Below are 224061 nucleotides of genomic sequence, written 5' to 3'. Positions count from 1 at the left end.
TCTTGGTGCCGAAGGCCACGGCTAGTCTGCTGCTCGTCCTGGCGGGCCGCCGCCACCACGCCGGGAGGGCAGATCATGAGGGTCGTCGTCGCTGGGGGAACGGGCGTCGTCGGGCGGTACGTCGTCGCGGAGCTGTCGGCGCTCGGGCACACGCCGGTGGTCCTGGCGCGGGGTCGGGGGGTCGACCTCGTGACGGGGACGGGGCTGGACGAGGCGATGGCAGGAGCCGAGGCCGTCATCGACGTCAGCAACGTCGTCACGACGCGACGCAGCAGCGCTGTCGGCTTCTTCGAGGCCGCGACGGGGCGCCTGGTCGACTCGAGCCGCAGGGGTGGCGTCCGGCACCTGGTCGTGCTGTCGATCGTCGGCGTCGATCGCGTCGGCCTCGGCTACTACGAGGCCAAGCTGCGCCAGGAACGGATCGCGCTGTCGGGAGCCGTGCCCGCGACCATCCTGCGGGCGACCCAGTTCCACGAGTTCGCGGGTCAGCTGCTGGCGAGGGTCCCCGGACCGGTCGCCGTGCTGCCCCGCCAGCGGATCCGGCCTGTCGCGGCGGTCGAGGTGGCCGCAGAGCTCGTGAGGTCCGCCGTGGGAGAGCCTCAGGGGCTGGGGCCAGAGATCGCCGGCCCGGAGGAGCACCAGCTCGTCGAGCTCGCCCGTCGCGTCGTGCGCGCCTCGGGTCGACGTCGACCGGTGCTCGGTGTCCGACTGCCGGGAGCCGCTGGCCGGGCCATGGCCTCGGGTGGGCTGCTTCCCGGCGACACCGCCCGCCTCGGGACGGTGACCTTCGAGTCGTGGCTGGCCGACCCGCCGTCGTGAGCGGCGGTCGCGCCTCGGCCCCGGTCAGCCGCCGCGGACGATCTGCGTGCCGCCGGCCCGGTCGAACGTCGCGCGCCCCTGCTGGTCGTCGCAGCCGTAGGGGTCCTCGCGGGAGTTGATGACGTACAGGTCGCGCACGTGGGCCCGGATCACCGACCAGTCGTAGGCGTCCTGGAGGACGGGTTCGTCCTCGGAGCCGGGCTGGGTGCAGTAGCCGGCGACCAGGATCGCCTGGTCCACCCTCGCCTCGATGTGCTCCAAGACGGCGAGCAGCAGTGCTGCACCACCTGAGTGTCCGACCAGTACGGTGTCCTCGTCGAACGTGTGGTCGGCCAGCACCAGCGGCAAGAACGCCTCGAGGCCGCGCTCGCAGCAGCGGCGACGAATCCGGTCCTGCACCAGGGAGAGGCCTGGAGGTCCGAGCCGTCCACAGCGGTGGTCCGGTCGAACCCTCACGGGCCTGACCGAAGCCTACGAGCCGGCCGCCACCAGGGCATGGGACGGATCGGGCGCGGCTCAGGCCGTCTCGGGGAAGGGCACCCCGGTGTTGCTGTGGCAGCGGTAGCCGTAGGGGTTCTTGGCCAGGTACTGCTGGTGCACGTCCTCGGCGTAGTAGTACGTCGGCGCCTCACGGACCTCGGTGGTGATCTCGTCGAGGCCGCGGCGGGCGAGCTCGTCGCCGTACACGCGGGTCAGCTCGAGGGCGGTGCGCTCCTGCTCGGGCGTGGTCCAGTAGATCGCGGAGCGGTATTGGGTGCCGACGTCGTTGCCCTGACGCATGCCCTGGGTCGGGTCGTGCACCTCGAAGAACGCCTTGACCAGGTCGGCGTAGGAGACGACGGCGGGGTCGAAGACCACCCGCACGGCCTCGGTGTGGTTGGTGCGCCCCGAGCAGACCTCCTCGTAGGAGGGGTGCGGGGTGTCGCCGCCGGCGTACCCGACGGAGGTCGACCAGACCCCGGGCATCTTCCAGTACAGCTCCTCGGCGCCCCAGAAGCAGCCGAGCCCGAAGACCGCGACCTCGTGGCCGGCGGGCGCCTGGTCGGTCACGACGGGGGAGTCGAGGACGACGTGCCGGTCGGAGAGGTGCCAGGGGCTCTCGCTGCGCCCGGGCAGGGTCTGCTCGGGGGCGATCAGGTCGCTCTGCTTGCGGGTGAAGAACATGCGGTGGTCCTCCTCGGGGTGGGTGTCCGAGGGGTACAACACCGGGGGAGGTCAGATGGTTCCCGCGTGAGTACCCTCGACGGGTGAGCGAGCAGCAGCACCTGGCCAAGGCGGGCTTCGAGACCCGCGCCATCCACGCCGGCTACGAGCCGGACCCCACGACGGGGGCGGTGATCCCGCCGATCTACGCGACGTCGACCTACAAGCAGGACGGCGTCGGCGGCCTGCGGGGCGGCTACGAGTACTCCCGCTCGGCCAACCCCACCCGCACCGCGCTCGAGGGCAACATCGCGGCGCTCGAGCAGGGCGAGCGCGGCTTCGCCTTCGCCTCCGGCCTGGCCGCCGAGGACACCCTGGTGCGTGCGCTGTGCACCCCCGGCGACCACGTGGTCATCCCCGACGACGCGTACGGCGGCACCTACCGCCTCTTCGACAAGGTCGAGAAGGCCTGGGGCCTCGAGCACAGCCCGGCGGCCGTCTCCGACGTCGACGCCGTGCGCGCGGCGATCCGCCCCGGGCAGACGAAGATCGTGTGGGTCGAGACGCCCACCAACCCGCTGCTGACCATCGGCGACATCGAGGCGCTGGCCGCCGTCGCCCACGAGGCCGGGGCGCTGCTGGTCGTCGACAACACCTTCGCCTCGCCCTACCTGCAGCAGCCGCTGACCCTGGGCGCCGACGTGGTGCTGCACTCGACCACGAAGTACTGCGGCGGGCACTCCGACGTGGTCGGCGGCGCGCTGGTCGTGCGGGACCTCCAGATCGCCGACAAGGTCGCCTTCCACCAGAACGCCATCGGCGCGGTGGCCGGGCCCTTCGACGCCTGGCTGACCCTGCGCGGCCTCAAGACCCTGGGCGTGCGGATGGACCGGCACTGCGACAACGCCGAGAAGGTCGTCGACTTCCTGCTCGACCACCCCAAGGTCGAGCAGGTCGTCTACCCCGGCCTCGCCTCGCACCCCGGCCACGAGATCGCTGCTCGCCAGATGAAGCGCTTCGGCGGCATGGTCTCCTTCCGCGTCAGCGGCGGCGAGCAGGCCGCGCTCGCGGTCTGCGAGGGCACCGAGGTCTTCACCCTGGGCGAGTCGTTGGGCGGCGTCGAGTCGCTCATCGAGCACCCGGGGCGGATGACCCACGCCAGCGTCGCCGGCACCGACCTCGAGGTGCCCGCCGACCTGGTGCGGCTCTCGGTCGGCATCGAGACCGCCGAGGACCTGGTCGCCGACCTCGACCGCGCGCTCGGATGAGCCGCGTGCGGCGCCGCCGACGCGCCGTCCGCGTCGCATAGGTTGAGCGGTGTGGACGAGCAGGAGGTGACCGGCACCGATCCCGCCGGCGACGTCGCGATGGCCCGGCCCGACCCGGCGGCCCCGGCCCCCGGCGGGCGACTGCGGCGGCGCGCCCTGCGCACCCGCTCGGTCGAGGAGGAGGAGGGCCTGGCGCACCGGCTCTTCCAGCAGTGGAGCCAGCTGCGCGACGAGCGGGAGCGCCGGCTGACCCCGCCCGAGCTGGTCAGCGGGGCCGACGCCTACCCGCGCACCCACGTGCCGCCGGGCGTCGAGCTCGCGGCGGCCTGGGCATGGCGCTTCCTGGTCATCGTGGCGGCCGGCGCGGTGATCGCCTGGACCGTCGGCTACCTCTCGGTGATCGTGCTGCCGATCGTGGTCGCGCTGCTGGTCACGGCGCTGGCCGTGCCCGCGGTCGACCTGCTGACCCGGCTGCGGGTGCCGCGCGGGCTCGCCGCGCTGCTGGTCGTGGTGGGCGGGCTGGCCACGGTCAGCGCGCTGCTCACCTTCGTGGGCCAGCAGGTGGCCAACGGCGCCACCGACCTGGCAGAGCAGACCGTCGCCGGCCTGGGCCAGATCCGCGGCTGGCTCGAGGACGGGCCGCTCAACGCCAGCGACTCCCAGGTCGACCGGTGGATCAACGACGCACAGCGCCTGATCACCGACCAGACCAGCGACGGCCAGGTGGTCACCCGGCTCACCGAGGTGGGCACCACGCTGACCCACGTCTTCGCCGGCTTCTTCATCGTCCTCTTCTCCACCTACTTCTTCATGGCCGACGGCCAGCGGATCTGGTCGTGGCTGGTGCGCCTCGCGCCGCGGGTGGCCCGCCCCCGGGTCGACTCCTCGGGTCGCGTCGCCTGGATCTCGCTGACCCAGTTCGTGCGGGCCACCGTCGTGGTCGCCCTCGTCGACGCCGTCGGCATCGCCGGCTGGGCCTGGTTCCTCGGGGTGCCCTTCGTGGCCGCCATCGGCGTGCTGGTCTTCCTGGGCGCCTTCGTGCCGATGATCGGTGCCACCATCGCGGGCACGGTCGCGATCCTCGTGGCGCTGGTCGACCAGGGGCCGGTGGCCGCGCTGCTGATGCTGGTCGGGGTGATCGTGGTCCAGCAGGTCGAGGGCCACGTGCTGCAGCCCTTCCTGATGGGCCGCTGGGTCTCGGTGCACCCGCTGGCGGTGATCGTCGCGATCGCCACCGGCGTGCTGGTCGCCGGCATCGCCGGGGCCCTGGTCGCGGTGCCGCTGGCCGCGGCGCTCAACGCCGTGGTGCAGCACCTCGCCGCCAACACCGCCCCGGGCGACGACCCCGAGGAGGAGCTCGCCGAGGACTACGGCGAGAGCGCCGCCTCGGTCGACGTGCAGGAGCACGCCGACGCCCCGGTCGCGGGGGAGCCGTCGTGAGCGAGGTGCCCACCGTCGGGCTCGCCGACATCGAGGCCGCGCGCGAGGTCCTCGCCGGCGTCGCGGTGCGTACGCCGATGGAGGAGTCGCGCTGGCTCTCGGAGCTGGTCGGCGGCGAGGTGCGCCTGAAGGCCGAGAACCTGCAGCGCACCGGCTCGTTCAAGGCCCGCGGTGCCTACGTGCGCATCTCGCGGCTCAGCGAGGAGGAGCGGGCCCGTGGCGTCGTCGCGGCCTCGGCCGGCAACCACGCCCAGGGCGTGGCCCTGGCCGCGCAGCTGCTCGGCATCTCCGCCACCGTCTTCATGCCTGAGGGCGCGCCGATCCCCAAGGAGCGCGCCACCCGCGGCTACGGCGCCGACGTGGTCTTCTCCGGGCAGTACCTCGAGGACGCGCTGGTCGCGGCCCACGAGTTCGCCGAGCGCACCGGCGCGGTGCTGATTCATCCCTTCGACCACCCCGACGTGGTGGCCGGGCAGGGCACGGTGGGCCTGGAGATCATCGAGCAGCTGCCCGAGGTCGCCACCGTGGTCGTGCCCACCGGCGGGGGCGGGCTGCTCGCCGGGGTCGCCCTGGCCGTCAAGGCGCTGCGCCCCGACGTACGCGTCGTGGGCGTGCAGGCCAAGGACGCCGCGGCCTACCCGGGCTCGCTGGAGGCCGGCCGGCCGACGCCGTTGACGGTGATGCGCACGATGGCCGACGGCATCGCCGTGGGCCGGCCCGGCGACCTGACCTTCGCCGCGGTGGTCGAGCACGTCGACGACGTCGTCACCGTCAGCGAGGACTCGCTGGCGCGGGCGGTGCTGTCGCTGGCCGAGCGGGCCAAGCTGGTCTGCGAGCCGGCCGGCGCGGCGGCGGTCGCGGCCCTGCTCGACCACCCCGACGCGTTCGAGGCGCCGGTGGTGGCGGTGCTCTCGGGCGGCAACATCGACCCGCTGCTGCTGGGCAAGGTGATCCGGCACGGCATGGCCGCCGCCGGTCGCTACCTCAACCTCGACGTCACCATCCCCGACGCCCCCGGCGGCCTGGCCCGGCTGCTCACCGAGGTCAGCGCCGCGGGCGCCAACGTCCTCGAGGTCGCCCACGAGCGGATCTCACCGGCCCTGTCGATGGACGAGGTCGAGGTGCACCTGCAGCTCGAGACGCGGGGCTCGGCGCACTCCGACACCGTGCTCGCGCGGCTGCGCGAGCACGGCTACCGCGTCCTGGAGTGAGCTGGCCCTCGTCGGTCGAGCGGTGGTCGAGAACCGGTGAGATGCCTGCTCGCCGTACGCCGTGGGGTCACGGGGTCTCGGCGACGCTCGAGCCTTCGGCCCTCGCTGCTCGACCAACGGCGGCCGCGGTGCTCGAGTGGTCACGGACGACATCGTCCGGGACCCCGGCTCTGTCGTCTGTGACCACTGGGTGCTCGACCCTTGTTGGTCGAGCGGTGGTCGAGAACCGGTGAGATGCCTGCTCGCCGTACGCCGTGGGGTCACGGGGTCTCGACGACGCTCGAGCCTTCGGCCCTCGTCGCTCGACCAACGGCGGCAGGCATGCGTCGAGCCGGCCCGTTCGAACGAGCCGGCTCGCGTGCGTGGGGCGTGCCTCAGACGGTGTAGGGCACCGCGTCGAGGATGACGACCTCGAGCATCTTGCCGTTGGGGGCCTCGTAGGAGACCGTGTCGCCGCGGCTGGCGCCGTTGATGGCCTGGCCCAGCGGGGACTGCGGGGAGTAGACCTTGAGGTCCTCGACGGAGTCCTCGATCTCGCGGGCCCCGAGCAGGAAGGTCTCGGCCTCGTCGTCGTCGTCACCGACGAACTTGTAGGTGATCTTCATGCCCGGCTCGACGACACCGTCGTCGGGAGGGGTCTCGCCGATCTCGGCGCGGCGCAGCATGTCCTCGAGCTGGCGGATGCGGCCCTCGATGCGGCCCTGCTCCTCACGGGCGGCGTGGTAGCCGCCGTTCTCCTTGAGGTCGCCCTCGTCGCGGGCGTTGCTGATGCGCTCGATGACGTCCGCACGCACCGGGCCCTTGAGGTCCTCGAGCTCGGCGTTGAGCTTGTCGAAGGCGTCCTTGGTCAGCCAGATCTTGCCCGGCTCGGTCGACTGCGTCATGGGTGGCTCCTACGGGGGGTGCGTCAGGGTGTGGTCGTCCGCACCCGTTGTCGTTGGGTGTGTCTCGTGCGGATCTGACGTGGTCGGAGCACCAGAGAGGCGCTCGACTCGGTCGCGGGCCTTCGTCCTGGCGGGCCCGGCGGGAGCGTCAGAACGACCACCTTAACAATCCCGGGCCCAAAGCGCAGGCCGAGACGTCCGCCCCTAGGGATGAGAGCGGCCCCGGGAGGGGGTGGCGGCGGGCCGGACGGGCCCGTCAGCGGGGGCGGAGCTGGCCGTCGGCGGTGCAGCCGACGTTCTCCACGGCGGTCGCGAGCCGCTCGGTGCGCACGCTGATCTCGGTGCGCCCGTCACCGGTCGGGGTGAAGACCCGCTCGCCGACGACGACCTTGTCGGTGGCGTAGGCGCGCACCAGGCACTGCACGTCGGTGGCGTCGCTCTCGACGCGCACGTCGACCACCGCGGTGGTCGTGTGGACGTCGACGACCTCGAAGCCGACGATGTCGGAGCGCACCGGCGGGTTGGCGTGCACCAGCGTGGTCCAGGCCAGCCAGCCCAGCGAGGCCGCGGCCACCACCGCGACCAGCGCGAGCAGCGAGCGGCGCCGCCACGGCGACGGGGCGCCGTACCGCTCGGTGAGGAGGTCCTGCGAGGTCACCCGTCCATGGTGACACCTACGATGGAACCCATGTCGCAGCACCCCCAGCCGAGCAGCGCCCCGCCGGCCAGCCACCACGACGGCAGCCGCCCCTACGAGGGCCTGCGCCTGATGCACGTGCACGCCCACCCCGACGACGAGTCGAGCAAGGGGGCGGCGTCGACCGCGCGCTACGTCGACCAGGGCGCCCAGGTGCACGTGGTGACCTGCACGGGCGGGGAGCGGGGGTCGATCCTCAACCCCAAGATGGAACGCCCCGACATCCTGGCCAACATCACCGAGGTGCGCCGCCAGGAGATGGAGCGCGCGCGCGACATCCTCGGCATCACCCAGCACTGGCTGGGCTTCGTCGACTCCGGCTGGCCCGACGGCGACCCCAAGCCGCCGCTGCCCGAGGGCTGCTTCGCGCTGGCCCCGATGGAGGAGTCGGTCGAGGCGCTGGTGCGCATCATCCGCCAGGTCCGCCCCCACGTGCTGACGACGTACGACGAGCGCGGGGGCTACCCGCACCCCGACCACGTGCGCTGCCACGAGGTCAGCGTCGCGGCGTTCGAGGCCGCCGGCGACGCCGAGCGCTTCCCCGACGCGGGCGAGCCCTGGCAGCCGCTGAAGCTCTACTACCACCACTCGTTCAACCGCCCCCGCATGGAGGCGCTGCACGCCGCGATGCAGGCCCACGGCCTGGAGTCGCCGTGGGAGGAGCGGCTGAAGACCTGGAAGCCGGAGCCCGAGTGGGACGCCCGGATCACGACCAAGGTCGAGTGCGGCGCCTACTTCGGGGTGCGCGACCAGGCGCTGCTGGCGCACGCCACCCAGATCGACCCCGACGGCCACTGGTTCGCGATCCCGCGCGAGCTGCAGGTCGAGGTGTGGCCGACCGAGGACTACGAGCTCGTGGTGAGCCACATCGCCTCGACGACGCCCGAGGACGACCTCTTCGCGGGCATCGCGGCCCCGGGTGGCACGCTGTGAGCATGCTGCTGCCCGAGCTCGTCGTCCACCTCGCCCCGGTCCTCGACCTGGTCCGGCTGACCGACGAGGTCCCCGAGCCCGAGGACGTCAAGGCCGGGTGGGGCGCACTGGCGATCTTCGCCGGCATGGCGCTGGCCGTGGCGCTGCTGGGCTGGAGCCTCTTCCGCCAGCTGCGCAAGGTCGAGCACGGCCGCGCGACCGGGGTCTACGGCGACGTCCCCGCCGAGCCGCACGAGGGCGGGCACGACGGGGACGACAGGGACAACGGGGACGACGGGTACGACAGGAACGACGCCGGGCGCCCCTGAGCGGGGTGCTCGGCGCCGGGCTGCTCAGCCCTCGGGCGTCTGCTGCGCCTCTACCTGCTGGCGGACCTCGTCCATGTCGAGCTCGCGCACGGCCTGGATGACCTGGTCGAGCGCCGGGGCCGGCAGGGCGCCGGGCTGGGCGAAGACCAGGATGCCCTCGCGGAAGGCCATCAGGGTCGGGATCGACTGGATGCCCGCCGCGGCGGCCAGCTGCTGCTGGGCCTCGGTGTCGATGGAGCCGAAGGTGATGTCGGAGTTGGCCTCGGAGGCCGCCTCGTAGGTCGGCGCGAACTGCTTGCAGGGCCCGCACCAGTCGGCCCAGAAGTCGACCAGGAGGATGTCGTCCTCCTTCACGTGGGTCTCGAAGTTGGCCTCGGTCAGCTCGATGGTTGCCATGTCTCCACCGTACGACGCGCTCGTGAGGTCACCTCACCCCGCGCAGGCGCGCGCGAAGCGGCCCAGCAGGTCGGGCCAGTCGGTGCACCGCTGACGCAGGACCAGGTTGGTGGAGTCCCAGCCGCCGTGGCGCAGCTCGACGAGGCACACGCCCCCTTCGTCGGTGAAGGTCACGTCGAGCCAGGTGGGCCGCGTGCCCTCGGGGCCCCACCAGTGGGGCAGGTAGGTCTGGGCGTAGTGGGCGCCCGGCTCCCAGGCGGTGACCCGGCCCAGCGGCCGGGGCGTCCCGTCGAGGCGCAGCACGACCTCGCCCCCGACGCCGGGCGTTGCCTCGATCCCGCCGAAGGCCTCCGGGTCGGGGGTGGAGGCGGGGTCCCACCAGGAGCCCAGGTCGGTGAAGACCTCGAAGGCGCGGCGGGCGTCGCAGGCCACGTCGACGGCGTGGTGCAGTGGGTCGTCGGGGGCGCTCATCGGCCCCGGCCCTGCTGGTCCTGCCCCTGGCCCTGCTGGGCAGGGGGCTGCTCGCCGGAGGCGTCGTCGCCACCGGAGGCCAGCCCCGCGACGAGCACCAGCAGGAGGACGGCGGCGACCGCGCCGGCCACACCGCGCTGGTGGGCCGGGGTCTCGCGCAGCCGCGCCCACAGCCGGCCCGGGGCGTGCGCGACCGCGGCGCCGGCCCGGTCGGGCAAGGTCTCGCCCGGCACCCGTGCGGTGACCCGCACGGGGGCGGTCAGCACCGCGGTCGGGTCGGCAGCCCGGGGCGCACGCAGGTCCTCCAGCGACGCGGCGACCTCGTGGGCGGCGGGGCGCTGCGCCGGGTCGGCGGCGGTCATCGCGAGCAGCAGCCGCCGCCAGCGGTCGTCGAGGGTGCTGGGCACGTCGGGGTCGCGGTGCAGCCGGGCCATCGCGGACTCGGTGGGGCTGCCGGGGAAGGCGCGCTCACCGGTCAGCGACTCCAGCAGCACCAGGCCCAGGGAGTAGACGTCGACGGCGGTGCTGACGTCCTCGCCGCGGACCTGCTCGGGGGAGAGGTAGGCGGCGGTGCCCACCGCGGTGCCGGTGCGGGTGTGGCGCACGGTGTCGCCGATCAGCCGGGCGATGCCGAAGTCGGCCAGCTTGACCCGGCGGTCGTCGCCGAGCAGCACGTTGGCGGGCTTGAGGTCGCGGTGCACCACGCCCCGGTCGTGGGTGTGGGCCAGCGTGGAGGCCAGCTCGGCGCCCACCCGGGCGGTCTCCACCGCGCCCAGCGGGCCCTCGGCCAGCGCGGCCGACAGCGCGCGGCCCTCGACCAGCTCCATCACCAGGAACGGGTGCTCCTCGTCGATACCGGCGTCGAGGACGGTGACCAGGCCGCGGTGCGACAGGTTGGCCAGGGTGCGGGCCTCGGCGGTGAAGCGGGCCCGGTCGGCCGGGTCGCCGGCCACGTCGCGCAGCACCTTGACCGCCACCTGGCGGTCCAGCAGCCGGTCGGTGGCCCGGTGCACGTCGGCCATCCCGCCCGAGCCCAGCAGCGGGCCGAGCTCGTACCTGTCGTTGAGGAGGGGGGAGACCACGAGCGCAGTCTGGCACCACCCGGCCGCCCCGTCGGGGTGGTGGGCCCCGGCCAGGGCGTCGTTAGGCTCGCCGGATGGACGATCAGACCGGTGCCCCCCGCGTGGTGGTCCTCGACGTCAACGAGACGCTCTCGGACCTCTCGCCCCTCGACGAGGCCTTCACCGAGGTGGGGCTGGCCGCCCACGAGCGGCAGGCGTGGTTCGCCGGCGTGCTCCGCGACGGCTTCGGCCTGGGGCTCGCCGGGGCGCCCGCCCCCTTCGCCGACGTGGCGGCCGGGCTGCTGCGGGCGCGGCTGCTCGAGCAGGGCACCGGCGCCGACGAGGTCGAGGGCGCCGTCGAGCACGTGATGGGCCGGTTCGCCACCCTCACCGTGCACCGCGACGTGGGCCCGGGCATCCGGGCGCTGCGCGCCGCCGGGCTGCGGGTCGTGACGCTGAGCAACGGCTCGGCCGGCGTCGCCGAGGGGCTGCTCGACCGCGCCGGGCTGCGCGACCACGTCGACCTGGTGCTCTCGGTCGAGGACGCGCCGGCGTGGAAGCCCGCGGCGGCGGCGTACGCGCACGCGCTGGAGGAGTGCGGCGTCGAGGCGCACGAGGCGATGCTGGTGGCGGTGCACCCGTGGGACATCGACGGCGCGGCCCGCGCCGGGCTGCGCACCGGGTGGGTCGACCGCAGCGGGCGCGACGCCTATCCCACGCACCTGCGCGCACCCGAGCTGCGTGCCCCGTCGCTGGCCGAGCTCGCCGGCGACCTGCTCACCGCCGAGCTGAAGTAGCCCCGAACGTGGCACCGGCCCGCCCGGGGCGAGGAGCCCCGGCCGGGCCGGTGGGTGTGCGTGAGCGCCGGTGGCGCTCAGCGCGGGTGGGTCACGGGGTCGGCGGCACCGGGGTGCCGTCGATCGTGAAGACGCCGCCGTCGTTGTGGTTGTCGGGGTTGGTCGGCGCGGTGTTGCCGGAGATGACCACGTCGGTGACGGTCAGGATGCCGGTGCTGCTGTTCCACAGCCCGCCGCCCTCGTTGTCGGCGTTGTTGCCGGTGACCCGGCCGCCGTCGTAGGTCACCACGCCCGCGGCGGTGATGTGCAGGCCGCCGCCGTTGCCGGGCGAGGCGCCGGTGTCGTTGCCGGTCATCACGACGTCGCGCAGGGCGACGGTCGTGGCGTCGGTGGTCTCGATCGCACCGCCGGCGCGCACCGAGGTGTTGGCGTCGAAGGTGGTGCCGGTGACCTCGAGGACACCCTTGTTGAGGAGGCCGCCGCCCGAGCCGGCGGTGCCGGTCGCGGAGTTGTCGTCGACGGTGGAGTCGCGCACGGTCAGGGTGCCGCCGTCGTTGTAGAGGCCGCCACCACCCTGGTCGGCGTCGTTGCCGCCGGCGGTGTTGCCGACGATGTCGGAGCCGGTGACCGTGAAGGTGCCCGACGCGCTGTTCCACAGCCCGCCGCCCTCGGCCGAGGCGGTGTTGCCGCTGACCTCGGTGCCGGTGACGTCGACGCTGCCGGCGCCGGTCAGGTGCACCGCACCGCCGTTGCCGGGCGCCGCGCCCGCGGTGTTGTCGTTGAGCGAGGAGCGCAGCACCCGCGTGGTGCCGACGTTGGCCTCGATCGCGCCGCCGGCGCGCTGGGCGTCGTTGCCCGTGACGTCGCTCTGCACGACGCTCAGGGTGCCCTGGTTGTTGAAGACGCCGCCGCCGGAACCGGCCGCGCCGGGCGCGGAGTTGCCGGTGACGGTGCTGCCGCGCACGGTCAGGTCGCCCATCTCGTTGTAGAGGCCGCCACCGCCCTGGTCGGCGGCCGCGCCCGCGGCGACGTTGTCGGTGACCTCGGAGCCGCGCACGGTGAAGACGCCACCGGCGCTGTTCCACAGCCCGCCGCCCTCGGCGAGCGCGAGGTTGCCGCGCACCGTCGAGCCGACGACGTCGACCGTGCCGGTGCCGGTCAGGTGCAGGCCGCCACCGTTGCCGGGAGCCGCGCCCGCGGTGTTGTCCTCGAGCGAGGAGCGGCGCACGGTCGTGTCGCCGCCGACGGCCTCGATGCCGCCGCCGGCGCGCGGGGCCTCGTTGTCGGCCACCGTGGACTCGACGACCTCGAGGGTGCCGAGGTTGTTGAGGATGCCGCCGCCCGAGCCGGCCGCGCCGGAGGCGATGTTGTCGTTCACGTCCGAGCCGGTGACCTGCAGGAAGCCGCCGTCGTTGTAGATGCCGCCGCCGCCCTGGTCGGCGTCGGCGCCACCGGCGGTGTTGCCCTCGACGCGGGTGCGCTCGACGATGAAGGTGCCGTCGGCCGAGTTCCACAGCCCGCCGCCCTCGGCGCCCGCGGAGTTGCCGCCGATCCAGCTGCTGGTGATCTCGACGGCGCCGGCGCCGGTCAGGTGCAGGCCGCCGCCGTTGCCGGGCTCGTCGCCCGTGGAGTTCTTGACCAGGCGGGTGCCGATGAGCTGGGTCAGCCCCTCGTTCGCCTCGATCGCACCGCCCGCGCGGGTCGCGGTGTTGCGGGCCAGGCGCGAGTCGGAGATGAGGACCTTGCCGCCGTCGTTGAAGACCGCGCCGCCCGAGGCGCCGGTGCCGGTGACCTGGTTGGCCAGCATCGAGGTGTTGCGCACGACCAGCTCGCCGTTGACCAGGATCGCCCCGCCGCTCTCGCCGGCCGCGGGCGCCCCGCGGCGCAGCCGCGCGTTCTTGACCACCAGGCGGGCGCCGTCGGCCACGGTGAAGACGCGGTCGACGCCGGCGGCGTCGATCGTGTGGCCGCGGGCGTTGAGCACCAGGTCGTCGGTGACCTCGATGGCCTCGCCGAGGCGGCCGTTGAACCGGACATCGTCGCGCAGCTTGACGCGGTCGAGCCCGCCCTTGCGGTTGGCCTTCGCCACGGCCGCACGCAGCCCGGCCTCGGTGTTCGCCTTCGAGCTGCGCTGCTCGGACGGCCGCTCGGCCGCCTGCGAGACGCTGGGGGCGGCCGCGACCGCTGCCAGCGCGAGCGCCCCGGCTGCGGCGCCGCTGAGCAGCCGCGCGCCTCGGGTCCTGGGTGTCGTCATGTCGTGCCCTTCTCCTGGGGTGCGACCTGGCGGCCGCGCGAGCGCGCCCCGGCGGGGCGCGGTGGTCTGTCAGGGGTGGGTACGCCGCCCGAGCGCCCCGCGTTCATCCCTCCCCGCAATTGCCGACCCGGCCCGGACTTCGCGTCGACCCGGCCCGAACCTCGCGCTCGGGCCATCCCCGGCGGGCCCGGTTCCGAATGAACGGTGAGCAGGTCGGCGCCGTACTCATCGACAGGGATGGGCGCGACGGGTCCTGGAGAGGGCGGCGGCATCAGCATGGGGACGCAGGTCGAGGGGTGGGCGGGTGCTCGGAGGACGGGGCGCGCGGCGCGGACGGGCCGGCCCGGGCGGAGCGCGACCAGGCCCGGCGGCGACGGCGAGGGGCTGCACGACGAGGACGCCGTGCAGGCCGCCTACCTGCGCCACGGGCCCGAGATCTACCGCTTCGTGCTGCGCTCGCTCGGTGACCGCGGCGCCGCCGAGGACGTCACCCAGGAGACCTTCCTCAAGGCCTGGCGGCACGCCGAGCGCTACGACCCGGCGCTCGCGTCGCTGCGGGTCTGGCTCTTCGGGATCGCGCGCAACGTGGTGATCGACCACGCGCGCGCCGCCCGGGTGCGGCCCTGGCAGTCGGCGCTGGCCGGCGACGAGGCGGTGCAGGCCGCGCTCCACGAGACCGGCGGCACCGAGGGCGACCCCTCGGAGCGGCTGGTGGGACAGTGGGTCGTGGAGGAGGCGCTGAGCCGCATCAGCGAGCACCACCGGGTCGCGATCGTGCAGACCCACCTGCGCGAACGGCCCTACGACGAGGTCGCCGCCGAGCTGGGGGTGCCGGTGGGCACGCTGCGCAGCCGGGTCTTCTACGGGCTCAAGGCGCTGCGCGCCGCGATGGACGAGATGGGGGTGGCGCCGTGAGCGACGACCAGCAGCAGGACCGTCACGAGCAGCTGCGCGAGCTGCTGGGCGCCCACGTGCTGGGCCACCTCGACGACCTCGAGGCGGGCGCCGTGCGCGCCCACCTCGACGGTTGCGCCGCGTGCCGCGCCGAGGTCGCCGACCTCGAGCCCCTGGTGGCGCGCCTCGACGCCGTCGACCCCACCCACCTCGACGAGCGGCCCTCCCCGGCCGCCGGCCTGGGGGCACGCATCCGCAGCGCCATCGCCGCCGAGCAGTCCGAGCGCGACCGGCGCGAGCGCGCCGAGGAGCACGAGGCGGCGCGCTCGCGCTCCCGGCGTCGTACGACGCTGCTGACCGCGGCCGCCGCCGTGGTGGTGCTCGCCCTCGGCGCGGGCGTCGGCCTGGGGCGCGCCACGGCGCCGGAGCCCCCGGCCGTGCCGCTGGAGGCGATCAGCCTCGAGGTCGAGACGCCGGGGGAGGGCACCGGCATCGAGGTCGAGAGCGCGGGACTGGTCGCCCACACGTGGGGCACCGAGCTGCGCCTGGTGGGTGCGGGCTTCGAGGAGGGAGCGGTCTACCGGGCCGCGTTCCGCGACGGGACGGGCCGGCTGACGCCGGCGGGGCAGTTCCTGGGCACCGGCGGGGACGACATGACCTGCAACCTGCAGTCGGCGCTGCTGCGCGCCGACGTGACGGCGGTCGTGGTGCGCGACGAGGCGGGTCGCACGGTGCTCAGCAGCGCCCTGTAGGGGCGGCTGGGCGGCCGGGTGACGGCGCTGGTCCAGACCACCGGCGACGCCAGAGACGCCCGTGTGACCTGCGTTACACAGTCGTGACCTGGGGATCCTTGACGTCGGACGTGCGTAAGCGCTTGCATCGGGGGTGACGCACCACCCGCCCGGAGCACGTCAGAGAGAGGGAGCCAGATGCGCTCACGCAAGATCCGGCACGCGACGATCGCGGCCATGGCCGCCACCGGCCTCGTCCTGGCCGGCTGTGCCAGTGACACCAGCACCAGCGAGACGAACACCGCCGAGGGCACCTCGCCCGGCGAGGGCGTCGAGGGCTGCGAGGACCTGACCCAGTTCGGCGACCTCAGCGGCACCGAGGTCAACGTCTACACCTCGATCATCGAGCCCGAGTCCGACGCCCACAAGGCGTCCTACGAGAAGTTCACCGAGTGCACCGGCGCCGAGGTCAGCTACGAGGGCTCGAACCAGTTCGAGACCCAGCTCATCGTGCGCGTGCGCGGCGGCAACGCCCCCGACATCGCCTACGTCCCGCAGCCGGGCCTGCTCGCCACCCTGGTCGACACCGGTTCGGTGGTGCCGGCTCCCGAGCCGACCGCCGAGAACGTCGACGAGTTCTGGGGCGAGGACTGGAAGGGCTACGGCACCGTCGACGACACCTTCTACGCCGCCCCGCTGGGCGCCAACGTCAAGTCGTTCGTCTGGTACTCCCCGACGATGTTCGAGCAGGAGGGCTACGAGGTCCCCGAGACGTGGGACGACATGATCGCCCTGTCCGAGGAGATCGCCCAGCAGGGCGACATGAAGCCGTGGTGCGTGGGCATCGAGTCCGGCGAGGCCACCGGGTGGGTGCTCACCGACTGGCTCGAGGACGCGCTCCTGCGTGACGCCGGCGCCGACGTCTACGACCAGTGGGTCAACCACGAGATCCCCTTCGACGACCCGCAGGTCGTCGAGTCGCTCGACCGTGTCGGCGGCATCGTGAAGAACCCCGACTTCGTCAACGGCGGCCACGGCGACGTCAACTCCATCGCCACCACCACCTTCCAGGACGGCGGCCTGCCGATCACCAAGGGCGAGTGCGCGATGCACCGCCAGGCGAGCTTCTACGCCGCCCAGTGGGACGACCAGACCACCGTGGCCGAGGACGGCGACGTCTTCGCCTTCTACCTGCCCACCACCAACGACGAGCAGGGTCGCCCGGTCCTCGGCGGTGGCGAGTTCACCGTCGCCTTCGACGACCGCCCGGAGGTGCAGGCCTTCCAGACCTACCTCTCCAGCGACGTGTGGGCCAACGAGAAGGCCAAGGCCACCCCGGCCGGCGGCTGGGTCAGCGCCAACACCGGCCTCGACATCGAGCTGCTCAACAGCCCGATCGACCGGCTCTCCGCCGAGACCTTCCAGGACCCCGAGGCCGTCTTCCGCTTCGACGGCTCCGACCAGATGCCCAGCGCCGTGGGTGCCGGGTCCTTCTGGAAGGAGATGACCTCGTGGGTCACCGGTGACGACAGCGGGACCGCGCTGTCCAACATCGAGGAGTCCTGGCCGAACTGATCGAGACGGTCCCGTACGCCGGGTCGCGGCAGCCCCGCGACCCGGCGTACGGGCCACTCGGCCGGTCCACGAGAGAGAGACGGGGTAGGACGACGTGACGACACCCGAGAAGCTCATCCAGATGGTCATCGCCATCGTGCTGTTCGTCGGCGTGATGGCAGCCATCCTGCTGGTGACCGCGCGACTGAAATCGCGCAGCGGTGAACGGATCCAAGCCGCGGCCTTCGTCGGCCCGGCGCTCTTCCTGGTGGCCGTCGGACTGCTGTACCCGGCGCTCAAGACCGCCTACCAGTCCTTCTTCGGCGCCAACGGCGACAACTTCGTCGGCATCGACAACTACATCGACATCTTCACCAACTCCAGCCTGCTCACGGTGCTGCGCAACACGCTGCTGTGGGTGCTGCTGGTGCCGACCCTGTCGACCTTCATCGGCCTGGTCTACGCGGTGCTGGTCGACCGCTCCCGCTTCGAGAAGCTGGCGAAGGCACTGGTCTTCCTGCCGATGGCGATCTCGCTCGTGGGCGCCTCGATCATCTGGAAGTTCGTCTACGAGTACAAGGGCACCGAGAACACCCAGATCGGCCTGCTCAACGGCATCTTGAAGGCGCTGGGCTTCGACACCTACAACTTCTTGTTCAACGACCCGTGGAACACGTTCTTCCTGATCATCATCCTGGTCTGGATCCAGGCCGGTTTCGCGATGACGATCCTCTCGGCCTCGATCAAGGCCATCCCCGACGACATCGTCGAGGCCGCGAGCCTCGACGGGGTGAGCGGGCTGAAGATGTTCTTCTTCATCACCGTGCCCAGCATCCGACCGTCGCTGATCGTGGTGCTGACGACCATCAGCATCGGCACCTTGAAGGTCTTCGACATCGTGCAGACCTCGACCGGTGGTCGCTTCGAGACCAGCGTGCTGGCCTACGAGTACTACTTCCAGTACTTCGTCTCGCTCAACCAGGGCCTCGCCGCGGCGCTGGCCGTGGTGATCTTCGCGCTGGTCAGCCCGATCATCATCTACAACGTCCGTCAGTTGCGGAAGCTGGAGGCACGATGACCACCACGCCCACTCCCGAGCCGGCGATGGTCAAGGAGACCCCTGGCCCCACGACCGGCAAGAAGTCGGCCTCCCGGGCGGCCCGCGAGGGCCTGTCCAGCAAGACCGCCTCAGGCGTCAGCCTGGTCATCGCCCTGCTCTGGACGCTGCCGACCTTCGGCCTGCTGGTCTCCTCCTTCCGTCCCGAGAGCCAGGCGAAGGGCAACGGGTGGTGGAACGTCTTCACCAACCCCGACTTCACCCTCGACAACTACCGCGAGGTGCTCGGCGGCGAGGGCAGCGCCAGCCTGACGACCTTCCTGGTCAACTCGATCGTCATCACGATCCCGGGCGTGCTGATCCCGATCACGCTGGCCACGCTGGCGGCGTACGCCTTCGCGTGGATGAAGTTCAAGGGGCGCGACGCGCTCTTCGTGGCGATGTTCGCGCTGCAGATCGTGCCGATCCAGGTGACGCTGATCCCGCTGCTCTCGCTCTACACCTCACCGCCGTTCAACCTGCGCCCGCTGGCCGGGCGCGACGCCCCGGCGGGTGGCCTCTACGAGCTGTGGCTCTCGCACGCGATCTTCGCGATGCCGCTGGCGATCTTCCTGCTGCACAACTTCATGCGCGAGATCCCCGGCGAGCTCATCGAGTCGGCGCGCGTCGACGGGGCCGGCCACGTCGAGATCTTCACCAAGATCATGCTGCCGCTGATGGCGCCGGCGATCGCGGCGTTCGGCATCTTCCAGTTCCTGTGGGTGTGGAACGACCTGCTCGTCGCGCTGGTCTTCAGCGGACCGGACGTGGCGCCACTGACCGTCAAGCTGGTCAACCTCGTGGGTCAACGAGGAGAGGACTGGCACCTGCTCTCGGCGGGCGCCTTCGTCTCCCTGGTGATCCCGCTCGCGGTCTTCCTGGGCCTGCAGCGCTACTTCGTGCGCGGGCTGCTCGCCGGCAGTGTGAAGGGATGACCCTCCCCCCGCAGCGGGGGGAGGGTGCAGGGGGGCCCTCAGGGTTCGGCGCGCTCGCGTGCGACCCCGGCCAACCAGTCGTAGGACGCCTTGGGCGTGCGCGTCTGGTCGGCGGGGTCGATGTGCACCAGCCCGAACGTCTTGGTGTAGCCGTAGGCCCACTCGAAGTTGTCGAGCAGCGTCCAGACCAGGTAGGCGCGCACGTCGGCGCCCGCCGCGCGTGCGGCGTCGGTGGCGCCCAGGTGGTCGCGCAGGTAGCCGATGCGGTCCTGGTCCTCGACCCGGCCGTCCTCGACCCGGTCGTCGGCGCAGGCCGCGCCGTTCTCCATCACCAGCAGCGGCAGGGAGGTGCGTCGGTGGGTCTCGACCAGCAGCTCCTCGAGCCCGGAGGCGTCGATCTCCCAGCCGATGTCGGTACGCGGCTCGCGCACGGCCAGCTCGAAGGGGGCCACGCCCGGGTAGGCCCCGCCCTCGGGGTGCTCCTGGCCCTCGGCGCGGGCCGGGTCGGGCACGTCGGGGCGCACCGGGGTGTAGTAGTTGATGCCGATCCAGTCGGCCGAGCCCTGGGCCAGGGCCAGGTCGCCGTCGCGGACCAGCTCGGGGTCGGCCAGCTCGGGGGCGACCCGCAGCAGCCCGTCGTCGTACGCGCCGTCGACCAGGGGGTCGAGCCAGACCCGGTTGCGGATCGCGTCGACGCCGTCGGCGACGTCGGCCGCCTCGGGGCGCTCGGGCCAGACCGGGGCCAGGTTGAGCACGATGCCGACGTCGCGGGCGCCGGCGGCGCGCATCCGCTCGGCGGCCAGCGCGTGGCCCAGCACCAGGTGGTGGGCGGCGCGGTGGGCGGCCCCGCCCTCGCGGCGGCCGGGGGCGTGCACGCCGGCGGCGTACCCGAGGTAGGCCGAGCACCACGGCTCGTTGTGGGTGGCCCACAGCCCCACCCGGTCGCCCAGCCGCTCGTGCACGATCTCGGCGTAGTCGGCGAACGCCTCGGCGGTGCCGCGCTCGAGCCAGCCGCCGGCGTCCTCCAGGGGTTGGGGGAGGTCCCAGTGGTAGAGCGTGGCGGTCGGCTTGACGCCGCGCTCGAGCAGGCCGTCGACGAGGCGGTCGTAGTAGTCGAGGCCACGGGTCTCGACCCGGCCGCGGCCCTCGGGCAGCACCCGCGGCCAGGCGATCGAGAAGCGGTACCACTGCACACCGAGGCCCGCGACCAGGTCGGCGTCCTCGGCCCAGCGGTGGTAGGAGTCGCAGGCGGTGGTGCCGTCGCTGGCGTCGATGACGGTGCCGGGCCGCGAGGCGAAGGTGTCCCAGATCGAGGCACCCCTGCCGTCCTCGTGCGTCGCGCCCTCCACCTGGTAGGACGCGGTGGCCGTGCCCAGCTCGAGGGTGGAGCCGTCGGGCAGTCGCGAAGGTGTGCTCATGGCTCCACCGTAAGCCACGTGGTTGACCGGTACAAAGAGGAAGTGTCATGACCAGCATCCACGACCTTGCCCGGGAGACCGGGGTGTCCACGGCGACCGTCTCGAGAGCCCTGCGCGGGCTGCCCCGGGTCTCCGAGGACACCCGGCGCCGGGTGATGGAGGCGGCCGTGCGGCTGGGCTACGTGCCGTCCCCGCACGCGGTCGGCCTGGCCAGCGGCGGCCAGACCCGCACCGTGGCGATCGTGGTGCTCTTCGTGACCCGCTGGTTCTTCGCCACCGTGATCTCCGGCGCCGAGCAGGTGCTGCGCGAGCGCGGGTACGACGTGCTGCTCTACAACCTCGACGACGACGAGGAGGCGCGACGGCGGGTGCTCGGCACCCACCTGCTGACCAAGCGCGTCGACGCCATGCTCATCGTCGGGCTGGGCCCCACGCCCCAGGAGGTGCACTGGCTCAGCAACCAGGGGATGCCGGTGGTCACGGTGGGCGCCCGGGTGGCGCAGTGGCCCAGCGTGCGCGTCGACGACGAGCTGGTCGCGCGCACCGCGGTGGAGCACCTGCTCGAGCTGGGGCACCGCCGCATCGCCTACGTCGGCATGCTCAACGACGCGAGCCTGAGCCTGGCCACGCCGCGGGCCCGGGTGCGCGGCTACCGTGACACGCTGCGCGACGCCGGGATCGAACCCGACCCCGACCTCGAGCTCGAGGGCGGCTTCACGCTCGAGGGCGGGACGGCCGCGGGGCACCGGCTGCTGGCCCTCTCGCCGCGGCCCACGGCGGTCTTCTGCGCCTCCGACGAGATGGCCTTCGGCGTGCTGCGGGCCGCGCGCCGCGAGGGGCTGCGGGTGCCCGAGGACCTCTCGGTCGTCGGGGTCGACGACCACGAGATGGCCGCGCTCTTCGACCTCACGACGGTGCGCCAACCGGTCCTCGACCAGGGCCGGGTGGCGGCCCAGCACGTGCTGAGGCTGATGGACCCGCAGCAGGACGCCGACGCCGCCGACCACGTCGAGCTCGCCACCGAGCTCGTGGTCCGCTCGACCACCGGCCCGGCTCCGGGGGGAGCGGCGCAGGGGCCCCGCCGGGAGGGCGCGAAGGTGGGCGTCGCGCGGTGAGGGCACCGGTCGGCGGGCAGGGCAGGCGCTTCCACGACGGCGGCCCGCCCACCCAGCCGCCCGACCGCGGAGCCCCGGCCCGGGTGCTGCTCGAGCGGCGCTTCGCCGACGGCGAGGAGACCTGGGCGATGCTCCGGCGCATCGCCTACGACGACCGCCACCTCGGGGAGCTGCTCGTCCCGGCCGACCCGGCCACCTTCACCAGCGACCTGACGTCGGTGCCGTCCGTGCTCACGTGGCTGGTGCCGCGCACCGGCGCCCACCTGCCCGCGGCGCTGGTGCACGACGCGCTGGTGGGGCCCGCCGACGACGGCGCGGCGGCGTACGTCTCGAGCGAGGGGCACGTGGTCGACCGGGTCGAGGCCGACCGCGTCTTCCGCGACGCGATGGCCGACACCGGCACCGGCGTCGTACGCCGCTGGCTGGCGTGGTCGGCGGTCACCCTCGTCACGCTGCTCGGGCGCGACCAGCCGTGGCCGGCGTGGCAGCGCTGGCGCTACCGGCTCACGGTGGTCGCGAGCCTGCTGGTCATCGTCTGGCTGGGCTGGTGCGCCACCTGGGACCTGCTCGACCGCAGCGGACCGCTGGCCCCGGGGATGCCGTGGATCCCCGAGGGCTCCCTCGCCGCGGAGCTCGTGGCGGGTGCGGCCGGGGCGCTGGTGGTGCCGCTGGTGCTGGCGCTGGCCTGGGGCCGGTTCCGGGTGGCCGGGGCGGTGCTGGGCACCGGTCTGGCGCTCCTGCTGCACGTCACCGTCGTGGTGGGCGCGCTCAGCGTGCTGGCCTGGTCGGCGGAGGTGCTGGTGGCGCGAGCGCCGCGGGTGGCGGCGGCTCTGGCCGCCCTCGTCGTCGCGGCGGCCGCGGTGGTGGTGGTCGTCGCGGTGCTGCGCTGAGACCGCTCAGCGCAGCGAGTACGTCGCCAGCGAGACGCCGACGTAGTGGGTGACGAAGGCGAGGATCGTGAAGGTGTGGAAGACCTCGTGGAAGCCGAACCACCGCGGGCTGGGGTCGGGGAACTTGAAGCCGTAGACGGCGCCGCCGAGGGTGTAGAGCACGCCGCCCGCCGCGATCAGGACCAGCACCCCGATGGCCATGCCGGTGCCCAGCCGCGAGGTGGCGCCGTCGATGAAGCCCGGGATGAAGAAGAGCGCCGACCAGCCCATGGCGATGTAGATCGGGGTGTAGAGCCAGCGCGGGGCATCGGTCCAGAAGACCCGGAACAGCACGCCCAGCACCGCACACGTCCACACGGTGCTCAGCAGCACCACCCGCTCGGTGCCCTGCAGCAGGATCAGCGCGAGCGGGGTGTAGGAGCCGGCGATCAGCACGAAGATGTTGGAGTGGTCGAAGCGGCGCAGGAACGCCCAGGTGCGCGGTGACCAGGTGCCGGTGTGGTAGATCGCCGAGACCGTGAAGAGCAGCAGTGCCGAGCCGGTGAACACCGCCGAGCCGATGCGCGTCGTGGTGTCGGGCGACAGCGCGACCAGCACGATGCCCGCGGCCAGCGTCAACGGGGCGATGCCCAGGTGCAGCCAACCACGCAGCTTGGGCTTGATCTCGTTGAACTTGTGGTGCACCGACTCCTGCAGGTGATCCACGCCGTGACGGACCGACTCGGGGAGGTGGGCGCTCATGCCGTCACAATCTACCGGTCCGGTCCGTCTCGTGGGGTGCTCGAGCGGCCCGCTGGGGCAAACATCACGTGGCCGGCGCGGGTCGCAGCGCCCAGGCCGTAGCCTGAGCAGGTGGCGGACTGGAAGCGAGGGGTGCGGCGGGTGCTCTACCCGGCGTACGAGGCTCGGCTGCTGCGACGCCTGCCCGAGAACCTGCCGCGGCACATCGGGGTGATGCTCGACGGGAACCGACGCTGGGCGCGCGCCGTGGGGCACGACACCGCGCACGGCCACCGGGCCGGGGCGGCCAACATCGAGCCGCTGCTGGGCTGGTGCGACGAGGTCGGCATCGAGGTGGTCACCCTGTGGCTGCTCTCGACCGACAACCTCAACCGGCCAGCGAGCGAGCTCGAGCCGCTGCTGCAGATCATCGGCGACGCCGTCGACTCGCTGGCGGTGCAGCGACGTTGGCGCCTGCACCCCGTGGGGGCGCTCGACCTGCTGCCCGCCGCGACCGCCGAGCGGCTCAAGGCAGCAGAGGAGGCCACCCGCGACGTCGACGGGATGCTCGTCAACATCGCGGTGCCCTACGGCGGGAGACGCGAGATCGCCGACGCGGTGCGCTCGCTCCTGCTCGAGCACGCCGAGCGCGGCACCTCGATGGAGGAGCTCGCCGCCGTCGTCGACGTCGACATGATCGGCTCGCACCTCTACACCCGCGGCCAGCCCGACCCCGACCTGGTGATCCGCACCAGCGGCGAGCAGCGCCTCGGCGGCTTCCTGCTCTGGCAGAGCGCCCGCTCGGAGTTCTACTTCTGCGAGGCCTACTGGCCCGACTTCCGTCGCGTCGACTTCCTGCGCGCCATCCGGGCCTACGCCCTGCGCGAGCGCCGGCACGGCACCTGACCCTCCTTGGTCGACGTGCTCGCCGTACGCCGTGTGCTCACGGGGTCTCGGCGTCGCTCGAGCCTTCGGCCCTCGCTGCTCGACCAACGACCGCCGTTGGTCGAGCAGTGACGAGCGCCAGCGAGGAGCGTCGCCGACACCGGGTGAGCTGCCTACGCGCCGTACGCCGTGTGCTCGCTGGGTCTCGGCGTCGCTCGAGCCTTCGGCCCTCGCTGCTCGACCACCGGGGGTGGCCTTCGTTGGTCGAGCAGTGACGAGCGCCAGCGAGGAGCGTCGCCGAGACCGGGTGAGGGGCGTGCTCGCCGTACGCCGTGTGCTCACGGGGTCTCGGCGTCGCTCGAGCCTTCGGCCCTCGCTGCTCGACCATCGGTCGCGGCACCGGGTGTTCACCTCCCGCTCCGCGCGTCTTCTCGGCGTGTTGCTCCGATCCGGCGGTGGCCGGGCGTACGTTCGGGGGCATCGGCGAGTGGGGAAGCTCGCCGCACCTGGAGGCCCGATCGTGAGCACTCACGACTGCACCGCACGGCAGGTTCGCCCCTGGCGTGCGGACGGAGGCGGGCACTCCCGCTGTCGGGTCCCCTCCCGGTCCGAGATCAGGTACTAGGGCCGGGGCGACGAGTGCGCGCCGCGACCCGTGAGGGGTGAACCGTGCCGACCAAGGTCACGTCGCAGCAGCCGCAGTCGCTTCACGCAACACGCACCTACGTCCTCGACACCAGCGTCCTGCTGGCAGACCCGGGGGCGCTCAAGCGCTTCGCGGAGCACGAGGTCGTGCTGCCCGTCGTCGTCATCACCGAGCTCGAGGGCAAGCGTCACCACCCCGAGCTCGGCTACTTCGCCCGGGCCGCGCTGCGCGGTCTCGACGAGCTGCGGGTCAGCCACGGGCGCCTGGACACACCGGTGCCGGTGGGGGAGCTGGGCGGCAGCGTGCGCGTCGAGCTCAACCACACCGACCCGACGGCGCTGCCCTCCGGTTTCCGCCTCGGCGACAACGACACCCGCATCCTCGCGGTGGCCAAGAACCTGGCCGACGAGGGCGCCGACGTCACGCTGGTCTCCAAGGACCTGCCGCTGCGCATCAAGGCCTCCGCGGTCGGCCTCGACGCCCAGGAGTACCGCGGCGAGGCGATCTCGGAGTCCGACACCGGCTACTCGGGCATGGCCGAGATCGACGTGCCGGCCCTCGAGATCGACGCGCTCTACGACGAGGGGGTGATCGACCTCGACGAGGCGCGCGACCTGCCCTGCCACCAGGGCCTGGTGATGCTCTCGGAGCGCGGCACCGCGCTGGGCCGCGTGGGTCCCGACAAGCGGGTGCACCTGGTGCGGGGCGATCGCGAGGCCTTCGGCATCCACGGCCGCTCGGCCGAGCAGCGGGTCGCCCTCGAGCTGCTGCTGGACCCCGAGGTCGGGATCGTGTCGCTGGGAGGGCGCGCCGGCACCGGCAAGTCGGCGATGGCGCTGTGCGCCGGGCTCGAGGCGGTCCTCGAGCGCCGCCAGCACCAGAAGGTCGTCGTGTTCCGGCCGCTCTTCGCCGTCGGCGGGCAGGAGCTGGGCTACCTGCCCGGCTCGGAGTCGGAGAAGATGTCGCCCTGGGGGCAGGCGGTCTTCGACACGCTCGGGGCGATGACCTCGCGCGAGGTGGTCGACGAGATCCTCGACCGGGGGATGCTCGAGGTGCTGCCGCTGACCCACATCCGCGGCCGCTCGCTGCACGACGCCTTCGTCATCGTCGACGAGGCGCAGTCGCTGGAGCGCAACGTGCTGCTGACGGTGCTCTCGCGCATCGGCGCCAACTCCAAGGTGGTGCTGACCCACGACGTGGCGCAGCGCGACAACCTGCGGGTGGGCCGGCACGACGGCGTGGTGGCGGTGATCGACAAGCTCAAGGGCCACCCGCTCTTCGCGCATGTCACGCTGACCCGCTCCGAGCGCTCGCCGATCGCGGCCCTGGTCACCGAGATGCTGGAGAACGTCACCCTCTGACACCTGAGGCTGGGGCTGCTGTTCCTCCTGGGACCACGGAGGCATGTGGGGCGCATCCGCTCGCGATGTGCCCCACAGGCCGACCCGCTCGGTTTGCGTGCGCACCGCGCCTCCTGCACAGTGGCCCGTGATCGTTTCGTGACCTCGTCCTTCCCCCAGCAGGTCACGACGGCGCCCGTCGCTCGCGACGGGCGCCGCGTCCTGTCCCCGAGCATCGCGAGCCATCCCCTGTGTCGAAGAAGCCCAAGTACGTCGGCAAGCACGCCGCCCCCAAGACCCACCGCGCCAGCGCCGCACCCCGTGTGGCACTGCGCTCCACCGTCGTGATGTCGACGCTGGCGGTCGGGGCGACCGGGGCAGCGGTGACCGGCGGGGTCATGGGGGGCCCGGCCACCACCGCCGGCGCCGAGTCGCCGGCCTCGATCGTGCCGCTGGCCGCCGACGTCGTCTCGGCCTCCGACCGCGAGTCGGCGCTCGAGGGACGCGACGAGACCGTCGTCTCGCGCACCGACCGGCGCGAGCAGGCCGACCCGGCCAAGAAGGCCGCGCTGGAGACCACCGACGGCCAGGCGATGACGAAGTCCGAGCGGCTCGCCGACGCCGACCCGCGCGAGATCGGCCGGGCGCTGCTCGGCGACTTCGGCTTCTCCGCCGACCAGTTCGGCTGCCTCGACTCCCTGTGGGTCAGCGAGAGCGACTGGGAGGTCGACGCCGACAACCCGACCTCCTCCGCCTACGGCATCCCGCAGGCGCTCACCCAGCTGCACGACCTCCCGGCCGACTACATGACCTCCGCGGAGAGCCAGATCCGCTGGGGCCTGGGCTACATCCAGGACTCCTACGGCAGCCCGTGCAGCGCCTGGTCCTTCAAGCAGGCCAACAACTGGTACTGAGCCGCGCGGCTGCGAGGATGCCCGCGTGAGCGACGTCTTCGAGTGCGAGATCCAGGCCCGGCTGCGCGACATCAACCTCGGCGGCCACGTCGACAACGTCGAGGCGATCCGGATCCTCGACGAGGCCCGCATCCTCTTCCACCACCACGCCGACCTGCAGCCGCCGGCCGGTCGGCGCCCTGGGCTGCTGGGCGCCCTGCCCGACGGCGTCGTCGAGCTGGTCGGCTCGCAGCGCGTCGACTACCACGCCGAGATGCGCTACGTCGCCTTCCAGCCGTTCCTGCTGCGGCTGTGGGTGCAGCGGGTGGGCGGCTCCTCCTTCACCGTCGCCACCGAGATGCGCGTGCAGGCCGACCACGGCCCGGCCCTGGTGGCCGCGACCACGGTGGTGCTGTGGGACCACGCCACGCAGGCCTCGTGGGCGATGAGCGACGACGTGCGCGCGGCCCTGCAGCGCTACGAGGGCGACCCGGTCGCGTTGCGCTGAGCCCCGGGGCCGCGCCGGCGTGAGAGCGTGGCGGGGTGGACGATCAGCTCGCCGACCTGGCCGCGCAGGGGTACGACGTCGCCAACGACCCCCGCCAACGGGCCAGGCGGCGGCGCCGGCACCGGCTCGCCCTGGTCGTGGGCGGCCTGCTGGTGCTCGCGCTCGGCCTCGGTGGGGTGGTCGGTCTCGACCGGGTGGACCGCCACCGGGCCGAGGACGTGCTGCCGGACCTCGCCGCGGCCCTGCAGACCCGGGTGGAGCAGGGCGAGGCCGGCCGCGGCGGGCCGGCCCTGGCCGAGATCGCGGCCACCTTCCTCGAGGACCCGGCGGTCGACCTGCCCGACGTGGGCACCTACCTCCTCGCCGACCCGGCCTCGCGCGAGGAGCCGCTCTCGGCGTGCGTCGAGCTCGAGCCCCGGCTGGGCACGAGCAGCTACTCCTGCGTGCCCCTCGCCGAGCCCGACGCCGAGCCCACGAGCCCCGAGGGCGGGATGGCCTTCTTCGTCGTCGGCCCCGAGTAGCCGCTCAGGGGTGCGTCATGCTCTCGACGTCGAGGGCGGCGTCGAGCTGCTCCTCGGTGAGGTCGCCCCGCTCGACGTAGCCCATCGCCAGCACCTGCTCGCGGATGGTGCGGCCCTCGACCAGCGCCGCCTTGGCGACCTTGGCCGCCTCCTCGTAGCCGATGTGCTTGTTGAGCGGGGTGACCACCGAGGGCGAGGACTCGGCGTAGGTGCGCATCCGCTCGGCGTCGGCGCTGATGCCGTCGACGGTGCGCTCGGCCAGCACCCGCGAGGAGGCGGCCAGCAGCCGCACCGACTCCAGCACGTTGCGGGCGATGACCGGCATCGCGACGTTGAGCTCGAAGGAGCCGCTCGCCCCGGCCGCGGTCACCGCGGCGTCGTTGCCGACCACCTGGAAGCAGACCATCAGCGTCGCCTCGGGCAGCACCGGGTTCACCTTGCCCGGCATGATGCTCGAGCCCGGCTGCAGGTCGGGCAGGTGGATCTCGGCCAGCCCCGTGGTGGGCCCCGAGGCCATCCAGCGCAGGTCGTTGCAGATCTTGGTCAGCCCGACGGCGTACGTCTTGAGCGCGCCGCTCAGCTCGACGAGCGAGTCGCGGGTGCCCTGGGCCTCGAAGTGGTTGCGGGCCTCGGTGAACGGCTGGCCGGTGCGCTCGCCCAGCACCTCGATCACGCGGGCGGCGAAGCCCTCGGGGGTGTTGATGCCGGTGCCGACGGCGGTGCCGCCCAGCGGCAGCTCCCGCACCCGGGGGAGCACCGCCTCCAGCCGCTCGACGGCGTAGCGCACGGTGGCGGCGTACCCGCCCATCTCCTGGCCGAGCATCACCGGGGTGGCGTCCATCAGGTGGGTGCGCCCCGACTTCACCAGGCCGGCGAACTCCTCGGCCTTGGCCTCGAGCGAGCCCGCCAGGGTGTCGAGGGCGGGCAGCAGGTCGTCGACGACGGCCAGCGTCGCGGCGACGTGGATGGCGGTGGGGAAGGTGTCGTTGCTCGACTGGCTGGCGTTGACGTGGTCGTTGGGGTGCACCTCGGTGCCGGCCCGGGCCGCGAGCGAGGCGATCACCTCGTTGGCGTTCATGTTCGACGACGTGCCCGACCCGGTCTGGAAGACGTCGACGGGGAAGGCGTCGTCGTGCTCGCCGGCCGCGACCTGCTGGGCGGCCAGCGTCACGGCCTCGGCCCGGGCGGTCTCCAGGATGCCCAGCTCGCCGTTGACGGTCGCCGCGGCGGCCTTGACCTGGCCGATGGCGTGCACCAGCGCCGGCTCGATCGGGGTGCCGCTGATCGGGAAGTTCTGCACCGCCCGCTGCGTCTGCGCCCGCCACAGGGCGTCGCGGGGCACCTCGACCTCGCCCATGGAGTCGTGCTCGATGCGGACCTCGCGGTCGGCCTGGCTCTCAGCGTGCGCGCTCATGCGGCCACGCTAACGAGTGACGATGGCCGTGCGCCTCACCGCTACGGTGGGCCTGCTCCGACGCGACCACGGGTGAGGAAGGGCCGACGATGACGCAGTGGCTGGAGGACCTCAGCACGCTCCAGGTGCTGCTGCTCGTGGTGGCCGTGCTGGTGGGCGGCTCGGTGCTGGCGGCGCTCCTGGGCGCACTGCTGGTGCGGATGGGGATGCGGCGGCCGTGGGTGCTGCGGTTGGCCAGCCGGCTGGCCTTCAAGGGCCTCGAGCTGATCAAGCGGCCGCTGACGATCACGGTGCTCGACGAGGTGGCCGCGGTGATGCGCACCGGCCACTACACCAAGAACATCTCCGACGCGCTGATCGAGAACCACGACGAGCTCAAGGCGCTGGTGGCCGAGAAGGTCCGGGAGGACCCCAACGCGCGTCTGGTCTCGCGGCTGCCGGGCTACGACACCATCGTCTCCGAGGTCACCGAGACCACGCTGCGGGTGATGATCGAGATGCTCTCCGACCCGCGCACCGACGAGCTGGTCTCCGACCTGCTGCGCAACAACCTCGAGCAGATCCGGGTCGCGGTGCGCCAGCGCGACCACGAACAGCTCGAGGGGCACGACCCGGCCGACCCGGCGCCGCCCGGCGCGCCCCGGCCCACGGTCTAGGCAGCGCGGGCGAGGTAGAGCAGGTACTGCTCGTCGCGGTCCTGCAGCCGCACGTCGTGGCGGCGTACGTCGACCTCGTCGAAGACCGACCGCAGCGCCGACTCGAGGTCGGGCGACTCCGCCGCCGACCAGACCACCAGCGCACCACCGGGGCGCAGCACGGCCTGCACGGTGCGCAGGAAGGTGCGCTCGTAGAGCCCGGCGTTGCCCTCGTGCACCAGGTAGCCGGGCCCGTTGTCGACGTCGAGCAGCACCAGGTCGTAGGTCTGCGGACGGGCCTCGGCCATCGCCACCGCGATGTCGGCCGCGACGACGCTGACGCGCTCGTCGGCCAGCAGGGCGGGGCCGTGCGGCACGGTGCCGTCGCGCATCCAGCCGATCAGGGCCTCCTCGATCTCGACGACCGCGCACCGCTCGACACGGGAGTCGGCCAGCACCTCGTGCATCGTGTAGCCCAGGCCCAGCCCGCCGACGACCACCGCCCGCGGGTCGTCGACCACGGCGAGCGCGGCCGCGGCCAGGGCGCGCTCGCTGGCGACCTCGACGGTGTCCATCACGAAGACGCCGTTGGCGCGCAGCTCGAGCGAGGCCGGGGCGTTCTCGTCGCGGCGCTCGGTGAGCACCAGCTCGCCGCGCTCGGTCTCCGCCCTGGCGATCTCCACGTGGTCCACGCACGCATCCTGCCCGACGCGGCGAGGGGCCCACGCCCGCCGTGGGGGTGAGGTTGGTCCTGGGCCCGCCTGGCTAGCGTCGAGGGGACACCCCACCACGAGGAGGACCTGTGAGCCAGGGCCAGCACGAGCGCGAGCAGGAGCGCAAGCGCGACAAGCAGAGCGACGCCGACGAGACCGGTGAGGCGTCCTCGGGCGGCCAGGTCTCGTCGGTGCAGAACATGGACTCCGCCGGCGAGGAGATCTCCGACGACCAGGCGGTTGCCGGGCAGCCCGACGGTGAGAGCGGCCGCGTCGACGAGGGCCCCACGGGCCCCAACGCCCGCAGCGGTTCCGACGAGAACTGACCCGAGCCGGCACGAGTTCCTCGCGAGCCGGCGCCAGTTCCTGCCCACGGGCGGGAACTGGCGCCGGCTCGGCGTGAAGTAGCGCCGGCTCGGCGCTACTCGGCGGAGCGGACCCGGATCCCCGAGATCGGCACGGTCACCGCGCCACCGGGGTCGGTGAAGAAGTCGTTGCCCTTGTCGTCGACGACGATGAAGGCGGGGAAGTCCTCGACCTCGATCTTCCAGACCGCCTCCATGCCGAGCTCGGGGTACTCCAGCACCTCGACCGACTTGATGCAGTCCTGGGCCAGGCGGGCGGCGGGGCCACCGATCGAGCCGAGGTAGAAGCCGCCGTGCTCGCCGCACGACTCGGTGACCTGCTTGGAGCGGTTGCCCTTGGCGAGCATCACCATCGAGCCGCCCTCGGCCTGGAACGACTTCACGTAGGAGTCCATCCGACCCGCGGTGGTCGGCCCGAACGACCCGGAGGCGTAGCCCTCGGGGGTCTTGGCCGGGCCGGCGTAGTACACCGCGTGGTCCTTGAGGTACTGCGGCATGCCCTCGCCGGCGTCGAGGCGCTCCTGGATCTTGGCGTGTGCGATGTCGCGGGCCACGACCAGCGGCCCGGTCAGGGAGAGGCGGGTCTTGACCGGGTGCTTCGTGAGCTCGGCGAGGATGTCGGCCATCGGCTGGTTGAGGTCGATGCGCACCACGTCGGCCTCGGCCTGCAGGGCCTCGTCGGTGGTCTCGGGCAGGTAGTGCGCGGGATCCGTCTCGAGCTGCTCGAGGAAGACGCCCTCGGGGGTGATCTTGCCGAGCGCCTGCCGGTCGGCCGAGCAGGAGACGGCGATCGCGACGGGGCACGACGCGCCGTGGCGCGGCAGCCGCACGACGCGCACGTCGTGGCAGAAGTACTTGCCCCCGAACTGGGCGCCGATGCCGAACGACTGGGTCAGCTCGAAGACCTGCTCCTCCAGCTCGAGGTCGCGGAAGCCGTGGGCGTCCATCGAGCCCTCGGTGGGCAGGTTGTCGAGGTAGTGCGCCGAGGCGTACTTGGCGGTCTTGAGCGCGAACTCCGCGCTGGTGCCGCCGATGACCACGGCCAGGTGGTACGGCGGGCAGGCGGCCGTGCCGAGCGAGCGGATCTTCTCGTCGAGGAAGCTCAGCATCCGCTTCGGGTTGAGGATCGCCTTGGTCTCCTGGAACAGGAACGACTTGTTGGCCGACCCGCCGCCCTTGGCCATGAAGAGGAACTTGTACTCGGGCTTCCCCGAGGTCTGGGGCGTGGAGTAGATCTCGATCTGCGCCGGCAGGTTGGTGCCGGTGTTCTTCTCGTCGTACGTCGTCAGCGGCGCGAGCTGCGAGTAGCGCAGGTTGAGCTTGGTGTAGGCCTCGTGGACGCCGCGGCTGATCGCCTCGCCGTCGTCGATGCCGGTCAGCACGCCCTCGGACTTCTTGCCCATCACGATCGCGGTGCCGGTGTCCTGGCACATCGGCAGCACGCCGCCGGCGGAGATGTTGACGTTCTTGAGCAGGTCGGTGGCCACGAACCGGTCGTTGCCCGACGCATCGGGGTCGTCGATGATCTTGCGCAGCTGTGCCAGGTGGGCGGGGCGCAGGTAGTGGGCGATGTCGTGCATCGCCTCGGCGGTCAGGCGCTGGATCGCCTCCGGGCTGACCTTGAGGAAGGTCTGGCCCTCGACGTCGACGGTCGAGACGCCCTCGGTGGTGACCAACCGGTAGGGAGTGTCGTCCTTGCCGGTGGGCAGGAGGTCGGAGTAACGGAACTCGGCTTCGCTCACGAGCGCCCAGGGTACGCCGCGTGCGTCGGCACTACTCTGCGGGCATGGGAGAGATGGAGGAGCGCGCCCCGGACCCGTTGTCGATGCGGGTCTCGCACGCCGACCGGGAGCAGGTGGCCGAGGTGCTGCGTGTGGCGGCGGGCGAGGGCCGGCTCGACCTCGACGAGCTGGAGGAGCGCCTCGACCTCACCTGGGCGGCCAAGACGTACGCCGACCTGGTGCCGATCACGCACGACCTGCAGCCCGCTGTCGAGCCGCGGCCGCAGGTGCCGTCGCCCCGCCCGGCCAGCGCGCCGCACCACGTGCCCGAGCACCTGTCGTCGCGCTCGATCATGGGCGAGTGCAAGCGCCAGGGCGTGTGGCGGGTCCCCGCGCAGCACACGGCGTTCGCGCTGATGGGCAGCGTCCTGATCGACCTGCGCGAGGCCGTGCTCGAGAGCCACGAGACGCGCATCCAGGCCAGTGCCGTGATGGGCGAGGTGAAGGTCGTCGTGCCCGCCCACGTGCACGTCGTCGTCGACGGCACGCCGGTGATGGGCGACTACGGCCAGGGCAAGGACAAGGTGCCGGCCGCGCTCGGCCCCGACTCGCCCGTCGTGCGGGTGCAGGGCGTCGCGGTGATGGGCTCGGTGCAGGTGCAGCGGCTGCCCCCGCCCGGCACGCCGAAGAAGTACCTCGGCACCTACTGAGGCCGCGGCGGCGGCAGACGATCTCCTGCGGGGAGGTGCTTGTGCGGCTGGGCCGGATGCATGGGCACGCTCCCCATGGAGGGGGCATGCCCTCATGTCGAGCCTCGGGTGGCCGGCTGACGCGGGCGCGACGTAGCCGGAAGGACCGAAGGGCCCTTGACCGTCATCCGCTCCGCGGTGCCACATGTGTCATTGGACCCTTCGGTCCTTCCGGCTACGAGAGGCCCCGAAGCGCCCGCCACGCCGAGATCCGCGCAGCTCAGGAGACTCCGCTCCGGGCCCGTAGTCGAACGGGCACAACGGCATGATCCCTCGGGATGAGGTCCGTCCAAGGCGGGATCCTGATGCCGGATGGCGGGTTGTGCCCGTTTGACTACGATCCACCGACCCCGGGCAGCCGACTGGCGCGACCGCTTCGGCGCCATCTACTTCGTCGACCCCACCGGCACCCGCCGCATCGACCACGCCGCGTGAGACCGCGGCAAGGGCCTTGACGTCCCCGCCCACCCCCGCGCTAGGTTCGTCTCGTCCACCACGGGAGCTCGCGGCAGCGGGCTGAGAGGGAGCTGAGCCGCTCCGACCGTCGAACCTGATCCGGGTAAAGCCGGCGAAGGAAGCGAGGAGCGATGGTGCTGCCACGTCTGTTCTGCCTGGTCGGCCCTGCCGACGACCTGTCCGTCCTGCCCGAGCTGGCCCGGCTGGGGGTGCGCGGCTTCCAGGTGCGCGCCAAGCACGAGCTCGTGCCCCTCGCCGACCGCGACATCCTCGCCCTCGCGCGCAGCGTGGTCGTGGCGGTGCGCCCGCACGGTGCCACCGTCGTGGTCGACGACCGCGTCGACGTGGCGCTGGCGGCCGGCGCTGACGGGGTGCACCTCGGAGCGCTCGACCTGCCGGTCGCCGATGCGCGCCGTCTGGCGCCCCGCCTGCTGGTCGGGGCGACGTGCCGCGACGCCGACGACGTACGCCGCGCCGCCGACGACGGTGCCGACTACGCCGGCCTCGGCCCGGTCTTCGACACCGTGAGCAAGCCCGGCCTGCCGCCGGCACTGGGCCTCGAGGCGGTCAGCGCCGCGACCGGAAGCCTGCCGCTGCTGGCCATCGGCGGCATCGACGCCGCCCGGGCCCGACAGGCGCGAGCCGCCGGCGCCCACGGGGTCGCCGTCATCGGCGCCCTGTGGCGACAACCCGACCCGCTGCACGCCGCCCGGGAGCTGCTCGACGCCGTCGCGTGAGCCGGGGGAGCACGGCCCGGGTCGAGGTGCTCGGGGCCGGGATCGTGGGCCTCGCGGTCGCCGACGAGCTGCTGCGGCGTGGCCACGACGTACGCGTCGTCGACCCCGCGCCTGCCCGAGGCGCCTCCTGGGCCGCCGCCGGGATGCTGAGCCCCGCCGCCGAGGTCTCGCACGACGAGCCGGCGCTGCTCGACCTCGGGCGCCGCAGCCAGGCACTGTGGCCGGGCTGGGCCGCGCGGCTGGGGTTGGCGACCTCGTCGACCGGCACGCTCCTGGTCGGCCGCGACGCCGCCGACCTGCAGGAGGTCGACCGCCAGGCGGCGCTCGTGCGCCGGCTCGGTGGCCGCGTCGAGGAGCTCGACTCCCGCGGCGTGCGTGACCTCGAGCCCGGTCTGGCCGGACGGGTGCTGGGCGGCGCCCTGCTGCCCGACGACCACAGCATCGACCCCCGCCAGGTGCTGGCCGCGCTGCTCGAGCGGGTGCCCGTGCAGCCCGAGCCCGGGCCGCCCGGCTGGGCCGAGGTCACGGTGCTCGCCACCGGCTCGACCCCGCCGGCGGCGTACGTCGACAGGGCCGGCCTGCCGCCCGGGCTGGTGCGCGGCGTGCGCGGCGAGGTGCTGCGCGCGCGCACCGACGACCCGCCCGGACGCACGGTGCGCGGCTGGGCGCGAGGCCGCGCCGTCTACGTGGTGCCCCGGGCGGGCGGCGAGGTCGTCGTGGGCGCCACCAGCGAGGAGCACGACGCCCCGCCGGTGGTCACCCTCGGCGGGCTGCACGCCCTGCTCGAGGCCGCCCGCGAGCTGCTGCCCGGCCTCGACCGCGCCGAGCTGGTCGAGGCGCTCGCCCGCGACCGGCCGGGCACCGTCGACGGGCTGCCCCTCGTCGGGCCCACCCCCGACCCCGCGCTGGTCATGGCCACCGGCCACTTCCGCCACGGCGTGCTGCTGGCGCCGCTGACCGCCGAGCTGGTCGCCGACCACCTCGACACCGGCCGGGTCGACCCGGCCATCGACCCCCGACGACTCCTGGAGAACCGATGAGACCCACCGAGCAGATCCTGCTCAACGGGCGGCCGGCGCCGCTCGTCGAGACGGTGCGCGACCTCGTGCCCGACCCCGACGGCCGCGCGGTCGCCGTCAACGGCGACGTGGTGCCGCGCGCCGAGCACGCCTCGCGCCGGCTGCGCGCCGGCGACGTCGTCGACGTGGTGACGGCGGTGCAGGGCGGATGAGCGACGTGACGGCAAGCGGGCTGCCCGCCCTGCGGGTGGCGGGGGAGGAGCTCCCCTCGCGCCTCTTCCTGGGCACCGGCGGGCTGCCGCACCTGTCCCTCCTGCCCGCCGTCCTCGAGGCCGCCGACCCGGCGCTGGTGACGGTCTCGGTGCGCCGCACCTCGAGCACCGGGGCCGGCGGGCTCCTCGACCTGCTGCGGACCGCGGGCGTGCGGCTGCTGCCCAACACCGCCGGCTGCACCTCGGCGCGCGAGGCGGTGCTGACCGCCCGCCTGGCCCGCGAGGCGCTCGACACGTCGTGGGTCAAGCTCGAGGTGATCGGTGACGAGACCAGCCTGATGCCCGACGTCGTCGAGCTCCTCGACGCGGCCGCGACGCTGGTGCGCGACGGCTTCACCGTGCTGCCCTACACGACCGCCGACCCGGTGCTCGCGCGTCGGCTCGAGGACGTCGGGTGCGCCGCGGTGATGCCGCTGGGCTCGCCGATCGGCTCCGGGCTGGGCGTCCTCGACCCGTACGCCGTCGAGGCCGTCGTCGCGGCGGTCGACGTGCCCGTCGTCCTCGACGCCGGGGTCGGCACCGCCAGCGACGCCGCCCTGGCGATCGAGCTGGGTTGCGCGGCGGTGCTCGCCGCGAGCGCGGTCACCCGGGCCGAGGACCCGGTGGCGATGGCCGGCGCGCTGGCCCACGCGGTCGAGGCGGGCGCGCTGGCGCGCGCCGCGGGGCGGATCCCGCGCCGGGCCGTGGCCCGCGCCTCGAGCCCGACCGCCGGGAGGATCGCGTGAACGCCCCGCCGTCGCCGTTGCCCCGGTTGCTGCTGCTCACCGACCGGGCCCAGCTCGCCAAGGGCCGCGGCCTCAGCGCCACGGTCGCCGAGTGCGCGGCCGCCGGCCTCGGGGCCGTGCTGGTGCGTGAGCACGACCTCGCACCCGGCGCCCATGCCGCGCTGGTCGAGACGCTGCTGGCGGTGCCGGGGCTCACGGTGCTCACCTCCCGCCGCCCCCACCCCGCGGCCCACGGGCTGCACCTGGCCGCCCACCAGCCCGCGCCGACGACCGGACGCTTCGGACGCTCCTGCCACGACGCGGGCGAGCTGGCCCGGGCCGGGGCCGAGGGGGCGGCCTGGGCCACCCTCTCGCCGTACGCCGCCAGCGCGAGCAAGCCCGGCCACGGACCGCCGGTCGACCCGGGGCTCGCGCGGCTGCCCGGCGCGCCGCCCGTCTGGGCGCTCGGCGGCATCGACGCCACGAACGCCGCCGACGCGCTGCGCCACGGCGCCGCGGGGGTGGCGGTGATGGGCGCGGTGATGCGCGCCCGTGAGCCGGCCGCGCAGGTCGTCGACCTGCTGGCGACCCTCGACCAGGAGGGCCAGCGATGACAGCCACCCACGCCACCCCGCCGGTGGTGCTCAGCGTCGCCGGCACCGACTCGGGCGGCGCCGCCGGCACCGCGGCCGACCTGACCACCTTCGCCGCCCTCGGCACCCACGGGGCCTGCGTCGTCACCGCGGTGACCGCCCAGGACACCACCGGGGTGCGCGACGTGCACCCCGTGCCCCTGACCAGCGTCGCGGCCCAGCTCGACGCGGTGCTCGAGGACCTGCCCGTGGCCGCCGCCAAGACCGGCATGCTCGGCAGCGCCGACGTGGTCCGCCTCGTCGCCGAGCGGCTCGGCGGCCATCGACTGGTCGTCGACCCGGTGCTGGTCGCCACCAGCGGGGCGGTGCTCGGCGGCGCCGACGTGGTCCGCGCCTACGTCGAGCACCTGCTGCCGGTGGCCACCGTGGCCACCCCCAACGCCGACGAGGCAGCCGCCCTGCTCGGGCGCGACGGGCCACCGCGCGACCTCGCGGCCGCGCTGGCCGACCTCGGCTGCGCCGTCGTGGTGACCGGCGGACCTGACGCCGACACCGCGGGGGAGACCTGCACCGACTGGCTCGCGCTGCCGGGCCGGGGCGTCCGCGCCCTGCGGCACCCCGCGCTGGCCACGACCAACGACCACGGCACCGGGTGCACGTTCAGCGCCGCCCTGGCCGCGGGCCTGGCCCACGCCCCCGACCACCCCGGCGACCTCGAGGCCGCGGTCGCCCGGGCCGGCGCCCACACCCTCGCCGCGCTGCACCGCGGCCGGCACTGGCAGCTGGGTCGCGGTCGCGGCCCGGTCGCCCACACGTTCCCCGACCACCGCGCCACCCCCGACCACAGCGCCACCCCCGACCCCACCCGAGGAGACCTCCAATGACCCAGCAGCCCGTCCACCCCGCCCACTCCCGCGTGCTCGTCGACCACGACGGCGTGCAGGTCCCGGTCACCCGGGTCGCCCTGACCAACGGCGAGAGCTTCGACCGCTACTGCACCACCGGCCCGGGCAGCGACCCCGCGGTCGGGCTCCCCGCCCTGCGCGAGCCGTGGGTCGAGGCGCGCGGCGACTCCGCGGCGTACGACGGCAGGAGCGCCGACCCGCTCGACGACGGGCGCGGCGCGGCCCGGCGCGGCGGCACCCGCCAGGCCTGGACCGGCCCCCGCCGCGCCCCCCGGCGCGCCACCGGCGCCGCGGTCACCCAGATGGCCTACGCCCGCCGCGGCGTGGTGACCGAGGAGATGCGCTACGCCGCCGCGCGGGAGGGCTGCGACGTCGAGCTGGTGCGCAGCGAGGTGGCCGCCGGCCGCGCGATCATCCCCGCCAACCTCAACCACCCCGAGGCCGAGCCGATGGTCATCGGCAGGCGGTTCCTGGTGAAGATCAACGCCAACATCGGCAACAGCGCCGTCACCTCGAGCATCGACGAGGAGGTCGAGAAGCTGACCTGGGCCACGACCTGGGGCGCCGACACCGTCATGGACCTGTCCACCGGCGACGACATCCACACCACGCGCGAGTGGATCCTGCGCAACTCGGCGGTGCCGATCGGCACGGTGCCGATCTACCAGGCGCTCGAGAAGGTCGACGGCGAGGCCGACCGGCTCACCTGGGAGGTCTACCGCGACACGGTCGTCGAGCAGGCCGAGCAGGGCGTCGACTACATGACGGTGCACGCCGGGGTGCTGCTGCGCCACGTGCCGCTGACCGTCGACCGGGTCACCGGCATCGTCTCGCGCGGCGGGTCGATCATGGCCGGCTGGTGCCTGGCCCACCACGAGGAGAACTTCCTCTACACCCACTTCGACGAGCTCTGCGAGATCTTCGCGGCCTACGACGTCGCGTTCAGCCTGGGCGACGGCCTGCGCCCGGGCAGCGTGGCCGACGCCAACGACGAGGCCCAGCTCGCCGAGCTGCGCACCCTGGGCGAGCTGACCCTGCGGGCCTGGGAGCACGACGTGCAGGTGATGGTGGAGGGGCCCGGGCACGTGCCGCTGCACCTGGTGGAGGAGAACGTGGCCCTGCAGCAGGACTGGTGCCACGGCGCGCCGTTCTACACGCTGGGCCCGCTGGCCACCGACGTCGCGCCCGGCTACGACCACATCACCAGCGCCATCGGGGCCGCGGCGATCGCGATGCACGGCACCGCGATGCTCTGCTACGTCACGCCCAAGGAGCACCTGGGCCTGCCCGACCGCGACGACGTCAAGACCGGGGTGATCACCTACAAGCTCGCCGCGCACGCCGCCGACGTGGCCAAGGGGCACCCGGGGGCCCGGGCCTGGGACGACGCGCTGTCGCGGGCCCGCTTCGAGTTCCGCTGGCACGACCAGTTCGCGCTCTCCCTCGACCCGCCCACCGCGCAGTCGATGCACGACGAGACGCTGCCGGCCGAGGCGGCCAAGACCGCGCACTTCTGCTCGATGTGCGGCCCGAAGTTCTGCTCGATGCGGATCAGCCAGGACGTGCGCGAGCGCTTCCGGGAGAAGTCGCGCGAGTTCGTCGAGCTCGGCGCGTCGGTGTACGTCGACCCGTCGGCCGCGGCGACACCCGTGCGGTAGTGCCCGGTCGGGCAGGCGCACCCCCTGGGCCTGCCCGACCGGCCCTGTGGGCCTGCCCGGGTGGGGGAGCTGTGGGCAACCGGGGCGGCGACGGCCTAGAGTGATCCGAGTCACTTCACGACGGATCGTCCGGCACGTACCTGCCGGTGAAGGAACGAGGAGAACGAAATCATGGCAACTGTGTCATTCCAGAAGGCGCAGCGCTGGTATCCCGGCGCTGACAGCCCCGCCGTCCCGGGCATCGACCTGGACATCAAGGACGGCGAGTTCATGGTCCTGGTCGGCCCGTCCGGCTGCGGCAAGTCCACGACCCTGCGGATGCTCGCCGGGCTCGAGGAGGTCAACGAGGGCCAGATCTACATCGGCGACCGCGACATCACGCACCTGCCGCCCAAGGACCGCGACATCGCGATGGTCTTCCAGAACTACGCGCTCTACCCGCACATGAGCGTCGCCGAGAACATGGGCTTCTCCCTCAAGATGGCCAAGGTGCCCACCGACGAGCGGACCAAGCGCGTCGAGGAGGCCGCGGCGATGCTCGGGCTCACCGAGTTCCTCGAGCGCAAGCCCAAGGCGCTCTCGGGCGGTCAGCGCCAGCGCGTGGCCATGGGCCGCGCGATCGTGCGCCAGCCGCAGGTCTTCTGCATGGACGAGCCGCTGTCGAACCTCGACGCCAAGATGCGTGTGCAGACCCGCACCGACATCGCCAAGCTGCAGTCCGACCTGGGCATCACCACCGTCTACGTCACCCACGACCAGGTCGAGGCGATGACGATGGGCGACCGCGTCGCGGTGATGAAGCTCGGCGAGCTGCAGCAGGTCGCGACCCCGCTGGAGCTCTACGACAAGCCCGCCAACCTGTTCGTGGCCGGGTTCATCGGCTCCCCGCAGATGAACCTGATGGAGGCCGTGGCCGAGAACGGCCGGGCCAACATCGGCGGCTACGAGGTGCCCGTCGACCCGGCGGCCGAGCGCAAGATGGAGGGCGCGATCACCGTCGGCGTACGCCCCGAGGCGTGGCGCGTGGTGGGCCCCGGCGAGGGCCTGCCGATCAAGGTGACGGTCGTCGAGGAGCTCGGCGCCGACAACTACATCTACGGCACCTCCGACGTGGAGGGCGTGCCCAGCACGATCATCGTGCGGGTCCACGGCCGTGACCACGCACGCAAGGGCGAGGTCATGCACGTGACCACCGACCCGCACAACGTGCACGTCTTCGACACGAAGTCGGGAGCGCGCCTCAGCGACTGAGCCGCACCCCCGCCTCACGCCGAGCCGGCGCCACTTCCTTGCGGAAGTGGCGCCGGCTCGTGCGTGGGCGTGGGGATCAGCCGGCGGTGACCAGGGCGTGGTCGGGGATCTCGCCGGCGTGCTCGCGGTCGACGGTGAGGTTCTCGCCGGTGGCGGGGTCGAAGAGGTGCATCTTGGTGGCGTCGACGAAGATCTCGGCCTTGTCGCCCTCCTTGATCCGGCTCGAGCCGTCGAGGGAGACGACCAGCTGGGTGCGCAGCCCCTCGCCCTCGAGGTCGGCCTCGAGCTCGCGCATCTTGGCCTCCACCTCCGGGGGTGCCTCGAAGGGGATGTAGGCGTAGGTCTCGTTGCCCAGCCACTCCACGAAGTCGATGTCGGCGGTGAAGGTGGAGTCGGAGCCGACCTTGTCGGCGATCTGGGCGTCCTCGAAGAACTCCGGGCGGATGCCGGCCATCAGCACGCCCTTGCCCTGGGCCCGCTCGGCCTTCTCCTCGGGGATCTTCACGGTCCCGAAGGGGAGCGTCACCGTGGTGCCCTCGACCTCGGCGGGCAGGAAGTTCATCGGCGGGGAGCCGATGAAGCCGGCGACGAAGAGGTTGCCGGGGTTCTCGTAGAGCTCGCGCGGCGTGGCCAGCTGCTGCAGGTAGCCGCGCTTGAGCACCGCCACCCGGTCGCCGAGGGTCATCGCCTCGGTCTGGTCGTGGGTGACGTAGACGGTGGTGATGCCCAGGCGCTTCTGCAGCCGGGCGATCTCGGTGCGCATCTGCCCGCGGAGCTTGGCGTCGAGGTTCGACAGCGGCTCGTCGAAGAGGAACGCGTCGGCCTCGCGGACGATCGCGCGCCCCATCGCGACCCGCTGGCGCTGGCCGCCGGAGAGGTTGCCGGGCTTGCGCTCGAGGTGCTCGTCGAGCTCGAGCGTCTTCGAGGCCTGGCGGACCTTGTCGTCGACCTCCTGGTCGGAGGCGCCGGCCAGCCGCAGCGGGAAGGCGATGTTCTCGTAGACCGACAGGTGCGGGTAGAGCGCGTAGTTCTGGAAGACCATCGCCAGGTTCCGCTCGCGCGGAGCCAGGTCGTTGACCTTGCGGTCCCCGATCAGCATGTCCCCGGAGGTGATGTCCTCGAGGCCCACGATCATCCGCAGCAGCGTCGACTTCCCGCAGCCCGAGGGGCCGACCAGGATGACGAACTCGCCGTCGGCGATGTCGATGGAGACGTCGTTGACGGCGGCGAAGCCGTCCCCGTACTTCTTGACGATGTTCTTGAGCGTGATGGCGGCCATCGGACCTGCCTTTCTGTGTCTGACTCAGCCCTTGACGGCGCCGGAGGTCAGACCGGCGACGATCTTGCGTTGGAAGACGAGCACGATGAGCACGATCGGGATCGTGGCCACCACGGCCGCGGCGGCCAGCAGGCCGGCGGGTCGCTGGAACGGGTCGGGACCCACGAAGAACGACAGCGCCGCGGGGATCGGGCGCGCGTTCTCGGTGGAGGTGAGGGTGATGCCGAAGACGAAGTCGTTCCAGGCGAAGAAGAAGGTCAGGATCGCGGCGGTGAAGACGCCGGGGGCGGCCAGCGGCACGATCACCTTGCGGAACGCCTGCCAGGAGGTCGCGCCGTCGACCTGGGCGGCCTGCTCCATCTCCCAGGGGATCTCGCGGAAGAACGCCGAGAGGGTCCAGATCGCCAGCGGCAGCGTGAACGACATGTAGGGCAGGATCAGTCCCGGCCAGGTGTCGTAGAGACCGATGGTGCGCCACAGGTCGAAGAGCGGGCTGACCAGCGAGACGACCGGGAACATCGCGATCGCCAGCGCCGTGGTCAGCACCAGCTTCTTGCCCTTGAACTCCAGGCGCGCGATGGCGTACGCCGCCAGGGTCGCGATGATGACCGAGAGCAGCGTCGCGATCAGGCTGATGCCGATGGAGTTGATGATGGCGCGACGGAACTGGTCGTCGGCCAGGACCGTCGAGTAGTTGTCCCAGCCGGTGAAGGAGTCCAGCGGCAGGAACCCGGGGTCGGTGCCGCCGGAGACGGCGGCCTGGCTCTTGAACGACAGCGAGACGATCCACACCACGGGCAGCAGGCACCACACCAGCACGGCTGCGACGCCGACCACCAGTCCGATCTTCCTCATCGCGATCACTCCCCTCGGGCCTGGGCGAGGTCGACCTTGAACATCTTGACGATGAGGAAGGCCACCAGCAGCACGGACAGGAACAGCAGGACCGCCAGCGCCGAGCCCATGCCGAGCTGGAACTGCTCGATGCTCTGGCGGTAGGTCAGGAACGAGATCGACTCGGTGCCCTGGGCGCCGGCGGTCATCACGAAGATGTTGTCGAAGATCCGGTAGGCGTCGAGGGCCCGGAAGAGCACCGCGACCATGATGGCGGCCTTCATGTTGGGCAGGACCACCTTCCACAGCCGTTGCCACCAGGTGGCGCCGTCGACCTTGGCGGCCTCGACCATGTCCTCGGAGACCTGCGCCAGGCCCGCGAGCAGCAGCAGCGACATGAACGGGGTGGTCTTCCAGATCTCCGAGACCATGATCGCGATCACCGCCGGCACCGGGTCGCCGAACCAGTTGAAGTTGTCCTCGATGAACGGCAGCCAGCCGTTGACGAAGCCGTTCTGGTAGGTGAAGGCGAACTGCCAGGCGAAGCCCGAGACGACGGTGATGATGCCGTAGGGGATCAGGATCGAGGTGCGGATCAGCCCGCGGGCGAAGACCACCCGGTGCATGACCAGGGCGAAGACGAAGCCGATCACCAGCTCGATCGCGACGGTCACGACCATGTAGAGCACGGTCACGCCGATGTCGCGCCAGAACAGGGTGTCGCTCAGCGCGGTGACGTAGTTGGAGATCCCGATGAACTCGCGGTCCTCGGGGGCGGTGAGCGAGTAGTTGTAGAGCGAGAGGTAGAGCGCGCGCAGGATCGGGAACGCGGTGACGACGAGCATCACCACGATCGCCGGGGCCACCAGCCGCTGGCCCAGCCGGTTCTCGTGGCGGGCCCGGTCGCTGACCCGGGGCGGGGCGGACTTGGGGCCCTTGCCGGCGTCGGTGGCCGGCGTGGCGACGGTCGCGGAGGTCACAGCAGGGCCTTCCCTTCCAGCACGGCCTGCAGGAACTCCTGCGACCTCTCGGGGGTGGTCTCGGGGTCGACGTCGCTGGGGGCGTGCCACCGCGCCTGGATCGCGCTGGAGATGGTGGCGTAGAAGGCGCTCTTGGGGCGGGGGCCGCCCTCGTCGACGCTGGTGCGGAACAGCTCGAGCAGGTCGGGCGGGTAGGCCTCGGCCAGCTCGGGGGCGTCGTACGCCGACTGGGTCGCGGGCATCAGCCCGTCGGTGACGGCCAGCTCGACCTGGTTCTCCACCGAGGTGATGCAGGCCGCGGCCTGCCTCGCGAAGTCAGGGTGCTGGCTGAAGGCGCCGACCCCGATGTCGATGCCGCCCACCGGGGGAGCGGACTCCTGGTCCTCGACGCTGCGCGGGTAGCGCGTCCAGCCCAGGTCGTCGAACTGCTCCTGGGTGTAGTCGTTGGCGTCGCCCGGCTCGAAGTTCTTGTAGACGAAGGTCCAGTTCGTCATGAACGAGCCCGGCCCGTCGCCGTACATGTAGGCCAGCGCGGTGCCCTCGTTGGAGACCGACAGGTCGCCCTGGGCGGCGGAGGAGTCGGCGAGGGTCTCGATGATCCGTGCGGCCTGGCGAGCCGCGTCGGTGTCGAGCATAACCTCGGCGTCGACGCCGGCCTCGGGGTTCTCGATGATGGTGCCGCCGGCGCCCTCGATCATCGCGTTGATCCACACGACGTAGGCCTCGTACTTGTTGCCCTGCACGCCCACCGTGGCGCCCTCGACGGAGTCGGCGGCGTCGATGACCTGCTCCCAGGTGACCGGCTGGCTCATGTCGAGCCCCGCCTCCCGGGCCAGCGACTTGCGGTACCAGAGCACCTGGGTGTTGGCCCACAGCGGCGCGGCGAAGATCTCGTCCTCCCAGCGCACGGTCTCGGCGATGCCCTCGAGGGTGTCGTCGGTGACCGTGTCGTCGGGCAGCTCGAGCAGCCAGCCGGCGTTGGCGAACTCGGGCACGAAGACCGGGTCGAGGTTCATCAGGTCGGTCTGGCCGTCCTCGGCCGCCAGCCGCCGCGCCAGCTGGACGCGCTGGTCGGTGGCGCTCGTGGGCAGCAGCCGGGTCTGGATGTCGTACTCGTCGGTGCTGCACTGCTCTGCGAAGGCCTCGAAGGTCGCCTGGCCGTCGGGGTTGAGGTACCAGGTCAGGGTCGGCTTGCCCTCCGAGCCGCAGGCGGCCAGCAGGCCGGTCGACAGGGCCAGGGCGGCGAGCGTCGCCAGGCCGCGCCGGCGGCGTACGCCGGGCGCTCGGCGTCGCGGCGACGACGTGGGTGGGCTCTCCTGCGGCATGCGACCTCCCGTGGGCGGGTGTGGGCCCACCGGTCTAGTCGCTGGGTAAAGCGCGGCGCCACACCCCCTTGGGGCCAGGGGGTGAGGGGGGAGAAGAGCGCTCAGGCGCGGTCGGCGGTGCGCCGGATCGCCGCGGCCAGGCTCTCGTGCAGCGCCGTGGGCAGGTCGTGGCCCATGCCGTCGACCAGCAGCAGCTCGCTGCCGCGCAGCGCCCGCGCGGTGGCGCGACCGCCGGAGGGGTGCACCATCTTGTCGGCCAGGCCGTGCACCACCAGGGCGGGCAGGTCGAGCGCGGCCAGGCGCGGCCCGCGGTCGGGCTGGGTCAGGATGGCCACCATCTGGCGCAGGGTGCCGCCGGCGCTGACGCCGTGGTCGTAGGTGTCGGCGGCCCGCTGCCGGTTCTCCTCGGGGCTCAGCGGGTAGCCGGGGGAGCCGATCAGGCGCCACAGGCGGGCGCTCTGCTTGATGTAGGCCTCCTTGCCCTGGGCGCCGCTGCCGATCAGCATCGGCAGCAGGGCGGGGTGCTGCCAGCCCACGGTGCGTCGCCCGGTCGTCGACATGATCGAGGTCAGCGAGCGGACCCGGTCGGGGTGCTCGACGGCCAGGGTCTGCACGATCATCCCGCCCATCGACACCCCGGCCACGTGCGCCGACTCCAGGCCCAGGTGGTCGAGCAGGCCGACGACGTCGCCGGCCATGTCGCCCAGCGTGTACGGCGCCCGCGTGGGCAGGCCGGCGAAGGCGCGCAGCAGGGTGGCCCGGGTGACCCGGCCCGTCATCCGGCTCGAGCGCCCGGCGTCGCGGTTGTCGAAGCGCACGACGTAGAAGCCGCGCCGGGCCAGGCGGGTGCACAGGTCGTCGTCCCACCAGGTCAGCGGGGCGCCGAGGCCCATCACCAGGACCAGCGGGTCGGCGTCGGGCTCGCCGAAGGTCTGGTAGCACAGCTCCACCTGCGGCCCCACGGGGGCGCGCAGCTGCTCGGACACGGTCACCGGGGTGCGGGCAGACATGTGTCAAGTACACCGCACCGGGCAGACCGACCGGACCTCCGGTCACAATTGGGTGTCACACCTCACAGGGTGGCCTACGTCACGCTACCGTTGAACGATGAACGAGTCGCCGCTCGCCTCCTTCCTCCTCCCGGAGGGCTACCGCCGCCCGCCGGTGGTCGCCGTGCTCAACGAGGCCCGCGTGGCGGGCGAGGCCCGGCGCTGGGCCACGGCCGCCGTCGGCGGCCTGCGCGAGCGCCGCCGCACGCCGTACGTCGCGGGCCCGCAGCAGCGCGACCTCGACCCGGTGCTGCTGGTGCCGGGCTTCCTGGCCGGCGACCTGACGCTGCGGCTGATGGCCGGTGCCCTGCGGGGGCAGGGGATGCGCACCTACCGCTCGCACTTCCTGGCCAACGTCGGGTGCACGGTCGACGCCGCGGAGCTGATCGAGCAGCGGCTCGAGGTGATCGCGGCCAAGCGCGGCTCGCGGGTGCAGCTGGTCGGGCACAGCCTGGGCGGCATGCTGGCCCGCGGGATCGCGGTGCGCCGCCCCGACCTGGTCTCGGGCATCGTGACCATGGGCAGCCCGATGATGGCGCCGGCCGCCCACCACCGCGCGCTGACCGCGAGCCTGGGCGGGGTGATCGCGCTGAGCAGGCTGGGCGTGCCGCGCACCATGACCAGCGACTGCGTCGGCGGGCCCTGCGCGCGCCAGAGCTTCGAGGAGAGCCGCGCCCCGCTGCCCGAGGGCGTGGAGTTCACCGCGATCTACTCGCGCCGTGACGGCATCGTCGACTGGCGGGCCTGCATCGACCCCGAGGCCACCGCCCAGGTCGAGGTGCGCACCTCCCACGTCGGCATGGCCGTCGACCCCAGCGTCGTCGGCGCCGTCAGCGAGGCGCTGGTGCGCCACCGCGCCGCGCGCGAGGAGGCGCAGAGCTGGGTGGCGACCGCCTGACCCCCGGGTCTCAGCGGTCGAAGTCGACCGCGGAGTAGGCGCGCAGCTTGTGCAGCTGGTGCTCGGAGTGGATCTGGCGGATCGTGCCCGAGCGCGAGCGCATCACCAGCGAGTGCGTGGTGACCCCGCCGGCGCTGTAGCGCACGCCGCGCAGCAGCTCGCCGTCGGTGATGCCGGTGGCCACGAAGAAGCAGTCGTCGCCGGTGACCAGGTCGTCGGTGGTCAGCACCTGGCCCAGGTCGAGGCCCGCGTCGATGGCCTTGCGGGTCTCGTCGGCGCCCTGGGGCCAGAGCTTGCCCTGGATGGTGCCGCCCATGCACTTCATGGCGCAGGCGGTGATGATGCCCTCGGGGGTGCCGCCGATGCCCAGCAGCAGGTCGATGCCGGTCTCGGGGCGCGCGGCCATGATCGCGCCGGCCACGTCGCCGTCGCTGATGAACTTGATCATCGCGCCGGTGGCGCGGATCTGGGCCACGAGGTTCTCGTGGCGGGGCCGGTCGAGGAGCACGACGGTGACGTCCTCGGCGCGCTTGCCCTTGGCCTTGGCGACCGCGGCGATGTTGTCGGCCACGGGGGCCTCGATGTCGACGACGTCGGCGGCCTCGGGCCCGGTGACCAGCTTCTCCATGTAGAAGACCGCGGACGGGTCGTACATCGAGCCGCGCGGCGAGACCGCGAGCACCGAGACGGCGTTGGTCATGCCCTTGGCGGTCAGGGTGGTGCCGTCGATCGGGTCGACCGCGACGTCGCACTCGGGGCCGGTGCCGTCGCCGACCTGCTCGCCGTTGTAGAGCATCGGGGCGTTGTCCTTCTCGCCCTCGCCGATCACCACGGTGCCGTTCATCCCGATGGTCGAGATCAGCACCCGCATGGCGTTGACGGCCACGCCGTCGGCGCCGTTCTTGTCGCCGCGGCCCACCCAGCGCCCGGCTGCCATCGCGGCCGCCTCGGTCACCCGCACCAGCTCGAGCGCGAGGTTGCGGTCGGGGGTCGAGGAGGGGCTGTCGAGCGGTGAGATCGAGGTCATGGGCGCATGCTATCGGTCTGCACGGCCGTCGCCTTGACGCTCAACCACACCTCGGCGCCGGGCTCGAGCCCCAGCTCCACGGCGGAGGCCGGGGTGACGTCGGCGATCAGCTCGGGGCCCTCCTCGGTGCTGACCAGCAGGCGCACGGCGTCGCCGTGCGGGGCGACCGCCGCCACCCGGCCCGCCCAGCGGTGCCGGGCCGAGGTGGCCGGCGCGTCGTGCCCGCTGCGCGCGCGGGGGGAGACGGCGACGGCGCTCGGGGCGAAGGAGCGCAGCTCGTCGCCCTCGCGGACCACGTTGAGCCCGACCAGCCGGGCCACGTGCTCGCTGCGGGGGCGGGCCGCGACCTCGCGGGGCGTGCCGGTCTGCACGACCCGGCCCTCGTCGAGGACCAGCACCTCGTCGGCCAGGGTGAGCGCGTCGAGGGCGTCGTGGGTGACCAGCAGCGCGATGCCGGCGTACGCCGCGAGGTGGCGGGCCAGCTCGATGCGCAGCCCGGTGGCGACCCCGACGTCGAGACCGGCGAAGGGCTCGTCGAGCAGCAGCAGGTCGGGCTCGCCGGCCAGGGCGCGGGCGATCGCGACCCGTTGGGCCTGGCCCCCGGAGAGCTGGGCGGGGCGCCGGTCGGCCAGCTCGCCGACGCCGAGCCGCTCGAGCCAGCCCAGGGCACGCCGGTCGGCCTCGCGGCGCGGCACGCCGCGGGCCCGCAGCCCGAAGGCGACGTCGTCGCGGGCGCGCAGGTGGGGGAGCAGCGAGCGGTCCTGGAAGACCACGCCGAGGCGGCGCTCGCGCACCGGGAGGTCGCTCCAGTCTCGGCCGGCGACCTCGACGCGGCCGGTGGCGCGCACGGTGCCGGCCAGGGCTCCCAGCAGGGTCGACTTGCCGGCGCCGTTGGGACCGATGACGGCCACGACCCGGCCCGGCCCGGCGTGCAGGCTCGCGTGCAGCCGGCCCTCGACGGTGACGTCGGCGTGCAGGCCCGTGTGCGGGCCGGTCTGCTGGCCGGTCACAGGGGCCTCAGCCAGCGGTGCCGCAGGCCGGCGAGCACGCCGACCGAGACCACCAGCAGGATCATGCTCAGGGTGCGCGCGGCGGCGGGGTCGGCCTGCAGGGTCGTGTAGATCAGCGACGGCATCGTCTGGGTGGTGCCCGGGAAGTTGCCGGCGAAGGTGATCGTCGCGCCGAACTCGCCCAGGCTGCGCGCCCACGCCAGCACCGCGCCCGCGACCAGCCCGGGCAGCGCCAGCGGCAGGGTGACCCGCCGGAAGGTGGTCCAGCGGGTGGCGCCGAGGGTGGCGGCGACGACGTCGTAGCGCTCGCCGGCGGTGCGCAGCGCGCCCTCGACGCTGAGCACGTAGAACGGCATCGAGACGAAGACGTGGGCCACCACGACCGCGGTGGTGGTGAACGGCACGGTCAGGCCGGTGGTCTCGCGCAGCAGCGAGCCGACCAGGCCGTTGCGGCCCAGGGCGGTGACCAGCGCGACGCCGGCCACCACCGGCGGCAGCACCAGCGGCACCGCCACCGCGGCGCGCAGCAGGCCCCGGCCCCGGAACTCCACCCGCGCCAGCAGCCAGGCCAGCGGGGTGCCCAGCACCACGCAGACCAGCACCGTGAGCAGCGAGGTGAGCGCGGAGAGGCCGAGCGCCCGGCGTACGGGCTCGGAGCGCAGCTCGGACCAGAACGATCCCCAGGGCGTGTCGAGCACCAGCGTCACCAGCGGCAGCACCAGCAGCACCGCGGCCAGCACCGCGGGGGCGATCAGCACCAGGGGCGGGCGGCCGAGGTGGTGGGCGGTCTCGCCGGCGCGCGGCGCCGGGGCGGTGAGCGTCACGGGGGGCCGAACCCGGCATCGGTGAGCACGCGCTGCCCGGTCTCGCCGAGCACCAGGTCGGCGAAGTCCTGGGCGAGGCCCGGCTGGCTGCTCTGCGCGAGCAGTCCCAGCGCGTACGACGTCACCTGCTGCTCGGCGCCCGGCAGGTCGAGGGTCTCCACCGCGCCGCCGGCCGCGACCGCGTCGGTGGCGTAGACGACGCCGGCGTCGACCTCGTCGGCGACCACGCGGGCCAGCACCGCCTTGACGTCGACCTCGAGGCTGGCCGGCTCGGCCTCGACGTCCTGCTCGTCGGCGAGGGCGGCCCAGGAGGCGCCGCAGGGGGCGGTCTCGACGCAGGTGACGAAGGTGGCGCCGGCGAGGTCGTCGAGCGACTCGATGCCGGCCGGGTTGCCGGCCGGCACGACCAGCACCAGCGTGTTGGTCGCGAAGACCTCGGGGGCCGCGGCGAGCGCGTCGGCGGCCGACTCGATGGTGCGGGTGTCGGCGGTGGCCAGCAGGTCGGCGGGCGCCCCCTCCAGGGCCTGCTGGGCCAGGGTCGCGGACGAGTCGAAGGCCAGCGTGACCTCGACGCCGGGCTGCTCGGCCTCGAGCTCGCGGGCCAGCTCGGTGAAGGTCTCGGTGAGCGAGGCGGCGGCCAGCACGGTCAGGCGCTGCTCGGGCCCCGGTTCGCTCGTGTCGGCTGTGTCGTCCCGGTCGCTGCCGCCGGGGCTGCAGGCCGTGGCCGCGAGGGCGGCCAGCAGGGCGGTCGCGGCGGCGGCGCGGGCCCTCACGGGAGCTCCACGACGACGTTGGTGGACTTCACCGACGCCACGACCCGGGAGCCGGGGGCCAGGGCGAGGTCGTCGGCGGCCTCGGCCGACATCAGCGAGACCATCCGGTAGGGCCCGCAGACCATGTCGACCTGGGCCATCACGGTGTCCTTGCGGACCCGGGTGACGATGCCGACCAGCCGGTTGCGGGCGCTGACCGCCGAGGCGCGTGCGGCGTCGGGGGCGTCGGCCAGCGACTCGGCCAGGGCCGCGAGGTCGGGGCCGGCGATGGTGGTGCGGCCCTCGCCGTGCTCGGCGCGCACCCGGCCGGCCTCGACCCAGCGGCGCACGGTGTCGTCGCTGACCCCGAGCAGGTCGGCTGCTTCCGCGATCCGGTAGGTGCTCACGCTGCGAGTATGCCGCACCTGCGGGTGTATCGGGTTCGTCTGCCCGCATCTGCGTGCGCTGCCTGGGTCGGCGGTGCCCCGGAGCGGCGCGGGCTGGGGTGGCACGGGACAATCGGGCCATGAGCGAGACGGGCCGTCCGGGCCGCTACACCCGATCGACCAGTGGGTTGATCGGCGCGATGCTGATCCTCTTCGTGGCGGTCATCGGCTTCGTGGTCTTCCGCGGTCTCTTCCGCACCGAGACCGAGTACACCCCGCCCGACACCGACTACGTCGAGGTGGTCCGGGCCGTGCAGGGCGAGGGCGGCGAGCTCGTCTACCCCGAGCAGCTGCCCGAGGGCTGGGTCGTCAACAACCTCGACTACGAGCCCGGCCTCCCGCCCACCTTCTCGCTGGCGCTGCTCACCGACGACGAGGACTTCGCCGGCGTCATCGACACCGGTGCCGAGGTCGACGAGCTCGTCACGTCCTTCGTCGACCAGGCGGCGGTCGAGGGCGACCCGCTGGTCCTCGAGGCGGCGGAGGTGACCACCGAGTGGCGCACCTTCACCGACGACGGCGGCGACACGGCGTACGTCGCCGAGATCGACCTCGCCCCGGTCGCCGGCGACGACGCGACCGCCGCCGACGGGGTCGGCGAGGACGTGACCCGCACGGTGATGGTCTACGGCTCCGCCGACCCCGAGGTGCTCCAGGACCTCCTGGCCTCCCTCACCACCGCCCCCCTGCGCTGACCCGTCCCAAATCCCGCGCTGACCCGTCCTGAATGTCGCGCTGACCCGGCCCGGACCTGCGGCGGGGAGTGTGCGCGGGTCAGTCGTCGGCGTCGAGGACCTCGTCGAGGCGGGCGCGGGCGCCGTCGAGCCAGCGCTGGCAGGCGCCGGCGAGCTGCTCGCCGCGCTCCCAGAGCGCCAGCGACTCCTCGAGCGTGGTGCCGCCGGCCTCGAGGCGTCGTACGACGTCGACGAGCTCCTCGCGCGCCGCTTCGTACGACGGTGCCTCGGGGTCGGTCGTGCCGGCGGGGTCGGTGGTGGGCTCAGCCATCGGGCTCGTCCTCTGCGGTGGGGGAGGTGGAGGCGGGGTGCTCGAGCAGCGGCTCGAGCCGGGTGGTGGTGGCGTGCACGCGGCCGTCGGCGACCCGCACGCTGACCTCGGCGCCGGGGGCGACGCCGTCGACCGAGGTGACGACGTGGCCGTCGGGGCCCTGGAGCACGGCGTAGCCGCGGCGCAGCGTCGCCAGCGGCGACAGGGCCCGGGCCCGGGCGCGCTGGTGGTCGATCTCGTCGGCGGCCCGGTCGAGGCGGTGGGAGAGCGAGCGGCGGGCGCGCTCGCGCAGGGCCACCAGCTCCTCGGCGCGGCCGTCGACCAGCGAGCGGGGGTCGGCGAGGGCGGGGCGCGAGCGCAGCGCGTCGAGGCCGGCCTGCTCGCGGGCCACCTGCGCGGCGACCAGCGAGCGCAGCCGGTCGCGGGCCCCGGCGACGCCCTGGAGCTCCTCGGCGACGTCGGGCACGACCAGCTTGGCGGCGTCGGTGGGGGTGGAGGCGCGCACGTCGGCGACCAGGTCGAGCAGCGGGGCGTCCTGCTCGTGGCCGATGGCGGAGACCACCGGGGTGCTCATCCGGTGCACGGTGCGCACCAGCGCCTCGTCGGAGAACGGCAGCAGGTCCTCGACCGAGCCGCCGCCGCGGGCGACCACGACGACGTCGACGTCGCCGTGGCGGTCGAGGCGCTCGAGGGCGGCCATCACCTCGCCGGCGCAGCGGGTGCCCTGCATGGTGGCGTGCACCACCTCGAACTCGACGGCCGGCCAGCGCCGGCGCGCGTTCTCGAGCACGTCGCGCTCGGCGGCGCTGTTGGGGGCGGTGACCAGCCCGACCCGGCCGGGCAGGAACGGCAGCCGCCGCTTGCGGGCCGGGTCGAAGAGCCCCTCGGCGGCCAGCAGCTGGCGGCGCCGCTCGAGCTGGGCGAGCAGCTCGCCGAGCCCGACCATGCGGATCTCGCGCACCTGCAGCGACATGCTGCCGCGGTTGGCGTAGTACGACGGCTTGGCGTGCACCACGACGCTGGCGCCCTCGACCAGCGGCGGGTTGAGGGAGTCGACGAGGGTGCGCGGCGCGGTCAGCGGCACCGACACGTCGGCGACGGTGTCGCGCAGGGTCATGAAGACCGTGGCCATGCCCGGGCGGCGGTTGACCTGGGCCAGCTGACCCTCCACCCAGACCGCGCCGAGCCGGTCGACCCAGCCCGCGATCGCCGTGGCGATCTGGCGCACCGGGGCGGGTGCGGCGGCGGAGGTCTCGAGGGCCATGGCCGCGAGGTTAGGCCATCACGCCGACACGCCTACGATGGAGCACATGAGCACCGACGCAGCGACCAGCACGGGCGTGAGCATGGGCATGCCTCCCGTCCTGAGCCCCGACGAGGCCGAGAAGGCCGTGCTGCTGGCGGCCCCACGCGGCTACTGCGCCGGCGTCGACCGTGCGGTCGTCACCGTCGAGCAGGCCCTGGACCTCTACGGCGCCCCCGTCTACGTGCGCAAGCAGATCGTGCACAACAAGCACGTGGTGGCCGACCTGGAGGCGCGCGGCGCGATCTTCGTGGAGGAGATCGCCGAGGTGCCGGCGGGCGCCACCGTCGTCTTCTCCGCCCACGGCGTGAGCCCCGAGGTGCACCGCCAGGCCGCCGAGCGCGAGCTGAAGACGATCGACGCGACCTGCCCGCTGGTCACCAAGGTCCACCACGAGGCCAAGCGCTTCGCCTCCGACGACTACGACATCCTGCTGATCGGCCACGAGGGGCACGAGGAGGTCGAGGGCACCGCCGGCGAGGCCCCCGAGCACATCCAGCTCGTGCAGAGCCCCGCCGACGTGGCGGGCATCGAGGTGCGCGACCCCAGCCGGGTCGCCTGGCTCTCGCAGACCACGCTGTCGGTCGACGAGACCCTGGAGACGGTCGCCGCCATCCGCGAGCGCTTCCCCGAGCTGCTCGACCCGCCGAGCGACGACATCTGCTACGCCACCCAGAACCGCCAGCTGGCGGTCAAGGAGATCGCCCAGGGCTGCGACCTGCTGATCGTGGTCGGCTCGGGCAACTCCTCCAACTCCGTGCGCCTGGTCGAGGTGGCGCTCGAGGCCGGCGCCAAGGCGTCGTACCGCGTCGACGACGCCAGCGAGATCGACGAGGTCTGGCTCGAGGGCGTGCGCACCGTCAGCGTCACCTCGGGCGCGAGCGTGCCCGAGGCGCTGGTCGAGGGCGTGCTGGACTACCTGGCCGAGCGCGGCTACCCCGACGCCAAGGCGGTGCACAGCGCCGAGGAGTCGCTGATCTTCTCGCTGCCCAAGGAGCTGCGCCGCGACATGAAGGCCGCCCAGGCCGCGGCCCGCGGCTGAGGCGGGCGCAGCAGATGGCCAGGTACGTCGACCTGCACCCCGTCGACCCGCAGCCGCGACTCGTCTCGCAGGTCGTCGAGGCGCTGCGCGACGACGCGCTGATCGCCTACCCGACCGACTCGGGCTACGCGCTCGGCTGCCGGATCGGCAACCGCGACGGCCGCGACCGCATCCTCAAGATCCGCGGTCTCGACGACAAGCACCACTTCACGCTGGTCTGCCGCGACTTCTCGCAGCTCGGCCAGCTGGTGCACGTCGACAACTCGGCGTTCCGCGCGATCCGCTCGGCGACGCCGGGGCCCTACACCTTCATCCTGCCCGGCACCCCGGAGGTGCCGCGGCGGCTGCTGCACCCCAAGAAGAAGACCGTGGGGGTGCGGATCCCCGACCACGTGGTGGTCACGGCGCTGCTCGAGGAGCTCGGCGAGCCGCTGCTGTCGAGCTCGCTGATCCTGCCCGGCGAGAGCGAGGTCCGCACGATGGGCTGGGACATCAAGGAGGAGCTCGAGCACCAGGTCGACATCGTGATCGAGGCCGGCGAGACGACCTCGGAGCCTACGACGGTCGTGGACTGGTCGGGCCCGGAGCCCGAGGTGCTGCGCCACGGCTCGGGCGACGCGTCGCGCTTCGAGTAGGCCAGGCGATGGCCGCGCCGCGCCCGTGGGCGCGGGCGAACCGGTCGCGCACCACCAGCACCGCCAGCGCCAGCGCGTAGCCCAGCACCAGCGCCAGTGCGTGGTCGGCCAACCCGGAGAAGACCGCCTGCACCGCGCCGTCCTGCTCGCGGGCGATCGCCCCGGGGGTGACCGCGCCGAGCAGCACCAGGGCGGCCAGCATCAGCGGCGGCGGCAGCACGCCGACGGTGAAGAAGTCGCGCGGTCGCACCAGCAGCGCGCAGCCGACGCAGACCAGCACGAACGCCACGCCGAAGACCCAGCCGAGGCCGGGGGAGACCAGCAGGTCGAGGGCCACCGCGGTCAGGGTGAGCGCGAGCCCGAGCGCCACCACCTGACGACCGGGCGTGGTGCCCTCCTCCCACAGCGTGGGCGCGCGACCAGGGCTGCTCATCGCTGTCGCACCTCCGCTCGGGTGTGGGCGGCCCGGGGGCCTACAGCGCCACGCTAGGGCGCTCGTCGGGATCGTCGTGCGCGCCGCGCCGGTCGACCGCGCGCAGCTCGACGGTGCGCGGGGAGCCGAGCTCCTCGTCGGTGACCGCCAGGTCGGTGAAGCGGCGCGCCGAGACCAGCACCCGCGACTCCAGCGAGGCGACCGCTCTGTTGTAGTGCCCGACCGCGGCGTTGAGGGAGCGCCCGACGGCATCGACGTGGCTGCCGAGGGTGCCCAGGCGTCCGTGCAGGTCGCGGCCCAGCCGGTGGATCTCGCGGGTCTGCTCGGCCAGCGCCTCGTGCTGCCAGCCCTGGGCCACGGTGCGCAGCAGCGCGATCAGGGTGGTCGGCGAGGCCAGCACCACCTGGCGGGTCGCGGCGTGCTCGATCAGGCCCGGGTCGGCCTCGAGAGCGGCGGCCAGGAACGACTCGGCCGGCACGAAGAGCACCACGAACTCGGGGGTCTGCTCCAGCGAGCGCCAGTAGGACTTGGCGCCGAGCTGCTCGACGTGGGTGCGCACCTGCCGGGCGTGGCGGGCCAGGTGGGCGCGCTGGGTCTCCTCGTCGTCGGCGGCGGTGGCGTCGAGGTAGGCGTCGAGCGGCACCTTGGAGTCGACGACCACCTGGCGCTCGCCGACCAGCTGCACGACCAGGTCGGGGCGCAGCGCGCCGTCGTCGAGGCGCACCTGCTCGCGGAAGTCGCAGCGGTCGACCAGGCCGGCCAGCTCGACGGCGCGGCGCAGGTGCAGCTCGCCCCACTGCCCGCGCACCTGCGGCTTGCGCAGCGCGGTGCTCAGGGCCCGGGTCTCCCGGCCGAGCAGGTCGGTGGTGTGGCGCATGTCGGCGACCTGCTGGTGCAGCTGGCCCTGCCACGAGACGCGGCTGTGCTCGAGGTCGCGCAGCTGGTCCTGCAGCCGCTCCAGCCCCTCGCGCACCACCGCCTGGTCGGCGGCGCGCTGGTCGAGCGCGGCGCCCACGCGGTCGTCGTACGGCTTCGCGGCCGCGGCCTCGGCGTGCCGCAGCCGCGCCCAGAGCAGCCCGAGCACGGCGCCGACGGCCAGGCCGAGCAGGAGGGTGGTGGTCAGGGAGGCGACCGTCGAGACGTCCATGGGCCCAGCATGGACCCGGGCGCCGACAGTCCTCAGTCGGTCAGGTCGACGACCACCGGCGCGTGGTCGGAGGCGCCCTTGCCGGCGCGCTCGTCGCGGTCGACGAAGGCACCGGTGGTGCGCGCGGCCAGGGCGGGCGAGCCGAGCACGAAGTCGATGCGCATGCCGCGGTTGCGCTCGAAGCGCTGGCGGTAGTAGTCCCAGTAGGTGTAGCTGTCGGGCTCGGGGGTGTAGGGGCGGGCCAGGTCGGCGTACCCGTCGTCGAGGAAGCCCTGGAAGGCCGCCCGCTCGGGCGGGGTCACGTGGGTGCTGGTCCTGAACTGGGCGATGTCGAAGACGTCCTCGTCGCGCGGCGCGATGTTCCAGTCGCCGACCAGCGCGGTGGGGGTCGCGGCCCAGTCGCGGGCGGCCGCGCGCAGGCGGGCCAGCCAGTCGAGCTTGTAGGCGTAGTGCGGGTCGTCGACCTTGCGGCCGTTGGGCACGTAGAGGCTCCACACCCGCACCCCGCCGCAGGTGGCGCCGATCGCGCGCGCCTCGGCGGCGACCGGGTCGCCCCACCCGGGCATGTCGGGGAAGCCGACCTCGACGTCGGCGAGGCCGACCCGGCTGATGACGGCCACGCCGTTCCACTGGTCCACCCCGGCGGCGGCGACCTCGTAGCCGGCCGACTGCAGGCCCATCAGGGGCAGCTGGTCGAGCCGGGCCTTGGTCTCCTGCAGGGCCAGGACGTCGACGTCGTGGCGGGCCAGGAAGGCCTCGACACGGTCGATGCGGGAGCGGAGGGAGTTGACGTTCCAGGTGGCCAGGCGCACGCTGACAACGTACGCCGCAGCGGTGCCGACAGCGTCGCCGGGCCCGGTTATGGTTCCTGATGGAACCACCGGTCCATAAGGAATCATCATGACGCTCCCGCCCAGTCCCTACACCCCCGGCGCCGCCCCCAGCGTCCTCGCCGGGCGACGCGAGCAGGTCGAGTCGGCCGAGGCCGACCTGGCCGTGGTGGCCACCTACGCCCGCTTCCAGGGGCGGATCCGCGTCGACATCGGCTCCCGCGGGGTCGGCAAGACCTCGCTGCTCAAGACCGTGCGCGAGTCGGCAGCGGGGGTGGGCATGGTGACGGCCTGGGTGACGGCGCGCACCGACGAGTCGCTGGTGACCTCGCTGGTGCACGCCCTGGCCACCGAGCTCGACCGGATCGGCGTCGACGTCGCGCGGCGCACCCCGTGGCGCGAGCGGCTCGAGCGGCTCAGCGTCGAGCTGGGGGTGGGGCCCGCCAAGGCCGGTGTCGAGGTCGACGTCAGCCCCGGCGGCGCGCCCGGGCCGGGCCAGCGCGCCACCTCGGCGGCCTTCGGCGAGCTGGTCACGACCGCGGCCCTCGAGGCGCGCCGCCGGGGCTCGGCCGGGCTGTGCCTGCTCGTCGACGAGATCCAAGCGGCTCCGCGCGCCGACCTGCGCACCCTGGCCTACGCCTGGCAGGAGCTGCAGAACGCCGTGCCCGAGCCGCCGGCGGTGCTCTTCGCCGCCGGCCTGCCCAACGCCCCCGACGTGCTCACCGCCGCGGTGACCTTCAGCGAGCGCTTCGGCTTCCGCACCCTCGAGCGGCTCGACGACGCCGACGCGGCCGAGGCGCTCGTGGTGCCTGCCGCGCAGCACGACGTCGGGTGGGCCCCCGACCTCCTCGAGGCGGTCGTCACCCTCGCCCAGGGCTACCCCTACTTCCTGCAGCTCTACGGCGACGCGCTGTGGCGCCGGGCCCGGCCCCGGGCCGGCGGCCGCCTGGGCCTCGAGCACCTCGAGGGCGCCCACGCCGACGTCGAGCGCGAGCTCGAGACGATGTTCCGCGCGCGCTGGGCCAAGGCCGCGCCGGGGGAGCGTCGGCTCCTCACCGCGATGGCGGCGCTGGGCGACGACGCCGTACGCCGCGGCGACGTGGCGCAGCGGATGGGCGTGGGCACCAACGAGATCAGCGTCGCGCGCCGCAGCCTGCTCGACAAGGGGCTCGTCGAGGTGGCCGCGCGCGGGATGCTGCGCTTCACCGTGCCCGGCTTCGCGGCCTTCGTGCGGGGCGAGTCTGGCGAGGAGGCCTGAGCGGCCACCCGCCTAGACGAAGGCGCTCTCGCCGGTGATGGCGCGGCCCACGATCAGGGTGTTGATCTCGCGGGTGCCCTCGTAGGAGTAGATGGCCTCGGCGTCGGCGACGAAGCGGCCGACGTGGTGCTCGAGCAGGATGCCGTTGCCGCCCAGCACCTCGCGCGCCCAGCCGACGGTCTCGCGCATCCGCACGGTGCTGTGCACCTTGCACAGCGACGCGTGCTCGTCGCGCAGCAGCCCGGCGTCCTGCAGCTGCGAGGCGCGCACGTTCATGGCGGTGCCGGCGGTGACGTTGGAGAGCATCTTGACCAGCAGGTCCTGCACCAGCTGGAAGGAGGCGATCGAGCGGCCGAACTGCTCGCGGGCCTTGGTGTAGCGCACCGCGTGCTCGTAGGCGCCGCGCGCGCAGCCAACGGCCTGCCAGGCCACCCCCATCCGGGTCACCCGCAGCACCTCGGAGGTGCTGGCGAAGCTGTCGGCGCCCTGCAGCCGGTTGGTCTCGGGCACGTGCACGTCGCGCAGGTGGATCTCGGCGTTCTGCACCACGCGCAGGGCGATCTTGTCCTGCTGGACGTCGAACTCCATGCCCTCGGTGCCCTTCTCGACCACGAAGCCCTTCACCTCGCCGTCGTCCTCGTCACGGGCCCAGACCACGACCAGGTCGGCGAAGGAGGCGTTGCCGATCCACTTCTTCTCGCCGTTGAGCACCCAGCCGTCGCCGTCGCGGCGGGCCGTGGTGGCCAGCCCCATCGAGATCGCCGATCCGACGTCGGGCTCGGTGAGCGCGAAGGCGCCGATCAGCTCCATCCGCGCCATCGCCGGCAGCCACCGCTCGCGCTGCTCCTCCGAGCCGCACAGCTGGATCGAGCCCATCGCCAGCCCGCCGTGCACGCCCATGAAGGTGCCGATCGAGGGATCGGTGCGGCTGAGCTCCATCGCGACCATGCCGTCGACCAGCGCGCCGCGGCCCGGGCAGCCGGGGCCGTCGTAGGCCAGCCCGGCGATGCCGAGCTCGGCGATCTGGGGCACCAGCTGGTGCGGGAACTCGCCGCGGGTCCAGTGCTCGTTGATGACCGGCTCGACCTCGCGGGTCATGAAGGCTCGGACCCGGCTGAGCAGCTCGCGGTCCTGCTCCTCGAGCAGCAGCTCGAAGCCGAGGAAGTCGGAGAAGGGGGAGTCGTCGAGGTCGGCGACCTCGGGCTCGTGGCTCATCGACAGGGCCTTTCGACAGGGTGCGGATCAGGGGTCACGGGGGTCACAGGTCGTGGTCGGGCGCGAGCAGGAACTCCTCGACGACCGGCACCAGGGTCTCGGCCTCGGTGACGATGTCGAGGTGGCCGCCCTCGTAGAGGTGCAGCCGGGCGCGGGGGATCAGCCGGGCCTGCAGCCGCGGGTTGGCGGCCGGGATGATCGGGTCGTCGTCGCCGCCCATCACCAGCGTCGGCTGGCGCAGCAGCCGCAGGAACGGCAGGCTCGACCAGCCCGCCATCGCGCCGAGCTGGTAGTAGTAGCCGCGCCGGGGACCGGAGCGGGTCACCGAGTGCAGCAGCCGCGCGCCCTTCTCGGGGTCGGTGCGCATCGTGCCGCCGTAGATCTCCGCGGCGATGCTGGCGGCGTACGCCGGGTCGCGGTGGCGCCGCGGCGTCGACATCTTCAGCAGCACCGAGGGGTGGGCCGGCACCATCAACACGCCGGTGCCGGTCGCGACCAGCACCACGCGGCGTACGCGCCGCCACGACTGCACCGCCAGCTGCTGGGCCAGCCCGCCGCCCCACGACAGCCCGAGCACGTCGAAGCGCTGGTGGCCCAGGTCGGCCATCAGCCGGGCGACCCACGAGGCGAGCGCCGCGATCGGGTACGGCGTCGGCGGCGGTGCGCTGCCGCCCACGCCGGGCACGTCGAAGCGCACCACGCCGCGGCGCGGGTCGAGCGCGTCGACCAGGGGCTGCAGCACCTCGAAGGAGACACCGATGCCGTTGCACAGCAGCAGCGGCGGCTCGTTGACGAACGGCCCGACGCCGGGTCGCACCGAGATCCTGGCGGTGATGCCGCGGACCGAGATGGTGCGCACCCTGTCGGGTGCGGACTCGGGTGCGGACTGGGGGGTGCTCACGGGCGGCTCAGCGGTCGTGGACATAGGTGCCCGGCGCCTCGCAGACCGGCTCGTAGGCGGCCGAGCCCGTGCGCCGGGGCCGGTTGCGCTCCGGGCCCGTGCGCGCGGCCAGCCACTCGACGTAGTCCTCCCACCAGCTGCCCCGGACCTTGGTGGCCCCGGCGAGCCACTCGGCGGGGTCGGCCGGGTTGGTCTCGGCGGTCTGGAAGCTGGCCTTCTCGTTGCCGGGCGGGTTGACCATCGCGGCGATGTGGCCGCTGGTGGAGAGCACGAAGCGCGACTGCCCTCCCAACATCTGGGTGGTGCGGTAGCAGGACTCCCACTGGCACAGGTGGTCGGCGATGCCGGCCACGACGTAGGAGTCGACGTCGACGGTGCCCAGGTCGACGGGCGAGCCGAGCATCGTGGACTCGCCGGGCTGGGTGAGTGCGTTGCGCACGGCGAGGTCCATGAAGTCGCGGTGCATCGCCGCGGTCATCCGCACCGGGTCGGCGTTCCAGTAGAGGATGTCGAAGGCCTTGGGGGCGTGGCCCATCAGGTAGTTGTTGACCCAGTAGTTCCAGATCAGGTCGTTGGGCCGCAGCCAGGCGAAGATCTCGGCCAGCGCCCGCCCGTCGAGGTAGCCCTTCTCGCGCGAGGCCCGCGTCGAGGCGGCCGCGCCCTTGTGGGAGAGCAGCGCGCTGGGCAGCCCGGCCTGGTGCTGGTCGAGCACCGTGACGGCCAGGCTGAAGGCGGCGACCCGGTCGAGGTCGCCGGTGGCGGCCAGGTGGGCCATCACCATCGAGGCGATCATCCCGCCCGAGCAGATGCCCAGCAGCGCGACCTGCTCCTGGCGGGCGATGTCCTGGGCGGCGGTCATCGCCTCGATGATCGCCTGGCCGTAGGTGTCGAGGCCCCAGTCGGCGTGCCGGGCGTCGGGGTTGCGCCAGGAGACGCAGTAGACCTGCTGGCCGGCCTGCACCAGGTGCTCGACGAGGCTGCGCTGCTCGGCCAGGTCGATGACGTAGTACTTGTTGATCGTCGGCGGCACGATCAGCAGCGGCACGCTGCGGACCTTGGTGGTCTGCGGGGTGTACTGGATGAGCTCGAAGACCTCGGTGCGCAGGACCACCGAGCCGGGGGTGACCGCGATGTCCTCGCCGACCGCGAAGGCGTCGGGCTCGACCATCGAGGGCACTCGGGGCGCGGTCGCGTAGTCCTTGACGAAGCGGCGCCCGCCGGCCAGCAGGTTGCCGCCGCCGGTGTCGATGGTGCGCTTGAGGACCCTGGGGTTCAGCGCGGGGCTGTTGGTGGGGGAGAGGGCCTCCACGAGGTTGTCGACGATGAAGCCCATCCGCTGCTCGTCGCCGTAGCCGAGGCCCGCGTCGGCGACCAGCCCGCGCAGCGCCTGCCCGGTCGCCAGGTAGCTCTGCAGCGTGCGCTTGAGGAAGGGGTTCTTGGCCCACGCCTCGTCGGCGAAGCGGCGGTCCTTGGGGTGCGGGGCCACCTCGGAGCGCCCGACCTGGACGCGGGCCAGCTCGGCACCCAGGCCGGCGGCGCGGCCGACGACGGCCCCAGGTCGCCGCGCGAGGCCGGCGGCGAGGCGCACCCCCGACATGCCGGGCAGGAAGCGGCGCAGCGGGCCGCGTCCGGCCTCCGAGAGCAGCAGGTCGAGCGGCGTGCTGAGCTCGGAGCCGCCCGGCTCGTCGCGGGCCCCTGCGTCGCTGATGCGTTCGTCGGCCCGGCGTGCGGGCTCGGAGCGGGTCGCTGTCATGGGCTTCCTCCCGAGGTGGTTCCGGCTCCCCGCTCCGGGCCGGTGCGGGGGCAGGTGTCGAGTGTGACCCACACCACCACATGACCGGCACCACCCCCGGCGTACGCCGCCGCCCGCGCAGGCAGACTGGGCGCCGTGACCGAGCAGACCACCGCGCACCCCGTCCTCGAGGACTTCCCCGCCCGCAGCCACGACAAGCTGCGCTACGGCGACACCGACCGCCAGGGTCACGTCAACAACGCGGTCTTCTCGACGCTGCTCGAGACCGGGCGCGTCGAGCTCCTGCACCCGGCCGGCGGGGCCTCGATGAACGACGAGGGCGCCTCGTGGGTGATCGTGCGCATCGAGCTGGACCTGGTCGGCGAGATCACCTGGCCGGGCACCATCGACATCGGCACCCGTGTCGAGAAGGTGGGCCGCTCCTCGGTGACCATGCAGCAGGGGCTCTTCCAGGCCGGGCGGCCGGTCGCGCGCGCCACCACCGTCATCGTGCAGATGGACGACGAGACCCGTGGGTCGCGGGCGCTGGGCGAGGAGCTGGCCGAGCGGTTCCGGGCGCTGCAGGGGTGACCTCCGGGCGCGGGGGTCGACGTACGTTCGACGGCGCAACCCCCCCCCCGCGCACCCGAGCACCCCGGAGGACCCCGTGACGAACGACCAGCTGACCGCCGACGAGCAGCGCGTGCTCGACCTGGTCAACGACGCCAAGATCGCGATGCTCACCTACGTCGACCCCTCGGGCAAGCTGCTCAGCAAGCCGATGGCCACCCAGGACACCGACGTCGACGGCTCGCTCTACTTCATCGCCGAGCTGCACTCCGACAAGGTGCAGGCCCTGCAGGCCGACCCGCGGGTCAACGTCTCCTACAGCGAGCGCGGCTCGTGGGTCTCGATCGCCGGCACCGCCTCGGTGGTCGACGACGAGGCTCGGCTCGAGGAGCTGTGGAGCGCGTTCACCGACTCGTGGCTGCAGGGCGGGCCCGACAACCCCGAGAACATCCTGATCGAGGTCGACGCCGAGTCGGCGGAGTACTGGGACGCGCCCGGCGGCTCGAAGGTCGTCCAGCTGACCAACCTGGTCAAGGCCAAGGTCACCGGCGACCGGGTCCGCGGCGACAACGAGACGGTGGAGATGTGACCGTGGGTCCCCGGCCCGCCTAGAGTCAGCCCACGTGGCTCTCACCATCGGCATCGTCGGTCTCCCCAACGCGGGCAAGTCGACGCTCTTCAACGCCCTGACCAAGAACGACGTCCTCGCCGCGAACTACCCGTTCGCCACGATCGAGCCGAACGTCGGCGTGGTCGGGGTGCCCGACGACCGGCTGCCGCGGCTGGCCGAGGTCTTCGGCTCGGCCAAGCAGCTGCCGGCGACCGTGGAGTTCGTCGACATCGCCGGCATCGTGCGCGGCGCCTCGGAGGGCGAGGGGCTGGGCAACAAGTTCCTCTCCCACATCCGCGAGTCGGCCGCGATCTGCCAGGTCACCCGGGTCTTCCGCGACGAGGACGTCACCCACGTCGACGGCGAGGTGAACCCGAAGAGCGACATCTCGACGATCCAGACCGAGCTGATCCTGGCCGACCTGCAGACCGTCGAGAAGGCTGTCCCGCGCCTGGAGAAGGAGGCGAAGGGCAACAAGGACCTCGCCCCCGTCGTCGCGGCGGCCAAGGAGGCGCTGGCCCACCTCGAGGCCGGCACCCCCGTCATCGACACCGACCTCGACACCGCGCTGCTGCGCGAGCTGTCGCTGCTGACGGCCAAGCCCTTCATCTACGTCTTCAACTGCGACGCCGACGAGCTCGCCGCCGACGACCTCAAGCAGCAGATGCGCGACCTGGTCGCCCCCTCCGAGGCGATCTTCCTCGACGCCAAGTTCGAGTCCGAGCTCGTCGAGCTCGGTGACGAGGACGAGGCCCGCGAGATGCTCTCCGAGATGGGCGTGACCGAGCCCGGCCTCGACGTGCTGGCCCGCGTCGGCTTCGACACCCTGGGCCTGCAGACCTACCTGACAGCTGGCCCCAAGGAGACGCGGGCCTGGACGATCAGGAAGGGCGCCACCGCCCCCGAGGCCGCCGGTGTCATCCACACCGACTTCCAGAAGGGCTTCATCAAGGCCGAGATCGTCTCCTTCGACGACCTGATGGAGCACGGCACCATGCAGAAGGCCAAGGAGGCCGGCAAGGTGCGCATGGAGGGCAAGGACTACGTCATGGCCGACGGCGACGTGGTGGAGTTCCGCTTCAACGTCTAGCGTCGGCGGCATTCGCCCAGCTCAGATGCCCTTCCCCGGCTGTTGTCAACGGTGATCGAAGGTAGTCGACGTACCCGGTTCTCGTTCCGCTCAACGTCTGGACCTCGCCCACCGCGCGCCAGCCCCGCGACCGGGGTCGGACGAGTCGACCACGATGTCAGGCCGGACCTCCTCACCGAGACGACGGAGGAGCTCCTGACGCTTGGCCGCGTGACGGCGCTTCCAGTCGTCGGCCGGCTCGCTGCGTAGTGACGCGAGCTCGTCGTTCCACGCCATCGCGTCGTCGAAGAGCTCACGCGAGATGCCGATCCAGCGGTGCAGCTCGTCGAAGTCGTCGCTGAGGTGTCCCTCGTCGTCCCAGAACGGGCCCGCGTGCCCGTGCTCGCGCAGCTGCACGGTGCGGATCACCGGGTCCTCGTCGTCAGGGGGCTGGGCTCCCAGCGGGGCGTAGGCGAACCAGCCTGCGCCGCCGTTCTCGCCCTCGAGCGGGATCGACCCGTCCGCGTCCTGCTCGCTCATGTCACGACTCTCCCAGAACACGGCATGACGGTGGGCGGGATCGGCCGACCCGGGGCCGGCTCGCCATACTGGCGCACATGACACGTCGATCCGTCCTGGTCACCGGTGCTGCGGCCGGCATCGGCCGCGCCGTCGCCCGCCGCTTCGCTGCCGAGGGCTGGCTGGCCGGGGCGTACGACGTCGACGAGCCGGGCCTCGCCTCGCTCGCCGCAGAGCTGGGCGACAGCGTGGTGACCGGTCGGCTCGACGTGCGCGACGCCGACCAGTGGCGCGCCGCGCTGGCGACGCTGACCGCGCACACCGGCGGCACCCTCGACGTCCTGGTCAACAACGCCGGTGTCCTCGAGGCCGGCCGCTTCGCCGACATCCCGCTCGAGGCCCAGCAGCGCGAGGTCGAGATCAACGTGACCGGCGTGGTCAACGGCTGCCACACCGCCCACCCCTACCTGGCCGCGACACCGGGCGCGCACGTGGTCAACCTGGCCTCGGCCTCGGCGATCTACGGCCAGCCCGAGCTGGCGACCTACTCGGCCACCAAGTTCGCGGTGCGCGGGCTGACCGAGGCGCTCGACCTCGAGTGGGCCGCCGACGACATCACGGTGCGCGCGCTGTGGCCGCTGTTCGTGCAGACCGCGATGACGCAGGGCGTCGACACCGCCTCGACCCGCTCGCTGGGCATCAAGCTCACCGCCGACGACGTCGCCGACGAGGTGCTGGCCGCGGTCAAGCCCGGCCGGCGCCCGAGCGCCCACCGCGCGGTCGGCCGCCAGGCCCGGTTGATGCTGGCCTCGGCCGGCGTGACGCCGAGCTGGTTGCTGCGCGCGGTGAACCGTCGCATCAACCAGCCCTGAGCCGGCGCCCGGTCAGGGGTGGGCAGAGGCCTGGTCGTCGGGCCGGCTGCCGGTGCCGGGCACCCAGCGCGTGAGCACGGCGTCGAGGCCGCTGGGGTCGAAGGGCTTGGACAGGTAGTCGTCCATGCCTGCGGCCAGGCACCGCTCCCGGTCGCCCATGACCGCGCTGGCGGTCATGGCGATGACGGGGGTGCGGGGCCCGTCGCCCTCGCGGGCGCGCAGCTCGCGAGTCGCGTCGTAGCCGTCGAGGACCGGCATCTGACAGTCCATCAGCACCGCGTCGTAGCGCCGTCGGGCCAGCGCGTCGAGGGCTTCGCGCCCGTTGCCGGCGATGTCGATGGTGAAGCCGAGACGGCGGGTGATCCCGGTGGCGACCATCTGGTTGGTCTCGTCGTCCTCGACGACGAGGAGGTGCCCTCGGTGGGCGGGACGCGGTCTGGCGCCGCCGCGAGCAGACGGTGCGTCGGCCGGATCGGCCAGGGCCTCGCTGAGCGCCGCCCGCAGGTCGTGCAGCCGCACCGGCTTGGTCAGGCGCGCCACGATGCCGGCCCGGAGGGCCTGCTCGGCAGAGATGTCAGGGCCGGAGGTGAGCAGCACCATCCGCACCCCGGCCAGCTGGGGGTCCTGGGAGATCGTGGCCGCCAGCTCGAGGCCGTCCATCTCGGGCATGCACATGTCGAGGACCGCCAAGGGGTAGGGCCGGCCCTGCGCCTTCGCGTCCCGCAGCGCGGCCAGCGCCTCGTGACCGTTGGTCACCGCCAGTGACCGCATGCCCCACGCCTCGACCTGCTCGCAGAGCACCAGCCGGTTCGTGGCGTTGTCGTCCACGACGAGCACGGAGGTGCCGGCCAGACCGGGGTCGGGCGGTCGGGGGACCGGTGCGTGAGCCAGGGTCAGGGGCACGCTGCACCAGAACGTGCTGCCGACGCCCGCGGTGCTGGTGACCCCCATGGTGCCGCCCATGGCGCGCACCAGCCGGTCGGCGATGGCCAGGCCCAGCCCGGTGCCCCCGTAGCGGCGGGTCGTGGAGGAGTCGGCCTGGGAGAAGGGCTCGAAGACCCGGGGCAGCGCGTCGTCGTCGATGCCGACGCCGGTGTCGCTGACCTCGAGCCGCACCAGCACACGGTCGTCGGTGCGGGACTCGAGGTGGGCCGAGACCACCACCTCTCCCTCGTGGGTGAACTTGACGGCGTTGGCCGCGAGGTTGAGCAGCACCTGCCGCAGCCGGGCCGGGTCGCCGTGCAGGTGCGGCGGCAGCTGGGGGGAGCAGTAGGCCAGCAGCTCGAGGCCCCCCTCGCGGGCTCGGTCCCACACCACGCTCGCGACCTCCTCCAGGACCTGGACGAGGTCGAAGTCGATCTCCTCGAGGTCCAGGTGGCCGGCCTCGACCTTCGAGAAGTCGAGGATGTCGTTGATGACGGCCAGCAGTGCGTCGCCGGCCGCGTGGACCCCGTCGACGTAGGTGCGCTGACGAGCGTCGAGCTCGGTGTCGCGCAGCAGGCTCGTCAGCCCGATGACCCCGTTCATGGGGGTGCGGATCTCGTGGCTCATGGTCGCCAGGAAGGCCGACTTGGCGCGCGATCCCTCGAGCGCGGCGTCGCGCGCCCTCTCCACCTCGGCCTCGGCGCGCTTGGCGGGGGAGATGTCGGAGAACGCGGCCACCACGCCCGCGACGTCCGCGTCGTGGAGGAGATTGACCAGGCGGACCCCCAGCCAGTGCCCGTCGTGCCCGGCCACCTCGACCTCCGCGTGCACCGCGATGCCGGGCGTGGCCAGTGCGGCGTCGAAGGCCGGGCCCAGGGGGTGTGGGCCGCGCGTGCCCACCAGGTCGCGCCAGTGCGCACCCGCCCGAGCGCCGGCCGGGCCCGGCAGCAACCGGGCGAGGTCGGGTGCGTCGTCGCGCAGGCGACCCTCGGCGTCCAGCACGACCACCGCGTCGGAGCTGTTGGCGCTCAGCCTCGCGTAGCGCCGCTGCTCGCGGGCGGCAGCGGTCCTGGCGGCCCGCTCCGACTGCAGGAGCCGAGCGGCCCGCGCCCAGGCCAGGGCGATGAGGACGGCCATGGCGACGTAGATCGGTGCCGTGCTCCCACCGTCGTGCTGGCGGTGCTCGTGCAGGTCGACGAGCAGGGGCACGGTCAGCGGCAGGACGGCGAGGACGAGCTTGGCGCTGGCCCGCGCGCCGGTGAGGTCGCCGGCCTCGGCGACGCGCGCCCTCCCGGGGCGCCACCAGCGCAGCGACAGGGCCAGCAGGAGCGAACCGAGGATCCACCCGGCGTCGAGGAGGGGCGTGACGCTGTCGCTGGAGGCGAGGAGCAGGTAGCCGAGGTCGGAGAGGAGCCAGCAGCCGACGCCCAGCGCGAACACGACCCCCACCCGGGACCGCCCGTGCGGGCTGACGAGGACCCGGAGGACCAGCGCCAGCAGGATCGCGTCGGCCACCGGGTAGGCCGACCAGACGGCGCGCACCGCGGGCGACACGGACTCGTCGCCGACGATCGTCTCGATGGACAGGCTCCACAGCACCAGCAGGCTGACGGTCACGACCGTCAGCGCGTCGATGATGCTGTCGGGCCGGGTCCTGGAGTCGCGCGGCACGACGCTCACGAGCACCAGGGCGGCACCCAGCAGCAGGTAGCCGGCCGCGTACGCGACGTCGGCCACCGACGCGTCCGGGGCGCCGCCGTTCCACGAGATCAGCAGCCACAGCAGGTCGCCCAGGGCGGAGGCGGTCACGCCGCCCGCCACCAGTCGGCCGAGGAGCCTGCGCTGCGGCTCGAGCCGTCTCGCGGCCCACCACGCCAGCACCGCGGGCAGGCTGACCCCCAGGAGGTAGGTGGCGTCCCCGAGGCGACCGACCGGCGAGAAGAGGTGCACCACCAGGAGGAGGACGACGGCGGCGGCGACCAGCGCCTCGGCTCGCGGTGGGCGGTGCAGACCGCGCCCTCGTGGCGTTGCCGCGGGCGCGCCGCGCGGCGCAGCGTCGCTGGTGGAGGAATGCGGCATCGGTGCTCCGTGACAGGTGGGGGGGGTGGTGCTGCGTGGGCTCCCTTGATACCCCAGGTGAGGCCGGGGGCACCCATCTTCCCCGGAGTTTTTGGCCGGAGAGGTGGCGGCCCGGGCAGGGGGCGCGACGCTCGCGCCCGCGATGAACGACGACGACCACTGTCGGCGTAGGTTCGCCGGTGACGTGCCACGCAGCCTTGGGAGGGGCCTGACGATGCTCGACGACAGGACTGCGACATGACGCGGCGGCCCAGGGAGCACCGGGTCGACCCGGTCGACGCGATCTGGCTGGGCATGGACCGGCCGCAGAACCTGATGGTCATCGAGGCGCTGATGTTCCTCGACGGGCCGCTCGACCGCGCCCGCTTCGACCACGTGGTGCGCAGCCGCCTGCTCGACGTCTACCCGGTCTTCTCGCGCCGGCCGGTGCCCGGCCGCGGCCGGTTCGGCGCGCGACGGGCCCGCTGGCGCGACGTACCCGACCTCGACCTCGACCAGCACGTGCACGAGGTGCACCTCGACGCCCCCGGCGACGACGCGGCGCTGCAGGCCTACGTCAGCGGCTTCCTCGGTACGCCGCTGCCGCGGGACCGGCCGTTGTGGGACATCCACCTGGTCCAGGGACTGCGTGAGGGCTCGGCGGTCTACGTGCGGCTGCACCACGCGCTGGCCGACGGGATCGCGCTGACCCAGGTGCTGCTCTCGCTGACCGACGAGACGCCCGAGGCCGACCGTGACGGCACGCACGCACGCCCCGCCGCAGCCGCACCACGCGCTGGCTGACGTGGTGCAGGCCGCGCGTCGCGCAGCGCCGGAGGTCCCCAAGATGCTGCGCCCCGAGCGGGTGCGCCGCGGGCTGCTGGAGGGGCTGCGGATCGGTGTCAGCGGGGTCGCGGCGCTGCGCAAGCTGCTGCTGACCTCCAACCCCGACACCGCCCTGTCGGGCGCGGCGGGGGCCCACAAGGCCGCCGTCTGGTCGGAGCCGATCGACCTCGAGGTCGTCAAGCAGGTCGCCCGCGCGACCGGCGCCACCGTCAACGACGTGCTGGTCGCGGCGCTCGCCGGGGCGCTGGAGCACTACCAGCTCGACCACGACGGCCGCTCGGTCGACATCCCGACGATGATCCCGGTCAACCTGCGCCCGATGCACCTGCCGCTGCCCCGCGAGCTCGGCAACCGGTTCGCCCTGGTGCTGCTGATGCTGCCCTCGGGGCGCCTCGACGCCGCCGACCGGCTGGCGGAGACCAAGCGGCGCATGGACGTCATCAAGCGCTCCCCGGAGCCGGTGATCACCTTCGCGCTGATCCAGGGGATCGGGCGCCTGGGGTCGCGGCTGAGCCGGGCGCTGGTGACGTTCTTCGCCGGGAAGGCCGGCGGCGTGACCACCAACGTGCCGGGCCCGCGCGAGGCGCGCTACCTGGCCGGCACCCGCATCGGGAGCCTGCTGGGCTGGGTGCCCGGCTCGGGCGAGCAGACCGTCGGCACCTGCATCTTCACCTACGCCGGCACCGTGCGCGTGGGCTTCAAGGTCGACACCCGCGTGGTGCCCGACCCGGAGACGATCCTCGACGCCTTCCACGCCGAGCTCGACGAGCTGGCGCGCACCGGGAGCCGCTGAGGCCCGCCCTCAGCCCTCTGCGAGGCGCGCCAGCATCTCGGCCTGCGGCACCACCGGCCGCACGTCGCCGCGCGAGCCGACCCAGCCGACGTCGGGCTCGAGGCGGCGTACGACGCGCGCGGGGTTGCCGGCGACGACCGCGTGGTCCTCGACCACACCGCGCACCACCGAGCCGGCCGCGACCACGACGTTGCGCCCGACGCGCGCGCCGGGCATCACCATCGCGCCGTGGCCCAGCCACGACCCCGCACCGATCACGACCGGGTCGTGGGCGCCGAACTGCTTGCCCACCGGCATCGTCGGGTCCTGGTAGCCGTGGCTGGTGTCGGTGACGAAGACGCCCTGCCCGCAGAAGACCCCGTCGCCGATCTCGATCGACTCGTGGGCGGTGAAGGAGCTGCGCGCCCCGATGGCGCACCGGTCGCCGATCACCAGGCCGCGCGGCGGTGCGGTGGGGTCGCCGACGCCGTACCCGACCGAAAGGGTCACCTGGCGCCCGATCAGGGTGTCCTCGCCGATGTGGATCGAGGCGGGGTTGAGGATCGTGGCGGGGGCGAAGCCGATGCTGCTGCCGCGCCCCAGGGAGCCGAAGGCCGCGGCCGAGGTGGTGCCGGGCACGATCTCGCCGAGACCGTCGAGGTAGCGCCAGGCGGCGTGCAGGCCACGGTGCAGGCCACGGTGCAGGCCACGGTGGAGCAGGCCGCTGAGGGGGGTCACGGCCGTGACTGTAGTGGCTGCGCACCGTCCCCGGGGCGGCCTACGCTGCCGGGCATGGCCACCGACTCCTCGTCACCGCACCGGCTCAGCGCCGAGCAGGCGCGCCGGGTCGCGGTGCGGGCCCAGCTGCTCGACGCGCCGGCGCGGCGACGAGGGCTCGACGTGCTGGAGGTGGTGCGGGCGCTGACGATGGTGCAGGTCGACCTGACCGCGCGGGTCGCCCCGAGCGCCGAGCTGGTGCTGTGGAGCCGGCTGGGCGGGGGCCTCGACCGCGACGAGCTGCCCGCGCGCTGCGAGGAGCAGCGTCTCGTGGAGATCTCGATGCGCCTGCTCCACCACGACGACGTCGCGCTGCACCGCGCCGAGATGGCGGTCTGGCCCGACCCGGCGCTGCACGACCCCTACGAGCACGCCGCCTGGGAGTGGGCGCTCGACAACGGCGGCTGCCGCGCCGACGTGCTCGAGCGGCTGCGCGCCGACGGACCGCTGCCGGCGACCGCGCTGCCCGACACCTGCGTGCGGCCGTGGGGCTCCTCGGGCTGGAGCAACGGCAAGAACGTCGACAAGCTGCTGCAGGTGCTCGCGACCCGCGGCGAGGTCGCGGTGGCCGGGCGCGAGGGCCGCACCCGGCTGTGGGACCTCGCCGAGCGCGTCTACACCGACGACCCGCTGCCGCCGGTCGAGGTGGCCCTGCACGAGCGCGGCGTACGCCGCCTGGCCGCGCTGGGCGTGGCCCGCGCCAGGTCGGCGAAGGTGCCGGGCCCCGACCCCGACCACGTCGGCGAGGTGGGGGAGCCGGCCGTGGTCGAGGGGGTGCGCGGGCGGTGGCGGGTCGATCCCGCCCAGCTGGCGGCGCTCGAGGAGCCGTTCGAGCCCCGGGTGGCGCTGCTCTCGCCGCTCGACCGGCTGGTCTTCGACCGCAAGCGGATGGTCGAGCTGTTCGCCTTCGACTACCAGCTGGAGATGTACAAGCCCCAGGCCCAGCGGCGCTGGGGCTACTACGCGCTGCCGGTGCTGGTCGGCGACCGGCTGCTCGGCAAGGTCGACGCCACCGCCGACCGGCGCGCCGGGGCGCTGGTGGTGCACGCGGTGCACGAGGACGAGCCGTTCGGCGCCGAGACCCGGGCCGCGGTGCGCTCCGAGATCGAGGACCTGGCGGGGTGGCTGGGGCTCGAGCCGGTGCTGCCGGGGTGAGGCGCCGGAGCGTCGTCACCCGTTCGCTTGCGTGGATCGAGCCCGGAGCGGGTATGCAGGACAGGTCGGGCCCCGGACGGGGCCGGGCGCAGTCGTCGGAGGGAGAGTGATGGCACCGCAGCTGATCGCCGGGCGCTACCGCGTGGAGCGCGAGCTGGGCCGGGGCGGGATGGGCGCGGTGTGGTTGTGCCGCGACGAGATGCTGGGTCGCGAGGTCGCGGTCAAGCAGATCGGCGCGCTGCCCGGCGAGGCGGCCGACCTGGCGCGAGGGCTGCGCGAGGCGCGCAGCTCGGCGGCGCTGCAGCACCCCAACGTCGTCTCGGTCTTCGACGCCGTCGACGAGGGCGAGACCATCTGGCTGGTGATGGAGTACGTGCCCTCGCGCACGCTCTCGCAGCTGGCGCGTGAGGAGGGACCGCTCGACCCGCGCCGTGCCGCGGCAATCGGCGCGCAGGTCGCCGATGGGCTGGCACTGGCCCACGAGCGCGGCACCGTGCACCGCGACGTCAAGCCCGGCAACGTGCTGGTCGCCGAGGGCGACCACGCCAAGATCTCCGACTTCGGCATCGCCCGCAGCAACGCCGCCGACGAGCACCGCACCCAGACCGGGCTGCTGACCGGCACCCCCGCCTACTTCTCGCCCGAGCTGGCCCGCGGCGCCGAGTCGTCGCCCGCCTCCGACGTGTGGGCGCTCGGCGCCACGCTGTACGCCGCCGTCGAGGGCCGCCAGCCCTACGCACCCCGCGAGAACGCGATCGCCACCCTGGCCGCGATCGCCCAGGAGAGCCCCGACCCGCCCCGGCGCGCCGGTGCCCTGGCCGGCGTGATCGGGCACATGCTCGACCCCGACCCCGAGGTGCGCTGGTCGATGGCCCAGGTGGCGCGCGAGCTGCACGACGTGGCCGCCGGCGGGGCCGGGGTGCAGGACACGCGGGCCGACGACGACGGCGCCGCGACCCAGGTCTTCCCCGCCCCCGTCCCCGCCGCAGCACCGGCCGCGGCGGCCGCGGCCTCGTCTCCTGCGCCCGAGCCCGAGCCCGAGCCGGCGCCCGAGCCGGAGCCCGTGCCGGCCCCGGCGCCCGAGCCGGGCCGCGAGCGGCAGCGGCGTACGACGGCGGGCTGGTGGGTGGCCGCGGTGATCGTGGTGCTGGTGCTGGCCATCGGCGGCCTCGCGCTGCTGGCCACCACCGGTGACGACGACGGCGCCCCGAGCGCCGACGAGACCACCTCGGCCCCCTCCGGTTCGCCCGAGCCGACCGAGGAGAACGAGCCCACCGAGGAGACCTCGGAGCCGACGCAGGAGGCCACGGAACCCACCGAGGAGCCCGACGACACCGAGCCCACCCAGGGTGCCAGCGGCGGAGAGGCGGTCGGGCTCGTCGAGGACTACTACGCGGTGCTGCCCGGCGACCGCGACGCCGGCTGGGCGACGCTCAGCCCGTCGCTGCAGGAGCAGATCGGGCGCGACAGCTACGACGGGTTCTGGTCGGGGATCTCGAGAGTCGAGATCGTCGCGGTGCAGGACGTGGGCGGCGGGAGCGTCGACGTCACCCTCACCTACGACGGCGGTTCGCGCGAGACCCGCCGCATCGACGTGGGCCGGGTCGGCGGCGAGCTGCGCATCGTGGGCGACCGGGTCGTCTGAGCCGTCCGCAGCACCCTCCGCACCAGGGGGGTGAGTCGGCATGACCCGCCCGCGGAGTGGGTAGGAGCCCAGGCAGCACACACCGTCGCCGGCGCTCGCGCCGGCAAGGAGGGAGACACCATGATCGGCAGCATCTTGTCCAAGGTCCTCGGTCGAGGCGGAGGCGGCGCCCGCACGGGCGGTGCCGGCATGACCGGAGGCAGCATGGGTGGCGGCGCGACCCGCGGAGGCGGCACCGACGCCGCCATCGGCAAGGGCGTGCGCGGCATCCTCAGCCGCTTCACCCGCCGCTGACCCGGCACCGGAACCACCCGCAGGACCGGGCAGCAGTGACCGAGCGACCACCGCTGGGCGTGCGCGCGCTGGACAGGCTCTTCCGCGCCGCGCCCGCGATGTCGGTCGCCCGGATGAGCGAGGAGAGGTTGCGCCGGGTCCAGGGGACCACCATCCCCTCCCGAGGCCCGGCCAACCTCCTCCTCGGTCGCCCCCGGCGCGGCGTGCGGATCAGCACCCGCACCTTCCCCGCCTCCCACGGCGAGCTGCCGCTGCGCCTCTACGTGCCGCAGCGCCCGGCGCCGACGCCGCGCCCGGTGGTGCTGCACCTGCACGGCGGGGGCTTCGTCCTCGGCAGCGCCCGGCAGGGCGACTGGCTGTGCAGCGCCGTCGCCGACGAGCTCGACGCCGTCGTGGTGGCCGTCGACTACCGGCTGGCCCCCACCCACCGCTTCCCCGCCGCGCTCGAGGACTGCTACGAGGCGCTGCTGTGGACCGCCCAGCACGCCGCCGCCCTCGGCGCCGACCCGGAGCGCCTGGGGCTGATGGGCGACAGCGCCGGCGGCAACCTGGCCGCCGTGCTGGCGCTGCGCGCGCGTGACGAGGGCGGGCCGCAGGTGCGGCACCAGGCGCTGCTCTACCCCGCGACCGACCTGACCGAGTCGCTGCGCGAGCACGCGTCGTACGTCGGCAACCGCGGGATCGTGCTCAGCAACGACGACCTCGAGATCTTCTACGGCCACTACCTGCCCGAGGGCGTCGACCCGACCGACTGGCGGCTCTCGCCGGTGCTGGCGCGCGACCTGTCGGGCCTGCCGCCGGCCGTGGTGGTGGTCGCCGGGCTCGACCCGCTGCACGACAGCGGGGTGCGCTACGCCGAGGCGCTGGTCTCGGCCGGCACGCCGGCGCGGGTGGAGGAGTTCCACCTGATGCCGCACGGCTTCCTGAGCTTCCCGTACCTGGCCCGCAGCGCCCGGGCCGCGGCCGCCGCGGTGGTGGACGACCAGCGCCGGCACCTGGGCGAGGCGCCCCCGCTCAGTGGGCGCCGGTGAGGTTCAGGCCCACGACGCCCACCACGATCATGCCCAGCGAGACCGCGCGCAGCCAGCCGAGCGGCTCACTGAGGAAGACGACCCCGACGGCCGCGACCAGGGCGGTGCCGAGGCCGGCCCACACGGCGTACGCCACCGAGATCGGCATCGTGCGCACGACCAGCGACAGCATCCACAGCGCGAGGGCGTAGCCGGCGACGACGACGGCGGTCCACCCGGGGCGGGTGAAGCCGTCGGTGCGCGGCAGGGTGGCCGTCGCGGCGACCTCGACCACGATGGCGGCGGCGAGGAGCAGGGCTGCAGGCACGACGTCGAGTGTAGCGATCGCTACAATAGTCGGATGCCACGCCGCGAGGAGCTGCTCGACGAGGTCACCGACCACGTCCTCGAGCACGGGTTGATCGGGCTGACGCTGCGCCCGCTCGCGGCCGCGATCGGCACCAGCGACCGGATGCTGATCTACCACTTCGAGAACCGCGACGCGCTGGTCTCGGCGGTGGTGCAGCGGGTCAACGAGCGCGCCGTGGCCGCCCTCGAGGCGCTGCCCGCGCGACGCACCGTGCGTGCGGGCGTGCACGGGCTGTGGGACTCCTTCGGCGCCACCCCGCTGGGCGGCTGCCTGACGATCTACCTGCAGGCCGCCGCCACCGGGCTGCTCGGCGAGGAGCCCTACCGCAGCGACGTGCAGGCCAGCAACGAGCAGTGGGCCGCCGCCCTGCGTGAGTACTTCGTGCGCTGCGGCGCCCCGCCGCGCCGCGCCCGCCGCGTGGTGCGCCTGGTCGACGCCTCCCTGCTCGGCCTGCACGTCGACCTGGCCACCGAGTCCTCCGACCAGCTCGCCGGGGTGGTCGACGACCTGGCCCGGGCCGCGCAGGGACTGGCGGAGGCCCCTGCATGAGTCCCCGGCCGGCCGGGGACTCCTGCGCTTGTCAGGGGTTGCACCACCCATCAAGCGCAGGAGAAGGCTGACAAGTCCTGCCTCGGGCTTGGGCGTGACCTCCGTCACCGCCGCCCGTTGAGGAGGGCATGACGACCCGCCCGCTGGCCCTCCTCGGTCTCCTCGCCCCCCTGGTCGGCGCGCTGCTGGTCGCGCCGGGCGCCGGCTCCACCGTGGCTGCGGCCTCGCAGGAGCGCCGCCTGCCCGCCTTCACCGAGTACGTCGCCCTGGGCGACTCCTGGACCGCCGACGTCGTGCTGGTCGACCGCTACGGCCTGCCCGACACCACCCACGCGCCGATCGACTGCGCGCAGTCGAAGACCAACTACCCCAAGATCGTGGCCGAGGCGATCTCAGTGCCGGTGTTCCGCGACGCGTCGTGCGGCTCGGCGACCACCAAGCACTTCCGGCGCCCGCAGGAGGGGCTCCCGCTCGGCGGCACCAATCCGCCGCAGTTCGACCGGCTCAGCCGCACCACCGACCTGGTCAGCGTCGGCATCGGCGGCAACGACGCCGGCATCGCCGGCGCCGGGCTCGACTGCCTCAACCTGGTGCCCGTCGCCAACCCGGTCTCCGACAGCGGCCCCGGCCTGCCCCTCGGCGGCTGCAAGGCCAAGTACACCGCCGGCGGCAAGGACCAGCTGGCGCAGCGCATCCGCGCCTCCGAGATCAAGCTCGTCAAGGCGCTGCGCCAGATCCGCCGCCGGGCTCCGCTGGCACGGATCCTGGTGATGGACTACCTCGACGTGGTGCCCGACCACGGCTGCTACCCGACCCTGCCGGCCACCGACGAGGACATGGCCTACATCTCCGCGAAGTTCCGCCAGCTCAACAAGATGGTGCACCGCGCCGCCCGCCGCGGCGGGGCCGAGGTGGTCAACACCTACCGCCAGAGCGCCGGGCACGACCTGTGCCAGGCGCCGCAGGTGCGCTGGGCCGAGACCTACGGCCCCTCCGCCAATGACCCCGCCGTCGGGGTGCCCGCGCACCCGAACGCCGCCGGCGCCCGCGCCCAGGCGGCGTACCTGCTGCAGCACCTGCGCGACACCGACCCCGACGTCTTCCGTTGAGCACCGTGGCCGGGGGCTGCAGGAGTCCCCGGCCGGCCGGGGACTCCTGCACTGGTCAGGGGTTGCATCGCCCCACAAGCGACGGAGACGGCTGACAAGTGCGGCGACGTACGCCGCTCAGGCGCTGAGCGAGGGCGGCGTGAGGACCTGGGCGATGCGCTGCGCGGTGGCCTGGGCGCGCTCGAGGTCGGGCCAGTCCACGCGGATGCCGCGCCAACCGGTGGCCTCGCAGACCTCCTGCTCGCGCCTCTTCTCCCGCAGCACGACCTCGGTGATGCTCTCGCCGGGCTTCAGGAGCTTGGTGTACTTGATCTTGCCGTCGAACTCCATGAAGACGCCGAGCTCGGGCCAGGCGAAGTCGACGCGGGCGATCAGCCGGCCGTGCCGGTCGCGCACCTCGTACTGCGGGATCGGCAGCGGCAGCCCGTGCACCCAGCAGAGGTGGAACAGGCGGCTCTCGCCGACCGACTCCAGGCGCGCGTCGCACAACCGCAGCACGATGTTGGCAGTGAGGGTGCCGGGCCAGTGGTCCATCGGCGCGTCGACCTCGTCGTCGAGCGCGAGGTAGCGGGTCTCGAGCTCCTTGCGGGTGGTCAGCTTGCGGTGCAGGAGGTCGTTGACGACGCACAGGGCGGCCTCGGTGCGCCCGGTCGTGGTGACCTCGATCGCGAGCCGGGTCGGCGAGGAGACGACCACCCCGCCACGGCTGACAGTGTCTCCCGGCAGCAACCGGCCGCGGTGCTGCTGGACACCGGCCTCGCGGCGCCCGGCCTTCCGGTCGCGTCGGGTCACGTGCACCGTGTCGAGCGCGAAGCCCCAGGTCGGGGCGCCCCAGAACGGCAGCGCCGAGACGTGCGAGACGACCAGATCGGTGCCGGCCTGGGCCACCACCGCCCGGGCGCGCAACCCGTTGTGGCCGCCGTCGTCGAGCGCGTCGTACGCCGCCTTGGTGGCGTAGGCGCCCCACCGGACCTTGGCGAGGTCGCCGCGAGCCAGGGCGCGGGCGATGCCGCGGTCGCTCCAGCCGGCGTCGATCAGCTGCTTGCGCAGGTGGATGGGAGTGAGCAGGGGGTCCAGTGGCGTGATGTCGTCCATGCCGCAGAGTTGCCCGCCCAGCGGCCCGTCCGGGGAGCTCGCTCGGGCGCGGTGGACGGCGGCGCTGGAGGCGCCTGCTGTGGACGAGAAGTGGCGCGGAGCTCGGCGTGGCCGGCGTGGACTTGTCGGCCTTCTCCTGCGCTTGATGGGTGGTGCAACCCCTGACATGCGCGGGAGTCCCCGGCTGGCCGGGGACTCCTGCAGGCCGGCCGAGCGTCAGGCGAGGGAGGCGGCGAGGGCAAGCAGGTCGCGGTCGCGACCGGGGGCGGCGGTGAGGCTGACGCCGCACGGCAGCCCGGCGGCGGTGCGCAGCGGGAGGCTGACGGCGGGCAGGCCGGCGAGCGGGGCCAGGCAGGCCAGCGCCAGCGTCGGCTCGCGCAGGGAGGCCAGGTCGCTGCCGAGCAGCGGCGCCACCGACGGGGTGGTCGGGGCCACCAGCACCCGGTCGCCCACGAGCTCGCGCAGCCGGGCGCGGGCGGCCTGCACCACGCCCTGGGCCCGCTCGGCGGTGCTCTCGTCGATGCTCGAGGCGTGCTCGAAGCGGGCGCGGCCCTCGTGGCCGAGCACGTCGAGGCGCTCGCGCAGCCAGGCGCCGCGCACGGTCCAGGCCTCCCACGACTGCCAGGTGATGAACGCGCGGCGCCACTCGGCGAGCTCGCCGAGCGACCAGCTCTCGCGCACCACCAGGCCCTGGGTGGCCACCCAGCCCTCGACCGCCTCGCGCACGTCGGGCTCGGCGAGGTCGAGCAGCTCGGGCACCAGCACCAGCTCGGAGCTGCCGCGTGCAGCACTGTCGGGCAGCAGCACGTCGCCGACCAGGGCGAGCAGGTCGGCGTCGCGGGTCAGCCAGCCGACGGTGTCGAAGCTGGGCGCCAGCGCCAGCACCCCGTGGGTGCCGATCGCGCCGTGCGTGGTGCGCACGCCGTACAGGCCCTGGTAGGCCGCCGGCACCCGCACCGACCCGCCGGTGTCGGTGCCGAGCCCGATGGTGGCGTGGCCGAGCGAGACCGCGCTGGCCGGGCCCGACGACGAGCCGCCGGGCACCCGGTACGGTGCGCGCGGGTTGGGCGGGGCGCCGTAGTGCGGGTTGGTGCCGAAGAGCGACCACGCCAGCTCGTCGGTGCGCGCGATGCCGCGCAGGTCGGCGCCGGCCTCGACGAGCCCGAGCACGGCCTTGGCGTCGCCGCGCTCGATGGGCGCGGCGGCCTCCCAGGCGGGGTTGCCGCCGCCGACGGGGTGCCCGGCCACGGCGTAGACGTCCTTGACCGCGACGCTCTCGCCCGACAGCGGGCCGCCGGGGGTGCCGGGCACCAGCGGGTCGCCCACCACGCGCCACACGCGGGTGTCGAGGGCGGGGGCCGGCTCGGAGGTGTGCGCGGCGGTGACGACCCAGCCGGCGTCGGTGCGCGCCCACAGCTGGGTCTGCTGCCCGCGCCCGCCCGACTCGTGCTCGGTCAGCGCCACCACCAGCGCGTGGTCGGGGTCGGTGACCTGCACGTGGGTCTGCACCAGGCGCCGCGTGCCCGGGGCGGCGGCGTACGCCGTGATCGCATCGCTGCCGACCAGCAGCCCCCGCGGGTCGCCGGCCAGGGTGCTGGCGCCGGGCGCGACGAAGCGCGCCAGCGCGGCGGTGTCGCGCTCGGCGACCGCGCGCTCGTAGTCGCGGAAGGCCTCCACCAGCCCGTCGGGCACGGGCAGGGCGGGGCCGGAAGATGCTGTCATCGCTGCTGCTCCACGGCGCCGAGTCTGCCCTGCCCGCCGGGCTGCGAGACTGCAGGCGTGCCCGTCGTCGCCTCGCTGCTGTTGTTCGTGCTGGCCGCCCTCGCCGAGATCGGGGGCGCCTGGCTGGTCTGGCAGGGGGTGCGCGAGGACCGCGGCTGGCTGTGGATCGGCGCCGGCGTGGTCGCGCTGGGCCTGTACGGCTTCGTGGCCACGCTGCAGCCCGACGCCAACTTCGGGCGCATCCTGGCGGCGTACGGCGGGGTGTTCGTGGCCGGCTCGTTGGCCTGGGGGATGGTCGTCGACGGCTTCCGCCCCGACCGGTACGACGTCACCGGCGCGCTGGTCTGCCTGGTCGGCGTCGCGGTGATCATGTACTCCCCGCGGGCGGGCTGAGCCCGCTCAGTCCCCGTCGTGCCCGGCGTCGTCACCGGTGCCCGAGACCCGCTCCTGGGGCGCGTGCAGGTCGACGTCGGAGTCGGGGTCGGTGGCGTTGAGCTGCTCGTCGGGGTCCTGGTCGAGCCGCTCGGCGGCGTCGGCCTGCGAGATGCCCTCCTCGGCGGGCACGCCCTCGGTGTGGAGCGGCTGGTCGTCGCGGCCGTGCAGGGTGCCCATGTGGTCCTCCGTGGGTCGGGTGGCTGGGGATGCCCGTCACCCTGCCCGCCCACGGGCCGACCGGCTTCACCCGCGGGGAGGCGGTGTCGGTACTTTCTGCCCATGACCATGCAGGCCGAGTTCGACGTCGACACCACCGTGACCCCCGCCGGCGAGGGCCGGTACGCCGCCCAGCTCGCCCCGGGCTGGAAGGTCGGGGGCGGCCTCAACGGCGGCTACCAGCTGGCCGTGCTCGGCACCGCGATCAGCACCCACCTGGGCGACAAGCCCGACCCGGTGGCGGTCAGCGCCTACTTCCTCTCCGCCGCCGAGGCCGGCCCGGCCACCATCGACGTCGAGGTCAAGCGGGCCGGGGGCCGGATGTCGACCGTCGCGGCCGAGCTGAAGCAGGACGACGCGACCCGGCTCAGCGTGCTGGCCACCTACTCCGACCTCGACCGCTTCGACGGCGACGTGCGCACCACCGCGACCGAGCCCGACCTGCCGCCGCTCGAGGAGTGCGTGGGGCGCGCCGACGCGCCGTCGTACGTGCTGGAGATGGCGCCGCTGATGTCGCGCTTCGACATGCGCTTCCCGCGCGAGCAGGCGGGCTGGACGACGGGGGAGCCGAGCGGGATGGGGCGCTTCCAGGCGTGGTTCCGCCTCGAGGGGGAGCGCGAGCCCGACCCGCTGTCGCTGCTGCTGGTGCTCGACGCGCTGCCGCCGGTCACCTTCGACCTGGGCCTGATGGGCTGGGCGCCGACCATCGAGCTCTCCGCCCACGTGCGCGCCAAGCCGGCGCCGGGCTGGCTCAAGGTGCAGCACCACACCCGCAACCTGGCCGGCGGGATGTTCGAGGAGGACTGCGAGGTCTGGGACTCCACCGGGCGCCTGGTCGCCCAGTCGCGCCAGCTGGCGCTGGCCCCGCGGCCCGCCTGACCCGGCCCGCCCGGCTCAGCGCGGCGAGGGCACCGCGCCGAAGTCCTGCTGCTCGCACTCCTTGACCCCGGCGCAGTCGCCCAGCCGCCGGAGGCGCCGGCGCAGCTCGCGCCGCACCCCGGCGTACGACGCCTGCGCGGCGACGTTGCGCAGCTCTCCGGGGTCGCGGCGGCGGTCGTAGACCTCCTCGAAGCCGTCCCACCAGCGGGTGTAGGTGTAGCGGCCGGTGCGCACCCCGCGCCACGCCCAGCCGTAGGCGGCCAGCGCCTCGGGGTCGCTGGTGCCGGCCTGGATCAGCGAGGTGTCGTTGACCGGCGCGCCCCTGCCCCACACGGGGCGCAGGCTGATGCCGTCGGTGTGGCCGGCGGCGCGCACCTGCTCGAGCACGCCCGCGTGGTCGAGGAAGGTGGGGGCGAGGTCGACGAGGGTGGCGGTGGCGCGGCTGGTGGTGCCGGGGGTGATCCCGGGGCCGCGGGCCAGCATCGGCACCTGCAGCGCCTCGTCGTAGGGCACGTCCTTGCCGAAGAAGCGGTGCTCACCGAGCAGGAAGCCGTTGTCGCTGACGAAGACCACCAGGGTGTCGTCGAGCTCGCCGCTGCGGCGCAGCGCGCGGATGGTGGCGGCGTTGGCCTGGTCGATCGCCTGCAGCGAGCGGGCGCGGTCGCGCACCTGGCGGGTCAGCTTGCGCAGCGAGACCGGGGCCCGCTCGCGCAGCGCGGCCGGCTTGTCGGAGACGTCGGCCTCGTTGAAGGAGGCCTTGGTGCGAGTGCTGACCTCGAGGTCGCCGAACAGGTCGGCGTGGCGCCGGGCGGGCACCGGGGAGCGCCACCCGTCGACGTACGCCGCGTGCGGGCCGACGTGGGAGGCCCACAGGAAGAACGGCTCGGGCTCGGCGGCCCAGCGCTTGATGAGCCGCGTCGTCTCGTCGCGCACGATGTCGGCGACGTACTTCTCGCCGTACCCGCGGGGCTCGCCGTCGTTGTAGAAGGTGGTGCCGTAGTAGGAGTAGGTGCGCGCGCCGGTGGGGGAGAAGAAGTCCCAGCCGGGCGGGCGCGGGTCGTCGAAGGTGTACTCGTTGAGGTTCTTGCCCACGAACCCGGTGCGGTAGCCGGCGCGCTGAAGCCAGGGCCCGAGGTTCTCCTCGGCGTTGCTGGCCACGAAGGCCGGCCAGCCGCCGTAGGGCCCGTCGTTGTGGCGCACCCCGTTGTTGTGCGCGTACTCGCCGGTGAGGATCTCGGCGCGCGCCGGGCAGCACAGCGGGTGCGGGTTGATGGCGTCGGTGAGGTCGATGCCCACGTCGCCGATCAGCCGCCGGGTGCGTGGCATGAACCGCAGCTCGGCGTCGCTCTGGTCGTCGGTGGTCAGGAGCACGATGTTGGGCCGCGGCTGGCGCTGCCGCGGCTCGAGGGCCACGGTCTGCCCGGCCGCCGGCGTCGGCTCGCTGCGCGGGCCCTGCTCTTCCGGCGCGTACGCCGCCCGCTCGCCGCGCGCGGGCCGCTTGGGCCGCTCGCCGTCATTGGTCTGGGCGGGCCAGGTGGCGACGATCAGCGCCAGCACCACGGCGGCGACCACCACCAGCACGCTGCCTCCGACGCGCACCCGCGTCGGCAGTCCCGAGAACCTCATGCCTCGTAGACGGTCCTGGTGGGCGGTCGGTTGCCTCGAAGGTCGATTGTTTCTGGGTCTCAGGCCGCGCGGAAGAAGTCGTCGGCGAGGACGACCTGGAGGTGGTGGCGGTAGAGGTGGACCACGGGACCCAGCCCCCGGGGCTCCCGGGCCGGTGGGTCGCCGGGTGGCAGGGCGGGTGCCCTGGAGCGGGCCTGGTGGCCGGTGGGGGTCGTCGTGGTGACGACGCCGTCGTGGGCGGTGGCGGTGAAGCCGGGGGCTTCCTTGGCCTGGTTGCAGGCCTCACACAGGCCTTGGCCGTTGCCGGCGCTGGTGGGGCCGCCGGCGTGGTCGGGGACGACGTGGTCGTGGTGGCGGATCGGGGCGTCGCACCACGGGGTGCGGCACGACTGGTCGCGCAGGTCGATGAAGAGTCCCAGCGCGGCCGGGAAGGCGCGGGAGCGGGAGTCCATCGCGACCAGGGCGCCGCTGCTCGTGGTGTAGAGCCGCCGGAGTGTGGCCTGCGCCTCCGCCAGCGCGGTGGCGACCAGGTCGCGAGCGACCCCGGCCGGCACCGGGCCGTACCCGGCGATCCAGCCCGGGGCGTGACCGCCGCCGAGGAGGGTGGCATCGGAGACGGTCAGGTTGACCGCTATCGGCACCGGGCCAGGAACTGGCGCCGGCTCGGCGGGCTCTGAGCTGGCGGGGGCGGTCAGGGTGGTGAGGGAGGCCACGAGGGCGTCGGCCATCACCTGGCCGCGGGAGCGCTCGTCACCAGCGGCACGGGCCTGGTCGGCGGTCCGGGTCAGCGCGGCGTAGACCGAGACTCCTTGGGCGACCGGGAGCAGCGCGGTCAACCAGGTCATCGTGTCGGGGGCGGGCCGCAGCGAGACGTGCCGCTCGCCCTCGGCCCTGCGCGAGCGCTTCAGGGCGGCGTGCGGGTCGAGCTCGTAGGCCCGGGCGCGGGCGGCGCTGACGAGCCGCTGGTCGCCCCAGCCCTCGGTGGTGGCCGGGTCGGCCATTAGCTCCGCGTCGATGCGGCGTCGGTCCTCCAGGGACAGGCACGCGGTCTCGCGGGCCACCAGGGTGGCGCGCCACTCGGTGCACCACCCGGAGCGCATTGCGGCCAGCGTGTGCGGCAGCTCGGCCACCAGGATCTTCGCCAGCCCGAGGTGGCGGGCGCCACGGCTGGGTGACTCCCGCCGGGCCAGGGCGACCTGGGAGGCCACCCCCACACCCTGCCGCTCGACGGGCAGACCGGCCGCGGCGTGCCGGCGGCGTACGACCTCGTCGAGCCGCGCCGTCACCTCGACCTGCAGCGCATCGAGCTGGCACTTCTGCTCCTCGGCTGCGCGCAGCACCTCGACCAGCTCGACCTCGGAGAGGTCGGCCAGGTCGAGACCGGGTGCGGGAGCGAGTGCCATGACCACATTTTACTCGAACGCAAGTTCGACGGCTAGGGGTTCGAGCGCGCTGTGGAGAGTGGCTTGCGTCAGTCGCCGTCGACGATGCTCGGGCCCACCTTGAGCCACCAGGTGGCGGCCGCTCGCTGGTCGGCGGGCAGCGAGTCCATCAGTCCGAGGCTGCTGGGGGAGCCCAGTCCGAGCGCGAGCAGGCCCGCGTTGCGCACGCCCCGGTGGGAGGTGGTGAGGGTCGCCTCGACCACCTGCGCAGCCTCGACGTCGTCGAGCGGGGCGCCGCTGTGGCCGAGGGCGGTCAGGGCTCGTCGCTGCATCCAGGGGTGGCGTCCGTTGCCGGCCAGGCGGACGACCTCGTCGCGGCGGCTGCCCGTGCCGAGCTGCCAGATGGTCTCCCAGGCGCGCGCGCCGACGAACTCGCTGTCGGCCGAGGCCAAGCTCAGGCAGGCGTCGGCCACCGAGGAGCCGTAGGGGCTGACCCGCAGCAGGTTGACCGCCATGGAGCGTCGGGCGCCGTGCACGTGGAAGAGCGCCTCGCCGACCAGTCGTTGCAGCAGCAGGTCGGGCTCGGCGGCGTACATCTTCGGGCTAGCGGTCTGGGCCTTCGTGGCGATGTCGCGGCTCAGCGTGCGGCTGGTCTCGGGCACGAGCAGGCAGCGCGTCTCGCGGGCCTGGGTCACGCGGTTGCGCAGCTGGGCGTCGCGCAGGGTCATCAACACCCGCTGGTACGACGACCCGGGCAGGTGGGTGGTCAGGTCGAGGATGTCGATGCCGCTGTGGCCCTGCGGGGTGACCAGCTCGCGGATGGCCCGCTGCTCGAGCAGCGCCAGGGCCGCTCCCTGGAAGTGCCCGCGCGCCGCCTTCGCGGCCGCGACCTGCACCGCGCCCTGGCTCAGCGCCCGGTTGTCGGCGTCGAGCAGGCGCAGCACCAGCTTGCTGGCGCCGTCGTTGCGCACGTGCTGCAGCAGGGAGAGCATCGGGCTGACGACCTGCACCTGCGGGTCGACGAGCCAGGCGCCGAGGGCCTGGACGACGTGGCGCTGCGCCACGGGGTGGGAGACCAGGGTGATGGCGGCCTCGTAGCGACGCAGCCGGTCACCGCCGGTGGTGCGGGCCAGCTCGCTGATCAGGCGCGAGCAGACGGTGGACCAGGTCTCGGCGGGCAGCAGCACCATCTCGAAGCGGGTGAGCTCGACGGCCAGGTGCAGCCAGTCGGCCCCGCTCATGGCGGAGGCGAGGTCGGTTGCCCGGCCCAGCAGGTTGGAGACCAGCTCGTCGGCCGGAGTGTCGTCCCGGGAGAAGTGGACCTCCTCTGGCACGGGGGTGCGCGGGTCGGAGGTACGGAACACACCTCGCTGGGCCGCGAGCAGCACGCCCTCGGGGGCGCCGATGGCGCGCTCGTAGCCGAGCACCACCTTGGCCGGCACCGTGTGCGCGCCGGACTCCCAACGGCTCACCCGGCTCAGGTCGGCGCTGACGTCGAGCTCGCGCAGCCGCTCGACGAACGAGCTGCGGCTGGCCACCGTCGGGTCGACCGAACAGGAGCGACTCGTGGCCAGCAGCCACGAGGTGCGGGCGTCGGCGTTGAACGAGGGGGAACGCATCGTGCTGGGGTCGTCGGGCATCTGGACGGGTCTGCCGCGGCGCTTGGTGGGCGCGGCGGTTGCCGCGTCGGTGGGCGCCTTGTGGCGGGTCGGACGGGCCGATCCTCGCAAAACAGCTCTCCTGGTCATGGTCGACAGCACTGGCACGGCCCCGATGCCGTGGCGCTATATACCCACAACTAGTGATGACCGTCTCGGTTATTGCAAAGAACCTTCCTCGCTGCAAGAAACCCACATCACCGTTCTTTACCTTCCTAGAGTCGCGATCGTCTGGCTGGGCGCACTGTGCGTCCGCCGGGCTCACAGCGGCCTTCGGGATCGCTGTGGCATGACCTCGGGCTCGGTCGAGGTCTGTCCTCAACACACATCCGGAAGGATCACATCTCCATGAACAGCAGCGGCATCAAGCGGGGGCTGGCCGGCTCGGCCATCACCGCCCTGGCGATCTCGGGTCTCCCGTTCCTCGCATCCTCGGCCTCGGCCGCCCCCCTCTCGGCTCAGGCTGACGCCAATGACGTCGAGCTCTACACGCCCGCCTCCACGGCGTCGGTGAGCAACGACGGTGTCAACAACTCCGTCCACCTCGTCGCCAACGGCGGCACCGGTGTCCAGCAGATCCGTTTCCAGTACAACCCGGACGAGAACGCGACCGCCGAGTCCACGGGTTGGGTGAACATCGCCACGGTCAGCCGCTCTGCAGCTGGCCACTTCACCACCGAGTGGACCCCTGCTCCGGCCCTCTACAACACCGACGTCGCGATCCGCGCGCTCGGCCTCGGCGCCGGTCAGGCAGAGGGCGACAATGCCGAGATCAACCAGGTCACGGTCTCCCCGACCGCCGACTCGGTGGACATCGCGAACGCACCCGACTCCGTGGTCGGTGTCTTCCAGCAGAACTACACGGACGAGGAGCAGACCGCGCTTCTCGGCGCCGTGTCGGGCACCACGTCCGATGTCACCGGCGCTGCTGGCGTTGAGGTGACCACCCCCTACAACGAGGCCAGCCGTAGCGCGGATGTCTCCGGCACCGTGAGCGGCACCACCCCCCGTACTTGGTCGGCCCCCGCGGACTTCACCGGCTACGGGACGATCGACGCGACCAACGTCGCCGACGAGGCCCTCGTCATCGCCACCGTCAACGGGGAGGGTGACGACGCTGAGGCGGTCGAGCTCAACCGTCAGTCGATCCGCACGGTCACGGCTGCTGCCGACGACGCCACGGTCATCCCCGGTGGGTCGACCGACGTCACCGTCACCGTCCTTGACGCCCAGAGCAACCCCGTTGTCGGCGCCCAGGTGGTGCCCGAGGGTGGTGCCGAGCTCGACGACGCGGTGTACACGAACTCGCAGGGCGAGGCCGTCTTCGAGGGCCTCGACAGCGACGCCAACGGCGAGACCTACGCCTTCTACGTGAACGTCGACGACGAGGATGGGTACCAGAACGGCAAGGACTTCCGCCGTACGGTCACCATCACCGAGGAGGCCCAGACCCCGACCGACCTCGAGGCTACGTCGACTGACGGGGCGGCCTTCGACAACGACGAGTACAGCGAGGGTGACATCTTCGTCACCTTGACCGACCAGAACGACGAGCCCGTCGCCGGGCAGGTTGTCAACTACTCCTGGACCTTCAACGCCTTCCCCGTGGCCGGCGAGGAGACTCCGGACGCTGAGGTCACCACTGGTACCACCGAGGCGACCGACGAGGACGGGATGGCTGTCATCCCGCTCCCCGAGGGGTACGACGACCAGGCGGGCACCTACGCCCTGACGTACTACCTCAACCAGGACGACACCCCGGGCCAGGGGTCGGGCGACCTCTCCGGCGACGCCCTCACGCTGAAGGCTGGTGAGGCCGAGCTCGAGTTCGCGCAGGCAAACGCGGCCCCTGCCGGGACCAACGCCACCTTCACCGCCAGCCTGGAGCTTCAGGACGGCACGGCCCTGGCCGGCCGCGACGTTGCTTTCTCGCTCGCCCAGGACGGCACCGACGTCGTCGTGGCGCCGCAGGAGGACCAGCCCGAGGGCACCGAGCGGATCAGCGCGACCCAGGCCGAGGACACCACCGACGCCCAGGGCAACGTGCAGGTCGCCGTTTTCGACCCGGCCAACACCACTCCTCGCTCCGAGCTCACGGCTGACCTGACCGCCGAGACCGTGACCACCGAGGACATCGGCAACGCGGACGCTTCGGACACGCTGGAGAACATCCAGTTCGTCACCGACGAGGCCCCCGAGGGCACCACGGTCGAGATCACCGAGAACACCGCAACGGGTACGCCCGGTGTTGCGACCTCGGGCACCGTCACCGCCACGACCGACGACCCCGAGGTCGACGGTGTCCAGGAGGAGCCGGCTGGTGACCTGCTGGTGACCCTGACTGTCGATGGCGACGCCTTCTTCACGGACGGCACCTACGTCGACGCCGAGGACGCCGAGGCTGGCGACCAGGTGGGCGGTCTTACCGACCTGGGCCAGACCATCACGGTCATCACCGACGGTGAAGATGGCACCGCCGACTACCAGATCGGCATGGGCGCCAGCGAGGACTTCAACGACAACGGTCAGGCCACTGTCAACGTGACCGCCGCTATCGCTGGAGACACCGACACCGAGGACTACAAGTTCTCGTCGGCCAACCCCCTCAACGGTGGCGAGGTCCTCATCGACTTCGCCAGCGAGTCCCTGCAGGAGTCGGGCGTCATCCCGATGGCCCCCACCACTGACGATGTCGCCTACGACGTTCAGGTGACCGACCAGTTCGGCAACCTTGTCGGCGGCGAGTCGGTGACCATCGAGACCAACAACGGTCAGGTCGTCGGCACCGACGCGGACACCTCCGAGGGTGCTGACGGGTTCCAGGTCACGACGGACTTCAACGACAACGTGGAGTTCAGGATCTCTTCGGAGGTCGAGGTCGACGCGACCCCGACTGGCACCTGGAACGCCGACGAGACCACCTTCGAGGCCGACGGTGACGACGAGGGCGACGAGCTCGACGTCGAGACCGTCGAGGACGCGAACGAGATCGAGGGCGACGGTCCTGCCGCGGAGTTCTACGAGGTCGACTTCGCCGAGAGCAGCTACACGCTGTCGCAGAATGGCGAGGAGACCGTTCCGGTCGGCTCGACGGTCATCATGACCTACACGGCTGCCGACCAGAACGGCGAGCCGATCGAGTTCGACGTGGCCTTCTTCCGTACGGGCCCCGACGCTCAGGGTGATGGCAACCCGGCTGGAGAGACCCGTGCAACCGGTGAGGACGGCCAGGTCTCCTACGTCTTCTCCGGCACCCAGGAGGGCACCGCCACCGTCACGGCCATCGGCTACGACGACGGCGAGGTCGTTCCTGAGTCGCAGGTCACTGACACCGTGACCTTCGGTGAGGAGGACGAGGTCATCACGCCGGTCAGCGTCGAGGCGATCATCTCTGCTTCGAGCAACGGCCCGAAGAAGGACGTCGTCCGCTTCCAGGTCGACGACGAGGCCGAGGGCGCCACGGTCAAGCTGTTCAAGATCCGTGGCAAGAAGTCTGAGGGCAACAAGCGTCTGGTGCAGGTCCGCGAGGACATCGTCCCCGAGGGCGGCACCCTGACCTTCAAGGTCGCGGACCGCAACGGGAACAAGAAGACCCGCTTCATCGCGAAGGTCTCCGCCACGGAGGCCTCGCTGAAGGCGAAGTCGAACACCCAGAAGCCGCGCTGATCCAGCGCCACCATGTGAGGAGCTTCGGGGCGGCCCAGCCGCCCCGGAGCGACTCTCCCCGGGGGAGCCGAACGCGCCCCCACTCCTGTGCACAGTCAACTGAGCGAGATCGTTGAGCACAGCTCACTGAGCCGGAGACACAGACGCGGTCCGGGCCATTCTCTGTTGCCGCTGCTTGAGAATGGTCCGGACCGCTTAGTCCACCTTAGGACACAGCTCTGGTCCGGCTGCATCACCGGGGCCGCACACACCGTGTGCGGCCCCGGTGGGCATTTCAGGGTCGGCCACCGACAGGGCCCCGCTTTACCTTGTGGTGGGGCCTGATGTTTGACTCGGGGCATGCGTCTGACCCACCCCGCCACCGCCCTGGCCGCCCTGGCCACCACCGCCCTCGTCCTCACCGGCTGCAGCGGCGACGACGACAGCTCAGCAGAGCCCGACTCGACCTCCTCGCCCTCCGCGGGCTACGACGAGGAGACCGGCGTGACGAACGACGGCAGCGGCGACCAGCAGCGTGACTGCAAGGTCAAGGTCGACCTGACGGGCGCCACCGAGACCTCGTTCAAGGGCAAGGGCGAGTCGGTGCAGCCCGCCAACGGCGAGCCGGCCGCCTACTACCTCTACAGCGGCAAGAAGGGCTCCATCCAGGTCTTCGCCGGCGCCGGGGACATCCCCACCAGCGCCGTGGTGACCGTCGACGACGTCGCCTACACCACGCCGCCCGACGACCCGACCGGCGTCGAGGCCGCCGAGGACGGGACCGCGGTCGACATCGCCGCGGCCGCCAACCCCACCGAGGGTGGCCCCGTCGACATCGTCGCCTCGTTCACCTGCGGGAAGGGCTGAGCCGCACGATCCACCGCCGACGCGGGTGCTCGGTGACCGTCCACAGGTCGCCGCCCGCGTCGGCGAACAGGTCCTCGGGGCCCATCGGGGTCGCCCAGCGGCGGCGTACGAGCGGGTCGGGGGAGCCGGTCCACAGCGAGCCCGGCGTCCACGGGCCGTGCGAGGTCGTCACCGACCAGCGGCCGTCGCGCTCGACGGCGCCCTGCATGCCCGCGGGGCCGTCGCCGGCCACGACGGGGGCGCCGCAGGGCAGGCCGGTGGCCGGGTCGACGGGGATGCGGGCCAGGCGCCGGGTCTTCTTGCCGCGGGCGTACTCGCCCACCACCAGGCCCGACGGGCCCGCCGACATGAACGAGTAGCGCAGCGGCTCGACGCCCTCGGGCGCCGAGCCGCGGTGCGCGTGGCGCACCGGCAGCACCAGCTCGCCGTCGACCTCGACGACGTCGTCGAGGTGGGCGGTCCAGAAGCCCTTCGCGGTCGCCGCGACGTGCAGCCAGCGGCCGGTGCGGGCCAGGCCGCCCGCGTGCACCTTCAACGGGCCCAGCGCGACGCTGCCGTCGTCGACGACCTGGGGCACGGCCAGGGCGACGTGGGCGTACCAGCCGGTGCGGGTGTCGACGACCGAGAGCCGCGAGAGCCCCTGCTTGGAGTACCACGACACCAGCAGACCCGCGTCGCCCTCACCGGCGCTCGTGATGCCCTGCGGCCACCACTGCCGGTCGCGGCGGTCGGCCGGCTCCCACGTCCATGCCTTCATGCCGAGCGCGCCCAGCGCCCAGCTGCGCCGCAGCTTGCCGGTCAGCGGCACGCCCTCGAGGCCCACCGCCCCCGGCACCCGCGGGTACGCCGCACTGCGCGCGAGCCGCAGCCCGCTCGCCTCGTCGGTCCACGACGTCTCGACCTCGGGCTGGCTCATGCGGTCGGCTCCTCGAGTCGCGGGGTGGTGGCGGCGCGGCGGGCGCGCCCGGCCCGGGTCGCCACTGCGACCCCGACCACCGACAGTGCCAGCCCCACCATCTGGCGCGGGCCCAGGGTGTCGCCGAACGCGACCCAGGCCAGCACCGCGGTCACCGGCGGCATCAGGAAGAACACGCTGGCGCCCGCGCTGGCCCCGCCGCGGCGTACGAGCACGCCCAGCAGCAGCAGCCCGACCACCGAGTTGATGCCGGCGATGTAGCCGATCGCCGCCAGGCCCAGCACCGGGTCGTCCACCCCGCCGGTGCCCTCGACGGCCACTGCGACCACACCCAGCGGCACCGCCGCCACCGCGCACTGCACCGTCGCCGACCAGATCGGGTCGGCGCTGACGTGGATCCAGCGCTGGCCCAGGGTGCCCAGGCTCAGCGCCAGCAGGCTCGCGATGCCCAGCACCAGCCCGACCGGGCCGCCCGCGCCGTCGACGTCGGGGCCCAGCACCACCAGCACCCCGACCACGCCCGCCGCGAAGCCGAGCACCTGCACCCGCGTGAGCCGCTCACCCAGCAGCAGCCCCGCCAGCACGACGGTCAGCACGGGCGAGAGCGAGTGGAGCAGTGCCGCGAGGGTCGCGCCCAGCCCGAGCTCGAAGGCGACGTACATCAGGCCGAACTGCACCGCGTTGAGCACCAGCCCCACCGCCCCGACCCGCACCACCTCGTCGCGGGTCATCCGCATCGGCCCGCGCAGCCACCACGCCAGCGGCGCCAGCAGCAGCGCGGCCAGGGCGAAGCGCAGCGTCAGCAGCGTGAACGGCTCGACCACCGCCACCCCCGCGGGGCCGGCGATGTAGCCCGACGACCACACCAGCACGAACGCCGCCGCCGGGATCAGCGGCACGGCGCCCGGCGGGGGAGCGGAGCGAGGAGTGGTGGCGTCCCGAGAGGTCACGGGGCCAGCCTGCCCCATCCGGTGGTTTCGAGACGGTTGCTGCGCAACCTCCTCAACCACCGTGGCGGGACGGGCGGCTTAGGGTTGGGGCGTGGGTGAGCGGCGACTGGTGGTGGGGGCGGCGATCGTGCGGGGCGCGCGGGTGCTGGCCGCCCGGCGTACCACGCCACCCGAGGCCGCGGGCCGCTGGGAGCTGCCGGGCGGCAAGGTCGAGCCCGGCGAGCGGCCGGCCGACGCGCTCGAGCGCGAGATCGCCGAGGAGCTCGGCTGCGTCATCGAGGTGAGCGCCTGGTTGAGCGGTGCCAGCGTCATCGACGACCACCTCGAGCTGCGGGTGGCGGTGGCCCGCCTCGTCGACGGCGAGCCCGAGCCCCGCGAGCACGACCGGCTCACCTGGGTCGGCGCCGACGGGCTCGACGGCCCCGGCGGGCTGGACTGGATGGTCGCCGACCGGCCCTTCCTGCCCGAGCTGCGCCACGTGCTGCGCACCGCCGAGACCGAGCAGCACCGCGGGGTGCTGCGCGCGGTGCTCTTCGACGAGGACGACGCCACCGAGGTGCAGCGCCGGCTGCGCGCCGACGGCTACGAGGCCCGCCTCGAGCGCGAGCGCCTGGCCGGCGAGGACGACGACGAGGACCACCCCTGGGCGGTGCTCACCGACGCCCCGCAGCTGCTGGTCGAGGTGCTCGTCGACGAGCACGACGGCTGGCTCGACGACGACACCGTCGCCAGCGCCGCGCAGCCGGTCGCGCCCCTCGAGCTGCCGAGCGGCCCCCGGCGGATCAAGCGCCCTGGCGCGCACTCCTAGGATCGTGCCCATGCCCTCCACCTCCACGACCTCCGGCGACCAGCGCCTGCTCCTCGTGCACGCCCACCCCGACGACGAGTCGATCGGCCAGGGCGCCACGATGGCCAAGTACGTCGCCCAGGGCCGCGGCGTCACCCTGGTGACCTGCACCGCCGGCGAGATGGGCGAGATCCTCGTCCCCGAGCTCGAGCACCTCGCCGCCGACCGCGAGGACCGCCTCGGCGAGCACCGCCGCACCGAGCTCGACGCGGCGATGAAGGCCCTCGGCGTCACCGACCACCGCTTCCTCGGTGGCTTCGGGCGCTTCCGCGACTCGGGCATGAAGTGGCACGCCGACGGCCATGCCATCGCGGCGGATGACATCCACGACAACGCGTTCTGGCGCGCCGACCTCACCGAGGCCGCCGACCTGCTGGTCGAGGTCATCCGCGAGGTCCGCCCCCAGGTCCTCGTCACCTACGACCAGTTCGGCGGCTACGGCCACCCCGACCACATCCAGGCCCACCGGGTCGCGATGTACGCCGCCCAGCTCGCCGCGGTGCCGTCGTACCGCAAGGAGCTCGGCGCGGCCCACGACGTCGCCAAGATCTACTGGGGCGCCATGTCGGAGAGCCGGATGCGCGCCGGGCTGCGCGCGCTGCGCGACGCCGGCGACACCACCACCTTCGAGGGCATGGACCCCGACGGCCCGCTGCCGCACTTCGTCACCGCCGACGAGGACCTCGCCTGCGGTGTCGACGCGACCGACTACGTCGACACGAAGATGGCCGCGCTGGCCGCCCACGCCACCCAGATCACCACCGACGGGCCGTTCTTCGCCCTGTCCAACAACGTCGGCGCCACGGCCTGGGGCGTGGAGTTCTACCGCCTGGTCAAGGGCGAGCTCGGGCCGGTGGGGGAGGACGGCCTCGAGACCGACCTCTTCGCGGGGCTCTGAGCGCGCTGCGGCCCACCCTGCGGCCCGCCCTGCTGCCCGCCCTGCTGCCCACCGTCGGGCGCGCGCTGCGGGTGCTGGTCCTGCTGCTGGCGGGGGCCGTGGTCGGGCTGGCGGTGCTGCTCGTGCACGCCACCGGTTGGGGCCTGGGCCTCGGCGCGGCCGCGGTCGTGGCGGTGCTGCTCGCGCTCCCGCCCGGCTTCACCACCCGCGTCGCCTTCGCGCTCGGGCTGGTGCTGCTGCTGGTGCAGGCGGTCCAGCAGCGCCCCGAGGGCGACTTCCTGGTCGGCTCCGACCTGGCCGGCTACGCCCTGCTGACCCTGGGCCTGGTGGTGCTGGTGGGAGCGGTGGTGAGCGTGCCGCGACGCCACCCGACGACGACCGCGGTCGAGGATTCAACGCTGTAGGTGGTGGCTTTTAGAGTGGCTCGCGTGAGCCGAGACCCCAAGCGACCCTCCGACGACCGCGAGTCCAGCGGCGCCAAGGCCGTGGTGCTGGTGCTCGGCGTGCTCGTGACGCTGGCCGCCGGCGGCTACGCCGTGGCCGGTGCCGTGGCCGGCGACAAGGTGCCGCGCGGCACCACCATCGCCGGCGTCGACGTCGGCGGGCGCAGCCCCGCCCGCGCCGAGCGCACCCTGGTCGCGGGGCTCGACGAGCGCCTCGGTGAGCCGCTGAGCATCAAGGTGCCCGGCGCCGGCACCCGCGAGATCGACCCGGCCGAGGCCGGGCTGTCGGTCGACACCGCCGCCTCGGTCGCCGAGGCCGGCGGGCGCCGCTCCTGGGCCCCCGACCGGCTCTGGGACTTCTTCACCGGCGGCCAGGACCTCGACCCCGTCGTCGACGTCGACGAGGCGGCCCTCGACGACGCCCTGGCCGGGCTCGCCGACGACGTCGCCGAGCCCGCCGTCGACGGCCAGGTCAAGCTCACGACCAACGGCGTCAAGACGACCAAGCCCCAGACCGGTCGCGAGCTCGACCTCGAGGCCTCGCGCGCGGCCCTCGTGGCGGCGTACGTCGACCAGGCCGGCGGCGAGGAGGGTGCGACCACCGAGCTCGAGGTCACCGAGGTCGAGCCCGACATCGACGCCGCCGACGTCGACCGGGCCGTCGAGGAGTTCGCCAACCCCGCCATGTCGGCGCCGGTCTCGCTCGACTTCGGCGACGCGAGCGTGACCCTCGACCCGCAGCAGTACGCACCCGTGGTGCGGCTCAAGGCCGTCGACGGCGCCCTCGAGCCGGCCGTGAAGACCAAGAAGCTCGCCGGGCTCGTCGACTCCGCGACCGCCGGCGACGGCGCCCCCGTCGACGCCACCGTGGCGCTCGTCGACGGCAAGCCCACGGTGGTGCCGGGCAAGCCCGGCCTGGCCTACGACGCCGGCGACGTCAGCGACGCGCTGCTCCAGGTCGTCGTACGCCGCGAGGGCAGGCGCAGCATCGAGGTCGAGGCGCGCGTCGAGAAGCCCGACTTCACCACCAAGGACGCCCGCGAGCTGCAGATCCGCGAGCAGGTCTCGACCTTCACCACCTACTACCCCAACGCGGAGTACCGCAACGTCAACATCGGGCGCGCCGCCGAGATCATCGACGGCACCGTGCTGGCGCCCGGCGAGACCTTCTCGATGAACGACACGGTGGGGGAGCGGACCCGCGAGAACGGCTTCACCGAGGGCTTCATCATCTCCAACGGCATCCTCAAGGAGGACCTCGGCGGAGGCGTCTCGCAGATGGCCACCACCCTGTTCAACGCCGCCTTCTTCGCCGGCCTCGAGGACGTCGAGCACAAGCCGCACTCGTTCTACATCGACCGCTACCCGGTCGGGCGCGAGGCGACCGTGGCGTGGGGCGCGATCGACCTGCGCTTCAAGAACGACACGCCCTACGGCATCCTCATCGACACCAACGTCACCCCCGGCGACGCCACCGGCACCGGCGTGGTCACCGCGACCTTCTACTCCACCGACTACTGGGACATCTCCTCCAAGACCGGGGAGCGCTACGACTACACCCAGCCGACCACCCGGACCCTCTCGGGCGAGGACTGCTACGCCTACGAGGGCTCCGCGGGCTTCTCGATCAACGTGTGGCGCTACTTCCGCCGCGCGGGGGAGTCGGAGCTGGAGCGCACCGAGAAGTTCAACACCGTCTACACGCCCTCCGACGGCGTGGAGTGCAAGCCGGCCGGCGGCGGGGGCTCCGGGGGCTGAGCGCCGCCCGACGGGCCGACCTGGCCCTATCGTGAGCAGGTGATCGTCCACCTGCGGCTCACCGCGCCCGCCGACCTGACCGACTCCGTGCGCGAGACGCTCTGCGCGAAGGAGTGGATCACCAACGTCACCCTGCAGCGCGACGCGGTGCTCGACCCGCCCGGCGACCTGCTCGAGTGCGACGTGGCCCGCGAGAAGGCCGGCGCGCTGATCGACAAGCTGGAGCGCTGCGGGCTCAAGGAGCGCGGCTCGATCCTGGTCGTCGAGCCCAGCGGGGCGCCCTTCGACCGCGCCGAGGAGCTCGAGGCCGTGGCCGCCGGCCACCCCGACGACGCGGTGATCTGGGAGCAGGTCGCCGCCGACGCCGAGAGCGGCGCCGACCCCACCGTCTCCTACCACCTGTTCCTGGTGCTGGCCGTCGCGCTCGGCGCGGTCGCGGTGCTCACCGACTCCGCCGTGCTGGTGGTCGGCGCGATGGTCGTGGGCCCCGATTTCGCGGTGGTCGCCTCGGCCAGCGCCGGCATCGTGCTGGGCCGCTGGCAGCTCGTACGCCGCAGCCTGCAGCTGCTGGTGCTCTCCTTCGTGCTGGCCATCGCGGTCGTCGGCCTGCTGTGCGTGCTGGGCCGGCTCACCGGGATGATCGACGTGGCCGACGTGACCGGGCCGCGCCCCAACACCGGCTTCATCTGGCGCCCCGACCAGTGGTCGCTGGTGGTGGCCCTGATCGCCGGCTCGGTGGGCGTGCTGGCGCTGTCGATCCAGAAGACCTCCACCATGGTCGGCGTCTTCATCAGCGTCACCACCGTGCCCGCCGCCGGCAACCTGGCCCTGGGCATGGCCTTCCTCGAGGTCGGCGAGATCCTCGGCTCGCTGGCCCAGCTCGGCATCAACCTCGCCGGGATGCTGGTCGCCGGCACCCTGGTCCTCGCCTTCCAGCGGGCCTGGTGGATCCCCGTCACGGCCGGCGCCGAACGGGTCTTCCGCGCCCTGTCCTACGGCAACGACGACGGCAGCGCCGCGTCGACCGGCCCGGGGCACAGCCGGTCGGAAGGTGTCGGCGTACGGGACGGGGAGTGAGGGGGGCTTCCGGCGGCCCTGGGGCCCGGACTTGTCAGGGGTCTCCTGCGCTTGTGGGGTGTTGCAACCCCTGACATGCGCAGGAGTCCCCGGCCGGCCGGGGACTCATGCAGGGGCGCCCGGCACCAGGTAGCGCCCCACGTGGTGCACCGCCAGCCCCAGGTCGTCGTAGAGGGCGCGGGCGGCGGGGTTGTCGGTCTCGACGTGCAGCCACACCGTCATCGCGCCGCGCTCGGCGCCCCACTCGAGCAGCGCGTCGAGGACCTCGCCGGCCAGTCCCTGGCGGCGGTGCGCGAGGTGGGTGCGCAGGCCGTTGAGGCCCAGCCAGTCGTCGTGCACCGCGCCGCGGCCCTCGGCCAGCGCCTCGGCCGGCCCGGGCACCACCACGTGCACCCGCTCGTCGCGGTCGCCCTCGAGGGCCACCACGCCCAGGCCCCGCCCTCGGCCGCGCCGGCGGCGGCGTACGGCCACCAGCGAGCCCAGGCGGAACTCCACCTCGCCGCTCGGGTGGCCCACCCAGCCGCGCTCGCGGAAGGCCGCCTCGACGTCGCTCTCGGCCTCGACCGCCACCATCGGCTCGCGGCCCCGCTCGGCGTAGAAGTCGAGCACCGCCCGCTCGGCCTCGTCGAGGCCGCAGCCCGGGTCGCCCATCGCGAGCGCCGAGTTGGCGCGCTTGTGGAGGCGCCCGATCGGGGCCGGGTCGCTGCGCAGCACCCACTCGCCGACGTCGCGGCGCTCCACGTCGGGGAAGAGCACGAAGGAGTGCGCCTCGGCCTCGCGCGCCGAGACCCGCTGGCGCACCGAGGCCCGCGGCGGCACCGGCTTGCCGGCCACGATGTCGCCGATCGCGATCGTCACCGGCTCGCCGTCGGCGGGCTGCACCACGCAGACGCCCTCGCCCCACGCCAGGCAGGTGCCGAGCACGTCGGTCATCGCGGGGCCGCCGCTGGGGCCGGTCTCGACGACCCCGGGCGCCCCGTCGCGGCGTACGACGCTGCGCACCACCACCCGGGTGCCCACCACGTGCGGGCCCAGGTGCGGGGCCCCGGGGGGCGGTGACGCCGCTCCCGAAGGGTGGGCTTCCGACGACTCAGGCACGACGGGATACTAGGCTGAGGGTCGGTGTCCACCGGACGCCGCCACCATGCAGATCCATCGCTGAAACCCGCTGACCCCGCCTCCGAGGAGGAACCGGTGACCTACGTCATCTCCCAGCCGTGCGTCGACCTCAAGGACCGCGCCTGCGTCGACGAGTGCCCCGTCGACTGCATCTACGAGGGCAAGCGGATGCTCTACATCCACCCCGACGAGTGCGTCGACTGCGGCGCCTGCGAGCCGGTCTGCCCGGTCGAGGCGATCTTCTACGAGGACGACACCCCGGAGGAGTGGAAGGGCTACTACGACGCCAACGTGCACTTCTTCGACGACCTCGGCTCGCCGGGCGGTGCCGCCAAGATGGGCGAGATCGACAAGGACCACCCGATGGTCGCCGCCCTCCCGCCGCAGAACCAGGACTCCTGAACCAGCGTCGCCGGGCGGGCGGGCCGGTCTCGGCCCGCCTGCCCGACTTCCCCTGGGACAAGCTGACGGCGTACGCCGCCACCGCGCGCGCCCACCCCGACGGCCTGGTCGACCTTTCCGTCGGCACCCCCGTCGACCCGACGCCCGACGTCGCCCGGGCGGCGCTGGCCGCGGCCACCGACTCGCCGGGCTACCCGGTCACCATCGGCCTCGAGCGCACCCGCCGGGCCTGCCTCGACTGGCTCGAGCGGCGCCACGGGGTCAGCGGCGTGCCCGGGCTCGGGCTCGACGCCGTGATCCCCTCGATCGGCTCCAAGGAGCTGGTCGCGACCTTGCCGCTGCACCTGGGCGTGGGGGCCGGCGACGTGGTCGCCTACCCCGAGCTGGCCTACCCGACGTACGAGGTCGGGGCGGCGCTGTGCGGCGCGACCGGTGTCGCCACCGACTCGCTGACCTCCTTCGGGCCCGAGGTGCCGGCGCTGCTGTGGCTGAACTCGCCCTCGAACCCGACCGGGCGGGTGCTGCCGCCGGCGCACCTGCGCAAGGTCGTCGACTGGTGCCGCGAGCGCGGCACCGTGCTGGTCTCCGACGAGTGCTACATCGAGTGCTCCTGGGAGGGTGAGCGGCCCGTCTCGGTGCTGCACCCCGACATCAACGGCGGCTCGCTCGAGGGCATCCTCGCGGTGCACTCGCTCTCGAAGCGCTCCAACCTCGCGGGCTACCGCTGCTCCTTCGTGGCCGGCGACCCGGCGCTGGTGGGCGAGCTGCTCGCGGTGCGCAAGAACCTCGGGCTGATCATGCCCGGGCCGATGCAGCACGCGATGGTCGCCGCGCTCGACGACGACGCCCATGCCGACGAGCAGCACGCCCGCTACGCCGCGCGGCGTACGTCGTTGCGGGCGGCGCTGGAGGGCGCGGGCTTCCGCGTCGACCACTCCGAGTCGTCGCTCTACCTGTGGTCGACCCGCGTGGTCGACGGCGTCGAGCAGGACTGCTGGGAGACCGTGGCCTGGCTCGCCGAGCGCGGCATCCTCGCCGCCCCCGGCGCCTTCTACGGCCGCGCCGGCGCCCGCCACGTGCGGGTCGCCTTCACCGCCACCGACGAGCGGGTCGCGGCGGCCGTGGCGCGGCTGGCGGCCTGAAGTTCCATCGGGTACCCGATGGAACTCGCGCTGCCTGACTGAACCTTCATGGGGGTGACGAGAGTTTTGTCGGGCGCCCGATGAAACTCCCGCCGGGCCGATGAAGCTTCATCGGCCACCCGCCAGGTCCATCGGCCGGCCGATGAAGCTCCCACGCGGCGGCCCTCAGACCGCCGCCCCCATCACCCCCAGCATGTGGTCGAGCACGACGGTGTGGGCGTGGGAGGGGCTGAAGAGGATGACCTCGGCGTCCTCCTCGACCCGCACGCTGTGCCCGGCGGGCCAGTGGAAGAGGTCGCCGCCGGCGCAGCGCTCCTGGTCGCCGCCGGTGTAGCTGACCACGAGCGCCCCGGAGATGACGTAGCCGACGTGGGTGGCCTGGCAGGCGTCGCCGGGCAGCCCCGCGAGCAGCGGGGCGATGTCGGTGCCGGCCGCCAGGGAGAACCACTCGGCGGCCAACGGGCCCTCGGCCAGGCCGATGTCGGGCAGCTGGCGGGCGACGGCGCCGGGGACGTCGATCTTGACGGGCAGGTCGTGCTGGTTGACGCGCATGGGGATCACCTGTCGTTGGATGGGGAGTGCTGTCCCCCCTACGGCGTGACAATCGGTGTCACAGTGGGACAGTGACCCTCGACCAGGCTCGCGCCGCCCTCGACGCCGGCGCCTGGGTCGACGCCCTGACCGGGGTCGCGGGCCTGGTCGACGAGGACGGGCCTGCGCAGCCCGACGCCCTCGAGGTGGCGGCCGGGGCCTACTACGGCGCCGGCGACCTCGAGCGCTGCATCGGCGCGTGGGAGCGCCTGCACACGCTGCACGACCAGCGCGGCGAGACCGAGCGCGCGGGCCGGGCGGCGGCGATGACGGCGCTGCACCTGCTCATCGACTCGGGACTGATGGCCACCGTGCGCTGCTGGTGCCGGCGCGCCGAGGCGCTGCTGGCGCCCACGCCGCAGTCGCCGGTGTGGGCGGTGGTGGCGATGGTGGCCGGCTACGAGCGGTTCTTCAGCGGTGACATGACCGGTGCCGAGGAGCTGGCCCGGCGAGCCGTCGCCCTGGGTCAGGAGCGCGACGTGGCCTCGGCGGTCGTCGTGGGCCGCACCACCCTGGCCCGCCTGCGCATCATCGACGGAGCGGTCGAGGAGGGGCTCGAGCTGCTCGACGAGGTCGCCCTCGAGCTCACCTCCGAGCGGGTGGACCCGCTCACCGCCGGGATGATGCTGTGCGAGCTGGTCTGCGCCGCCCAGGGGGTCGGCCGCCACGACCGGGCCCAGGAGTGGACCGAGGTGATGGACCGGTGGCGTGCGGGCCGCGCGGTCGGCGGCATCAACGGCCGCTGCCGGGTGCACCGCGCCGAGATGCTGCGCCGGTCGGGCCCCGGCGACCTCGCCGAGGCCGAGGCGGTGGCGGCCTGCGAGGAGCTGCGGCCGTGGATGCGGCGCGAGTTCGGCTGGCCGCTGGTCGAGCTCGGGACCATCCGGTTGCGCCGCGGCGACCTGGCTGGCGCCGAGGAGGCGCTGCTCGAGGCCCACGAGCACGCCTGGTGCCCGCAGCCCGCCCTCGCCCTGCTGCGCCTCGCGCAGGGGCGTGGCGCGGAGGCCCTGGCCCTGGTGCAGGAGGCCGTCGCGCACCCGTTGCCGATGCCGTCGAAGGAGCGGCCGCCCTTCGTCGAGCTGCGCGTGGCCCCGCTGCTGGAGGCGCAGGCCGAGATCGCCGCGGCGCTGGGACGGGCGGCGCTCGTGGCCGAGGCCGCCGACCGGCTCGAGGAGATCGCCGCCCGGTGGGCCGGACCGGACCTGGCGGCCGCCGCGGTGCTGGCTCGGGCCCGCGCCGAGCTGGCCGCCGGTCGCCCCGCCGTCGACCCGGCCGCGGCCGCGGTGGCCGCCTGGGCCGACGCCGAGGCGCCCTACGAGACCGCCGGGGCGCGCGAGGTGCTGGCCGCGGCGCTCGACGCGGCCGGTCGCCCCGAGGCGGCCGGGCTCGAGCGGGACGCCGCGCTGGCGGCGTACGAGGCGTTCGGTGCGGCCCTCGACGTACGACGACTGGCCGGGGCCGAGGACGGCCCGCGGCCGGCGGCGCCCGCGGTGGCGGTCCTCGAGCCGGTGGGCACCAGCTGGCGCGTCGCCGTGGGCGAGGTGGAACGGGTGCTGCCCGACCTGAAGGGACTGCGCTACCTGGCGCGGCTGCTGGCCTGCCCCGGGCGGGAGGTGCACGTGCTCGACCTGGTCGCGGCCGAGGCCGCGCCGCAGGGGGCGGAGGGCGTCACGCGTGTCGACAGCAGCGGCCTGCTGGTGCTCGACGAGGTGGCCAAGGCGGCCTACCGGCGCCGGCTCGCCGAGGTCGAGGAGGACCTCGACGAGGCGGTGCTGGCCAACGACCTGGCCCGCGAGGAGGTGGCCCGGCGCGACCGCGACTACCTGGTCGACGAGCTGGCCCGGGCGGTCGGCCTGGGCGGGCGCGACCGGCGTACCGGCGGCTCGGCCGAGCGGGCGCGCACCAGCGTGACGCGCTCGCTGCGCTACGCCCTGGCCCGCCTGGGCGCCGAGCACCCCGACCTCGGCGCCCACCTCTCGCGGCGCCTGCGCACCGGCACCTACTGCTGCTACGAGCCCGACCCGCTGAGCCCGGTGACGTGGCGGCTGGCGCGGCTCCCGTAGGCGGTGAGCCCCGAGGTCCGTGCTGGTGGGCAGGACGCCCGGACGCGCCTCAGTCGCCCGAGGGGTCGGGGCAGACCCAGCCGGGCGGCATCTCGACGGTCTCGATCCGCTCCGCGACCTCCCGCTGCTGCTCGGGGCTGAGCACGTCCTCGACGTGGTCGAAGATGATCGGGCGCTCCTTGGTGGTGTGCCGGTCGAGCTCGGCCTGCAGGATGCGTGCCGCGGTGCGGCGGACCTCGGGGTCGGTCGGCGCGGCGAGGCCCGCCTCCACCCGGTCGAGGGTGTCCCACAGCTGGAGGTGGTCGACCGACATGGCATGGGCCGGCCCGTCGAGCGTCGTCCCGCGCAGCAGCGGGAGGAGCAGCTCCTCCTGCGCGAAGATGTGCCGGCGCAACGCCGTGACCGCCTCCTGCAACCGCTGTGCCGCAGCCGCCGGACCGCCTCGGGCGGACAGGTAGTCGTCGATGGTCTGCTCGATCGACCGGCACCCGGCGTCGAGGACGAGCGCCAGGCCGGGGGCGGACGTGGGGTGGTCGGTCATGGAGGCACCTCCTGGTCGGGAGGCCCACGCTAGGGCGGGCCGCGACCGGGGAGACAGGGTCGAAGGGCCCGCGCGCCCGGCCCTCCCTACTCCGTCGCGATCGCCTCCAGCACGTTCATCCGCGAGGCGCGGATCGCCGGCAGGATCGAGGCGACGACGCCGAAGAGCACCGAGACCGCCAGGAAGGCCACCAGGCTGGCCCAGGGCAGGGCCAGCTCGGAGAGGTCCTCGCGCAGCGAGCGCTGCAGCAGCACCCCGATCACCACGCCCAGCCCCAGCCCCAGCACCGCGCCCATCAGCGAGATGGTCACCGACTCCAGGGTCACCATCCGCCGCAGCCGGGGGCGGGAGAGACCCACGGCGCGCAGCAGCCCGATCTCACGGGTGCGCTCGAGCACGCTGAGGCTCAGGGTGTTGACGATGCCGATCACCGCGATCACCACCGACAGCGCGAGCAGCCCGTAGACGATGTAGAGCAGCTGGTTGATCTGCGCGGTGATGGAGTCGGCGAACTCCTCCTTGTCCTGCACCGCCACGATCGGCAGGTCGGCGACGATGGCGTCGAGCTCGTCCTGGACCGCCTGCACCTGCGCCGGCGACGAGCCGGGCTCGGTGTTGACGCTCAGGCTGGTGTCGACGCGGCGCACGCCGGCCTCCTCGAGCACGTCGAAGCCGACGTTGACCGGCCCCGCGACGGGGGTGTCGTCGATGATGCCCGCGACCTCCACCTCGACCGGGCCGGCGCCCGGGAAGCCGAGCTCGAGCGTCGAGCCGACCTCGAGGTCGCGCTCGGCGGCGGTGTCGGCGCTGACCACCGCCTGGCCGGCGCCCGGCTGCGCCGCACCCTCGGCGAGCGTGAGGTCGTAGACGTCGCCGAAGGCGTCGTCGGCGGCCACGATGTACGTCGGCTCCTCGTCGTCGCCGAGCGTGGCCAGCACGCCCTGCTGGCGCGCCAGCACCGCCACCCCGTCGACCTGGGCCATCTGGTCGCCGATCACGACCGGGAAGCTGCCGAAGACCGGTGACTGCACCAGGAAGTCGGCCTCGAACTGGTCGTCGACGAGCTTGTCGGTCGAGGCGGCCATCGACGCGGCCAGCACCCCGACCGCCGAGACCAGGGTCAGCCCGATCATCAGCGCCGAGGCGGTCGCGCCGGTTCGCCTCGGGTTGCGCAGCGCGTTGTCGCCGGCCAGGCGGCCGGTTGTGCCGAAGAGGCCGCTGAAGACCCGCCGCGCGCCGAGCAGCACCGGGCGGCCCAGCACCGGGCTGATCGCGGCCGCGGTCAGCACCCACACCACCGCGCCGGCGCCGATCCACAGCGCGTCGTTGCCGGGGGCGCCGACCACGCCGGCGGCAGCCGCGCCCGCGCCGAGCACCAGCAGCACCACCCCGACGGCGGTGCGCCGGGCCAGGCCCTGCTCGGGGGTGGCGGACTCCTCGCGCATCGCCGCGACGGGGGCCACCCGCGAGGCGCGCCGCGCCGGCAGGTAGGCCGACAGCAGCGTCACGCCCAGCCCGACGGCGTACGCCGCCGCGATCGTGCCCGGCGTCAGGGTCAGCACCGCGCCGTTGATCTCCAGGCCGAAGCTGCCGAAGAGCGCTGCCAGGCCGCGGGCCAGGCCCAGGCCGAGCACCAGGCCGAGCGTCGAGCCGACCAGGGCGGTGAGCCCCGCCTCGAGCAGCACCGAGCGGCGTACCTGCACCCGGCTGGCGCCCAGGGCGCGCAGCAGCGCCAGCTCGCGCACCCGCTGGGCGACCAGGATGGAGAAGGTGTTGGCGATGATGAAGCCGCCGACGATGACCGCGATCACCGCGAAGGTGCCCAGGAAGATGTCGATGAAGCCGAGGAACTCCCCGACCGACGACTGCGACTCCTGCGCCACCTCGTCACCGGTGACCGCCTCGTAGCCCGCGGGCAGCACCGCGTCCGCGGCCTCGACCAGCTCGGCCTGGGTGACGCCCGCGGCGGCGGTCAGCGTCACCGAGGTGAAGACGTCCTCGCCGCCCAGGAACATCTCCTGGGCGCCGTCGGTGGAGAAGATCACCAGGGTGCTGCCGGCGGTGCCGGCGCCGCCGTTGAAGCCGGCCAGGCCGACCAGCTCGAGCTCGCGGGTGATGGGTCCCGAGCCGATGATTCCCGGCGGGATGACGGTGACCAGGTCGCCCAGCTCGTAGCCGGCGTTCTCGGCGGCCGCGGTGTCGAGCGCGATCTCGCCGTCGGCCTCGGGCCAGCGCCCGCCGTCGAGCACCAGGATCGGCTCGCCGGCCATGTTGGGGCTCGCGGCGTAGTTGAAGGCCAGGGTCGGCGCGCCGCCGGTGCCGACGAGCTTGTCGTCGGGGTCGAGGACGTAGAGGCCCAGGCCGTCGACGCTGCCGTCGGCGCGCGCCACCTCGGGCAGCGCCTCGAGGGCCGCGACCTCGTCGGGGGAGACGGTGGCCGTCGAGCCGGCCCCCACCGCCTCGAACGACGCCGTGCCCGCGGGGCGCACCAGCCCGTCGGACGTCGAGCCCTCGATGATGCCGTTGAACGTCGTGGACAGGCCGCTGCTGAAGGTCAGCACGCCGCCCAGGAAGCCGATGCCCAGCACGATCGCCAGGGTGCTCATCGCCAGCCGCGCCTTGCGCGCCAGCAGGCTGCGCCAGGTCAGTCGGAACACGGCTCAGCCCGCCTGGGGCGGCACGGCGGCGCTCTGCAGGCGACCCATCCGCTCCAGCACCGACTCGCGGTCGGGCTCGCGCAGCTCGTCGACGATGCGGCCGTCGGCCAGGAACAGGATCCGGTCGGTGTACGACGCCGCCACCGGGTCGTGGGTGACCATCACGACCGTCTGCGCGAGCTCGTCGACGCTGCGGCGCAGGAAGCCCAGCACCTCCGCGGAGCTGGTGGAGTCGAGGTTGCCGGTCGGCTCGTCGGCGAAGACGATCGCGGGCCGGCTGACCAGCGCGCGGGCGCAGGCCACCCGCTGCTGCTGGCCGCCCGACATCTCGCTGGGCCGGTGGCCCAGCCGGGGGCGCAGCCCCACCGCGTCGACGACCTCGTCGAACCACTCCTGGTCGGGCTTGCGCCCGGCCAGGTCGAGCGGCAGCAGGATGTTCTCGCGGGCGGTCAGGGTCGGGATCAGGTTGAAGGCCTGGAAGACGAAGCCGACCTTCTCGCGCCGCAGCGTGGTGAGGTCCTTGTCCTTGAGCCCGCCCAGCGAGGTGCCGTCGACGACCACTTCGCCGCCGGTGGGGGTGTCGAGCGCCGCCAGGCAGTGCATCAGGGTCGACTTGCCCGAGCCCGAGGGGCCCATGATCGCGGTGAACTCACCGCGCTGCAGGTCGACGTCGACCCCGTCGAGGGCGCGCACCTGCGCCTGGTCGGCGCCGTACACCTTGGTCAGCGCGCGGGCGCTGGCGGCGGGCTCGGTGCGGGGCGAGGTACGGGGCTCGGGAGCGCTGGTCTCGGGCATGCTCGGAGTCTGGCAGCGCCGGGCCTGCTCGCGCATCGGGAATACCCCGGATGGGGTCCCCGAGTGCCGGGGGCTCGACCAGGGGTCAGGCGAAGACGTCGACGTGCACGTGGTCGCGGTGCTCGAGGATCGCGGCGGTCGCCTCGGAGACGTCGGAGGTGTCGACGTCGTAGTCGCGCCAGCCCTGGCCCGAGCGGCGGGCCGTCCAGATCCGGCCGTCGAAGATCACGGTGGCCACCGAGAGCCGCTCGGCCTGGGTGACCAGGTAGTGCGCGATCGCCCAGCCGCGCACCTTGTTGGGCTCCGAGACCGGGCGCACGAAGATGTCGACCGCGCGGCCCTCGTAGTGCGCCGAGCCCTCCTGGTGGCCCGAGCTGACCCCGCCGGGGGCGTAGCCGCCCAGCGACACCTCGCCGAAGACCGAGGTGACGTCCTTGCGCAGCTGGTCGGCGCGGAAGGTCAGCCCGACCTCGCGCAGCTCGGGGTTGACCTCGTCGGCGCTGCCCGGCACCTCGCAGCTCAGGGCGGCGCGTGAGTTGCCGGTCAGCGCCGAGGCGAGCACCCGCGCGTCGGCCTCGTGGTCGGCGTAGGCGTCGGGGAAGCCGGAGCGCTGCACGGCCTGGGCGGCCTCGGTCACCTCCATCTCGCGGTAGCCGGCGACCTCGACCAGGGCGTCGTAGAAGGCGTTGGTGGCGTAGACGGGGTCCTGCAGCTGTTGCTCGGTGCCCCAGCCCTGCGAGGGGCGCTGCTGGAAGATGCCCAGCGAGTCGCGGTCGCCGGAGTCGAGGTTGAGGATCTTCGACTCCTGGTAGGCGGTGGCCAGCGCGATCGAGACCGCGCGCGCCGGCAGGCCGCGGCGTACGCCGATCGCGGCGATCAGCCCCGCGTTCTCGGCCTGCTGTGCGGTCAGCTCGACGTCGAGCCCGTCGACGCTGGCGGTGCAGGTGCGGCTGGTGAAGACCACGCCGGCCCGGTCGAGCACGACCCACACGCCGAGCGCGACCACCCCGGCCAGGGCCAGGGTGATCGCGACGGCGGGGACGAGCTTCCTCATGGGGACATCGTCCGCGACGACCCCAAGAGGACGCTGAGCCGGGTGGGCGGCTGGGTCAGCGGCCGGCTCGGCGGCTGGGTGTGCTGCTGGCTCAGTTGGCGTGCAGGTCGGCGTTGAGGGCGATGCCCTCGCCCTTCCACGCCACGGCCTCGACGGCGCCGGAGACCGAGTTGCGGCGGAAGAGCACGTTGTCGGCGCCGGAGAGGTCGGCGGCCTTGACCACCCGGGCCTCGCCGCCCTCGGGGTCGGCCATGGTGACCTTGGTGCCGGCGGTGACGTAGCAGCCGGCCTCGACGACGCAGTCGTCGCCCAGCGAGATGCCGATGCCGGCGTTGGCGCCCAGCAGGCAGCGCTCGCCGATCGAGATGACCGCGGTGCCGCCGCCCGACAGGGTGCCCATGATCGAGGCGCCGCCGCCGATGTCGCTGCCTTCGCCGACGACGACGCCGGCCGAGATCCGGCCCTCGACCATCGAGGAGCCCAGGGTGCCGGCGTTGAAGTTCACGAAGCCCTCGTGCATGACGGTGGTGCCCTCGGCCAGGTGGGCGCCCAGGCGCACCCGGTCGGCGTCGGCGATGCGCACCCCGGTCGGGGCGACGTAGTCGGTCATCCGCGGGAACTTGTCGATGCCGTAGACCGCGACGTGGGTGCCGCCGGCCTTCATCCGGGCCCGGGCCAGCTCGAAGTCCTCCACCGCGCACGGGCCGGCGGAGGTCCACACGACGTTGGTCAGCTTGCCGAAGACGCCGTCCATCGAGACGCCGTGGGGGCGCACCAGGCGGTGGGAGAGCAGGTGCAGGCGCAGCCAGACGTCGGCGGTGTCGGCCGGGGGCTGCTGCAGGTCGGCGATCTCGACCAGGCGCACCTCGCGGCGTACCCCGCGCGCGTGGTCGCTGCCCTCGAGGTCGAGCAGCGCCTTGGGGGCGTGCTCCTCCTCGTCGGGGCGGGCGCCCAGCCGCGGCTCGGGGAACCAGGTGTCGAGCACGGTGCCGTCGGCCGTGACGGTGGCCAGGCCGTGGCCCCAGGCAGGACCCGTGGTGCGGGCGGGGGTGGTGGTCGTGGGGGCGGCGTCGTTGGCGGTCACGGGGCCCAGCCTAGGAAAGTCCGTGCGACCTCGCGGCACCCTCCCCGCTGGTGGACGACCGTGCACTCATGTGTCGCAGGCCATTGGCAGCGATCTGCGCAGGGCCTACGCTGGGTCTACCTGCTCGGGGGGAGCGGGTCGGCGCCCTGCGCCGTACGTCGACCGGAGGGATCGCCCGATGTCCTCCACCACCCGCGCTCGCACCTCCGCACCGCTGCTGGTGCGCGGCCGCAACCGCGAGCTGGCGATCCTCGAGGTCGTGGTGCGCGAGGTGCGCCCCGCCGTCGTGCGCGGCCGCCCTGGTGCCGGCGTCAGCACGATCCTCGACGAGGTCGCGCGCCGCGCGGCCACCGAGGGCGTGCGCGTGGGCCGGTTGCGCCCGCGGCCCTGGGCCGGCTCGACCCTCGAGCTGGTCGACGACCTCGAGCCGATGCTCGCCGGTCGCGACAAGGTCCTGGTGGTGCTCGACGACGCCGACCTGTGCGACCCCGCGCAGCGCGCCGAGGTGGTGCGCCGCTGCCACCGCTCCCGGGCGCCGCTGCTGGCCGGGGCGCACTCCGCCGTGCCCGAGGTCTCCGGCGCCAACGAGTGCACGCTCGTCGAGCTGGGCTCCCTCGAGCGCGCCGGTGTGGCCGACGTGGTCGGCGACGCGCTGGGCGAGAAGCTCACGAACGCCTCGGGGCTGGTCTCGGCCTACCACCGTGCCAGCGCCGGCAACCCCGCGGTGCTGCGGGCGATCCTCGACGACCCCGAGCTGCGTGCCGAGTTCGCCGCCGCGGGCGCGGCCCCCGACCCCACCGACCACGCCCCCGGGCTGGCTCATGCCCTCACCGCCTCGGTGCACCGTCGCCTAGCGGCGCTCGACCCGCTGGCCCTGCTGGCCGTCGGGGTCAGCGCCGTCGCCGGCGCCCCGGTGCCCGCCGGCGTGGTCGAGGACGCCGTGGGCCCCGCCCCCCTCGCGCGGGCCGTCGAGTCGGGCCTGCTGGTGCACACCCCCGACGGCACTCCCGCCTTCCGCCACGGGGCGGTGCGCCGCATCGTGCTCGAGGAGCTGCCGGCGGCCGTCCACGCCGACGTACGCCGCCGCCTGCTCGACGCCGCCCACGCCCACGGCCTCACCGTGGTGCCCGACGACGTCCTCACCCCGAGCTGACCCGGCCTGGATCTCCCGCCGACCCGGCCCATACTTCGCGCTGACCCGGCCTGGATCTCCCGCCGACCCGGCGCGAACCTGCTCGCGCAGCGTGCCGGGGCGACGTACGGTCCGGCCATGACCGGAGAGCTGCTGCTGATCACCGGCCCGCCCGCGGTGGGCAAGATGACGGTGGGTCGCGCCATCTGCGCGCGCAGCGACTTCCGGCTCTTCCACAACCACCACACGGTCGAGCCGCTGCTGGAGGTGTTCGGGCACGGGACGACGTCGTTCGAGCGGCTCACGCTGGAGTTCCGCCGGCGGGTGCTCGAGGAGGCGGTCGAGCACGGGCTGAGGCTGGTCTTCACTCTCGTGTGGGGCGTCGACGACCCCGTGGAGGCCGACCTGGTGGGCCAGATGGTCGCGCCCTACCGCGAGGCCGGGCTCCCCGTGCGCTGGGTCGAGCTGTACGCCGACCTCGAGACGAGGCTGGGCCGCAACGGCGGCGCCGACCGGATCGCGGCGAAACCCTCGAAGGCCGACCTGGTGTGGTCGGACTCGAACCTGCGCGACATGGAGCAGCGGCTCCGGATGAACACCGACCCGCTCGAGCCGACCCTGGCCGACGAGCTGCTGGCCGACGTCGAGCACCTGCGCCTCGACAACGCCGCGCTCACCCCCGACGAGGCAGCGCAGCGGGTGCTGGCCTGGCTCGAGCCGCACTGAACGGTCGGTTCGGGCCGACTCAAGGAGAAGTTCGGGCCGGGTCGGCGGGAAGTTCGGGCCGGGTGGGCGGGAAGTTCGGGCCGGGTCGGGGGGAAGTTCGGGCCGGGTCGGCGGGAAGTTCGGGCCGGGTCGCGATCGGATTGCGGGGCGGCCGGGGCGGCGGCGTACGATCGTCGGCACAGGCGTCTGAGCCGTCATCAGCGGCGAGCCTCCGGAAGAACGGTCTCGACGAGCTCGACCAACGGGCGAAGCGGGGCTCAGTAGAACCGGACGGGTAGGCCCGTCACAGCCCGCAACGAGCGGCCTCCGCAGCGCGATCGCGGAGGCAAGCGAGGTGGTACCGCGGACCCCGGCAGGGGAGTCGTCCTCGTGGCAGCAGGCCCCGACGACCGACGTACCCCAGGAGCAGCCGTGACCTACCCGAAGGTCTCCACTCACCCCGACGGTCCCGACAGCGCCGCGAGCGCCGTCCCGTCGAGCCCGCGCTTCCCCGAGATCGAGGAGCGGGTGCTGGCCTACTGGGCCGCCGACGGCACCTTCCAGGCGAGCATCGACCAGCGCGACGCGGGGGAGCACGGCGAGAACGAGTTCGTCTTCTACGACGGCCCGCCGTTCGCCAACGGGCTGCCGCACTACGGCCACCTGCTCACCGGCTACGTCAAGGACCTGATCCCGCGCTACCAGACGATGCGCGGGCGTCGCGTCGAGCGCCGCTTCGGCTGGGACACCCACGGCCTGCCCGCCGAGCTCGAGGCGATGCGCCTCAACGGCATCAAGACCACCGACGAGATCGTCGAGATGGGCATCGACAAGTTCAACGACGCCTGTCGCGAGTCGGTGATGACCTACACCGGCGAGTGGCGCGACTACGTGACTCGCCAGGCGCGCTGGGTCGACTTCGACAACGACTACCGCACCATGAACCCCGACTACATGGAGTCGGTCATGTGGGCGTTCTCGCAGCTGCACGAGAAGGGCCTGGTCTACGAGGGCTTCCGGGTGCTGCCCTACTGCTGGAACGACGAGACGCCGCTGTCGAACCACGAGCTGCGCATGGACGACGACGTCTACCAGAACCGCCAGGACCCCGCGGTCACCGTCGGCTACGCGCTCGACGCGACCGGCGACGACGAGGTCCTCGACGGCGCCCACCTGCTGATCTGGACCACGACCCCGTGGACCCTGACCTCCAACCTCGCGGTGATGGTCGGCTCCGAGATCGAGTACGTCGTCGTGGAGGCCGGCGTGCCGGGCACCGACACCACGGCGCGCTACCTGCTCGCCGAGGCCCGGCTGGCGTCGTATGCCAAGGAGCTGACCTCGACGGGCTCGACCGACGACATCGAGGTGCTGGGCCGCTACCGCGGCGCCGACCTGGTCGGGCGCACCTACACCCCGCCCTTCTCCTACTTCGTGGGCCACGCGAACGCCTTCCGCGTGGTCGCCGCCGACGACGCCGTCACCACCACCGACGGCACCGGGCTGGTGCACACCGCCGGCGCCTTCGGTGAGGTCGACAAGGAGGTCACCGACCGCGAGGGCATCGAGGCGGTGATGCCGGTCGGCAAGGACGGACGCTTCACGCACCCGGTCGACGACTACGCCGGGCTCCAGGTCTTCGACGCGAACCTGCAGATCATCGACGACCTGAAGGCCGCAACGAAGGCGTACGGGGTTTCGGCAAGCTCAACCAACGGGGCGGTCACGCCCGGCACGATCCTGCTGCGCCGCGAGACCTACGACCACTCCTACCCGCACTGCTGGCGCTGCCGCGAGCCGCTGATCTACAAGGGCGTCTCGTCGTGGTTCGTCGAGGTCACCGCGATCAAGCAGCGGATGCTCGAGCTCAACCAGCAGATCAACTGGGTGCCCGACCACATCCAGGACGGCCAGTTCGGCCGCTGGCTGGAGAACGCCCGCGACTGGTCGATCACCCGCAACCGCTTCTGGGGCTCCCCGGTGCCGGTGTGGAAGAGCGACGACCCGGCCTACCCGCGCCTCGACGTCTACGGCTCCTTCGCCGACATCGAGCGCGACTTCGGCGACCTGCCGCGCAACCACGCCGGCGAGCCCGACCTGCACCGGCCCTTCGTCGACGAGCTCGTGCGCCCGAACCCCGACGACCCGACCGGGAAGTCGATGATGCGCCGGGTGCCCGACGTGCTCGACGTGTGGTTCGACTCCGGGTCGATGTCCTACGCCCAGGTGCACTACCCGTTCGAGAACGCCGAGTGGTTCAACGGCACCGACGGCCACCCCGGCCACTTCCCGGCCGACTTCATCGTCGAGTACATCGGCCAGACCCGCGGCTGGTTCTACACGCTGCACATCCTGGCGACCGCGCTCTTCGACAAGCCGGCCTTCGAGAACTGCATCAGCCACGGCATCGTGCTCGGCTCCGACGGCAACAAGATGAGCAAGAGCCTGCGCAACTACCCCGACGTCCGCGAGGTCTTCGACCGCGACGGGGCCGACGCGATGCGCTGGTTCCTGATGTCGAGCCCGATCCTGCGCGGCGGCAACCTCGTGGTCACCGAGCAGGGCATCCGCGACTCGGTGCGCCAGGTGCTGATGCCGCTGTGGAACAGCTGGTACTTCTTCCAGCTCTACGCCAACGCGGGCTCCGTCGACGCGCAGCTCTCCACCGCCTCGACCGACCGGCTCGACCGCTACCTGCTGGCCAAGTGCGGGCAGTACGTCGAGCAGATGACCACCTCGCTCGACTCGTACGCCGTCGCCGAGGCGTGCGACGCGACCCGCTCGTTCCTCGACGTGCTGACCAACTGGTACATCCGCCGCTCGCGCGAGCGGTTCTGGGACGCCGACGACACCGCCCCCTTCGACACCCTCTGCACGGTGCTCGAGACGGTCTGCCGGGTCACCGCACCGCTGATGCCGCTGGCCACCGAGGAGATCTGGCGCGGCCTGACCGGCGGGCGCTCGGTGCACCTGGCCGACTGGCCGGGCGCCGGCGAGCTGCCCGCCGACGACCGGCTGGTCGCGGCGATGGACCAGGTGCGCGAGGTCTGCTCGGCCACCTCGGCGCTGCGCAAGGCCCGCTCGCTGCGCAACCGGCTGCCGCTGTCGCAGCTGACCGTGGTCGTGGCCGACCCCGCGGCGCTCGAGGGCTTCGAGCCGATCGTCGCCGACGAGGTCAACGTGCGCTCGGTGCGGCTGCTGGGCGCCGACGCGCCCGAGGCGGCGTCGTACGGTGTCTCGCAGCGGCTGACGGTCAACGCGCGCGCCGCCGGACCCCGGCTGGGCAAGGACGTCCAGCACGCCATCAAGGGCTCGAAGTCGGGGGACTGGTCGGTGGCCGAGGACGGCACCGTGACCGCAGGCGGGCTGGCGCTCGTCGAGGGCGAGTACACCCTCGAGACCGTCGCCGGCTCGGCCGAGTCGACCGACGCGATCGGGATGCTGCCCGGCGGCGGGTTCGTGGTGCTCGACACCGTGGTCACCGACGAGCGGGCCGCCGAGGGCCTGGCCCGCGACCTGGTGCGCGCGGTCCAGCAGGCCCGCCGCGACGCCGGCTTCGAGGTCTCCGACCGGATCGTGCTGACGATCGCCGGCTCGGAGGCCGTGCAGTCCGCCGCGTCGACGCACCGCGAGCTGATCACCGGCGAGACGCTGGCGACGGCCTACGAGGTCACCTCGAACGTCGACCACCCGGGCACCCCGGTGACCGTCGGGGACGGCGAGAAGGCGGTCGTCGCGGTCGCGAAGGCCTGAACGCCCGCGGCTGCCGCCGCTCAGTCGAGCGGCGGCGGGGGCGGGCCCAGCACCTGGATCTGGAACTGGGCGCAGACCTCGGCGACCCGGGCGCCGTCGACCTCGGTCGGCTCGGGCAGCTCGGCGGCCTCTGCCGGCGTGCCCAGGGTGCGCACGAAGTCGTCGAACTGGGCCGGGGTGGTGACCTGGAGGACCTTCGCGGTCGCCGACAGCACCTGGAACTGGTGCGCCTGCTGCTTGGGCAGGAAGACGGTGCCGCCCTCGCCGACGACCTCGCTGATGTCGCCCGTCATGAAGCGGATCTCGCCGGCCAGCACGTGGAAGAGCTCGTCCTCGACGTCGTGGCTGTGCAGCGGCGGGCCGAAGCCCCGCGGCCCCTCGAAGAGCAGGGCGGTCATCGCGCCGTCGCTGCGCTTGCCGTCGACCTGCAGGGTCTGCAGGGTGTTGAGGAAGTGCCAGTGCTCGCCCTCGCCGGGGCCGAGGATCATCGGGGTCTGCAGGGTCATCGGGTGCTCCTCCGCTCACGGTGGGAGACGTGGACGACTCCTGCGCCGTGCGTCCACGCTAGGCCCACCGCCTGCCGCTACGCACTCCCTCAAATGAGGGGTTCTGGCGCTCGTGAGGGGTCCCGGCCGGCCTCGCGCGCTCAGCCCAGCAGCGGCTCGGGCGCGAGGCCCAGGCGCGCGGCGAGCCGGTCGAGGCTCGCCAGCACCTCGTCGGGCTCCTTGTCGGGCACCCCCCAGATCAGCTCGGTCGCGCCGGCCTCGGCCCAGGCGGCCAGGTCGTCGGGGTCGGGCCTGAAGGCGACCAGGACCCGTACGTCGGGCCGCCCCTCACGGCCGGCGGCGGCCCAGGCCCGCTGCAGCGCGCCGATCTGGTCGGTGATGTCGCGCTGCTGCGGGGTGGTCATCCAGCCGTCGGCGTGCCGGGCGATCCAGTCGAACGTCCTGGGCCCCGCTCCCGCGCCGATCACCAGGGGCACGTGGCGCGCCGGCTTCGGCCAGGCCCAGCTGGGGCCGAAGGAGACGAACTCGCCGTCGTAGGCCGCCTCCTCCTGCGTCCACAGCGCGCGCATCGCCTCGACGTACTCCCTGAGCACGGTGCGGCGCCGGCCGGCGGGGACGCCGTGGTCGGCCAGCTCGTCGGTGTTCCAGCCGAAGCCCGCGCCGATCTCGACCCGGCCGCCGGAGAGGTGGTCGAGGGTGGCGACCTGCTTGGCCAGCGTGATCGGGTCGGACTCCACCGGCAGCGCCACCGCGGTCGAGAGCCGGATGCGGCTGGTCACCGCGGCCGCCGTGGCCAGGGAGATCCACGGGTCGAGGGTGCGGGTGTAGCGGTCGTCGGGCAGCGTCTCGTCGCCGGTGCCCGGGTGCGCCGCGTCGCGGCGTACGGGGATGTGGGTGTGCTCGGGCACGTAGAAGGTGTCGAAGCCACGCTCCTCCGCGGCGCTCGCCAGGGCGGCCGGGGTGATGCCGCGGTCGGAGGTGAACAGGACGAGGCCGTTGCGCATGGGCCCATACTAGAACGTGTTCCAGTTCTGGGACAGGGGGATGAACTGTCGGGGTCGGCGGCGCGCACCCCGCCCGGGGCGGGGGAGCGGCTGGTTGGATGGGCGCCATGACCAGCCCCCAGACCAGCCCGGCCGCCGGTACGACGAGCGGCCCGGTCGCCCTCGACCTCGGCGCCGACGTGGTGACGCTGACCCGCCAGCTGTGCGACATCGAGTCGGTCAGCCGCGACGAGCAGCGCATCGCCGACGCGGTGCAGACGGCGCTGGAGGCGCTGGGCCACCTGAGCGTGACGCGCCTGGGCAACACCGTGGTGGCGCGCACCGACCTGGGCCGCGCCGAGCGGGTGGTGCTCGCGGGGCACCTCGACACGGTGCCGGTCAACGGCAACTTCCCCAGCCGCCTCGACGAGGAGACGGGGATCCTGCACGGGCTGGGCACCTGCGACATGAAGGGCGGCGACGCGGTGATCCTGCGCCTGGCGGCCACCGTGCCCGAGCCGGTGCGCGACGTGACCTTCGTGCTCTACGAGGCCGAGGAGATCGAGGAGGAGCACAACGGGCTCAAGATGGTCGCCGAGCAGCGCCCCGACCTGCTCGAGGCCGACTTCGCGATCCTGATGGAGCCCTCCAACGCCGGCGTCGAGGCCGGCTGCCAGGGCACCCTGCGCGTCGACGTGCGCACCACCGGCGAGCGGGCCCACTCGGCGCGCTCCTGGAAGGGCGTCAACGCCATCCACGGCGCCGCCGACGTCCTGGCCCGTCTCAACGCCTACGAGGCACGGCGCCCGGTCATCGACGGGCTGGAGTACCACGAGGGCCTCAACGCGGTCGCGATCCGCGGCGGCGTCGCCGGCAACGTGGTGCCCGACGAGTGCGTCGTCGAGGTCAACTACCGCTTCGCCCCCGACCGCTCCACCGACGAGGCGCAGGCCTTCGTGCACGACTTCTTCGAGGGCTACGACGTCAGGCTCACCGACCTCGGCGCTGCCGCGATGCCCGGGCTCGACCGGCCCGCGGCCCAGGAGTTCGTCGCGGCGGTCGGCGGCGGGGTCGCCCCCAAGTTCGGCTGGACCGACGTGGCCCGCTTCACCGCGCTGGGCGTGCCCGCGGTCAACTACGGCCCGGGCGACCCCCTCTTCGCGCACAAGGCCGACGAGCACGTGCCGGTCGCCGAGATCGAGCACTGCGAGCGGGCCCTGCACGCCTGGCTGACCGGCGCCACGGGTGCCTCGGGCGGCGCCGAGCAGGCGGGGGCCTGAGGTGTCGCGGCTGCGCGGACGCTTCAAGGGCCCGGTCTTCACCCGCACCGAGGACGCCACCACCACCGACCAGCGCCTGCTCGACTCCGCCGGTGGCGCCGAGTGGGTGCACACCGACCCGTGGCGGGTGCTGCGCATCCAGGCCGAGTTCGTCGAGGGCTTCGGCGCCCTGGCCGAGCTGGGGCCCGCGATCGCGGTCTTCGGCTCCGCGCGCACGCCGTCGGACCACCCGTCGTACGCGCAGGGCGAGCGGCTGGGCCGGCTGCTGGTCGAGGCCGGCTACGCGGTCGTCACCGGCGGCGGCCCCGGGGCGATGGAGGCGGCCAACAAGGGCGCCTGCGACGCCGGCGGCACCAGCGTCGGGCTCGGCATCGAGCTGCCCTTCGAGGCCGGGCTCAACGAGTGGGTCGACGTCGGCATCAACTTCCGCTACTTCTTCGTGCGCAAGACCATGTTCGTGAAGTACTCGCAGGGCTTCGTGGTGCTGCCCGGCGGCGTCGGCACCCTCGACGAGCTCTTCGAGGCGATCACGCTGGTGCAGACCAAGAAGGTCACCCGCTTCCCGATCGTGCTGGTCGGCGTCGACTACTGGAGCGGGCTGCTGGACTGGATGCGCGACACGGTGCTGGCCGACGGCAAGATCTCGGCCGCCGACCTCGACCTGATCCACCTCACCGACGACGTCGAGGAGGCGGTGCGCCACGTGGCGGCCGTGCAGCGCCCCGGCAGCGAGGAGGCACCGCCGCGATGATGTGGTTCTTCGCCATCCTGCTGGTGCTGGTGCTGGGCGCCATCGCCATGGTCGCCTGCGGTCGCGGCACCCCGATGGCGCTCGAGCACGACGACCGGCCCGACGTCAGCGTGCCGGCCGGGCGCCTCGTGGGCGACGACCTGCGCCGGGTCCGCTTCTCGCTGGCCTTCCGCGGCTACCGGATGTCGGAGGTCGACGCGCTGCTCGACCGGCTGGCCGCCCAGCTGGAGGACGACGGGGCTCCTGGGGCCGCCGGGGAGCGTGGCGCACGCCACGAGCCGTAGGGCACACTCACGCGGGTGTCCTCCCAGGTCGTCGTCTACGTGCTCACCGCCCTCGCGGCGGTGGTGGTCGTGCTCACCCGTGTCCGCCTCGGCCGAGCGGACGGCGCCGCGCGGCGCATCGACGTGGGTCGCCGCTGGCTCACGGTGCACACCGGCGCCGGCGCCCTGGCGCTGGTGCTCTGGCTGGTCTTCCTCGTCGCGCCCGCCGACACCGCCCTGGGCGGCTCGCTGCTCGGCGTCGTCGCGCTGGGCCTGTGGTGGGTCGTGGCGCTGGTCGGCCTGCTGATCCTGGCCCGCTGGCTGCCCTCGAAGGGCAAGCACGCGCAGGCCGGCACCGAGGACACCTGGTCGACCGGGCCGGGGCTCTCGGTGCTCGCCCACGGTGGCATGGTCGTCGGCGTGGCCGTCTTCACCTGGGCCTACTGGTCGGCCGTGGTCTAGGCCGGTCCCGGCCGGTTCAGCGGCCGGTTCAGCGGCCCTCGTACTGCGGGCGCTGCTTGGCCACGAACGCCTCGACGGCGGCACGGTGGTCGTGCGTCGAGCCGGTGCGGGTCATCTGCTCGCTCTCGAAGGCCAGCGTCTCGGCGAAGCCGTGGTGGGCGGCGAAGGCCACCGAGCGGCGCATCGCCCCGAAGGCCACGGTGGGTCCGGCGGCCAGGCGGGCCGCCAGCGCGTCGATCTCGGTCTCGAAGTCCTCGACCGGGACCACCGCGGTCGCCAGGCCGAGCTCGAGGGCCTCCTGGGCCGGCACCGTGCGCGGGAAGTAGAGCAGCTCCATCGCCTTGGCCCGCCCGACCAGCTGGGGCAGGTGGATCGAGGCGCCGGTGTCGCACGACAGCGCGACGCCCGCGAAGGCCAGGTTGAAGCCGGCCCCCTCGGCGACCACGCGCAGGTCGCAGGCCATCGCGATGCTGGCCCCGGCGCCCGCGGCGACCCCGTTGACGGCCGCGACGACGGGCTTGTCCATCTCGGCGATGGCGGTGACGATCGGGTTGTAGTGCTCGTCGACGGTGGTGAAGAGGGCGTCGCTGCCGCCGCTCTCGAGCAGCGAGATGTGCTCCTTGAGGTCCTGGCCGGTGCAGAAGGCGCGACCCGACCCGGTGATCACCACGCAGCGCACGGCGCTGTCGTCGGCCACCTCGCGCAGCGCACCCAGCAGCTGCACCTTGGTCGCGTTGTCGAGGCTGTTCATGGCCTCGGGGCGGTTCAGGGTGATCGTCGCGACGCCGGCGGCGACGTCGAGCAGCACGGTCGTGGGGGCGCTCTGGGAGGTCATGGCCCGAGTCTGCCCGACGCCGCGACCGCCCGGCACGCACCCCGCGCCGGGCCCGCGGGATCCCGCACGGCAACCCTGTGGTGCCGATCACCAGGGGGATGGGGGATACTAGGCGCCGAAGCGCGACCCGGGTCCTCGGGTGCGCACCCCTGCACGCACGAATGGGAAGAGGTGCCGGATGGCGGCGATGAAGCCGCGGACGGGCGACGGTCCGCTGGAGGTCACCAAGGAAGGGCGCGGCATCGTGATGCGCGTGCCGCTCGAAGGTGGAGGCCGCCTCGTCGTGGAGCTCAACGCCGACGAGGCCACCGCTCTCGGAGACGCCCTCAAGGGCGTCGTCGGCTGAGCCGGCAGCCCTCGTCCTCGATGCCTGAGACCACCGCCGCCCAGCTCCCGCCCCAGCTCCCGACGCAGGTCGCCCCGCCCGAGGTCGCGCTCAGCGACCTCGGCCCGTACGCCGTCCTGGGCGTCGACGTCGTGGCTGTCCCCGTGCTGCCGGCGGGCGACGCCACCGACGACGCCGAGCCCGGCACCGGACCGGTGCTCGGGCCCGGGGCCGCCGAGCTGTGCGAGCAGCTCGGGCTCGACCTGCTCGCGATCCTGGAGCTCGAGGAGGCCACCGGCGCGGCCGGCGAGGTCACCCGGGTGCCGGTGCCGCTGGGCGGGCCCGACAACGCCGACCTGCGCTGGGTGCTGCTCGTCGGGGTAGGCCAGCAGCGCCCGGTCGACCTGCGTCGCGCCGGTGCCGCGCTGGCCCGGGCGGTGCGCAACCGCGAGGCGGTGGCGACCTCGGTGCCGGCCGTGGCCGGGCCCGAGGGGCTGGCCGCGGGCCTGGAGGCCTTCGTCGTCGGGCTGGTGCTCGGCTCCTTCGGCTTCCGCTGGTCGGGCCAGGAGCCCGACCAGCGTCCCGTGCGCCGCGTGGTGCTCAGCGACGTCGAGGACGCCGAGGAGAACCGCGCCGTCCTGGCGCGGGCGCTGGCCGTGGCCGGCGCCGGCTGGCAGTCGCGGCTGCTGGCCACCGTGCCCTCGAACCTGAAGAACCCCGCCTGGCTGGCCGCGCAGGCCGTCGAGGTCGCCGCCCGCTCCGGCCTCGAGGTCGAGGTGTGGGACGAGCAGCGGCTCGAGGCCGAGGGCTGTGGCGGCATCCTGGGCGTCGGGCAGGCCTCGGCCAGCCCGCCGCGCCTGATCCGCCTCGACTACACCCCGCCGCGTGCCACCAAGAAGACCCCGACGGTGGTGCTGGTCGGCAAGGGCATCACCTTCGACACCGGCGGCCTGTCGATCAAGCCCGCCGAGGGCATGGCCACCATGAAGCGCGACATGACCGGCGGCGCGGTGGTCATCGCCACCATGGCCGCGCTGCGCGAGGTCGGCTGCCCGGTGCGCGTCGTGGGCCTGGTCGCCGCGGCCGAGAACGCCGTCTCCGGCAGCGCGATGCGCCCCGGCGACGTGGTGCGCCACTACGGCGGGCGCACCTCCGAGGTCACCAACACCGACGCCGAGGGCCGACTGGTGATGGCCGACGCGCTGGCGTACGGCGTCGCCGAGCTCGCGCCGGCCGTGATCGTCGACGTCGCCACCCTCACCGGGGCGATGAAGGTCGCGCTGGGGCTGCGCACCGGTGGCTTCTTCGCCGACGACGAGGCGCTGGCCGGCCACATCGCCGCCGCCGGCGAGGCGTCGGGCGAGACGCTGTGGCGGATGCCGCTGGCCGACGTCTACGAGGAGCGCATCGCCTCCGAGGTCGCCGACGCCGACAACGCTGGTGGTGGCCCGGGCGCCATCACCGCGGCCCTCTTCCTGCGCCACTTCACCGGCGACGTGCCCTGGGCGCACCTCGACGTGGCCTCGGTGGGCGACTCGCCGGTCGACGTGCACGAGTGGAGCGCCGGCCCGACCGGCTTCGGCGCCCGCGCGCTGCTGAGCTGGCTGGGCTCCGAGGACCCGCTGGCCGGGGTCGGCTCGTGAAGGGCCTGACCGTGCGCTGGTCGCTGGCCGACGCGCCCCAGGGCGTCGAGGCCGAGCTGGCGACGTACGTCGAGGGCACCTCGCACGCCAAGTTCACCGGCATGTCCGACCTGCGGTTCAAGACCTGGCGGATGCGCGCGGGGGAGTGGTTCGAGGGCTGCTACGTCTTCGCCACCGACGAGGCGCGCGCGGCCTTCCAGGAGACCTTCGCCGCCGGCGCCGCCGAGGCGCCCGGCTCGGTGATCATCGGCAGCGCGCCGGTGCTGATCGAGCCCTGCGACGTCGTGGCCGTCGCCGAGGGCTGGGACGGGTTCACCCCCGTCGCGCGCGACGAGGGCTGACCCGGGCCCCGAGGGGCTCAGTCCTCGTCGTCGGGGCTCCACACCTTCTTGGCGCACAGCAGGCCGTCGCCGACGGGCAGCAGCACCGAGAGCAGGCCGTCGTGGGCGGCCACGGTGCGCCCGAGCTCGCGGATCGCCACGGTCTCCTCGTCGCGCTGCGCGGGGTCGGCGACCCGGTCGTGCCACAGGGCGTTGTCGAAGGCCACCACGCCGCCGGGACGCAGCAGGCGCAGCGCCTCGGCGAGGTAGGCGGAGTACTCGCGCTTGTCGCCGTCGCAGAAGACCAGGTCGTAGTGGCCGTCGGTCAGGCGCGGCAGCACGTCGAGCGCGGAGCCCGAGATGGTGCGGGCGCGCTGCGAGGCCACGCCGGCCTCGGTGAAGGACTGGCGGGCCAGGCGCTGGTGCTCGGCCTCGATGTCGACGGTGGTCAGCACGCCGTCGCCGCGCATGCCGCGCAGCAGCCAGAGGCCCGAGACGCCGGTGCCGGTGCCGATCTCGACCACGGCGCGTGCCTCGAGCACCGAGGCCAGGAAGCGCAGCGAGGCGCCGCCGCCGGGGCTGATCGGCGTCACGCCGACCTCCTCGGCGCGCGCACGGGCCGCGGCCAGGACGTCGTCCTCGGGGACGAACGCCTCCGCGTGGGACCAGCTGGCGGGGGTGATCGGCGTGGTGATGACGGGCCTCCTGCAGACACGACGCGCGGGCGCTCGCCCGCACGGTGCGCCCAACCTATCGCGGTGAGGGCCCGCTGCCCGGCAACCCGGGCCCCGACCCGGGAACCCGTCGCGGCAGCGGAGCGTTGGAGAGGGCGAGAGGTTCACAGGCTCCCCTCAGCAAGGGGCCCTAGCGTGGAGGGTGACGACGACGTGCGCACCAGGCGGCGCCAGCAGGAGAGCGTGATGACCGGTCCCGAGCACCCCCAGCAGCCCGAGCTGGCCCCGGCCGACCTGCCCACGTGGGAGCAGGTCGTCGAGGACCACTCCGACCGGGTCTACCGGCTCGCCTACCGCCTCACCGGCGACCGGCACGACGCCGAGGACCTGACCCAGGAGGTCTTCGTGCGGGTCTTCCGGTCGCTGCACACCTACTCCCCGGGCACCTTCGAGGGCTGGCTGCACCGCATCACCACCAACCTGTTCCTCGACCAGGCCCGCCGCAAGCAGCGGATCCGCTTCGACGCGCTCTCCGACGAGCGGGCCGCGCGGCTGGCTAGCAGCTCGCCGGCACCCGAGGCGGCCTATGCCGACCAGCGCTTCGACGACGACGTCGAGCGGGCCCTCGCCACGCTGCCCCCCGACTTCCGCGCCGCCGTGGTGCTCTGTGACGTCGAGGGGCTCAGCTACGAGGAGATCGCCCAGATCCTCGACGCCAAGCTCGGCACCGTGCGCAGCCGCATCCACCGGGGCCGGGCGATGCTGCGCAGCGCCCTGGCCCACCGCGCCCCCGTCGACGGCCGGCTGCGCTTCGCCGGCCCACGCCCGGCCCCCGACGCCAGCACGCTGGGGCGAGCGCGGTGATCGGTCACCTCGGCACCCGCGCCAGCGCCCTGCTCGACGGACGGGTCGGCGCCGACGAGGCCGACCGCCTGTGGGAGCACGTGCACGGCTGCCACCAGTGCCGTGACCTGGTCGAGCGGCTCGGGGCCGTCAAGACCCGCCTCGGGGGCCTGGGTGCGGCGCCGACGGCGGGGGCGCCCGACCACCTCAAGGGCGCGCTCAAGGCGGGGCTCACCCAGGGCGAGGGCTACCTGCTGCTCGCCGAGCAGCCTGCCTCGCCCGTACGCCGCGCGGGCACGGTCGCGGCCACGGTGGGCGGCGCCGCCGGCGTCGCCGTCCTCGGGCTGCTCTCCCTGGGGGCGGCGCCCGCCGACGCCCCCACGGCCGACCGCCAGGTGCCGGTCACGTCGGTGACGGTGCCCAGCTACGGGCCCGGCGTGGTGCCGGCCCGCGGGGTCGCCGGTCCCTGATCCAGGGCATCCACCGCCCGGGTGGGCTCCTGCTCAGGGCTCGCGGGGGATGATGGGGCGGTGAACGACGAGGAGCAGACCGCGCCACTGCAGCAGCCTGCCCCGCCGCCACCGCCCGAGCAGCCGCAGCAGGGCGCCTGGCTGCCCCCGCACCCGCCGGCCGCGCCGCCGTCGGGGCCGTGGGCGGGCGCGGCGTACGCCGGCTTCGGCCAGCCGCCGCGGCCTGCCCCGCGGGCCCGGGTCAGCGGCTGGGTGTGGCCGGTCGTGACCGTGGTGGCGCTGGTGGTCGGCCTGTTCGGCGGCGCCGTGGGTGGCGCCCTGGTCGGCGCGATCGAGCGTGAGGGGCTCGGCCCCGTCCGTGACGGCCTGGCCGGCGTCGACACCGTCACCTCGGCCCCGCTGCGCCCTGAGGACGGCACCGTGGCCGCGGTCGCCGAGACGCTGCTGCCGGCCACGGTGCAGATCGTCGCCGAGTTCGGCGGCGACGCCCAGGGCGCCACCGGCTCGGGGTTCGTGCTCGACCGCCAGGGCCACGTCATCACCAACAACCACGTCGTGGCCGAGGCCGCCGACGACGGCCGCATCCAGGTCGTCGACCAGGAGGGCGGGCGCTACGCCGCGACCGTCGTGGGCCGCAGCCCCGTCTACGACCTCGCCGTCCTCGAGGTGCCCGACCTGGAGGGCACCGAGCCGGCCTCGCTCGGCGCCTCCGCCGCCCTGCGGGTCGGCGAGACGGTGGTGGCGATCGGCTCGCCGCTCGGGCTGAGCTCGACGGTCACCTCGGGCATCGTCAGCGCGCTGCAGCGGCCCGTGACCACCGGCGACTCCGCCAACGAGTCGTCCTACATCAACGCGGTGCAGACCGACGCCGCGATCAACCCCGGCAACTCCGGCGGCCCGCTGGTCAACCTGCTCGGCCAGGTGGTGGGCGTGAACTCCGCCATCGCCACCACCGGCGGCGGCGGCTTCGGGGGCGGCAGCTCCGGCAACATCGGGGTCGGCTTCGCGATCCCGATCGAGCAGGTCAAGGTCACCGCCGACCAGATCCTCAAGACCGGCGAGGCCCGCTACCCGGTGATCGGCGCCCAGGTGCAGACCGGGCGCGAGGACGGCCGCGGCGCCCGCATCGAGGAGGTCGTGACCGGCAGCGCCGCCGAGGAGGCCGGCCTGCAGGAGGGCGACCTGGTCGTGGAGGTCGAGGGCGACCGGGTCACCGACGGCATCGCCCTCATCGTCTCGATCCGCTCGCACCAGCCCGGCGAGACCATCGAGTTCACCGTGCTGCGCCGGGGCTCGCGGGAGACGGTCTCGATCACCCTGCGCCCCGAGGTGGGCTGAGGCTGGCTCCGGCCGAGAGTTTCATCGGCCGGCCGTCAAAGCTCTCGGGTGGACGATGAAGCTTCATCGTCCACCCGCCAGGTTCATCGGCCGGCCGATGAAACTCTCCGTCGCAGGGCTGGCTACTCGGGCCGCTCGGCCTCGACGTAGGGGTGCTCGTCGACGAAGGTGCGCGTCTCGGCGTACATCCGCGCGATGAACTCCTCGAGCTGCGCGGCCTCGACCCGCCACTGCCCGCGCCCACCGATCTTGATCGCCGGCAGGTCGCCGCGGCGCACCAGCGCGTAGACCTGCGCGCTGGAGGTGTTGAGGACCTCCGCGACGTCGGCCAGGGTCAGGAAGCGGGGCGTACCGGGCATGGGGCCATGCTCGCACCTGGCGGCCGGCGACGGCGCAGGCCACCCCGGCCTGTGGAGAAGCAGGTGAGAGAGCGGCTCGGAGTGGGCATGATGCCCGCCGTGACCATCGACCAGCAGGCCGCGCCCGGCCCCGGGTCCCGCCCCGCGCCCAGTCCCTCCCCGAGCGGTGTGTCCACCGCCGTGCGCAGCCGACGTCCGGGCTGGCGCGACCCGCGGCTGTGGGTGGGGGTGGCGCTGGTCGCGGGCTCGGTGGTGCTCGGGGCGCGTCTGCTGGCCGCGGCCGACGACATGGTCACCGTCTGGTCGGCCAGCAGCGACCTCGGCGTCGGCCAGCGGCTGGAGCCCGACGACCTGGTCGCCCAGCGGGTGCGCTTCGACGACGCCCGGGCGGTGGCCGGCTACCTGGGGGCCGACGACGAGCTGCCCGCCGACGCGACCCTGGTGCGCCCGGTGGCGGCCGGCGAGCTGGTCCCCGCGGCGGCGCTGGGCTCCGCGCAGGACTCCGGACGCGTGGAGCTGCCGTTGTCGGTGGACCCCGAGCGGCTGCCCGACCTGGGCGCCGGCATGACCGTCGACGTCTACCTGCTGGCCCCCGGTCGCGACGCCGACGGGCGCCGCATCGAGCTCGACCCCGGCCCGGTGCTCGCCGACGTCACCGTCGTCGACGCCAGCACCCCCGACGGCGGCTTCGGCTCCTCGGGCCAGCGCCGGGTCGTGGTCGCGGTGCCCGAGGACGACGCCGACGCCTACGTCGCGCTGCTGGGCCGCCTGGGCGAGCCCACCGTGCTGGTCTCGAGGGCCCGGTGAGCGGTCCCGGCCCCGCCGGCACGTCGTTGCGCGGGCCGGGGGAGCCGGTCGTGGTGATCGTGGCCGCGGCCGGCGCGGCCTGGGAGTCCACGGCCGTGGGGGCGCTCACCGGGCGGCCCGGCGTGGTGCTGCTCAAGCGCTGCGTCGACGTCGACGACCTGCTGGCCGCCGCGTCGGCCGGGCAGGCCGACGCCGCGGTGCTCGGCCTCGACGCGCACGGGCTCGACTCGGCGGCGGTCGACCTGCTGCGCCGCCACCGGGTGCGTCCGGTGGCGGTGGTGCCGACCACGGTCGATCCCGGCACCGCCCGGCTGCGCGCCTCGCGGATCGGCATCCGCACCCTGGTGCCCGAGGGGCGGGTCGACACCGTCGCCGACGCCGTCACCGCACCGGAGGTGGTCCCCGAACCGACCCGGCCGGCGTACGACGGAGCCCCCGGAGCCCCCGGAGCCCCCGACGCCCCGGCCACCCCGCCGGCGCGCCCCACGGACGCGGTGCCGGCGGTCGCGGCGCCCGACGAGGTCGCTCCCGAGCAGGGGACCGGCCGGGTGCTGGCGGTGTGGGGACCGGCCGGCGCCCCGGGGCGCAGCACCCTCGCGGTGGCCCTGGCCTCCGAGCTGGCCGGGCGCCGGCTCCCGACCCTGCTCGTCGACGCCGACCCCCAGGCCGGGAGCATCGCCCAGCAGCTCGGGGTGCTCGACGAGGTCTCGGGGCTCCTGGCCGCGGCCCGGCTGGCGACGGCTGGGGTGCTGGAGGAGCGGCTCGCGTCGGTGCAGCGCTCGCTGGGCCCCCACCTGCGCGTGGTGACGGGGCTCCCGCGCGCCGACCGGTGGAGCGAGGTGCGGCCCGGCTCGCTGGAGCACCTGCTCGAGCTGGCCCGCGCCCAGGGCCACGTGGTCGTCGACACCGGTGCCTCGCTCGAGGACGACCCGTCCGCCGACCTGGGCGGGCGGCCGGCACGCCACGCGCTGACCCTCGGCGCGCTCGACGTGGCCGACGAGGTGGTGGCGGTCGGCACCGCCGACCCCGTCGGGCTCTCGCGCCTGGCCCGGGGCCTGGTCGAGCTGGGGGAGCGGTGGCCGGGCACCCCGGTGCGGGTGGTGGTCAACCAGATGCGTCCCACGCTGGGCTGGACCCGCGAGGAGGTGGGCTCGATGATCGGCGGGTTCGCGGCCCCCGCGTCGCTGCACTTCCTGCCCGAGGACCGCGCCGGGGTCGACCGGGCCCTGGTGGCGGGTCGCACCCTGCTCGAGGCCGGCGAGTCGCCGCTGACCCGGGCGGTCGCCGAGCTGGCCGACGCCCTCGTGGGGACCGCCGCCCCGGCCGCCGCGGCCGTCAGGCGGCGAAGAGCAGGAAGAGCCCGCCGGCGGTGAAGAAGACCATCAGCAGCAGCAGCGGCAGCTGACCGGTCAGCTGGTGCCGCTTGGGCAGCAGCGCGATCGCCCGGTCGTGCGCGGCCACCACGGCGACCACGTGGCCCAGCACGACGCCGAGCACCTTGAGGTTGGCCAGCAGCGTCGGGTGGTAGGAGAGCCAGTAGTTGACGCTCCAGTCGCCGGTGCCCAGGTAGTCGGCGCCGGTGGAGAGCGGGTCGCTGGCCTTGATCAGGGTGTCCTGGCCGACCTCGAGCCAGTACGACAGGTAGTGCGCGGCGATGTAGCCCACGATGATCGGGATCATCGTGTGCGCGAACTGGCCCGGCAGGAGCAGCCGGCGCTGGCCGTGCCCGACGCCGGTGAGCATCGTGCCCAGGGCGAAGAGCAGCCCGACGCCGCCGCAGAAGACGACCAGGGCGATGTTGTCGGCGAGCGTGGCCGCCCAGTCGCGGCTCGCGATCGCGTCGGTGCCGAGCAGGAAGCGCACCCAGGTGGGTGACTCGCGGAAGGAGTCGAAGCCGGTGCTGCCGAAGAGGACCGCCACCACCGCGACCAGCCCGGGACGCGCCTCGGTGGTGGCCAGGTTGGCCAGCGGGGAGCGGACCACGACCCGGCCGCCGGCCTTGCCCCACACCGACAGCTTGGCCACCAGCGAGGAGTAGACCTCGAAGGGGTCGGCCCGCTCGAACCAGGTGTCGCCGAAGAGCGCACCGCCCAGCAGCATCACCGCGACGTACACCGACGCCCACAGCCGCACCGGGCCGAGCTCGGTGGAGTAGGGGTAGACGAGCTCGAGCCAGACGAAGGCGAACAGGCCCAGCGCCGCGGGCCAGTAGCCCAGCCGCGCCGGGTAGACCAGGACCCCGCTGCCGGGCTGGGAGCCGGAGACCTTCGCGAGGAGCAGGTGGAAGGTGCGCACCGGGCTGACGGCCTTCCAGACCGGGCCCAGCAGCAGCGAGGCGGGCACCAGGCCCACCCACCACCACACGTAGAACATCCCGAAGAACGGGTTGGTCAGCAGGTCCTGGCCGGCGACGGCGGCCAGCGCGGCCCAGCCGAAGAACAGCAGGCCGACCACGCGCAGCCCGCCGCGCCAGGCGGCGGAGTCGACGACGCGCTGCAGGCCGTCGGGCAGCGGGTGGCCGCCGCGGGGCCCGCGCGCCGACGAGGCGTAGCGAGGCGTGCGCCAGGCCAGCGCCAGCACGGTGAACGAGATCGTCAGGGCCGCGACCGCACCGGCGATCGCCAGCTCGGGCGAGATCGGCAGGTCCTTGGCCCCGCCGATGCCGTGGGCCTCGATCGTGCGGGCGGCGTCGTCCAGCCGGCGGCCCACGTCAGGAGACTTCGAGCTGGACGATCAGCTGGTCGGGGTCGTGCGCCTCGACCTCGACCACGCCGGGACGCTCGAAGGTGAGGGTCTCCTCGGTGGTGCCCTCCTCGTAGGAGAAGGAGGTCTCCGGGGTGGAGTGCACGTGCACCTGGCCGGCGGCGTCGGAGGTGACGGTGAAGGTGACCTCCTCGCCCACGCCGACCTCGATCCGGTCGCCCTTGGGCGTGATCGTGCCGTCCTCGACCGTGATCTCGATCGCCGTCGGCTCCTCGGAGGCGGGCGAGCCGGTCTCGGGCTCGTCGGAGCCGCACCCGCCCAGGACCAGCGGCAGCGCGAGCGCGGCCAGGGCGGCCAGGCCGCGGGACGAGGGACGGGTCGGGGCGCGGTGCATGAGGCTCTTCCTGTCGCGGTGCTGTCGTGGTGCTGCCTGGGTGCGGGCGTGGTGCTGGCTGGGGCGCGGCATGGCCGGTCGGCCGCGGGGGGACGACTCTGACAGAATCCCATGCAGGACAAGGCCGACGGTGAGAGGGGCCCCGCGAGATGACCACCCGGGTGCAGGCGCGCGACCTGGCCTTCCTGGCCGAGGAGACGGCGTCGACGCCGCGGCACAACGCCACCGTCGAGGTCTTCGAGCCCGGCGAGTCCGGCTTCGACCACGAACGGCTCCTCGAGCTCATCGAGGACCGCATCAGCTTCGTCCCCCGCTACCGCCAGCGCCTGCAGGCGGTCCCGGGGCGGCTGGCCAACCCGGTGTGGATCGACGACCCCGACTTCGACCTCGGCTACCACGTGCGCCGCTCGGCGCTGCCGCGCCCGGGCACCCCCGAGCAGCTGCGCGAGCTGGTGGCCCGCATCGTCTCCCGCCCTCTCGACCGGTCCAAGCCGCTGTGGGAGGTCTACGTCGTCGAAGGTCTGGCCGACGGCCGGGTCGCGCTGCTCTACAAGGCCCACCAGGCGCTGGTCGACGGGGTGCAGACCGTCGACCTGGCCCAGGTGCTGCTCGACACCTCGCCCGAGCCCAAGCTGCTCGGCGGCGACGACTGGGACGCCTGGAAGCGCCCCTCCGCGCCGAGCCTGGTCGTCGGCGCGGTGCGCGACAACCTCACCCGCCCCGACGTGCTGGGCCAGACGCTGCGCAGCGTCTCGGCCTCGGTGGCCCGCACCGCCGAGACGAGCGGCGAGCGGGCCGGCCGCGTGCTGGGCGCCCTGACCGGTCGCGGCGCCGAGCGCGAGACGCCGGTCAGCGGGCGGCACTCCCAGCAGCGCCGGGTCGTGTCGGTGCACACCGCCCTCGCCGACCACCAGCGCATCCGCGACGGCCACGGCGGCACCGTCAACGACGTCGTGCTGGCCACCATCTCGGGCGCCCTGCGGGCCTGGCTGATGAACCGCTCGGAGTCGATGGCCGGGCTGCGGCGCATCCGCGCGGTGGTACCGGTCTCGGTGATCGACAGCGAGCTCGAGGCGACCTCGCTGGGCAGCCAGATCGCCGCCCACGTGGTCGACCTGCCGGTCGGCGAGGCCAGCCCGGTGGTGCGCCTGCACCAGGTCTCCTACTCCTTCCAGAGCCACCAGGAGACCGGTCGCGGCGTGGCCGCCAACCGCCTCGCGGGCATCGCCGGCTTCGCGCCCAGCACCTTCCACGCCATCGGCTCCCGGGTCGCGGCCTGGGAGGCCGGGCGCAGCGACCAGCTGATCGTCACCAACGTGCCGGGCCCGCAGTCGCCGCTCTACGCCGCGGGTGCGCGGATGGTGGCCACCTACCCGGTGCCCCCGCTGCTGCCCGGGCACCTGCTGGCGATCGGCGTGACGTCGTACGACGGCCAGGTCTCCTACGGCATCACCGCCGACCGCGACAAGGTGCCCGACGCCGACGTGCTGGGCCAGTGCCTGTCCGAGTCGCTCGACGAGCTGCTCGACACCGTCTCCGGCGCGCGCCCGCGCGCGCCCCGGGGACGCCGCAAGAAGGGCGCGGACCGCTCGTGACGCGCCTCTACCTGCCGTCGAGCCTCGAGGTGCTCGCCCGCCTGCACGCCGGCGAGGAGCTCGCCACCACCACCGCGGTCGAGGCCGACGACGACAGCGAGGACAGCGAGTACGCCGCGCTGCTCACCGCCGCCGAGGCCTCCGCCGAGCTCGTCGGCACGGGCGGGCGCCGGGTGGTCGTGGTGGCCGAGGTCGGGCGGCCCGGCGACCCGGTGACGGTGCGCGAGGTGGTCGCGGTGCACGTCGACACCGAGGCCGGCGCCGATCCCGACGACGACCTCGCGTGGTTCGCCACCCAGGAGATCGGCCAACTGGTCCAGGGGGCCGACGGCGCCTAGGGTCGGGTCATGGACGCGATCTCCTTCCCGCCGGCTCCGGTCAACGAGCCCAACCTCCACTACGCCCCCGGCTCCGCGGAGCGGGAGGCGTTGCTCGACCAGATCGCGGTGCTCGAGAAGGAGCCCCGCGAGCTCCCCGCCTACATCGGTGGCCAGTGGCGCCACGGTGGCGGGGCGCCGATCGAGGTCGTGCAGCCCCACGACCACCAGCACGTGCTGGGCACCGCCCACAACTCCACCCGGGCCGACGCCCAGGACGCGATCGACGCGGCCCTCGCGGCGGCGCCCGCCTGGCGCGACCTGCCCTTCGACGACCGCTGCGCGATCATCCTCAAGGCCGCCGACCTGCTGGCCGGCCCCTGGCGCCAGCGGCTCAACGCCGCGACCGTGCTGGGCCAGTCGAAGACCGCCTTCCAGGCCGAGATCGACTCGGCCTGCGAGCTCATCGACTTCTGGCGCTTCAACGTCCACTACGCCAAGCAGATCCTCACCGACCAGCCGATCGCCAACAGCCCCGGCGTGTGGAACCGCACCGACCACCGCCCGCTCGAGGGCTTCGTCTACGCGATCACGCCCTTCAACTTCACCGCGATCGCCGGCAACCTGCCCACCGCCCCGGCGCTGATGGGCAACGTGGTGCTCTGGAAGCCCAGCCCCACCCAGCAGCTGGCCGCCTCGCTGATCATGGAGCTGCTCGAGGAGGCCGGGCTGCCGCCGGGCGTCATCAACATGCTCCCCGGCGACGGTCTCGAGGTCTCCGAGGTGGCGCTGGCCCACCGCGACCTGGCCGGCATCCACTTCACCGGCTCGACGCCCACCTTCCAGCACCTGTGGCGCACCGTCGGCGAGAACATCACCGAGTACCGCTCCTACCCGCGCATCGTCGGCGAGACCGGCGGCAAGGACTTCATCGTCGCCCACCCCTCCGCCGACCCCGCCGTGCTGCGCACCGCGATGGTCCGCGGTGCCTTCGAGTTCCAGGGCCAGAAGTGCTCGGCCGCCTCGCGCGCCTACGTGCCGGCCTCGGTGTGGGCGCAGATCAAGGACGACCTCGTGACCGAGGTCGAGGCGATCAAGGTGGGCGACCCCACCGACCTGTCCAACTTCATGGGCGCGGTCATCGACGACCGCGCCTTCGCCAAGCACGTGGCCGCCATCGAGCGGGCGCAGTCGACCCCGGGCCTCGAGGTCGTCGCCGGCGGCCAGACCGACGACTCGGTGGGCTGGTTCGTGCGCCCCACCGTCGTGGTCTCCGAGAAGCCCGACGACGAGATGTTCGCGACCGAGTACTTCGGCCCGATCCTGGCCGTGCACGTCTACGACGACTCCCAGGACGGCGCCTTCGAGTCGGTCGTGGCCCAGATGGAGTCGTTCGCACCGTACGCGCTGACCGGCGCGATCATCAGCCAGGACCGCGGCGCGGTCGCCTGGGCCCGCCAGGCGCTGCGCTTCGCGGCCGGCAACTTCTACATCAACGACAAGCCGACCGGCGCCGTGGTGGGCCAGCAGCCCTTCGGCGGCGGGCGCGCCTCGGGCACCAACGACAAGGCCGGCGCCGCGGTCAACCTGCTGCGCTGGACCAGCCCGCGCTCCATCAAGGAGACGTTCGTGCCGCCCAAGGAGTACCGCTACCCCTACATGGGCTGAGGCCGTGCGCGACCCGGCTGGTCCGCACCAGCCGGGTCGCGCTCACGCCCCGAGCGCGGGGTAGTCGGTGTAGCCCTCGGCGCCGCCGCCGTAGAAGGTCGCGGCGTCGGGCTCGTTGAGCCCGGCGCCCTCGGCCCAGCGCCGCGGCAGGTCGGGGTTGGCGATGAAGAGACGGCCGACCGCGACCGCGTCGGCCAGGTCCTCGTCGAGGATCGCCTGGGCCGACTCCAGGGTGGTGACCTCGCCGAAGCCGTCGTTGGCGATGACGACGCCGCCGAACGCCGCCCGCAGGTCCTGCACCAGCGGGAGCCGCGGGTCGGCCAGGACGCTGAGGTAGGCCAGGCCCAGCGGGGCGAGCTGCTCGACCAGGTGCGTGTACGTCGCGCGCACGTCGTCGGCGTCCTCCTCGGTGGCGCCCTGGATGTTGTGCGCCGGGCTGATCCGGATGCCGACCCGCTCGGGGCCGACGGCCCCGGCCACGGCCCGGGTCACCTCGACGGCGAAGCGGGCCCGGTCGACGGGGGAGCCGCCGTACTCGTCGGTGCGGGTGTTGGACCCGGGGGCGAGGAACTGGTGGATCAGGTAGCCGTTGGCGGCGTGCACCTCGACGCCGTCGAGACCGGCCTCGACGGCGTTGCGCGCGGCCTGCGCGATGCCGGCGACCACGCCGGGGATCTCGTCGGTCGCCAGGGCCCGCGGGGTCGGGTGGGGCTGCGGACCGGTCGGGGTGAACATCTCACCGGGCGCGGCCAGCGCGGAGGGGGCCACGACGTCCTCGCCGCCGGTGTTGTCGGGGTGCGCGATGCGCCCCGCGTGCATCAGCTGGGCCACGATCCGCCCGCCCCGCTCGTGGACGGCGTCGGCGACGCGGCGCCAGCCGGCCAGCTGCTCGGGGGAGTGGAACCCGGGGGTGCTCGGGTAGCCCTGCCCCTCGGCCACGGGCTGGCTGCCCTCGGTGATCACCAGGCCCGCGGAGGCTCGCTGGCTGTAGTAGTCGACGTGCAGGTCGCCGGGCACGGTGCCGACGGCCCGGTTGCGGGTCAGGGGGGCCATCACCAGGCGCGAGGGCATCGCGAGGGCGCCGGCGGTCAGGGGCTCGAAGAGGGAGGGCATGCCTGGTCCAACCCGCTCGCGCCCCCACGGCATTCCGACCGCGGGGGTGAGGGACAATCGTGGTGATGACGACCCTCGACCTCGCGCTGGTGGCCCAGCTCGCCGTGCTGCACCTGGGTTCGCTGCACCCCGTGGAGCGCGCGCTGACCCTGGCGCTGGCCTTCGGCCCCTTCGTGGTGCTGGGCGCGGTGGTCTGGTGGCGCTCGCGCCACGCCGAGGACGACCCGGACATCCACAACGACCAGGACGACCAGGACGACGGGGAGCAGGTCCCGACTCAGCGGGACAGGTAGTCGCGCCCCACCTTGTTCTCGACGAGCAGCGCCTTGCGCAGCATGTCGGCGACCAGGCCCTCGACCTTGCCGCCCACCAGCGGGATCGACACCTTGACGGTCAGGTCGACGGTCTCGGTGGTGACCCCGCCGCTCTCGGCCAGGGTGGCGGTGCCGCGCATGTCGCCGGGCTTGCCCGGGATGGTCACGGTGATGTCGCCCGCTTCGGGGCTCGCCCAGTGCTCCTCCTGCACGATCGTGATCTCGTCGCCGATCAGCTTCTTGGCGAACGAGGGGATGCCGGCGGCGTCCTGCACCTGCTCGATGCGCACCTCGACGCCCTCGCCGGTGGAGTCGACGCGCACGTCGTGGCGCAGCACCCGCTGGCGCTCGCAGACCTCCTCGCGGAAGGCGGGGTCGGCCAGCATCGCCGCGACGGCGGCGAGGGGGGCGCCGTACGTCAGGTCCTGGCGCAGCTGCTTCGACATCAGCGCACCCCCGCCAGCCACGCGGTCCCGACGCCCTGCTCGACCTCGAGGCCCGACTTGATGTTGTCGGCCATCAGGGCCTCCAGCCTGCCGCCCACCAGCGGCACCTTCACCTTCACGTCGAGCTCGACCACCTCGCGGGTGCCGGCCGCCCCGGGGCCCACCGCCTCGAGCACCACCGTGCCGGTGGCCGAGGTCGGCCTGCCGGGGGAGGTCACCGACACCGTGCCGCCCGAGCGGCTCGACCAGTCCTCCTCGACGACGGCCTGCGTGGTGTCGCCGGTGATCCTGCGCGCGATCGAGGGCAGGCCGGCGGTGTCCTGGACCTGGTCGACGACCAGGTGGAAGCCACCCGCGTCGCGCGGGGTCAGCGTGACCTCGGCGGAGACCACCTGCTGGGCCCGGCAGACCTCCTCGCGGAAGGCGGGGTCGCTGAGCATGGCGTAGACCTCGGCCGGGGAGGCGTCGTAGGTGAGCTCGTGGGTGAACTTCATGGCCGACATCATGCCGGGACCGGAGCGTGATTGGGTGCGGGGCATGAGTGAGACGTTCGTGTCCTTCGGCGAGCAGGGTGCCCAGCTGACCTACGGGTCCTACCTGCGGCTGCCCCAGCTGCTCGACAGCCAGCACCTCGAGTCCGACCCGCCGGCCCACGACGAGCTCCTCTTCATCACCATCCACCAGGTCTACGAGCTGTGGTTCAAGCAGCTGCTGCACGAGGTGACCGCCGCCCGCGACGCCCTGCTGTCGCCCGCGGGCGCCGGGCGCGAGCGGCTGTGGTGGGCCCAGCACCTGCTCACCCGTGTGCACGTCATCGAGCGGACCCTGGTCCAGCAGGTCGACGTGCTCGAGACGATGACCCCGCAGGACTTCCTGGAGTTCCGCCAGCGCCTGGCCCCGGCGAGCGGCTTCCAGTCGGTGCAGTTCCGCGAGCTGGAGTTCCTCTCGGGGGCCAAGGACCCGGGCTACCTCGAGCGCTTCCGCGGGCTCAGCGACGACGAGCAGCAGCGGCTGCGCCGCCGGCTCGAGGAGCCGACGCTGTGGGACGCCTTCGTGGCCGCCCTCGCCGGCGCCGGCCTCGCGGTCGACGACGACGAGCAGGTCGCCCGGTCGCTGCACACCGTGGCCCACGACCGCGACTCGCACGCCGCGCTGTGGGCGCTGGCCGAGGCGCTGCTGCAGCACGACGAGCTGGCGGCCTCGTGGCGGGCGCGCCACGTGGTGATGGTGGAGCGGATGATCGGGGCCAAGTCGGGCACCGGCGGGTCGAGCGGGTCGACGTACCTGCGCTCGCGGCTGCCGCTGCAGTACTACCCGCTGCTGTGGGAGCTGCGCTCACAGCTGTGAGGTGACCCGGAAGACGGCCCACCGCGAGCCGCCCCCCGTGTTGTCCGCGTCACGCCGTGGTCCTAGGGTCGGATCGTGTCAACGACGACGCACGATCTCGACAAGTCCGAGCTGATCTCCAGGGCCGCGGAGCTGGCCCGAGCGGGCCGCGGCAGCGGTGGCCCGCCGCACGAGGAGGTCGGCGACCTGCTCGCCGCCTACTACCGCCACGTGGCCCCCGAAGACCTCGCCGAGCGCAGCGAGAGCGACGTGTACGGCGCCCTGGCCAGCCACTACCGCCTGGCCCAGCAGCGTCCCCAGGGACGCGCCGAGGTGCGGGTCTTCACCCCCAGCCTGGCCGAGCACGGCTGGTCGGCCGGCGGGCACAGCGTCGTCGAGGTCGTCACCGACGACATGCCCTTCCTGGTCGACTCGCTGACCATGGAGCTCTCGCGCCAGCTGCGCGCGGTGCACCTGGTCGTGCACCCGCACTTCGACGTCGAGCGCGCGATCACCGGTGAGCTCCAGCGCGCCCGGGTCGTCGACGACGGCGCGATGGAGCCGCAGGACTCCTCGGTGCGCGAGTCGTGGATGCACGTCGAGATCGACCGGCTCGCCGACGACGACGACGTCGACCAGATCGTCGACGACGTGCAGCGGGTGCTGCGCGACGTGCGCGAGGCCGTCGAGGACTGGCCGCGCACCCGCCAGCGGATGCTCGACATCGTCGAGGGCCTGCGCAGCGACCCGCCGGTCGAGCTGACCGCCGAGGAGGTCCGCCAGGGCGCGGAGCTGCTGGAGTGGCTGGTCGACGACCACTTCACCTTCCTGGGCTACCGCGAGTACCGCCTCGAGACCGCCGAGATCGAGGGCGTCGACGAGGACGTGCTGCGCGCGGTGCCCGGCACCGGGCTGGGCATCCTGCGCGCCGACCAGACCCACAGCACCGCCTTCGCGCGGCTGCCCGACCCGGTCAAGGTCAAGGCCCGCGAGAAGTGCCTGCTGGTGCTGGCCAAGGCCAACTCCCGCGCCACCGTGCACCGCCCGGCCTACCTCGACTACGTCGGGGTCAAGACGTTCGACGAGAGCGGCCAGGTCGTCGGCGAGCAGCGCTTCCTGGGGCTGTTCTCCTCGACGGCGTACGCCGAGTCGCTGACCCGCATCCCGCTGCTGCGCGAGAAGGCCCGCGAGGTGCTGCGCCGCAGCGGCTTCGACCCGCGCTCCTACGCCGGCCGGGCCCTGATGGACACCCTCGAGACCTACCCGCGCGACGAGCTCTTCCACACCGACGTCGCCCAGCTCGCCACGATGGCCGAGTCGGCGATGCTGGCGCGCGAGCGGCGTGCGGTGCGCGCGATCATCCGCCCCGACACCTACGGGCGCTACGTCTCGGTGCTGGTCTACCTGCCGCGCGACCGCTACAACACCGCGGTGCGCGAGCGGTTCAGCGAGATCCTCCTCGAGCGCCTGGGCGGGGAGTCGATCGAGTTCACGGTGCGCATCAACGAGTCGACCACCGCGCGGGTGCACTTCGTGGTGCACCTGCCGCGCGGCGAGACCGACCCGACCCTCACCGGCCAGCTGCGCGCGCTCGACACCAACGACCTCGAGCGCCGCCTCGCCGACGCGTCGCGCTCGTGGCGCGACGACTTCCTGGCCGCGGTCCTCGCCGAGTACGGCGAGCAGGCCGGCGCCGTGCTCGGCCGGCGCTACGCCGACTCCTTCCCCGAGGCCTACAAGGAGGACTACTCGGCGCGCACCGCCGCGGTCGACCTGGGTCGCCTCGAGGCGATCGAGGGCGAGGAGGGGCTCGACCTGTCCCTGCACGAGCACCTCGACGCCGGTCGCGGGGAGGTGCGGCTGAAGGTCTACCGCGTCGGCAGCCCGCTCTCGCTCTCCGAGGTGCTGCCGATGCTCTCGAGCCTGGGCGTGGAGGTCGTCGACGAGCGGCCCTACGAGATCGAGCACCCCGAGCGCTACTGCTACGTCTACGAGTTCGGGCTGCGCTACGGACGGTCGCTGCCGGAGCGCTCGCGCGACCTGTTCGTGCAGTCCCTGCACGCGATCTGGGACGGGCGCACCGACACCGACGGGTTCAACGTGCTGGTGCTGGCCGCCGAGCTGAGCTGGCGCCAGGTCGCGGTGCTGCGCGCCTACGCCAAGTACATGCGCCAGGGCGGCTCGCCGTTCCAGCTCGACACCATCGAGGAGGCGCTGAGCAGCAACGTCGACATCACCCGGCTCCTGGTGCGGCTCTTCGAGACCCGCTTCGACCCGGCCTGCGAGGACCGGGAGGCCCGGCTGGAGACGCTGCGCGACGAGCTCGCCGGCGCGCTCGACGACGTCGCCAGCCTCGACCACGACCGCATCCTGCGCTCCTACCTGATCCACGTCGGCGCCACCCTGCGCACCAACTACTTCCAGCGCGACGAGCAGGGCGACCCCAAGAGCTACCTCAGCCTCAAGCTGGAGCCGTCGGCCATCCCCGACCTGCCCCGGCCGCGCCCGGAGTACGAGGTCTTCGTGCACTCCCCGCGCGTCGAGGGCGTGCACCTGCGCTTCGGGTCGGTGGCCCGCGGCGGGCTGCGCTGGTCGGACCGCCGAGACGACTTCCGCACCGAGGTGCTGGGCCTGGTCAAGGCGCAGATGGTCAAGAACACCGTGATCGTGCCGGTCGGCGCCAAGGGCGGCTTCTTCGCCAAGCAGCTGCCCGACCCCTCCGACCGGGAGGCCTGGATGGCCGAGGGCATCGCCTCCTACCGCACCTTCATCAGCGGCCTGCTCGACATCACCGACAACCTCGTCGACGGCGCCAGCGTGCCGCCCTCCGACGTGGTGCGCCACGACGGCGACGACTCCTACCTGGTGGTCGCGGCCGACAAGGGCACCGCGACCTTCTCCGACATCGCCAACGAGCTGTCCCAGGACTACGGCTTCTGGCTCGGTGACGCCTTCGCCAGCGGCGGCTCGGTGGGCTACGACCACAAGGCGATGGGCATCACCGCACGCGGTGCCTGGGTCTCGGTGCAGCGCCACTTCCGCGAGCGGGGCATCGACTGCCAGGCCGAGGACTTCACCTGCGTCGGCATCGGCGACATGTCCGGCGACGTGTTCGGCAACGGGATGCTGTGCTCCGAGCACATCCGGCTCGTGGCCGCCTTCGACCACCGCGACATCTTCCTCGACCCCACGCCCGACGCCGCGGCGTCGTACGCCGAGCGCAAACGGCTCTTCGAGCAGCCGCGCACCACCTGGGCCGACTACGACACCTCCCTGATCTCCGAGGGCGGCGGGGTGCACTCGCGGTCCAAGAAGTCGATCCCGATCACCCCGCAGGTGCGCGAGGCGCTCGGCATCAAGGACGACGTGACCTCGATGGCCCCGGCCGAGCTGATGCGCGCGATCCTGACCGCCCCGGTCGACCTGCTGTGGAACGGCGGCATCGGCACCTACGTCAAGAGCCGCGACGAGACGCACGCCGACGCCGGCGACAAGGCCAACGACCCGATCCGGGTCGACGGGCGCGACGTGCGGGCGCGCTGCATCGGTGAGGGCGGCAACCTGGGCCTCACCCAGGCCGGCCGCATCGAGTACGCCCGCTTCGGCGGCGACCCGGAGACCGGCGGCGGACGCGTCAACACCGACTTCATCGACAACTCCGCCGGCGTCGACACCTCCGACCACGAGGTCAACATCAAGATCCTGCTCGACCGGGTGGTCGCCGAGGGCGACCTGACCGGCAAGCAGCGCAACGAGCTGCTGGCGCAGATGACCGACGAGGTCGCCGAGCTGGTGCTGCGCGACAACTACGAGCAGAACCTGGCGCTGGCCAACGCGCTCTCGCACGCGCCGTCGCTGCTGCACGTGCACGAGGACTTCATGAAGCGCCTCGAGCGCGAGGGCGTCCTCGACCGTGCGGTCGAGGGGCTGCCCAGCAGCCGCGAGGTACGCCGGCGCGCCGACCGGGGCGAGGGGCTGACCGCTCCCGAGCTCTCGGTGCTGCTGGCCTGGACCAAGATCGTGCTGGCCCAGGAGCTGCTCGCCTCCGACGTGCCCGACGACCCGTACCTCGACCAGGACCTGCTGGTCTACTTCCCCTCCGCGATGCGCGAGCGGTTCACCGAGCAGATCCGCAACCACCCGCTGCGCCGCGAGATCATCGTGACCCAGGTGGTCAACGACCTGGTCAACGGTGCCGGCATGACCTTCTGGCCGCGCCTGGGCGGGGAGACCGGCGTCGGGCCCGCCGAGCTGACCCACGCCAACTTCGTGGCCCGCGAGATCTTCGGCTCGCTGCCGCTGCGCGAGGAGCTGCGCTCCTACGACAACCGGCTCGACGCGTCGGTGCAGACCCGGATGCGTCTGGAGATGCGCACCCTGGTCGAGCGCGCCACCCGCTGGCTGGTGGCCAACCGCCGCGCCCCGCTCGACAGCAGCGGCACGGTCGAGCAGCTCAGCGGACCGGTGCAGGAGACCGTCGCGCGGCTGCCCGAGCTGATGACCGGGCGCGAGCTGTCCGCCTTCGAGCAGCGCCGCGACAAGCTCGTGGAGCGCGGGGTGCCCGAGGACCTGGCCGCGCGCGTCGCGGTGCTCCCGCCGGCCTACATGGTGCTGGGCATCGTCGACGCCGCCAACCGCGAGGGGCTCGACCCCGCCGAGGTCGCCCGGGTGCACTTCGCGCTCGGCGAGCGGCTGGGCCTGTCCGCGCTGGTGCTGCGCATCCTCTCGCTGCCGCGCGAGGACCGGTGGCAGACGATGGCGCGGGCGGCGCTGCGCGACGACCTGCACTCGGTGCACCTGCAGCTGACTCTGCGTGTCATCGAGGCCAGCGACGGCGAGGAGTCGGCCCCGGCCCGCATCGCGACCTGGGAGGAGGCCGACGCGACCGCCGTGGGCCGCGCGGCGACCACCCTGGGCGAGATCTGCTCCGACGACGACGCCGACCTGGCGCGGCTCTCGGTCGGGCTGCGGATCGTGCGTGGGCTGCTGACGAGCTAGGAGTCCCGACCGGCTCGCGGGACAACCGCGCGGGCCGGTCGGCGCGTCCTACGTGCATGGAGCTGTCATGGGGACGATGAGCGGCGACTTCGCGGGCTTCTTCGCCGCCGCCTGGCCCAGGCTCTACCCGATGGCGGCAGCTGTCGCGGGGGAGCGCGGCGCTGCCGAGGACGCCCTGCAGGCGGCCTTCGCCAAGGCCTACTCCCGGTGGGACAAGGTGTGCGCGGCCGAGCACCCGGAGGCGTACGTGCGCCGCATCGTGCTCAACGAGATCGCCGGTGCCCGGCGCTACGGCTTCGCGCGCCGTGAGCGGCCCAGCGAGCAGCTGCCGCTCGACGGCCGCTCCCACGACTCGCCCGAGGCCGACGTGGTGCGCCGCGACGAGGTGCTGTCCGCGTTGCGCAGCCTGCCGCCGCGCCAGCGCGCGGTGCTGGTGCTGCGCTACTACGAGGACCTCTCGGAGGCAGAGATCGCCCGCTCCCTGGGCTGCAGCCGCGGCACCGTGAAGTCGCAGGCGTCGGCGGCGCTGGCGTCGCTGCGCCGCCTGCGTCCCGACCTGGTGGCCAGTGGCCTCGACGCGCCCCAGGAGGAGCGATGACCATGCACGACCTGACCCGCGAGCTGCGCGAGGCCTGCGAGGCGCTGCCGGTGCCTCCCGGCGACCTGGACCGGGCGGTGCGCCAGGGTGGTCGCCTGCGCCGGCGTCGCCGCGCGGCCCTGGGCGGCGCCGCCGGGGCCACCGTGCTGGCCGGCGTCGTCGCCCTCGCGCTGCTCGTCGGCGGAGGGAGCGACGGGCCGCGGGTGCTGGACCCGGCCGGCCTGGGCCCCTTCGACACCAGCGGCGGCCTGCGCGGGTACGCCGATCCCGGCGGCGACCTGCACCTCGGCGGCCGCACGTTCGAGGGGATGGGCCAGCAGCTGGGTGACCTCGACACCGGTGCGAGCGGCACCCAGCACGGCATCGTGCACTCGGTGTCCGGTCGTCCGCGGCTGCTGGCGCCCGACGGGCGCTCCTACCCGCTGGTCGCGTCGGAGGTCGACGACCGCTCGTCGTTCCGGCCGGGCAGCCGGGCCGACAGCACGGCGTCCACCGCGGTGGTCGCCACCCTCCACCAGGGCACGGCGACGCTGCACCTGGTCGACGTCGCGCGACGCAGCACCCTGGCCAGGCGGCCCCTCGACTGCCCGGGCTCCTGCGACTCGCTCCGGCTCGACGCGCTCGACCGGGGCAGGGTGTTCCTGCGCGGCCCCGACGGTGCGGCGGTCTGGGACACCGCCGACGACTCCTGGACGTCCTTCGACCCGCGGACCCGGATCGCCGACGTGCGGTCGGGGGTCGTGCTGCACGACGGTCCGCCCGCCCCGCAGCTCGAGGCGCTCGGGCTGCGCCAGGTCGGCGGCGCCGTCGACTCCCGGCTCACCTTCGACGGCCGGCACGTGCTGGCGTGGTCGAGCCGCCTGGCGCCGACGACGCCCGACGCGGAGCCGTTGCGCCTGCAGCGCGGTCCCGGTGGGACCGAGCCGCGCGACCGCGATGCCCTGGCCTTCTGGAGCATCGACAGCGACGGGTCGGTGCTCGTGGCCACGACACGGCGCTACCCGCGCTACGACGTCGTCGACTGCGACCCGGTCACCGGGCGCTGCGAGGAGGTCGGTGTGCTGCGCACGAGCAGCGGTGACCCGGTCTTCCTCGGCAGCGACTCCTGAGCAGCGTGCCGCCGGGGGCACGGGAGCCGGCGTCCCACGGCCCCGGGGGTGAGGAAACCAGGGTGAAGGGTGTCGGTGGCGCCGCCTAGGATCGTCGACGATGTCAACCAGTCTCGGATCCCCCAGCAGCGCCGACCAGCTCGGTCCCGACCCGGACCGGCCGCCGGCCGCCGGCGTGCACTCGCTGTGGCGCCTGCGCGGCTACCTGCGCCCCTACGTCGGCTCGCTGGCCATCATGCTGGTGGCCTCCCTGGGCGGGGTCGCGCTGGCGATCGGCATCCCGCTGGTGACCCGGGCGATCATCGACGGACCGGTGACCGACCGCGACCTGGGGGCGCTGCTGCCGCTGGCCGGCCTGGCGCTGCTGCTCGGCGTGCTCGAGGCGGTGCTGGTGTTCTGGCGCCGGTGGGTGCAGTCCAACGCCGTGCTCGGGCTCGAGACGACGATGCGGCGCGACCTCTACGCCCACCTGCAGCGCCTGCCGATGGCCTTCCACGCCCGCTGGGGCTCGGGCCAGCTGCTCTCGCGCGCGACCACCGACCTGGCGGCGATCCGCCGGTTCTCCGGCTTCGGCCTGCTCTTCCTGCTGATCAACGTCGTCCAGCTCGTGGCCACCACCGCCGTGCTGCTGCACATGTACTGGCCGCTGGGCCTGGTCGTGGCCGCCGCCGCCGTGCCGATCGTGTGGCTCTCGATGCGCTTCGAGAAGCGCTACGTCGTCATCTCGCGCCAGGTCCAGGACGAGCAGGGCGACCTGGCGACGCTGGCCGAGGAGGGCGCCGTCGGCATCCGGGTCATCAAGTCCTTCGGGCGCAGCACCCACGTCGGCGAGCTCTACGACGTCGCCGCGCGCCGCCTGCACGCCACCAGCGTCGACAAGGCGCGGCTCTCGGCGAAGTTCTGGACCTTCCTCGAGGTCATCCCCAACGTGGCCGTCGTGGTCGTGCTGCTGCTCGGCGCCATCGGGGTCGGGCGCGGACAGCTCTCGATCGGTGAGCTGGTCGCCTTCATCACCCTCATGCTCAGCCTGGTCTGGCCGGTCTCCTCGCTGGGAGTGATCCTGGCCATGGCCCAGGAGGCGATGACGGCGTCGGCGCGGATCCTGGAGATCTACGACACCGAGCCCGCGATCCGCAGCGGCGAGCGCGAGATCGCCGAGCCCCGCGGCCACCTGCGCCTCGAGGGCGTGCACTTCGCCTTCCCCGACGCCCTCGACGAGCCGGTGCTGCGCGGCGTCGACCTCGACGTGCGGCCCGGCGAGACGATCGCCCTGGTCGGCGCCACCGGCTCGGGCAAGACGATCCTGACCGCGCTGGTGCCCCGGCTGTGGGACGTCACCGCCGGTCGGGTGCTCCTCGACGGCGTCGACGTGCGCGAGCTGCGCATCGAGCACCTGCGCAGCCTGGTCGCCACCGCCTTCGAGGACCCCACCCTGTTCTCGATGAGCGCCCGCGAGAACCTCACCCTGGGCCGTCCCGACGCCACCGAGGCCGACATCGAGGAGGCGCTGGAGATCAGCCAGGCCGGCTTCGTCCACGACCTGCCGTGGGGCCTCGACACCCGCATCGGCGAGCAGGGCATGGCGCTCTCGGGCGGTCAGCGGCAGCGCCTGGCGCTGGCCCGCGCGGTCCTGGCCCGACCCCACGTGCTGGTGCTCGACGACACCCTGTCCGCCCTCGACGTGCACACCGAGGCGCTGGTCGAGGAGGCGCTGGGCCGGGTGCTGGCCTCCACCACCGCGATCGTCGTGGCCCACCGGGCCTCCACGGTGCAGCTCGCCGACCGCGTCGCGCTGCTCGAGGACGGCCGGATCACCCACGTGGGCAGGCACCGCGAGCTGCTGGCCACCGTGCCGGCGTACCGCGACCTGCTCGCGGGCGACGAGAGCGCGGAGGTGCCCGCATGAGCGAGCAGCCGTCGCGCTCGTGGCGCGGGGAGGCGCAGGTCGACGCCGACGAGGCCGCCGAGCGGCTGACCGCCGGCTCGCTGGGCGGCGGCGCGGGACGCCTGCTGCGCGAGCTCTTGACGCCCTACCGCCGCGCCCTGCAGGTGCTGGTGCTGATCGTGCTCGTCGAGAACGCCGCGCGCCTGGCGATCCCCTACCTGGTCAAGGTCGGCATCGACTCGGGCATCCCGCCCATCCGTGAGCGCGACGACCTGTCCACCCTGCTGGTGGTGGTCGGTGCGGTGCTGCTGGCCACGCTGACCCAGGCCGTGGCGCGCAACCGCTTCCTGGTGCGCCAGGGGGTGGTCGGCCAGGACGTCCTGCTGGCGCTGCGCCGCCGCGTCTTCGGGCACTTCCAGGCACTCAGCCCGGCCTTCCACGACGGCTACACCTCGGGACGGGTGATCTCGCGCCAGACCAGCGACGTCGACGCCATCCACGAGATGCTCGAGACCGGCTTCGACGGGCTGGTCACCGCGGCGCTCACCCTCGTCGGCACCGCCGGCATCCTGCTCTTCCTCGACGTGCGCCTGGGGCTGGTGGCCCTGCTGTGCGGGCCGTTCCTGGCGCTGCTGACCAACTGGTTCCGCAAGGCCTCGGCGAGCAGCTACCGGGTCACCCGCGAGAAGGTCGCGCTGGTCATCGTCCACTTCGTGGAGTCGATGGGCGGCGTGCGGGCGGTGCAGGCCTTCCGCCGCGAGGAGCGCAACCAGGCGATCTTCGACGACGTCAACGACCAGTACCGCCGCGCCAACCTCGTCGCCTTCCGCCTGGTCGCCTGGTTCATGCCCGGCATCCGGCTGATCGGCAACATCACCATCGCCGTCGTGCTGCTCTACGGCGGCTACCTGGCCTACCGCGGCGAGGTCACCGTCGGCGTGCTGGCCGCCTTCCTGCTCTACCTGCGCCAGTTCTTCGAGCCGATGATGGAGATCAGCCAGTTCTACAACACCTTCCAGTCCGCGTCGGCGGCGCTGGAGAAGCTCGCCGGCGTGCTGGAGCAGGAGCCCGACGTGCCCGAGCCGGCCGAGCCCCGCCCGCTCGAGCAGGCGGCGGGGGAGCTGCGCTTCGACGCGGTGCGCTTCGAGTACGTCGAGGGCCGCCCGGTGCTGCCCGGCCTCGACCTGGTCGTGCCCGCGGGCCAGAGCGTCGCGCTGGTCGGCACCACCGGGGCCGGCAAGACCACCCTGGCCAAGCTGGCCACCCGCTTCTACGACCCGAGCGCCGGGCGGGTGCTGCTCGACGGGGTCGACGTGCGCGACCTGGCCAGCGACACCCTGCGCGACCACGTGGTGATGGTGACCCAGGAGAACTACCTGTTCTCCGGCACCATCGCCGACAACATCCGCTTCGGGCGACCCGGGGCGACGATGGACGAGGTCGTGGCCGCCACCACCGCGCTCGGCGCGCACGACTTCATCGCCGCCACGCCGCAGGGCTACGAGACCGACGTGGCCAACCAGGGCGGTCGGCTCTCGGCCGGCCAGCGCCAGCTGGTGGCCTTCGCCCGGGCCTTCCTGGCCGACCCCGCGGTGCTGATCCTCGACGAGGCGACGTCCTCGCTCGACGTGCCCTCCGAGCGGCTGGTCCAGCAGGCGCTGCACACGGTGCTGGCCGGGCGCACGGCGGTGATCATCGCGCACCGGCTCTCCACGGTGCAGATCGCCGACCGGGTGCTGGTGATGGAGCACGGGTGCGTCGTCGAGGACGGCAGCCCGCAGGAGCTCGTCGCCGCCGGCGAGGGCCGGTTCTCGGCGCTGCACGAGGCCTGGCAGGCCTCGCTGGCCTAGACGGGCGGACCCCTGCGGCGGCGTACTAGGGTCCGGGGCATGGGAGCGATCGAGACGGTCGACCTGACGATGACCTACGGCACGCTGCGGGCGGTCGACGCCGTCTCGATGCAGGTCGCCGAGGGGGAGTTCGTCGGCGTCCTGGGCCCCAACGGTGCCGGGAAGACCACGCTGCTCGAGATGGTCGAGGGGCTGCGGCGTCCCACGTCGGGCAGCGCCACCGTGCTGGGCGAGCCCGTGTGGCCGCGCAACGCGGCGCTGCTGCCGCGCATCGGCGTGCAGCTGCAGGCCTCGTCGTTCTTCGAGCGGCTCACCGCGCGCGAGCAGATCCGCACCTTCGCCGCGCTCTACTCCCGTCCCGCGCGCGAGGCCGACGACTGGCTCGAGCGGGTCGGCCTGGCCGAGAAGTCCGGCACCCGGGTCGAGGACCTCTCCGGCGGCCAGGCCCAACGGCTCTCGATCGCCTGCGCGCTGGTGCACGACCCCGACGTGGTCTTCCTCGACGAGCCCACCGCGTCGCTGGACCCGCAGGCGCGGCGCAACCTGTGGGACCTGCTCTCGGGGCTCAACGAGTCGGGACGCACCGTCGTGCTCACCACGCACCACATGGACGAGGCCGAGGCCCTCTGCGACCGGGTGGCGATCATGGACCACGGCCGGCTCCTCGAGATGGACAGCCCGGCCGCGCTGGTGCGCGGCCTCGACGCGCCGGCCCGGATCACCGTGGCGCCCGGGCAGATCGACCGGTCCGCCGGACGCGCCCTCGACGGGGTCGAGGACGCGGAGGTGCGGGTCGAGGGCACCGTGCTGGTCACCCGGGAGCCCGCGCGGGTGGTCAGCCGGCTCGCCGAGCTCGACCTGCTCGACGGGGTGCAGGTGCAGACCGGCACCCTCGAGGACGTCTTCTTGACCCTCACCGGGCGGGAGTACCGCGCATGAGGCAGTTCTGGGCCCTCTCCCTGGCCATCGTGCGCGGCTTCACGCGCGACAAGGCGTCGGTCTTCTTCTCGCTCGTCTTCCCGCTGATGTTCCTGGTGCTCTTCGGCGGCATCTTCGCCGACCAGAGCCGCTCCGAGCTCGACATGGTGCAGGTCGGCGACGTGCCGGTCCTCCAGGAGCTGCCCGAGGGCGCGCAGGAGGCCTTCGACGACACCTTCGCCGTCACCCGCACCGACGACGTCGACGCCGCCGTCGACCTGGTGCGCAGCGGCGACGCCGACGTGGCGGTCGAGATGCGCGGCGACACCCTGGTCGCCCACATCACCCTCACCGACCAGGTCGCCGCGGCCGTCACCCGCGGCTCCCTGCAGGCCTTCGTCGACGGCACCAACGTCTCGCTGCTCGCGCAGGACGCGGGCCGCGCGCCGCCGTACGAGCTGGCCGTCGAGCCGGTCGAGGACGAGTCGCTGAGCGCCATCCAGTTCGTGACCCCCGGCCTGCTCGGCTGGGCGGTGGCGATGAGCGCGGCGTTCGGGGCCGCGGCGACGCTGCAGGGCTGGCGGCAGTCGAAGCTGCTGCGCCGCCTGCAGCTGGCCCCGGTCGCGACCCGGACCGTCGTGGGCGCCCGGGTGAGCGTGACCCTGGTGATCGCGCTGGTGCAGATGGCGATCTTCCTGGGCCTCGGCACGGTCCTCTTCGGGCTCAGCCTGACCGGGTCGTGGTGGATGGCGGTGCCGCTGCTGGTCACCGGGACCCTGAGCTTCATGGCGCTGGGCCTGCTGGCCGGCGCGGTCACGCGCAGCACCGAGGGCGCGGTCAACGCGGCCAACTTCGTGGTGCTGCCGATGGCCTTCCTCAGCGGCTCGTTCTTCCCGCTCGACGCGGCCCCGCAGTGGCTGCAGACGGTGTCGCAGGGGCTGCCGCTGCGCCACCTCAACGAGGGCATGCTCGACGTGATGGTGCGCGGCGAGGGCCCCTCCGCCGCGCTCGCACCGATCGGGGTGCTGGCACTCTTCGCCGTGGTCGTCACGCTCGTGGCGGCCCGTCTCTTCCGATGGGAACGTGCATGAACCTGCTGAGCACCCCGCTGGCCCGCCTCGAGCGGCTGGCACGGCCCCTCACCGGGCGCCCGAGCCCGTTGTGCGACGCGCACGTGGTGGTCACCGGGGCCTCCTCGGGCATCGGCGAGGCCACGGCGTACGCCGCCGCTGCCGCCGGCGCCCACGTGCTGCTCGTGGCGCGCCGCGCCGAGGAGCTCGAGCGCGTGGCGGGGCGGGTGCGCGAGCAGGGCGGGCGCGCCACGACCTACCCCTGCGACCTCACCGACGGCCCGGCCGTCGACGCGCTGGCCGCGCGGCTGCTCGACGAGCACGGCCACGTCGACCACCTGGTCAACAACGCCGGGCGCTCGATCCGGCGCTCGCTGGCGCTGAGCGGCGGGCGCTTCCACGACGTGGAGCGCACGATGGCGATCAACTTCCTGGCCCCGGTGCGCCTGACCATGGGCCTGCTGCCCTCGATGCGCGAGCGCGGGTCGGGGCACGTGGTCAACATCGTGACGTGGGGCGTGCAGCTCAAGGCGCCGAAGTTCTCGGCCTACATCGCCTCCAAGACCGCCCTCGACGCCTGGAGCCGGGTCGCGGGCCGGGAGACCTGGGCCGACGGCGTCACCTTCACCTCGATGCGCTTCGGGCTGGTCGAGACGGCGATGACCGCACCCACCGAGGCCTACGCCGGGCGGGGCGCGAGCCCCGAGCAGGCCGCCGCACGCGTCGTACGCGCGATGGAGCAGCGGCCGGTGCTGGTCAGCACGCTGGCCGGCAACGTCGGTGAGGTGCTCAACCTGCTCGCGCCCCGGCTCACCGACGTGCTGTTCGCCCGCGCCGACCGGACCTTCGCCGACTCCGCCGCCGCCCGCAGCGCCGACCCCGCCCCCACCGCCCCCGCGAAGGTTCATCGGGTACCCGACGAACCTGTCGCCACCTGACCGAAGGTCCAGCCAGGCAGCGGGAGCTTCGTCGGCCGGCCGATGAACCTCCCGCCGGGCCGATGAAGCTTCATCGGCCACCCAGGAGATCCATCGGCCGGCCGATGAAGCTCCCCTGGCTCAGCTGGCCTTCTTGGCCGCCGACTTCTTCGAGGTCGACTTCTTGGCCGCGGTCTTCTTGGCGGGAGCCTTCTTCGAGGTCGACTTCTTGGCGGGGGCCTTCTTGGTGGTGCTCCGGCCGGACCCCGACTTCTTCTCGCCCTCGTCCTCGGCGGCGTCCGCGTCGGCGTCCTCGTCGGAGTCCGCGTCGGCGTCCGAGTCGTCCTCGTCGCTCTCGCGGCGCCCCGACTTGGCGGCGTCGACCGAGCGCTGCAGGGCCGCGAGCAGGTCGACCACCTCGCCGGAGGACTTGGTCGAGGTGGGGGTGCGCTTCATCTCGCCGCCCTCGATCTTGGTCTTGACCATCATCTCGACGGCCGCGGCGTAGTCGTCCTCGAACTCGGCGGCGTCGAAGTCGCCGGCGAGGGTGTCGACGAGCATCGTGGCCATCTTGACCTCGGCGTCCTTGACCTCGCCGGTCTCGACCGAGAAGTCGGGGGTGCGGATCTCGTCGGGCCACATCATCGTCTGCAGCACGATCACGTCGTCGCGCACCCGCAGCACCGCGATGGTGGTGCGCTGGCGCAGCGCGACCGTGACCACGGCCATCCGGTCGGCGTCGACCAGCGCCTGGCGCAGCAGCGCGTACGGCTTGGCGCCGGACTTCTCCGGCTCGAGGTAGTAGCTCTTCTCGAAGAGCATCGGGTCGATCTGCTCGGAGGGCACGAACTTCTCGACCGCGATCTCGCGCGACGACGTCGACGGCAGCTCGGCCATGTCGTCGTCGGTGAGGATGACCATCTCGCCGTCCTCGGTCTCGTAGCCCTTGGCGATGTCGGCGTAGGGCACCTCCTCGCCGTCGATCGAGCAGACCCGCTGGTAGCGGATGCGACCGCCGTCCTTCGCGTGCACCTGGCGGAAGGAGACGTCGTGCGACTCGGTCGCCGAGTAGAGCTTGACCGGCACGCTGACCAGCCCGAAGGACACCGCACCCTTCCAGATCGCGCGCATCACGAGCCTCCCTGTCGACGTGCGCCCGCCCGGGCGCCCCACCAGTGTGACGGGTGGGACGCCCGCTCGTCATCGCCCGGGTGGGCGCGGTCGACGACCGGCTCGGGCAGGATGGGCGCGTGCCACCGCCGCGCCCGATGCTCGCGACCAAGGCCAGCAGCCTGCCCACCGGCCCGGAGTGGTCGCACGAGGTGAAGTGGGACGGCGTGCGCATCCTCGCCGACCTGTCCGCCACGCACGGCGGCCCCGCCCGGCTGTGGAGCCGCAACGCCAACGAGGTCGGCGTCGCGTGGCCCGACGTGGTCGACAGCCAGCTCGGCGCGCGGGACCTGCTCGTCGACGGCGAGGTGATCGTGCTCAACGAGGCGGGGGTGCCCGACTTCCGGGTGCTCCAGGAGCGCCTGCACGTACGCCGCGCGCGCACCGCCGAGCGGCTGGCCGGCTCGCTGCCGGCGACGTTCATGGTCTTCGACCTGCTGCGTCTCGACGGCACCGACCTCACCGGCCTGCCGTTGCACGAGCGGCGCGCCCGGCTCGCCGACCTCGACCTGGGCCGCTGGCAGGTGCCGGCGGCGTACGACGACGGGGCGATGCTGCACGCCGCGACCCTCGAGCAGGGGCTCGAGGGCGTCGTGAGCAAACGCCTCGCCTCGCGCTACACCTTCGAGCAGCGCAGCCCGCACTGGCTCAAGCTCGCCCACCGGCACCGCCGCTCCTACGTGGTCGGGGGCTGGCGCCCGCAGGAGGGCAGCAGCGACCGGCTGGCCGCGCTGCTGGTGGGGGAGCCGACGCCCGACGGCCTCGCCTACCGCGGCCGGGTGGGCAGCGGCATCGGCGGCCGGGTCTCGCGCCGACTCACCGAGCTGGTCGCGGGCCTGGCCCGCGCCACCAGCCCGTTCGGCGACGAGGTGCCCGCCGTCGACGCCCGCGGCACGCACTGGCTGGAGCCGGTGCTGGTCGTCGACGTCGACACCCACGGCACCGGCCACGCCCGGCTGCGGCAGCCGTCCTACCGCGGCCTGCGCGAGGACCTGTCGCCCGACGACCTGCGGGACCAGTCGTGACGGGGCTCGTGGAGGGAGGGCGCTGATGGCCGGCGAGGAGCTGCTCGTCGACGTCGAGGGCCGCACCCTGCGCATCAGCAACCTCGACAAGGTGATGTACCCCGCCACCGGCACCACCAAGGGCGAGGTGCTGCAGTACTACGCCCGCATCGCGCCGACGCTGCTGCCGCACCTGACCGACCGGGCGGTGACCCGGATCCGCTGGCCGCACGGCACCGGGGGGAGCAGCTTCTTCGAGAAGAACGCGCCGGGCGGCACGCCGTCGTGGGTGCGCACCGTCTCGGTGCCCACCACCGGCAGCCGCGGCGAGTCGCGGCACGGCGACCGCCTGGTCTTCCCGGTCGTCGACGACCTGGCGACGCTGACCTGGATGGCGAACCTCGCGGCCCTCGAGCTGCACGTGCACCAGTGGCGGGTGGGCCGCAACGGGCGGCCCCGCAACGCCGACCGCATCGTCATCGACCTCGATCCCGGCGACCCGGCCGGCCTGCACGAGTGCTGCCAGGTGGCGCTGCTGGTGCGCGAGCGGCTCGCCGAGCGCGGGCTCGAGGCCCGCCCGGTGACCAGCGGCAGCAAGGGCCTGCACCTCTACGCCACCCTGCCGCGACGGCTGGCGCCGGCGGACTCGACCGAGCTGGCCAAGCAGGTGGCCGAGGAGCTGTCGGCGGCCCACCCGCGCCGGGTCACCGCCATCATGACCAAGGCACGGCGCGGCGGCAAGGTCTTCCTCGACTGGTCGCAGAACGCCGGCTCGAAGACCACCATCACGCCCTACTCGCTGCGCGGGCGAGAGCGTCCGTACGTCGCTGCGCCGGTGTCGTGGAGCGAGGTCGAGGCCGGCGCGGAGGACCCCCTGGGGCTCGAGCAGCTGCGCTTCGAGGAGGTCGTGGAGCGGGTCGAGGAGCGCGGCGACCTGTTCGCCGACCCGTCCTGAGCGTCCTGCCGGCCGCCGCGGAGCGGGGTGTTACCCAACCGTGCACACGTCGTGGTGTCGGCGTGGTGGCGACGTGGCCGCGCCGTGCGCGCGGAGACCTACGGTCGAGGAGGACCGGCGCTCGTCCGGCCCGAGACCAGGGGAGGACCCGCCATGACCTCGATCCAGCTCTCACGCCACGGCCAACCGCAGCTGTCGAGCCTGAGCAGCTCGCAGCTGCGCTCCGGCGGCGTCGTCGCGGTCGTGCTCCTGGTGCTGGCGGGCACGGTGTGGCTCAGCGGCATCCCGCTGCGCGCCGCCGACGTCGACTCGGGGGCCGGGATGTCGCTCAGCGCGGGGGAGCAGGGCACCACCCTGAGCGTCACCAGCCTCGACGCCGGCGCCAGCGCCAGCCGCACCGTGACGATCCGCAACCCCGAGGGCTCCGACGTGCGCCTGGCCCTGGTCGAGAACGCCGCCCCCACCACCGCCGCGGGAGGGGCGCTGGTGCTGCGGATCGAGCACGACGAGCGGACCGTCTACGAGGGTCCCTTCGGCGCCATGGCCGACGTGAGCCAGGACGTGGGCTGGGTGGCGGCACGCGGCGAGAGCACGTTCACCTTCACCGTCTCGCTCCCTGCGGAGGCGGTGCCGTTCTCGGCAGGTGGACAGCCCGCCACCGCCAGCTACGCCTGGGAGACCACGCCCTGAGCGGGGCCGGGCAGCAGTGCGCAGACGGTCAACTGGGGCGTTGGACCCGCGCCGGCATGCCCGTGCCCCTATGCTTCGAGGCATGGGTCAGCGCGTGTTGGTGGTCGAGGACGAGGAAGACATCGCCTTCCCCCTCGTGCGCACCCTCGAGCGCGAGGGCTACGAGGTCTCCTGGGTCGACAGCGGGCAGCGCGCCCTCGACGACCTGAGCGGCATCCCCGCCGACGTGGTGATCCTCGACCTGGGGCTGCCCGACATGGACGGTCTCGAGGTCTGCCGACGCGCCCGCGAGGCGGGCTACGAGGGCGCCATCATGATCGTGACCGCCCGCGCCGGCGAGCTCGACCGCGTCGTGGGGCTCGACTACGGCGCCGACGACTACCTGGCCAAGCCGTTCGGGCTGGCCGAGCTGCAGGCCCGGGTCCGGGCACTGCTGCGCCGCACCGCGAGCGGCTTCGCGGCCGGCTCCGAGGTCGACCCGCACGGGCTGCGCATCGACGTGGCGGCGCGGCGGGTCTACTCCGGCGAGCACGAGGTGCCCCTGACCGGCAAGGAGTTCGAGGTGCTCAACATCCTCGCCTCGCAGCGCGACAAGGTCGTGGCCCGCAGCCGGCTGATGGCCGACGTGTGGGACGAGAACTGGTACGGCTCCACCAAGACCCTCGACGTGACCATCGGCCGGCTGCGCCAGAAGCTCGAGGGCGTCGGCGTCACCGACAAGATCGTGGCCGTGCGCGGTGTCGGCTTCCGGCTCGAGGGTCCCGCCCCGCGCCCCGCCTCCTCGACCTCCTCGTCGGCCACGTCCTCCGCAGCCGACGGCTGACCCGGTGGCCAGTCCCGAGCGCGAGCGCGACGCGGCCGCCCCGCGGCGCGAGGTGCTGACCTGGCTCACCGACATGGACGGCGTCCTCGTGCACGAGGAGGTGCCGATCCCCGGCGCCCAGGAGTTCATCGAGGCCCTGCAGCGCTCCGGTCTCGGCTTCATGGTGCTGACCAACAACTCCATCTACACCCCGCGCGACCTGCGCGCCCGACTGCTGGGCAGCGGCATCGACGTGCCCGAGTCGGCCATCTGGACCTCGGCCCTGGCCACGGCGCAGTTCCTGCACGACCAGCGCCCCGGCGGATCGGCGTACGTCGTCGGCGAGACGGGGCTGACCACCGCGATGCACGACGCGGGCTACGTGATGACCGACCGCGACCCCGACTACGTGGTGCTCGGCGAGACCCGCACCTACTCCTTCGAGGCGATCACCCGCGCGATCCGGCTGATCGACGGCGGCGCGCGCTTCATCGCCACCAACCCCGACCCCAGCGGCCCCAGCCAGGACGGCAAGCTGCCGGCCACCGGCGCCGTCGCCTCGCTGATCACCACCGCGACCGGCCGGGCGCCCTACTACGTCGGCAAGCCGAACTCGTTGATGATGCGCAGCGCGCTGAACCGCATCGACGCCCACTCCGAGACCACCGTGATGGTGGGCGACCGGATGGACACCGACATCATCGCCGGCCTCGAGGCGGGGCTGCGCACGGTGCTGGTCACCAGCGGGTCGACGCCACCCGAGCAGGTCGGCACCTTCCCCTACCGGCCCACCGTGGTGCACGAGTCGGTGGCCGACCTGGTCGACCTCGTCGAGCAGTGGGCCCACGCAGACCCGGAACCGCCCCGCGGCCCGGCCGGGCAGTAGTCTCCGCGCATGCCGTCCGGCCCACCTGCCGCGAGGCGCCAGCGACTCTTCCTCGTCGTCGCCGCCGTGGTCGCCGCTGCGCTCTTCGTGCTCTTCTGGGCGCTCCTGGCCTCCTCGCTGCCCGCCACGACCCGCGCCGACGTCAGCGCGCTGGGCCTGCTCGTCGCCGGTCTGCTGGCCACCGCGAGCACCGCCAACCGGGCGCGCTGGTCGAGCGGTGGCCGACGGCGGGCGTGGCGGCTGCTGTCGCTGGCGGGGCTGACCGCGCTGTCCGGCAACGTCGCCTCGGCGCTGCTGCGCGCCCCGGGCAGCGAGGGGACCGCGCCCGTCGGTGACGTCGCCATCGCCGTGGCGCTGCTGCTCTCGATCGCCAGCCTGGCCACCTTCACCCAGGTCACCCGCAGCCGGGTCGACCTGGCGGTGATGGCCCTCGACGGACTGATCCTCGGCGCCGCGGTGCTGATGATCGCCGCCAGCCTCGTCTACGACCAGCTGCTCGACTCGGGCAACAACGTCTCGCTGCTGGCCGGTGCGGTGATCCCCATCCTCGACGTCGTGCTGGCGACCGTCGCCCTGATCCTGCTGCGCCGCACCCGCGGCCCCGACCGGGTCGCCCTGGGCCTGGTCGCGGCCGGCTTCATCGTCTACACGATGACCGACCTCGGGTACGCCGTGCGCGTGGCCGCCGGCACCTTCGAGTTCGGCTCGCTGCTCGACCTGGGCTGGATCTCGGGCTATCTCCTGCTCGCCCTGGCCGCCTGGTGGCCGACCCGGGTCAGCGACGTGACGCGCGAGGACGGCGTCGCGGGCGCGGAGGACTGGGACACCGCGGTGGTCTTCGGCGTGCTCCTGGTCGCCACGATGGTCGAGGTGATGGGCAACGGTGCCGGCGGCCTGCTCAGCATCGAGGCCTTCTTGTGGTTCCTGCTGATCGGGGGAGCGGGGGTCCGACAGGGCCTGATCGCACGGGACAACCGCGACCTGCGCCGCAACCTGGAGGAGCAGGTGCGCGAGCGCACCGCCGACCTGGGCCAGATGGCGCGCGAGACCGAGGTGCTGCTCTCCTCGGTCGCCGACGGCATCTACGGGGTCGACCTCGACGGCCGGGTCACCTTCGTCAACCCGTCCGGCGCCCAGATGCTCGGCTACGCGGTCGACGACCTGGCCGGCCAGCTCGCCCACGACGTCTTCCACGCCCCGGACGAGGACGGGCACCCCTACCCGGCCCAGGACTGCTACATCGCCGACGCGGTGCTCCTGCGCCGGGTCAGCAACGGCGAGGAGGACCGCTACGTCCGCGCCGACGGTGCGGTCTTCCCCGTGGAGATCACCGCGAGCCCGCTGGTCGACGACGACACCGGCGAGGTCCGCGGTGGGGTGGTCGTCTTCCGCGACATCACCTCCCGGCAGGAGGTCGAGCGGGTCAAGAACGAGTTCCTCTCGGTGGTCAGCCACGAGCTGCGCACCCCGCTCACCTCGATCCGCGGCTCGCTCGGCCTGCTCTCGGGCGGTGTGATGGGCGACCTGCCCGAGCAGGCCGCGTCGATGGTCGACCGCGCCCTGATGAGCTCGGAGCGGCTGACGCGGATGATCAACGACATCCTGGACCTCGAGCGCATCGAGTCGGGCACGCTGGCCCTGGAGGTCCAGCCCCACGACGTCGGCGACCTGCTGGCGATCGCCGACCGCGAGATGGAGGGGCTGGCGACGAGCCGCGACGTCCGGCTGGTGCGCCACGTCGACTGCCCGGCGCGGGTGCTGGCCGACCACGACCGGATCGTGCAGGCGCTGACCAACCTGATCGGCAACGCCGTCAAGTTCTCCCCGCCGGGCTCCGTCGTCGAGCTCGACGCCCGCCTGGTCGACGGCGACGTCGAGATCCAGGTCCGTGACCGCGGGCGCGGCATCCCCGACGACCGGCTCGACACCATCTTCGACCGCTTCGTGCAGGTCGACTCCTCCGACATGCGCCGCGAGGGCGGCTCGGGCCTGGGGCTGGCGATCTGCCGCGGCATCGTGGAGCGGCACGGCGGGCGCGTGTGGCTGGAGAGCGAGGTCGGCGTCGGCACGACGGCCCACCTGTGCCTGCGATCGGCACCGGAGCTCGCCCCGTTGACGGGACCCTCCGCGACCTCGCCGTGAAGGTCAAGGAACAATCAGGCGTCGTCCACCCGGCGGCGGCGTCCGCTCCGCCGGGCTTCGCTGCATCGGAGGCCCCGTTGGTACCCGCACCGTCCCTCGACAGCCCCGCCTCGGCGGCGGGCCCCCGCATCACCGTGCGCACCGGCAGCGGCACCGGCCGCACCCGGCTCTCGGCCTTCGACGCGGCGCTGCGCGAGGCCGGCGTGGCCGACCTCAACCTGATCACCCTCTCCTCGGTCGTGCCGCCGGGCAGCACCGTCGTGGAGTCGCACGAGCCGCTCGAGCACCAGCACGGCGACCGGCTCTGGTGCGTGCTCGCCTCGGCCGGGGCCGAGCAGCACGGCGAGGTCGTCTGGGCGGGGCTCGGCTGGGCCCGGGACACCCGCACGGGAGCGGGTGTCTTCGTGGAGCACCACAGCGGCAGCGAGGAGGCCCTGCGCACCCAGATCACGCTCAGCCTCGAGGACCTGTGCGCCTCGCGCGGCTGGAGCCAGGTCGAGAGCAGCACCGTCGTGGCCACCGCGGAGTGCGTCGACGACCCGGTCTGCGCCCTCGCGGTGGCCGCCTACGAGGTGCAGGGGTGGACGAGCGGTGCCTGAGCGGACCCTGGACGGGCTGAGCATCACCATCGACGTCGAGGGGGCTCTCGACCCCGACGTCGTGGAGCGCTTCCACGCCCTCTACGCCGAGACCTTCGCGCCGATGGCCACCCGGGCCGTGGCCCGCCAGGTGCTGCACCGCGAGGAGTTCGTCGAGGAGATGAGCGACCCACGGGTCATGAAGTACGTCGCCCGCGACCCCGCGGGCGACGTGGTCGGCCTGACCACCCTGACCCGCGACCTCGAGACGGTGCCGTGGATCAGCCCGGATTACTTCGCCGCGCACTACCCCGAGCACACGGCCCGCAACGCGGTGTTCTACCTGGGATTCACCCTGGTCGCCCCGCGGCACCAGCGCACCCACGTCTTCCAGTCGATGATCGAGCAGGTCATCGCGCGGGTCCTCGAGGAGCGGGGGGTCTGCGGGTGGGACGTGTGCGCCTACAACGAGGAGGTGCTGGGCTTCTCCACGATGATCGGCGAGCTGCTGCACTCCCACGCCGACTGCACGGTCGAGCAGGTCGACGCCCAGACCTACTCCGTCGTGGAGATGCACGGCCCGCCGCCGGCCTGAGCCGCCCGGACGGGTGCCGCACGGATGCCGGATCGGGTGCCCGCACCGGTATCCTCTCCACCAGCAGCCGTCCTGGGACTGCGCCCCGTCGAGAGGAAACGATGCCGACCGTGCTGGTGGTGGACGACGACGACGACGTCCGCATGGTCACGTGCCTGTCGCTCACCAGGGTGGGTGGCTGGGACGTGCTCGAGGCCTCCCGCGGCCGCGAGGCGATCGACGTGGCCCGCGATGCCCGGCCCGACGCGATCCTGCTCGACCTGATGATGCCGGACATGGACGGCATCACGACCTTCGGGCTGCTGCAGGAGGACCCCGCGACGCGTGGCATCCCGGTCGTGCTGCTGACCGCCAAGAGCCACGTCGGGCCGAACCAGCCCTGGGACGGCCTCGCCGTGTCCGGCGTGCTGGCCAAGCCCTTCAGCCCGATGGAGCTGCCGCGCGACGTCGCGGCGCTGCTGGGCTGGGAGACCCGCTAGCCGCGGTCGCGCCCGGGCCGCACCGGCCCCGCCTCCTGCCGTACGACGGCCAGCACCGCCCGAGCCAGCGACGCGGACAGCTCGGCCGGGCCCACCGGTGCCGGTGAGACCTGCTCGTCCTCGAAGAGCGCCCGGGTCGCCCCGAGGCCGAAGAGCAGCCGCCACGCGGCCTCGGCGTCGCCGGCCCGGGCCCCGAAGCGCTCGCCCAGCCACCGGGTGACCCCCGCCCCGACGCGGTGCGTGAAGGCGGTGCTGAGCGCCTCGGCCTCCACCGAGCCGGCCCGGCCCACCAGGAAGGCCCGCATGGCCGCCCGGTGCCGCCCGAAGATGTCGACAGCGGCGGCGGCCAGCAGGCCCACGGCGCGCTCGTCGTCGACCTCCTCGTCGGCGCGGGCGAAGGCCGCACCGGTCTCGGCCTCGATCGCACCGAGCGCTCGGGTCTGGGCCGCGAGCATCAGGCCGTGGCGGTCGCCGAAGCGGTGGTAGAGCGAGCCGTTGGACGTGCCGGCCGCCCTGGCCACCGCGGCCACGGTGACCGCACCCTCGCCGCCGTCCTCGAGCAGGCGCAGCGTCGCGTCGAGCATCCGCTCGGCCGACGACTCGCTGCGGGACTGGAGGGGGGCGCGCATGCCGGGAGCCTAGCCACAATGGAGCAGGTGCTCTAGTTTTGGGCCATGAGGTCGTTCACGTGGCGGGGCAAGAGGTTCGGCGGGGTCCCGCGTGACCACTGGCAGCGGGTCAACGAGGCGCTCGACCCCGAGAGCGACTTCGTGGAGATCTACCGCAACGCGGTGGTGCACGAGTTCCCCTGGGACATGAACCAGGCGCTGTCCTTCGCGCTCTTCCGCACCTATGCCGTGCCCGGCATCGGTGCGCTGCTCGCCCGCACCGGCGCGTTCACCGAGCAGGTGCAGCGCCGCTACGACGACACGGCGCTGCTGCTCGAGCAGCCTTCGCTGAAGGGCTTCGACCACCCCGACGCCCGGGCGGCGATCCGCCGGGTCAACCAGATGCACCGCGCCTACGACATCCCCGACCACGAGTTCCGCTACGTGCTGTCCACCTTCGTGGTGGTGCCCAAGCGCTGGCTCGACGACTACGGCAAGCGCCCCCTGACCGCCACCGAGCTGCGTGCCTCGGTGAACTACTACCGCACCCTGGGCCGGCACATGGCGATCCCCGACGTGCCCGAGACCTACGAGGGCTTCGCGAGGCTGATGGACGACTACGAGGCCGAGCACTTCGGGCCCGACGAGGGTGGACGCGCGGTCGCCGCGTCGACGCTGGCGCTGATGCTCACCTTCCAGCCCTCGTTCGCCGCCCGCGGCGTCGAGGTCTTCTCGCGAGCCCTGATGGACCCGCCCCTGCGCGAGGCCCTGGGGTACGACGCGCCCCCGGGCGCGGTCGAGCGTGCCTCGCGCGCGGCGCTGCGGGCCCGGGGACGGCTGCTGCGGCTCTTCCCCGCGAGGCTCAGCGCCCAGACGGTCGCCGACCTGCCCTGGGTGCGCTCCTACCCCGACGGCTTCGACATCGAGCGGCTCGGCACCTTCCCGGCGCCGGGCGTGGCCGGCTGTCCGGTCAGGCACGCTCCTGGGCCAGCAGCTCCCGCACCCGGGGGATGACCTCGGTGCCGTAGAGCCGGATCGACTCCAGGCGCTGCGCGTGCGGCAGCGCGCCGACGGCGTACTTCATCTGGAAGCGCGAGAGGCCCAGGGTCCGCACCGCCCGGACGATCTTGCGGGCCACGGTCTCGGGGGAGCCGACGAAGAGCGCCCCCTGCTCGCCGGCGCCCTGGTCGAACGCCTCGCGGGTGTAGGGGCCCCAGCCGCGCTCGCGCCCGATGCGGGTGAAGGCGGCCGCCTGGTGCGGGAACATCTGCTCGCGCGCCTGCTCGTCGGTGGCGGCGACGTGGCCGGGGGAGTGCATGCCGATCGGCAGCTCGGGGCGCTCGTACTCGACCAGGGCGCGCCGGTAGAGGTCGGCGAGCTGGGTGAAGCCGGCCGGTGAGCCGCCGATGACCGCCAGCACCAGCGGCATGCCGTACGCCGCGGCGCGCACCACCGACTGGGGCGTGCCGCCGACCGCGATCCAGGCGGGCAGCAGGCCGGCCTCGGTGCGCGGGTGCACGACCTGGTCGCGCAGCGGCGGGCGGATCGTGCCCGACCAGGTGACCGGCTGCTCGGACTGGACGGCGGCGAAGAGGTCGAGCTTCTCGTGGAAGAGCACCTCGTAGTCGGACAGGTCGTGGCCGAAGAGCGCGAAGGACTCGGTGAACGAGCCACGCCCCAGCTGCACCTCGGCACGTCCCCCGCTGATGGCGGCGAGGGTGGAGAAGCGCTGGAAGACCCGGATGGGGTCGTCCGAGGAGAGCACCGTCACGCCGGTGCCCAGCCGCAGCCGCGAGGTCTGCCCGGCGATCGCGGAGAGCACCACGTCTGGCGCGGCGATGGCGTAGTCGTCGCGGTGGTGCTCGCCGAGCCCGAGGTAGTCGACCCCGACCTGGTCGGCGAGGACCCCTTCGGCGACGACCTGGCGGATGGCCTCGGCCTCGTGCACGGGTCGCCCGTCGGGCCCGAGCTCGAGGTCGCCGAAGGTGTCGAGCCCGAAGGTCGGGTGCTCCGGTGTGCCCAGGCGCAGCAGGGCGTCGGGCAGGGCGGCGGGAGGGGTGCTCACGCCCTGAGCCTACGAGGGGGTCTGTACCGGTCGTTGACATGAGTAAAGGCTGTGGCTACGGTCACGTCATGAGACCTGAATCACCTGTCAGGTTTGACGACGAAGGAGAAGTCATGACGCAGCGCACCCCGGCCCGAACGGGCGGACGACGCTCCCTGGCGGTGGCCGCAGCAGCGGTCGTCGGCGTGCTGGGCCTCAGTGCCTGCGCGCCCGACAGCGGTTCCGCCTCCTCGGGCGAGGACGGTGACGGCGCGGCCGTCCCGGTCTCGATCATCTACTCGCAGAGCGGCCCGCTCGCGGCGTACGGCGAGGCCTACCGCAACGGCCTCGAGGCCGGCATCGACTACGCCACCGACGGCTCCGGCGAGGTGGACGGTCGCGAGATCGAGCTCGACTTCGCCGACGACGCCGGCGACCCCGCCAAGGCGGTCGGCCTGGCCAAGGACGCCATCGGCTCCGGCACCCAGATCATCGCGGGCACCGTCTCCTCGGGCGTGGCTCTCTCGCTGGCCGAGCAGGCCGAGCAGAACGAGGTGCTCTACATCTCCGGCCCCGCCGCGGCCGACGCCGTGACCGGCATCAACCGCTACACCTTCCGCTCGGGTCGCCAGACCTACCAGGACGTCGCCACCGCGGGCTCGCTGATCGGCGACCTCGAGGGCAAGGACGTCGTGGTCTTCGCCCAGGACAACGCCTTCGGCCAGGGCAACGTGGCCGGTGTCGAGGCCGTCCTCGGCGGCGGCGGCGCCACCGTCGAGCCGGTGCTCGTGCCCGAGGACGCCACCGAGTTCACCCCCTTCGCCCGGCGCATCCTCGACGCCGACCCCGACCTGGTCTTCGTGGCCTGGGCCGGCGACACCACCAGCGCCATGTGGCAGTCCCTGGACCAGCAGCAGGTCTTCGACGAGGTGCCGGTGACCACCGGTCTCGGCGACATCGCCAGCTACGGCGCCTACGGCGCGGCCAGCGAGCAGATCACCTTCCTCTCGCACTACTTCGCCGGCGCCCCCGACAACGACGTCAACGCCGCGATGGTGGAGGCGCTCGAGGAGGCCGGCGCCGAGGCCGACCTGTTCTCGCCCGACGGCTTCGTGGCCGGGCAGATGATCGTGCACGCCATCGAGGAGGGCGGCGGCGACGACGTCGACGCGATGATCGAGGCGCTCGAGGGCTGGGAGTTCGAGGGCCCCAAGGGCACCACCACGGTGCGCGCCGAGGACCACGCGCTGATCCAGCCGATGTTCGCGGCGACGCTGGCCGAGGAGGGCGGGTCGTTCGTGCCCGAGCTCGCCGACCAGGTCGAGCCCGACGCCGTCGCACCCCCGGTCGCGACCTCGTGAGCCAGCCCGGCCCGGTCCTCGCGGTGCACGACCTGCACCTGAGCATCGGCGGCGCGGTGATCATCGACGGGGTCTCCCTCTCGGTGCCGCGCGGCGAGATGCTCGGGGTGATCGGCCCCAACGGTGCGGGCAAGACGACGCTGTTCAACCTGCTGTCGGGCGTCATGCGCCCGACGGCGGGCACGGTGCACCTCGCCGGCGACGACGTCACCGCCCGCTCGGTCGACGCCCGAGCCCGGGCCGGGCTGGGCCGCACGTTCCAGACCTCGAGCCTCTTCGACGGGCTCACCGCGCTCGAGAACGTGCGACTGGCCGCCCAGGCGGCCCTCGGCGGCGCGCTGAGCCTGGTCCGCTTCCCCGGTCGCGGCGGTGCCGCCACCGAGCGGGCCCGCGACCGGCTCGACCAGGTGGGCCTGGCCCACCACGAGCAGACCGTCGCCGGGGGCCTGGCCCACGGCGACAAGCGCAAGCTCGAGATCGCCATGCTCCTGGCCTGCGACCCCCACGTGATCCTGCTCGACGAGCCGATGGCCGGGGTCGGCAGCGCCGACGTCGAGGGCCTGATGGACCTCATCCGCACGGTGCACCGCGAGCACGGCACCACCGTGCTGATGGTCGAGCACCACATGGACGTCGTCCTCGGTCTGGTCGACCGGCTCGCGGTGATGCACCACGGCCAGCTGCTGGCCTGCGACTCCCCGGAGGCCGTGATGGCCGACCCCACCGTCCAGAGCGCCTACCTCGGAGCGAGCGCATGAACCAGTCAGGACCCGTCCTGCGGGTGCGCGGCCTCTCGGCCCGCATCGGCCAGCAGCAGGTCGTCGAGGACGTCACCCTCGAGGTGCCCGCCCAGGGCGTCACCGCCCTGCTCGGCCGCAACGGCGTCGGCAAGACCAGCACCATCAAGGCGGTGCTCGGCCTCGTCGAGCGCAGCGGTGTCGTCGAGCTCGACGGCGAGCGCATCGACACCCTGCCCACGCACCGCATCGTGCAGCGCGGCGTCGGCTACGTCCCCGAGGACCGCGAGGTCTTCGGCTCCCTGAGCGTCGAGGAGAACCTGCGCCTGGCCGAGCGCAGCGCGAACCCGCGCCGCGAGCTGGTCGCCGACCTGTTCCCCGACATCATCGCGCGGGGCCAGCAGGCCGCCGGCACCCTGTCGGGCGGGCAGCAGCAGATGGTCGCGCTCGCCCGGGCCCTGCTCAACGACAACCGGCTGCTGCTGGTCGACGAGCCCACGAAGGGCCTCTCGCCCAAGCTGGTCGGCGAGGTCACGGAGGCGCTCGAGCGCGCTGCCCAGGTCGTGCCGATCCTGCTCGTCGAGCAGAACCTCGTCGTGGCCCGCCGCCTGGCCGACCGCGCCGTGGTGATGGCAGACGGCCGCGTCGTGCACACCGGCGACGCCGCCGAGCTGCTCGACGACGAGCAGCGGGTCGTCAGCCTCCTCGGCGTCGGCTCCACCAGCTCGAGCAGCTCCGCCCATGACTCCGACGCCGGCAGCCACCCCGACCCGTCCACCCACAGCCAGGAGGTCCGCTCGTGAGCACCGTCGTGCTGCTGCTCGCCACCGGCCTGGGCCTGGGGGCGCTGTACTTCCTCGTCGCCTCGGGCCTCTCGCTCATCTACGGCCTGATGGGCGTGCTCAACTTCGCCCACGGCTCCTTCCTGACCCTGGGCGCCTTCGCCGGGTGGGAGACCGCCCGCCGCCTCGGCGGCGACTCGTGGGGCTCGCTGCTGCTCTCGCTCCTGGTCGGCGCCGGCGTCGGTGCCCTCGCCGCGGTGCTCACCGAGCTGCTGCTGATCCGGCGCCTCTACGAGCGCCACATCGAGCAGGTGCTGGTCACCGTCGGCCTGGCGCTGGCCACCGTCGCGCTCTTCGACGGCATCTGGGGCACCGACGCCATCTTCGTCACCGGCCCCGGCTGGTTCGACGAGACCACCACGATCCTCGGCGCCCGCGTGCCCAACGACCGGTTCCTGCTGATCGGAGTCGCGGCGCTGGTGCTGGGCGGCATCGTGGCCTTCCTGCGCTTCACCCGCTTCGGCCTGGTCATCCGCGCCGGCGTCGAGAACCGCTCCATGGTCACCGCCCTGGGCATCGACGTGCGCCGCGCCTTCACCGTCGTCTTCGCCATCGGCGGCGCCGCCGCGGGCCTGGGCGGGGTGCTGGCCTCGCACTACTTCGGCTACGTCTCGCCCCAGCTGGGCGGCTCGCTGCTGATCTTCGCCTTCATCGTCACCGTGATCGGCGGCCTGGGCTCCCTGCTCGGCGCGGCGATCGCCTCCGTCGTGGTCGCGGTGCTGCAGCAGATGGCCAACTTCTACCTCTCCGGGACCGGCGACCTGGTGGTCGTGCTGCTGCTGGCCACCGTCCTGCTCGTGCGTCCCTCCGGCCTGATGGGAGCCCGCGCATGAGCGCCACCACCGACACCCACCCCGACACCGGTACGCCGCAGCCCGCGGCCCCGGCCGGCCCCACCGGTGGCAGCCGCCGCGGGGCGGGCCTGCCGCTGCGGCTGCTGGTCGTGCTGGGCCTCGTCGTGCTGCTCGCGGTGCTGCCGCTGGTCGACCTGAGCGTGCCCGGCGTGCTGCCGGGAGCGACGTACACCCCCGGCACGCTGCAGCTGATGGCGCTCGCGCTGGTCTTCGCCTCGCTCGCGCTGACCTACCACGTGATCTTCGGCGTGGCCGGGCTGCTGAGCTTCGGGCACGCGCTCTACCTGGCCATCGGCGCCTACGGGCTGGGCGTCGTGCTCGAGCGCACCGACCTGGGCCTGGTGCCGGCGATGCTGCTGACCCTGCTCGTCGGCGCGGTCGTCGCGCTGGTGCTCGGCGCGGTCGGCCTACGCGTCGGCGGGATCTCCTTCGCGATGGTCACCCTGGCCTTCGCCCAGGCCGGCTCGGTGCTGATCCGCCGCAACAGCGACGTCACGGGCGGCGAGGAGGGGCTGCGCCTCGACACCACCCACGTGCCCGACGCGCTGGTCGGCGTCGCCGACACCCGCAACCTCTACTGGGTGGCGCTGGTGCTGCTCGTGGTCGTCTTCGCGCTGGTGACCTGGTTCGAGCGCTCGCGCGCCGGCCACGTCGCCGCCGCCACCCGGGAGAACGAGCTGCGGGTGCGGGTGCTGGGCCTGCGGCCCTTCGCGGTCAAGCTGCTCGCCTTCGTCACCGGCTCGGTGCTGGCGGTGGTCGTGGGCATGGTCTACCTGCTGCTGCAGAGCGGCGCCACGCCCCGCATCGCCTCGGCCGACTTCACCCTCACGATCCTGGTGATCGTGGTGCTGGGCGGCCTCGGCTCGCGCTGGGGCGCCGTGGTCGGCGGCATCGTCTACACGCTGCTCGACCAGCGGCTGACCACGCTCGCGGCCTCCGACGCCGTCGAGTCGCTGCCGGCGGTGCTGAGCGTGCCGCTGGGCGAGCCGCTGTTCATCCTCGGCACCCTGTTCATCCTCGTCGTGCTCTTCGTGCCCGGCGGCCTCGTGGGCCTCGGCGCCCGCCTCGCCGGGGCCCGCAGCCGCGCGGCACGCCCCGGGGCGCTCGCCGCGGGGGAGGATGGCCCATGACCACCTCGCCATCCGCGGCCGCCGACGGGCTGCACACCCTGGGCCGCTGGACCACCGACCGGGCGACCTCGACCCCCGAGCGGGTCGCGATCGACGACAGGGGAGTGGTGCTCACCTACGAGCGCCTCGACCAGCGCGCCGAGCGGCTCGCCGCGCGCCTGCGCCGCGCCGGCTACGCCAAGGGCGACCGGCTGGCGACCCTGACCGGCAACAGCGCCGACCACGTGGTGCTGTTCTTCGCCTGCGCCAAGGCCGGGCTGGTGCTGGTGCCGCTGTCGTGGCGGCTCTCGCCGCGCGAGCTGGCCGGCCAGGTCGAGGAGGCCGACCCCGCGCTGCTGCTGGTCGAGGAGGAGTTCACCGCGCTGGCCCGCGCCACCCTCGACCTGGTCGTCGGGCAGGTCCCCGTGGCCGCGATGGGCACCCAGGGCGTCGAGCGGCACGCGCCGGCGCCGGGCGGCTCCGAGCGGGCCCGCGGCGAGCGGCGTACGACGGCGGGGGCGGGCGCCCCTGCGGCGGCCGCGCCGGTCGAGGACCACGACCCGCTGCTGATCATCTTCACCTCGGGCACCTCCGGGCAGGCCCGCGGCGCGGTGCTGACCCACGCCAACTGCTTCTGGACCAACCTGTCGCTCTCACGCACCGCCGAGATCACCAGTCGCGACGTGGTGCTGGCGCTGATGCCGCAGTTCCACGTCGGCGGGTGGAACGTGCAGCCGCTGCTCGCGTGGTGGATGGGCGCCACCGTCGTGCTCGAGCGCACCTTCGACGCCGGGCGGGTGCTGCACCTGATCGCCGAGCGCCAGATCACCACCACGATGGGGGTGCCCGCGACCTACCTGATGCTGGCCGAGCACCCCGACTTCGCGGCCGCCGACCTGGGCAGCCTGCGCCACGCCATCGTCGGCGGGGCGCCGATGCCCGAGCCGCTGCTGCGCACCTGGCACCGGCGCGGGGTCGCGCTGACCCAGGGCTACGGCCTGACCGAGGCCGCGCCCAACGTGCTGTGCCTGCCGCCCGAGGAGGCCACCCGACGCGTCGGGATGGCCGGCACGCCCTACCCGCACGTCGAGGTCGAGCTCGTCGACCCGGCCACCGGCGCGGTGGTCGAGGGCCCCGGCACCGGCGAGCTGGTGGTGCGCGGGCCCAACGTCTTCGCCGGCTACTTCCGCGAGCCCGAGCACGAGCGGGCCGAGCAGGAGCGCCGCCGCGGCCTCCACACCGGTGACCTGGCCACCCGCGACGCCGACGGCTACTACCGCATCGTCGACCGCATCAAGGACATCTTCATCACCGGCGGCGAGAGCGTCGCCCCGGCCGAGGTCGAGCAGGTGCTGCTGGCCCACCCGGCCGTGGCCGACGCGGCCGCGGTGGGCGTGCCCGACGCGCGCTGGGGCGAGGTGTGCGCGGCGTACGTCGTGCTGCGCCCCGGCGTGGCCACCGACGAGCAGGACCTGCGCGAGCACTGCGCCCGCGAGCTGGCGGCCTTCAAGGTGCCGCGCCACGTCGAGGTCGTCGCCGAGATCCCGCGCTCCTCGAGCAGCAAGGTCGTGCGGCGCGCGCTGGCGGACCGGTGGCGCGAGCAGGAGGCCCGGGCATGAGCGAGACCGCACGCAAGCCGCCGAGCACCAAGCGCGGCACCGCGACCCGCAAGGCGATCATCGACGCCGCCGAGCACGTCTTCGCCGAGCACGGCTACGCCGACGCCTCGATCACCCGGATCACCGAGAAGGCCGGGGTCGCCCAGGGCACCTTCTACCTCTACTTCGACTCCAAGCTCACCGTCTTCGAGGAGCTCGTCGAGGACCTCAACCGCCGGGTGCGCCACGCCATGACCGAGGGCTCGGCGGGCGCCACCACACGGCTGGAGGGGGAGCGGGCCGGCTTCCGGGCGTTCTTCGCCTTCACCGCCGAGCACCCCGCGCTCTACCGGGTGGTGCGCGAGGCCGAGTTCGTCTCGCCCCGCGCGCTCAAGCTGCACTACACCCGCATCGTCGAGGGCTACATCGCCAACCTCGAGCGGGCCCGCGAGGTCGGCGACGTCGGCGACATCGACCCCGAGGTCGTCGCGTGGGTGCTGATGGGCATCGGCGAGATGGTCGGGATGCGCTGGGTGCTGTGGGGCGACGATCCCGGCGCCGCCCCCGGCCCCGGGTCGACCGCCACGGTGCCCGACCACGTCTTCGAGCAGGTGATGGCCTTCATCGAGCGGGCCCTGGCCGCCGCCCACCCCGACCCCAGCACCCCCAGCAGCGACAGCAGCGACACAGGAGCAGACCAGCGATGACCACCGCCACCCGGCACCCCTCGGCGCCCGGCTCCCCGACCGGCCCGGCCGGCCCGACCGGCCCGCGCACGGTCCGCGTGCCCGTCGACGGCGGCGAGCTGACCTGCGGCGTGTGGGGCCCTGAGGACCCCGACGCGCCCGTGGTGCTCGCCGTGCACGGCATCACCGCCCACCACCGGTGCTGGCCCCTGGTCGCCGAGGCGCTGCCCGGCCACCGGGTCGTCGCGCCCGACCTGCGCGGTCGCGGCCGCAGCGCGTCGCTGCCGGCGCCGTACGGGCTCGAGCAGCACGCGCGCGACCTCGAGCAGGTGCTCGACCACCTCGACGTGGCCCGGGCGGGTCTCGTCGGGCACTCGATGGGCGCCTTCGTCGTGCTCACCCTCGCCGCGCGGATCGGCGAGCGGGCCACCGGCCTGGTGCTCGTCGACGGCGGGCTGCCGCTGCTGGCGCCGGCCGGGGGAGCGCCGTCGCCGACCGCGACCCCCGACGACGTGCTCGGCCCCGCCGCGGCGCGGCTGCGGATGACCTTCGAGAGCCACGAGGTCTACCGCGACTTCTGGCGCGAGCACCCCGCCTTCGCCCACGACTGGAGCCCGGTCGTCGAGGGGTACGTCGACTACGACCTCGAGGGCCGGGCGCCGCACCTCAAGCCCTCGGCCGTGGTCGAGGCGGTGGCCGCCGACGCCGCGCAGCTCTTCGGAGGAGCGGCGTACGAGGCCGCGATGCGCGCCGTGCGGGTGCCGACCACCTTCCTGCGCGCCCCGCGCGGGCTGATGGACGAGCCGCAGGCGCTCTACGCGCCCGACGCCGCCGAGCGAGCCCGCGAGTGGCTGCCGCAGCTGCGCGACGTCGAGGTCGAGGACGTCAACCACTACACGATCGTGCTCGGCCCCCGCGGGGCCGAGGCCGTCGCCGCCGTCACGCGGGACATACCCGCCTGACCCGGCCCCCTGCTGTCCGCACCACCCGCACGTCATGCCTGGCCCTACTCGGAGGAGCACCATGATCGACGTACCGACCCCGTCCCTGCCCGCGCCGCAGCCCAGGTCCGCGGCGAGCGCCGCCCGGCGCAGCGTCCCGGCCGTGCTGGCGGGCGTGCTCGCCGTGGTGCTCACCGCGGCGGTGCTGGTCCTGGGCCCCGGCGGCGGCACCAGCGCCCGGGCCGCCGGCAGCTGGACCAGCGAGACCATCGCCGGGATGAACGTGCGGCTCTACGTGCCGACCACGGCGCCCGCGATCGCCGACGGCCGGGCGCTGATGGTCAACCTGCACGGCTGCGTGCAGACCAACACCGACCTGCAGACGGCCGGCAACTGGCAGGCCACCGCCGACGACTACGGCATGGTCGTGGCCGTGCCCGCGGCGCCCAACGGCGGCGTGATCGCCGGCTGCTGGGACTACTACGACACCAACCACAGCCGCAGCAACCCCGCGCGCCACGACGACAACCTGCTGGCGCTGGTCGACACGCTGCTCGGGCGCACCGCCCTGGACCTCGACGCCGACCAGGTCTACCTCTCCGGGCTGTCCTCCGGTGGCGGCGAGACGATGGTGATGGGCTGCCTGGCCCCCGACGTCTTCGCCGGCGTCGGCATCAACGCCGGACCCACGGTCGGCACCACCTCCTCGCAGATCTCGACCGTGTCGACCACGAAGTCGGCCGCGACCTCGACCTGCACCCGCTTCGCCGGCAGCCACGCCGCCGGCTTCGACACCCAGCTGACCTCGGTGGTCCACGGCAACGACGACTACACCGTCAACACCGGCTACAACCGGCTCAACGCCGAGGTGATGGCCGGGCTCTACGGCGCCACCGCGACCTCACCGGTCACCATGTCGACGCTGCCCGGCACCAGCACCGCCGGCAGCGGCACCATGTGGTCCGACGCCGAGGGCCCGCGGGTCTCGCTGCTGACCAACACCGGCCTGGGCCACAACTGGCCCGCCGGCGGCGGCCCGGGTGGCCGCTACATCAAGGCCAGCAGCATCGACTACCCGCGCTACGTCACGTCCTTCTTCTTCGCCAACAACCGCCGGGTGAGCGGGACGACCACCGGCACGCCGACGCCCACGCCGACCCCCACGCCCACCCCGACGCCCACGCCCACCCCGACGCCCACGCCGACCCCGACCACGCCGCCGGGTCCGGTGGACTGCTGGACCACCACCAACGCCACCCACGAGAGCGCGGGCCGGGCGGTCAGCTACGGCAGCAACCCCTACAACCCGTTCTACGCGCTGGGCAGCCAGGACTACCTCGGCCAGGGCAACGCCACGGTGACCTCGCTGCGCGAGACCAGCGCTGGCGTCTACCGCAAGGTCGCCGCCTGCTGAGCCCCTGCCCGCGGGTGCCACTAGCCTGGGCGGGTGAAGCCCCTGATGACCGTCGTCGTCGGCCTGGTCGTCGTCCTGCTCGACCTGCGCATCGGCAGCGGGGGAGCCGCCTTCGACCTGCTGCCCGACCCCGTGGGCTGGATCGTCGTCGCCGTCGCGCTGGGCAGGCTCGCCCACCTGCACCAGGGCTTCCGGCTCGGCGCCGTGGCAGCCGGGGTCGGGGCCCTGGTCTCGGCGCCGCTGTGGCCGGGCCCCGACCTGCTCGGCGAGACCGCGGTGTGGCTGGGGATCCTGGAGGGGGTCGTCGACCTGGTCGTGGTGGTGGGCACGCTGAGCGGGGTGATGGCGGTCCTGCCGCGCCGTGCGGGGAGCGCCCGCACGCTGCGCACGACGTACGTCGTGGTGGCGGGGGCCTACGCCCTCCTCGCCGTCGGGGGCCTGGTGAGCACCGGCCTGGTGGTGCTGGCGCTGATGGCCACCCTGGTCAGCCTCGTCGTCACCGTCGTCGTGCTGGTCTTCCTGGGCAGCACCTCCTCCGAGACCCCCGACCCGGCCCAGATCTCCCGCTGACCCGGCCTGAACTTCCCGCCGACCCGGCCTGAACTTCCCGCCGACCCGGCCTGAACTTCCGAGGCGTGCTGCGTCGGCAACGCCGTACGGCGGGCTCTGACGCCGATGCGACACGATGGCCCGATGGACGACCTCGGCTACTACCTCGGCCTTCCCCTCTTCGGCGCTGTGGCGATCGTGGTGTCCACGGTCGTGCTCTACCTGGCGATCACCACGCTGCTCTCGCACGCCGGCCAGCGCCTCTACGCCTCGCCGTCGAGCCTCGACCTCGCGGTGGTCACGGTGCTGGGTGCGATCGTGGGCCGCTCGATCCTGGGCCAGGTGCCCACGCTCAGCGGTGGGCTGCTCGCGCTCGCGACCCTGCTGGTCGTCGAGGGCGTCGCCGGGCGGGTACGGCGCAGCGAGCGGATGGTCGCGCGCCGGCGGCACCGGGCGGTGGCGGTGATGGTGGCCGGGCAGGTGCAGCGCCACGAGCTGACCCGCCTCGGGCTCGACGAGTCGGGGCTGTGGACAGAGCTGCGCGCGGCCGGCGTGCGCTCGCCGCAGGAGGTGGCGGTCGCGGTGGTGGAACCCGACGGCCGGTTCACGGTGCTGCGCCGCGGCGAGGACGTGCATCCCTCCGCGCTGACCGGGGTGAAGCACTCCGGTGAACTCCTCGAGCGACTCTCCGCCGGCTGAGGCAGCTCCGCCGGGTAGATCTGGGACGGCTCGAGGCGAAGTTCGGGCCGGGTCAGCGCGAGATCTGGGCCGGGTCAGCGGGGCTGGTGGGGTTCCCGGGGCCAGCGGTGTCGGTGTGGCGGCTAGCCGACCCGGGCACACCCGCAGGGGTTCTCCACAGGTTAAGAAATGGGGCTTCCCGGGTAGGTGTCCGGCTGCATAGCGTCACCGGCGACGCACCCTGCTGCTCGGACCCCTACTCGGAGAGGGCCTGCCATGGCGATGACCCACGCCGACGCCCGGCGGGCCGCCGCGTCCCCGCACCCCGCCGCCAGGGCCGGCTCGGGCGCCCGGCTGCCGGGGCACGCCGAGACCCTCGAGCACCTCGACCACGCGCTGCGCGAGGTGGTGCGCCGGGAGGGCATCGACCCCCAGCGCGACCCCGCCGTCGTACGACGCCTGGCCGAGTCGTTGGTGCGCGAGCACGACGAGCGCAGCCTGACCGGCGCGGTGGTGCCGGTCGGTGACGCCGAGGCGGTGGTCGGCGAGCTGGTCGCACGGGTCTCCGGGTTCGGGGCGCTGCAGCCGCTGCTCGACGACCCGACGGTGGAGGAGGTGTGGATCAACGACCCCAGCCGGGTCTTCGTGGCCCGCAACGGCCGGCACGAGCTGACCAACCTGATGCTCACCCAGGCACAGGTCGCCGAGCTGGTCGAGCGGATGCTGAAGTCGAGCGGGCGGCGCATCGACATGAGCCGTCCGTTCGTCGACGCGATGCTGCCCGAGGGGCACCGGCTCCACGTGGTGCTCGAGGGCATCAGCCGTGGCTTCTCGGCCGTCAACATCCGCAAGTTCGTGCTGCGCGCCGCACGCCTCGACGACCTGGTCGAGCTGGGCAGCCTGACTCCGCAGGCGGCCGCGTTCCTGCATGCCTCGGTGCGGGCCGGGCTCAACATCCTGGTCTCGGGAGGCACCCAGGCGGGCAAGACCACGATGCTCAACTGCCTGGCCGCAGCCATCCCCGGCAGCGAGCGGGTGATCTCGGCCGAGGAGGTCTTCGAGCTGCGCTTCCCGCACCCCGACTGGGTGCCGCTGCAGACCCGGCAGGCCGGCCTCGAGGGGACCGGCGAGATCCGGTTGCGCGACCTGGTCAAGGAGACGCTGCGGATGCGGCCCAGCCGGGTGATCGTGGGGGAGGTGCGGGCCGAGGAGTGCCTCGACCTGGTGCTCGCACTCAACTCGGGGCTGCCCGGCATGTGCACCCTGCACGCCAACTCCGCGCGCGAGGCCCTGGTCAAGATGTGCACGCTGCCGCTGCTGGCGGGCGAGAACATCGGATCCCGGTTCGTGGTGCCGACCGTCGCCTCGTCGGTCGACCTGGTGGTCCACCTCGGCCTCGACCACCGGGGCCGGCGGCACGTGGAGGAGATCGTGGCGGTGCCGGGACGCACCGAGAACGACATCATCGAGGTCGAGCCGATCTTCCGCCGCTCCGACGGCGAGCTGCGCCGCGCGCAGGGGATGCCGCCGCGCACCGAGCTCTACGAGCGTCACGGCATCGACGTACGACGTCTGCTCGCGGTGGGCGCGGAGCAGGAGGTCTGAGCGTGGGCGCGCTGGTGGGTCTCGGTGTGGGCGTGGGGCTGCTGCTGATCTGGTCGGCGTTCACGATGCCGCGGCGTCCGAGGGTCGCCGCTCGCGGGCCGGGCCGCCTCGAGCGGCTGCTGGGCTCGGCCGGGCTGCGCGGCGTCTCGTCGACCTCGTTCGTGCTGCTGTGCGCGGTCTCGGGCGTCGGCGCCGCGCTGCTCGTGCAGGTGGTCTCGCGCACGCCCCCGGTGGCGATCGTCTTCGGCGTGCTCGCGGCGTACCTGCCGGTCACGGTGGTGGCGGCGCGCGCCCGGCGGCGGCTGCGCGAGTTCGCCGAGGTCTGGCCCGAGGCCGTCGACAACCTGGCCTCGGCCGTGCGGGCGGGGATGTCGCTGCCCGACGCGCTGTCGGCGCTGGGCACGCGCGGGCCCGAGCCGCTGCGCGAGGCGTTCACCGGCTTCGCCCTCGACTACCAGGTCTCGGGCCGGTTCGGGGAGAGCCTCGACCGGCTCAAGGACCGGCTCGCCGACCCGGTGGGGGACCGGGTGGTGGAGGGCCTGCGGGTGGCTCGCGAGGTCGGCGGTGGCGAGCTGGGCCGGCTGCTGCGCAACCTGTCGGGCTACCTGCGCGAGGACGCGCGCACCCGCTCGGAGCTGGAGTCGCGGCAGGCCTGGACGGTCAACGGTGCCCGGCTCGCGGTCGCCGCCCCGTGGGTGGTGCTGCTGCTGATGTCGTTGCAGAGCGACGTGATCCGCCGCTACGCCTCGCCCGCCGGGGTCGTGGTGCTGGGGGTGGGTGCCGGCCTGTGCGTGGTGGCCTACCGGTTGATGATGCGCATCGGGCGGTTGCCGACCGAGAGGCGGATCCTCTCGTGAGCCTGACGATGTGGGGCGCCCTGCTGGGGGCCACGACCGCGGCCGGTCTGCTGCTGGTCGCGGCCCGTGTGCGCGCCGTGCGACGGCCTCGGCTCGCCGCCCGGATGCTGCCCTACCTGCGCGACCTGCCCGCCGCCGGCATGCCCGCGGCACCGCGCATGACGGCCGGGGGCGGCGGGGGCTCCTCGGTCGTGGTCGCGGTCTTCGGCCCGGTGCTGCGCTCGCTGGCCGAGAGCGTCGAGCGGGTCCTGGGCGGTGCCACGTCGGTACGCCGCCGCCTGGCGCGGGCCGGGCTCGACAAGACCGTCCACGAGTTCCGCGTCGAGCAGGTCCAGTGGGGCCTCGTGGCGTTCTCGCTGGCCGCGGCCTGGGGGCTGCTGCGCACCCTGGGTGACCCGGGGGCGGTCGTCAGCTCCGCGCTGGTCTGCGCGATCGCCTTCGTGGTGGGGGTGCTGGGGCGCGACAACCACCTCTCCGGCCAGGTCCGCACCCGCGAGCGGCGGATCCTCGCCGAGTTCCCCACCGTGGCCGAGCTGCTCGCCCTCGCAGTGGCGGCGGGCGAGAGCCCGGTCGGGGCCCTGGACCGCGTGGTCAGCCGCTCGGGTGGCGAGCTGTCGGCCGACCTGGCCCGGGTGCTGGCCCAGGTGCGCACCGGTGAGCCGGTCGGCTCCGCCTTCGACGACCTGGCCGCGACCAGCGGGCTGCCCCTGGTCTCCCGCTTCGCCCAGGGCATCGCCACCGCCGTCGAGCGCGGCACCCCGCTGGCCGACGTGCTGCACGCCCAGGCCGCCGACGTCCGCGAGGCCGGACGTCGCGAGCTCATCGAGTCCGCCGCCCGCCGCGAGGTGCTGATGATGGTGCCCGTCGTGTTCCTGGTGCTGCCCGTGACGATCCTGTTCGCCTTCTGGCCCGGCGTCGTCGGGCTCGACCTGACCACCCCATGACCCTCTCGGGAAAGGACGCTCCATGACCTCCCTCCTCGCGCACCGCCTGGTGCTCCTCTGGCTCGCCCTCGTGGCGCCCGCACCTCGTCGTCGTGACGATCGCGGCGACGTGCCCGGCTGGGTGCTGGTCACCGTGATGTCGGCCGGCATCGTGGTGGCCATCGGCTCGATCGCCCAGGACGAGCTCGGGCAGATGCTGCGCAACGCGCTCAACAAGGTGAAGTAGTGCCGCTGCTGCGTCGGCGCGGCTGCGGCGGTGCAGCGATCGTCGACTTCGTCCTGGTGCTGGTGGTGCTCGTGCCGCTGGTGCTGGGCATCCTGCAGGTCTCGCTGGTGCTGCTGGTGCGCAACACGTTGGCCTCGGCGGCCTCCGAGGGCGCCCGGTACGCCGCCACCGCGGGGCGCGGCGAGGCCGACGGGGTGGCCCGCACCCGCAGCCAGATCGACGGCGCGGTCTCGGGGCGCTTCGCCCAGGACGTCTCGGCCCGCACGGTCCTCGTCGACGGCGCGCCCACCGTGGTGGTCACGGTGCGTGCCACCGTGCCCGCCCTGGGTCTGGGCGGACCGGGTGTCGGGATCGAGGTCGCCGGCCACGCGGTGGAGGAGGAGCAGTGAGCCCCAAGGGCGGGCGCCGCCGCGACGAGGCGGGCAGTGCGCTGGTCGAGCTGGTCTGGCTCGGCATCCTGCTGCTGGTGCCGCTGCTGTGGATCGTGGTCAGCGTCTTCGACGTCCAGCGCGGCGCCTTCGGGGTCGAGTCCGCGGCTCGCTCGGCCGCCCGGGCCTATGCGCTCGCACCCGACGACGCCAGCGGTCGCGAGCGGGCCCGGGCCGCGGCCCGCCAGGCGTTGACCGACCAGGGCCTCCAGGACGCCCCGGTCGATGTCGCCGTCGACTGCGGCGGGTTCGCCGACTGCCACTCCGGCACCGCGGTCATCACGGTGCGCGTCGACTCGCGCGTCGAGCTGCCGCTGATGCCCGACGTGCTCGGCGGGGGAGCGCCGAGCTTCGCGCTGGCCTCCAGCCACACCGTCCCGATCGGTCAGTACCAGGAGATCACCCGGTGAGCCGCGGGCAGCCACGGCGCCGCGAAGACGCCGGTCAGGTCAGCGTGCTGATCATCGGGTTCGCCTTCGTGCTGGCCCTGGGGGTGGCGGTGGTGGTCGACGTCAGCGCCGCCTACCTGCAGCGTTCCGGGCTGAGCACCCTGGCCGACGGGGCCGCGCTGTACGGCGCCGACGCGGGCGCGACCGGCGCGTCGACGTACACCGAGGGCGTGCCGCAGGACCAGCTCGCCCTCGACGCCGGGGTCGCCCGCGCGGGGGTCGAGGACTACCTGCGCAGCGTCGGCGCCCACCAGGAGTACCCCGGGCTGCGGTTCGTGGTGGTCGTCGACGAGACCCGCTCCTCGGTGCAGGTGCGGGTCAGCGCCCCGCTCGACCTCCCGCTGGGCGTCCCCGGCGCCCCCGAGGCGCCGATGATCTCGGCCGAGGGCTCGGCCGTCTCCGACGTCGAGCGGTGAGGCGCCGAGCGGTTAAACCCACCTGTCTAGACGGTTCACAGCACCGTCGCCGTTCTGTGTGTCGCGCGCACATACCCGTCGGGTCGCTGTGTGCGTAGCGTCACCCGAATGCACGAGATCGCTGTCACACGCACCCGTGGGCGCGGTCGCCCTGAACGGAAGGAACCCCGCCCATGATCGGGCTCGTCGGAATCATCCTGTCCCTGGTCCTGCTGATCTTCTTCGCCTACCGCGGCGTCAACGTGATCATCCTGGCCCCGCTGATGGCGCTCCTCGCGACCGCCTTCGCAGGCGGACTGCCCATGCTGGCCACCTACACCCAGGTGTTCATGCCGGCGCTGGGCAACTACCTCATCACCTACTTCCCGCTGTTCCTGCTCGGCGCCCTCTTCGGCAAGATGATGGACGACAGCGGGGCGGCGCGGGCGATCGCCTACTTCATCGTCGAGAAGCTCGGTGACACCAAGGCGATCCTGGCGATCGTGCTGGCCTGCGGCATCCTCACGTACGGCGGCGTCTCGCTCTTCGTGGTCGCCTTCGCGGTCTTCCCGATCGCCGCCGCGCTCTTCCGCGAGGCCGGCGTGCCCAAGCGGCTGATCCCGGCCACCATCGCGCTGGGCTCGTTCACCTTCACCATGACCGCCCTGCCCGGCACCCCGCAGATCCAGAACGCGATCCCGGCGCCGTTCTTCGGCACCAACGCCTTCGCCGCCCCCGGCCTGGGCGTCATCGCCGCCGTCATCATGTTCGGCGGCGGCACCGCGTGGCTGATGTACCGCTCCAAGAAGCTCACCGCCGCGGGCGAGACCTACCTGCCCGCGGACACGCCGAAGGGCCCGGGCCTGCTGGCCCGCGTGAGCGGCAAGGGCTCCGACCGCGACGAGCGCGGCAGCACCACGACTGGCGCCGCGACCGGCGCCGCGCCCGAGGGTGCCGGCACTGCCACCGCCACGGCCACGACCGGTCAGCCGGTCGCGACCGACCAGTCGACGCTGCCGCGCCCCGGCGTGCTGATCGCCTTCCTGCCCATCGTCGTGGTCATCGCGCTCAACTACGTGCTGGTCACCTGGGTCTTCCCGGCCATGGAGACCGACTACCTGGCCGACGACGCCTACGGCAACACCGACATCGACACCGTCGGCGGGATCTGGGCGATCGTGGTCGCCCTGGTCGTGGCCACCCTCGTGGTCGTGCTGACCAACCTCAAGCGGTTCGGCGACGTCAAGGAGTCGGTCAACGCCGGCACCATGGGCTCGTTCCTGCCGATCTTCAACACCGCCAGCGAGGTCGGGTACGGCGCCGTCATCGCCTCGCTGCCCGCCTTCCGCACCGTGCGCGACTCGGTGCTGGGCATCTCCGGCAACCCGGTCATCTCGCTGGCCGTGGCAGTCAACGTGCTCGCCGGCATCACCGGCTCCGCCTCGGGCGGCATGAGCATCGCGCTGCAGACCCTCGGCGAGCAGTTCCGCGGCCTGGCCGACGCCCAGGGCATCAGCCTCGAGCTGATGCACCGCGTCACCGTGCTGGCCGCCGGCGGCTTCGACGCCCTGCCCCACAACGGCGCCGTCGTCACGGTCCTAGCGATCTGCGGGCTGACCCACCGCCAGTCCTACAAGGACATCTTCGTGGTGGCCGTCGCGATCCCGCTGGCCGCGCTGGTCGTCGTGATCACCCTCGGCACCCTCTTCGGCGGCTTCTGAGCCACCTGCCACACCTCGGACCGGCCGGGCTCCCCACCCGGCCGGTCCCGGTAGTTTCGAGCCGTGACCGCCGACCTCGTCTACCTCGTGGCCGGAGCCAGCCTGCTGCTGGCGATCGTGCTGCCCAGCATCCTGGGCCGGCTGCCGCTGACCTCCCCGATGGTGCTGGTGGGCCTGGGCATGCTCCTGGGCCTGACCCCGTTGCCCGACGACCTGCCGCTGAGCCCGCAGGACAACCGCGCCGCCATCGAGCACATCACCGAGCTGACGGTCCTGATCGCGCTGATGGGCGTGGGCCTGGCGCTCGACCGGCCGCTCGACCCGCGCCAGAAGTCCTCGCGCCGGGCCTGGTCGCCGACCTGGCGCCTGCTGGGCATCGCCATGCCGCTCTCGATCGCCGGTGTCGCCCTGCTGGGCTGGTGGGCCGGCCTGGCGCCCGCGGTCGCGATCCTGCTCGGCGCGGTGCTGGCCCCCACCGACCCGGTGCTCGCCTCCGACGTGCAGGTCGCCGGGCCGGCGACCACCACCGTCATCGGCGAGGACGTCGACGACTGCGCCCCCATCGACGAGGACGACGAGGTCCGCTTCGCCCTGACCGCCGAGGCCGGTCTCAACGACGGCCTGGCCTTCCCGTTCGTCTACCTCGCGGTGCTGGTCGCCGGCGGCGGCGCCCTCGGTGCGGGCGCCCTGGAGTGGGTCGGCTGGTACCTGCTGGGCAAGACCGTCATCGGCGTGGTCGTCGGCGTCGCGGTCGGCCACGTGCTGGCCCGCGTCGCCTTCCGCGCCGTCAGCCCGGCGCTGCGCATCGCCGAGCGGGGCGAGCCGCTGCTGGCCGTGGCGGCGCTGGCGGCGTCGTACGGCGCCGCCGAGGCGCTGGGCGGTTACGGGTTCCTGGCCGTCTTCGCCTGCGCGATGACCTTCCGGGCCTCCGAGCGCCGCCACGACTACCACCGGGCCATGCACGAGGTGGTCGAGCGTCTCGAGCGGCTGCTGACCCTCTTCGTGCTGCTGGTCCTGGGCATCGCCCTGACCCGCGGCCTGCTGGAGGACCTCGACTGGCGCGGGGTGGCCATCGGCCTCGGGCTGATCCTGGTCGTGAGGCCGGTCGCCGGGTTCCTGGCCCTCAGCGTGCGTCCCGTCCCGCCGGGGGAGCGGGGCGGCCTGACCCGCACCGAGCGCGGGACGGCCGCGTTCTTCGGGGTCCGCGGCGTCGGCTCGCTGTTCTACCTGGCCTACGCCGCCGGCGAGGTCGAGGCCTTCGGGCAGCCGTGGCTGTGGTCGACGGTCGGGTTCACGGTCGTGGCCTCGGTGCTGGTGCACGGCGTGCTGGTGGGCCCGGTGATGGGCCTGCTCGATCGTCGCGAACGGGTCACGACGGGGTAGTCGCCCGTACCCTGCCGGGTATGCGATCCCCCCTCGCGACCCCGTTCGCCCCGCTCGTCCCCCTGACCCTCCTGCTCACCCTGCTCCTCAGCGCCGCCACGGTCGTGGCGCCCACCCCCGCGCACGCCGCCGGCGCGGCGGCGTACGAGAGGTCGGCGCACAAGAAGACCAACGCCCAGCGCACCAAGCGCGACCTGGTGGCGCTGCGCAAGCAGAAGTGCGTGCAGCGCTTCGCCGACCGCCAGGCCCGCCGGATGGCCAGGCAGGAGCGGATGTACCACCAGGACCTCGGCCCGGTGCTGAAGAGGTGCGACCTGAGCCGCGTCGCCGAGAACGTCGCCTACGGCTACCCGAGCGGCAAGGCCGTGGTGAAGGGGTGGATGGGCTCGTCGGGCCACCGCGCCAACATCCTGACCGCGCAGTACCGACTCCTCGGCGTCGGCGCCGCGCGCGACGACGACGGCCGGTGGTACGCGGCCCAGGTCTTCGGCCGCAAGTAGGAACCGCCCCGCGAGGTGCGTAGTCTTGCTGCTCGTGGCAGGCATCGACTACGACCTCGAGATCAAGCAGCTCCAGGCGACCATGCGCACCGTCGAGCAGGTGCTCGACATCGACGCCATGCGTCGCGAGATCGCCGAGCTCGGCGAGCAGGTCGGTGCTGCCGACCTGTGGGACGACCAGGCGAACGCCACCCGCGTGACCGGTCGCCTCTCCCTGCTGCAGGGCCAGGTCGACCGCTTCGCCGAGCTGTCGGGCCGCATCGAGGACCTCGAGGTCCTCGTCGAGCTCGGGGTCGAGGAGGGTGACGCCGACTCGATGGCCGAGGCCGAGCGCGAGCTCGTCCGGGTCAAGAAGGCCGTCGAGCAGCTCGAGGTGCGCACCCTCCTCTCCGGCGAGTACGACGCCCGCGAGGCGCTGGTCACGATCCGCGCCGGAGCCGGTGGCGTCGACGCCGCCGACTTCGCCGAGACGCTGATGCGGATGTACACGCGCTGGGCCGAGCAGCACAAGTACCCCGTGGAGGTCTTCGACACCTCCTACGCCGAGGAGGCGGGCCTGAAGTCGGCCACCTTCGCCATCCACGCGCCCTACGCCTACGGCACGCTCTCGGTCGAGGCCGGGACCCACCGCCTGGTGCGGATCAGCCCGTTCGACAACCAGGGCCGCCGCCAGACCTCCTTCGCCGCCGTCGAGGTGGTGCCGGTGCTGGAGCAGACCGACGAGATCGACGTCCCCGACGAGGAGATCCGCACCGACGTCTACCGCTCGGGCGGCCCCGGCGGCCAGTCGGTCAACACCACCGACTCCGCGGTGCGCCTGACCCACATCCCCACCGGGGTGGTCGTCTCGTGCCAGAACGAGAAGTCGCAGCTGCAGAACAAGGCCAGCGCGATGGTGGTGCTCAAGGCCAAGCTGCTCGCGCGCAAGAAGGCCGAGGAGAAGGCCCACCTCGACGAGATGCGCGGTGACGTGCAGGCCTCGTGGGGCGACCAGATGCGCAACTACGTGCTGAACCCCTACCAGGTGGTCAAGGACCTGCGGACCTCCTACGAGGTCGGCAACCCCCAGGCGGTCTTCGACGGTGACCTCGACGGCTTCCTCGAGGCCGGCATCCGCTGGCGGATGGGCGCCGAGAAGACCGACGCCTGATCCTCAGCCGTTCGCCGAGGTCCGGCCCGGCGCGGCCCCGAGCAGCACCGCGGCGCACCACGCGTCGGCACGCGCCTCGAGGTCGGCGCGGTCGACCGACCGGGGCGCGCTGAGGCTGCAGGTCAGCCACGCGTCACCGACCAGGCCGGCGTACCTGGTCTCGCGCAGCGGCCCGGAGCGGCAGGTGCGCGCCACCGACGGGTCGCCGTACGCCGCCGCGTCGGGGACGTCGCGACACCTGCTGCCCGCGCCCGCGGCCCGGGCCAGCTCGTCGGCGCGCTCGGGCGAGACCGGAGGGGTGAAGACCCACGCCGCCGCGCTGGTGCGGCCCGGGCCGTCGAAGCGGCAACCGTCCTCGTGGGCGACGTCGCGCACCTGCGCCGAGAGCCGCGCCTGCTGGCCGTCGGCCCAGGTCTCGACGCGGCGCGGCTCGCCCTGCAGCGCGGCCTCGACGGCCGCGGCCGTCAGTCCTGCGCACAGGTCGGCGTGGGGGACCGCCAGCGTCGTGGGGTCGAGGTCGTCGAGCGAGCTCGGCTCGGCGGAGGGCGTAGGGGCGGTCGCTGCGGCGTCGGGCGCGGGGGAGGACGGCTGCGAGTTGCAGGCGCCCAGCACCAGCGCCAGCGCCCACGCGGGCGCCGCGAGCGCGGCTGCACGAGAGGACCGGGACGACACGCGCACACCCTACGGACGGGGCCTGCGGCCAGGAGGCGGGCACTCCTGGCCCCCTGGCGTAATCTCGTGCGGGTGATTCGCTTCGAGAAGGTCACCAAGACCTACCCCGGCACCGGAGGCCCCGCCCTCGACGACGTGTCGGTCGACGTCGAGAAGGGCGAGTTCGTCTTCCTGGTCGGCAGCTCCGGCTCCGGCAAGTCCACGGCCCTGCGCCTGATCCTGCGCGAGGCCCGGCCCACGTCGGGCCGCGTCTACGTCGCCGGCAAGGAGATCAACCGGCTCGCGGGCTGGAAGGTGCCGCGGCTGCGGCGCCAGATCGGCACCGTCTTCCAGGACTTCCGGCTGCTGCAGTCGAAGACGGTGGCCGAGAACGTCGCGTTCGCGATGCAGGTCACCGGGCACTCGCCCAAGGAGGTCCGCGCCCTGGTGCCCGAGACCCTCGAGCTGGTGGGCCTCGACACCAAGGCCGACCGGCTGCCCGACGAGCTCTCCGGCGGTGAGCAGCAGCGCGTCGCGGTGGCCCGGGCCTTCGTCAACCGGCCGATGATCCTGATCGCCGACGAGCCCACCGGCAACCTCGATCCCACCACGTCGGTGGGCATCATGAAGCTGCTCGACCGGATCAACCGCACGGGCACCACGGTGGTGATGGCCACCCACGACCACGGCATCGTCGACCAGATGCGCAAGCGCGTCATCGAGCTCGACCACGGCAAGGTGGTCCGCGACCAGGCGCAGGGCGCCTACGGCTTCCAGCACTGAGCGGCGCCCACCGCTCACCCCGCACTCCCTCTACAGGCAGTTCCTCTACAGGCAGAGAGTCCCCTCCTCCATGCGCTACGTCCTCTCCAACCTCGGCCAGGGGCTGCGTCGCAACCTCTCGATGCACCTGGCGGTGATCCTGACCCTCTTCGTCTCGCTCACGCTCGTGGGCGCCGGCGCGCTGCTCAACCGCCAGGCCGAGAAGACCAGCGACCAGCTCGGCAGCGAGCTCGAGATCACCGCCTACCTGTGCCGCGACGACGACCCCAACCAGAGCTGCCAGGGCGAGGTGACCAAGGAGGAGAAGCAGCGGGTCCTGGCCACGATCGAGGACAACCCCGAGGTCGCGTCCTACCGGGTCGAGTCCAAGGAGACCGCCTTCGAGAAGGTCAAGGAGCTCTACGGCCCCGAGGAGGCCGACCGTTTCGAGGGACCCAACGCCATCCTGGGCGCCGAGGACCTGCCCGAGTCGGTGTGGATCACCCTCGAGGACCCCTCCGAGTTCGAGGGGATCACCTCGGCGATCGTCGGCCTCGACGGCGTGGCCAAGCTGGTCGACCAGCGCGAGACCGCGGGCAAGATCATCAACACGATGGAGGCGATGCAGCGCGCCGCCCTCGGCATCGCCCTGCTGCTGGTCGTCTCGGCGCTGCTGCTGGTGGCCAACACGATCCGCCTGGCCGCCTTCGCGCGCCGCAAGGAGATCGGCATCATGCGGCTCGTGGGCGCCTCCACGCTCTACATCGCGCTGCCGTTCCTGCTCGAGGCGCTGGTCACCGCCGTCATCAGCGTGGTGCTCGCGGGCGGGGCACTGGCCGGCTTCCAGTACTTCGGGGTGCAGCAGCGGTTCAGCGACTACCTGGAGTTCATCCCGTGGGTCGGCTGGGACGACTACGTGGTCGCACTGGGCGTCGTGGCGGTCCTGGGGCCGGTCCTGACGCTGCTGCCGACACTCGCGCTGACCCGCAAATACGTCAAAGTCTGAGCCGCGCGCCGTACCGTTCCACACGACTCTTCCCCGACGTCGAAGGCAATACGGTGCGCTCCTTCCCCAGCGCCTCGCGCCACCGCCTCGCATCGGCCGCCACGGCCGGTGCGCTGGTCCTGGGTGCTCTGGCCATCCCGCTCGCTCATGCCGATGACGACCTCAAGGACCAGCAGAAGAAGGTCCAGCAGCAGATCGAGGGCGCCGCAGACGACCTCGAGCAGTCCAGCAAGGCGACGAAGAAGGCGTTCGCGGCCGCTGCCCGGGCCCGCGCCGAGCTCGACTCGGCGAAGGCCGAGCTCGGCACCGTGCGCAGCAAGCTCGACGAGGCCAAGCTCGAGGACGCCCGCATGGAGGAGCGCCTCGCGGCGGCCCAGCTGCGTCTCGCGACCGCCCGTGACGACCTCGTGGCTGGCCAGGAGGCCCTCGACGAGCAGCGCGACGTGGTCAAGGACCGCATCGCCGACACCTACATGCAGGGCAGCCCCGACATGCTGGTCCTGGGCAGCCTGCTCAACTCCAGCTCCACCAGCGACCTGACCCGCCAGCAGGCGGCCAGCAGCGCCATCGTGGGGCGCGAGACGTCGATGTACGACGACCTCGACGCCGCCGAGGTCCTGCTGCAGGTCCGCGAGGACGAGGTCGAGACCGCCAAGGACCGGGTCGCCGACGAGCGCGCCGCCGCCGCGGCGCACCTGTCGAAGGTGAAGTCGCTGACCGCGCAGGCGCTCCAGGTGCGCGACGAGGTGCGGGGCCTGGTCTCCAAGCGCCTCTCGGCACGCAGGAAGGCGACCGCCGCCAAGCAGGCCGACCAGGCCGCGCTGGCCGCGCTGCGCCGCCAGGAGTCGAGGATCAAGGACCGCATCGCCGCCGCCGCCCGGCGCGCGCGTGGCACGTCGGTCTCGGCGAAGCCGACCGGCTACCTGCTGCCACCGGTCGGGGGAGTGGTGACCTCGCCCTTCGGCTACCGCACGCACCCCATCTACGGCTACCGCAGCATGCACGACGGCACCGACTTCGGTGTCGCGTGCGGCCAGCCGATGGTCGCCTCCGGCACCGGCACGGTGATCGCGAAGTACTACTCCGCGGTCTACGGCAACCGGCTCTTCCTCAACCTCGGCCAGGTCAACGGCCGGTCGCTGACGGTGGTCTACAACCACGCGCGCAGCTACCGCTACGGCGTCGGCGCGCGGGTCAGCCGCGGCCAGACGATCGGGTACGTCGGCGACACGGGCTGGTCGACCGGGTGCCACCTGCACTACAGCGTGCTCGTGGGCGGCAACCCCGTCGACCCGATGAACTGGCTCTGACCGGTCCCGCCCGACATCTGCGTTGACCTGACCTGGGAGAATGGACGGATGGCCAGGGAGCAGGGACAGAAGATGGTGGCGCAGAACAAGAAGGCGCGCCACGACTACGCGATCGAGGACACCTTCGAGGCCGGCCTGGTGCTGCAGGGCACCGAGGTGAAGTCGCTGCGGATGGGCCGCGCGAGCCTGGTCGACGGGTTCGTCGACATCGACCGCAACGAGGCCTGGCTGCACGGGGTGCACATCCCGGAGTACTCGCAGGGCACCTGGACCAACCACGCCGCCCGCCGCAAGCGCAAGCTGCTGCTCAACCGGGTCGAGATCGACAAGATCGAGCGTCGCGTCAGCGAGAAGGGCCTGACGGTCATCCCGCTGTCGCTCTACTTCGTCAACGGCCGGGCCAAGGTCGAGATCGGCCTGGCCAAGGGCAAGAAGCACTGGGACAAGCGCCACTCGATCGCCGAGCGCACCGCCAAGCGCGAGGTCGAGCAGGCCGTGGGCCGTCGTCTCAAGGGCATGCGTGACTGAGCCCGGCGCCGGAGCGGCTGCCGGGACCGGGTCCGAGGTGAGCTGGGCCCAGGAGGTCGAGGACGTCACCGGCTTCTGGCGCGGGCTGGGCCTGCCCGGCCTGCTCGACGTGCACACCCACTTCCTGCCCGACAACATCCAGCGCCGGGTGTGGGCCCAGTTCGACGAGGCCGGCCCCAAGATCGGCCGGCCCTGGCCGATCCGCTACCGCGGCACGGTCGAGGAGCGCGTCGAGCAGCTGCGCGAGCTCGGCGTACGCCGCTTCTCGACGCTGCCCTACGCCCACCGGCCCGGCATCGCCGACTACCTCAACGACTGGGCCGCGCAGTTCAAGCAGCAGGTGCCCGAGTCGTTGTGGTCGGCGACCTTCTACCCCGAGCCCGAGGCCGGGGCCTACGTCTCGGCCGGCATCGAGGCCGGTGTCGAGATCTTCAAGGTGCACGTGCAGGTGGGGGAGTTCGACCTCGACGACCCGCTGCTCGACCCGGTCTGGGGGCTGCTCGCCGAGGCCGGCACCCCGGTCGTCGTGCACGCCGGCCACGCGCCGGTGGGCAACGACTTCACCGGGCCGGCGCCGATGGCCCGGGTCCTGGCCGCGCACCCCCGGCTCTGCCTGGTCGTGGCGCACATGGGGGCGCCGGACTACCTGGACTTCCTGGCCCTGGCCGAGCGGTACGACCGGGTGCACCTCGACACCACGATGATCTTCACGGACTTCTGGCCGACCACCTACCCCGACGAGCTGATGGTGCGCCTGGCCGACCAGGGCGACCGGATCCTGCTCGGCACCGACTTCCCGACGATCCCCTACCCCTACGGCCACCAGCTCGAGGGCCTGGCCGGACTCGGACTGGGCGACGACTGGCTGCGCGCCGTCTGCTGGCACAACGCCGCCGCCCTCCTCGGCGCGCCCGCACCCGCCTGACCCCCCGGGAGGGGTCAGCGGCGGGTACGTCGACGGGCCCGCAGCTCCCAGCCGCGCAGGGGGTGCTGGGTGAGGTGCCATCGGGGGTCGTGGGCGCGGTGGTGGTGCCAGGAGCAGAGGGGGATGGCGTCGAGGTCGGTGTCGCCGTGGTGTGACCAGGGGGTCAGGTGGTGGATCTCGGACCAGGCGAAGGGTCGTTCGCAGGTCCCGATCGCACACGTGTCGTGGACCAGAGCCAAGGCTTTTCGTTGATGGTGGCTGTGCAGCCGTCTGGTCCTGCCGAGGTCGAGGGGGACGGATTTGGTGTTGAGGACGGCGGGGACGAGGCCTGCTTCGCAGGCCAGGCGGCGCAGGTCGCCGGCGGCGGTGCGGATGCCGGTGTCGAGCTTGGCGGTGCCGGTCTCGTCGGGTCCGTGCCAGTCGGGCCAGTCGGCGGGGTCGAGCTTCCCGGCCTGGGTGAGGTCGTGGGTGAGGTCCTCGGCGGTCATCGTGACCAGCAGAGTCAGGGCGTTGGCGCCGTTCCAGCCGTCGGTGGGCAGGTGCTCGATGAGCTCGCACAGGGCGTTGCCTGCGATTTCCCACCCGGACAGGCCGTGGCCGGGGCCGGTGGGTGCTGATTCGTCGTAGCCGGAGATGGTCTCGCCCTCGGGGCTGGTGCGGGTCTTGTTGAGCCGTCGGGGTGCGGAGAGGGTCTCGAGTGCGGTGCGGAGCAGGGAGCCGTGGAGCTCGGGGATGGTGAACTTGCCGGTGTAGGTGCCGTCGCCGTTGTCGTGCAGGGCGAGGTAGGTCTCGTGCTTGGCGCGGCGTGATTCGCGCCCGAGCATGATCGCTTCGTGCTTGTCGGCCAGGTCGTGGTCGACGATGTCGAGCATCCGTCGGGCTGCTTGGCGCAGGCGTTTGGCGTTCATGGGGCGGCCTGACCTGGTGCCGGTGCCGGTGGCCTTGTTGACCAGGACCTCCTCGGCGGCCGCGAGCTGGGCGGGGGTGGTTTCGAGGGGTGCTTGTTCGGCGGCGCGGACGATGACGCGGACCTGGTCGGCGCGCAGCTGTCCGGCGGCGTAGGCCTGGCGGGTGTGGTGGTACTTGGTCTTGAGGAGCTGGGCGAGGTGGAGTCCGCCGGCGTTGATCTCGCGGGTGGTGCCGGTCAGTGCGGCGGCCCAGGCGTCGGTGCCGGTGGCGGCCTCGTCGGTGGCGACCTGGCGGCGTTCGGCCTCGGCGAGGACCTTGAGGCGCAGCGCCTCGGTCTGGGACTCCAACGTGGCCAGTGTGGTGAGCAGCTGGGCGAGCTCGTCGCGGTGCACCCGCTCGAGCGCGACCTCGTGGGCCCGGGCCAGGTGGGCGCTCGCCTCGCTCACCGCGGGGGCCGCGGTGGGGGTGGGGAGCGCCTGGACCGTCATGGGTCCATTCTCTCAAGGCAAAGACCGGATGGGAACACCAGTTCGACAATCTGTGGAGAACTTCTTCGAGCCTGTCGCGACGCCGTGCCCGGCCCGTCGTGGCACGATGCCGCCCGTGACTGGAGCGGGCGGAGTGCACGGCCTCGGCAGCCCTTGGCCGGTGCGGATGGGCGCTCTGCTGTTTCGAGAGGCCACGGAGGCCGACATCGAGGTGTTGCAGTCCTTCCGCAACGATCCCGACGTCAACCGGTTCATGGTGCGCACCCACGTCGAGCTCGACGACCTGCGTCGCGAGTGGCTAGCGGTGCCGGACAGCGCGACGGACTATTCGTGTGTCGTGGAGCGTGACGGACAGGTCGTGGCCATGGGGTTCCTCGACATCGTCGACGGCTCCGGGCAGCCAGGCCACCCTCAGGCCACCGGGGGCGTGATCGGTTCCATCGTGCGACCCGGTGCCGCCGGCCAGGGTGTCGGGACCGCCACCGCGCGTGCCCTGCTGTGGGCGGCCTTCGAGCGGCTCGGGCTGCGTCGGGTGACCGCGGCGGCGAACCTCGACAACGTCGCCTCCGTGCGCGTGCTCGAGCAGGCAGGGATGCGCCGGGAGCGCCACGCCGTCAAGGCGTTGTGGCACCGCGAGCTCGGCTGGGTGGACGAGGTCGAGTACGCGATGCTCGACGACGAGTGGGTGGGGCGGACTTCGTGGCCCGACGGGAATGCGACGTGACCTGCCGTGGTTGGGGAAGGTAACCTGTGCAAGCAGGTACAACTCAAGAGGGGCTGATCGGTTTCGACTTGGGACGTTAGTTCCTGGAGAAGCGGGTCGAGAAGCCAGCGTCATCTCGTAAACGATCGCTGGAAACCAATAACTGCCAACACCAATCGCAGTTCCTTCGCTCTCGCTGCCTGAGCAGTGATCGAAGCGTCAGACCGGGCACCCGTCTCCGTCCCGGATCCTGGCGTCGACTAGGAGACTTGCTGATCACCTGTAGTCAGGATGGGTGATCGGGACTCAAACCTGACTGAGCCCGTCGGTGACGTGTCTGTGCGAGCACCGGGGCTGAGAAAACGACATCACAGACTGCACCCGGAGAAGACCAGGTTCGACGCTCGAGGACGCGGGTTCGATTCCCGCCAGCTCCACCACCAGCCAACCAGCCATCTGCATGGCTCAGCCCTCTTGTCGAGAGCCGCCCCGACCTCGTCGGGGCGGCTCTCGTGCTTGTGCTCGTGCGGACCCTTGGTCCGCGCGAGAGCCTCCGTGCGTGGACAGGCCGGGCCGGGTGGGCGGGAGGTTCGGGCCGGGTGGGCGGGAAGTTCGGGCCGGGTCAGCGGCGCCGCAGCAGGACGACGCCGTCCTTGACGACGGCCCGCTGCACCCCGTCGGGGCCGGTGGCCTCACGCGGTCGCACCTCGCTCAGCTCGAGCGACCACTCGGCGGGGTCGAGGGCCAACGCGGCCACCTCCTCGTGGGGCAGCAGCAGCTCGGGCATCGCGGTGTCCTGCCCGTGCCCGTCCCCGTGCGCGTGCCCGTGTCGGTGCGCGTGGTCGTGGGGCTCGTGGTCGGCCTGCTCGCGGCGCGCCGACGCCCACGGCGGGATGTCGGCATCGGACTCGAAGACGTGGGAGACCACCAGCAGGTGGCCGCCCGGGCGCAGCCTCCCGGCGGCGCGGCGCAGGATCTCCGCGCGCGGCAGCTCGACCTCGGAGTGCAGGAACGAGGCCGTCACCAGGTCGAAGGTCTGCTCGGTGCGCCACGAGGCCAGGTCGTGGGCGTGCCAGTCGATGCGCTCCGCCACGCCCCGCTGCTCGGCGCCCGCCGCGCCCCGGGCCACCGCGGTCGCGGAGACGTCGACGGCCGTCACCCGCCAGCCCTGCTCGGCCAGCCAGACCGCGTCGCCGCCCTCGCCGCAGCCGAGGTCGAGCGCCTCGCCCACCGGCAGCGTGGCCACCACGTCGGCGGTCGTCGCGTTGACGCGTCCCGACCACAGCGGTGCGGACCCGGCGTACCAGTCCTCCCAGTGCGTGGTGACCCGCTGGGTGGCCGCCTCGGCCGCGTCGAACTCCTCCTCCACCAGCACTGCGTTGACGAAGGCGCCGGTCATCGCCCCGGCGCCGGTCACCATCGGCACGTTGGCCATCGGCTGCACCACGTTGCCGACCGCCCAGACCCGATCGTGGCTGGTGCGCCCCGTGGGGTCCACGGCCAGCACCCTGCCGAACGGCCCGTCCTCGCGTGTCAGGTCGAGGCCGTCGAGGAACGCGTCGTGGGGGAGCGGGCGGCCGGCGGTGAAGAGCGCGTCGAGCGCGACCACCTCGCCGGCGGCGGTGCGCACCCCGCTCAGGTCCCGGCCCTCGCCGAGCACCTCGACCACCGGCTCGGCGACCAGGCGCACGCCGCGGCTGCGCAGCCGCCGCGCGGTCTCCTCCTCCAGCGGCTCGACGGCCGCGCTGAGGACGGTCACGTCGTCGCTCCACTGCCGCAGCAGCTGGGCCTGGTGCAGGCTCGCGGGGCTGGTGAGCAGCACGCCCAGCCGGCGACCCCGCACCTCCCACCCGTGGCAGTAGGGGCAGTGCAGCACGCTCGCGCCCCACCGCTCGGCCAGGCCCGGCACCTCCGGCAGCACGTCGGTGATGCCGGTGGCCGCCACCAGTGCCCGGGTCCGCACGACCCCGCTCGCGCCCAGGTGTACGAGCAGCCCGTCCCCGGCCTCGGGGTCGGCCCGCTCGACGCGGTCGACCCGCCCCGCGCGCACCTCGACGTCGTACGCCGCCACCTCGGCCCGCCCGCGCGCCACCAGGTCGGCCGGGTCGATGCCGTCGTGGCCCAGCACCCCGTGCATGTGCGCGGCGTAGCGGTTGCGCGGCTCGCCGGCGTCGACCACCAGCACTCGGCGTCGAGCCCGGCCCAGCATCAGCGCCGCCGCCAGCCCTGCGGCGCCGCCGCCCACGACCACCACGTCCCAGGCCTCGGCCGGGTCAGGAGTGTCGTTCTCGGTCATCGTCTCGTCGTCCATGGACCCAGTGCACCCGACCTATGCCAATCTCGCAATAATTCTTGCGAATATGGCAAGATTGGTCCATGACTGACGAGCTGGCACACGTGGGGGCGCGGCTGCGGGCCGCCCGCAACGACCGGGGCTGGACCCTCGACGACCTGGCCGAGCGGGCCGGCATTTCGCCCAGCACGCTCTCGCGCCTGGAGTCGGGCAAGCGCCAGGCCAGCCTCGAGCTGCTGATGCCGCTGACCCGCCAGCTGGGCATCCGCCTCGACGACCTCGTCTCGACCCAGACCCCCGACCCCCGGGTGCGGCGGGCGCCGATCCGGCGGCAGGGGATGCTGATCGTGCCGCTGGCACCCGAGGGCGCGCCGATCTCGACGTACAAGATCACCTACCCGCCCGTGGACAGCCCGCCGGAGCGCCGCACCCACGACGGCTACGAGTGGCTCTACGTGCTGTCCGGCCGGCTGCGGCTGCTGCTGGGGGAGCAGGACCTCGTGCTGACCCGAGGGGAGGCCGCCGAGTTCGACACCCGCACCCCGCACAGCATGTCGGCGGTGGGCTCGCGGCCCGCGCAGGTGCTGAGCATCTTCAACGACGAGGGGATGAAGATGCACACGCACACCCACGTCGACGCTGGTGCCGGTGCCGGTGCCGGTGCCGGTGCCGGTGCCGGGACGGGCTGAGCCGTCCAACGATTTCGGCGAGGTAGGCACCGTCCTTTACGTTCCCGCCTGTGCCTGTTCCACGCCTGCGCTCGGCAGTCCTCGCCCTCGCCCCCCTCGCCCTGGCCGCCGCCGTCGTGCCCGGGGTCTCGGCGGGCACCACCACGACGACGGTCGACCCCGTCCAGCTGCACCAGCGCCTGGTCGGTGCGGCGATGCATGCCGGTGTCTCGGACGACTACGAGGCCCCGCTGCCCCCGGTGCGCGAGCAGGCGGACGCCGAGGCCCCCAACATCGTGCTCATCACCACCGATGACCAGACGGCCGCCGACATGCGCTTCATGCCGCGCACGCGCCGGCTGCTCGGCCGGGCCGGGGCCACCTTCGAGGACGCCATCAGCCCGCACCCGCTGTGCTGCCCGGCCCGTGCCGAGATCGTCTCGGGCCAGTTCGCCCAGAACAACGGCGTGCACTCCAACGGCGGCGAGTACGGCGGCTACCGCCGGCTCGAGGACCCCCACAACACGCTGCCCAAGTGGCTCTACGAGAGCGGCTACCACACCGGCATGGTCGGGAAGTTCATCACGCACTGGAAGCCCCAGCGCGACGGCGTGCCGACGGGCTGGGAGTGGTTCGACGTGCCGCGCACCTCGACGTTCGGCTACTACGACTTCAAGATGTTCACCCAGGGCGTCAAGCAGCGCTACAACGACGGCCAGGCCTACTCCAGCACCTACACCACCGACCGCACCGTCGAGCTGATCGACAGCTGGTCGCAGGGCCGCGATCCCGAGCAGCCCGACGCCGCGCCGGAGGCGGACCCGAAGCCGTTCTTCATCTGGAGCTCCTACTTCGCCCCGCACGGCGAGTGCGGTGAGGGCAGCTGCAAGAACGGGCCCACGCCCGAGCGCAAGTACGCCGACGCCCGCCGCAACGCCAAGGCGCCCAGCCTGAAGAAGCGGTCGTACGACGCCCCGCAGCACCGCCCCAACCCCCTGGTCGAAGGCAGGCCGGTGGCCTCCCGCGGGCACACCCAGAAGTTCTTCCTCGACCGGATCCGCTCGCTGCAGAGCGTCGACGAGGGGGTCGCGCGGATCGTGACGTCGCTGCGCGAGGCCGGCGAGCTGAGCAACACCGTCATCATGTTCACCTCCGACAACGGCTACCTGCTGGGCGAGCACCGCTACTCCGGCAAGATCGTGCCTTACGAGGAGGCGCTGCGGGTGCCGCTGCTGGTGCGCGGCCCGGGCATCGAGCGCTCGCGGCCGACCTGGCCGGCCACCACCGTCGACCTGGCGCCGACCATCGCCTCGCTGGCCGGCGCCCGGCCCGGACGCCTCCAGGACGGCCGTGACCTGACGCCGGCGCTGATGGGCGGTGCCCGGCCCGCAGGCGACACCACTCTGGTGCAGGCCGGCGCCCGCTCGGCCCGCGACGGCACCGGCGCGTGGATGTACCGCGGCGTGCGCACCGCCGACTACACCTTCACCAAGTGGAAGCGGCGCTCGGGCCGGCCCTTCGCCGAGCTCTTCGACCGCCGCGCCGACCCGCAGCAGATCCGCAACGTGGCCGGCCAGCCCCGCTACCGCAAGGTGCGCCGCGAGCTGGAGCGCCGGTTGTCGGCGCTGAACCGCTGCGGCGGCGCCAGGGCCTGCTTCCGCGACTTCGGCCCGGTGCCGCGCCCGCGGCGCTGACCGTCCGCGACCTCGCACGACTCCGCACGACTTCGACGCACGGCCGTCCCCGGGTGGGGGGCGGCCGTGCGGTGCGTCAGGATCTCCTGCGTCGCTCGCGGGCGCGCAGCTCCCAGCCGCGGAGGGGGTGGTGGGTGAGGTGCCATCGGGGGTCGTGGGCGCGGTGGTGGTGCCAGGAGCAGAGGGGGATGGCGTCGAGGTCGGTGTCGCCTCCTCGTCCCCACGGGATGAGGTGGTGGATCTCGGACCAGGCGAACGGTCTTTCGCAGGTCCCGATCGCACACGTGTCGTGGACCAGAGCCAAGGCTTTTCGTTGGTGGTGGCTATGGAGCCGTCTGGTCCTGCCGAGGTCGAGGGGGACGGACTGGGTGTTGAGGACGGCGGGGACGAGTCCGGCCTCGCAGGCGAGTCGGCGGAGGTCGCCGGCGGCGGTGCGGATGCCGGTGTCGAGCTTTGCGGTGCCGGTCTCGTCGGGGCCGTGCCAGTCGGGCCAGTCGGCGGGGTCGATCTTCCCTGCTTGGGTGAGGTCGTGGGTGAGGTCCTCGGCGGTCATGGTGACCAGCAGTGTGAGGGCGTTGGCGCCGTTCCAGCCGTCGGTGGGCAGGTGCTCGATGAGCTCGCACAGGGCGTTGCCTGCGATTTCCCACCCGGACAGGCCGTGGCCGGGGCCGGTGGGCGCGGACTCGTCGTACCCGGAGACCTGTTCACCGTCGGGGCTTGTGCGGGTCTTGTTGAGGCGTCTGGGGGCGGAGAGGGTCTCGAGTGCGGTGCGGAGCAGGGAGCCGTGCAGCTCGGGGATGGTGAACTTGCCGGTGTAGGTGCCGTCGCCGTTGTCGTGCAGGGCGAGGTAGGTCTCGTGCTTGGCGCGGCGGGATTCGCGGCCGAGCATGATCGCTTCGTGCTTGTCGGCCAGGTCGCGGTCGACGATGTCGAGCATCCGTCGGGCGGCCTGCCGGAGCCGTTTGGCGTTCATCGGGCGGCCTGACCGGGTCCCGATGCCGGTGGCCTTGTTGACCAGCATCTCCTCGGCGGCCGCGAGCTGCTCTGCCGTTGTCTCGAGGGGTGCTTGTTCGGCGGCGGCGACGATGACGCGGACCTGGCGGGTGGTGATCGCCCCGGTCGCGTAGGCCTCGCGGGCGTGGTGGTACTTGGTGCGCAGCAGCTCGGCGATCCGGGCGCCGCCGGCGAGGACCTCGCGGGACTGCCCGGTCAGTGCGGCGGCCCAGGCGTCGGTGCCGGTGGCGGCCTCGGCGTCGGCGACCTGGCGGCGTTCGGCCTCGCCGAGCACGTCACCGAGCAGGGCGCAGGCCTCGGCCTCGAGGCCGGAGAGTGCCTGCACCAGGGCGGCCAGGTCGTCGACCGGCTGGTGCTTCAGGTCGCCCTCGCGCGCCGCGGCCATCGCGGCACGAGCGGTCGCGACCGCCTGCGCCACCGGACCGGCCTCCGCGGCCGGGAAGCTGTTGGCGGGCACCCCGGCACCCGGGTCGGGGACCCGGTCGCTGGTGGGGTTCTGGAGCAGCCTCATGCCCACCATTCTCCCAACCCCAAGGCCCGATGGGAACACCAGTTCGACGATCTGTGGAGAACTTCTTCGCCCTCCGCGGGCCCGTCCGCGAGGTCTTCGCCGCGCCTGCGTGGGCCCCGAGACGCGCACAGGCGCTCGCCCCGGCGACCGGGACGAGCGCCTGCGGGGGCGAGTGTCAGCGGCGCACCCTGCGGGCGTTGCTGACACGCACCTGCTTGGCGTAGCCGCGCTTGTTGGCCACGACCCGCACGGCGACCCGGTCGCCACGCATCGCCCGGGTCAGGCGCAGCTCGTCGTCCTTCTCGCCGCGCACGACCCGGCCGTCGACCAGCCAGCGGAAGCGCAGCGACACCGGTCGGGGAGCCCAGCGTCCGGTCACCACCGAGACGGTGCGGCCCACCTTCGTCGCCCCTCGGACCTTCGGGCGCTTGCCGGACAGCTGCCCGACCCGGACCACCACCGGCTCCGAGACCGCGGTGGCCGGCTCCCGCCCGGGCAGCGAGCCGGTGACCGCCACGCTCACCGACGAGCGCAGGTCGCGCACCGTCAGGTCGTACGCCGGCCCGGTGGCGCCGGCGACGGGCTCGCCGTCGCGCAGCCACTGGTAGTCGAGCGTGGTGCCCGGCGTCCAGTCGCCCGAGTCGACCTGCAGGCGCTCGCCGACACGGGCGCGACCCACGATGCTCGGCGTGCCGGCCTCGAGCGCCGCCCCGGTGACGGCGGTGGTGGGGGAGGAGGTCCGCGTCGTGGTCTCGTAGCCCTCGAGGGCGCCGGTGACGCTCACCTCGATCCGGCGGCCCTCCAGCTCCTCGCCCAGCACGAGGCTGGGCTCGTCCGCGCCCTCGAGGTCGACGCCGTCGGCCGACCAGGCGTAGACCAGGTCGGCGCCCGGGGTCCACGACCCCGGCTCCGCGACCAGCGTGCCGCCCACCACGGGGGTGCCCGTCAGGACCGGGTCGGGTGCGACCAGCGTTCCGGCGCCGACCGGGGCGGTGGGCTCGGAGGTGCGGGTCGTCTCGCGGTAGCCGGCCTGGTTGCCGGTCACGCTCACGCTCACCACGGAGCCGAGCAGGTCGGCGCCCAGGGTGAGGCTGTTGGCGTCGGCCCCCTCGACCGGCTCGCCGTCGGCCGACCAGCGGTAGGTCAGCACCACCTCGGGGTCCGCCGGGCCCCAGGTGCCGGGCTGCGCGGTGAGCGTCTCCCCGACCCGCGGGGTGCCCGACAGGGTCGGCACGGGTGCCTGCGTGAGCTCGGCGGGTCCCTGCGGCGCGACCGCGGTGAAGGTGCGCACCTCGGACAGGTCGCGACCGCCGTGGGGGCCGGTCGACTCGACGTACCAGCCGTGCTCGCCCTCGGGGACGTCGCGCCAGGTCGTGCTCGCGGTGCTGCCCGAGGCCACGTCGCGCAGCACCACGATGTCACGGCTGGTCAGCACGTCGGCTCGGAAGGAGTCGGTGGCCAGCGTCTTGACCGCGGGGCGGATGCCCACGGCGGCGTAGGGGATCTCGAACTCCTGGTGGATCGCGTCGAGCGAGGGGTCGTCGGAGTCGAAGTCGTCGAGCGAGGGGGAGTAGGTGCGCACGACCACCCGGCCGCCGTCGTTGTCGAAGTGCATCAGTCGCAGGTAGCCCAGCCCGCCCTCGGGCAGGCCCTGGTAGTCGAAGAGCATCGAGTAGACGGTGCGGTCGGCGATCCCGTCGCCGTCGTCGTCGAAGTCGTCGGTGCGGGTGTAGGCGTCGTGGTAGTGGCCCGAGGACACCGCGAAGACGTTCGGGTTGGGTGCCACGACCTCGTCCATGATCCGCTGCGGGATCGGGCCGAGGCCGCCCGTGGTGAGCATGAACTCGTGCAGGTTGACCCAGACCTTGCGCTCGGGGTGCGCCGCGATCACCTCGTTCATCCAGTCGATCTGCGCATCGCCGGGTGCCCAGCCCATGTAGAGCATCAAGAAGTCGATGCCGCCGGCGCTGACGAGGTCGAAGTGACCGCGGTTGTCCTGGTGCGAGCCGCCGTACCAGGGGTTGCCCGCGAAGCGCTGCTCGCCGAACCACTGGCTGAACGCCGAGTAGTCGTTGTCGTGGTGACCGACGTCGTGGTTGCCGGCCAGCACCCCGTAGGGCAGCCCGGCCTCGTCGAAGAGCCGGTACGCCGGGTCGGCGCTCTGCCACTGCCGCGGCTCGGTCGCGACGTTGACGATGTCACCGGTGTGGATGACGTACTGCAGGTCGAGCTCCTCACGCTGGTCGACGAGGAACTCGTTGATCGCCAGCTGGTGCTTGTTCCAGTCCGCGGTCTCGTTGTAGTACTGCGTGTCGGACTCCCAGCCGATCGTGAAGTCGTACTCCGAGCGCGGCGTGGCGCCCGGGTGGTAGGGCGTCGGGGTGTCGTCGCGGGTCGACTGCACCTGGCCGGCGAACCCCTCGGAGTGCTGCACCAGGACGGTGATCTCGCCGTCGACCACGTGGTCGGCGGTGGGGACCATCGCCTGCAGGGTGAAGGTGCCGGCGTCGTCGGTGACCCGACGGGCGACCTCCTGCCACTGCCCGGAGCCGGCGCTGCGCACGTGCATCAGCACCTTGGCGCCGCTGTTCGCCGAACCGGTCCAGCTCAGCCGCGCGCGGGCGTCGTCGCCCGCGTCGCCGGGGACGGCGACGGTGAACAGCTGGTAGGGCAGCGCATCCGGCGAGCTGACCTCGTGGGCCACCCCGTCGGGGCCCGCCACCTGGGCCAGGGCCTCGTCGCCGAGGGCCTCCCGACCGGGACGCTCGGTGGCCAGGGCGGTGCTGGTGCTGCCCTCGAAGACCCGCACCTGCTCGTCGGCGGGGGTGTAGGTGTGTCCCTCGCGGAAGCGCACGGTCAGGTCGTCACCCTCGGCCGAGTCGACCCCGGCGACCAGGGGCACGTCGCCGGCCTCCACCGTCGACTGGTGCTCGGGGCTCAGCAACGACGTGGTGGGCTGCTCGTCGGGGGTCGTGAACGCGACGCTGCGCGTGGTCTGGTTGCCGACCCGGTCCACGGCGGTCAGCACCAGGCTGTGCTCACCGGGGGCCAGCTCGAGCGAGCTCGTGCGGTGCGGCAGCGTGATCGACCGGCCGTCGAGCGTGGCCACGAGCGCGCCGCCGGCGAGACCGGATCCGGTGTCGCTCGCGGTGGCGTCGATGGTGACATCGCCGCGGGGCCGCGCGCCGTCGTCGATGCCGGAGGAGACCTCGGGGGCGGTGTTGTCGACGACGACCTCGCGCTCGACCCGCTCGTCGCCGAGGACGGCGGCGACCCGGTGGGTGCCGTCGGCGACCGTGGTGGTGTCCCAGTCGTGGGCCACGGAGTCGAACGCGCCGTCGGGCACCTCGAAGGTGGCCGTGAAGTAGACCTGGGTGGCGTCGGCGAAGCCGATCCGCTCGGTGGGAGGCGGGCAGGCCCGGACGGTCTCCTCCTGGCCCTCGCCGGCCCCGGCGCAGCGCACCGGGCGCAGGACGCGTCCGTCGGGCAGGGCCAGGCGCAGGTTCAGCGCCGAGAAGTCGTCGTTGTTCTCGTTCTCGTCTGGCCGGGGCCAGGCCTTGGTGCCCGCGTAGATCCCGACCGTGAGCTCCTGCCCGCGGGTCAGGTGGCGCAGCGGCACCCCGGCCGTCACGGTCTCGACCCGCTCGTAGAAGCCCTCGTCGAAGACGGTGAGGACCTCCTCGCCGATGCGCACGCCGTTGCGGAAGAACGCGTCGGTGCTGGTCGCCTCGAAGGCGAAGACGGGCTCGTCCTCGAGGGTGGGCACGGTCGGGGCGGCCGGGGCGCCGTCGACGGCGAGGCCGAGCCCGGCTGGGTCGCCGTCGGCGGTCGCCACGAGCCGCGTCGTGGCACCGACGTACTGGCCCTCCTCGAGCGCCAGGCGCAGCGGAGGCCGGTCGTCGGGGGCCAGCTGGACGCGGACCGGGCCCAGCGTGCGCTCGTTGGTGCCGTCGGAGGCGCGCAGCGTGTACTCGACCCACCGCTTGCCGAAGAGGTCGACCGACGGGACCGAGTAGCTGTAGCGGCCCGGGGCGCCGAACTGCAGGAACCGGCTGCTGGGGGCGTCCTGGTCCGTCCGCAGGACCAGCTCGACGGTGCGGACCAGCTGGTCGTCGGTGACCTCGACCTCGATGGCCAGGTCGTCGGTCTCGGGGGCCTCGCTGCCGCCGGTCAGGTCGACGATGGTGGGGGCCGTCGTGTCGTCGGGCGTGGCGACGAGACCGGCCGGCACCTGGCCGGGGTCGGCGTAGCCGGGGGTGGCGGTGCCGGTGCCGCGCTTGACCTGCACCGGACCGGACTCCCAGGCGTACTGCAGCGGCTGGTCGGAGATGGTGTCGTCGTTGTCGTGGTAGTAGGCGCGGCTGATGTCGTGACCGGTGTTGGTCTGGACCTGGACGCCGCGCAGCCCGCCGTTGGCGAGCCCCGGCGAGTGGATCTCGACGAGGTCGACGCCGGCGGTCAGCCGGGAGCCGAAGTGGGCGTTGAAGTCGGCGGCCGCCAGGGCGTCGTTCTGGCCGTTCTTGATCCACAGCACCAGCGTGCGGCCGGGCGCGACCACCGCATCGGCGGGTCGGGCCGGCCACAGGGTCGCGTTGACGGTGACCTCGCTGGCGTCGATGTAGAGGTAGTTCACGACGTAGTCGGCGAAGGAGACGGGGGCGTCGGAGGCGTTGTAGACCTCGATGAACTCGTAGCCGTCGGCACTGCCGACGTTGGTGGTGTCGGGGGCGACCTCGGTGACCTGGAGCAGCGGGGCGTCGAGCGTGGGGTCGGTCGCCGGGGCCGGGCCCTGCTCGGGCACGACCGGGCCGCCGGGCTCCTGGGTGGGCTCCTGGGTGGGCTCCGAGGTGGGGGTCTCGGTGGGCGTCGGGGCGTCCTCGAGGTGGGCGGGCGTGGTGGTGCCGGGGGTCGGGTCGCCGTCGAGCAGCACGCGGGCGGCGCGCTGGTCGGTGGCGGTGCTGTCCGCCGCCGGGACCGGCGGCACGCGGAAGTGCGTCGAGACCGCCGGGGTCGTGGGGGAGCGGCGAGGCAGGTAGGACCAGCTGACCACGGAGAGGTCCGACGGCGTGCTCGCGTCGACCAGGCCGAGACCCCGCAGGCCGCCGTTGGCGATGCCGGCCTGTCCCTCGACCCGCACGACCTCGACGTCGGCGGGCAGGGAGGGGTAGAAGGCGCGGAAGTCGGCCTCGGAGCGGGCGTAGGTGTCGACGGCGCCCGAGGCGTACTCGAGCCACAGGACGGTGCTGGAGCCCGCGGGCACCACCACGTCGAGGGGGCCGGGGACGACCGGTGTCGAGGGGTCGCGGTCGGAGAGCGCCAGGTCGAGGGCGTCGGCCAGGGCCGTGTCGCTGGGGCTGCTCGTGGTCGAGTAGGACACGCCGATGCCGGCGGCGCCGAGGTCGATGTCGGCGCCGGTGGTGTTGGTGACCTCGACGAACTCGTAGTCGTCGTCGATGTTGGCCGGGTCGCCGTTGTCGGGGTGGATCTCGGAGATGAAGAGGTCCTGGGCGCTGGGCGCCGGGGCCGGGTCCTGGCTGGGGTCCTGGCTGGGGCTGGGGTCGGTGGCCCCCGACGGGGTCGGTGTGGGGGTCGGTGTGGGGGTCGGCGTGGGTGTGGGCGTGGGTGTGGACGTGGGCGTCGTGCTGGGCTCGGGCGCCGGCCCGGCCTCGAGCTGGGCGGGGTCGACGGTGCCCGGGCTGAGCATCGTCGTCGGCTCGGCGGCGCCGTCGTACCAGACCGGCGCGGAGGTGCCGGCGGCCTCCGGGAGCCGGAAATGCACGGCTCCGTCGGCGACGCTGGCCGCGCGCGGCGGGACGTGTGACCGGGTGATCTCGGTGCCGTCGCCGGCGAGCACGCGGATGCTGCGCCCGCCCGCGTTGGCGAAGCCGTCCTGGCCGGTCAGGTGCACCAGGGCGACGTCCTCGGCCAGACCGTAGTGGGCCCGGAAGTCCGCGTCGGTCTTGGCCAGGTAGCTCGCGCCGCTGTTCTGGAACCACAGCACGAGGGTGCCGTGGGCGGGGAGCACCGTCTCGACCTCGGGCAGCGGCAGGGTGCTTCCCTCGCCGCCGCGGGCCAGCTGCTTGTCGCCGGGCTGGACGCCGGCCCCGCTCGGGTCGTCGTCATCGAGGGAGTAGGCCAGCTCGATGCCCTCGGCGTCGAGGTCGACCGGCTCGTCACCGGGGTTGTGCAGCTCGACGTACTCGTAGTGGTCGGTGCCGACGTTGTCGCCGTTGATCTCGGAGACGAACAGCCGAGGCGCCCGCGTCGGGCTCGTTGGCCCCGCGCTCGTTCCCTGGGTCGGGGCGGTGGCGCTGGTCGTCGCCGTGGCCGGGGGTGGCGTCGACGGCTCGGTGCCGGCGGCGCTCACCCCCGTCGAACCGACGGCCAGCAGGGTGGCAAGGGTGCCGATGACGGCGCGCGACAGGGTCGACCGACGCATGAAGAATCCTCTTATCTCTCGGGTCCGGCGGGACCCTCGCACCCCGGAGGTGAACCCGGGCGAACGCCGGGTGACCGGTCGGTGGCCGTCTGCGGGCCAGTTGCCCGCGCCGCCGAGCCCCTCCCGAGCGACCCCGATGTTGCCAAAGATCATACCTTTGAGGCACCCTCGGGGTGACCGACCCCACACCGAGCCGCTCGGCACCGACCGAGCCCCGCCCCGCCTGGAGACCCGATGGAAGCGATCGCTCCCGCCCACGGCACCGCCACGCTGCTGCTGATCGCAGCCGCCGCGGTCGCCGTCCTGCTGTTCCTGATCATGAAGGTGCGGCTGCACGCCTTCATCGCGCTCGTGCTGGTGAGCCTGCTGACCGCGGTGGCCGCGGGCATCCCGCTGGCGCTGGTGCCCACGGCGTTGACCAGCGGCTTCGGCAGCACGTTGGCGTCGGTGGCGCTGCTGGTCGGCTTCGGCGTGATGCTCGGGCGGCTGCTCGAGATCACCGGTGGCGCCCAGGTGCTCGCCGACACCCTGATCAACCGGTTCGGCGAGGAGCGGGCCCCCTTCGCCCTCGGCGTGGCCGCACTGCTCTTCGGCTTCCCGATCTTCTTCGACGCGGGCCTCGTGGTCTTCCTGCCCATCATCATCACCGTCGCCCGCCGCTTCGGCGGCTCGGTCCTCTACTACGCGCTGCCCGCGGCCGGCGCCTTCGCCGCCATGCACGCGATCGTCCCGCCGCACCCCGGCCCCGTCGCCGCCGGCACCGTGCTGGGCGGTGACATCGGCGTCGTGCTGCTGGTGGGCCTGCCCGTCGCCGTGCTGAGCTGGTACGTCGGCGTCTACCTCGTCTCGCGCTGGCTCGGCGCGCGCATCGACGTGCCGCTGCCCGACCTGCTGCTCGGCCCCGTCAACGGCGGCCGCGACGCCGGCTCCGAGGCCGGCACCGGCACCGACGGCTCGACCGGCACCACGACGACCACCGCCACCACCGCGAGCACCACCGTGGCCCCGCCGGCCTTCTCGACCGTCCTGGGGCTGCTGCTCGTGCCGCTGGTGCTGATCGCGCTCAACACCGTGCTGACGACCCTGGTCACCGCCGGCACGATCGACGAGGGCAACAGCCTCGTCGAGGGCCTGCAGCTGGTCGGCCAGACCCCCGTCGCCCTGCTGATCACGCTGCTGCTGGCCATCGCCACCATCGGTCGGCGCGGTCGCACGCTCTCGGAGACCACGCACGTGCTCGACGAGGCGCTCGGCCCGATCTGCTCGATCATCCTGATCACCGGCGCCGGCGGCATGTTCGGCGGCGTGCTGCGCGCCAGCGGCATCGGTGAGGCGCTGACCAGCTCGCTGTCCGACCTGGGCATGCCGCTGCTGCTGCAGGCCTTCCTGATCGCCACCGCGCTGCGCGTGGCCCAGGGCTCGGCCACCGTGGCGCTGACCACCGCCGCCGGCCTGATCGCCAGCCAGGCAGCGGGCCTGCACGACGTGCGCGTGGCCCTGCTGGTCATCGCGGTGGCCGCCGGCGCGACCGTGCTCTCGCACGTCAACGACTCCGGCTTCTGGCTGGTCAGCCGCTTCTTCGGGATGGACGAGAAGACCACCCTGAAGACCTGGACGGTCATGGAGACCACGCTGGGCCTGTCCGCCTTCGCGGCCGCGGCGGTGCTCTGGCCCCTCAGCGGCCTGCTGCTGTGACCGGGGTCCGCCGCGCCGACGGGTCAGTCGTCGCTGGTGGCGCGCAGCACCTCGGTGCAGATCGCGGTCATCGCCGAGCGGGCCGCCTCCGGCTCGCCGGCGGCGACCGCCTCGGCGACCACCAGGTGCAGGCGCCGGGCCTCGGGCTTGGGGCGCGGCGGCATCAGGTCGTGGTCGGTGCGCCCGCGCAGCACCTCCTCCACCACGTCGCACAGCCCGGCGAACATCTGGTTGCCCGACAGGTGCAGCAGCCGGCGGTGGAAGGCGACGTCGTGCTCGAGGAAGGCCTGCAGGTCGCCGGCCGCGCCGGTGGTCTCCATGTCGTGGGCCAGGCGCAGCAGCGCCGCTCCGTCGTCGGCGGCGGCGTGCTCGGCGGCCAGCGCCGCCGAGGCCGGCTCGACCGCGGCGCGCAGCTGCGAGAGCTCGCGCAGGTGGGCGGTGCGCTGCTCGCCATCGAGGCGCCAGCGCACCACCGCGGGGTCGTAGGAGCTCCAGTCGGTGGCCGGCCGGATGCGGATGCCGGTGCGCCGGCGGCTCTCGACCAGGTGCTTGGAGGCGAGGACCTGCACGACCTCGCGGGCCACGGTGCGCGAGACGGCGTACTCGGCGCCGAGCCACTCGAGGGTGATCACGGTGCCCTCGGCCAGCGAGCCGTCGATGATGCGCGGGCCCAGGCTCGCCAGGACCTCCTCGTGCATCGTCGTCATGCCGGGGAGCCTAGGTCATGAGCGCGACCTCCCCGGGCCGGACGGGCACGGTGCCCCACCTCGTCGTGATGGGCGTCTCCGGCACCGGCAAGACGTCAGTGGCGAGCCTGCTCGCCGAGCGTCTCGGCCTGGTCTTCATCGAGGGTGACTCCCTGCACCCCCGGGCGAACGTCGCCAAGATGAGCGCCGGCCAGCCCCTCACCGACGACGACCGCGCACCCTGGCTGGCCGCGCTGGCCGCCGAGGTGCGCCGGCACGAGGCGGGCGGGGCCGCGACCGTGCTGACCTGCTCGGCGCTGCGCCGGCGCTACCGCGACGCGCTGCGGGCCGGGTACGCACCCGGCACCCGGGTCTTCGTGCACCTCGAGGCGCCGGCCGCGCTGCTGCGCGAGCGGATGGAGCGGCGCGAGCACTTCATGCCCGCCTCGCTGCTGGACTCCCAGCTCGCCACGCTCGAGCCGCTCGGCGCCGACGAGGCGGGGCTGCGCGTCGACGTCAGCGCGCCCCTGGCCGTCGTCGTCGACCGCGTGGTCGAGGCGCTGATCGCGGGCCGACCGGGGGCCGGACCCCCTGCGGGGGAACCGCTCGTCGGTCCCGGCCGGTAGGAAGGGGGCGTGCCCCACGACCCGAGCGACCACTTCGTCCACGTCCGCGGTGCCAGCGAGCACAACCTGCAGCACGTCGACGTCGACCTGCCCCGCGACGCGCTGGTCGTCTTCACCGGCGTCTCGGGGTCGGGCAAGTCCTCGCTCGCGTTCGGCACGCTCTACGCCGAGGCCCAGCGCCGCTACTTCGAGTCCGTGGCGCCCTACGCCCGGCGGCTGCTGCAGCAGGTCGGCGCACCCCACGTGCAGGAGATCACCGGCCTCCCGCCGGCGGTGGCCCTGCAGCAGCGCCGCGGGGCGCCGAGCTCACGCTCCAGCGTCGGCACCCTGACCACGCTGTCCAACCTGGTGCGGATGCTCTACTCGCGCGCCGGCACCTATCCCGCGGGCGCGCAGCGTCTGGGCGCCGAGGCGTTCTCGCCCAACACCACGGCCGGCGCCTGCCCCGAGTGCCACGGGCTGGGGGAGGTGCACGACGTGGCCGAGGACCTGCTGGTCCCCGACCCCTCGATGAGCATCCGCGACGGTGCGATCGCCGCCTGGCCGGGCGCCTGGCAGGGCAAGAACCTCCTGCGGGTGGTGAAGGCCGTCGGCATCGACGTCGACGTGCCTTTCGAGCAGCTCTCGCGCACCGACCGCGACTGGCTGCTCTACACCGACGAGCAGCCGCGCGTGCTGGTCGACCGGCGCGGTGAGCCCGACGACTCGACCGGCCGCGACTACCACGGCACGTTCTGGAGCGCGCGCAAGCACGTGCGGCACGTGCTGGCCGACACCAAGAGCCAGATGATGCGCGACAAGGCGATGCGCTTCGTCCGGGCGGTCAGCTGCTCGGCCTGCGGCGGCACCGGCCTCCAGGCCGCCTCGCTCGCCGTGACCTTCCGCGGGCTCACCATCGCCGAGACCAACGCGCTGTCCTTCGTCGACCTGGCCGAGCAGCTGCGACCCGTCGCCGAGCTGGGCGAGGCCGCGGCCGCCACGTCGTCGGCCGACTCGGGGGAGAGCACGGAGGTGGCGGTGCGGCTGTGCGCCGACCTCGTCGCCCGGGTCGACGTGCTGCTCGGCCTGGGCCTGGGCTACCTGTCCCTGGGCCGCAGCTCCACGACCCTCTCGCCCGGCGAGACCCAGCGCCTGCGGATCGCCACCCAGCTGCGCTCCGGGCTCTTCGGGGTCGTCTACGTGCTCGACGAGCCCTCCGCCGGCCTGCACCCCGCCGATGCCGAACCGCTGCTCGACGTGCTCGACCAGCTCAAGGCCTCGGGCAACTCGCTCTTCGTGGTCGAGCACGACCTCGACGTCGTGCGCCGCGCCGACTGGGTGGTCGACATCGGGCCGGGCGCCGGCGAGGGCGGCGGACGGGTGCTCTACTCCGGGCCCGTGGGCGGGCTCGAGGACGTGGCCGACTCCGTGACCGGGGCGCACCTCTTCGGCCGGGTCGAGCCCGTCGAGCGGCAGCGGCGTACGCCGCACGGCTGGCTGCACCTGCGCGGGGTCAGCAGGCACAACCTCGACGACCTCGACGTCGACCTGCCGCTGTGCACGCTCACCGCGGTCACCGGGGTGTCCGGCTCGGGCAAGTCGACCCTGGTCACCCAGGTGCTGGCCGAGCTGGTGCGTCGCCACCTGGGCCAGAAGCCCGACGACGAGGACGACGGCGCGCTCGAGATCGACGTCGACGACGCCACCGGCCTGGAGTCCTTCGACCGGCTGGTGCGCGTCGACCAGCGCCCGATCGGGCGCACCCCGCGCTCCAACCTGGCCACCTACACCGGCCTCTTCGACGCGGTGCGCAAGCTCTACGCCGCCACCCCCGAGGCCCGCGCCCGCGGCTACGGGGCCGGCCGCTTCTCCTTCAACGTCGCCGAGGGGCGCTGCGAGACCTGCCAGGGGGAGGGCTTCGTCTCCGTCGAGCTGCTCTTCATGCCCGGCACCTACGCCCCGTGCCCGGCCTGCGAGGGTGCGCGCTACAACCCGGAGACCCTCGAGATCCGGCACCGCGGCCGCAGCATCGCCGACGTGCTCGCGCTGTCGGTCGACGAGGCCGCCGAGGCGCTCGACGACGTGCCGGCGGCCGTGCGCAGCCTGGCGACGCTGCGCGAGGTCGGCCTGGGCTACCTGCGCCTGGGCCAGCCCGCCACCGAGCTCAGCGGTGGCGAGGCGCAGCGCATCAAGCTGGCCACCGAGCTGCAGCGTGCGCGCCGGGGGCACGCGCTCTACCTGCTCGACGAGCCGACCGCCGGGCTGCACCCGGCCGACATCGCGCTGCTGGTGCACCAGCTGCACCGCCTGGTCGACGCCGGCAACACCGTGGTGGTCGTCGAGCACGACCTGGCCACGATCGCGGGCGCCGACTGGGTGGTCGACCTCGGCCCGGCCGGGGGCGACGGCGGCGGCCGGGTGGTGGCCACCGGCACCCCCGCCGAGGTCGCCGCCGCCGAGGGCAGCGTCACCGCGCCGTACCTGGCCCGGCACCTGGCCCAGCGCGAGAGCGCCCGGGCCGGGGCCTGAGCAGGCTCAGGAGTCGGGGCCGCCGAGCCGGGGGGAGACCAGCACCAGGGGCGTGCGCCGGCGCAGCGCCAGCGGGAGCGTCGAGCAGGCGACCAGCGCCACGAAGCCGCTGATGATCTTGTCGCCCAGCGAGACGACCATGTTGGACAGGCCGACGGCCACCTCGAGCAGGCCGGTCATCTCGATGAAGGTGGCGGTGACGAAGTCCTGGCTGTGCCCGACCCCGCCGCCGTAGAGCAGCACGAGCACCGGGATCGCCACGAGGGTGCAGGTCACGGCGACCAGCACGTTGAGGCCCATGAAGCGCAGCAGCGTGCGGCCCATGGCGAAGCGCCGCACGCCGTAGCCCCAGACCAGCGCGCCGGCCATGTTGACCAGGGCGAAGGGGATGGAGTCGGTGCCGCTGACCGCGGTGCCGGCGAGGTTGCTGGTCAGGCCGACGGCGACGCCGTACCAGGGCCCGAGGGCGATCGCGGCGACCGCGGTGCCGATCATGTCGAGGAAGATCGGCAGCTGCAGCACGTCGACGACGAAGCGCCCCGCCAGGTTCACCACCACGCAGAGCCCGGCCAGCACCATCGCCAGCCGCAGGGCGGGCGGGGGCGTCGGCAGCGCCGGGTCGTCGTCGGTGGGGTGGGTGGTGGGCTCGCGGGTGGGCGGGGGTGTGGATTGCGGCGTGGTCCCCGTGGCGGGCACCGGGGCGGGTGCCGGTGCGGGGGCCGCACCGCCGCGGCGGCACTGCGCCACCCAGCGGTCGACGTCGAGGTCCTCGCCGCCCAGGACGCGCACGATCTCGCGGACCAGCTCGAGGTTGACCCGGGCGCGGCCGGTGCGGAAGACGTCGTAGACGGTGGTCCGTGCCACGCGGGCCTCGTGCTCGCCGAGCCCGGCGTCGAGACGGCCGCGGGCGACGCGACGCGCGATCTCGCCGTACGACGGCTCACCGGCCTCGAGCCGAAGCTGCTGCAACCGATTCGCGAGGAGGTCCCACTCGCTGCCCTGGGGCGACTGGGTCGGCGTGTCGCTCACGACCTGGTCCTCCCTCCGGGGCTGGGGCGGCGCTCCGTGGCGCGGACCCTCCGGCCACCCACTGTACGAGGGCGCGTCCGAGTTGTTCGGATTCGTTCGGGACTTAACCGGGGGTGGTGGAAATCGCAGGTCAGGGCCTAGAACTGATGGTGTCGTGGTCGTGGCGCCGGGGGGAGCCACGGCGACGGCGGCAGCGCCGCGCCCGCCCCGTCACCCGTGAAGGGGTGCCCCGCGCGAACAGATCGAGGAGCCGCATGAGCAGCATCAACGCCACCGACCCCAGCCGGGACTCGTGGTCGTCGCACGAGTTCACCGCCGACCTGAGCCACCTCGTCTTCCCCGACGAGGTCAGCGCCGAGCGCGAGAACCTGCTGGTCAGCCCGGAGCTGCGCGTCGACCAGACGCACCTGCACTTCCCGCAGTCCGGCGGCTCGCTCTTCTACTGGATCTTCTCGTTCCGCTGGCAGGGCGAGCAGTGGCACGGCCAGCTGCACGAGTCGCGCCACCGCGACCTCCTGGTCACCCAGGCGCGTGCGGTGATGGCCGGCTTCCTGCCCTTCAGCAGGTTCAAGGCCACGGCCGCGGAGGTCCGCTCGGAGCAGCAGGACTACACCACCGACGACCTGCGGTCCTTCGGTCGCCGGCACCGCCTGGAGACGCTCGGCTGGTAGCCCGTTCCGCAGGAACTGGCGCCGGCTCGGCCGGAACTGGCGCCGGCTCGCGGGTCAGGTGCGGGCGAGGAACGCGAGCGCCCGCTCGAGCAGCAGCGCCGTCGCTGCCGCGTCGTACGACGCCAGCGAGCGGTCGGTGAACAGGTGCTGGTCGCCGGGGTAGGTGAAGAGCTCGGCGCCGGCCCCCACGACCTCGACGAGCTCGCGGGCCGCGTCGAGGTCGCCGCCGCCGGCGAACTCGGGGTCCTCGGCCATGCCGTGCACCTGCACCGGGACGCCCGCGGGCCAGGGCCCGAAGGCCCAGTCGCCGGTGACGGGCACGCACGACTCGAGCAGCAGCGCCCCGCGCGCCCCCGGGCGCGTCTGGGCCAGCCGCTGGGCGGCCATCACGCCGAACGAGATGCCCGCGTAGACCAGGTCGGGACCCAGCGTCTCGGCGGCCGCGACCGCCCGCTCGGTCAGCGTGTCGAAGCCGCTCTCGCGGGCGAAGGCCATGCCCTCCGCGAGGGTGGCGAAGGTCCGGCCCTCGAAGACGTCGGGCGTGTGCACCGTGTGCCCAGCCTCGCGCAGGTCGTCGGCGAGCGCGCGGACCCCGTCGGTGAGGCCCTGGACGTGGTGGAAGAGCACCAGCTCGGTCATCCGCCGATGCTGGCAGCGGCGGGGTGCGAAGTAAAGGCCGGGCGCCGGGCGCGCCCACCGGGTCGTGGCCTACGCTGCGGCGGTGCACGAAGCCCGACCACGTCGGTTCCTGCGGCACCCCGCCCAGCTGGTCGTGCTGGGCTTCGCGGGTGCCGTCGCTGTCGGCACCCTGCTGCTGCTCCTGCCGGTCTCGCGCACCGGCACCGCGGGAGCCGACCTCGTCACTGCGCTCTTCACCGCCACCTCGGCCGTGTGCGTCACCGGGCTGGCCGTCGTCGACACCGGCACCTACTGGTCGGGCTTCGGCCAGGCGGTGGTGCTGGCGCTGATCCAGGTCGGTGGCTTCGGGATCATGACCCTGGCCTCGCTGCTCGGGCTGCTGGTGTGGCGGCGGATGGGTCTGCGCAGCCGGATCACCGCGATGGCCGAGACCAGGGCGCTGGGCCTGGGCGACGTGCGCAGCGTGGTCCTCGGCGTCGCGCGCGTCAGCCTGCTGGTCGAGGCCGTGGTCGCGGTGCCGCTGGGCCTGCGCTTCTGGTGGGCCTACGACTACTCGCCCGGGCGGGCGGCGTACCTCGGCGTCTTCCACTCCGTCTCCGCCTTCAACAACGCCGGCTTCGCGTTGTGGTCCGACAGCCTGACCCGCTACGTCACCGACCCGTGGATCTGCCTGCCGATCGCGGCCGCCGTCATCCTCGGCGGGCTGGGGTTCCCGGTGGTGCTCGAGCTGCGCCGCCAGCTGCGCCGGCCGCGGCGCTGGAGCCTGCACACCAAGATCACCGTCTCGGCGACGCTCGTGCTGCTGGTCGCCGGCACCGTCTTCGTGACCGCCAACGAGTGGCGCAACCCGGCCACGCTGGGCGCGCTCGACGCCGGCCCGGGCCGGGTGCTGGCCGGCTTCTTCCAGGCGGTGATGCCGCGCACGGCGGGCTTCAACTCCCTCGACTACGCCCAGATGCACGAGGGCACCCTGCTCGGCACGGTGGTGCTGATGTTCATCGGCGGCGGCTCGGCGGGCACCGCCGGGGGCATCAAGGTCACCACCTTCGTGCTGCTGTGGTTCGTGATCTGGGCCGAGGTGCGCGGCGAGCAGGACGTCGAGGCGTTCGGACGCCGCATCGACGACCGCGCGACGCGCCAGGCGCTGACCGTGGCGCTGCTGTCGGTCGGCGTGGTCACCGCGGCGACCGTCGCCCTGGTCGAGATGACCCGCCTGCCCACCCACCAGGTCCTCTTCGAGGCCGTCTCGGCCTTCGCCACCGTCGGGCTCTCGACCGGCATCACCGCCGACGTCGGCACCCACGGGCACCTGGTGCTGACCCTGCTCATGTTCGTGGGCCGACTGGGCCCGGTCACGCTCGTCTCCGCCCTCGCCCTGCGCGAGCGGCGGCGCGCCTACAGCCACCCCGAGGAGAGGCCGATCATTGGCTAGGAACAAGCACCGGGCCGAGGAGCACCGCTCCCGCCGCCCGCACCGGCACGGAGCCTCCGACGGCGGGGTCGTCGTGCTGGGGCTGGGGCGCTTCGGCAAGAGCCTGGCCCTCGAGCTGGTCGCCGAGGGCACCGAGGTGCTCGGCGTCGACGCCGACCCGCGCATCGTGCAGTCGCTCAGCGGCCGGCTGACCCACGTCGTCACCGCCGACACGACCAACGAGGAGGCGATGCGCCAGCTCTCGGTGGGCGACTTCGACCGGGCCGTGGTCGGGGTCGGCAACGACCTCGAGGCGAGCATCCTCTCGGCCTCGGTCGCGCTCAACCTGGGCGTGCCGATGGTCTGGGCGAAGGCGATCAGCCAGGCGCACGCCCGCATCCTGACCCAGATCGGGGTGCACCACGTGGTGCGTCCCGAGCACGACATGGGCAAGCGGGTCGCCCACCTCGTGCGCGGGCGGATGCTCGACTACATCGAGATCGACGAGGGCTACGCCATGGTCAAGACCAGCCCGCCGGCCGCCATGCACGGCACCTCGCTGGCCGAGTCCGACGTACGCCGCCGCTGGGGGGTGACCGTCGTCGGGGTCAAGAGCCCCGGCGCGGCCTTCACCTACGCGACCCCCGAGACGGTGCTGGCGGCCGGCGACGTGATCGTCGTGTCCGGCTCCCGCCAGGACGTGGAACGCTTCAGCGACATGAGCTGAGCATGGCGCGGCGCCGGGCCCCCAGGGGGCACACTGTGCGGGTGCCTCTCGGACCAGCACGATCCCCCCGCCGCCCTGTCCACTCCCTCCTCGGCCACTCCCGCTCCGGCCACCTGCGCCACCGTCACCGGCCGCACCGGCTGCTGCCGGCCCTGGTGCTCGCCCTGGCGCTGGTGCTGCCCGCCGCCGGCCCCGCGGCCGCCGACCCCGACCCGGGTCCCGGGCCCGATCCCGCGCCGGAGCCCGTCGCCACGGTGCTCACCGCCGAGGCGCCCGCCCGGTACGCCGGCAGCCGGGTGCCGGTGCGCCTGCTGCTCACCGACGAGGCCGGTGAGCCGGTCGCCGGTGCGGCGCTGCGGCTCGAGCGGCGCCGCGACGGCGTGTGGAGCGAGGTGCCGGCCGGCCCGACCGACGACACCGGGAGCGCGACCGCCGAGGTCGAGGCCGCCCGAGCGCCCAAGGACAACCGGGTGCGGGCGTCGTACGAGGGCGACGAGACCCACGCACCCTCCAGCACCGGGCTGGTGCGCCTGCGGCTGCGCCGCCGCAACGCCGAGGTGCGGCTCAACGGGCCGGGCAGCGTGGTCGACGAGCAGTCGGTGCGGTTGCGCGTGCGGGTCACCACCGGGGCGGGTGAGCCCGTCGAGGGACCGGTGCGGCTGGAGCGCCGGGCCGGGCGCCGCTGGGTCGAGGAGGAGCGGCTGCGCCTCGACCAGCGCGGGCGGGCCGCGACCAGGGTCGCCCCGCGCGAGGACACCCGCTACCGGGCACGGGTCACCCGCCGCCCCTGGCTGGACAGCGGCACGAGCACCGTGCACCGCCTCGACAACCGCCCGCCCGGCACGCCGGTGGCGCTGCCGAAGGGCGCCCCGCGCCCGCGCCGCTCGCTGCCCGCGCAGCCGCGAGCGGTGGGGGAGGGGGCGAACGCGAAGGTCTCGCGGATCCCGGGCGGGGTCTGGAAGCAGATGACCGGTCGCAGCTGGCACGCCGGCTGCCCCGTGGGCCGCGCCTCGTTGCGGCTGTTGCGCATCAACTACTGGGGCTACGACGGCTACCGCTACCGCGGCGAGCTGGTCGCGCACGCCGACGCCGTGGGCCGGATGAGCCGTGCCCTGGCCGACATGTACGCCCGCGAGCTGCCGATCCGCTCGATGTACCGCGTCGACCGGTTCGGCTGGTCGAAGCGGCTCAAGGGCGCCGACGACCACGCCTCCATGGCCGCCGGCAACACCTCGGCGTTCAACTGCCGCCAGGTGGTGGGCCGTCCCGGGGTGCGCTCGCCGCACTCGTGGGGACGCTCGCTCGACGTGAACCCGTGGGAGAACCCCTACCGGACCTCCGGGGGCTGGCTGCCCACCGGCTGGTGGGTCGGGCGCAGCCACCCCAGGGTCGCCTGGCGCTCGGGCTCGCACGCGGTGGTGTCGCTGATGCGCGGGCACGGGGTGCGCTGGACCTACGGCACCGCCGACGCCCACCACTTCGACGCCCCCGCCGGGGGCGGGCGCACCGCTGGTCGCGGCGACCGGCCCCACCTGCCGCCGGTCTGCGACCACGAGGTGTGCCACTGAGCCGGGGGCGGCCGGGGCTAGCCTGCCGCCCATGAGCGAGTGCGTCTTCTGCCGCGTCGTGGCCGGCGACCTGGAGGCCGACCTGGTCCTCGAGACCGACGACCTGGTCGGCTTCCTCGACCAGCGCCCGGTCTTCAAGGGTCACGTGCTGCTGGTGCCCCGCGAGCACGTCGTGACCCTGCCCGACCTGCCGGCCCGGCTGCGCGACCCCTTCCTGGCCGCCGCCCAGCGCATCGCCGGGGCGGTCGTCGACGAGCTCGGCGCGCAGGGCAGCTTCGTCGCGGTCAACAACACGGTCAGCCAGTCGGTGCCCCACCTGCACCTGCACGTGGTGCCGCGCACCAAGGGCGACGGGCTGCGCGGGTTCTTCTGGCCGCGGCAGAAGTACGCCGACGGCGAGCGGGCGGCGTACGCCGCGAGGCTGCGCGCGGCGCTGGGATGAGTCGCGGCTATCGTGCAGACGGCGCGGTGACCGCACCGCGCGAGCGCGCCCTGCGCGCACCGCAGACTTTCGAAGGAGTTGGGTAGCAGATGGGTCGTTTCGACGGACGCGTCGTCGTGGTCACCGGGGGAGCGCGGGGCATCGGCTTCGGCACCGCCACCCGTTTCGCCGAGGAGGGCGCCTCGGTCGCCATCGTCGACCTCGACGAGGCCGCTGCCTCCGAGGCCGCGGGCCGCCTGCCCCTCGTCGACGGCGCCAAGGCCGCCGGCATCGGTGCCGACGTCAGCAACGGCGAGTCGGTGGAGGCCGCGGTCACCCGGGTCGTCGAGGAGCTCGGCGGCATCCACGTGGTGGTCAACAACGCCGGCATCACCCGCGACAACCTGCTGTTCAAGATGACCGAGGACGACTGGGACCTCGTGATGGGCGTGCACCTCAAGGGCGCGTTCTTGATGACGAAGGCCGCCCAGAAGCACTTCGTGGAGCAGAAGTACGGCAAGATCGTGAACATCTCCAGCGTCTCGGCGCTGGGCAACCGCGGCCAGGCCAACTACTCCGCGGCCAAGATGGGCATCCAGGGCTTCACCCGCACCCTGGGCATCGAGCTGGGCCCCTTCGGTATCAACGCCAACGCCGTCGCGCCCGGTTTCATCGCCACCGAGATGACCGACGCCACCGCGGCCCGGCTCAAGATGGACGTCGACGAGTTCCGCGCCCTCTCGGCCGAGGCCAACCCGGTCAAGCGGGTCGGCTTCCCCGAGGACATCGCCGCGGCCGTGGCCTTCCTGGCCAGCGACGAGGCGTCGTACATCACTGGCCAGACCCTGTACGTCGACGGCGGCGCCAAGCTCGGCTGAGCCGCGCCGCCCCCCGTCGCCCCCACCCCCGCCGTCCCCCTGATCGGAGCCACCGTGCGCCCAGCCCGCACCAGCCTCGCCCGGCCGCCCCGCCGCCCGCACCACGGGCGACGCCGTCCCCTCCGGGTCGGTGCGCTCGCCCTGGTGGCGAGCCTGGCGCTGGCGGCCTGCTCCTCCGACGACGGGGGCGGGGGCGACGAACCGGCCGCCGAGGGCCCCGACGGCCAGAAGGTGAGCAAGGGCGCGACGCTCGACGCCACCTGGCCGCTGACCGGGCTGTCGGTCACCGGGTCGCAGTCGGCCGCCCGGGACCACCCCGTGATGGTGGTCAAGATGGACAACACGCCCTCGAGCGCGCCCCAGCGCGGGCTCGGCTCCGCCGACCTGGTCGTCGAGGAGCTCGTCGAGGGCGGGGTCACCCGGCTCGCGGCCTTCTACTACTCCGACATCCCCGGCACCGTGGGTCCGGTGCGCTCGATGCGCGCCAGCGACATCGGCATCGTCGCGCCGGCCGACGCCGCCGTGGTGACCAGCGGCGCGGCCCCGGTCACCCTGCAGCGGGTGCGCGGCGCCGGCATCACCTTCTTCTCCGAGGGCTCCAAGGGCTTCTTCCGCGACAACGCCCGCTCGGCGCCGTACAACCTCTTCACCGACCTCGAGGCCACCACCACCCTGGTCGTGGGCCCCGAGGAGCGGCCCGACGACTACCTGCCCTGGGGCGAGGCGGAGGACCTGCCGAAGGGCAAGCCGGCCACGTCGCTGTCGGCCGACTTCGGCAGCCACACCACGAGCTGGAGCCACGGTCCGAAGGGCTGGACCAACACCAACTCGTTCGCCGCCGCCGACGACCGGTTCCCGGCCGACACGGTGCTGGTGCTGCGGGTGCAGGTCGGCGACGCCGGCTACCGCGACCCGGCCGGCAACCCGGTGCCCGAGACCAAGCTCGAGGGCAAGGGCGAGGCGCTGCTCTTCCACGACGGCCGGATGGTGCGCGGACAGTGGTCGAAGGCCACGCTCGAGGCGCCGCTGGCGCTGAAGGTGGGCGGCAAGCGGCTGACGGTCCCTGCCGGGCGCACCTGGGTCGAGCTGGTGCCCGCGGCGAGCGGGGCGGTCAGCTTCTCGCGCTGAGCCCGGCCAGTGGGCGGGCCGGCCGGATCAGCGGGACTGCTCGGGCGGCTCGGGCAGCTCGACCCCGGCGTCGGCCAGGGCCTGGAAGCCGCTGATGATGAAGCCGATCGCGGTCTCGACCCGGGCAGCGGCCGCGATCGCGTCGTCCGAGCCGGCCACGGCCTCGCCCGCCGACGACATCGCACCGAAGAAGATCCGGGCGAAGGTCTGCTGCATGTCCTCGTCGAGGTCCCAGGGCCCGGCGTGCAGCACCGCGCGCACGATGTCGAGCACGTTGGCGAAGGTGGAGCGCTCCTCCTGCTCGCGGAAGCGCTCGTAGCCCAGCACCGAGGGACCCTCCTGGATCACGATGCGCCGGTACGTCGGGTCCTGGACGACCACGAGGAAGGCCTCGAGGCCGGCGCGGGCCTTGGTCCACGGGTCGCGGTTCTCCTTCAGGGCCTTCTGGATGGCGCGCGAGGCCTCGGCCTCGACCCGCTCGAAGACGGCCTCGAAGAGCGCCTGCTTGCCGGAGAAGTGGTGGTAGAGCGCGCCCTTGGTGACCTCGGCGCCCCCGACGATGGCGTCGAGGGAGGTGCCCGCGTAGCCGTGCTCGGTGAAGAGCTCCTCGGCGACGTCCACGAGGGCGCGCTTGGTCGAGGCGGAGTACTGCTGGCGGCGGGTGCCCCCCACCCCGGGCACGCTGGGCACCTTCGGCACCAGCTTGTGGACGGAGGACTTCGGCATGGCACCACTCTAGGGACCCGCCTGTGCCGACCGTCACGTCGGCGTGCCGGTGCGGTGGTCAGGATCACGGCGCTGCCACCCCTCGGGCCGTTGCATACCGACGGTACGGGTCCGTACTCTCGGTACGTACTCAAGGTATGTGAACCTTGACCGACACAGGAGAAGCCATGACCTGGAACTCGTATCGCCACCGCGGGGAGACCCTCCGCCGTGTGATCGCCAGCGCCGATCTCCGACGCGACGGCCGCCTGCCGATGGACCTCGAGGGCGTCTCCGAGGCCTTCGGCTCCGAGCTCGACCTGCTCGGTGCGCTGCAGCTGCGCTGGCACACCCGCCTCGCCGGCCGCATCGAGCGCGAGCTGGTCGAGGACCCGATGGACCTCGAACGGGCCGTCATCGCCGCGTGGCGCGCCACGGCCGACGAGCTGCCCGGTGTGCGGGCGATCGTCGACCAGCACCGCGAGCACCCCCTCGACGACGAGATGGCCGCCGCGATGACCCGCGCGGAGGTCAAGGAGCGGGCCTTCCTGGCGGTGATGGCCGGACGTGCCAGCGCCAGCGACGCGGGCGCCGCCCGGGTCGGTGCCCGTCTCGAGGCCGCCGCCCGCGCCGACTGGCACCCCCAGCCGGTCCGCCTGCAGCCCGAGCGTCCTACCCTGCTGCACCGGCTCCGAGCGGCGCTCGCCGCCTGAGTCGACCCCGATCCGGCCCGGTCCTCCCACCGGGCCGTCCGACGGTCCCCGTCGGCGCGTCTCCCTCCCTCCCTGACGCGCCGCCGGGGGCTGTCCCCTTCCTGGCTGTGGCCTGTTGTCGACCAGCGAGGAGCGCGCACCGTAGGTCGAGCAGGGAGGAGCGCCGGCGACGAGTGCGCACCGTTGGTCGAGCAGTGAGGAGCGCCAGCGACGAGCGACGCCGAGACCCCGCGAGGTGCCCGCCCACCGCAACCACCCGCCGTACGCCGTGGTGTCGCCGGGTTTCGAGACGGTTGCTGCGCAACCTCCTCAACCAACGGCGGGCCGCCGTTGGTCGAGCAGTGAGGAGCGCCAGCGACGAGCGACGCCGAGACCCCGCGAGGTGCCCGCCCACCGCAACCACCCGCCGTACGCCGTGGGGTCGCCGGGTTTCGAGACGGTTGCTGCGCAACCTCCTCAACCAACGGCGGGCCGCCGTTGGTCGAGCAGCAGGGAGTGTCGCGTGCCGGGTTCAGTGGAGGCTCTGAAGTGACGCGTCGACGGTAGTCGGCGCGGGGTTGTGCCGGTAGTGCTCTTCCTCGAACTCGACGGGTGGGACGAGTCCGATCTCGCCGTGCAGGCGTCGGTGGTTGAACCAGTCGATGTACTCGGCGACGGCGATCTCGAGGTCGTCGATGTTCTTCCAGGGGCCCTTGTTGCGGATCAGCTCGGCCTTGAACAGCGAGTTGAACGCCTCGGCCAGGGCGTTGTCGTAGCTGTCACCAGTTGATCCGACGGATGCGACGGCGCCGGCCTCGGCCAGGCGCTGGGTGTAGCGAACCGCGAGGTATTGAACGCCCTTGTCGCTGTGGGCGATGACGCCGGTGGTGTCCTGGCCGGCGTGCTCGCGGGTCCACAGCCCCATCTCGAGAGCGTCCAGCGCCAGGTCGGTGCGCAGGCTCTTCGACAGCTGCCAGCCCACCACTCGGCGGGAGTAGACGTCGATGACGAACGCGGCGTAGACCCAGCCGGCGAAGGTGCGGCAGTAGGTGATGTCCGCGACCCAGACACGATTCGGTGCAGGTGCCCTGAAGTCGCGGTCCAGCAGGTCCGGGCGGGCATCCGGGCCGGTGCCGGGGATCGTGGTGCGCGGCCCTTTGGCTCTGCTGATCCCGCGCAGCCCCTCGGCGCGCATCAGCCGGTGCACGGTGCACCTGGCGATACGGTGACCGCGCCGGTTGAGCTCGGCGTGCATCTTGCGGACCCCGTAGACGCCGTAGTTGTCGGTGTGGACCTGCCGGATCACCTCCAGGCGCTGCGCGTCGGCGACAGCGCGTGCCGAGGGCGGCCGGGACTTCGCGGCGTAGTAGGTGCTCGGGGCGATCTGCATCCCTGCCTTGCGTAGGACGGTGCAGATCGGCTCGACCCCGAACCTCGCCCGGTGCTGGTCGATGTACTCGACCAGCACCGCCGTGGTCACTTCAGCTTGCGGTCGAGCTCCGCCGCGGCGAAAAAAGCCGAGGCCGTCCGCAAGATCTCGTTGGCCCGCCGTAGCTCCTTGACCTCACGCTCGAGCTCGGCGATGCGCTGCGCCTCGGTGCTGCTGACGCCGGGACGGTGGCCCTCGTCGACCTCGGCCTGGGAGACCCAGTTGCGCAACGTCTCAGCGTTGATCCCCAGCTGATCGCCGACCCGCTTCAGTGCGCCGGTCCTGGTCGCCGGGTCACGCCGCAGATCGACCGCCATCCTGATTGCACGCTCCCGAAGCTCCTCGGGATACTTCCTCGGTGCTGCCATGACTCTCATCCTTCCGTGGAATGAGAGCCTCCATCAGACCCGGCACGCGACAGAGCGCCAGCGACGAGCGACGCCGAGACCCCGTAAGTGGCCCGCCCACCGCCACCATCCGCCGTACGCCATGGGGTCACCGGGTTTCGAGACGGTTGCTGCGCAACCTCCTCAACCAACGGCGGGCCGCCGTTGGTCGAGCAGCAGGGAGCGCCAGCGACGGGCGACGCCGAGACCCCGTGAGGTGCCCGCCCACCGCAACCACCCGCCGTACGCCATGGACTCACCGGGTTTCGAGACGGTTGCTGCGCAACCTCCTCAACCAACGGCTGTGACCACCGCCGTTGGTCGAGCAGGGAGGAGCGCCAGTGACGAGCGACGCCGAGACCCGGTGAGGTGCCCGCTCGCCGCAACCACTCGCCGTACGCCATGGGCTCACCGGGTTTCGAGATGGTTGCTGCGCAACCTCCTCAACCAACGGGCGCGCGGCAGCGCCGGTGATCGAGCAGCGGGGCCGGGAGCGGAGTGCTCCTAGGTTCGTCGGTGGAAAGTGACCTGGTTGTCAGCCCCGACGTCGCTCTCGTACTCCGGGTCATGAATGCGGCGGTGGTGGTAGGGGCATAGGAGTCGTCCGCGGTCGAGGTCGGTGTGGCCGTGGCACGACCACGGGTCGTCGTGGTGGGCGTGACACATCGCCGGAGGGGCGTCACAGCCACGGGCGGTGCAGCCGCCGTCACGGATACCCATCGCGACCCGCTGGGCCGGGGTGAAGTACCGCTTCGCACGTCCCACGTCGAGCGGCTGACTCTTGCCGCCCAGCACGACAGGGACGACGCCCGCCTCACAGGCCAGCCGCCTCGCGGTGGCGGCGCTGATCCGGTCACCGGTGTCGAGGGTGGCGGCCGCCAGGCCGTCCTTGAGGGAGTCGAGGGTCATGGTCACCACGACGGTGGCGTTCACGCCACCTGCCTTGGGTAGTTCCTTGGGGTCGAGCCTTTCGATGAGCTCGACGAACGCGGCACCGAGCCGCTGCGCGGTGGGGCGGCGTACCGGCACCGGCGCCTGCTCCTCGTGCTCACCCTGTTCGTCCGCACCGTCGGCGGTGCGGTTCGCGATCTGGTGCTTCGGTGCGGCGAACGCCAGCAGCGCCCGCTCCAGCATCTGACCGGCCAGCAGCGGCACCGTGAACGAGCCCTTGATCCGGCCGTGCCCGTCCTCGCGCATCCGGAACACCGCCGACTTCTCCGCCTCGCGCTCCTCGCGGTCGAGCTGTTCGGCCTCCCATGCCTCCGCGACCTCGGGTGCCACGACTTCGAGGATGCGTCGACCCAGCACCCGCAGCGCCTTGGCGTCGTGGACCTCCGCGAACGCCACCAGCGCCTTCGCCGCCTGCTCCAACACACCGGCGTCCAGGTCGTCGGGCAGCTCATCGAGCGCCGTGCAGATCACCGACGCCTGCTCCGCGACCACCTCGCCACGCCCCAGTGCCTCCCGCACCACGTCGTAGCGGACGAGCCCCTCAGCCAGGCGGACCTGGCGGAACGACTCCCGCTTCGTCGACCGCGTCGCGTTGGAGTGCCACACCGCCACCGACGGCGACGCATTCGTCTCCGCCACCGCCACCGTCTCGGCGTGGGCGAGGGTCCGCGACTTCAGCTCGACCACCCTCGCCTCGAGCTGCGAGAAGTCGACCAGCGCCTCCGCGGTCTCGGCCTGGCTCATCGACCACAGCGGAGTCTCGGCGAGCTCGTCGAGCAGCGAGTGCATGCGCGCGAGCGCCCCGTTGATGGGGTGCGTCGCGGTGGTGGCCATGAGTAAAGTATCTCAGGGCCCACCGACAAAGCACCAGGTCAGAAGCCGTTTTCCACAGGCAGATCGAAACTTTTTTCGAGACGATCTACTCGGTTCGCAAGCGACTGGTCGGTGGTGCGAAACTGACTGGTCGATGGTGCAGAAGTGACTGCTCGGCCATGATGGGGCCATGTCGAGCGAGGTGCGCGCCGGGATGCTGCTGGTGGCCAGCCCGGCGCTGCTGGACCCCAACTTCGCCGACACCGTGATCCTGCTGCTCGACGCCGACGACGAGGGTGCGCTCGGGGTCGTGCTCAACCGGCCGACCCCGGTGCCGGTCGCGGAGGTGCTGGCCGACTGGAGCCCGGTGGTCGCCGAGCCCGACGTGCTCTTCCAGGGCGGACCGGTCAGCACCGAGGGTGCGCTGGCGGTGGCCCACCTGGCCGGTGCCGCGCCGGGCGCCGAGCCGGTCGCCGCGCCCGGCTACCGGCCGCTGACTCCGACCCTGGGCCTGGTCGACCTCGACACACCCGTCGAGCAGCTCGCCGGGCACCTCGACGCGCTGCGGATCTTCGCGGGGTACGCCGGCTGGGGCGCCGGCCAGCTCGCCAACGAGATCGCCGAGGGCAGCTGGTACGTCGTGCCCGCGCACGACGACGACGTGTTCCGCGAGGAGACCACCGAGCTGCGCCGCGAGGTGATGCGCCGCCAGCCCGGCGAGCTGGCCTGGCACTCCACCCGCCCGGCCGATCCCGACCTGAACTGAACGACCTTCTCGCGTAGGGTGGTCTCTCGTGAGCAGCTTCGGATTCGGGACCGGCACCGCCGTCGAGGAGGACGTCCGCGAGGACCGTCGCACGGTCCCGACCGACGATGGTGACCACGAGCGCTTCTCGCACTACGTCGACAAGGACAAGCTGACCGAGGCGATGGTGATGGGCACGCCCGTCATCGCCCTGTGCGGCAAGGTCTGGGTGCCCAGCCGCTCCCCGGAGAAGTTCCCGGTCTGCCCCGACTGCAAGGAAGTCTGGGACTCCTTCAACGACGGCGGCTCCGGCGGCTCTGGCGGTTCCGACGCGTGACGGGTTCCCACCAGCCGGACCTTCCCCTCGACGACGGGTCCGGCCCCTCGCTGACGCCCGCGCTGCCCCCCGCCTGGCCCGAGCGCGCCGCGTGGGGCACGGCCCCCCTGCTGCGTGCCTGGCAGCAGGCGGCGATGGAGAAGTACTTCTCCGAGCAGCCCCGCGACTTCCTCGCCGTGGCCACGCCCGGTGCCGGCAAGACCACCTTCGCGCTCTCGGTGGCCGCCGAGCTGCTCGGGCGCCGGCTCATCGACCGGGTCACGGTCGTGGCGCCGACCGAGCACCTCAAGACCCAGTGGGCGCAGGCCGCGGAGCGCGCCGGCATCCCCATCGACCCGACGTACGCCGCCGGCAAGGGCCGCACCTCGCAGGACTACGTCGGCATCGCGGTGACGTACGCCGGTGTGGCGGTCAACCCGCTGGCGATGCGGATCCGCACCGAGCGGTTCAAGACGCTGGTCATCCTCGACGAGGTGCACCACGCCGGTGACGCGCTCTCGTGGGGCGAGGGCGTGCGCGAGGCCTTCGAGCCCGCCGCGCGGCGCCTGGCCCTGACCGGCACGCCGTTCCGCTCCGACGTCAACCCCATCCCGTTCGTCAGCTACGCCCCCGGTCCCGACGGCATCCCGCGCTCCGCGGCCGACTTCACCTACGGCTACTCCCACGCCCTGGCCGACCACGTGGTGCGCCCGGTGCTGTTCCTGGCCTACTCGGGGGAGATGAGCTGGCGCACCCGCGCCGGCGACGAGGTCGCCGCGCGCCTGGGCGAGCCGCTGACCAAGGACCTGACCAACCAGGCGCTGCGCACCGCGCTCGACCCCGAGGGCTCGTGGATCCCCTCGGTGCTCGCCGCGGCCGACAAGCGGCTCTCCGAGGTGCGCCGCCACGTCCCCGACGCCGGTGGCCTGGTGATCGCCACCGACCAGGACAGCGCCCGCTCCTACGCCAAGACGCTGCGCAAGATCACCGGCGAGGCCGCCACGGTGGTGCTCTCCGACGAGAAGGCCGCCTCGAAGAAGATCAGCGCCTTCGCCGCCGACGACTCGCGCTGGATGGTCGCGGTGCGGATGGTCTCCGAGGGCGTCGACGTGCCCCGCCTGGCCGTCGGC

The 224061-nt window shown here is 73.4% G+C and carries 216 protein-coding genes, 1 other RNA gene, 1 riboswitch and 1 other annotated feature (2 of these 219 running past the window's edge); of the genes, 142 read left to right on the top strand and 75 right to left on the bottom strand.

The genetic code is table 11. From position 1 onward, the window contains the following. Positions 1 to 19: the start of a hypothetical protein gene (locus JOE61_RS06050; protein ID WP_193668974.1), read on the bottom strand. Its footprint begins 272 nt before the window's first position; 19 of the gene's 291 nt are visible here — the first part of the coding sequence; it begins with the start codon at positions 17 to 19; the stop codon falls past the left edge of the window. Positions 20 to 75: 56 nt separating this feature from the next. Here JOE61_RS06050 and JOE61_RS06045 point away from each other — a divergent pair, with 56 nt between their 5' ends. Continuing rightward, entirely contained in the window at positions 76 to 819 is a 744-nt protein-coding gene (locus JOE61_RS06045) for an SDR family oxidoreductase (protein WP_193668975.1), read from the top strand. Positions 820 to 843: 24 nt separating this feature from the next. Here JOE61_RS06045 and JOE61_RS06040 read toward each other — a convergent pair whose 3' ends face one another. Beyond that, entirely contained in the window at positions 844 to 1218 is a 375-nt protein-coding gene (locus JOE61_RS06040) for an alpha/beta hydrolase (RefSeq protein ID WP_307822836.1), read from the bottom strand. Positions 1219 to 1335: 117 nt separating this feature from the next. Continuing rightward, a complete protein-coding gene (gene msrA / locus JOE61_RS06035) occupies positions 1336 to 2025 on the bottom strand; it encodes a peptide-methionine (S)-S-oxide reductase MsrA (protein WP_307822835.1) in 690 nt (229 codons plus the stop codon). A gap of 41 nt (positions 2026 to 2066) precedes the next feature. Between msrA and JOE61_RS06030 the strand changes: the two genes are divergently transcribed. From JOE61_RS06030 to ilvA, 3 genes are read left to right on the top strand one after another with little or no spacing between them, the layout of a single operon-like run. After that, entirely contained in the window at positions 2067 to 3230 is a 1164-nt protein-coding gene (locus tag JOE61_RS06030) for a cystathionine gamma-synthase (RefSeq protein ID WP_193668977.1), read from the top strand. A gap of 51 nt (positions 3231 to 3281) precedes the next feature. Beyond that, on the top strand, positions 3282 to 4670 hold the full coding sequence (locus tag JOE61_RS06025) for an AI-2E family transporter (RefSeq protein ID WP_307822834.1): 1389 nt from the start codon (positions 3282 to 3284) through the stop codon (positions 4668 to 4670). Continuing rightward, entirely contained in the window at positions 4667 to 5881 is a 1215-nt protein-coding gene (gene ilvA / locus JOE61_RS06020) for a threonine ammonia-lyase (protein WP_193668978.1), read from the top strand. The genes JOE61_RS06025 and ilvA overlap by 4 nt, the downstream gene beginning before the upstream one ends. Before the next feature lie 374 nt (positions 5882 to 6255). Here the strand turns inward: ilvA and greA are convergent, their stop codons facing one another. Together greA and JOE61_RS06010 are read right to left on the bottom strand one after the other, a co-directional pair. Next, positions 6256 to 6765 (bottom strand): transcription elongation factor GreA, encoded by a 510-nt coding sequence (gene greA / locus JOE61_RS06015; protein WP_193668979.1) that lies wholly within the window; start codon positions 6763 to 6765, stop codon positions 6256 to 6258. A 256-nt stretch (positions 6766 to 7021) separates the two neighbouring features. Then, positions 7022 to 7423 carry a DUF4307 domain-containing protein gene (locus JOE61_RS06010; RefSeq protein ID WP_193668980.1) on the bottom strand — a complete coding sequence of 134 codons (402 nt, stop codon included), beginning with the start codon at positions 7421 to 7423 and terminating at the stop codon, positions 7022 to 7024. A gap of 30 nt (positions 7424 to 7453) precedes the next feature. Between JOE61_RS06010 and mca the strand changes: the two genes are divergently transcribed. After that, entirely contained in the window at positions 7454 to 8395 is a 942-nt protein-coding gene (mca, locus tag JOE61_RS06005) for a mycothiol conjugate amidase Mca (RefSeq protein WP_193668981.1), read from the top strand. Between the two features lie 2 nt (positions 8396 to 8397). Beyond that, positions 8398 to 8703, top strand: a complete 306-nt coding sequence (locus tag JOE61_RS06000) for a hypothetical protein (protein WP_193668982.1) — start codon at positions 8398 to 8400, stop codon at positions 8701 to 8703. A gap of 24 nt (positions 8704 to 8727) precedes the next feature. Here the strand turns inward: JOE61_RS06000 and trxA are convergent, their stop codons facing one another. Genes trxA through JOE61_RS05985 form a run of 3 tightly spaced genes read right to left on the bottom strand, consistent with a single transcriptional unit; the run spans position 8728 to position 10652 of the window. Beyond that, a complete protein-coding gene (trxA, locus tag JOE61_RS05995; protein ID WP_193668983.1) occupies positions 8728 to 9099 on the bottom strand; it encodes a thioredoxin in 372 nt (123 codons plus the stop codon). A 33-nt stretch (positions 9100 to 9132) separates the two neighbouring features. Beyond that, positions 9133 to 9570 (bottom strand): SRPBCC family protein, encoded by a 438-nt coding sequence (locus JOE61_RS05990; protein ID WP_193668984.1) that lies wholly within the window; start codon positions 9568 to 9570, stop codon positions 9133 to 9135. Continuing rightward, entirely contained in the window at positions 9567 to 10652 is a 1086-nt protein-coding gene (locus JOE61_RS05985) for a serine/threonine-protein kinase (RefSeq protein ID WP_193668985.1), read from the bottom strand. Before JOE61_RS05985 ends, JOE61_RS05990 begins: the two co-directional genes overlap by 4 nt. A gap of 74 nt (positions 10653 to 10726) precedes the next feature. Between JOE61_RS05985 and JOE61_RS05980 the strand changes: the two genes are divergently transcribed. Next, positions 10727 to 11428 carry a haloacid dehalogenase type II gene (locus JOE61_RS05980; RefSeq protein ID WP_193668986.1) on the top strand — a complete coding sequence of 234 codons (702 nt, stop codon included), beginning with the start codon at positions 10727 to 10729 and terminating at the stop codon, positions 11426 to 11428. Positions 11429 to 11519: 91 nt separating this feature from the next. Here the strand turns inward: JOE61_RS05980 and JOE61_RS05975 are convergent, their stop codons facing one another. After that, positions 11520 to 13682 carry a hypothetical protein gene (locus JOE61_RS05975; RefSeq protein ID WP_193668987.1) on the bottom strand — a complete coding sequence of 721 codons (2163 nt, stop codon included), beginning with the start codon at positions 13680 to 13682 and terminating at the stop codon, positions 11520 to 11522. A gap of 276 nt (positions 13683 to 13958) precedes the next feature. Between JOE61_RS05975 and JOE61_RS05970 the strand changes: the two genes are divergently transcribed. The 5 genes from JOE61_RS05970 (at position 13959) to JOE61_RS05950 (ending at position 18892) form a co-directional block, all read left to right on the top strand. After that, on the top strand, positions 13959 to 14597 hold the full coding sequence (locus tag JOE61_RS05970; protein ID WP_193668988.1) for a sigma-70 family RNA polymerase sigma factor: 639 nt from the start codon (positions 13959 to 13961) through the stop codon (positions 14595 to 14597). Further along, a complete protein-coding gene (locus JOE61_RS05965; RefSeq protein ID WP_204797161.1) occupies positions 14594 to 15328 on the top strand; it encodes an anti-sigma factor family protein in 735 nt (244 codons plus the stop codon). Before JOE61_RS05970 ends, JOE61_RS05965 begins: the two co-directional genes overlap by 4 nt. Positions 15329 to 15505: 177 nt before the next feature. Beyond that, a complete protein-coding gene (locus JOE61_RS05960; protein ID WP_193668989.1) occupies positions 15506 to 16882 on the top strand; it encodes an ABC transporter substrate-binding protein in 1377 nt (458 codons plus the stop codon). A gap of 94 nt (positions 16883 to 16976) precedes the next feature. Continuing rightward, positions 16977 to 17939 (top strand): carbohydrate ABC transporter permease, encoded by a 963-nt coding sequence (locus JOE61_RS05955; protein WP_204797160.1) that lies wholly within the window; start codon positions 16977 to 16979, stop codon positions 17937 to 17939. Then, complete coding sequence (locus JOE61_RS05950; protein WP_193668990.1) at positions 17936 to 18892, top strand: carbohydrate ABC transporter permease; 957 nt, start codon at positions 17936 to 17938, stop codon at positions 18890 to 18892. The genes JOE61_RS05955 and JOE61_RS05950 overlap by 4 nt, the downstream gene beginning before the upstream one ends. Positions 18893 to 18930: 38 nt before the next feature. Here JOE61_RS05950 and JOE61_RS05945 read toward each other — a convergent pair whose 3' ends face one another. Then, complete coding sequence (locus JOE61_RS05945; RefSeq protein ID WP_193668991.1) at positions 18931 to 20310, bottom strand: GH1 family beta-glucosidase; 1380 nt, start codon at positions 20308 to 20310, stop codon at positions 18931 to 18933. Positions 20311 to 20357: 47 nt separating this feature from the next. Between JOE61_RS05945 and JOE61_RS05940 the strand changes: the two genes are divergently transcribed. Further along, positions 20358 to 21425, top strand: a complete 1068-nt coding sequence (locus JOE61_RS05940; RefSeq protein WP_193668992.1) for a LacI family DNA-binding transcriptional regulator — start codon at positions 20358 to 20360, stop codon at positions 21423 to 21425. After that, on the top strand, positions 21422 to 22315 hold the full coding sequence (locus JOE61_RS05935) for a DUF1353 domain-containing protein (RefSeq protein ID WP_193668993.1): 894 nt from the start codon (positions 21422 to 21424) through the stop codon (positions 22313 to 22315). The genes JOE61_RS05940 and JOE61_RS05935 overlap by 4 nt, the downstream gene beginning before the upstream one ends. A 6-nt stretch (positions 22316 to 22321) precedes the next feature. On the opposite strand, the gene trhA is transcribed toward JOE61_RS05935, so the two are convergent. Then, positions 22322 to 23056: a PAQR family membrane homeostasis protein TrhA gene (gene trhA, locus JOE61_RS05930; protein ID WP_193668994.1), complete on the bottom strand. Its 735-nt coding sequence runs from the start codon at positions 23054 to 23056 to the stop codon at positions 22322 to 22324. Between the two features lie 111 nt (positions 23057 to 23167). Here trhA and JOE61_RS05925 point away from each other — a divergent pair, with 111 nt between their 5' ends. The 5 genes from JOE61_RS05925 (at position 23168) to JOE61_RS05905 (ending at position 27828) form a co-directional block, all read left to right on the top strand. Continuing rightward, positions 23168 to 23941 (top strand): isoprenyl transferase, encoded by a 774-nt coding sequence (locus JOE61_RS05925; RefSeq protein ID WP_193668995.1) that lies wholly within the window; start codon positions 23168 to 23170, stop codon positions 23939 to 23941. 648 nt (positions 23942 to 24589) lie between these two features. Further along, positions 24590 to 25927 carry an RNA 5'-3' helicase PhoH2 gene (phoH2, locus tag JOE61_RS05920; protein ID WP_193668996.1) on the top strand — a complete coding sequence of 446 codons (1338 nt, stop codon included), beginning with the start codon at positions 24590 to 24592 and terminating at the stop codon, positions 25925 to 25927. Between the two features lie 230 nt (positions 25928 to 26157). Continuing rightward, positions 26158 to 26820, top strand: coding sequence for an aggregation-promoting factor C-terminal-like domain-containing protein (locus tag JOE61_RS05915; RefSeq protein WP_193668997.1), 663 nt, complete (start codon positions 26158 to 26160; stop codon positions 26818 to 26820). Positions 26821 to 26845: 25 nt separating this feature from the next. Further along, the gene (locus JOE61_RS05910; RefSeq protein WP_193668998.1) at positions 26846 to 27307 is read left to right on the top strand and encodes an acyl-CoA thioesterase; all 462 of its coding nucleotides are present in this window, start codon (positions 26846 to 26848) and stop codon (positions 27305 to 27307) included. 35 nt (positions 27308 to 27342) lie between these two features. Continuing rightward, positions 27343 to 27828 carry a hypothetical protein gene (locus tag JOE61_RS05905; protein WP_193668999.1) on the top strand — a complete coding sequence of 162 codons (486 nt, stop codon included), beginning with the start codon at positions 27343 to 27345 and terminating at the stop codon, positions 27826 to 27828. Positions 27829 to 27832: 4 nt separating this feature from the next. On the opposite strand, the gene JOE61_RS05900 is transcribed toward JOE61_RS05905, so the two are convergent. After that, positions 27833 to 29242 carry a class II fumarate hydratase gene (locus JOE61_RS05900; protein WP_193669000.1) on the bottom strand — a complete coding sequence of 470 codons (1410 nt, stop codon included), beginning with the start codon at positions 29240 to 29242 and terminating at the stop codon, positions 27833 to 27835. An 89-nt stretch (positions 29243 to 29331) separates the two neighbouring features. Here JOE61_RS05900 and JOE61_RS05895 point away from each other — a divergent pair, with 89 nt between their 5' ends. Next, positions 29332 to 29898: a hypothetical protein gene (locus JOE61_RS05895; protein WP_193669001.1), complete on the top strand. Its 567-nt coding sequence runs from the start codon at positions 29332 to 29334 to the stop codon at positions 29896 to 29898. On the opposite strand, the gene JOE61_RS05890 is transcribed toward JOE61_RS05895, so the two are convergent. Continuing rightward, complete coding sequence (locus JOE61_RS05890) at positions 29895 to 30569, bottom strand: spermidine synthase (RefSeq protein WP_193669002.1); 675 nt, start codon at positions 30567 to 30569, stop codon at positions 29895 to 29897. The two genes, JOE61_RS05895 and JOE61_RS05890, sit on opposite strands and share 4 nt — an antisense overlap. A gap of 110 nt (positions 30570 to 30679) precedes the next feature. On the opposite strand from JOE61_RS05890, the gene JOE61_RS05885 reads away from it, so the two are divergent. After that, on the top strand, positions 30680 to 30916 hold the full coding sequence (locus JOE61_RS05885; RefSeq protein ID WP_193669003.1) for a hypothetical protein: 237 nt from the start codon (positions 30680 to 30682) through the stop codon (positions 30914 to 30916). Between the two features lie 95 nt (positions 30917 to 31011). On the opposite strand, the gene JOE61_RS05880 is transcribed toward JOE61_RS05885, so the two are convergent. After that, positions 31012 to 32697, bottom strand: coding sequence for a fumarate hydratase (locus JOE61_RS05880; protein WP_193669004.1), 1686 nt, complete (start codon positions 32695 to 32697; stop codon positions 31012 to 31014). A gap of 44 nt (positions 32698 to 32741) precedes the next feature. On the opposite strand from JOE61_RS05880, the gene JOE61_RS05875 reads away from it, so the two are divergent. The 9 genes from JOE61_RS05875 (at position 32742) to JOE61_RS05835 (ending at position 41020) form a co-directional block, all read left to right on the top strand. After that, complete coding sequence (locus tag JOE61_RS05875) at positions 32742 to 33386, top strand: DUF1707 SHOCT-like domain-containing protein (protein WP_193669005.1); 645 nt, start codon at positions 32742 to 32744, stop codon at positions 33384 to 33386. 524 nt (positions 33387 to 33910) lie between these two features. Beyond that, positions 33911 to 34020: riboswitch (TPP riboswitch) on the top strand. Next, positions 34016 to 34618 (top strand): thiamine phosphate synthase, encoded by a 603-nt coding sequence (locus JOE61_RS05870; protein WP_193669006.1) that lies wholly within the window; start codon positions 34016 to 34018, stop codon positions 34616 to 34618. It overlaps the preceding riboswitch by 5 nt. Continuing rightward, a complete protein-coding gene (gene thiO, locus JOE61_RS05865; RefSeq protein WP_204797158.1) occupies positions 34615 to 35658 on the top strand; it encodes a glycine oxidase ThiO in 1044 nt (347 codons plus the stop codon). Before JOE61_RS05870 ends, thiO begins: the two co-directional genes overlap by 4 nt. Continuing rightward, positions 35655 to 35849 (top strand): sulfur carrier protein ThiS, encoded by a 195-nt coding sequence (gene thiS, locus JOE61_RS05860; protein ID WP_193669007.1) that lies wholly within the window; start codon positions 35655 to 35657, stop codon positions 35847 to 35849. Before thiO ends, thiS begins: the two co-directional genes overlap by 4 nt. Continuing rightward, on the top strand, positions 35846 to 36634 hold the full coding sequence (locus JOE61_RS05855) for a thiazole synthase (RefSeq protein ID WP_193669008.1): 789 nt from the start codon (positions 35846 to 35848) through the stop codon (positions 36632 to 36634). The genes thiS and JOE61_RS05855 overlap by 4 nt, the downstream gene beginning before the upstream one ends. Further along, complete coding sequence (locus JOE61_RS05850; protein WP_193669009.1) at positions 36631 to 37227, top strand: thiamine phosphate synthase; 597 nt, start codon at positions 36631 to 36633, stop codon at positions 37225 to 37227. The genes JOE61_RS05855 and JOE61_RS05850 overlap by 4 nt, the downstream gene beginning before the upstream one ends. Continuing rightward, entirely contained in the window at positions 37224 to 38090 is an 867-nt protein-coding gene (thiD, locus tag JOE61_RS05845; RefSeq protein WP_193669010.1) for a bifunctional hydroxymethylpyrimidine kinase/phosphomethylpyrimidine kinase, read from the top strand. The genes JOE61_RS05850 and thiD overlap by 4 nt, the downstream gene beginning before the upstream one ends. After that, positions 38087 to 39769 (top strand): phosphomethylpyrimidine synthase ThiC, encoded by a 1683-nt coding sequence (gene thiC, locus JOE61_RS05840; RefSeq protein WP_193669011.1) that lies wholly within the window; start codon positions 38087 to 38089, stop codon positions 39767 to 39769. The genes thiD and thiC overlap by 4 nt, the downstream gene beginning before the upstream one ends. Before the next feature lie 171 nt (positions 39770 to 39940). Then, on the top strand, positions 39941 to 41020 hold the full coding sequence (locus JOE61_RS05835) for an ABC transporter ATP-binding protein (RefSeq protein ID WP_193669012.1): 1080 nt from the start codon (positions 39941 to 39943) through the stop codon (positions 41018 to 41020). A gap of 76 nt (positions 41021 to 41096) precedes the next feature. On the opposite strand, the gene JOE61_RS05830 is transcribed toward JOE61_RS05835, so the two are convergent. The 5 genes from JOE61_RS05830 to JOE61_RS05810 all read right to left on the bottom strand — a co-directional run bounded on the left by JOE61_RS05830 (position 41097) and on the right by JOE61_RS05810 (position 46448). Then, the gene (locus JOE61_RS05830; protein WP_193669013.1) at positions 41097 to 42299 is read right to left on the bottom strand and encodes an ABC transporter ATP-binding protein; all 1203 of its coding nucleotides are present in this window, start codon (positions 42297 to 42299) and stop codon (positions 41097 to 41099) included. 24 nt (positions 42300 to 42323) lie between these two features. Then, the gene (locus JOE61_RS05825) at positions 42324 to 43154 is read right to left on the bottom strand and encodes a carbohydrate ABC transporter permease (protein ID WP_193669014.1); all 831 of its coding nucleotides are present in this window, start codon (positions 43152 to 43154) and stop codon (positions 42324 to 42326) included. Between the two features lie 5 nt (positions 43155 to 43159). Then, positions 43160 to 44113: a carbohydrate ABC transporter permease gene (locus tag JOE61_RS05820; protein WP_307822833.1), complete on the bottom strand. Its 954-nt coding sequence runs from the start codon at positions 44111 to 44113 to the stop codon at positions 43160 to 43162. Continuing rightward, on the bottom strand, positions 44110 to 45438 hold the full coding sequence (locus tag JOE61_RS05815) for an extracellular solute-binding protein (protein ID WP_193669015.1): 1329 nt from the start codon (positions 45436 to 45438) through the stop codon (positions 44110 to 44112). Before JOE61_RS05815 ends, JOE61_RS05820 begins: the two co-directional genes overlap by 4 nt. Positions 45439 to 45539: 101 nt before the next feature. Continuing rightward, positions 45540 to 46448, bottom strand: coding sequence for an alpha/beta fold hydrolase (locus JOE61_RS05810; protein WP_193669016.1), 909 nt, complete (start codon positions 46446 to 46448; stop codon positions 45540 to 45542). 97 nt (positions 46449 to 46545) lie between these two features. On the opposite strand from JOE61_RS05810, the gene JOE61_RS05805 reads away from it, so the two are divergent. Continuing rightward, positions 46546 to 47385, top strand: a complete 840-nt coding sequence (locus JOE61_RS05805) for an esterase/lipase family protein (RefSeq protein ID WP_193669017.1) — start codon at positions 46546 to 46548, stop codon at positions 47383 to 47385. Positions 47386 to 47395: 10 nt separating this feature from the next. Here the strand turns inward: JOE61_RS05805 and glpX are convergent, their stop codons facing one another. From glpX to JOE61_RS05780, 5 genes are read right to left on the bottom strand one after another with little or no spacing between them, the layout of a single operon-like run. Beyond that, positions 47396 to 48412: a class II fructose-bisphosphatase gene (glpX, locus tag JOE61_RS05800; RefSeq protein ID WP_193669018.1), complete on the bottom strand. Its 1017-nt coding sequence runs from the start codon at positions 48410 to 48412 to the stop codon at positions 47396 to 47398. Further along, positions 48409 to 49422, bottom strand: a complete 1014-nt coding sequence (locus tag JOE61_RS05795; protein ID WP_193669019.1) for an ABC transporter ATP-binding protein — start codon at positions 49420 to 49422, stop codon at positions 48409 to 48411. The genes glpX and JOE61_RS05795 overlap by 4 nt, the downstream gene beginning before the upstream one ends. Beyond that, entirely contained in the window at positions 49419 to 50246 is an 828-nt protein-coding gene (locus tag JOE61_RS05790) for an ABC transporter permease (RefSeq protein ID WP_193669020.1), read from the bottom strand. The genes JOE61_RS05795 and JOE61_RS05790 overlap by 4 nt, the downstream gene beginning before the upstream one ends. Further along, positions 50243 to 51019, bottom strand: coding sequence for a molybdate ABC transporter substrate-binding protein (modA, locus tag JOE61_RS05785; protein WP_193669021.1), 777 nt, complete (start codon positions 51017 to 51019; stop codon positions 50243 to 50245). Before modA ends, JOE61_RS05790 begins: the two co-directional genes overlap by 4 nt. Next, positions 51016 to 51405, bottom strand: a complete 390-nt coding sequence (locus JOE61_RS05780) for a TOBE domain-containing protein (RefSeq protein ID WP_193669022.1) — start codon at positions 51403 to 51405, stop codon at positions 51016 to 51018. The genes modA and JOE61_RS05780 overlap by 4 nt, the downstream gene beginning before the upstream one ends. A gap of 119 nt (positions 51406 to 51524) precedes the next feature. On the opposite strand from JOE61_RS05780, the gene JOE61_RS05775 reads away from it, so the two are divergent. Further along, a complete protein-coding gene (locus JOE61_RS05775) occupies positions 51525 to 52139 on the top strand; it encodes a DUF4245 family protein (protein ID WP_193669023.1) in 615 nt (204 codons plus the stop codon). 79 nt (positions 52140 to 52218) lie between these two features. Here the strand turns inward: JOE61_RS05775 and JOE61_RS05770 are convergent, their stop codons facing one another. Together JOE61_RS05770 and xseA are read right to left on the bottom strand one after the other, a co-directional pair. Next, positions 52219 to 52449 (bottom strand): exodeoxyribonuclease VII small subunit, encoded by a 231-nt coding sequence (locus JOE61_RS05770; RefSeq protein WP_193669024.1) that lies wholly within the window; start codon positions 52447 to 52449, stop codon positions 52219 to 52221. Beyond that, positions 52442 to 53713, bottom strand: a complete 1272-nt coding sequence (xseA, locus tag JOE61_RS05765) for an exodeoxyribonuclease VII large subunit (protein WP_193669025.1) — start codon at positions 53711 to 53713, stop codon at positions 52442 to 52444. The genes JOE61_RS05770 and xseA overlap by 8 nt, the downstream gene beginning before the upstream one ends. 82 nt (positions 53714 to 53795) lie before the next feature. On the opposite strand from xseA, the gene JOE61_RS05760 reads away from it, so the two are divergent. Further along, positions 53796 to 54794: a 4-hydroxy-3-methylbut-2-enyl diphosphate reductase gene (locus tag JOE61_RS05760; protein WP_193669165.1), complete on the top strand. Its 999-nt coding sequence runs from the start codon at positions 53796 to 53798 to the stop codon at positions 54792 to 54794. A 14-nt stretch (positions 54795 to 54808) separates the two neighbouring features. Further along, positions 54809 to 55429, top strand: a complete 621-nt coding sequence (locus JOE61_RS05755; RefSeq protein WP_193669026.1) for an L-threonylcarbamoyladenylate synthase — start codon at positions 54809 to 54811, stop codon at positions 55427 to 55429. Here the strand turns inward: JOE61_RS05755 and JOE61_RS05750 are convergent. Genes JOE61_RS05750 through JOE61_RS05740 form a run of 3 tightly spaced genes read right to left on the bottom strand, consistent with a single transcriptional unit; the run spans position 55350 to position 57821 of the window. Beyond that, the gene (locus JOE61_RS05750; protein ID WP_193669027.1) at positions 55350 to 55862 is read right to left on the bottom strand and encodes a DUF6542 domain-containing protein; all 513 of its coding nucleotides are present in this window, start codon (positions 55860 to 55862) and stop codon (positions 55350 to 55352) included. The two genes, JOE61_RS05755 and JOE61_RS05750, sit on opposite strands and share 80 nt — an antisense overlap. 40 nt (positions 55863 to 55902) lie before the next feature. Then, positions 55903 to 57009 (bottom strand): DNA recombination protein RmuC, encoded by a 1107-nt coding sequence (locus JOE61_RS05745; protein WP_193669028.1) that lies wholly within the window; start codon positions 57007 to 57009, stop codon positions 55903 to 55905. 32 nt (positions 57010 to 57041) lie between these two features. Further along, entirely contained in the window at positions 57042 to 57821 is a 780-nt protein-coding gene (locus JOE61_RS05740; protein ID WP_193669029.1) for an exodeoxyribonuclease III, read from the bottom strand. A gap of 88 nt (positions 57822 to 57909) precedes the next feature. On the opposite strand from JOE61_RS05740, the gene JOE61_RS05735 reads away from it, so the two are divergent. Beyond that, the gene (locus JOE61_RS05735) at positions 57910 to 59097 is read left to right on the top strand and encodes a DUF8462 domain-containing protein (protein ID WP_193669030.1); all 1188 of its coding nucleotides are present in this window, start codon (positions 57910 to 57912) and stop codon (positions 59095 to 59097) included. Between the two features lie 12 nt (positions 59098 to 59109). On the opposite strand, the gene JOE61_RS05730 is transcribed toward JOE61_RS05735, so the two are convergent. From JOE61_RS05730 to JOE61_RS05720, 3 genes are read right to left on the bottom strand one after another with little or no spacing between them, the layout of a single operon-like run. Beyond that, positions 59110 to 60312 carry an acyl-CoA dehydrogenase family protein gene (locus tag JOE61_RS05730; protein ID WP_193669031.1) on the bottom strand — a complete coding sequence of 401 codons (1203 nt, stop codon included), beginning with the start codon at positions 60310 to 60312 and terminating at the stop codon, positions 59110 to 59112. 43 nt (positions 60313 to 60355) lie between these two features. Beyond that, complete coding sequence (phaZ, locus tag JOE61_RS05725) at positions 60356 to 61213, bottom strand: poly(3-hydroxyalkanoate) depolymerase (RefSeq protein ID WP_204797157.1); 858 nt, start codon at positions 61211 to 61213, stop codon at positions 60356 to 60358. 7 nt (positions 61214 to 61220) lie between these two features. Beyond that, positions 61221 to 62966: a PHA/PHB synthase family protein gene (locus JOE61_RS05720; protein ID WP_193669033.1), complete on the bottom strand. Its 1746-nt coding sequence runs from the start codon at positions 62964 to 62966 to the stop codon at positions 61221 to 61223. Positions 62967 to 63101: 135 nt separating this feature from the next. Here JOE61_RS05720 and JOE61_RS05715 point away from each other — a divergent pair, with 135 nt between their 5' ends. The 3 genes from JOE61_RS05715 (at position 63102) to ychF (ending at position 65215) form a co-directional block, all read left to right on the top strand. Next, the gene (locus tag JOE61_RS05715; RefSeq protein WP_193669034.1) at positions 63102 to 63536 is read left to right on the top strand and encodes an acyl-CoA thioesterase; all 435 of its coding nucleotides are present in this window, start codon (positions 63102 to 63104) and stop codon (positions 63534 to 63536) included. 76 nt (positions 63537 to 63612) lie between these two features. Beyond that, positions 63613 to 64104, top strand: a complete 492-nt coding sequence (locus JOE61_RS05710; RefSeq protein WP_204797156.1) for a pyridoxamine 5'-phosphate oxidase family protein — start codon at positions 63613 to 63615, stop codon at positions 64102 to 64104. Positions 64105 to 64138: 34 nt separating this feature from the next. Then, the gene (gene ychF, locus JOE61_RS05705; RefSeq protein WP_193669035.1) at positions 64139 to 65215 is read left to right on the top strand and encodes a redox-regulated ATPase YchF; all 1077 of its coding nucleotides are present in this window, start codon (positions 64139 to 64141) and stop codon (positions 65213 to 65215) included. Between the two features lie 90 nt (positions 65216 to 65305). Here the strand turns inward: ychF and JOE61_RS05700 are convergent, their stop codons facing one another. Further along, complete coding sequence (locus tag JOE61_RS05700) at positions 65306 to 65734, bottom strand: hypothetical protein (protein ID WP_193669036.1); 429 nt, start codon at positions 65732 to 65734, stop codon at positions 65306 to 65308. Positions 65735 to 65811: 77 nt separating this feature from the next. Here JOE61_RS05700 and JOE61_RS05695 point away from each other — a divergent pair, with 77 nt between their 5' ends. Then, positions 65812 to 66585, top strand: a complete 774-nt coding sequence (locus JOE61_RS05695; protein ID WP_193669037.1) for an SDR family oxidoreductase — start codon at positions 65812 to 65814, stop codon at positions 66583 to 66585. A gap of 12 nt (positions 66586 to 66597) precedes the next feature. Here the strand turns inward: JOE61_RS05695 and JOE61_RS05690 are convergent, their stop codons facing one another. Next, entirely contained in the window at positions 66598 to 69588 is a 2991-nt protein-coding gene (locus JOE61_RS05690) for a response regulator (RefSeq protein WP_193669038.1), read from the bottom strand. Between the two features lie 237 nt (positions 69589 to 69825). Here JOE61_RS05690 and JOE61_RS05685 point away from each other — a divergent pair, with 237 nt between their 5' ends. Further along, positions 69826 to 70371, top strand: a complete 546-nt coding sequence (locus JOE61_RS05685) for a wax ester/triacylglycerol synthase domain-containing protein (protein WP_204797155.1) — start codon at positions 69826 to 69828, stop codon at positions 70369 to 70371. Next, positions 70322 to 71206, top strand: a complete 885-nt coding sequence (locus JOE61_RS22415; protein ID WP_204797154.1) for a WS/DGAT domain-containing protein — start codon at positions 70322 to 70324, stop codon at positions 71204 to 71206. Before JOE61_RS05685 ends, JOE61_RS22415 begins: the two co-directional genes overlap by 50 nt. Positions 71207 to 71215: 9 nt before the next feature. On the opposite strand, the gene JOE61_RS05675 is transcribed toward JOE61_RS22415, so the two are convergent. Next, the gene (locus JOE61_RS05675; RefSeq protein ID WP_307822831.1) at positions 71216 to 71923 is read right to left on the bottom strand and encodes an acyltransferase; all 708 of its coding nucleotides are present in this window, start codon (positions 71921 to 71923) and stop codon (positions 71216 to 71218) included. Between the two features lie 54 nt (positions 71924 to 71977). Between JOE61_RS05675 and JOE61_RS05670 the strand changes: the two genes are divergently transcribed. The 4 genes from JOE61_RS05670 to JOE61_RS05655 all read left to right on the top strand — a co-directional run bounded on the left by JOE61_RS05670 (position 71978) and on the right by JOE61_RS05655 (position 76087). Further along, the gene (locus JOE61_RS05670) at positions 71978 to 73117 is read left to right on the top strand and encodes a DNA glycosylase AlkZ-like family protein (RefSeq protein WP_193669039.1); all 1140 of its coding nucleotides are present in this window, start codon (positions 71978 to 71980) and stop codon (positions 73115 to 73117) included. Between the two features lie 109 nt (positions 73118 to 73226). After that, the gene (locus JOE61_RS05665) at positions 73227 to 74762 is read left to right on the top strand and encodes a serine/threonine-protein kinase (protein ID WP_193669040.1); all 1536 of its coding nucleotides are present in this window, start codon (positions 73227 to 73229) and stop codon (positions 74760 to 74762) included. Between the two features lie 120 nt (positions 74763 to 74882). Further along, positions 74883 to 75056, top strand: coding sequence for a hypothetical protein (locus JOE61_RS05660; RefSeq protein ID WP_193669041.1), 174 nt, complete (start codon positions 74883 to 74885; stop codon positions 75054 to 75056). 35 nt (positions 75057 to 75091) lie between these two features. Beyond that, positions 75092 to 76087 (top strand): alpha/beta hydrolase, encoded by a 996-nt coding sequence (locus tag JOE61_RS05655; protein ID WP_193669042.1) that lies wholly within the window; start codon positions 75092 to 75094, stop codon positions 76085 to 76087. Here the strand turns inward: JOE61_RS05655 and JOE61_RS05650 are convergent. Further along, positions 76071 to 76394, bottom strand: a complete 324-nt coding sequence (locus tag JOE61_RS05650; protein WP_193669043.1) for a DMT family transporter — start codon at positions 76392 to 76394, stop codon at positions 76071 to 76073. The two genes, JOE61_RS05655 and JOE61_RS05650, sit on opposite strands and share 17 nt — an antisense overlap. 33 nt (positions 76395 to 76427) lie before the next feature. Here JOE61_RS05650 and JOE61_RS05645 point away from each other — a divergent pair, with 33 nt between their 5' ends. Both JOE61_RS05645 and JOE61_RS05640 read left to right on the top strand, forming a co-directional pair. Then, positions 76428 to 76985 (top strand): TetR/AcrR family transcriptional regulator, encoded by a 558-nt coding sequence (locus JOE61_RS05645; RefSeq protein ID WP_193669044.1) that lies wholly within the window; start codon positions 76428 to 76430, stop codon positions 76983 to 76985. A 128-nt stretch (positions 76986 to 77113) separates the two neighbouring features. Continuing rightward, positions 77114 to 78094 (top strand): SGNH/GDSL hydrolase family protein, encoded by a 981-nt coding sequence (locus tag JOE61_RS05640; RefSeq protein WP_193669045.1) that lies wholly within the window; start codon positions 77114 to 77116, stop codon positions 78092 to 78094. 117 nt (positions 78095 to 78211) lie between these two features. Here JOE61_RS05640 and JOE61_RS05635 read toward each other — a convergent pair whose 3' ends face one another. Both JOE61_RS05635 and JOE61_RS05630 read right to left on the bottom strand, forming a co-directional pair. After that, entirely contained in the window at positions 78212 to 79189 is a 978-nt protein-coding gene (locus tag JOE61_RS05635) for a hypothetical protein (RefSeq protein WP_193669046.1), read from the bottom strand. 216 nt (positions 79190 to 79405) lie between these two features. After that, a complete protein-coding gene (locus JOE61_RS05630; protein ID WP_193669047.1) occupies positions 79406 to 80911 on the bottom strand; it encodes an AtzH-like domain-containing protein in 1506 nt (501 codons plus the stop codon). Between the two features lie 57 nt (positions 80912 to 80968). On the opposite strand from JOE61_RS05630, the gene JOE61_RS05625 reads away from it, so the two are divergent. Further along, the gene (locus tag JOE61_RS05625; protein WP_193669048.1) at positions 80969 to 81304 is read left to right on the top strand and encodes a YnfA family protein; all 336 of its coding nucleotides are present in this window, start codon (positions 80969 to 80971) and stop codon (positions 81302 to 81304) included. A 6-nt stretch (positions 81305 to 81310) separates the two neighbouring features. Here JOE61_RS05625 and JOE61_RS05620 read toward each other — a convergent pair whose 3' ends face one another. Continuing rightward, entirely contained in the window at positions 81311 to 81523 is a 213-nt protein-coding gene (locus JOE61_RS05620; RefSeq protein ID WP_193669049.1) for a hypothetical protein, read from the bottom strand. A gap of 102 nt (positions 81524 to 81625) precedes the next feature. Between JOE61_RS05620 and JOE61_RS05615 the strand changes: the two genes are divergently transcribed. Continuing rightward, positions 81626 to 82441 (top strand): thioesterase family protein, encoded by an 816-nt coding sequence (locus JOE61_RS05615; protein ID WP_227491732.1) that lies wholly within the window; start codon positions 81626 to 81628, stop codon positions 82439 to 82441. 15 nt (positions 82442 to 82456) lie between these two features. On the opposite strand, the gene JOE61_RS05610 is transcribed toward JOE61_RS05615, so the two are convergent. The 3 genes from JOE61_RS05610 to JOE61_RS05600 all read right to left on the bottom strand — a co-directional run bounded on the left by JOE61_RS05610 (position 82457) and on the right by JOE61_RS05600 (position 87089). Then, entirely contained in the window at positions 82457 to 84067 is a 1611-nt protein-coding gene (locus JOE61_RS05610; RefSeq protein ID WP_193669050.1) for a sulfatase family protein, read from the bottom strand. A 59-nt stretch (positions 84068 to 84126) separates the two neighbouring features. Beyond that, entirely contained in the window at positions 84127 to 85470 is a 1344-nt protein-coding gene (locus JOE61_RS05605) for an HNH endonuclease (RefSeq protein ID WP_193669051.1), read from the bottom strand. A 68-nt stretch (positions 85471 to 85538) separates the two neighbouring features. Next, positions 85539 to 87089: a hypothetical protein gene (locus JOE61_RS05600; protein ID WP_193669052.1), complete on the bottom strand. Its 1551-nt coding sequence runs from the start codon at positions 87087 to 87089 to the stop codon at positions 85539 to 85541. Between the two features lie 366 nt (positions 87090 to 87455). Between JOE61_RS05600 and JOE61_RS05595 the strand changes: the two genes are divergently transcribed. Beyond that, positions 87456 to 90773 carry a TonB-dependent receptor gene (locus tag JOE61_RS05595; protein WP_193669053.1) on the top strand — a complete coding sequence of 1106 codons (3318 nt, stop codon included), beginning with the start codon at positions 87456 to 87458 and terminating at the stop codon, positions 90771 to 90773. Between the two features lie 339 nt (positions 90774 to 91112). Next, positions 91113 to 91619 carry a hypothetical protein gene (locus JOE61_RS05590; protein ID WP_193669054.1) on the top strand — a complete coding sequence of 169 codons (507 nt, stop codon included), beginning with the start codon at positions 91113 to 91115 and terminating at the stop codon, positions 91617 to 91619. On the opposite strand, the gene JOE61_RS05585 is transcribed toward JOE61_RS05590, so the two are convergent. Together JOE61_RS05585 and JOE61_RS05580 are read right to left on the bottom strand one after the other, a co-directional pair. Next, positions 91600 to 92535 carry a hypothetical protein gene (locus JOE61_RS05585; protein WP_193669055.1) on the bottom strand — a complete coding sequence of 312 codons (936 nt, stop codon included), beginning with the start codon at positions 92533 to 92535 and terminating at the stop codon, positions 91600 to 91602. The genes JOE61_RS05590 and JOE61_RS05585 overlap by 20 nt on opposite strands. Further along, a complete protein-coding gene (locus tag JOE61_RS05580; RefSeq protein WP_193669056.1) occupies positions 92532 to 93485 on the bottom strand; it encodes a DMT family transporter in 954 nt (317 codons plus the stop codon). Before JOE61_RS05580 ends, JOE61_RS05585 begins: the two co-directional genes overlap by 4 nt. 91 nt (positions 93486 to 93576) lie before the next feature. Between JOE61_RS05580 and JOE61_RS05575 the strand changes: the two genes are divergently transcribed. The 5 genes from JOE61_RS05575 (at position 93577) to JOE61_RS05555 (ending at position 98508) form a co-directional block, all read left to right on the top strand. Further along, positions 93577 to 94293: a (deoxy)nucleoside triphosphate pyrophosphohydrolase gene (locus tag JOE61_RS05575; RefSeq protein ID WP_193669057.1), complete on the top strand. Its 717-nt coding sequence runs from the start codon at positions 93577 to 93579 to the stop codon at positions 94291 to 94293. A gap of 10 nt (positions 94294 to 94303) precedes the next feature. After that, positions 94304 to 95230 carry an N-acetyl-1-D-myo-inositol-2-amino-2-deoxy-alpha-D-glucopyranoside deacetylase gene (gene mshB / locus JOE61_RS05570; protein WP_193669058.1) on the top strand — a complete coding sequence of 309 codons (927 nt, stop codon included), beginning with the start codon at positions 94304 to 94306 and terminating at the stop codon, positions 95228 to 95230. 71 nt (positions 95231 to 95301) lie between these two features. After that, on the top strand, positions 95302 to 95634 hold the full coding sequence (locus JOE61_RS05565; RefSeq protein ID WP_193669059.1) for a hypothetical protein: 333 nt from the start codon (positions 95302 to 95304) through the stop codon (positions 95632 to 95634). Between the two features lie 24 nt (positions 95635 to 95658). Beyond that, the gene (locus tag JOE61_RS05560) at positions 95659 to 97431 is read left to right on the top strand and encodes a VanW family protein (RefSeq protein ID WP_193669060.1); all 1773 of its coding nucleotides are present in this window, start codon (positions 95659 to 95661) and stop codon (positions 97429 to 97431) included. A 39-nt stretch (positions 97432 to 97470) separates the two neighbouring features. Beyond that, positions 97471 to 98508 carry a DUF389 domain-containing protein gene (locus JOE61_RS05555; protein WP_193669061.1) on the top strand — a complete coding sequence of 346 codons (1038 nt, stop codon included), beginning with the start codon at positions 97471 to 97473 and terminating at the stop codon, positions 98506 to 98508. Positions 98509 to 98613: 105 nt separating this feature from the next. Here the strand turns inward: JOE61_RS05555 and JOE61_RS22410 are convergent, their stop codons facing one another. Beyond that, positions 98614 to 99606 (bottom strand): GNAT family N-acetyltransferase, encoded by a 993-nt coding sequence (locus tag JOE61_RS22410; protein WP_193669062.1) that lies wholly within the window; start codon positions 99604 to 99606, stop codon positions 98614 to 98616. A gap of 96 nt (positions 99607 to 99702) precedes the next feature. Between JOE61_RS22410 and fdxA the strand changes: the two genes are divergently transcribed. Further along, positions 99703 to 100029, top strand: a complete 327-nt coding sequence (fdxA, locus tag JOE61_RS05545; protein ID WP_179615637.1) for a ferredoxin — start codon at positions 99703 to 99705, stop codon at positions 100027 to 100029. After that, the gene (gene dapC / locus JOE61_RS05540) at positions 100026 to 101171 is read left to right on the top strand and encodes a succinyldiaminopimelate transaminase (RefSeq protein ID WP_227491779.1); all 1146 of its coding nucleotides are present in this window, start codon (positions 100026 to 100028) and stop codon (positions 101169 to 101171) included. The genes fdxA and dapC overlap by 4 nt, the downstream gene beginning before the upstream one ends. Before the next feature lie 165 nt (positions 101172 to 101336). Here the strand turns inward: dapC and JOE61_RS05535 are convergent, their stop codons facing one another. Continuing rightward, entirely contained in the window at positions 101337 to 101723 is a 387-nt protein-coding gene (locus JOE61_RS05535; RefSeq protein ID WP_193669063.1) for a cupin domain-containing protein, read from the bottom strand. Between the two features lie 71 nt (positions 101724 to 101794). Here JOE61_RS05535 and JOE61_RS05530 point away from each other — a divergent pair, with 71 nt between their 5' ends. Beyond that, on the top strand, positions 101795 to 103825 hold the full coding sequence (locus tag JOE61_RS05530) for a hypothetical protein (RefSeq protein WP_193669064.1): 2031 nt from the start codon (positions 101795 to 101797) through the stop codon (positions 103823 to 103825). Between the two features lie 49 nt (positions 103826 to 103874). Here the strand turns inward: JOE61_RS05530 and JOE61_RS05525 are convergent, their stop codons facing one another. The 5 genes from JOE61_RS05525 to dapD all read right to left on the bottom strand — a co-directional run bounded on the left by JOE61_RS05525 (position 103875) and on the right by dapD (position 109956). Beyond that, a complete protein-coding gene (locus tag JOE61_RS05525; protein WP_193669065.1) occupies positions 103875 to 104366 on the bottom strand; it encodes a hemerythrin domain-containing protein in 492 nt (163 codons plus the stop codon). An 86-nt stretch (positions 104367 to 104452) separates the two neighbouring features. Next, positions 104453 to 107023: an ABC transporter permease gene (locus tag JOE61_RS05520; protein ID WP_193669066.1), complete on the bottom strand. Its 2571-nt coding sequence runs from the start codon at positions 107021 to 107023 to the stop codon at positions 104453 to 104455. A gap of 3 nt (positions 107024 to 107026) precedes the next feature. Further along, positions 107027 to 107818 carry an ABC transporter ATP-binding protein gene (locus JOE61_RS05515; protein ID WP_193669067.1) on the bottom strand — a complete coding sequence of 264 codons (792 nt, stop codon included), beginning with the start codon at positions 107816 to 107818 and terminating at the stop codon, positions 107027 to 107029. Positions 107819 to 107903: 85 nt separating this feature from the next. Continuing rightward, positions 107904 to 108872 carry a VldE C-terminal domain-containing protein gene (locus JOE61_RS05510; RefSeq protein ID WP_193669068.1) on the bottom strand — a complete coding sequence of 323 codons (969 nt, stop codon included), beginning with the start codon at positions 108870 to 108872 and terminating at the stop codon, positions 107904 to 107906. A gap of 91 nt (positions 108873 to 108963) precedes the next feature. After that, positions 108964 to 109956: a 2,3,4,5-tetrahydropyridine-2,6-dicarboxylate N-succinyltransferase gene (gene dapD / locus JOE61_RS05505; RefSeq protein ID WP_193669069.1), complete on the bottom strand. Its 993-nt coding sequence runs from the start codon at positions 109954 to 109956 to the stop codon at positions 108964 to 108966. Between the two features lie 178 nt (positions 109957 to 110134). On the opposite strand from dapD, the gene JOE61_RS05500 reads away from it, so the two are divergent. From JOE61_RS05500 to ileS, 3 genes are all read left to right on the top strand, one after another. Beyond that, on the top strand, positions 110135 to 111109 hold the full coding sequence (locus tag JOE61_RS05500) for a hypothetical protein (protein ID WP_193669070.1): 975 nt from the start codon (positions 110135 to 110137) through the stop codon (positions 111107 to 111109). 117 nt (positions 111110 to 111226) lie between these two features. Then, positions 111227 to 111814, top strand: a complete 588-nt coding sequence (locus tag JOE61_RS05495; RefSeq protein WP_193669071.1) for a P-loop nucleotide/nucleoside kinase family protein — start codon at positions 111227 to 111229, stop codon at positions 111812 to 111814. A gap of 411 nt (positions 111815 to 112225) precedes the next feature. Beyond that, positions 112226 to 115546 (top strand): isoleucine--tRNA ligase, encoded by a 3321-nt coding sequence (gene ileS, locus JOE61_RS05490; RefSeq protein WP_193669072.1) that lies wholly within the window; start codon positions 112226 to 112228, stop codon positions 115544 to 115546. Between the two features lie 20 nt (positions 115547 to 115566). Here the strand turns inward: ileS and JOE61_RS05485 are convergent, their stop codons facing one another. Next, positions 115567 to 116052 carry a cupin domain-containing protein gene (locus JOE61_RS05485; protein ID WP_193669073.1) on the bottom strand — a complete coding sequence of 162 codons (486 nt, stop codon included), beginning with the start codon at positions 116050 to 116052 and terminating at the stop codon, positions 115567 to 115569. Positions 116053 to 116192: 140 nt separating this feature from the next. Continuing rightward, positions 116193 to 117056, bottom strand: coding sequence for an LLM class F420-dependent oxidoreductase (locus tag JOE61_RS05480; RefSeq protein ID WP_193669074.1), 864 nt, complete (start codon positions 117054 to 117056; stop codon positions 116193 to 116195). Positions 117057 to 117163: 107 nt separating this feature from the next. Between JOE61_RS05480 and dapE the strand changes: the two genes are divergently transcribed. Genes dapE through JOE61_RS05460 form a run of 4 tightly spaced genes read left to right on the top strand, consistent with a single transcriptional unit; the run spans position 117164 to position 119791 of the window. After that, the gene (gene dapE, locus JOE61_RS05475) at positions 117164 to 118315 is read left to right on the top strand and encodes a succinyl-diaminopimelate desuccinylase (protein ID WP_193669075.1); all 1152 of its coding nucleotides are present in this window, start codon (positions 117164 to 117166) and stop codon (positions 118313 to 118315) included. Position 118316: 1 nt separating this feature from the next. Next, positions 118317 to 119066, top strand: a complete 750-nt coding sequence (locus JOE61_RS05470; protein WP_193669076.1) for an LOG family protein — start codon at positions 118317 to 118319, stop codon at positions 119064 to 119066. Further along, entirely contained in the window at positions 119063 to 119350 is a 288-nt protein-coding gene (locus JOE61_RS05465) for a DivIVA domain-containing protein (protein ID WP_227491734.1), read from the top strand. The genes JOE61_RS05470 and JOE61_RS05465 overlap by 4 nt, the downstream gene beginning before the upstream one ends. 15 nt (positions 119351 to 119365) lie before the next feature. Beyond that, positions 119366 to 119791: a hypothetical protein gene (locus JOE61_RS05460; RefSeq protein WP_193669077.1), complete on the top strand. Its 426-nt coding sequence runs from the start codon at positions 119366 to 119368 to the stop codon at positions 119789 to 119791. A gap of 28 nt (positions 119792 to 119819) precedes the next feature. Here the strand turns inward: JOE61_RS05460 and JOE61_RS05455 are convergent, their stop codons facing one another. After that, positions 119820 to 120626, bottom strand: coding sequence for an enoyl-CoA hydratase/isomerase family protein (locus JOE61_RS05455; protein ID WP_193669078.1), 807 nt, complete (start codon positions 120624 to 120626; stop codon positions 119820 to 119822). A gap of 178 nt (positions 120627 to 120804) precedes the next feature. Between JOE61_RS05455 and JOE61_RS05450 the strand changes: the two genes are divergently transcribed. The 3 genes from JOE61_RS05450 to JOE61_RS05440 are packed head-to-tail and all read left to right on the top strand — an operon-like array spanning position 120805 to position 122935. Further along, on the top strand, positions 120805 to 120972 hold the full coding sequence (locus tag JOE61_RS05450; protein WP_082602897.1) for a DUF3117 domain-containing protein: 168 nt from the start codon (positions 120805 to 120807) through the stop codon (positions 120970 to 120972). Between the two features lie 20 nt (positions 120973 to 120992). After that, positions 120993 to 122594: a leucyl aminopeptidase family protein gene (locus tag JOE61_RS05445; protein ID WP_193669079.1), complete on the top strand. Its 1602-nt coding sequence runs from the start codon at positions 120993 to 120995 to the stop codon at positions 122592 to 122594. Further along, entirely contained in the window at positions 122591 to 122935 is a 345-nt protein-coding gene (locus JOE61_RS05440; RefSeq protein ID WP_193669080.1) for a hypothetical protein, read from the top strand. The genes JOE61_RS05445 and JOE61_RS05440 overlap by 4 nt, the downstream gene beginning before the upstream one ends. 17 nt (positions 122936 to 122952) lie before the next feature. Here JOE61_RS05440 and JOE61_RS05435 read toward each other — a convergent pair whose 3' ends face one another. Continuing rightward, the gene (locus JOE61_RS05435) at positions 122953 to 123507 is read right to left on the bottom strand and encodes an O-methyltransferase (protein ID WP_443678568.1); all 555 of its coding nucleotides are present in this window, start codon (positions 123505 to 123507) and stop codon (positions 122953 to 122955) included. 327 nt (positions 123508 to 123834) lie between these two features. Here JOE61_RS05435 and sigE point away from each other — a divergent pair, with 327 nt between their 5' ends. From sigE to JOE61_RS05420, 3 genes are read left to right on the top strand one after another with little or no spacing between them, the layout of a single operon-like run. After that, positions 123835 to 124452: an RNA polymerase sigma factor SigE gene (gene sigE, locus JOE61_RS05430; protein ID WP_193669172.1), complete on the top strand. Its 618-nt coding sequence runs from the start codon at positions 123835 to 123837 to the stop codon at positions 124450 to 124452. Further along, complete coding sequence (locus JOE61_RS05425) at positions 124449 to 124901, top strand: anti-sigma factor family protein (RefSeq protein ID WP_193669081.1); 453 nt, start codon at positions 124449 to 124451, stop codon at positions 124899 to 124901. The genes sigE and JOE61_RS05425 overlap by 4 nt, the downstream gene beginning before the upstream one ends. Before the next feature lie 60 nt (positions 124902 to 124961). Then, entirely contained in the window at positions 124962 to 126239 is a 1278-nt protein-coding gene (locus JOE61_RS05420) for a S1C family serine protease (protein WP_193669082.1), read from the top strand. A gap of 122 nt (positions 126240 to 126361) precedes the next feature. Here JOE61_RS05420 and JOE61_RS05415 read toward each other — a convergent pair whose 3' ends face one another. Continuing rightward, complete coding sequence (locus JOE61_RS05415) at positions 126362 to 126598, bottom strand: helix-turn-helix domain-containing protein (RefSeq protein WP_193669083.1); 237 nt, start codon at positions 126596 to 126598, stop codon at positions 126362 to 126364. A gap of 99 nt (positions 126599 to 126697) precedes the next feature. Between JOE61_RS05415 and JOE61_RS05410 the strand changes: the two genes are divergently transcribed. Both JOE61_RS05410 and JOE61_RS05405 read left to right on the top strand, forming a co-directional pair. Beyond that, positions 126698 to 127405 (top strand): CpaB family protein, encoded by a 708-nt coding sequence (locus JOE61_RS05410; protein ID WP_193669084.1) that lies wholly within the window; start codon positions 126698 to 126700, stop codon positions 127403 to 127405. Then, positions 127402 to 128778: a CpaE/TadZ family protein gene (locus tag JOE61_RS05405; protein ID WP_193669085.1), complete on the top strand. Its 1377-nt coding sequence runs from the start codon at positions 127402 to 127404 to the stop codon at positions 128776 to 128778. Before JOE61_RS05410 ends, JOE61_RS05405 begins: the two co-directional genes overlap by 4 nt. Here JOE61_RS05405 and JOE61_RS05400 read toward each other — a convergent pair. Then, positions 128741 to 130114, bottom strand: a complete 1374-nt coding sequence (locus JOE61_RS05400) for a hypothetical protein (protein WP_307822827.1) — start codon at positions 130112 to 130114, stop codon at positions 128741 to 128743. The two genes, JOE61_RS05405 and JOE61_RS05400, sit on opposite strands and share 38 nt — an antisense overlap. Position 130115: 1 nt before the next feature. Continuing rightward, complete coding sequence (locus tag JOE61_RS05395) at positions 130116 to 130502, bottom strand: hypothetical protein (protein ID WP_193669086.1); 387 nt, start codon at positions 130500 to 130502, stop codon at positions 130116 to 130118. Between the two features lie 149 nt (positions 130503 to 130651). On the opposite strand from JOE61_RS05395, the gene JOE61_RS05390 reads away from it, so the two are divergent. From JOE61_RS05390 to pruA, 3 genes are read left to right on the top strand one after another with little or no spacing between them, the layout of a single operon-like run. Continuing rightward, positions 130652 to 132097 carry a WS/DGAT/MGAT family O-acyltransferase gene (locus tag JOE61_RS05390; protein ID WP_193669087.1) on the top strand — a complete coding sequence of 482 codons (1446 nt, stop codon included), beginning with the start codon at positions 130652 to 130654 and terminating at the stop codon, positions 132095 to 132097. Then, the gene (locus tag JOE61_RS05385; protein ID WP_193669088.1) at positions 132094 to 132435 is read left to right on the top strand and encodes a DUF6912 family protein; all 342 of its coding nucleotides are present in this window, start codon (positions 132094 to 132096) and stop codon (positions 132433 to 132435) included. Before JOE61_RS05390 ends, JOE61_RS05385 begins: the two co-directional genes overlap by 4 nt. 9 nt (positions 132436 to 132444) lie before the next feature. Further along, positions 132445 to 134082: an L-glutamate gamma-semialdehyde dehydrogenase gene (gene pruA, locus JOE61_RS05380; protein ID WP_193669089.1), complete on the top strand. Its 1638-nt coding sequence runs from the start codon at positions 132445 to 132447 to the stop codon at positions 134080 to 134082. A gap of 42 nt (positions 134083 to 134124) precedes the next feature. Here the strand turns inward: pruA and JOE61_RS05375 are convergent, their stop codons facing one another. Continuing rightward, positions 134125 to 135195: an alkene reductase gene (locus tag JOE61_RS05375; protein WP_193669090.1), complete on the bottom strand. Its 1071-nt coding sequence runs from the start codon at positions 135193 to 135195 to the stop codon at positions 134125 to 134127. A 65-nt stretch (positions 135196 to 135260) separates the two neighbouring features. On the opposite strand from JOE61_RS05375, the gene JOE61_RS05370 reads away from it, so the two are divergent. After that, positions 135261 to 135488, top strand: coding sequence for a hypothetical protein (locus JOE61_RS05370; protein ID WP_193669091.1), 228 nt, complete (start codon positions 135261 to 135263; stop codon positions 135486 to 135488). On the opposite strand, the gene JOE61_RS05365 is transcribed toward JOE61_RS05370, so the two are convergent. Further along, positions 135473 to 135955 carry a DUF2505 domain-containing protein gene (locus JOE61_RS05365; protein WP_193669092.1) on the bottom strand — a complete coding sequence of 161 codons (483 nt, stop codon included), beginning with the start codon at positions 135953 to 135955 and terminating at the stop codon, positions 135473 to 135475. The genes JOE61_RS05370 and JOE61_RS05365 overlap by 16 nt on opposite strands. Further along, positions 135955 to 136449: a DUF2505 domain-containing protein gene (locus JOE61_RS05360; protein ID WP_193669093.1), complete on the bottom strand. Its 495-nt coding sequence runs from the start codon at positions 136447 to 136449 to the stop codon at positions 135955 to 135957. Before JOE61_RS05360 ends, JOE61_RS05365 begins: the two co-directional genes overlap by 1 nt. A gap of 43 nt (positions 136450 to 136492) precedes the next feature. On the opposite strand from JOE61_RS05360, the gene JOE61_RS05355 reads away from it, so the two are divergent. From JOE61_RS05355 to JOE61_RS05315, 9 genes are all read left to right on the top strand, one after another. After that, positions 136493 to 137302 (top strand): tryptophan 2,3-dioxygenase family protein, encoded by an 810-nt coding sequence (locus JOE61_RS05355; protein ID WP_193669094.1) that lies wholly within the window; start codon positions 136493 to 136495, stop codon positions 137300 to 137302. A 75-nt stretch (positions 137303 to 137377) separates the two neighbouring features. Then, positions 137378 to 142279: an NAD-glutamate dehydrogenase gene (locus JOE61_RS05350; RefSeq protein ID WP_307822826.1), complete on the top strand. Its 4902-nt coding sequence runs from the start codon at positions 137378 to 137380 to the stop codon at positions 142277 to 142279. A gap of 76 nt (positions 142280 to 142355) precedes the next feature. Continuing rightward, positions 142356 to 142877, top strand: coding sequence for a SigE family RNA polymerase sigma factor (locus JOE61_RS05345; RefSeq protein ID WP_193669095.1), 522 nt, complete (start codon positions 142356 to 142358; stop codon positions 142875 to 142877). Further along, positions 142874 to 143986 (top strand): hypothetical protein, encoded by a 1113-nt coding sequence (locus JOE61_RS05340; protein ID WP_193669096.1) that lies wholly within the window; start codon positions 142874 to 142876, stop codon positions 143984 to 143986. Before JOE61_RS05345 ends, JOE61_RS05340 begins: the two co-directional genes overlap by 4 nt. 100 nt (positions 143987 to 144086) lie before the next feature. After that, positions 144087 to 145892 (top strand): ABC transporter ATP-binding protein, encoded by a 1806-nt coding sequence (locus tag JOE61_RS05335; RefSeq protein WP_193669097.1) that lies wholly within the window; start codon positions 144087 to 144089, stop codon positions 145890 to 145892. Further along, positions 145889 to 147721, top strand: coding sequence for an ABC transporter ATP-binding protein (locus JOE61_RS05330; RefSeq protein WP_193669098.1), 1833 nt, complete (start codon positions 145889 to 145891; stop codon positions 147719 to 147721). Before JOE61_RS05335 ends, JOE61_RS05330 begins: the two co-directional genes overlap by 4 nt. 39 nt (positions 147722 to 147760) lie before the next feature. Continuing rightward, entirely contained in the window at positions 147761 to 148660 is a 900-nt protein-coding gene (locus JOE61_RS05325; RefSeq protein WP_193669099.1) for an ABC transporter ATP-binding protein, read from the top strand. Then, complete coding sequence (locus JOE61_RS05320; RefSeq protein ID WP_193669100.1) at positions 148657 to 149730, top strand: ABC transporter permease; 1074 nt, start codon at positions 148657 to 148659, stop codon at positions 149728 to 149730. The genes JOE61_RS05325 and JOE61_RS05320 overlap by 4 nt, the downstream gene beginning before the upstream one ends. Next, positions 149727 to 150647, top strand: a complete 921-nt coding sequence (locus JOE61_RS05315) for an SDR family NAD(P)-dependent oxidoreductase (RefSeq protein WP_227491735.1) — start codon at positions 149727 to 149729, stop codon at positions 150645 to 150647. The genes JOE61_RS05320 and JOE61_RS05315 overlap by 4 nt, the downstream gene beginning before the upstream one ends. 120 nt (positions 150648 to 150767) lie before the next feature. Here JOE61_RS05315 and ku read toward each other — a convergent pair whose 3' ends face one another. Next, on the bottom strand, positions 150768 to 151757 hold the full coding sequence (ku, locus tag JOE61_RS05310) for a non-homologous end joining protein Ku (RefSeq protein ID WP_193669102.1): 990 nt from the start codon (positions 151755 to 151757) through the stop codon (positions 150768 to 150770). Positions 151758 to 151876: 119 nt separating this feature from the next. Here ku and ligD (JOE61_RS05305) point away from each other — a divergent pair, with 119 nt between their 5' ends. The 9 genes from ligD (JOE61_RS05305) (at position 151877) to JOE61_RS05265 (ending at position 159927) form a co-directional block, all read left to right on the top strand. Beyond that, the gene (ligD, locus tag JOE61_RS05305; protein ID WP_307822823.1) at positions 151877 to 152821 is read left to right on the top strand and encodes a non-homologous end-joining DNA ligase; all 945 of its coding nucleotides are present in this window, start codon (positions 151877 to 151879) and stop codon (positions 152819 to 152821) included. A 25-nt stretch (positions 152822 to 152846) separates the two neighbouring features. Beyond that, entirely contained in the window at positions 152847 to 153755 is a 909-nt protein-coding gene (gene ligD / locus JOE61_RS05300) for a non-homologous end-joining DNA ligase (RefSeq protein WP_193669103.1), read from the top strand. A gap of 153 nt (positions 153756 to 153908) precedes the next feature. Then, complete coding sequence (locus JOE61_RS05295; protein WP_193669104.1) at positions 153909 to 154445, top strand: hypothetical protein; 537 nt, start codon at positions 153909 to 153911, stop codon at positions 154443 to 154445. A gap of 82 nt (positions 154446 to 154527) precedes the next feature. Next, positions 154528 to 155268, top strand: coding sequence for a response regulator transcription factor (locus JOE61_RS05290; RefSeq protein WP_227491736.1), 741 nt, complete (start codon positions 154528 to 154530; stop codon positions 155266 to 155268). A 73-nt stretch (positions 155269 to 155341) separates the two neighbouring features. Continuing rightward, positions 155342 to 156133, top strand: a complete 792-nt coding sequence (locus JOE61_RS05285) for an HAD-IIA family hydrolase (protein WP_193669176.1) — start codon at positions 155342 to 155344, stop codon at positions 156131 to 156133. A gap of 9 nt (positions 156134 to 156142) precedes the next feature. Then, positions 156143 to 158275: an ATP-binding protein gene (locus JOE61_RS05280; protein WP_193669106.1), complete on the top strand. Its 2133-nt coding sequence runs from the start codon at positions 156143 to 156145 to the stop codon at positions 158273 to 158275. A 77-nt stretch (positions 158276 to 158352) separates the two neighbouring features. Then, on the top strand, positions 158353 to 158874 hold the full coding sequence (locus tag JOE61_RS05275; RefSeq protein ID WP_193669107.1) for a pyruvoyl-dependent arginine decarboxylase: 522 nt from the start codon (positions 158353 to 158355) through the stop codon (positions 158872 to 158874). Beyond that, on the top strand, positions 158867 to 159448 hold the full coding sequence (locus JOE61_RS05270) for a hypothetical protein (RefSeq protein ID WP_193669108.1): 582 nt from the start codon (positions 158867 to 158869) through the stop codon (positions 159446 to 159448). The genes JOE61_RS05275 and JOE61_RS05270 overlap by 8 nt, the downstream gene beginning before the upstream one ends. A 101-nt stretch (positions 159449 to 159549) precedes the next feature. Further along, a complete protein-coding gene (locus JOE61_RS05265) occupies positions 159550 to 159927 on the top strand; it encodes a response regulator (RefSeq protein WP_193669109.1) in 378 nt (125 codons plus the stop codon). Here JOE61_RS05265 and JOE61_RS05260 read toward each other — a convergent pair. Further along, positions 159924 to 160556, bottom strand: a complete 633-nt coding sequence (locus tag JOE61_RS05260) for a TetR/AcrR family transcriptional regulator (RefSeq protein ID WP_193669110.1) — start codon at positions 160554 to 160556, stop codon at positions 159924 to 159926. The genes JOE61_RS05265 and JOE61_RS05260 overlap by 4 nt on opposite strands. Before the next feature lie 45 nt (positions 160557 to 160601). On the opposite strand from JOE61_RS05260, the gene JOE61_RS05255 reads away from it, so the two are divergent. Next, a complete protein-coding gene (locus JOE61_RS05255; protein ID WP_193669111.1) occupies positions 160602 to 161549 on the top strand; it encodes an oxygenase MpaB family protein in 948 nt (315 codons plus the stop codon). Here the strand turns inward: JOE61_RS05255 and JOE61_RS05250 are convergent. Continuing rightward, positions 161506 to 162600 (bottom strand): LLM class flavin-dependent oxidoreductase, encoded by a 1095-nt coding sequence (locus tag JOE61_RS05250; RefSeq protein ID WP_307822821.1) that lies wholly within the window; start codon positions 162598 to 162600, stop codon positions 161506 to 161508. The genes JOE61_RS05255 and JOE61_RS05250 overlap by 44 nt on opposite strands. Positions 162601 to 162713: 113 nt before the next feature. Here JOE61_RS05250 and JOE61_RS05245 point away from each other — a divergent pair, with 113 nt between their 5' ends. The 22 genes from JOE61_RS05245 (at position 162714) to prfB (ending at position 183006) form a co-directional block, all read left to right on the top strand. Next, positions 162714 to 163940 (top strand): substrate-binding domain-containing protein, encoded by a 1227-nt coding sequence (locus tag JOE61_RS05245; protein ID WP_193669112.1) that lies wholly within the window; start codon positions 162714 to 162716, stop codon positions 163938 to 163940. After that, positions 163937 to 164698 (top strand): ABC transporter ATP-binding protein, encoded by a 762-nt coding sequence (locus tag JOE61_RS05240; RefSeq protein WP_193669113.1) that lies wholly within the window; start codon positions 163937 to 163939, stop codon positions 164696 to 164698. The genes JOE61_RS05245 and JOE61_RS05240 overlap by 4 nt, the downstream gene beginning before the upstream one ends. Then, positions 164695 to 165480 carry an ABC transporter ATP-binding protein gene (locus JOE61_RS05235; protein WP_193669114.1) on the top strand — a complete coding sequence of 262 codons (786 nt, stop codon included), beginning with the start codon at positions 164695 to 164697 and terminating at the stop codon, positions 165478 to 165480. The genes JOE61_RS05240 and JOE61_RS05235 overlap by 4 nt, the downstream gene beginning before the upstream one ends. Continuing rightward, entirely contained in the window at positions 165477 to 166352 is an 876-nt protein-coding gene (locus JOE61_RS05230; protein ID WP_193669115.1) for a branched-chain amino acid ABC transporter permease, read from the top strand. The genes JOE61_RS05235 and JOE61_RS05230 overlap by 4 nt, the downstream gene beginning before the upstream one ends. After that, positions 166349 to 167503, top strand: coding sequence for a branched-chain amino acid ABC transporter permease (locus JOE61_RS05225; RefSeq protein ID WP_193669116.1), 1155 nt, complete (start codon positions 166349 to 166351; stop codon positions 167501 to 167503). The genes JOE61_RS05230 and JOE61_RS05225 overlap by 4 nt, the downstream gene beginning before the upstream one ends. After that, positions 167500 to 169101 carry a class I adenylate-forming enzyme family protein gene (locus tag JOE61_RS05220; protein WP_193669117.1) on the top strand — a complete coding sequence of 534 codons (1602 nt, stop codon included), beginning with the start codon at positions 167500 to 167502 and terminating at the stop codon, positions 169099 to 169101. The genes JOE61_RS05225 and JOE61_RS05220 overlap by 4 nt, the downstream gene beginning before the upstream one ends. Next, positions 169098 to 169787 (top strand): TetR/AcrR family transcriptional regulator, encoded by a 690-nt coding sequence (locus JOE61_RS05215; RefSeq protein ID WP_193669118.1) that lies wholly within the window; start codon positions 169098 to 169100, stop codon positions 169785 to 169787. Before JOE61_RS05220 ends, JOE61_RS05215 begins: the two co-directional genes overlap by 4 nt. Then, positions 169784 to 170728 carry an alpha/beta fold hydrolase gene (locus JOE61_RS05210; protein WP_193669119.1) on the top strand — a complete coding sequence of 315 codons (945 nt, stop codon included), beginning with the start codon at positions 169784 to 169786 and terminating at the stop codon, positions 170726 to 170728. The genes JOE61_RS05215 and JOE61_RS05210 overlap by 4 nt, the downstream gene beginning before the upstream one ends. 61 nt (positions 170729 to 170789) lie before the next feature. Then, the gene (locus JOE61_RS05205) at positions 170790 to 172121 is read left to right on the top strand and encodes an extracellular catalytic domain type 1 short-chain-length polyhydroxyalkanoate depolymerase (RefSeq protein ID WP_193669120.1); all 1332 of its coding nucleotides are present in this window, start codon (positions 170790 to 170792) and stop codon (positions 172119 to 172121) included. A 33-nt stretch (positions 172122 to 172154) separates the two neighbouring features. Continuing rightward, the gene (locus JOE61_RS05200; RefSeq protein WP_193669121.1) at positions 172155 to 172691 is read left to right on the top strand and encodes a hypothetical protein; all 537 of its coding nucleotides are present in this window, start codon (positions 172155 to 172157) and stop codon (positions 172689 to 172691) included. Positions 172692 to 172814: 123 nt separating this feature from the next. Further along, positions 172815 to 173369 carry a YetF domain-containing protein gene (locus tag JOE61_RS05195; protein WP_193669122.1) on the top strand — a complete coding sequence of 185 codons (555 nt, stop codon included), beginning with the start codon at positions 172815 to 172817 and terminating at the stop codon, positions 173367 to 173369. A 255-nt stretch (positions 173370 to 173624) separates the two neighbouring features. Beyond that, positions 173625 to 174953, top strand: coding sequence for a TadA family conjugal transfer-associated ATPase (locus JOE61_RS05190; protein WP_193669123.1), 1329 nt, complete (start codon positions 173625 to 173627; stop codon positions 174951 to 174953). Between the two features lie 2 nt (positions 174954 to 174955). Beyond that, positions 174956 to 175810, top strand: coding sequence for a type II secretion system F family protein (locus JOE61_RS05185; RefSeq protein WP_193669124.1), 855 nt, complete (start codon positions 174956 to 174958; stop codon positions 175808 to 175810). Next, positions 175807 to 176754 (top strand): type II secretion system F family protein, encoded by a 948-nt coding sequence (locus tag JOE61_RS05180; RefSeq protein ID WP_193669125.1) that lies wholly within the window; start codon positions 175807 to 175809, stop codon positions 176752 to 176754. Before JOE61_RS05185 ends, JOE61_RS05180 begins: the two co-directional genes overlap by 4 nt. A 22-nt stretch (positions 176755 to 176776) precedes the next feature. Next, positions 176777 to 176980 (top strand): hypothetical protein, encoded by a 204-nt coding sequence (locus tag JOE61_RS05175; protein ID WP_227491737.1) that lies wholly within the window; start codon positions 176777 to 176779, stop codon positions 176978 to 176980. After that, complete coding sequence (locus JOE61_RS05170) at positions 176980 to 177369, top strand: TadE/TadG family type IV pilus assembly protein (protein WP_307822820.1); 390 nt, start codon at positions 176980 to 176982, stop codon at positions 177367 to 177369. Before JOE61_RS05175 ends, JOE61_RS05170 begins: the two co-directional genes overlap by 1 nt. Then, complete coding sequence (locus tag JOE61_RS05165; protein ID WP_193669126.1) at positions 177366 to 177818, top strand: hypothetical protein; 453 nt, start codon at positions 177366 to 177368, stop codon at positions 177816 to 177818. Before JOE61_RS05170 ends, JOE61_RS05165 begins: the two co-directional genes overlap by 4 nt. Beyond that, positions 177815 to 178273, top strand: a complete 459-nt coding sequence (locus JOE61_RS05160) for a pilus assembly protein TadG-related protein (RefSeq protein ID WP_193669127.1) — start codon at positions 177815 to 177817, stop codon at positions 178271 to 178273. The genes JOE61_RS05165 and JOE61_RS05160 overlap by 4 nt, the downstream gene beginning before the upstream one ends. A 173-nt stretch (positions 178274 to 178446) precedes the next feature. Then, the gene (locus JOE61_RS05155; protein WP_193669128.1) at positions 178447 to 179973 is read left to right on the top strand and encodes a GntP family permease; all 1527 of its coding nucleotides are present in this window, start codon (positions 178447 to 178449) and stop codon (positions 179971 to 179973) included. A 63-nt stretch (positions 179974 to 180036) separates the two neighbouring features. Beyond that, complete coding sequence (locus JOE61_RS05150) at positions 180037 to 181356, top strand: cation:proton antiporter domain-containing protein (protein WP_193669129.1); 1320 nt, start codon at positions 180037 to 180039, stop codon at positions 181354 to 181356. A 20-nt stretch (positions 181357 to 181376) separates the two neighbouring features. Further along, complete coding sequence (locus tag JOE61_RS05145; protein ID WP_193669130.1) at positions 181377 to 181856, top strand: CAP domain-containing protein; 480 nt, start codon at positions 181377 to 181379, stop codon at positions 181854 to 181856. Between the two features lie 34 nt (positions 181857 to 181890). Then, entirely contained in the window at positions 181891 to 183006 is a 1116-nt protein-coding gene (prfB, locus tag JOE61_RS05140) for a peptide chain release factor 2 (RefSeq protein WP_193669131.1), read from the top strand. 3 nt (positions 183007 to 183009) lie between these two features. Here the strand turns inward: prfB and JOE61_RS05135 are convergent, their stop codons facing one another. Continuing rightward, on the bottom strand, positions 183010 to 183678 hold the full coding sequence (locus tag JOE61_RS05135) for a hypothetical protein (protein WP_193669132.1): 669 nt from the start codon (positions 183676 to 183678) through the stop codon (positions 183010 to 183012). 72 nt (positions 183679 to 183750) lie between these two features. On the opposite strand from JOE61_RS05135, the gene ftsE reads away from it, so the two are divergent. From ftsE to JOE61_RS05110, 5 genes are all read left to right on the top strand, one after another. Continuing rightward, positions 183751 to 184440 carry a cell division ATP-binding protein FtsE gene (ftsE, locus tag JOE61_RS05130; protein ID WP_193669133.1) on the top strand — a complete coding sequence of 230 codons (690 nt, stop codon included), beginning with the start codon at positions 183751 to 183753 and terminating at the stop codon, positions 184438 to 184440. A 70-nt stretch (positions 184441 to 184510) separates the two neighbouring features. After that, complete coding sequence (ftsX, locus tag JOE61_RS05125; protein WP_193669134.1) at positions 184511 to 185425, top strand: permease-like cell division protein FtsX; 915 nt, start codon at positions 184511 to 184513, stop codon at positions 185423 to 185425. 53 nt (positions 185426 to 185478) lie between these two features. Then, a complete protein-coding gene (locus tag JOE61_RS22405; RefSeq protein WP_193669135.1) occupies positions 185479 to 186735 on the top strand; it encodes a M23 family metallopeptidase in 1257 nt (418 codons plus the stop codon). Between the two features lie 48 nt (positions 186736 to 186783). After that, entirely contained in the window at positions 186784 to 187263 is a 480-nt protein-coding gene (smpB, locus tag JOE61_RS05115) for an SsrA-binding protein SmpB (protein ID WP_193669136.1), read from the top strand. Continuing rightward, complete coding sequence (locus JOE61_RS05110) at positions 187256 to 188188, top strand: amidohydrolase family protein (RefSeq protein WP_193669137.1); 933 nt, start codon at positions 187256 to 187258, stop codon at positions 188186 to 188188. The genes smpB and JOE61_RS05110 overlap by 8 nt, the downstream gene beginning before the upstream one ends. Before the next feature lie 14 nt (positions 188189 to 188202). On the opposite strand, the gene JOE61_RS05105 is transcribed toward JOE61_RS05110, so the two are convergent. After that, positions 188203 to 189585, bottom strand: coding sequence for an HNH endonuclease signature motif containing protein (locus JOE61_RS05105; protein ID WP_193669138.1), 1383 nt, complete (start codon positions 189583 to 189585; stop codon positions 188203 to 188205). Positions 189586 to 189751: 166 nt separating this feature from the next. Between JOE61_RS05105 and JOE61_RS05100 the strand changes: the two genes are divergently transcribed. Together JOE61_RS05100 and ssrA are read left to right on the top strand one after the other, a co-directional pair. Then, the gene (locus JOE61_RS05100; RefSeq protein ID WP_204797152.1) at positions 189752 to 190309 is read left to right on the top strand and encodes a GNAT family N-acetyltransferase; all 558 of its coding nucleotides are present in this window, start codon (positions 189752 to 189754) and stop codon (positions 190307 to 190309) included. Positions 190310 to 190358: 49 nt separating this feature from the next. After that, positions 190359 to 190728, top strand: a transfer-messenger RNA (tmRNA) gene (gene ssrA, locus JOE61_RS05095). Positions 190729 to 190910: 182 nt separating this feature from the next. On the opposite strand, the gene JOE61_RS05090 is transcribed toward ssrA, so the two are convergent. After that, positions 190911 to 192599 (bottom strand): bifunctional NAD(P)/FAD-dependent oxidoreductase/class I SAM-dependent methyltransferase, encoded by a 1689-nt coding sequence (locus JOE61_RS05090; protein WP_227491739.1) that lies wholly within the window; start codon positions 192597 to 192599, stop codon positions 190911 to 190913. Between the two features lie 65 nt (positions 192600 to 192664). On the opposite strand from JOE61_RS05090, the gene JOE61_RS05085 reads away from it, so the two are divergent. Both JOE61_RS05085 and JOE61_RS05080 read left to right on the top strand, forming a co-directional pair. Then, positions 192665 to 193270 carry a helix-turn-helix domain-containing protein gene (locus tag JOE61_RS05085; RefSeq protein ID WP_193669139.1) on the top strand — a complete coding sequence of 202 codons (606 nt, stop codon included), beginning with the start codon at positions 192665 to 192667 and terminating at the stop codon, positions 193268 to 193270. A 50-nt stretch (positions 193271 to 193320) separates the two neighbouring features. Next, a complete protein-coding gene (locus JOE61_RS05080) occupies positions 193321 to 194943 on the top strand; it encodes a sulfatase family protein (protein WP_193669140.1) in 1623 nt (540 codons plus the stop codon). 76 nt (positions 194944 to 195019) lie between these two features. Here JOE61_RS05080 and JOE61_RS05075 read toward each other — a convergent pair whose 3' ends face one another. Further along, the gene (locus tag JOE61_RS05075) at positions 195020 to 196468 is read right to left on the bottom strand and encodes an HNH endonuclease signature motif containing protein (RefSeq protein ID WP_193669141.1); all 1449 of its coding nucleotides are present in this window, start codon (positions 196466 to 196468) and stop codon (positions 195020 to 195022) included. 175 nt (positions 196469 to 196643) lie between these two features. Continuing rightward, on the bottom strand, positions 196644 to 202907 hold the full coding sequence (locus tag JOE61_RS05070) for a metallophosphoesterase (protein ID WP_193669142.1): 6264 nt from the start codon (positions 202905 to 202907) through the stop codon (positions 196644 to 196646). 234 nt (positions 202908 to 203141) lie between these two features. Between JOE61_RS05070 and JOE61_RS05065 the strand changes: the two genes are divergently transcribed. After that, entirely contained in the window at positions 203142 to 204602 is a 1461-nt protein-coding gene (locus tag JOE61_RS05065) for a GntP family permease (RefSeq protein ID WP_193669143.1), read from the top strand. Positions 204603 to 204625: 23 nt separating this feature from the next. Here JOE61_RS05065 and JOE61_RS05060 read toward each other — a convergent pair whose 3' ends face one another. Continuing rightward, complete coding sequence (locus tag JOE61_RS05060) at positions 204626 to 205309, bottom strand: FadR/GntR family transcriptional regulator (RefSeq protein ID WP_193669144.1); 684 nt, start codon at positions 205307 to 205309, stop codon at positions 204626 to 204628. A 17-nt stretch (positions 205310 to 205326) separates the two neighbouring features. Between JOE61_RS05060 and JOE61_RS05055 the strand changes: the two genes are divergently transcribed. Next, complete coding sequence (locus JOE61_RS05055) at positions 205327 to 205914, top strand: gluconokinase (RefSeq protein ID WP_193669145.1); 588 nt, start codon at positions 205327 to 205329, stop codon at positions 205912 to 205914. A gap of 9 nt (positions 205915 to 205923) precedes the next feature. Further along, positions 205924 to 208422, top strand: coding sequence for an excinuclease ABC subunit UvrA (locus JOE61_RS05050; RefSeq protein ID WP_193669146.1), 2499 nt, complete (start codon positions 205924 to 205926; stop codon positions 208420 to 208422). Between the two features lie 6 nt (positions 208423 to 208428). Here the strand turns inward: JOE61_RS05050 and JOE61_RS05045 are convergent, their stop codons facing one another. Next, positions 208429 to 209451 (bottom strand): ECF transporter S component, encoded by a 1023-nt coding sequence (locus JOE61_RS05045; RefSeq protein ID WP_193669147.1) that lies wholly within the window; start codon positions 209449 to 209451, stop codon positions 208429 to 208431. A 254-nt stretch (positions 209452 to 209705) separates the two neighbouring features. Between JOE61_RS05045 and JOE61_RS05040 the strand changes: the two genes are divergently transcribed. Next, complete coding sequence (locus JOE61_RS05040; protein WP_193669148.1) at positions 209706 to 210122, top strand: hypothetical protein; 417 nt, start codon at positions 209706 to 209708, stop codon at positions 210120 to 210122. Positions 210123 to 210176: 54 nt separating this feature from the next. Here the strand turns inward: JOE61_RS05040 and JOE61_RS05035 are convergent, their stop codons facing one another. Continuing rightward, positions 210177 to 210761: a dienelactone hydrolase family protein gene (locus JOE61_RS05035; protein ID WP_193669149.1), complete on the bottom strand. Its 585-nt coding sequence runs from the start codon at positions 210759 to 210761 to the stop codon at positions 210177 to 210179. An 82-nt stretch (positions 210762 to 210843) separates the two neighbouring features. On the opposite strand from JOE61_RS05035, the gene JOE61_RS05030 reads away from it, so the two are divergent. From JOE61_RS05030 to JOE61_RS05005, 6 genes are all read left to right on the top strand, one after another. Then, positions 210844 to 212193: a TrkH family potassium uptake protein gene (locus JOE61_RS05030; protein ID WP_307822818.1), complete on the top strand. Its 1350-nt coding sequence runs from the start codon at positions 210844 to 210846 to the stop codon at positions 212191 to 212193. Next, positions 212186 to 212899: a potassium channel family protein gene (locus JOE61_RS05025; protein ID WP_227491740.1), complete on the top strand. Its 714-nt coding sequence runs from the start codon at positions 212186 to 212188 to the stop codon at positions 212897 to 212899. The genes JOE61_RS05030 and JOE61_RS05025 overlap by 8 nt, the downstream gene beginning before the upstream one ends. A 41-nt stretch (positions 212900 to 212940) precedes the next feature. Beyond that, entirely contained in the window at positions 212941 to 214467 is a 1527-nt protein-coding gene (locus JOE61_RS22400; protein ID WP_193669150.1) for a M15 family metallopeptidase, read from the top strand. Positions 214468 to 214498: 31 nt separating this feature from the next. Continuing rightward, complete coding sequence (locus tag JOE61_RS05015) at positions 214499 to 214909, top strand: HIT family protein (protein ID WP_193669151.1); 411 nt, start codon at positions 214499 to 214501, stop codon at positions 214907 to 214909. A gap of 89 nt (positions 214910 to 214998) precedes the next feature. Further along, positions 214999 to 215766 (top strand): SDR family NAD(P)-dependent oxidoreductase, encoded by a 768-nt coding sequence (locus tag JOE61_RS05010; RefSeq protein ID WP_193669152.1) that lies wholly within the window; start codon positions 214999 to 215001, stop codon positions 215764 to 215766. A gap of 54 nt (positions 215767 to 215820) precedes the next feature. Next, positions 215821 to 216894 (top strand): DUF3048 domain-containing protein, encoded by a 1074-nt coding sequence (locus tag JOE61_RS05005; RefSeq protein WP_193669153.1) that lies wholly within the window; start codon positions 215821 to 215823, stop codon positions 216892 to 216894. Positions 216895 to 216921: 27 nt separating this feature from the next. Here JOE61_RS05005 and JOE61_RS05000 read toward each other — a convergent pair whose 3' ends face one another. Beyond that, on the bottom strand, positions 216922 to 217620 hold the full coding sequence (locus JOE61_RS05000; RefSeq protein WP_193669154.1) for a TetR/AcrR family transcriptional regulator: 699 nt from the start codon (positions 217618 to 217620) through the stop codon (positions 216922 to 216924). A gap of 212 nt (positions 217621 to 217832) precedes the next feature. Between JOE61_RS05000 and JOE61_RS04995 the strand changes: the two genes are divergently transcribed. Then, complete coding sequence (locus JOE61_RS04995; protein ID WP_307822816.1) at positions 217833 to 218312, top strand: hypothetical protein; 480 nt, start codon at positions 217833 to 217835, stop codon at positions 218310 to 218312. A 511-nt stretch (positions 218313 to 218823) separates the two neighbouring features. Here JOE61_RS04995 and JOE61_RS04990 read toward each other — a convergent pair. After that, positions 218824 to 220088, bottom strand: a protein-coding gene (locus JOE61_RS04990; protein WP_204797151.1) for an IS3 family transposase whose coding sequence is annotated in 2 segments (ribosomal slippage) — positions 218824 to 219809 and positions 219809 to 220088 — 1266 coding nt in all. Because the reading frame shifts where the segments join, the coding sequence is not laid out codon by codon here. Further along, positions 219667 to 219810 (bottom strand) — a sequence feature (AL1L pseudoknot). Its footprint overlaps the gene before it by 144 nt. Before the next feature lie 522 nt (positions 220089 to 220610). Next, positions 220611 to 221891 carry an HNH endonuclease signature motif containing protein gene (locus JOE61_RS04985; protein ID WP_193667719.1) on the bottom strand — a complete coding sequence of 427 codons (1281 nt, stop codon included), beginning with the start codon at positions 221889 to 221891 and terminating at the stop codon, positions 220611 to 220613. 169 nt (positions 221892 to 222060) lie between these two features. Here JOE61_RS04985 and JOE61_RS04980 point away from each other — a divergent pair, with 169 nt between their 5' ends. From JOE61_RS04980 to JOE61_RS04970, 3 genes are all read left to right on the top strand, one after another. Further along, positions 222061 to 222636 (top strand): YqgE/AlgH family protein, encoded by a 576-nt coding sequence (locus tag JOE61_RS04980; protein WP_193667720.1) that lies wholly within the window; start codon positions 222061 to 222063, stop codon positions 222634 to 222636. 28 nt (positions 222637 to 222664) lie between these two features. Further along, a complete protein-coding gene (locus JOE61_RS04975) occupies positions 222665 to 222952 on the top strand; it encodes a DUF3039 domain-containing protein (RefSeq protein WP_193667721.1) in 288 nt (95 codons plus the stop codon). A gap of 134 nt (positions 222953 to 223086) precedes the next feature. Continuing rightward, on the top strand, positions 223087 to 224061 hold the 5' portion of the coding sequence (locus tag JOE61_RS04970; protein WP_239553419.1) for a DEAD/DEAH box helicase. It continues 711 nt past the right edge of the window; 975 of the gene's 1686 nt are visible here — the first part of the coding sequence; the start codon lies at positions 223087 to 223089; the stop codon falls past the right edge of the window.

The sequence above is a fragment of the Nocardioides salarius genome (genome assembly GCF_016907435.1).
Taxonomy (GTDB): domain Bacteria; phylum Actinomycetota; class Actinomycetes; order Propionibacteriales; family Nocardioidaceae; genus Nocardioides; species Nocardioides salarius.
The sequence above is the reverse complement of the archived record's forward strand: the minus strand, read 5'-3'. Positions and strand labels throughout refer to the sequence as shown.

Bases quoted from the DNA above. Each gene is read 5' to 3' on its own strand.
- JOE61_RS06045 (WP_193668975.1), top strand. From the start codon at position 76: ATGAGGGTCGTCGTCGCTGGGGGAACGGGCGTCGTCGGGCGGTACGTC.
- greA (WP_193668979.1), bottom strand. From the start codon at position 6,765: ATGACGCAGTCGACCGAGCCGGGCAAGATCTGGCTGACCAAGGACGCC.
- mca (WP_193668981.1), top strand. From the start codon at position 7,454: ATGTCGCAGCACCCCCAGCCGAGCAGCGCCCCGCCGGCCAGCCACCAC.
- JOE61_RS06000 (WP_193668982.1), top strand. From the start codon at position 8,398: ATGCTGCTGCCCGAGCTCGTCGTCCACCTCGCCCCGGTCCTCGACCTG.
- trxA (WP_193668983.1), bottom strand. From the start codon at position 9,099: ATGGCAACCATCGAGCTGACCGAGGCCAACTTCGAGACCCACGTGAAG.
- JOE61_RS05990 (WP_193668984.1), bottom strand. From the start codon at position 9,570: ATGAGCGCCCCCGACGACCCACTGCACCACGCCGTCGACGTGGCCTGC.
- JOE61_RS05980 (WP_193668986.1), top strand. From the start codon at position 10,727: ATGGACGATCAGACCGGTGCCCCCCGCGTGGTGGTCCTCGACGTCAAC.
- JOE61_RS05975 (WP_193668987.1), bottom strand. From the start codon at position 13,682: ATGACGACACCCAGGACCCGAGGCGCGCGGCTGCTCAGCGGCGCCGCA.
- JOE61_RS05970 (WP_193668988.1), top strand. From the start codon at position 13,959: ATGGGGACGCAGGTCGAGGGGTGGGCGGGTGCTCGGAGGACGGGGCGC.
- JOE61_RS05960 (WP_193668989.1), top strand. From the start codon at position 15,506: ATGCGCTCACGCAAGATCCGGCACGCGACGATCGCGGCCATGGCCGCC.
- JOE61_RS05950 (WP_193668990.1), top strand. From the start codon at position 17,936: ATGACCACCACGCCCACTCCCGAGCCGGCGATGGTCAAGGAGACCCCT.
- JOE61_RS05945 (WP_193668991.1), bottom strand. From the start codon at position 20,310: ATGAGCACACCTTCGCGACTGCCCGACGGCTCCACCCTCGAGCTGGGC.
- JOE61_RS05940 (WP_193668992.1), top strand. From the start codon at position 20,358: ATGACCAGCATCCACGACCTTGCCCGGGAGACCGGGGTGTCCACGGCG.
- trhA (WP_193668994.1), bottom strand. From the start codon at position 23,056: ATGAGCGCCCACCTCCCCGAGTCGGTCCGTCACGGCGTGGATCACCTG.
- JOE61_RS05900 (WP_193669000.1), bottom strand. From the start codon at position 29,242: ATGAGCGCGCACGCTGAGAGCCAGGCCGACCGCGAGGTCCGCATCGAG.
- JOE61_RS05895 (WP_193669001.1), top strand. From the start codon at position 29,332: ATGACGCAGTGGCTGGAGGACCTCAGCACGCTCCAGGTGCTGCTGCTC.
- JOE61_RS05875 (WP_193669005.1), top strand. From the start codon at position 32,742: ATGGGAGAGATGGAGGAGCGCGCCCCGGACCCGTTGTCGATGCGGGTC.
- thiS (WP_193669007.1), top strand. From the start codon at position 35,655: ATGAGACCCACCGAGCAGATCCTGCTCAACGGGCGGCCGGCGCCGCTC.
- JOE61_RS05855 (WP_193669008.1), top strand. From the start codon at position 35,846: ATGAGCGACGTGACGGCAAGCGGGCTGCCCGCCCTGCGGGTGGCGGGG.
- thiD (WP_193669010.1), top strand. From the start codon at position 37,224: ATGACAGCCACCCACGCCACCCCGCCGGTGGTGCTCAGCGTCGCCGGC.
- thiC (WP_193669011.1), top strand. From the start codon at position 38,087: ATGACCCAGCAGCCCGTCCACCCCGCCCACTCCCGCGTGCTCGTCGAC.
- JOE61_RS05835 (WP_193669012.1), top strand. From the start codon at position 39,941: ATGGCAACTGTGTCATTCCAGAAGGCGCAGCGCTGGTATCCCGGCGCT.
- JOE61_RS05830 (WP_193669013.1), bottom strand. From the start codon at position 42,299: ATGGCCGCCATCACGCTCAAGAACATCGTCAAGAAGTACGGGGACGGC.
- JOE61_RS05825 (WP_193669014.1), bottom strand. From the start codon at position 43,154: ATGAGGAAGATCGGACTGGTGGTCGGCGTCGCAGCCGTGCTGGTGTGG.
- JOE61_RS05815 (WP_193669015.1), bottom strand. From the start codon at position 45,438: ATGCCGCAGGAGAGCCCACCCACGTCGTCGCCGCGACGCCGAGCGCCC.
- JOE61_RS05810 (WP_193669016.1), bottom strand. From the start codon at position 46,448: ATGTCTGCCCGCACCCCGGTGACCGTGTCCGAGCAGCTGCGCGCCCCC.
- JOE61_RS05805 (WP_193669017.1), top strand. From the start codon at position 46,546: ATGAACGAGTCGCCGCTCGCCTCCTTCCTCCTCCCGGAGGGCTACCGC.
- glpX (WP_193669018.1), bottom strand. From the start codon at position 48,412: ATGACCTCGATCTCACCGCTCGACAGCCCCTCCTCGACCCCCGACCGC.
- JOE61_RS05775 (WP_193669023.1), top strand. From the start codon at position 51,525: ATGAGCGAGACGGGCCGTCCGGGCCGCTACACCCGATCGACCAGTGGG.
- JOE61_RS05770 (WP_193669024.1), bottom strand. From the start codon at position 52,449: ATGGCTGAGCCCACCACCGACCCCGCCGGCACGACCGACCCCGAGGCA.
- xseA (WP_193669025.1), bottom strand. From the start codon at position 53,713: ATGGCCCTCGAGACCTCCGCCGCCGCACCCGCCCCGGTGCGCCAGATC.
- JOE61_RS05760 (WP_193669165.1), top strand. From the start codon at position 53,796: ATGGGCATGCCTCCCGTCCTGAGCCCCGACGAGGCCGAGAAGGCCGTG.
- JOE61_RS05755 (WP_193669026.1), top strand. From the start codon at position 54,809: ATGGCCAGGTACGTCGACCTGCACCCCGTCGACCCGCAGCCGCGACTC.
- JOE61_RS05750 (WP_193669027.1), bottom strand. From the start codon at position 55,862: ATGAGCAGCCCTGGTCGCGCGCCCACGCTGTGGGAGGAGGGCACCACG.
- JOE61_RS05745 (WP_193669028.1), bottom strand. From the start codon at position 57,009: ATGGACGTCTCGACGGTCGCCTCCCTGACCACCACCCTCCTGCTCGGC.
- JOE61_RS05735 (WP_193669030.1), top strand. From the start codon at position 57,910: ATGACGCTCCCGCCCAGTCCCTACACCCCCGGCGCCGCCCCCAGCGTC.
- JOE61_RS05730 (WP_193669031.1), bottom strand. From the start codon at position 60,312: ATGAGCCACGAGCCCGAGGTCGCCGACCTCGACGACTCCCCCTTCTCC.
- JOE61_RS05720 (WP_193669033.1), bottom strand. From the start codon at position 62,966: ATGACAGCGACCCGCTCCGAGCCCGCACGCCGGGCCGACGAACGCATC.
- JOE61_RS05700 (WP_193669036.1), bottom strand. From the start codon at position 65,734: ATGAGCGAGCAGGACGCGGACGGGTCGATCCCGCTCGAGGGCGAGAAC.
- JOE61_RS05695 (WP_193669037.1), top strand. From the start codon at position 65,812: ATGACACGTCGATCCGTCCTGGTCACCGGTGCTGCGGCCGGCATCGGC.
- JOE61_RS05690 (WP_193669038.1), bottom strand. From the start codon at position 69,588: ATGCCGCATTCCTCCACCAGCGACGCTGCGCCGCGCGGCGCGCCCGCG.
- JOE61_RS05685 (WP_204797155.1), top strand. From the start codon at position 69,826: ATGACGCGGCGGCCCAGGGAGCACCGGGTCGACCCGGTCGACGCGATC.
- JOE61_RS05670 (WP_193669039.1), top strand. From the start codon at position 71,978: ATGGCCACCGACTCCTCGTCACCGCACCGGCTCAGCGCCGAGCAGGCG.
- JOE61_RS05665 (WP_193669040.1), top strand. From the start codon at position 73,227: ATGGCACCGCAGCTGATCGCCGGGCGCTACCGCGTGGAGCGCGAGCTG.
- JOE61_RS05660 (WP_193669041.1), top strand. From the start codon at position 74,883: ATGATCGGCAGCATCTTGTCCAAGGTCCTCGGTCGAGGCGGAGGCGGC.
- JOE61_RS05645 (WP_193669044.1), top strand. From the start codon at position 76,428: ATGCCACGCCGCGAGGAGCTGCTCGACGAGGTCACCGACCACGTCCTC.
- JOE61_RS05640 (WP_193669045.1), top strand. From the start codon at position 77,114: ATGACGACCCGCCCGCTGGCCCTCCTCGGTCTCCTCGCCCCCCTGGTC.
- JOE61_RS05635 (WP_193669046.1), bottom strand. From the start codon at position 79,189: ATGGACGACATCACGCCACTGGACCCCCTGCTCACTCCCATCCACCTG.
- JOE61_RS05630 (WP_193669047.1), bottom strand. From the start codon at position 80,911: ATGACAGCATCTTCCGGCCCCGCCCTGCCCGTGCCCGACGGGCTGGTG.
- JOE61_RS05620 (WP_193669049.1), bottom strand. From the start codon at position 81,523: ATGGGCACCCTGCACGGCCGCGACGACCAGCCGCTCCACACCGAGGGC.
- JOE61_RS05615 (WP_227491732.1), top strand. From the start codon at position 81,626: ATGACCATGCAGGCCGAGTTCGACGTCGACACCACCGTGACCCCCGCC.
- JOE61_RS05610 (WP_193669050.1), bottom strand. From the start codon at position 84,067: ATGAGGTTCTCGGGACTGCCGACGCGGGTGCGCGTCGGAGGCAGCGTG.
- JOE61_RS05605 (WP_193669051.1), bottom strand. From the start codon at position 85,470: ATGGCACTCGCTCCCGCACCCGGTCTCGACCTGGCCGACCTCTCCGAG.
- JOE61_RS05600 (WP_193669052.1), bottom strand. From the start codon at position 87,089: ATGCCCGACGACCCCAGCACGATGCGTTCCCCCTCGTTCAACGCCGAC.
- JOE61_RS05595 (WP_193669053.1), top strand. From the start codon at position 87,456: ATGAACAGCAGCGGCATCAAGCGGGGGCTGGCCGGCTCGGCCATCACC.
- JOE61_RS05590 (WP_193669054.1), top strand. From the start codon at position 91,113: ATGCGTCTGACCCACCCCGCCACCGCCCTGGCCGCCCTGGCCACCACC.
- JOE61_RS05585 (WP_193669055.1), bottom strand. From the start codon at position 92,535: ATGAGCCAGCCCGAGGTCGAGACGTCGTGGACCGACGAGGCGAGCGGG.
- mshB (WP_193669058.1), top strand. From the start codon at position 94,304: ATGCCCTCCACCTCCACGACCTCCGGCGACCAGCGCCTGCTCCTCGTG.
- JOE61_RS05535 (WP_193669063.1), bottom strand. From the start codon at position 101,723: ATGCGCGTCAACCAGCACGACCTGCCCGTCAAGATCGACGTCCCCGGC.
- JOE61_RS05525 (WP_193669065.1), bottom strand. From the start codon at position 104,366: ATGACCGACCACCCCACGTCCGCCCCCGGCCTGGCGCTCGTCCTCGAC.
- JOE61_RS05515 (WP_193669067.1), bottom strand. From the start codon at position 107,818: ATGCCCGAGACCAGCGCTCCCGAGCCCCGTACCTCGCCCCGCACCGAG.
- JOE61_RS05510 (WP_193669068.1), bottom strand. From the start codon at position 108,872: ATGAGGAAGCTCGTCCCCGCCGTCGCGATCACCCTGGCCCTGGCCGGG.
- JOE61_RS05500 (WP_193669070.1), top strand. From the start codon at position 110,135: ATGTCCTCCACCACCCGCGCTCGCACCTCCGCACCGCTGCTGGTGCGC.
- JOE61_RS05495 (WP_193669071.1), top strand. From the start codon at position 111,227: ATGACCGGAGAGCTGCTGCTGATCACCGGCCCGCCCGCGGTGGGCAAG.
- JOE61_RS05485 (WP_193669073.1), bottom strand. From the start codon at position 116,052: ATGACCCTGCAGACCCCGATGATCCTCGGCCCCGGCGAGGGCGAGCAC.
- JOE61_RS05480 (WP_193669074.1), bottom strand. From the start codon at position 117,056: ATGCGCAACGGCCTCGTCCTGTTCACCTCCGACCGCGGCATCACCCCG.
- dapE (WP_193669075.1), top strand. From the start codon at position 117,164: ATGACCAGCCCCCAGACCAGCCCGGCCGCCGGTACGACGAGCGGCCCG.
- JOE61_RS05465 (WP_227491734.1), top strand. From the start codon at position 119,063: ATGATGTGGTTCTTCGCCATCCTGCTGGTGCTGGTGCTGGGCGCCATC.
- JOE61_RS05455 (WP_193669078.1), bottom strand. From the start codon at position 120,626: ATGACCTCCCAGAGCGCCCCCACGACCGTGCTGCTCGACGTCGCCGCC.
- JOE61_RS05450 (WP_082602897.1), top strand. From the start codon at position 120,805: ATGGCGGCGATGAAGCCGCGGACGGGCGACGGTCCGCTGGAGGTCACC.
- JOE61_RS05445 (WP_193669079.1), top strand. From the start codon at position 120,993: ATGCCTGAGACCACCGCCGCCCAGCTCCCGCCCCAGCTCCCGACGCAG.
- sigE (WP_193669172.1), top strand. From the start codon at position 123,835: ATGACCGGTCCCGAGCACCCCCAGCAGCCCGAGCTGGCCCCGGCCGAC.
- JOE61_RS05415 (WP_193669083.1), bottom strand. From the start codon at position 126,598: ATGCCCGGTACGCCCCGCTTCCTGACCCTGGCCGACGTCGCGGAGGTC.
- JOE61_RS05395 (WP_193669086.1), bottom strand. From the start codon at position 130,502: ATGCACCGCGCCCCGACCCGTCCCTCGTCCCGCGGCCTGGCCGCCCTG.
- JOE61_RS05390 (WP_193669087.1), top strand. From the start codon at position 130,652: ATGACCACCCGGGTGCAGGCGCGCGACCTGGCCTTCCTGGCCGAGGAG.
- pruA (WP_193669089.1), top strand. From the start codon at position 132,445: ATGGACGCGATCTCCTTCCCGCCGGCTCCGGTCAACGAGCCCAACCTC.
- JOE61_RS05375 (WP_193669090.1), bottom strand. From the start codon at position 135,195: ATGCCCTCCCTCTTCGAGCCCCTGACCGCCGGCGCCCTCGCGATGCCC.
- JOE61_RS05370 (WP_193669091.1), top strand. From the start codon at position 135,261: ATGACGACCCTCGACCTCGCGCTGGTGGCCCAGCTCGCCGTGCTGCAC.
- JOE61_RS05365 (WP_193669092.1), bottom strand. From the start codon at position 135,955: ATGTCGAAGCAGCTGCGCCAGGACCTGACGTACGGCGCCCCCCTCGCC.
- JOE61_RS05360 (WP_193669093.1), bottom strand. From the start codon at position 136,449: ATGAAGTTCACCCACGAGCTCACCTACGACGCCTCCCCGGCCGAGGTC.
- JOE61_RS05355 (WP_193669094.1), top strand. From the start codon at position 136,493: ATGAGTGAGACGTTCGTGTCCTTCGGCGAGCAGGGTGCCCAGCTGACC.
- JOE61_RS05345 (WP_193669095.1), top strand. From the start codon at position 142,356: ATGAGCGGCGACTTCGCGGGCTTCTTCGCCGCCGCCTGGCCCAGGCTC.
- JOE61_RS05340 (WP_193669096.1), top strand. From the start codon at position 142,874: ATGACCATGCACGACCTGACCCGCGAGCTGCGCGAGGCCTGCGAGGCG.
- JOE61_RS05335 (WP_193669097.1), top strand. From the start codon at position 144,087: ATGTCAACCAGTCTCGGATCCCCCAGCAGCGCCGACCAGCTCGGTCCC.
- JOE61_RS05330 (WP_193669098.1), top strand. From the start codon at position 145,889: ATGAGCGAGCAGCCGTCGCGCTCGTGGCGCGGGGAGGCGCAGGTCGAC.
- JOE61_RS05325 (WP_193669099.1), top strand. From the start codon at position 147,761: ATGGGAGCGATCGAGACGGTCGACCTGACGATGACCTACGGCACGCTG.
- JOE61_RS05320 (WP_193669100.1), top strand. From the start codon at position 148,657: ATGAGGCAGTTCTGGGCCCTCTCCCTGGCCATCGTGCGCGGCTTCACG.
- JOE61_RS05315 (WP_227491735.1), top strand. From the start codon at position 149,727: ATGAACCTGCTGAGCACCCCGCTGGCCCGCCTCGAGCGGCTGGCACGG.
- ku (WP_193669102.1), bottom strand. From the start codon at position 151,757: ATGCGCGCGATCTGGAAGGGTGCGGTGTCCTTCGGGCTGGTCAGCGTG.
- ligD (WP_193669103.1), top strand. From the start codon at position 152,847: ATGGCCGGCGAGGAGCTGCTCGTCGACGTCGAGGGCCGCACCCTGCGC.
- JOE61_RS05295 (WP_193669104.1), top strand. From the start codon at position 153,909: ATGACCTCGATCCAGCTCTCACGCCACGGCCAACCGCAGCTGTCGAGC.
- JOE61_RS05290 (WP_227491736.1), top strand. From the start codon at position 154,528: ATGGGTCAGCGCGTGTTGGTGGTCGAGGACGAGGAAGACATCGCCTTC.
- JOE61_RS05285 (WP_193669176.1), top strand. From the start codon at position 155,342: ATGGACGGCGTCCTCGTGCACGAGGAGGTGCCGATCCCCGGCGCCCAG.
- JOE61_RS05280 (WP_193669106.1), top strand. From the start codon at position 156,143: ATGCCGTCCGGCCCACCTGCCGCGAGGCGCCAGCGACTCTTCCTCGTC.
- JOE61_RS05265 (WP_193669109.1), top strand. From the start codon at position 159,550: ATGCCGACCGTGCTGGTGGTGGACGACGACGACGACGTCCGCATGGTC.
- JOE61_RS05260 (WP_193669110.1), bottom strand. From the start codon at position 160,556: ATGCGCGCCCCCCTCCAGTCCCGCAGCGAGTCGTCGGCCGAGCGGATG.
- JOE61_RS05255 (WP_193669111.1), top strand. From the start codon at position 160,602: ATGAGGTCGTTCACGTGGCGGGGCAAGAGGTTCGGCGGGGTCCCGCGT.
- JOE61_RS05245 (WP_193669112.1), top strand. From the start codon at position 162,714: ATGACGCAGCGCACCCCGGCCCGAACGGGCGGACGACGCTCCCTGGCG.
- JOE61_RS05235 (WP_193669114.1), top strand. From the start codon at position 164,695: ATGAACCAGTCAGGACCCGTCCTGCGGGTGCGCGGCCTCTCGGCCCGC.
- JOE61_RS05225 (WP_193669116.1), top strand. From the start codon at position 166,349: ATGAGCGCCACCACCGACACCCACCCCGACACCGGTACGCCGCAGCCC.
- JOE61_RS05220 (WP_193669117.1), top strand. From the start codon at position 167,500: ATGACCACCTCGCCATCCGCGGCCGCCGACGGGCTGCACACCCTGGGC.
- JOE61_RS05215 (WP_193669118.1), top strand. From the start codon at position 169,098: ATGAGCGAGACCGCACGCAAGCCGCCGAGCACCAAGCGCGGCACCGCG.
- JOE61_RS05210 (WP_193669119.1), top strand. From the start codon at position 169,784: ATGACCACCGCCACCCGGCACCCCTCGGCGCCCGGCTCCCCGACCGGC.
- JOE61_RS05205 (WP_193669120.1), top strand. From the start codon at position 170,790: ATGATCGACGTACCGACCCCGTCCCTGCCCGCGCCGCAGCCCAGGTCC.
- JOE61_RS05195 (WP_193669122.1), top strand. From the start codon at position 172,815: ATGGACGACCTCGGCTACTACCTCGGCCTTCCCCTCTTCGGCGCTGTG.
- JOE61_RS05190 (WP_193669123.1), top strand. From the start codon at position 173,625: ATGGCGATGACCCACGCCGACGCCCGGCGGGCCGCCGCGTCCCCGCAC.
- JOE61_RS05175 (WP_227491737.1), top strand. From the start codon at position 176,777: ATGACCTCCCTCCTCGCGCACCGCCTGGTGCTCCTCTGGCTCGCCCTC.
- JOE61_RS05155 (WP_193669128.1), top strand. From the start codon at position 178,447: ATGATCGGGCTCGTCGGAATCATCCTGTCCCTGGTCCTGCTGATCTTC.
- JOE61_RS05145 (WP_193669130.1), top strand. From the start codon at position 181,377: ATGCGATCCCCCCTCGCGACCCCGTTCGCCCCGCTCGTCCCCCTGACC.
- ftsX (WP_193669134.1), top strand. From the start codon at position 184,511: ATGCGCTACGTCCTCTCCAACCTCGGCCAGGGGCTGCGTCGCAACCTC.
- smpB (WP_193669136.1), top strand. From the start codon at position 186,784: ATGGCCAGGGAGCAGGGACAGAAGATGGTGGCGCAGAACAAGAAGGCG.
- JOE61_RS05105 (WP_193669138.1), bottom strand. From the start codon at position 189,585: ATGACGGTCCAGGCGCTCCCCACCCCCACCGCGGCCCCCGCGGTGAGC.
- JOE61_RS05100 (WP_204797152.1), top strand. From the start codon at position 189,752: ATGGGCGCTCTGCTGTTTCGAGAGGCCACGGAGGCCGACATCGAGGTG.
- JOE61_RS05090 (WP_227491739.1), bottom strand. From the start codon at position 192,599: ATGGACGACGAGACGATGACCGAGAACGACACTCCTGACCCGGCCGAG.
- JOE61_RS05085 (WP_193669139.1), top strand. From the start codon at position 192,665: ATGACTGACGAGCTGGCACACGTGGGGGCGCGGCTGCGGGCCGCCCGC.
- JOE61_RS05075 (WP_193669141.1), bottom strand. From the start codon at position 196,468: ATGAGGCTGCTCCAGAACCCCACCAGCGACCGGGTCCCCGACCCGGGT.
- JOE61_RS05070 (WP_193669142.1), bottom strand. From the start codon at position 202,907: ATGCGTCGGTCGACCCTGTCGCGCGCCGTCATCGGCACCCTTGCCACC.
- JOE61_RS05065 (WP_193669143.1), top strand. From the start codon at position 203,142: ATGGAAGCGATCGCTCCCGCCCACGGCACCGCCACGCTGCTGCTGATC.
- JOE61_RS05060 (WP_193669144.1), bottom strand. From the start codon at position 205,309: ATGACGACGATGCACGAGGAGGTCCTGGCGAGCCTGGGCCCGCGCATC.
- JOE61_RS05055 (WP_193669145.1), top strand. From the start codon at position 205,327: ATGAGCGCGACCTCCCCGGGCCGGACGGGCACGGTGCCCCACCTCGTC.
- JOE61_RS05040 (WP_193669148.1), top strand. From the start codon at position 209,706: ATGAGCAGCATCAACGCCACCGACCCCAGCCGGGACTCGTGGTCGTCG.
- JOE61_RS05035 (WP_193669149.1), bottom strand. From the start codon at position 210,761: ATGACCGAGCTGGTGCTCTTCCACCACGTCCAGGGCCTCACCGACGGG.
- JOE61_RS05015 (WP_193669151.1), top strand. From the start codon at position 214,499: ATGAGCGAGTGCGTCTTCTGCCGCGTCGTGGCCGGCGACCTGGAGGCC.
- JOE61_RS05010 (WP_193669152.1), top strand. From the start codon at position 214,999: ATGGGTCGTTTCGACGGACGCGTCGTCGTGGTCACCGGGGGAGCGCGG.
- JOE61_RS05000 (WP_193669154.1), bottom strand. From the start codon at position 217,620: ATGCCGAAGTCCTCCGTCCACAAGCTGGTGCCGAAGGTGCCCAGCGTG.
- JOE61_RS04985 (WP_193667719.1), bottom strand. From the start codon at position 221,891: ATGGCCACCACCGCGACGCACCCCATCAACGGGGCGCTCGCGCGCATG.
- JOE61_RS04980 (WP_193667720.1), top strand. From the start codon at position 222,061: ATGTCGAGCGAGGTGCGCGCCGGGATGCTGCTGGTGGCCAGCCCGGCG.